This is a genomic window from Clostridium paridis (assembly GCF_016765615.1).
In the GTDB taxonomy this organism is placed as follows: domain Bacteria; phylum Bacillota; class Clostridia; order Clostridiales; family Clostridiaceae; genus Clostridium_T; species Clostridium_T paridis.
The window spans coordinates 1-214,391 of record NZ_JAESWA010000020.1; the positions used below are offsets into that span (position 1 = coordinate 1).

At 31.1% G+C, this 214,391-nt stretch carries 193 protein-coding genes, 2 tRNA genes, 1 rRNA gene and 2 riboswitches; of the genes, 160 read left to right on the plus strand and 36 right to left on the minus strand.

Annotated elements, in window-relative coordinates; all coding sequences use genetic code 11:
• Positions 1-108 precede the first annotated feature (108 nt).
• Together rrf and JK634_RS06520 are read left to right on the plus strand one after the other, a co-directional pair.
• Positions 109-225 (plus strand): 5S ribosomal RNA (rrf, locus tag JK634_RS06515).
• A gap of 290 nt (positions 226-515) precedes the next feature.
• Positions 516-1,031, plus strand: coding sequence for a GNAT family N-acetyltransferase (locus tag JK634_RS06520; RefSeq protein WP_274601339.1), 516 nt, complete (start codon positions 516-518; stop codon positions 1,029-1,031).
• A gap of 234 nt (positions 1,032-1,265) precedes the next feature.
• On the opposite strand, the gene JK634_RS06525 is transcribed toward JK634_RS06520, so the two are convergent.
• Positions 1,266-1,982, minus strand: a complete 717-nt coding sequence (locus JK634_RS06525; protein WP_202766837.1) for a GntR family transcriptional regulator — start codon at positions 1,980-1,982, stop codon at positions 1,266-1,268.
• Between the two features lie 193 nt (positions 1,983-2,175).
• Between JK634_RS06525 and JK634_RS06530 the strand changes: the two genes are divergently transcribed.
• Positions 2,176-2,251 (plus strand) — tRNA-Phe (locus tag JK634_RS06530).
• Between the two features lie 264 nt (positions 2,252-2,515).
• Positions 2,516-2,710: a glycine zipper domain-containing protein gene (locus JK634_RS06535; protein ID WP_207753605.1), complete on the plus strand. Its 195-nt coding sequence runs from the start codon at positions 2,516-2,518 to the stop codon at positions 2,708-2,710.
• Positions 2,711-2,758: 48 nt separating this feature from the next.
• Here the strand turns inward: JK634_RS06535 and bcp are convergent, their stop codons facing one another.
• Positions 2,759-3,226 carry a thioredoxin-dependent thiol peroxidase gene (gene bcp / locus JK634_RS06540; RefSeq protein ID WP_202766838.1) on the minus strand — a complete coding sequence of 156 codons (468 nt, stop codon included), beginning with the start codon at positions 3,224-3,226 and terminating at the stop codon, positions 2,759-2,761.
• Positions 3,227-3,408: 182 nt separating this feature from the next.
• On the opposite strand from bcp, the gene JK634_RS06545 reads away from it, so the two are divergent.
• Complete coding sequence (locus tag JK634_RS06545; protein ID WP_202766839.1) at positions 3,409-4,155, plus strand: peptidylprolyl isomerase; 747 nt, start codon at positions 3,409-3,411, stop codon at positions 4,153-4,155.
• Between the two features lie 152 nt (positions 4,156-4,307).
• A complete protein-coding gene (uraA, locus tag JK634_RS06550) occupies positions 4,308-5,606 on the plus strand; it encodes a uracil permease (RefSeq protein ID WP_202766840.1) in 1,299 nt (432 codons plus the stop codon).
• A gap of 41 nt (positions 5,607-5,647) precedes the next feature.
• Here uraA and JK634_RS06555 read toward each other — a convergent pair whose 3' ends face one another.
• Together JK634_RS06555 and JK634_RS06560 are read right to left on the minus strand one after the other, a co-directional pair.
• Complete coding sequence (locus tag JK634_RS06555) at positions 5,648-6,295, minus strand: HAD family hydrolase (RefSeq protein ID WP_202766841.1); 648 nt, start codon at positions 6,293-6,295, stop codon at positions 5,648-5,650.
• A 203-nt stretch (positions 6,296-6,498) separates the two neighbouring features.
• A complete protein-coding gene (locus JK634_RS06560; protein WP_202766842.1) occupies positions 6,499-7,854 on the minus strand; it encodes a [Fe-Fe] hydrogenase large subunit C-terminal domain-containing protein in 1,356 nt (451 codons plus the stop codon).
• Positions 7,855-7,960: 106 nt separating this feature from the next.
• Between JK634_RS06560 and JK634_RS20530 the strand changes: the two genes are divergently transcribed.
• The gene (locus JK634_RS20530; protein ID WP_274601340.1) at positions 7,961-8,083 is read left to right on the plus strand and encodes a hypothetical protein; all 123 of its coding nucleotides are present in this window, start codon (positions 7,961-7,963) and stop codon (positions 8,081-8,083) included.
• A gap of 52 nt (positions 8,084-8,135) precedes the next feature.
• Positions 8,136-9,548 carry an N-acetylmuramoyl-L-alanine amidase gene (locus JK634_RS06565; RefSeq protein WP_202766843.1) on the plus strand — a complete coding sequence of 471 codons (1,413 nt, stop codon included), beginning with the start codon at positions 8,136-8,138 and terminating at the stop codon, positions 9,546-9,548.
• Between the two features lie 32 nt (positions 9,549-9,580).
• On the opposite strand, the gene JK634_RS06570 is transcribed toward JK634_RS06565, so the two are convergent.
• Positions 9,581-9,656: transfer RNA gene (locus JK634_RS06570), tRNA-Pro, on the minus strand.
• A gap of 143 nt (positions 9,657-9,799) precedes the next feature.
• Between JK634_RS06570 and JK634_RS06575 the strand changes: the two genes are divergently transcribed.
• Positions 9,800-10,102 (plus strand): hypothetical protein, encoded by a 303-nt coding sequence (locus tag JK634_RS06575; RefSeq protein ID WP_202766844.1) that lies wholly within the window; start codon positions 9,800-9,802, stop codon positions 10,100-10,102.
• A gap of 41 nt (positions 10,103-10,143) precedes the next feature.
• Here JK634_RS06575 and JK634_RS06580 read toward each other — a convergent pair whose 3' ends face one another.
• Positions 10,144-11,481: a peptidoglycan bridge formation glycyltransferase FemA/FemB family protein gene (locus JK634_RS06580; RefSeq protein ID WP_202766845.1), complete on the minus strand. Its 1,338-nt coding sequence runs from the start codon at positions 11,479-11,481 to the stop codon at positions 10,144-10,146.
• A gap of 335 nt (positions 11,482-11,816) precedes the next feature.
• On the opposite strand from JK634_RS06580, the gene JK634_RS06585 reads away from it, so the two are divergent.
• The 4 genes from JK634_RS06585 (at position 11,817) to rsmI (ending at position 16,290) form a co-directional block, all read left to right on the plus strand.
• Complete coding sequence (locus tag JK634_RS06585) at positions 11,817-13,061, plus strand: coiled-coil domain-containing protein (protein WP_202766846.1); 1,245 nt, start codon at positions 11,817-11,819, stop codon at positions 13,059-13,061.
• A 279-nt stretch (positions 13,062-13,340) separates the two neighbouring features.
• Entirely contained in the window at positions 13,341-14,564 is a 1,224-nt protein-coding gene (locus JK634_RS06590; protein ID WP_202766847.1) for a C40 family peptidase, read from the plus strand.
• Positions 14,565-14,711: 147 nt separating this feature from the next.
• Positions 14,712-15,458 carry a tRNA1(Val) (adenine(37)-N6)-methyltransferase gene (locus tag JK634_RS06595; RefSeq protein WP_243425577.1) on the plus strand — a complete coding sequence of 249 codons (747 nt, stop codon included), beginning with the start codon at positions 14,712-14,714 and terminating at the stop codon, positions 15,456-15,458.
• Positions 15,451-16,290 carry a 16S rRNA (cytidine(1402)-2'-O)-methyltransferase gene (rsmI, locus tag JK634_RS06600; protein ID WP_202766849.1) on the plus strand — a complete coding sequence of 280 codons (840 nt, stop codon included), beginning with the start codon at positions 15,451-15,453 and terminating at the stop codon, positions 16,288-16,290. Before JK634_RS06595 ends, rsmI begins: the two co-directional genes overlap by 8 nt.
• 276 nt (positions 16,291-16,566) lie before the next feature.
• Here the strand turns inward: rsmI and JK634_RS06605 are convergent, their stop codons facing one another.
• Positions 16,567-16,806 (minus strand): AbrB/MazE/SpoVT family DNA-binding domain-containing protein, encoded by a 240-nt coding sequence (locus tag JK634_RS06605; protein ID WP_024614332.1) that lies wholly within the window; start codon positions 16,804-16,806, stop codon positions 16,567-16,569.
• A gap of 918 nt (positions 16,807-17,724) precedes the next feature.
• Between JK634_RS06605 and JK634_RS06610 the strand changes: the two genes are divergently transcribed.
• From JK634_RS06610 to rpiA, 9 genes are all read left to right on the plus strand, one after another.
• A complete protein-coding gene (locus JK634_RS06610) occupies positions 17,725-18,315 on the plus strand; it encodes a DUF1836 domain-containing protein (protein WP_202766850.1) in 591 nt (196 codons plus the stop codon).
• Between the two features lie 275 nt (positions 18,316-18,590).
• The gene (locus tag JK634_RS06615) at positions 18,591-21,371 is read left to right on the plus strand and encodes a sigma-54-dependent transcriptional regulator (protein WP_202766851.1); all 2,781 of its coding nucleotides are present in this window, start codon (positions 18,591-18,593) and stop codon (positions 21,369-21,371) included.
• Between the two features lie 206 nt (positions 21,372-21,577).
• The gene (locus tag JK634_RS06620; RefSeq protein WP_202766852.1) at positions 21,578-22,015 is read left to right on the plus strand and encodes a PTS sugar transporter subunit IIA; all 438 of its coding nucleotides are present in this window, start codon (positions 21,578-21,580) and stop codon (positions 22,013-22,015) included.
• Positions 22,016-22,492, plus strand: coding sequence for a mannose/fructose/sorbose PTS transporter subunit IIB (locus JK634_RS06625; protein WP_202766853.1), 477 nt, complete (start codon positions 22,016-22,018; stop codon positions 22,490-22,492).
• Positions 22,493-22,519: 27 nt separating this feature from the next.
• On the plus strand, positions 22,520-23,311 hold the full coding sequence (locus JK634_RS06630; RefSeq protein WP_202766854.1) for a PTS mannose/fructose/sorbose transporter subunit IIC: 792 nt from the start codon (positions 22,520-22,522) through the stop codon (positions 23,309-23,311).
• Between the two features lie 19 nt (positions 23,312-23,330).
• Positions 23,331-24,161: a PTS system mannose/fructose/sorbose family transporter subunit IID gene (locus JK634_RS06635; RefSeq protein WP_202766855.1), complete on the plus strand. Its 831-nt coding sequence runs from the start codon at positions 23,331-23,333 to the stop codon at positions 24,159-24,161.
• A 166-nt stretch (positions 24,162-24,327) separates the two neighbouring features.
• The gene (locus JK634_RS06640) at positions 24,328-25,071 is read left to right on the plus strand and encodes a DeoR/GlpR family DNA-binding transcription regulator (protein ID WP_202766856.1); all 744 of its coding nucleotides are present in this window, start codon (positions 24,328-24,330) and stop codon (positions 25,069-25,071) included.
• A gap of 21 nt (positions 25,072-25,092) precedes the next feature.
• The gene (locus JK634_RS06645; RefSeq protein ID WP_202766857.1) at positions 25,093-26,154 is read left to right on the plus strand and encodes a Gfo/Idh/MocA family oxidoreductase; all 1,062 of its coding nucleotides are present in this window, start codon (positions 25,093-25,095) and stop codon (positions 26,152-26,154) included.
• Positions 26,155-26,171: 17 nt separating this feature from the next.
• Positions 26,172-26,852 carry a ribose-5-phosphate isomerase RpiA gene (gene rpiA / locus JK634_RS06650; RefSeq protein ID WP_202766858.1) on the plus strand — a complete coding sequence of 227 codons (681 nt, stop codon included), beginning with the start codon at positions 26,172-26,174 and terminating at the stop codon, positions 26,850-26,852.
• A 44-nt stretch (positions 26,853-26,896) separates the two neighbouring features.
• On the opposite strand, the gene JK634_RS06655 is transcribed toward rpiA, so the two are convergent.
• Together JK634_RS06655 and JK634_RS06660 are read right to left on the minus strand one after the other, a co-directional pair.
• Positions 26,897-27,256: a GtrA family protein gene (locus JK634_RS06655; RefSeq protein ID WP_202766859.1), complete on the minus strand. Its 360-nt coding sequence runs from the start codon at positions 27,254-27,256 to the stop codon at positions 26,897-26,899.
• A 197-nt stretch (positions 27,257-27,453) separates the two neighbouring features.
• Positions 27,454-28,179: a M15 family metallopeptidase gene (locus JK634_RS06660; protein WP_202766860.1), complete on the minus strand. Its 726-nt coding sequence runs from the start codon at positions 28,177-28,179 to the stop codon at positions 27,454-27,456.
• 238 nt (positions 28,180-28,417) lie between these two features.
• Between JK634_RS06660 and JK634_RS06665 the strand changes: the two genes are divergently transcribed.
• From JK634_RS06665 to JK634_RS06675, 3 genes are all read left to right on the plus strand, one after another.
• The gene (locus JK634_RS06665) at positions 28,418-30,760 is read left to right on the plus strand and encodes an ATP-dependent DNA helicase (RefSeq protein ID WP_202766861.1); all 2,343 of its coding nucleotides are present in this window, start codon (positions 28,418-28,420) and stop codon (positions 30,758-30,760) included.
• 135 nt (positions 30,761-30,895) lie between these two features.
• Positions 30,896-32,122 (plus strand): MDR family MFS transporter, encoded by a 1,227-nt coding sequence (locus JK634_RS06670; protein WP_202766862.1) that lies wholly within the window; start codon positions 30,896-30,898, stop codon positions 32,120-32,122.
• Positions 32,123-32,249: 127 nt separating this feature from the next.
• A complete protein-coding gene (locus JK634_RS06675) occupies positions 32,250-40,889 on the plus strand; it encodes a GH36-type glycosyl hydrolase domain-containing protein (protein WP_202766863.1) in 8,640 nt (2,879 codons plus the stop codon).
• A gap of 46 nt (positions 40,890-40,935) precedes the next feature.
• Here the strand turns inward: JK634_RS06675 and JK634_RS06680 are convergent, their stop codons facing one another.
• Entirely contained in the window at positions 40,936-41,823 is an 888-nt protein-coding gene (locus JK634_RS06680; protein WP_202766864.1) for a VIT1/CCC1 transporter family protein, read from the minus strand.
• A gap of 179 nt (positions 41,824-42,002) precedes the next feature.
• On the opposite strand from JK634_RS06680, the gene JK634_RS06685 reads away from it, so the two are divergent.
• The 5 genes from JK634_RS06685 (at position 42,003) to JK634_RS06705 (ending at position 45,702) form a co-directional block, all read left to right on the plus strand.
• Positions 42,003-42,221: an asparagine synthase gene (locus tag JK634_RS06685; protein ID WP_202766865.1), complete on the plus strand. Its 219-nt coding sequence runs from the start codon at positions 42,003-42,005 to the stop codon at positions 42,219-42,221.
• A gap of 145 nt (positions 42,222-42,366) precedes the next feature.
• Complete coding sequence (locus JK634_RS06690) at positions 42,367-42,816, plus strand: hypothetical protein (protein WP_202766866.1); 450 nt, start codon at positions 42,367-42,369, stop codon at positions 42,814-42,816.
• A 48-nt stretch (positions 42,817-42,864) separates the two neighbouring features.
• On the plus strand, positions 42,865-44,697 hold the full coding sequence (locus JK634_RS06695; RefSeq protein ID WP_202766867.1) for a sensor histidine kinase: 1,833 nt from the start codon (positions 42,865-42,867) through the stop codon (positions 44,695-44,697).
• Between the two features lie 85 nt (positions 44,698-44,782).
• Entirely contained in the window at positions 44,783-45,124 is a 342-nt protein-coding gene (locus JK634_RS06700) for an MmcQ/YjbR family DNA-binding protein (protein ID WP_202766868.1), read from the plus strand.
• 20 nt (positions 45,125-45,144) lie between these two features.
• Complete coding sequence (locus tag JK634_RS06705; RefSeq protein ID WP_202766869.1) at positions 45,145-45,702, plus strand: hypothetical protein; 558 nt, start codon at positions 45,145-45,147, stop codon at positions 45,700-45,702.
• A gap of 16 nt (positions 45,703-45,718) precedes the next feature.
• Here JK634_RS06705 and JK634_RS06710 read toward each other — a convergent pair whose 3' ends face one another.
• Positions 45,719-46,468 (minus strand): 3'-5' exonuclease, encoded by a 750-nt coding sequence (locus JK634_RS06710; protein WP_202766870.1) that lies wholly within the window; start codon positions 46,466-46,468, stop codon positions 45,719-45,721.
• A gap of 173 nt (positions 46,469-46,641) precedes the next feature.
• Between JK634_RS06710 and JK634_RS06715 the strand changes: the two genes are divergently transcribed.
• Together JK634_RS06715 and JK634_RS06720 are read left to right on the plus strand one after the other, a co-directional pair.
• A complete protein-coding gene (locus JK634_RS06715) occupies positions 46,642-47,787 on the plus strand; it encodes a serine/threonine-protein kinase (RefSeq protein WP_202766871.1) in 1,146 nt (381 codons plus the stop codon).
• Positions 47,788-47,988: 201 nt separating this feature from the next.
• Positions 47,989-49,788 carry a methyl-accepting chemotaxis protein gene (locus JK634_RS06720; RefSeq protein WP_202766872.1) on the plus strand — a complete coding sequence of 600 codons (1,800 nt, stop codon included), beginning with the start codon at positions 47,989-47,991 and terminating at the stop codon, positions 49,786-49,788.
• Positions 49,789-49,827: 39 nt separating this feature from the next.
• On the opposite strand, the gene JK634_RS06725 is transcribed toward JK634_RS06720, so the two are convergent.
• Together JK634_RS06725 and JK634_RS06730 are read right to left on the minus strand one after the other, a co-directional pair.
• Positions 49,828-51,540: a methyl-accepting chemotaxis protein gene (locus tag JK634_RS06725; RefSeq protein ID WP_202766873.1), complete on the minus strand. Its 1,713-nt coding sequence runs from the start codon at positions 51,538-51,540 to the stop codon at positions 49,828-49,830.
• 15 nt (positions 51,541-51,555) lie between these two features.
• Positions 51,556-52,134: a TetR/AcrR family transcriptional regulator gene (locus JK634_RS06730; protein WP_202766874.1), complete on the minus strand. Its 579-nt coding sequence runs from the start codon at positions 52,132-52,134 to the stop codon at positions 51,556-51,558.
• A gap of 281 nt (positions 52,135-52,415) precedes the next feature.
• Here JK634_RS06730 and JK634_RS06735 point away from each other — a divergent pair, with 281 nt between their 5' ends.
• The 10 genes from JK634_RS06735 to JK634_RS06780 all read left to right on the plus strand — a co-directional run bounded on the left by JK634_RS06735 (position 52,416) and on the right by JK634_RS06780 (position 62,830).
• Positions 52,416-52,571 (plus strand): hypothetical protein, encoded by a 156-nt coding sequence (locus JK634_RS06735; RefSeq protein ID WP_202766875.1) that lies wholly within the window; start codon positions 52,416-52,418, stop codon positions 52,569-52,571.
• A gap of 108 nt (positions 52,572-52,679) precedes the next feature.
• Entirely contained in the window at positions 52,680-53,267 is a 588-nt protein-coding gene (locus JK634_RS06740) for a TetR/AcrR family transcriptional regulator (protein ID WP_202766876.1), read from the plus strand.
• Positions 53,264-53,710, plus strand: coding sequence for a hypothetical protein (locus tag JK634_RS06745; RefSeq protein ID WP_202766877.1), 447 nt, complete (start codon positions 53,264-53,266; stop codon positions 53,708-53,710). The genes JK634_RS06740 and JK634_RS06745 overlap by 4 nt, the downstream gene beginning before the upstream one ends.
• A 9-nt stretch (positions 53,711-53,719) precedes the next feature.
• Positions 53,720-54,007 (plus strand): 4Fe-4S binding protein, encoded by a 288-nt coding sequence (locus JK634_RS06750; RefSeq protein WP_338031218.1) that lies wholly within the window; start codon positions 53,720-53,722, stop codon positions 54,005-54,007.
• Positions 54,008-54,118: 111 nt separating this feature from the next.
• Complete coding sequence (locus JK634_RS06755) at positions 54,119-55,297, plus strand: acetyl-CoA C-acetyltransferase (protein ID WP_202766879.1); 1,179 nt, start codon at positions 54,119-54,121, stop codon at positions 55,295-55,297.
• 202 nt (positions 55,298-55,499) lie between these two features.
• Positions 55,500-58,961: an efflux RND transporter permease subunit gene (locus tag JK634_RS06760; protein ID WP_202766880.1), complete on the plus strand. Its 3,462-nt coding sequence runs from the start codon at positions 55,500-55,502 to the stop codon at positions 58,959-58,961.
• A 60-nt stretch (positions 58,962-59,021) separates the two neighbouring features.
• The gene (locus JK634_RS06765) at positions 59,022-59,729 is read left to right on the plus strand and encodes a response regulator (RefSeq protein WP_202766881.1); all 708 of its coding nucleotides are present in this window, start codon (positions 59,022-59,024) and stop codon (positions 59,727-59,729) included.
• Positions 59,707-60,750, plus strand: a complete 1,044-nt coding sequence (locus JK634_RS06770) for a sensor histidine kinase (protein WP_202766882.1) — start codon at positions 59,707-59,709, stop codon at positions 60,748-60,750. The genes JK634_RS06765 and JK634_RS06770 overlap by 23 nt, the downstream gene beginning before the upstream one ends.
• A 38-nt stretch (positions 60,751-60,788) precedes the next feature.
• Positions 60,789-61,544 carry an ABC transporter ATP-binding protein gene (locus JK634_RS06775; protein ID WP_202766883.1) on the plus strand — a complete coding sequence of 252 codons (756 nt, stop codon included), beginning with the start codon at positions 60,789-60,791 and terminating at the stop codon, positions 61,542-61,544.
• Complete coding sequence (locus tag JK634_RS06780) at positions 61,544-62,830, plus strand: FtsX-like permease family protein (RefSeq protein ID WP_202766884.1); 1,287 nt, start codon at positions 61,544-61,546, stop codon at positions 62,828-62,830. The genes JK634_RS06775 and JK634_RS06780 overlap by 1 nt, the downstream gene beginning before the upstream one ends.
• A 57-nt stretch (positions 62,831-62,887) precedes the next feature.
• Here JK634_RS06780 and mmsB read toward each other — a convergent pair whose 3' ends face one another.
• The 7 genes from mmsB to JK634_RS06815 form a co-directional block, all read right to left on the minus strand.
• Positions 62,888-64,102, minus strand: a complete 1,215-nt coding sequence (mmsB, locus tag JK634_RS06785) for a multiple monosaccharide ABC transporter permease (protein ID WP_202766885.1) — start codon at positions 64,100-64,102, stop codon at positions 62,888-62,890.
• A 2-nt stretch (positions 64,103-64,104) separates the two neighbouring features.
• Entirely contained in the window at positions 64,105-65,634 is a 1,530-nt protein-coding gene (locus JK634_RS06790; RefSeq protein WP_202766886.1) for a xylose ABC transporter ATP-binding protein, read from the minus strand.
• 71 nt (positions 65,635-65,705) lie between these two features.
• Positions 65,706-66,737, minus strand: a complete 1,032-nt coding sequence (locus JK634_RS06795) for a sugar ABC transporter substrate-binding protein (RefSeq protein ID WP_202766887.1) — start codon at positions 66,735-66,737, stop codon at positions 65,706-65,708.
• A gap of 303 nt (positions 66,738-67,040) precedes the next feature.
• Positions 67,041-68,123 (minus strand): D-xylose ABC transporter substrate-binding protein, encoded by a 1,083-nt coding sequence (locus JK634_RS06800; RefSeq protein ID WP_202766888.1) that lies wholly within the window; start codon positions 68,121-68,123, stop codon positions 67,041-67,043.
• 12 nt (positions 68,124-68,135) lie between these two features.
• Positions 68,136-69,686: a response regulator transcription factor gene (locus tag JK634_RS06805; protein ID WP_202766889.1), complete on the minus strand. Its 1,551-nt coding sequence runs from the start codon at positions 69,684-69,686 to the stop codon at positions 68,136-68,138.
• Positions 69,679-71,193: a sensor histidine kinase gene (locus JK634_RS06810; RefSeq protein ID WP_202766890.1), complete on the minus strand. Its 1,515-nt coding sequence runs from the start codon at positions 71,191-71,193 to the stop codon at positions 69,679-69,681. Before JK634_RS06810 ends, JK634_RS06805 begins: the two co-directional genes overlap by 8 nt.
• Positions 71,190-72,218 carry a substrate-binding domain-containing protein gene (locus JK634_RS06815; RefSeq protein ID WP_202766891.1) on the minus strand — a complete coding sequence of 343 codons (1,029 nt, stop codon included), beginning with the start codon at positions 72,216-72,218 and terminating at the stop codon, positions 71,190-71,192. Before JK634_RS06815 ends, JK634_RS06810 begins: the two co-directional genes overlap by 4 nt.
• Positions 72,219-72,466: 248 nt before the next feature.
• On the opposite strand from JK634_RS06815, the gene JK634_RS06820 reads away from it, so the two are divergent.
• The 5 genes from JK634_RS06820 to JK634_RS06840 all read left to right on the plus strand — a co-directional run bounded on the left by JK634_RS06820 (position 72,467) and on the right by JK634_RS06840 (position 77,263).
• A complete protein-coding gene (locus JK634_RS06820) occupies positions 72,467-73,630 on the plus strand; it encodes a sensor histidine kinase (RefSeq protein ID WP_202766892.1) in 1,164 nt (387 codons plus the stop codon).
• On the plus strand, positions 73,630-74,268 hold the full coding sequence (locus tag JK634_RS06825; protein WP_207753607.1) for a response regulator transcription factor: 639 nt from the start codon (positions 73,630-73,632) through the stop codon (positions 74,266-74,268). Before JK634_RS06820 ends, JK634_RS06825 begins: the two co-directional genes overlap by 1 nt.
• A gap of 108 nt (positions 74,269-74,376) precedes the next feature.
• Positions 74,377-75,039: an ABC transporter ATP-binding protein gene (locus tag JK634_RS06830; RefSeq protein ID WP_202766893.1), complete on the plus strand. Its 663-nt coding sequence runs from the start codon at positions 74,377-74,379 to the stop codon at positions 75,037-75,039.
• Positions 75,039-76,157, plus strand: coding sequence for an FtsX-like permease family protein (locus tag JK634_RS20640; protein WP_202766894.1), 1,119 nt, complete (start codon positions 75,039-75,041; stop codon positions 76,155-76,157). Before JK634_RS06830 ends, JK634_RS20640 begins: the two co-directional genes overlap by 1 nt.
• Positions 76,157-77,263 carry an ABC transporter permease gene (locus JK634_RS06840; RefSeq protein WP_202766895.1) on the plus strand — a complete coding sequence of 369 codons (1,107 nt, stop codon included), beginning with the start codon at positions 76,157-76,159 and terminating at the stop codon, positions 77,261-77,263. Before JK634_RS20640 ends, JK634_RS06840 begins: the two co-directional genes overlap by 1 nt.
• 84 nt (positions 77,264-77,347) lie before the next feature.
• Here the strand turns inward: JK634_RS06840 and JK634_RS06845 are convergent, their stop codons facing one another.
• Positions 77,348-78,061, minus strand: a complete 714-nt coding sequence (locus JK634_RS06845; RefSeq protein WP_202766896.1) for a putative ABC transporter permease — start codon at positions 78,059-78,061, stop codon at positions 77,348-77,350.
• Between the two features lie 239 nt (positions 78,062-78,300).
• On the opposite strand from JK634_RS06845, the gene truA reads away from it, so the two are divergent.
• The gene (truA, locus tag JK634_RS06850; RefSeq protein WP_202766897.1) at positions 78,301-79,038 is read left to right on the plus strand and encodes a tRNA pseudouridine(38-40) synthase TruA; all 738 of its coding nucleotides are present in this window, start codon (positions 78,301-78,303) and stop codon (positions 79,036-79,038) included.
• 59 nt (positions 79,039-79,097) lie between these two features.
• Here the strand turns inward: truA and JK634_RS06855 are convergent, their stop codons facing one another.
• Positions 79,098-79,532: a hypothetical protein gene (locus JK634_RS06855; RefSeq protein ID WP_202766898.1), complete on the minus strand. Its 435-nt coding sequence runs from the start codon at positions 79,530-79,532 to the stop codon at positions 79,098-79,100.
• Positions 79,533-79,827: 295 nt separating this feature from the next.
• Positions 79,828-80,002: riboswitch (Lysine riboswitch) on the plus strand.
• 113 nt (positions 80,003-80,115) lie between these two features.
• On the opposite strand from JK634_RS06855, the gene JK634_RS06865 reads away from it, so the two are divergent.
• The 5 genes from JK634_RS06865 (at position 80,116) to JK634_RS06885 (ending at position 86,648) form a co-directional block, all read left to right on the plus strand.
• A complete protein-coding gene (locus JK634_RS06865) occupies positions 80,116-81,585 on the plus strand; it encodes an amino acid permease (protein ID WP_202766900.1) in 1,470 nt (489 codons plus the stop codon).
• A 247-nt stretch (positions 81,586-81,832) separates the two neighbouring features.
• Positions 81,833-84,523 (plus strand): sigma-54-dependent transcriptional regulator, encoded by a 2,691-nt coding sequence (locus tag JK634_RS06870; RefSeq protein WP_202766901.1) that lies wholly within the window; start codon positions 81,833-81,835, stop codon positions 84,521-84,523.
• A 174-nt stretch (positions 84,524-84,697) separates the two neighbouring features.
• Entirely contained in the window at positions 84,698-85,951 is a 1,254-nt protein-coding gene (locus JK634_RS06875; protein WP_202766902.1) for a PTS sugar transporter subunit IIC, read from the plus strand.
• Between the two features lie 23 nt (positions 85,952-85,974).
• Complete coding sequence (locus JK634_RS06880; protein ID WP_202766903.1) at positions 85,975-86,283, plus strand: PTS sugar transporter subunit IIB; 309 nt, start codon at positions 85,975-85,977, stop codon at positions 86,281-86,283.
• 14 nt (positions 86,284-86,297) lie between these two features.
• On the plus strand, positions 86,298-86,648 hold the full coding sequence (locus JK634_RS06885) for a PTS sugar transporter subunit IIA (protein ID WP_243425572.1): 351 nt from the start codon (positions 86,298-86,300) through the stop codon (positions 86,646-86,648).
• Between the two features lie 54 nt (positions 86,649-86,702).
• Here JK634_RS06885 and JK634_RS06890 read toward each other — a convergent pair whose 3' ends face one another.
• Positions 86,703-87,584 (minus strand): aldose 1-epimerase family protein, encoded by an 882-nt coding sequence (locus tag JK634_RS06890; RefSeq protein ID WP_202766905.1) that lies wholly within the window; start codon positions 87,582-87,584, stop codon positions 86,703-86,705.
• Positions 87,585-87,718: 134 nt separating this feature from the next.
• On the opposite strand from JK634_RS06890, the gene JK634_RS06895 reads away from it, so the two are divergent.
• From JK634_RS06895 to JK634_RS06915, 5 genes are all read left to right on the plus strand, one after another.
• On the plus strand, positions 87,719-88,909 hold the full coding sequence (locus tag JK634_RS06895) for a DegT/DnrJ/EryC1/StrS family aminotransferase (RefSeq protein WP_202766906.1): 1,191 nt from the start codon (positions 87,719-87,721) through the stop codon (positions 88,907-88,909).
• Positions 88,910-88,920: 11 nt separating this feature from the next.
• A complete protein-coding gene (locus tag JK634_RS06900; RefSeq protein ID WP_202766907.1) occupies positions 88,921-89,499 on the plus strand; it encodes an acyltransferase in 579 nt (192 codons plus the stop codon).
• A gap of 11 nt (positions 89,500-89,510) precedes the next feature.
• The gene (locus JK634_RS06905; protein ID WP_202766908.1) at positions 89,511-90,827 is read left to right on the plus strand and encodes a nucleotide sugar dehydrogenase; all 1,317 of its coding nucleotides are present in this window, start codon (positions 89,511-89,513) and stop codon (positions 90,825-90,827) included.
• Between the two features lie 148 nt (positions 90,828-90,975).
• Positions 90,976-91,806, plus strand: coding sequence for a YihY/virulence factor BrkB family protein (locus JK634_RS06910; RefSeq protein ID WP_202766909.1), 831 nt, complete (start codon positions 90,976-90,978; stop codon positions 91,804-91,806).
• Positions 91,807-91,916: 110 nt separating this feature from the next.
• Complete coding sequence (locus tag JK634_RS06915) at positions 91,917-92,273, plus strand: single-stranded DNA-binding protein (RefSeq protein ID WP_202766910.1); 357 nt, start codon at positions 91,917-91,919, stop codon at positions 92,271-92,273.
• A gap of 65 nt (positions 92,274-92,338) precedes the next feature.
• Here the strand turns inward: JK634_RS06915 and JK634_RS06920 are convergent, their stop codons facing one another.
• Positions 92,339-94,972 carry an FAD-dependent oxidoreductase gene (locus JK634_RS06920; RefSeq protein ID WP_202766911.1) on the minus strand — a complete coding sequence of 878 codons (2,634 nt, stop codon included), beginning with the start codon at positions 94,970-94,972 and terminating at the stop codon, positions 92,339-92,341.
• 530 nt (positions 94,973-95,502) lie between these two features.
• On the opposite strand from JK634_RS06920, the gene JK634_RS06925 reads away from it, so the two are divergent.
• From JK634_RS06925 to uvrB, 17 genes are all read left to right on the plus strand, one after another.
• Entirely contained in the window at positions 95,503-96,066 is a 564-nt protein-coding gene (locus JK634_RS06925) for a hypothetical protein (RefSeq protein WP_202766912.1), read from the plus strand.
• Positions 96,067-96,276: 210 nt separating this feature from the next.
• Entirely contained in the window at positions 96,277-96,579 is a 303-nt protein-coding gene (locus JK634_RS06930; RefSeq protein ID WP_202766913.1) for a DUF6514 family protein, read from the plus strand.
• Positions 96,580-96,710: 131 nt separating this feature from the next.
• Positions 96,711-97,082 carry a holo-ACP synthase gene (gene acpS, locus JK634_RS06935; RefSeq protein ID WP_202766914.1) on the plus strand — a complete coding sequence of 124 codons (372 nt, stop codon included), beginning with the start codon at positions 96,711-96,713 and terminating at the stop codon, positions 97,080-97,082.
• 9 nt (positions 97,083-97,091) lie between these two features.
• Complete coding sequence (locus JK634_RS06940) at positions 97,092-98,585, plus strand: NAD(P)H-hydrate dehydratase (RefSeq protein ID WP_202766915.1); 1,494 nt, start codon at positions 97,092-97,094, stop codon at positions 98,583-98,585.
• A gap of 271 nt (positions 98,586-98,856) precedes the next feature.
• Positions 98,857-99,477 (plus strand): germination lipoprotein GerS-related protein, encoded by a 621-nt coding sequence (locus JK634_RS06945; RefSeq protein ID WP_202766916.1) that lies wholly within the window; start codon positions 98,857-98,859, stop codon positions 99,475-99,477.
• Positions 99,478-99,489: 12 nt separating this feature from the next.
• Positions 99,490-100,650, plus strand: coding sequence for an alanine racemase (gene alr, locus JK634_RS06950; protein WP_202766917.1), 1,161 nt, complete (start codon positions 99,490-99,492; stop codon positions 100,648-100,650).
• A 108-nt stretch (positions 100,651-100,758) separates the two neighbouring features.
• Complete coding sequence (locus JK634_RS06955) at positions 100,759-100,992, plus strand: hypothetical protein (RefSeq protein ID WP_202766918.1); 234 nt, start codon at positions 100,759-100,761, stop codon at positions 100,990-100,992.
• Positions 100,993-100,999: 7 nt separating this feature from the next.
• Entirely contained in the window at positions 101,000-101,353 is a 354-nt protein-coding gene (locus JK634_RS06960) for a type II toxin-antitoxin system PemK/MazF family toxin (RefSeq protein WP_274228687.1), read from the plus strand.
• Between the two features lie 433 nt (positions 101,354-101,786).
• The gene (locus tag JK634_RS06965) at positions 101,787-102,611 is read left to right on the plus strand and encodes a transketolase (protein WP_202766919.1); all 825 of its coding nucleotides are present in this window, start codon (positions 101,787-101,789) and stop codon (positions 102,609-102,611) included.
• Positions 102,611-103,555 carry a transketolase family protein gene (locus JK634_RS06970; RefSeq protein ID WP_202766920.1) on the plus strand — a complete coding sequence of 315 codons (945 nt, stop codon included), beginning with the start codon at positions 102,611-102,613 and terminating at the stop codon, positions 103,553-103,555. Before JK634_RS06965 ends, JK634_RS06970 begins: the two co-directional genes overlap by 1 nt.
• 182 nt (positions 103,556-103,737) lie before the next feature.
• Positions 103,738-104,586, plus strand: a complete 849-nt coding sequence (locus JK634_RS06975; protein ID WP_202766921.1) for a YitT family protein — start codon at positions 103,738-103,740, stop codon at positions 104,584-104,586.
• Between the two features lie 25 nt (positions 104,587-104,611).
• Entirely contained in the window at positions 104,612-105,457 is an 846-nt protein-coding gene (locus tag JK634_RS06980; RefSeq protein ID WP_202766922.1) for a YitT family protein, read from the plus strand.
• Between the two features lie 323 nt (positions 105,458-105,780).
• Complete coding sequence (gene ftsE / locus JK634_RS06985) at positions 105,781-106,470, plus strand: cell division ATP-binding protein FtsE (protein WP_202766923.1); 690 nt, start codon at positions 105,781-105,783, stop codon at positions 106,468-106,470.
• Positions 106,457-107,347 (plus strand): permease-like cell division protein FtsX, encoded by an 891-nt coding sequence (ftsX, locus tag JK634_RS06990; RefSeq protein WP_202766924.1) that lies wholly within the window; start codon positions 106,457-106,459, stop codon positions 107,345-107,347. The genes ftsE and ftsX overlap by 14 nt, the downstream gene beginning before the upstream one ends.
• A 101-nt stretch (positions 107,348-107,448) precedes the next feature.
• On the plus strand, positions 107,449-108,705 hold the full coding sequence (locus JK634_RS06995) for a S41 family peptidase (protein WP_202766925.1): 1,257 nt from the start codon (positions 107,449-107,451) through the stop codon (positions 108,703-108,705).
• Positions 108,706-108,719: 14 nt separating this feature from the next.
• Positions 108,720-109,988, plus strand: coding sequence for a PDZ domain-containing protein (locus JK634_RS07000; RefSeq protein ID WP_202766926.1), 1,269 nt, complete (start codon positions 108,720-108,722; stop codon positions 109,986-109,988).
• Between the two features lie 191 nt (positions 109,989-110,179).
• On the plus strand, positions 110,180-112,153 hold the full coding sequence (gene uvrB / locus JK634_RS07005; protein ID WP_202766927.1) for an excinuclease ABC subunit UvrB: 1,974 nt from the start codon (positions 110,180-110,182) through the stop codon (positions 112,151-112,153).
• A 59-nt stretch (positions 112,154-112,212) separates the two neighbouring features.
• Here uvrB and JK634_RS07010 read toward each other — a convergent pair whose 3' ends face one another.
• Positions 112,213-113,223 (minus strand): acyltransferase family protein, encoded by a 1,011-nt coding sequence (locus JK634_RS07010; protein WP_202766928.1) that lies wholly within the window; start codon positions 113,221-113,223, stop codon positions 112,213-112,215.
• Positions 113,224-113,536: 313 nt separating this feature from the next.
• On the opposite strand from JK634_RS07010, the gene JK634_RS07015 reads away from it, so the two are divergent.
• The 34 genes from JK634_RS07015 (at position 113,537) to JK634_RS07180 (ending at position 157,573) form a co-directional block, all read left to right on the plus strand.
• Positions 113,537-114,376 (plus strand): MurR/RpiR family transcriptional regulator, encoded by an 840-nt coding sequence (locus JK634_RS07015; protein ID WP_202766929.1) that lies wholly within the window; start codon positions 113,537-113,539, stop codon positions 114,374-114,376.
• Between the two features lie 149 nt (positions 114,377-114,525).
• Positions 114,526-115,434, plus strand: coding sequence for an N-acetylmuramic acid 6-phosphate etherase (gene murQ, locus JK634_RS07020; RefSeq protein ID WP_202766930.1), 909 nt, complete (start codon positions 114,526-114,528; stop codon positions 115,432-115,434).
• Positions 115,435-115,507: 73 nt separating this feature from the next.
• Positions 115,508-116,935, plus strand: coding sequence for a PTS transporter subunit EIIC (locus JK634_RS07025; protein WP_202766931.1), 1,428 nt, complete (start codon positions 115,508-115,510; stop codon positions 116,933-116,935).
• A gap of 83 nt (positions 116,936-117,018) precedes the next feature.
• Complete coding sequence (locus JK634_RS07030; protein ID WP_202766932.1) at positions 117,019-118,086, plus strand: DUF871 domain-containing protein; 1,068 nt, start codon at positions 117,019-117,021, stop codon at positions 118,084-118,086.
• A 196-nt stretch (positions 118,087-118,282) separates the two neighbouring features.
• On the plus strand, positions 118,283-121,105 hold the full coding sequence (gene uvrA, locus JK634_RS07035; protein ID WP_202766933.1) for an excinuclease ABC subunit UvrA: 2,823 nt from the start codon (positions 118,283-118,285) through the stop codon (positions 121,103-121,105).
• A 290-nt stretch (positions 121,106-121,395) separates the two neighbouring features.
• Positions 121,396-121,839, plus strand: a complete 444-nt coding sequence (locus JK634_RS07040) for an FHA domain-containing protein (protein WP_202766934.1) — start codon at positions 121,396-121,398, stop codon at positions 121,837-121,839.
• Between the two features lie 13 nt (positions 121,840-121,852).
• Positions 121,853-123,073: an FtsW/RodA/SpoVE family cell cycle protein gene (locus tag JK634_RS07045; RefSeq protein WP_202766935.1), complete on the plus strand. Its 1,221-nt coding sequence runs from the start codon at positions 121,853-121,855 to the stop codon at positions 123,071-123,073.
• Between the two features lie 3 nt (positions 123,074-123,076).
• A complete protein-coding gene (locus JK634_RS07050) occupies positions 123,077-124,540 on the plus strand; it encodes a peptidoglycan D,D-transpeptidase FtsI family protein (protein ID WP_202766936.1) in 1,464 nt (487 codons plus the stop codon).
• Between the two features lie 18 nt (positions 124,541-124,558).
• Complete coding sequence (gene uvrC / locus JK634_RS07055) at positions 124,559-126,421, plus strand: excinuclease ABC subunit UvrC (protein WP_202767023.1); 1,863 nt, start codon at positions 124,559-124,561, stop codon at positions 126,419-126,421.
• A gap of 149 nt (positions 126,422-126,570) precedes the next feature.
• Entirely contained in the window at positions 126,571-127,488 is a 918-nt protein-coding gene (murB, locus tag JK634_RS07060; RefSeq protein WP_202766937.1) for a UDP-N-acetylmuramate dehydrogenase, read from the plus strand.
• Between the two features lie 219 nt (positions 127,489-127,707).
• Positions 127,708-128,592, plus strand: coding sequence for an RNase adapter RapZ (gene rapZ, locus JK634_RS07065; RefSeq protein WP_202766938.1), 885 nt, complete (start codon positions 127,708-127,710; stop codon positions 128,590-128,592).
• On the plus strand, positions 128,589-129,926 hold the full coding sequence (locus JK634_RS07070) for a gluconeogenesis factor YvcK family protein (RefSeq protein ID WP_202766939.1): 1,338 nt from the start codon (positions 128,589-128,591) through the stop codon (positions 129,924-129,926). The genes rapZ and JK634_RS07070 overlap by 4 nt, the downstream gene beginning before the upstream one ends.
• 150 nt (positions 129,927-130,076) lie before the next feature.
• Positions 130,077-131,033 carry a DNA-binding protein WhiA gene (whiA, locus tag JK634_RS07075; RefSeq protein WP_202766940.1) on the plus strand — a complete coding sequence of 319 codons (957 nt, stop codon included), beginning with the start codon at positions 130,077-130,079 and terminating at the stop codon, positions 131,031-131,033.
• Positions 131,034-131,204: 171 nt separating this feature from the next.
• Entirely contained in the window at positions 131,205-133,181 is a 1,977-nt protein-coding gene (locus JK634_RS07080) for a methyl-accepting chemotaxis protein (RefSeq protein ID WP_202766941.1), read from the plus strand.
• Between the two features lie 138 nt (positions 133,182-133,319).
• The gene (locus JK634_RS07085) at positions 133,320-136,895 is read left to right on the plus strand and encodes a DNA polymerase III subunit alpha (protein WP_202766942.1); all 3,576 of its coding nucleotides are present in this window, start codon (positions 133,320-133,322) and stop codon (positions 136,893-136,895) included.
• A gap of 414 nt (positions 136,896-137,309) precedes the next feature.
• Positions 137,310-138,269, plus strand: a complete 960-nt coding sequence (gene pfkA / locus JK634_RS07090) for a 6-phosphofructokinase (RefSeq protein ID WP_202766943.1) — start codon at positions 137,310-137,312, stop codon at positions 138,267-138,269.
• A 93-nt stretch (positions 138,270-138,362) separates the two neighbouring features.
• Positions 138,363-139,781 (plus strand): pyruvate kinase, encoded by a 1,419-nt coding sequence (gene pyk, locus JK634_RS07095; protein ID WP_202766944.1) that lies wholly within the window; start codon positions 138,363-138,365, stop codon positions 139,779-139,781.
• A 449-nt stretch (positions 139,782-140,230) separates the two neighbouring features.
• Entirely contained in the window at positions 140,231-141,052 is an 822-nt protein-coding gene (gene nifH, locus JK634_RS07100; protein WP_202766945.1) for a nitrogenase iron protein, read from the plus strand.
• A 134-nt stretch (positions 141,053-141,186) separates the two neighbouring features.
• On the plus strand, positions 141,187-141,513 hold the full coding sequence (locus JK634_RS07105) for a P-II family nitrogen regulator (RefSeq protein ID WP_202766946.1): 327 nt from the start codon (positions 141,187-141,189) through the stop codon (positions 141,511-141,513).
• 16 nt (positions 141,514-141,529) lie between these two features.
• Positions 141,530-141,913, plus strand: a complete 384-nt coding sequence (locus JK634_RS07110; protein WP_202766947.1) for a P-II family nitrogen regulator — start codon at positions 141,530-141,532, stop codon at positions 141,911-141,913.
• 23 nt (positions 141,914-141,936) lie between these two features.
• Positions 141,937-143,520, plus strand: a complete 1,584-nt coding sequence (gene nifD, locus JK634_RS07115; RefSeq protein ID WP_202766948.1) for a nitrogenase molybdenum-iron protein alpha chain — start codon at positions 141,937-141,939, stop codon at positions 143,518-143,520.
• Positions 143,520-144,884 (plus strand): nitrogenase molybdenum-iron protein subunit beta, encoded by a 1,365-nt coding sequence (gene nifK / locus JK634_RS07120; protein ID WP_202766949.1) that lies wholly within the window; start codon positions 143,520-143,522, stop codon positions 144,882-144,884. The genes nifD and nifK overlap by 1 nt, the downstream gene beginning before the upstream one ends.
• 78 nt (positions 144,885-144,962) lie before the next feature.
• Complete coding sequence (gene nifE / locus JK634_RS07125) at positions 144,963-146,303, plus strand: nitrogenase iron-molybdenum cofactor biosynthesis protein NifE (protein ID WP_202766950.1); 1,341 nt, start codon at positions 144,963-144,965, stop codon at positions 146,301-146,303.
• A 13-nt stretch (positions 146,304-146,316) separates the two neighbouring features.
• Complete coding sequence (gene nifB, locus JK634_RS07130; protein WP_202766951.1) at positions 146,317-149,016, plus strand: nitrogenase cofactor biosynthesis protein NifB; 2,700 nt, start codon at positions 146,317-146,319, stop codon at positions 149,014-149,016.
• Positions 149,013-149,321 (plus strand): 2Fe-2S ferredoxin, encoded by a 309-nt coding sequence (locus JK634_RS07135; protein ID WP_202766952.1) that lies wholly within the window; start codon positions 149,013-149,015, stop codon positions 149,319-149,321. Before nifB ends, JK634_RS07135 begins: the two co-directional genes overlap by 4 nt.
• 32 nt (positions 149,322-149,353) lie before the next feature.
• Complete coding sequence (locus JK634_RS07140) at positions 149,354-150,385, plus strand: homocitrate synthase/isopropylmalate synthase family protein (protein WP_202766953.1); 1,032 nt, start codon at positions 149,354-149,356, stop codon at positions 150,383-150,385.
• Positions 150,370-151,173 (plus strand): beta/alpha barrel domain-containing protein, encoded by an 804-nt coding sequence (locus JK634_RS07145; protein ID WP_202766954.1) that lies wholly within the window; start codon positions 150,370-150,372, stop codon positions 151,171-151,173. The genes JK634_RS07140 and JK634_RS07145 overlap by 16 nt, the downstream gene beginning before the upstream one ends.
• A 331-nt stretch (positions 151,174-151,504) precedes the next feature.
• Positions 151,505-152,053, plus strand: a complete 549-nt coding sequence (locus tag JK634_RS07150) for an RNA polymerase sigma factor (protein WP_202766955.1) — start codon at positions 151,505-151,507, stop codon at positions 152,051-152,053.
• A complete protein-coding gene (locus JK634_RS07155; protein ID WP_202766956.1) occupies positions 152,053-153,414 on the plus strand; it encodes a DUF4179 domain-containing protein in 1,362 nt (453 codons plus the stop codon). Before JK634_RS07150 ends, JK634_RS07155 begins: the two co-directional genes overlap by 1 nt.
• Before the next feature lie 193 nt (positions 153,415-153,607).
• Positions 153,608-154,036: a MarR family winged helix-turn-helix transcriptional regulator gene (locus JK634_RS07160; RefSeq protein WP_202766957.1), complete on the plus strand. Its 429-nt coding sequence runs from the start codon at positions 153,608-153,610 to the stop codon at positions 154,034-154,036.
• Between the two features lie 124 nt (positions 154,037-154,160).
• Positions 154,161-154,526 carry a DUF1540 domain-containing protein gene (locus JK634_RS07165; RefSeq protein ID WP_202766958.1) on the plus strand — a complete coding sequence of 122 codons (366 nt, stop codon included), beginning with the start codon at positions 154,161-154,163 and terminating at the stop codon, positions 154,524-154,526.
• 239 nt (positions 154,527-154,765) lie between these two features.
• Positions 154,766-156,130, plus strand: coding sequence for a 23S rRNA (uracil(1939)-C(5))-methyltransferase RlmD (gene rlmD / locus JK634_RS07170; RefSeq protein ID WP_202766959.1), 1,365 nt, complete (start codon positions 154,766-154,768; stop codon positions 156,128-156,130).
• Positions 156,131-156,354: 224 nt separating this feature from the next.
• A complete protein-coding gene (locus JK634_RS07175) occupies positions 156,355-156,708 on the plus strand; it encodes a DUF2200 domain-containing protein (RefSeq protein ID WP_202766960.1) in 354 nt (117 codons plus the stop codon).
• Positions 156,709-157,195: 487 nt separating this feature from the next.
• Positions 157,196-157,573 carry a type II toxin-antitoxin system PemK/MazF family toxin gene (locus JK634_RS07180; RefSeq protein WP_202766961.1) on the plus strand — a complete coding sequence of 126 codons (378 nt, stop codon included), beginning with the start codon at positions 157,196-157,198 and terminating at the stop codon, positions 157,571-157,573.
• A gap of 239 nt (positions 157,574-157,812) precedes the next feature.
• On the opposite strand, the gene JK634_RS07185 is transcribed toward JK634_RS07180, so the two are convergent.
• Positions 157,813-158,553 (minus strand): SDR family oxidoreductase, encoded by a 741-nt coding sequence (locus tag JK634_RS07185; protein WP_207753608.1) that lies wholly within the window; start codon positions 158,551-158,553, stop codon positions 157,813-157,815.
• A gap of 160 nt (positions 158,554-158,713) precedes the next feature.
• Between JK634_RS07185 and JK634_RS07190 the strand changes: the two genes are divergently transcribed.
• Positions 158,714-159,649, plus strand: a complete 936-nt coding sequence (locus tag JK634_RS07190; RefSeq protein ID WP_202766962.1) for an AraC family transcriptional regulator — start codon at positions 158,714-158,716, stop codon at positions 159,647-159,649.
• A gap of 153 nt (positions 159,650-159,802) precedes the next feature.
• Positions 159,803-160,423: a hypothetical protein gene (locus JK634_RS07195; protein WP_202766963.1), complete on the plus strand. Its 621-nt coding sequence runs from the start codon at positions 159,803-159,805 to the stop codon at positions 160,421-160,423.
• Between the two features lie 125 nt (positions 160,424-160,548).
• On the opposite strand, the gene JK634_RS07200 is transcribed toward JK634_RS07195, so the two are convergent.
• On the minus strand, positions 160,549-161,118 hold the full coding sequence (locus JK634_RS07200) for a TetR/AcrR family transcriptional regulator (RefSeq protein ID WP_202766964.1): 570 nt from the start codon (positions 161,116-161,118) through the stop codon (positions 160,549-160,551).
• A 214-nt stretch (positions 161,119-161,332) separates the two neighbouring features.
• On the opposite strand from JK634_RS07200, the gene JK634_RS07205 reads away from it, so the two are divergent.
• The gene (locus JK634_RS07205; RefSeq protein WP_202766965.1) at positions 161,333-162,265 is read left to right on the plus strand and encodes an SDR family oxidoreductase; all 933 of its coding nucleotides are present in this window, start codon (positions 161,333-161,335) and stop codon (positions 162,263-162,265) included.
• Positions 162,266-162,462: 197 nt separating this feature from the next.
• Here JK634_RS07205 and JK634_RS07210 read toward each other — a convergent pair whose 3' ends face one another.
• Entirely contained in the window at positions 162,463-162,984 is a 522-nt protein-coding gene (locus tag JK634_RS07210) for a TetR/AcrR family transcriptional regulator (RefSeq protein WP_202766966.1), read from the minus strand.
• Between the two features lie 118 nt (positions 162,985-163,102).
• Here JK634_RS07210 and JK634_RS07215 point away from each other — a divergent pair, with 118 nt between their 5' ends.
• From JK634_RS07215 to JK634_RS07275, 13 genes are all read left to right on the plus strand, one after another.
• Positions 163,103-164,128 carry an SDR family oxidoreductase gene (locus JK634_RS07215; RefSeq protein ID WP_202766967.1) on the plus strand — a complete coding sequence of 342 codons (1,026 nt, stop codon included), beginning with the start codon at positions 163,103-163,105 and terminating at the stop codon, positions 164,126-164,128.
• 212 nt (positions 164,129-164,340) lie between these two features.
• Complete coding sequence (locus JK634_RS07220) at positions 164,341-164,778, plus strand: hypothetical protein (RefSeq protein ID WP_202766968.1); 438 nt, start codon at positions 164,341-164,343, stop codon at positions 164,776-164,778.
• 162 nt (positions 164,779-164,940) lie between these two features.
• Positions 164,941-165,264, plus strand: coding sequence for a PadR family transcriptional regulator (locus JK634_RS07225; protein ID WP_202766969.1), 324 nt, complete (start codon positions 164,941-164,943; stop codon positions 165,262-165,264).
• Entirely contained in the window at positions 165,264-165,611 is a 348-nt protein-coding gene (locus JK634_RS07230) for a DUF1048 domain-containing protein (RefSeq protein ID WP_202766970.1), read from the plus strand. Before JK634_RS07225 ends, JK634_RS07230 begins: the two co-directional genes overlap by 1 nt.
• Before the next feature lie 9 nt (positions 165,612-165,620).
• The gene (locus tag JK634_RS07235; RefSeq protein WP_202766971.1) at positions 165,621-165,971 is read left to right on the plus strand and encodes a DUF1048 domain-containing protein; all 351 of its coding nucleotides are present in this window, start codon (positions 165,621-165,623) and stop codon (positions 165,969-165,971) included.
• A 39-nt stretch (positions 165,972-166,010) separates the two neighbouring features.
• Positions 166,011-166,199, plus strand: coding sequence for a cysteine-rich KTR domain-containing protein (locus JK634_RS07240; RefSeq protein WP_202766972.1), 189 nt, complete (start codon positions 166,011-166,013; stop codon positions 166,197-166,199).
• Positions 166,200-166,274: 75 nt separating this feature from the next.
• Entirely contained in the window at positions 166,275-167,036 is a 762-nt protein-coding gene (locus JK634_RS07245; RefSeq protein ID WP_202766973.1) for an ABC transporter ATP-binding protein, read from the plus strand.
• Positions 167,037-167,801 carry an ABC transporter permease gene (locus JK634_RS07250; protein ID WP_202766974.1) on the plus strand — a complete coding sequence of 255 codons (765 nt, stop codon included), beginning with the start codon at positions 167,037-167,039 and terminating at the stop codon, positions 167,799-167,801.
• 246 nt (positions 167,802-168,047) lie between these two features.
• Positions 168,048-168,863 (plus strand): M55 family metallopeptidase, encoded by an 816-nt coding sequence (locus JK634_RS07255; RefSeq protein ID WP_202766975.1) that lies wholly within the window; start codon positions 168,048-168,050, stop codon positions 168,861-168,863.
• A 51-nt stretch (positions 168,864-168,914) separates the two neighbouring features.
• Positions 168,915-169,763, plus strand: a complete 849-nt coding sequence (locus tag JK634_RS07260; RefSeq protein WP_202766976.1) for a sialate O-acetylesterase — start codon at positions 168,915-168,917, stop codon at positions 169,761-169,763.
• 52 nt (positions 169,764-169,815) lie between these two features.
• Complete coding sequence (locus JK634_RS07265; RefSeq protein WP_202766977.1) at positions 169,816-170,337, plus strand: PadR family transcriptional regulator; 522 nt, start codon at positions 169,816-169,818, stop codon at positions 170,335-170,337.
• A gap of 158 nt (positions 170,338-170,495) precedes the next feature.
• Positions 170,496-171,353, plus strand: a complete 858-nt coding sequence (locus JK634_RS07270) for an RCC1 domain-containing protein (RefSeq protein WP_202766978.1) — start codon at positions 170,496-170,498, stop codon at positions 171,351-171,353.
• Between the two features lie 122 nt (positions 171,354-171,475).
• A complete protein-coding gene (locus tag JK634_RS07275; RefSeq protein ID WP_202766979.1) occupies positions 171,476-172,600 on the plus strand; it encodes a radical SAM protein in 1,125 nt (374 codons plus the stop codon).
• A 69-nt stretch (positions 172,601-172,669) separates the two neighbouring features.
• Here the strand turns inward: JK634_RS07275 and JK634_RS07280 are convergent, their stop codons facing one another.
• A complete protein-coding gene (locus JK634_RS07280) occupies positions 172,670-173,719 on the minus strand; it encodes a hypothetical protein (protein ID WP_202766980.1) in 1,050 nt (349 codons plus the stop codon).
• 292 nt (positions 173,720-174,011) lie between these two features.
• Between JK634_RS07280 and JK634_RS20425 the strand changes: the two genes are divergently transcribed.
• From JK634_RS20425 to JK634_RS07300, 5 genes are all read left to right on the plus strand, one after another.
• Positions 174,012-174,302: a hypothetical protein gene (locus JK634_RS20425; protein WP_243425574.1), complete on the plus strand. Its 291-nt coding sequence runs from the start codon at positions 174,012-174,014 to the stop codon at positions 174,300-174,302.
• Entirely contained in the window at positions 174,281-175,384 is a 1,104-nt protein-coding gene (locus JK634_RS07285) for a WD40/YVTN/BNR-like repeat-containing protein (RefSeq protein WP_243425575.1), read from the plus strand. The genes JK634_RS20425 and JK634_RS07285 overlap by 22 nt, the downstream gene beginning before the upstream one ends.
• Before the next feature lie 224 nt (positions 175,385-175,608).
• Positions 175,609-178,212, plus strand: a complete 2,604-nt coding sequence (ppsA, locus tag JK634_RS07290; protein ID WP_202766981.1) for a phosphoenolpyruvate synthase — start codon at positions 175,609-175,611, stop codon at positions 178,210-178,212.
• 384 nt (positions 178,213-178,596) lie between these two features.
• Entirely contained in the window at positions 178,597-179,481 is an 885-nt protein-coding gene (locus tag JK634_RS07295) for a Vgb family protein (RefSeq protein ID WP_202766982.1), read from the plus strand.
• 74 nt (positions 179,482-179,555) lie between these two features.
• On the plus strand, positions 179,556-180,197 hold the full coding sequence (locus JK634_RS07300) for a Vat family streptogramin A O-acetyltransferase (RefSeq protein ID WP_202766983.1): 642 nt from the start codon (positions 179,556-179,558) through the stop codon (positions 180,195-180,197).
• Between the two features lie 145 nt (positions 180,198-180,342).
• Here JK634_RS07300 and JK634_RS07305 read toward each other — a convergent pair whose 3' ends face one another.
• Positions 180,343-180,807 carry a phage tail protein gene (locus JK634_RS07305; protein WP_202766984.1) on the minus strand — a complete coding sequence of 155 codons (465 nt, stop codon included), beginning with the start codon at positions 180,805-180,807 and terminating at the stop codon, positions 180,343-180,345.
• A 23-nt stretch (positions 180,808-180,830) separates the two neighbouring features.
• Positions 180,831-181,310 (minus strand): GyrI-like domain-containing protein, encoded by a 480-nt coding sequence (locus JK634_RS07310; RefSeq protein WP_202766985.1) that lies wholly within the window; start codon positions 181,308-181,310, stop codon positions 180,831-180,833.
• Positions 181,311-181,421: 111 nt separating this feature from the next.
• Here JK634_RS07310 and JK634_RS07315 point away from each other — a divergent pair, with 111 nt between their 5' ends.
• From JK634_RS07315 to JK634_RS07325, 3 genes are all read left to right on the plus strand, one after another.
• Positions 181,422-182,384 carry a helix-turn-helix transcriptional regulator gene (locus JK634_RS07315; protein WP_202766986.1) on the plus strand — a complete coding sequence of 321 codons (963 nt, stop codon included), beginning with the start codon at positions 181,422-181,424 and terminating at the stop codon, positions 182,382-182,384.
• A 31-nt stretch (positions 182,385-182,415) separates the two neighbouring features.
• A complete protein-coding gene (locus tag JK634_RS07320) occupies positions 182,416-182,973 on the plus strand; it encodes a GNAT family N-acetyltransferase (protein WP_202766987.1) in 558 nt (185 codons plus the stop codon).
• Positions 182,974-183,037: 64 nt separating this feature from the next.
• Positions 183,038-183,604, plus strand: coding sequence for a DUF4256 domain-containing protein (locus tag JK634_RS07325; RefSeq protein WP_202766988.1), 567 nt, complete (start codon positions 183,038-183,040; stop codon positions 183,602-183,604).
• A gap of 191 nt (positions 183,605-183,795) precedes the next feature.
• Here the strand turns inward: JK634_RS07325 and JK634_RS07330 are convergent, their stop codons facing one another.
• Positions 183,796-184,686, minus strand: coding sequence for a multicopper oxidase family protein (locus tag JK634_RS07330; RefSeq protein ID WP_202766989.1), 891 nt, complete (start codon positions 184,684-184,686; stop codon positions 183,796-183,798).
• A gap of 191 nt (positions 184,687-184,877) precedes the next feature.
• Between JK634_RS07330 and JK634_RS07335 the strand changes: the two genes are divergently transcribed.
• Together JK634_RS07335 and JK634_RS07340 are read left to right on the plus strand one after the other, a co-directional pair.
• The gene (locus JK634_RS07335) at positions 184,878-185,576 is read left to right on the plus strand and encodes a MerR family transcriptional regulator (protein WP_202766990.1); all 699 of its coding nucleotides are present in this window, start codon (positions 184,878-184,880) and stop codon (positions 185,574-185,576) included.
• 21 nt (positions 185,577-185,597) lie between these two features.
• Entirely contained in the window at positions 185,598-186,275 is a 678-nt protein-coding gene (locus JK634_RS07340) for a DUF6273 domain-containing protein (RefSeq protein ID WP_202766991.1), read from the plus strand.
• Between the two features lie 66 nt (positions 186,276-186,341).
• On the opposite strand, the gene JK634_RS07345 is transcribed toward JK634_RS07340, so the two are convergent.
• Positions 186,342-187,193 carry a patatin-like phospholipase family protein gene (locus tag JK634_RS07345; protein WP_202766992.1) on the minus strand — a complete coding sequence of 284 codons (852 nt, stop codon included), beginning with the start codon at positions 187,191-187,193 and terminating at the stop codon, positions 186,342-186,344.
• A gap of 105 nt (positions 187,194-187,298) precedes the next feature.
• On the opposite strand from JK634_RS07345, the gene JK634_RS07350 reads away from it, so the two are divergent.
• The 12 genes from JK634_RS07350 (at position 187,299) to JK634_RS07405 (ending at position 197,659) form a co-directional block, all read left to right on the plus strand.
• On the plus strand, positions 187,299-187,667 hold the full coding sequence (locus tag JK634_RS07350; RefSeq protein WP_202766993.1) for a MerR family transcriptional regulator: 369 nt from the start codon (positions 187,299-187,301) through the stop codon (positions 187,665-187,667).
• A 5-nt stretch (positions 187,668-187,672) separates the two neighbouring features.
• Positions 187,673-188,509, plus strand: coding sequence for a polysaccharide deacetylase family protein (locus JK634_RS07355; RefSeq protein WP_202766994.1), 837 nt, complete (start codon positions 187,673-187,675; stop codon positions 188,507-188,509).
• A 186-nt stretch (positions 188,510-188,695) separates the two neighbouring features.
• Positions 188,696-188,798, plus strand: a riboswitch (purine riboswitch).
• A gap of 127 nt (positions 188,799-188,925) precedes the next feature.
• The gene (locus tag JK634_RS07360; protein WP_202766995.1) at positions 188,926-190,416 is read left to right on the plus strand and encodes an NCS2 family permease; all 1,491 of its coding nucleotides are present in this window, start codon (positions 188,926-188,928) and stop codon (positions 190,414-190,416) included.
• A 172-nt stretch (positions 190,417-190,588) separates the two neighbouring features.
• Positions 190,589-190,783, plus strand: a complete 195-nt coding sequence (locus JK634_RS07365) for a hypothetical protein (RefSeq protein ID WP_202766996.1) — start codon at positions 190,589-190,591, stop codon at positions 190,781-190,783.
• A 45-nt stretch (positions 190,784-190,828) separates the two neighbouring features.
• Positions 190,829-191,008, plus strand: coding sequence for a hypothetical protein (locus JK634_RS07370; RefSeq protein ID WP_202766997.1), 180 nt, complete (start codon positions 190,829-190,831; stop codon positions 191,006-191,008).
• 452 nt (positions 191,009-191,460) lie between these two features.
• Positions 191,461-192,939, plus strand: coding sequence for an Lsa family ABC-F type ribosomal protection protein (locus tag JK634_RS07375; RefSeq protein WP_202766998.1), 1,479 nt, complete (start codon positions 191,461-191,463; stop codon positions 192,937-192,939).
• 185 nt (positions 192,940-193,124) lie between these two features.
• Positions 193,125-193,988 carry an MSCRAMM family protein gene (locus JK634_RS07380; protein ID WP_202766999.1) on the plus strand — a complete coding sequence of 288 codons (864 nt, stop codon included), beginning with the start codon at positions 193,125-193,127 and terminating at the stop codon, positions 193,986-193,988.
• Between the two features lies 1 nt (position 193,989).
• A complete protein-coding gene (locus JK634_RS07385) occupies positions 193,990-194,880 on the plus strand; it encodes an MSCRAMM family protein (RefSeq protein WP_202767000.1) in 891 nt (296 codons plus the stop codon).
• Between the two features lie 224 nt (positions 194,881-195,104).
• Positions 195,105-196,028: a S66 peptidase family protein gene (locus JK634_RS07390; RefSeq protein ID WP_202767001.1), complete on the plus strand. Its 924-nt coding sequence runs from the start codon at positions 195,105-195,107 to the stop codon at positions 196,026-196,028.
• A gap of 135 nt (positions 196,029-196,163) precedes the next feature.
• Positions 196,164-196,649 (plus strand): GNAT family N-acetyltransferase, encoded by a 486-nt coding sequence (locus JK634_RS07395; protein ID WP_202767002.1) that lies wholly within the window; start codon positions 196,164-196,166, stop codon positions 196,647-196,649.
• Positions 196,650-196,739: 90 nt separating this feature from the next.
• Complete coding sequence (locus JK634_RS07400; RefSeq protein ID WP_202767003.1) at positions 196,740-197,300, plus strand: DNA-3-methyladenine glycosylase I; 561 nt, start codon at positions 196,740-196,742, stop codon at positions 197,298-197,300.
• Between the two features lie 32 nt (positions 197,301-197,332).
• Complete coding sequence (locus tag JK634_RS07405) at positions 197,333-197,659, plus strand: nucleoside triphosphate pyrophosphohydrolase family protein (protein ID WP_202767004.1); 327 nt, start codon at positions 197,333-197,335, stop codon at positions 197,657-197,659.
• 74 nt (positions 197,660-197,733) lie between these two features.
• On the opposite strand, the gene JK634_RS07410 is transcribed toward JK634_RS07405, so the two are convergent.
• Entirely contained in the window at positions 197,734-198,192 is a 459-nt protein-coding gene (locus JK634_RS07410; protein ID WP_202767005.1) for a YdeI/OmpD-associated family protein, read from the minus strand.
• A 203-nt stretch (positions 198,193-198,395) separates the two neighbouring features.
• On the opposite strand from JK634_RS07410, the gene JK634_RS07415 reads away from it, so the two are divergent.
• The 5 genes from JK634_RS07415 to JK634_RS07435 all read left to right on the plus strand — a co-directional run bounded on the left by JK634_RS07415 (position 198,396) and on the right by JK634_RS07435 (position 201,777).
• Positions 198,396-199,250, plus strand: coding sequence for an Hsp33 family molecular chaperone HslO (locus JK634_RS07415; RefSeq protein ID WP_202767006.1), 855 nt, complete (start codon positions 198,396-198,398; stop codon positions 199,248-199,250).
• Between the two features lie 29 nt (positions 199,251-199,279).
• Positions 199,280-200,008: a MerR family transcriptional regulator gene (locus JK634_RS20645; RefSeq protein ID WP_202767007.1), complete on the plus strand. Its 729-nt coding sequence runs from the start codon at positions 199,280-199,282 to the stop codon at positions 200,006-200,008.
• A 132-nt stretch (positions 200,009-200,140) separates the two neighbouring features.
• A complete protein-coding gene (locus JK634_RS07425; protein WP_202767008.1) occupies positions 200,141-200,794 on the plus strand; it encodes a hypothetical protein in 654 nt (217 codons plus the stop codon).
• Position 200,795: 1 nt separating this feature from the next.
• Complete coding sequence (locus tag JK634_RS07430; protein ID WP_202767009.1) at positions 200,796-201,098, plus strand: winged helix-turn-helix domain-containing protein; 303 nt, start codon at positions 200,796-200,798, stop codon at positions 201,096-201,098.
• Positions 201,099-201,120: 22 nt separating this feature from the next.
• A complete protein-coding gene (locus tag JK634_RS07435; protein WP_202767010.1) occupies positions 201,121-201,777 on the plus strand; it encodes a hypothetical protein in 657 nt (218 codons plus the stop codon).
• Positions 201,778-201,813: 36 nt separating this feature from the next.
• Here the strand turns inward: JK634_RS07435 and JK634_RS07440 are convergent, their stop codons facing one another.
• Both JK634_RS07440 and JK634_RS07445 read right to left on the minus strand, forming a co-directional pair.
• Positions 201,814-202,836 (minus strand): sugar ABC transporter substrate-binding protein, encoded by a 1,023-nt coding sequence (locus JK634_RS07440; protein ID WP_202767011.1) that lies wholly within the window; start codon positions 202,834-202,836, stop codon positions 201,814-201,816.
• Positions 202,837-202,937: 101 nt separating this feature from the next.
• The gene (locus JK634_RS07445; RefSeq protein WP_202767012.1) at positions 202,938-203,963 is read right to left on the minus strand and encodes a sugar ABC transporter substrate-binding protein; all 1,026 of its coding nucleotides are present in this window, start codon (positions 203,961-203,963) and stop codon (positions 202,938-202,940) included.
• A gap of 210 nt (positions 203,964-204,173) precedes the next feature.
• Between JK634_RS07445 and JK634_RS07450 the strand changes: the two genes are divergently transcribed.
• From JK634_RS07450 to JK634_RS07485, 8 genes are all read left to right on the plus strand, one after another.
• A complete protein-coding gene (locus JK634_RS07450) occupies positions 204,174-206,312 on the plus strand; it encodes a DUF7948 domain-containing protein (RefSeq protein ID WP_202767013.1) in 2,139 nt (712 codons plus the stop codon).
• Between the two features lie 143 nt (positions 206,313-206,455).
• The gene (locus JK634_RS07455; RefSeq protein ID WP_202767014.1) at positions 206,456-209,272 is read left to right on the plus strand and encodes a cation-translocating P-type ATPase; all 2,817 of its coding nucleotides are present in this window, start codon (positions 206,456-206,458) and stop codon (positions 209,270-209,272) included.
• A gap of 24 nt (positions 209,273-209,296) precedes the next feature.
• Complete coding sequence (locus JK634_RS07460; RefSeq protein WP_243425576.1) at positions 209,297-209,968, plus strand: potassium channel family protein; 672 nt, start codon at positions 209,297-209,299, stop codon at positions 209,966-209,968.
• Positions 209,969-209,983: 15 nt separating this feature from the next.
• Entirely contained in the window at positions 209,984-210,643 is a 660-nt protein-coding gene (locus JK634_RS07465) for a potassium channel family protein (RefSeq protein ID WP_202767015.1), read from the plus strand.
• 136 nt (positions 210,644-210,779) lie between these two features.
• Positions 210,780-211,097 (plus strand): hypothetical protein, encoded by a 318-nt coding sequence (locus JK634_RS07470; protein ID WP_202767016.1) that lies wholly within the window; start codon positions 210,780-210,782, stop codon positions 211,095-211,097.
• A gap of 11 nt (positions 211,098-211,108) precedes the next feature.
• Positions 211,109-211,822 carry a cell wall-binding repeat-containing protein gene (locus JK634_RS07475; protein ID WP_202767017.1) on the plus strand — a complete coding sequence of 238 codons (714 nt, stop codon included), beginning with the start codon at positions 211,109-211,111 and terminating at the stop codon, positions 211,820-211,822.
• Between the two features lie 51 nt (positions 211,823-211,873).
• Positions 211,874-212,263, plus strand: a complete 390-nt coding sequence (locus JK634_RS07480; protein WP_202767018.1) for an iron chaperone — start codon at positions 211,874-211,876, stop codon at positions 212,261-212,263.
• Positions 212,264-212,439: 176 nt separating this feature from the next.
• Positions 212,440-214,200, plus strand: coding sequence for a PAS domain-containing protein (locus tag JK634_RS07485; protein WP_202767019.1), 1,761 nt, complete (start codon positions 212,440-212,442; stop codon positions 214,198-214,200).
• Positions 214,201-214,391 lie beyond the last annotated feature (191 nt).

Genomic DNA, 214,391 nt, shown 5'->3' on the forward strand with positions numbered 1-214,391 from the left:
AACATATTTAGCTGACTCATACTAATAGATCGAGGGCTTGACCAAATAAAAACAACTGGATATTATGTGCAATTTTGAAAGAACATAAAGTTTTTTCATAAAGAATTAATTGGTGATAATGATACAAAGGTAACACCCCTTCCCATTTCGAACAGGACGGTTAAGCTTTGAGATGCCGATGGTACTGCACGGGAGACTGTGTGGGAGAGTAGGGAATCGCCAATTAGTTCTTTTTTTGTTGCGTAAAAGACTCATTGATATTATCAATGAGTCTTTTACTTTAGGCTATGTTTCAAATAAATGTAGCCCACTCATAGATTAAAATAAAAAATTTAAAAATAGAGAGCTAATGAATATCAAATGTGATATTTTGTAAATTATGTTATAATAAGTGTTATTAAAAACTACAATCTAATGAACAATGGTAAATTAAGACGAGTTAGTTTAATTTTTAAACTACTCGATAAATAGGAATTTTTTAAAGGTTATTTATATAATAGAAAGGTGGGAGATTTTTGATAGAAACAAAACGTCTTATAATTAGAGAAATGGTGCAGTACGATTATGATGCATTGTGCAGAATATTGTGTGATGAGGAAGTAATGCGTGCTGCTTATGAAAGTGCATTCAGCTTAGAAGAAGCGCAAAATTGGCTTAACAGACATTTTAAAAGATATGAAGAGTATGGTTTTGGACTTTGGGCTGTTGAATTAAAAGAAACAAATGAAATGATTGGTCAATGTGGCTTAACTATGCAAGTTTGGAGGGAAAAAGAAATTTTGGAAATAGGATATTTGTTTCAAAAAGCGTATTGGCACAAAGGTTATGCAGCAGAAGCGGCAATTGCTTGCAAGGAATACGCTTTCTCAGTTCTTAATGCAAGTAGCGTTTATTCTATTATTAGGGACACAAATATAGCCTCTCAAAAAGTTGCTATTCGAAACGGTATGAATATTATTGATAAAGATACTAAGAATTTTAGGAATATAGATATGGACTTTTTTCTGTATTCTGTAGAGCGAACAAAATGAGCATAATACCAAGTAAAAAACAATTGATAATAATATGCCTTTAAATGCTATTATGAAAGTCAAATTGATAAGTTCCAATTTATCGTTGAAGTAATTCGTAATCTTCATTTAGTGAGCATTATAGGTGGGCAATCCCACCTATAATTTTTATTGGGCTATATTCCAGCACTATATTAAAGCATAGCCTTACTTTAAGCTTAATTAGAATTATATTAAAATCTATATAGTCCATTATTAAATTAAGTCAATAAGTAATTTATATCCATCGGAAAGATATCTAGAAATAGTGTATTCAACTGGTGTATTTTTTGAGTATCCTATTTTTGTTCTATCTATTAGTGCAGTAGGTTTATCTAAGCTAAATTCTTGAATATCTTTTTCTGAGGATATATATGCAGAGAGTATCTCATTACCTCCAGTTACCTCATACCCTTCAGATTCCAAGAGTTTATAGAGAGAACCTTCAAAGTCACTTTTTAAAGTAAGTGGAAGTAATGGATTTAAATAGGTTTCGAAAATAGTTACGATTTTTCCATCTATTCTTCTACTTCTTTTAAGTTTTATGACTTTAGTATCAGTGGCAATATGAAATATTTCGCAAGCTTTTTGGGGAGCTAACTCATAGCTTACAGAATCAACTATACGTATAGATCTGCTGTCTTGCTCCTCTAACTGTTTAAAAGAGGATTGAACCCTAGTATATGTTTTATTTGAAGTCGAGGATTGGACAATAGTACCTTTTCCACGCATTCTAATTATGTATCCTTCAGTCATTAAACGTTCCATTGCCTGCCTTACAGTAACTCTAGAAACACGAAATTTTTCAATTAATTGCATTTCACTTGGCAAGGTTGCTCCAACTTTATATACTCCAGACTCTATATCATTTCTAATAATTGCTGCTAATTGGCTCCACAAAGGCTTAGCACCGATGCTATAATCTAAAGTCATTAAATACACCACCTAGTTTAAAATAGTTATTATATTATTATATTATTATATTACATATAGAAAGGTAATTCTACATGAGGCATATGTATATAAAATATACTCAACTTTATATATTAATTTGGTATAGCAGAAGGGTAATATATTATTGACAAAGGTTGTATATGACTCTATAATAATTATGGTAAGTATTTATGGCTCGATAGCTCAGTCGGTAGAGCAGAGGACTGAAAATCCTCGTGTCGCTGGTTCGATTCCTGCTCGAGCCACCAGATAATCCTAGTACAATGTACTAGGATTATATTTTCTCTAAATTTACGGCAAAACTTTATTTATCAATTAATTAACATTAAGTATTAATGTTAAAAAGTTGGACTAAACCATGGCAATAGCCATGGTTTTTTTACTCCTCGAAGATTTTTTACAATTTTAAGCAATTTTTAATATTTGCTTAAGCAGAATGTAAGAAAATATTAATAATAGTATTATAGAATAATATACAAGAAGAAATCTTAAAAAAAAGGGGTGTATTTAGGATGAAGGCTATAATTGAAAAGATATCATTAACAGATAAAGAAAATGAATATCTTGCAAAAGGAATTGCAGTTGGTGCAGGATTAGGAGTTGTTTTAGGCATTGTTATAGATAATATAACTTTAGGGTTCTCTTTGGGTGGGGTTATAGGTGTACTAGCATCATTGGGATATTCTTTTGTTAAAAAGCATAGATAAAAAATAAAACCTGAATATTGAGATATACAGGTCTTGAAATTATAAAATTTATATAGTTCTTAAAAACTCTAAAACTTCATTAACATGGTCTTTAACTTTTACTTTCCTAAATTCTTTTTTTAGGATTCCAGATTCATCTATTATAAATGTGCTTCGTTCTATACCAATTGTTTTTCTTCCGTACATGTTCTTTTCTTTGAGAACATCATATAATTCGCATACTTTTTTATCTTCATCACTTAAAAGTATGAAAGGTAATCCGAACTTACTTATAAACTTGTCGTGTGAGGATAAAGTATCTTTGCTAATCCCTAGAATAATAGCATTTTCATTAGATATTTCAACATAATAGTCTCTAAAATCACAGGCTTCTGTTGTACAACCTGGAGTATTGTCTTTTGGGTAAAAATATAATATTACTTTCTTTCCTCTATAATCACTTAATTTATGAAGTTTTTCATCTGATCCTAATAGTGAGAAATCAGGACACTCCTTATTAATTTCTATATTATTCATAAAAATACCTCCGAATCATTAATATTATAAATATTATATAATAATAATTATTTATTGACAAGTTTTGAAACATGATAAAAACTTAAAATAGAGAGAATAATTATAAATAAGTATATTGTGCAATGATAGTAATATTATGTTATTATTATTGAGTATAATTTTAAAATTAAAGGAGATTTTTTATGGAAAATAAGGTTTTGGCAATTGTAGCAGGTAATGAGATAACAGAAAAAGATTTAAATGAAGCAATTTCTAAATATCCAGCTGATAGAAGAGGAATGTTAGCATCAGAAGAAGGGAAAAAACAATTATTAGAGCAGGTTATTTCTTTTGAGTTAATGTATAATTTCGGAAAAGAAAATTCTTTAGATAATACAAAAGAATTTGAACAAGAAGTTGAGAAGTTTAAAAAAGAACTTTTGACACAAATGGTTATTAATAAAGTGGTATCAGAAGTAACTGTAACTGATGATGATGCACTTAAATTTTATAATGAAAATAAGGAAATGTTCCTTGAACCAGATACGGTTACAGCAAAGCATATATTAGTACCATCTGAAGAAGAATGTAATGCTATAAAAGATGAAATAGAAGCAGGAAGCATAACATTTGAAGAAGCTGCAGCTAAATACTCTACTTGTCCATCGAAAGAGCAAGGTGGAAATTTAGGATCATTCTCAAGAGGAATGATGGTTCCAGAGTTTGAGGAAGCTGCATTCAATGCTGAAATTGGAAAGTTAACTGAAAGTGTTAAAACTCAATTTGGATATCATTTAATAAAAGTTGAAAGTAAAAACCCAGCCAAAGAATTAAGTTTTGAAGAAGTTAAGGATGGGGTTGTAAATCAATTAATTCAACAAAGTCAGCAAAAGAAATATTTTGATTTAGTTGATGAGTTATCAGAAAAATATGGTGTTGAAAGAAAGTAGTTAGCAATAACTCCCTAAAGATCTTAGGGAGTTATTATTTTTACTCTTACGATTTTTTTACAGCAATAAAGGCTTGAAAATTTATTAAAATAATGCTATAGTTATAAAAGCTTTAATTTAGTCCAGCGAGACTAAGAAGGAGGAATTTACAAATGAATGAAAATCAATTAGAAAAATCTATAGTGGACGTTAATGAAATGCCACCACTAAAAAAAGCAATTCCATTAAGTATCCAACATCTTTTTGCAATGTTTGGATCATCTGTATTAGTTCCAATTCTTTTCAAAATAGATCCCGCAACAGTATTATTTTTTAATGGTATAGGTACTTTACTTTATGCATTTTTGACAAAGAAACGTATACCAGCCTACTTAGGATCAAGTTTTGCATTCCTTTCACCAGTATTCATGTTAACAAGCCAAGGATATTCTTTTCAAACAGTACAAGGCGGCTTTGTGATAGCTGGACTAGTATTCGCACTAGTTGCGTTATTAGTAAAATTTGTTGGTATAGGAGTAATAAATAAATTATTTCCACCAGCAGCAATGGGTGCAATAGTTACAATTATCGGATTAGAACTTGCTCCAACAGCTGCAGACATGGCAGGCTTTGCCGTAGGTGGATCAAATAATCCAACTGCATCAAATACTACTTGGATTATAGTTTCTATGGTTACCTTAGCAACAGTAATACTATGTAATATAATACTTAAAGGATTTTTAAAAGTTATACCTATACTTATAGGAGTAGTAGTTGGATATATTACAGCTTATGCAATGGGATTAGTAGACTTCGCTACAATAAGTAGTTCAAGCTTCTTCGCTTTACCAAATATAAAAGTAGCAACTTTTGATTTACATGCAATATTAACTATTCTTCCAGCAGCATTTGTTGTTATAGCAGAACATATAGGTCACCTTGCTGTAACAAGCAGTATTGTAGAAAAAGATTTAGCAAAAGATCCAGGACTACATAGATCACTATTAGGCGATGGACTTTCAACTATGATATCTGGTATGTTTGGTTCAGTACCAACAACAACTTATGCAGAAAATATTGGAGTAATGGCTTTAACAAAAGTATATAGCGTATATGTAATTTGTGGAGCAGCACTAATTTCATTAGTACTAGGATTTTCAGGTAAACTTTCTGCACTAATAATTAGTATTCCAACTCCAGTAATAGGTGGAATAAGCTTATTATTATTTGGAACAATAGCAGCATCAGGTTTAAGAACATTCATCGAAAAGAAAGTTGATTATTCAAAATCAAGAAACTTAATATTAACTTCTGTAATATTTATAGTAGGGTTGAGTGGAATTAAGATAAATGTTTATGGATTAGAATATAAAGGAATGGTACTAGCAACAATAGTGGCAATAGCATTAAATTTACTATTCATTCTATTCGATGCAATAGGAATAATGAACGAAAAACCAGATGAGGTTTAATATTATAGAAAAAAGCTTGGACTTAGTCCAAGCTTTTTTGTTTATATAGCCATATCATTAAAACTATTTATATATTTATCAGCTTTTTGTATTAGCTGAGGTTTTTGATGCTCTGAGTATTTATCATAAACTGCTACAACCTTCATTCCAGCAGATTTTGCACCTTCAACTGCAGCAAGTATATCTTCGAATACAATACAGTTTTCAGGGGAAACACCTAACCTTTTTGCAGCAAGAAGGTAAATATCTGGATAACTTTTAGGTTTGTCAACTTCGTTTGTTGTTGTAATAGAGTCAATATAATTACTAATGCTATTGCTTTCTAAAGCCACATCCAGTAAAGGTGAAGAGTTAGAGGTTGCAATTGCAATCTTAATACCTTTTTCTTTTAAAGAAGAAAGAAATTCTATTGCACCTGGTTTTAATGGAGCATTATTTTTATAATTTTCATAAGCTAGAGAATTTATTTCCTCCATTATTTCTTCAACAGACTCAGAAAGATTAAAGGTTTTTCTAAAATATTCAGCAGTTTGTTGAAAGCTTAGATGATTAATTTCATCCTCTAAGTTTTCAGGCTTAACAATCCCTTTGTTTTCTAAATAGCTCTTATCAAGCTCATCCCAAATCCACATCGAATCAATAAGTGTTCCGTCTAAATCAAATATTGCAGCTTGTACATCTTTGAACAAAATTTTCACCTCAAATATTATTAGTATTATTATAAATTTAAAATAATGTTAGATTCTTTATAGGTTTTAAGTTAAGTTTCCTATCACAAACCCTATGACATAATGGTATATTAAAATCTTAAAGTACGCAATTAGTAAAATATACTTATATAAGAAAATAAGAGAGGTATGACCTCTCTTAAAATGAAAAACATAACATTAAGTTAGCTAAATGTTCTTTCGAAAATCTCAATTTTATGTTCGTCTCTAAAATCATCTAATTTCTCAATACCAATTTTCTTGAAAACTTCATCTAAAACTGGGCTATGTGTAGCTATTTTAACTGGTGAATCATAAGCAAAATCATCAACGGCTGTTTTTCCTTCATCCCTAGAAACTATTGCTTTAGGACCACCTACGCAACCACCAATACATCCCATGCCTTCAATGAAATTAACATCACCTAATTCACCAGCTTGGGCCTTGGCTAGTATTTCTTTGCAATCCTTAACTCCGTGAGCTTGAGCTGTTTTTAATAATTTATGTTTCTCAGGAAATAATTCTTCTATAGCTTCAGATACTGCGATGGAAACACCGCCTGTTCTAGCATAAAGTCTTCCGCCTCTAGAAGCGTATTCTACTGAAGGTATTCCAGTAAGCTCGCCTGGATTAATCTCAAGAACATCAAAAATATCTCGTACTTCTTGGAAAGTTAAAACATAATCAACTGAACCCTTAATATCAGGATCATTTCTTTCAGCTTTCTTAGCAATACATGGGCCTATGAAGACTACTTTTGCATCAGGGTTTAATGTTTTTAATACTCTCCCAGCTGCAATCATAGGTGAAACAGAAGGTGAAACATCTTTAACTAAATCATGATATACTCTTTTTAGCATTCCAACCCACATAGGACAGCAACAAGATGTAATCATAAGGTCACCTTTCTTATGAACATGCTTATCAAATTCTACAGCTTCTTTTATTGTTAACATATCTGCAGCAAAAGCTACTTCAATCATATCTGTAAATCCAGCTTTCATAAAGGCTGCCCTTAGTTGATCTAGTGATACATTAGGACCCCATTGCCCTGAAATAGCCGGAGCCACAGCAGCTATAACCTTTTCATTATTCTTTAAAAGTTCTAATATAGGCATAAATTCGATTCTATCTAGTAATTTACCGCTATCACAGGCTTCAACGCACATTCCGCAGTCGACACAAAGAGATTCATCTATGTATGTACCACCAGTTAAAGGATCTTCTAAGATAGCATCGAAAGCGCAAACTCTTTGGCAGTTTGTTTTTTCACCAGATTCCTTTCGACAACTGGCATTGCAGGAAGCTAATTTTTCTACAATACGTTCACGTATCTTGTATTCAGTTATTGCTCTTTTTAAGTTATATACGTAGTTTTCGTCTTGCTTTACCTCTACTCCACACAAAGAAGAGATTACGGACATTGCTTCCTTTTTTTCGGATTCAGAAGCATTTAAAATCTCATTTACGACTTCGTCAAAATTTCCATCATAATAAGACTTTACTAATTTTTTAAATAATTGTTCATAATCTTTTTTCATAAAAATCCTCCTAAATAGCAATAATAGTTAGTATAAAGTTATTTTATCCTAAAAAACAATGTTTATTATGTCAACAAGATTATGTCTAATGAGGAGATATTTAACTATGATGTTATTTGTTACATCCTATATATTTATAATACTTCTTTTTTGGAGTCTTTGTAAAGCAGCATCAAAAGAAGATAAATATTATGATATTTTTGATGAAAATAAAAATAAAATGAAATAATTATATAGTTCTAAAAATATTATATATTGTTATTAATATTTTTGGAGGGTATATGGTAGATTTAGTAATAGATCCTGGTCATGGTGGAACAGATCCTGGAGCACTAGGTAAAAGTGGATTAAAAGAGAAAGAATGCACTCTATATATTTCAAAAAAGGTTAAGGAACTTTTGGAGAATAAGAATGTCACTGTAGAGATGACCAGGGATGATGATAGCTACGTAACTTTAGAGGAAAGGGCAAATTTTGCAAATTTAAAAGGAGCAAGATATTTTATAAGCATTCATATTAATAGTGCAGAAGTAGATACTGCAGAAGGAACTGAAATTTATGCATTAAGCAAAGGGGGAGAAGGAGAAAAATTATCTGCAGTTATTCTAGAAAAGATAGTATCCAATTTGCAACTCAAAAACAGAGGAGTGAAATATGCTAACTTTACAGTATTAAAGCAAACAAATATGCCAGCTATTTTGGTAGAAGTATGTTTTATAAGTAATATAAAAGAAGAAACCTTACTTAAGGATGAGATTTTTAAAAACAGAGTTGCTGTAAATATTGCAAATGGATTTTTAAGGTATATTGGCAAAAGTGAAATTCCATTGGATGGTGATAATGAAACAATTATGACACCAATTATTTCAAAGCCTCAAGCAATTCAAGCACAAGCAATACAATGGGCAAAAGATAAAAATGCAGCAGAAGTTTTTATTTCTCTTGCAGATTTATATTGGAAGTTTAGTGAAGAGTGTGGAGGTGTTAATCCATTAGTGGCCTATGCACAAAGTGCATTAGAGACTAATTATGGGAAATATACAGGTAAAGTACCTGTATACTATAAAAATCCTTGCGGACTTAAGAAGAGTGACGCCAAAGGAGACAATCCTGAAGACCATGCGCAGTTTTCCTCATGGGAGGACGGTGTACATGCTCACTTAGATCATTTAGCATTATATGCTGGAGCAAAAGGATATCCCAAATTAGATACTAAAGATCCGAGACACTTTCAATATTTGTTAGGAAGAGCAAAATATGTAGAAACTTTATCAGGAAACTGGGCACCTTCTGATAATTATGGAATTAAGATTTTAAGCCTAATGGATGAAGTGGAGAAAACAATTGTTAAGGAGGAACCAATGCCAGATACTCCAAATGATAACAATAATAATAATAATAATAATGGCAGCAATAATGAAAATAATAATGACAATACTACAAATGATGGCGTAAATATTGATGAGATGAGAGCATATATTAATGAAATCTCAGGCGATATGGATAACTTAAAAAATAAAATAAATCTCATGAATAAGTACTTAAATGCTATTGATGTATTCTTAAAGAATGAAGAAAATATAAAGAATATATTAAATGATAATAATAAATCATTAACAGAGAAAAATAAAAGCTATGAACAAACATTAGAAGATATATTAAATTCAATAGCTAAGATTAGAAATATAGGATAATAAAAAAGGAATTGCAAAAGCAATTCCTTTTTTGGTCGGGGTGACAGGGATTGAACCTGCGACCTCATGGTCCCAAACCACGCGCGCTCCCATCTGCGCTACACCCCGAAGCACATAGATAATTATATATACTTTAAGGAGGTATGTCAATATTAAAATAAAAAAAGATTTGAATGTTTTGGAATACTTTACTTTTCAAGTTATAGTGTATATAATACCTTTATCTTAAAAAATAATAGGAGGATATACCTATGAGGGGAACTACAATTATAATGATATTAGCAAGCTTAGTATTTATTATTATTGGAATACTGATATTATTAAATAAAAAAATAGCAGGAGTTATAGGCGGAGGCATGTCTCCAGAAAATCATAAAGCATACATTAAATTTATAGGAACATTTTATTTAAGTGTTGGTTCAATTTGCATGATTTTTGGAATTCTTGATTATTTCTTTGCGAAATATTCACTTCTATTTGTAATATTATTTGCATTGATTATGATTTCATCATCAATGATCCAAATGAAGATAGCAACAAAGTACATAAAGTAATAAAAAGGTTTCTAAAAATATTTTTAGAAACCTTTTCTATTCTACTGCTTATTATTAAGCATTTTATTTCTTATTTCTTTAAATTTAGGGAAAGCTTTTTTGTAGGCATTATATAGAAGGTTGGAATTTACTAAGTCAAACTCACCTATAAACTCTACAAAATTACCATTAAAACCTTTTTTAAATTTATATAGGCCATAAAGTGGATTTTCAGGATTTAAGTCTCCGGAAACTCCTCTAAAGTCATATAAATAGCAGTCTAAATCGATTGAGTCAGAAATCATAGACCATTGCATTGCAAAGTTAGGCATTGTATCTCTTAAGATATTTTCTGAAGCACCATAAAGATACCAAGCTTTTCCACCATAATACAAGTAAATTGAACCAGAAAGATATATTTCCTGACCTTTAAATTCTTCTATATCAGCAATCTTTTGAGTGAAGCCCTCGATTTGTCTTAAGGATTCTTTATACTTGTTTTCTGCATCAGAAATTTTCTTTTGGATTCTACCGATTTTACCTTCTTCAGTTTCGGTTTTTAATTTTTCTTTTTGTTCCTCAATCTTAGCTAAGGCTTTCTCTCGTGCCTCTTCTTGCTTCTTTAATTTATCAGATAATCTTTTAAAGTCATTCTCATAACTATATTTAACCATATACAGTCTGCAATAAGGATATATTTCGGTAATCATATCTTTAAAATACCCTTTATGCCTAACTATGAAATTATCTCTTTTACCAGTAGTGACCATTATCTCATGAAATCTCTCTAAGACTTCTTCAGTTAAATTATCTTTGTCGTATACTTCAACAGAAAGGCCTCTTTCTTCAGCAACTTTTATATTATATCTTGTCTTACTAGAAAAGCTCTTAAAAACTTCTTTTTTTATAGCATTCTTATCTTCACCAGTTGGAAGAGGAAGTCTAAAAACAAAGTTTGGCTGAATAGCCTCAAAATTTTTAGAATCAGTATTCTTATATCCTAATGAGTTTAAGAAATTTTTTATATCGTTACCGCTATCTAGAAGCACTTCATTTTCCATTAGATGAACGTCGGGGTCAACTGTCAAAAAAGCTATATTATTTATTTTTGAATAGCTTCTTAAAAATTCTGTAAATTCAGCTAAAAGCTCTTTGTTTGTAAAATCGCAAACAAAGCCTCTTGGAGCATAAGCCATGTACTTATTTATATATGGAATTTTCCTTAGAAGTAGAGTAGTTGCCAATACTTTGTTATCTTCTGAATCATAGCCACATATAAACTTATGGGACCAATCTTTTTTAACTAAACTCCAATATGAAGTTTGAAAAATATGACCCTTTGGATCTATTTTATTAAAATCATTAATATCACTTTCTTGAACTTCCGTGAATTTATACAAGTTTAATATCCTCCCTTAATACAAGGTTTCAATTTTAACTACTTAAATTATAGATATTAGGCAGAGCCCCTACATATAAAGGAGCCTAAAGTTATAAATTTCGTTTAATATTTAAAACCCAGAGCTAAATTAATTATAAATAGCTTATTTTAAGCATAGTAATATTGTAATACGAATATTTTTACTAATCAAGATTAGTATTAGCATTGATTATTGAAAAAAATGCCTTTATAAATATTATGGACAAATTTACTAAATTTAATATTATGTAATCATTGGATAAATATATAATAAATGGTATAATATAACAATAGGAAGTGAAAGGAGGTTTTAGCATGTTTAATAATAAAAAGCACAGTATCTTTTCAAATAGAAAGAGTATAACGTTATTGATTACTGCTGCGTTTTTAATAGGTGGTAATACGCCAGTATTTGCTGAACCGATATTTACAAAAGAGCAACAACAACAATATGATGAATCTTCCTCCCAATATTCAAAGGAACAAGATGAACTTAATGAACTTCAAAACAAGGTAGATGAAATAGTGAAAAATATACAAGTTGTTCAAGTTGATATTGATAAAAACAACAGCCAAATATCAAATATCAAAAATGAAATTGATAAATTAAACAAGGATATTGAAAAAACCAAAAATGACTTAGAAATAAAAGAAAAGAGTTTTGGAGCAAGATTAAGACAGTTGTATAAATCGGGAGGAGAGAAAAGTTATATTGTAGTATTACTTAATGCTAAAAGCATAGGAGATTTTATCTCTAAGGCAGAAGCTATAAGTAAACTAATGTCTATGGACAAAAAAATAATAGATGAACTAAATGATAAAAAGGCAGAGTGTGCTAGCAAAATAGATGAAATGGAAGACAAAAATAAGGAACTTGAAAAATTAAATAAGGATAATCAAGTTAAGATTGATGAACTTAGTAAGAAACAAGATGAACAAAATGTTTACGTAGATGAAGTAAAAGGTAAAATGGAGATAATAGCTAAAGATTTAGCGCCACTGGAAAGACTTGAATATAAAGCATACGAACCAGTTGTAAATAGTCCTACCAGTAAGGAATCTGAACTAAGTAATGTGATTGACATTCTAAAGAATATTAGAAAAAACATTAAAACTCCTGAAGTTGACAGTGAAATTGCAAATCTAATTAACATAGCAAAAAGCAGAATTGCAACAGGAAATTGTGTACAAGATAATCCGATAAATAGAGGTGGAATATCAGGTAGTAATTTAGATGTAGTAAGTTATGCATCTCAATTTCTTTGGCATACGTATGCAAGTCCAGGGAATCCCCCAGATAGTTTTGATTGTTCCGGTCTTGTTCAATATGTATATAGACATTTTGGAGTAGATTTACCAAGAACTACTTGGGGTCAAGTTAATTGTGGTACGCCAGTAAGTTATTCAGAATTACAAGCTGGTGACTTAGTATTCACCAACGGTAATGGACACGTTGGAATTTATGTGGGTGGAGGACAGATGATACATGCTTCAATGCCTGGAGTAGGTGTTATCCAAGGACCTATATATCATTTTGTCACTGCAAGAAGAGTGAGATAAATATACTTAATATAGTGTGAATGAGGATGTTAGAGTTAATTTATATAATATTAACTTTAACATCCTTTTATGTTGAAAAATAAAATAAAACGTTGTTTATAAAAAATTAATAATAAAAGAAAACTGCTAAAATAAGTAAATAAATTAATATATTTAATGAAAAATGTAATATATTAACATTGAGGTGAATTTGGAAAAATGGTATAATTACAATGACGTTTAAAAGACGAAAGGGGGAAGTGGTAGTTATTGACTTGTCAATAATACCATTATGGTGATATGAAAAGAAAGGTTATTTCTGTTCTATTGACAGCAACACTAGTGTTAGGAACGGGTGTACAAGCATTAGCGGTACCTTTGACTGATAAACAACAACAAGAATTAAATGACAAAAATGCGACGTATTCAGATATTTCAAATAAATTAGACGAATTAACGAGTAAAGTTTATGCAATAGAGGCTGAAATAGAACCTATACAAGCTGAAGTAGATAAAAATAATAAAGAAATTAAGAATACTCAAAACCAGATTGATAAAAATAAAAAAGAAATCGAATCCACAAAAAAGGACTTAGAGGAAAAGGAAAAAGTATTTGGAACTAGAATGAGAGAAATCTATAAGTCTGGTGGAGAAAGCAGTTATATTGCTGTGTTACTTAGTTCTAACAGCTTAGGTGATTTTGTTGCTAAAGCTGAAGCAATTGGAAAGTTAATGAGTTTAGATAAAAAGATTATCGATGACTTAGATTCTAAAAAGAAAGAGTATGATGATAAGATTGCTGACCTAGAGAATAAGACTGAACAACTTAAAAAATTAAATGCAGATAATCAAGTTAAGTTAGTTGAATTAAATAGTAAAAAAGATGAACAGATGGTAGTTGTAAAACAGGTACAAGCTCAAGCAAATAGTGCAAAATCATCTCTTATGGCAAGTGAAAAACAATTATATCAACCATTTGCTGATATAATTAATAATTCAGGAAGTTCTGTTGATGATTTGAATAATGCAATTTCCGCATTAAGAGGAATCAGAAATGCAAAGCAAGTTAAGACTGATGCTTCTGATAAAGCAATAGTAGATTTAATTGAAAAAGCTAAAACTTTAGTGAAACAAAAACAAGCTGCAAGTAACTATACTCCAAGCAGAGGTGGCGGAAGTACTCCAACAGCATCAAGTTCTGCAATTGTTTCATATGGATATAACTTTATAGGAAGACCTTATGTATGGGGAGCAACTGGACCGGATGCATTTGACTGCTCAGGACTAGTTCAATATGTTTATAGACATTTCGGTATTAATTTACCTAGAACAACATATGATCAAGTTAATGTTGGTTCACCAGTTTCATATGGTGATTTACAACCTGGAGATATAGTATTCACAAATGGAATTGGACATGTTGGTATCTATGTAGGTGGAGGCCAAATGCTTCATGCATCTATGCCAGGTGTAGGTGTTATCGTTGGACCTATATATCATTTTGTAACAGCTAGAAGAATTTAATAAAATTGATTAAATGGCGTATCTAAAGGGAGACCTTTGAGACGCCTTTTTAATTTGCTAAAACATTGATGTTTTCAATCCCTATAACTATAATATAAAGGTAGTTAAATAATGGAGTGTGATTTTGTGAATTATAACGCATTACTAATGAATGATGAAACTTTAGATGATCTGCAATTAAATGGACTTATGTTAATCCAAAAGCAGAATGCTTTTAGGTTTGGTATAGATGCGGTGCTTTTGGCTAATTTCGCTAATGTAAGAAAAAATAGCAGAGTTATTGATTTGTGTACGGGAACTGGTATAGTACCATTTTTGATAAAAGGGAAAAAAAATCCTAAAACAGTCTTAGGAATAGAGATTCAAGAAGAATTCGTGGAAATGGCTAATAGAAGTGTAGAAATAAATAAACTTAAGGAGCAGGTTAGCTTTATGGCTGGGGATTTAAAAGATATAAATCTACTGAAGAAAATAGATAAAGCTGATATTGTAACAGTTAATCCTCCATATAAATTAAACTCATCAGGAATTATAAATCCTAATGATAGGTTGGCAATAGCCAGACATGAAATTCTATGCAATTTAGAAGATGTAATAATTGCAGCTAGGATACTATTAAAAGATAATGGAAGATTATGCATGGTACATAGGCCAGAGAGGTTAGCTGATATTCTTTGCCTAATGAGAAAACATAAAATAGAGCCTAAAAGAATACAAATGATTCATCCTAATACAAAAAAACCGCCAAATATTGTTTTGATTGAAGGTCAAAGAGATGGAGGAGCTTTTCTTAAATGGGAAGCACCATTGTATGTTTATGGAGAGGATGGAAGATATACTGAGGAAATAGATAAAATATATGGTAGAAGTAAAGGAGAAGGTAGTAATGAGTAAGTTATATATTGTACCAACCCCTATTGGAAATCTTAAAGATATAACGCTTAGAGCACTAGAAACATTGGAGTTAGTTGATACAATTGCAGCAGAAGATACAAGGCAGACAATTAAGCTATTAAATCATTATAATATAAAGAAAAATTTAATAAGCTATCATCAACATAATGAAATGGGTAAATCAGAAGAAATAATTAAAAGAATTAGCATGGGTGAAAACATTGCACTTGTAAGTGATGCAGGATCGCCAGGAATATCCGATCCAGGAAGTGTTATTATAAGAAAATGTATCGAAGAAGGTGTGGAGTTTGAAGTTCTTCCAGGAGCTACGGCGATAATAACTGCGCTTGTAGCATCTGGTTTAGACACAACTAAATTTTCCTTTAGGGGATTTCTGCCACGAGAAACAAAAGATAGAAGAGAATTAGTTGAAGAAATAAAAGAATACCGAGATACTCTGATTTTTTATGAAGCGCCACATAGATTATTAGAAACGTTAAAGTTTTTAAGAGAATCCTTTGGGAACAGAGAAATATCAGTATGTAAAGAGTTGACTAAATTACATGAAACTTTTGTAAGGGGCAAATTGGAAGAAGTGATAGAGTATTTTTCGAGCAATAGTATTAAAGGGGAATTTGTATTAGTTTTAAGTGGGAAAAGTGACCAGGAATTGGTAGAAGAAGCTAAAGCTAAGTGGGAAAACCTGACCATAGAAGAGCATATAATTAAATTTATAGATGAAGGCTTGGATAAGAAGGAAGCCATAAAAAAAGTTGCTAAGGAAAGAGGCTTAACTAAATCTGAAGTATATAAATATGGTGTTGGAATATAAAAAATCGTCAAGGCGATTATGAGCCTTCGATTTTTTACTCGCATCTGCCTTTCCATACGCATGTGAGGAAAAACTGGCAGGCGACTAATTCTATTTTTAACTCTTTAGGGAGCCTATAGTTTTTTTGTAGGAAACTTATAATGTTATCCTCAACCCTAGAATATTATAAATTCCTAAAGAGTTAAAAAAAGCACTTCTGGGGAAGAAGTGCTTTAATATCACAAACTCTTGGGGAAAAGAGTTTGTGTGGAGAGATTGAAAGATAAACAAACTATCTTACTTTTTTAATTCTGCTAAACAATTTTTGCAGATGTTTTTACCTTTGTAGTTAACAACATCTCTTGCATCACCACAGAATATGCAAGCTGGTTCATATTTCTTTAATATAATTTGTTCACCATCAACATATATTTCTAAAGCATCTTTTTCCGCAATATCAAGAGTTCTTCTTAACTCTATTGGGATAACGATTCTTCCTAATTCATCTACTCTTCTTACTACACCTGTTGATTTCATAATTTTTCCTCCTCATTTTACATCCTTCGACATATTTCTACTTAATACTAGCAAAGTTGTAATTTAAAGTCAATACTTTTCTGTATTAAATTCACACAAATTACAAATTTCTTACTTAATTAGCATCTAATATAAATATAATACCATTTAATTGAAATGTCAATAGTGTGTTTTACTAAAAAATGTCAATAATAATGATATTAGGAAAAAAAGTCATAATTAAAATAATGTCGCTAAATGGCTATGTTGAGCGGTTTTCAAAGAGAATAACATTGAAGGTATGGGGTAAACAGTAATGGTGAAAAAAATGTAACCATTTTACAATAAGAAGAAAAACATTGTCGAATTGTTATATTTATATCAATGAAATATGAGAGGTATGAATTTAAATTATATTTTTACCTAAAAATTAATGTGATATTTTTTTTAAGAAATTTATATTTAAAGAAAAAATGAAAATATTTAGTAATAATTTATTAGAAGTTATTGACAATAAATGCCTTAATATTAAATTCATTTTATAAGAAATAAAATTTAAATAAATATCAACATAAAAAAGAAAAAAGTTGTAGTTATAATATGAATATTATAATATTTAAAGGTAATATTTTGTATGTAATAATATGAAAGAATTAGTCACATGAATTCCACAGTTAATAAACAAGTTAATAACAGCTAAAATGTTAATAATGTGGATAATTCTAAAACTTATAAAAATAAATCCACATTTTTCATAAACTTATCCACAATATATGTTGATAACCTGTGAAAAAGTGTGGATTACTCTTTCAGGTATTATTTTCTAATAGGTTATTAAATTAATAAAATATTAAAAAATATGTGATAACTTGTAAAGGGTTTAGTATTACTATATAATAAAATTGAAAGTGGAGATAATTATAAAATCGAGGTGTTTATATGAATAGTAACAAATATGATGATCAGTATATGATGTCATTAGCTCAGGAGATGTCAAAAAACAATATGGTTTCTTATGAAGAGTTCCCTAAATATGATTTGTTTTTATCACAGGTTATAGACTACTTAAATGATAAATTTACTGAAGATAAATATACAAACAATATAGTACAAAATTATGTTAAAAGTGAAGTAATATCTAAACCAGAAGATGGTAAGAAAAGAGGATATACAAAAGTACATTTAGCACAACTTGTTCTACTAAGCTATATGAGACCAGTTTTAACAACAGAGGAGATTAAAAAAGTATTTAAGTTAGCATTTAATGAAATAAATGTAAGAACAGATGATATTATTTCTTGGGAGGATGCTTATAAGATTTTCTCAGATATTCAAAAAGAAAGTTTTAATGAGTTGATTACTGGGCCATTACTAAAAGATTCTAAATTGGATGGTATTATAAAAGATTTAAATTTAGAAGAAAAGGATGAAGAAAGAATTAAATTATTTTTACAAGTTATTTCCCTAATAGCTCAGGCTAGTGTTATTAAGAAACTTGTTCAAAGATTAGTAAATGAATATAATGAGTAGAATAGTTGTTACAAAATGATTATTTATGTAATAAGTTATGTAAAAAAATGAAGTTAAAAATATGTTATATATTTATTTATTATAGAAAGTAAATCTTAAATGAGAAATTTAAGATTTACTTTTTTTTTAGATACAGTATTATTTTAAAGTATAGGCTAATTTAATTTTATAAATTTTGTTCACAAAACTATTAGGGTTTGTATTATGAAATGATGAGGGTGGATTTTGAAAATGTTAAGGAATTATAAAAATGATGGGAAGTGATGAGAATAAATATGAAAAGAATTGACAAAATATATAATTATATTTTAGAAGAATCTAAAGCCTATACAATTGAAGATTTTAAGAGAATAAAAGGTTTTTCTGCTATAGAGATATCGGAAAAATTAGGGATACTTAGAAATAATGTAAGTAAAGAACTTAATGAACTGCATAAACAAGATTTGGTTATAAAAATAAAAGAGAGACCTGTTAGATACTTTAGCAAAAAGAGACTTGAAGAAATGCTCAACCTTAACATAAAGGAGAAGCAATTAGAAATTAGAGATGTTTATAATCTTTTTGATAATGAAAGCAATGTGATATCGTCTCCATTTGATTATCTGATAGGGGCAGATGGTAGTTTGAAACAAGCTATAAATCAATCTAAAGCAGCAATAATGTATCCACCAAATGGATTACATACTTTGATCTTAGGTGAAACTGGTGTTGGTAAAACTTTATTTGCTAATATGATGTTTAACTATGCTAAGTTCTCAGGTAAATATAGGGAGGATGCACCTTTTATAGTATTTAATTGTGCCGACTATGGGAATAATCCTCAACTGCTTTTATCTCATATATTTGGACATACAAAAGGAGCATTTACTGGTGCAGATACCGAAAGAGATGGGATTGTTCAAAAGGCAAATGGAGGAATTTTGTTTCTTGATGAAATTCATAGACTAAGTCCAGAAGGACAAGAAATGATATTTTATTTTATGGATACTGGAACGTTTAATAAACTTGGTGAAAATGAAAGAAAAAGAGAAGCTAATGTATTGATTATTGGAGCAACAACTGAAGATCCAAAGTCTTCATTGTTAGCAACCTTCTTAAGGAGAATTCCTGTAACTATTACTATTCCTTCATTACAACAACGTCCACTAGAAGAAAGAGTTCAATTAATAAAACATATGTTTACAGCAGAGGCAAGTAGAGTTGATAAAAACATTAGTATTTCCAGAGAAGTAATAAAAGCTTTAATAGGTAGTTCCTATATGGGAAACATAGGAAAGTTGAAATCTAATATTCAGCTGATATGCGCTACTGCGTTTTTGAATTCATTGGATACTAAAGAAACTATAAGAATAGACCTGAATGATATTCCAGAGAGTATTCAAAAAGGTCTATTTGCGATATCTAATAATAGAAGAGAATTTGAAGAGCTATCTCATGTTCTTGATAAAAAGGTCATAGTAAGCCCACAAGGTGAGGTTAACTTGCTTCAAAATGACGATTATGAATTACCATTTAATTTATATAAGATAATTAAGGATAAGTCGGCTATATTAACAAATGAAGGAATGAATAAAGACGTTATTCATGACTTAGTTATGAAGGATATTGATGCGCAACTTAAAACTTTCTATAAGAAGATAAGAAAAGATAGTACTGTAAAAGAAAAGTTATTATCAATAGTGGATAATGAAATCTTTGAATTTGTAAAGCATATCAAAGAATACACTGAAAAAAGTTTGGATATCAAATATGGTGAGAGATTTACTTATGCAATGAGTCTTCATTTAAGTGTATTTTTAAAACAGAGAGCAGATGATAATCTTACAAAAGAGAAAATAGAAAGAATGGGATATGTAATAAATGAAAAAAGTGATGAATATGAAGTAGCTGAAAAAATAGCGTTAAAGATTGAAAAAAAGTTTAAGGTAAAAGTTCCCAAAATAGAAATTGAATATTTGGCTATACTATTAGTGAATTTAGAGGAAGAAAATACTGTCGGAAAAGATGATAAAGTTGCTATTCTGGTTGTAGCTCATGGAAGTAGTACTGCCTTAAGTATGGTAAATGTTGCAATTGATTTATTAGGTAAAGAAGGTCCTATAGATGCAGTAGATATGCCACTAGATGTTAGTCCTCAAAGTATTTTAGAAGATGTGACAGAAAAAGTAATTGAAATGGATCAAGGTAAAGGAGTTCTTCTAATGGTGGATATGGGATCCTTGGCTACTTTCGGAAAGATAATACAAGAAAAAACAAATATTAAAACTAGAACGCTAGAGATGGTAACTACGCCTTTGGTTATAGAAGCAGTAAGAAAGGGGCATTTATTTTCAGAGGAGCTAGATGAAATCTATTTTTCATTAAGGGATTTCTCAGGTTACTCTAATATTGAGGATAATAAAAGTGATGATCAGGATAAAGCAGTAATAACTATATGTTCATCGGGACAAGGGACCGCTGAAAAATTGAAAGAAATAGTTAAATCTATCATAGATGATATAACGGTGGAAAATATCGAGGTAATACCTATTGGGATAAGAGGAGCCGAAGAGAAAGTAAAGTATCTGCAGGGGAATAAGAAAATTCTTGCAATAGTTGGAGTTAAAAATGTTTCTCAAGAAATTCCGTTTATATCTTTAGAATCATTCATCGGAGGTAATGGAGCTAATGTACTTCGAGGAATTATATCAGGAGTTGAGGTTGAAGAAGAAGAAAGTAGGAATTTGGTTGTAAGAGAATTATGTGAAGAAAGTTTGGAAGAATATTTAACCTTTCTAAATCCTAAAAAAGTTATTGGACTTCTTATGGAGTTCATAAGTGTATTAGAAAAGCTGTTGAATAAAAGATATAACAATGGTGAACAACTGAGATTGATTGTCCATGTAGCTTGTGCATTGGAAAGAATGGTGCAGAACCAAGGGTTAACTTATAGGGGAGAAGAGAATTTTGCAGAAGAAAGTGTAATGGCAATTGAAAGTGCTGCTGAAATATTCCAAAAAAGTATTAATATTAAATTGTCAAAAGATGAAGTGTATCATATTTGTGAAATAATTTGATACTGTATCAAAAATAAGTTTAATACTGTATCAAAACAATAAGTAAAGTGTATCAAAAATGCAGAATAAAATTAATTAAAGTATCAAAAAATAAAAATATTATCAATGAAATGGCTTACATTCATTGATACACTTTTTTGGCACGATACTTGCTATAAGATATAGTGTCAGAAAAAACCAACGGAAATATTAAAGGAGGAGTTTAAATGACAGCAGTAATAGTTGCAACACATGGTAAATTTTCTGAAGAGGTTGTGAAATCCTCAGAAATGATATTTGGAAAACAAGAAAATGTAGAGTATGTAACCTTCGTACCAGGTGAAGGCACTGAAGATTTAATAAGAAAATATAATGAAGCTATTGAGAAGTTAGATACAAATGAGGGTGTTTTATTCCTAGTAGATTTATTTGGAGGAAGTCCATTTAATGCTGCAAGTACCTTAGCTATATCAAATGAAAAGATGGATATAGTTACTGGTGTAAATCTACCAATGCTACTTGAAGTATATGGAACTAGAATGATGTCTAATTTTGAAGAAGTAGTTAAAGCTGCACAAAATGCAGGTAAAGATGCTGTTAAGGCTTTCAAGGAAGGTCTTGCAATAAATAAAAATAACGACCTAGATGATGAGGAGGTATTATAAATGAAAATTGTATTAGCAAGAATTGATGACAGATTAATACATGGTCAAGTAGCTACAGTTTGGTCTAAAGTTTCTGGCTGTGAAAGAATAATAGTAGTAAGTGATGAGGTTGCAAAGGATGAGTTAAGAAGTACTTTATTAGTGCAAGTTGCTCCTCCAGGAATAAAAGCACACGTACTAAATATAGAAAAAGCTATTAGAGTATACAATAATCCAAAGAATGATTTTAAAGCATTGTTATTATTCACAAACCCTACTGACGTATTAAGATTAGTAGAAGGTGGAGTTAAGATTGAATCAGTTAACATCGGTGGAATGTCATTTAAAGAAGGTAAAAGACAGGTTACTGGAACTATTTCTGTAAATGAACAAGATGAGAATGCATTCAAAGAACTTAATAAAAGAGGAATAGAATTAGAAATAAGAGTTGTTGCATCAGACTCTAAGGTTCTATTAAAAGATAAATTGCCATTATAAAATTCTTATTAAAGGGAGGAATAAACAATGAACGCATTACAAATTATTTTAGTTGTAATTTGGGCATCTATTTCTGGTATTGGATCAGTACTTGATGAATTCCAAACACACAGACCATTAATATCATGTACAATTATAGGACTTATTTTAGGAGATATCAAAACAGGTATTATATTAGGTGGTACTTTAGAACTTATGGCTTTAGGATGGATGAATATAGGAGCAGCAATGGCACCAGATGCAGCAATTGCCAGCTGTATTTCTACAATCCTAGTAATCGTTTCACATCAAACAGTTGCAGAAGGAATAGCAATTGCAATCCCTCTTGCAGCAGCAGGACAGGTTTTAACAATATTCGCAAGAACATTATCAGTTGGTTTACAACATAGAGCAGACAAGTATGCTGAACAAGCAAACTTTACAGGAGTAGATCTTTGTCACTTAGGTGGTTTAGTAATTCAAGCACTTCGTGTAGCTATTCCAGTTTTAATAGTTGCAATGTTTGCAGGAACAGATCAAGTTAACAATATGTTAAACGCTATTCCAGACGTTGTTACAAAAGGACTTCAAGTTGCAGGTGGATTCATAGTTGTAGTTGGATACGCAATGGTTATCAATATGATGGGAGCAAAACACTTAATGCCTATGTTCTTCTTAGGATTCGTAGTTGCCTCATTCTCAACTTATAACCTAGTTGCTTTGGGTATATTAGGAACTATATTAGCTATCCTTTACCTACAACTATCACCAAAATATAATGCTGTAGCAACTTCAGCAGGCGCAGCATCTGATGATCTAGATGACGACGTATTAGATTAGGAAAGAGGAGGAAATAGCAATGAGTGAACAAAAAAAATTAACTAGAAAAGACCTAGTAAGTGTATTCCTTCGTTCAAACTTCCACCAAGGTTCTTGGAACTTTGAAAGAATGCAAGCTATAGGATATGCATATGCAATGAATCCAGTTCTTAAGAAATTATATACAACTAAAGAAGAACAAGTAGATGCTTTAAAGAGACATCTTGAATTCTTCAATACTCATCCTTATGTAACTGCACCTATATTAGGAGTTACTTGTGCAATGGAAGAACAAAGAGCTAATGGAGCTGACATAGATAATGGAGCAATCAACGGAGTTAAGGTTGGTTTAATGGGACCTTTAGCTGGAGTTGGTGACCCAATATTTTGGGGTACACTAAGACCTGTTCTTGCAGCATTAGGTGCTTCTATAGCAACTGGTGGTAGTGTATTAGGACCGATATTATTCTTCGTATTATGGAATGTAATTCGTTTAGGATTCAGATGGACTACTCAATTCTATGGATATAAAGTTGGAGCTAATATCGTTAAAGATTTAGCTGGAAACAAACTTCAAAAATTAACAGAAGGTGCTTCAATCCTTGGATTATTCATCATGGGTGCATTAGTTGCTAGATGGACTTCAATAAAAGTTCCGTTTGTACTTTCAACTGTAACTAACGCTCAAGGTAAAGAAGTTACTACAACTGTACAAAGTGTTTTAGATTCATTATTACCTGGATTACTAGCATTAGGATTAACTTTCCTTTGCATGAGATTGTTAAGAAAGAAAGTAAGCCCAATAACACTTATATTTGGACTATTTGCTTTAGGTATCATCGGATATGCTATAGGTTTATTAGGACTATAGAATATAATAAATATGTCAAATTAATCCCTGAGAATTCACCTCAATATGGTGGAGTCTCTCAGGGATTTTTTTATTATTATTAAGTTTCGAATGAAACTATATTGATTTCAAACGAAAGTAGATGTATAATTATATTAAAAATATAGCCTAGTGAGGTGATGCTATTTTGAATGAAAGAAGAAGCGAAATATTTAATATAATTTCAATAGAACCTAAGGTATCAGTAAAAGAATTATCAAATATTCTTGGGGTATCAGAGGTTACAATAAGAAAAGATCTTTCAGCACTAGAAGAAGAGGGTGTTTTAAAAAGGACTCATGGTGGAGCAGTGCAAATAGCTTCAAGCTCTATAGAAAAAAGACTATCATTCAGACAAATTGAGAAGCAAAGAATAGCAGAAGAGGCTTCAAAGTTAGTCCTACCTGGTGAGACTATATTATTAGAAGCAGGTTCTACTAATACGGTTCTAGCAAAAGAAATTTCAAAAAAATCAGGAGTTCATATAATAACAAATTCTTTATATATTACCTATATGCTTAAAGATACACTTCAAGTTAAAGTGACATTATTAGGAGGAGAGTTGCAACAAGATTCAGAAGCAATGGTTGGACCACTCACCACTTTAAGTTTAAGTAAAATTGCAGTTGATAAAGCTTTTATTGGAATGGATGGTTTTTCTGAAAAGTTAGGCTTTACCTGTGGAGATTTTTTTAGAGCTGAAGTTGGAAAGGAAATGTGCAAGAGAGCAGAAAAAACTATTGTTTTAGCTGATTCTTCGAAATTTGACAATATAGGAGTTACTCCTGTTGTAGAACTTAATGATGTCTATATGGTAATTACAGATAAAGATATAACAAAAGAAAAGTTAAGTATTTTAAAGAAACATAATGTGAACACTATCATAGTCTAGTATGAAAAGGAGAGGATTAATATGAGTAAAACAGTAAATGTAGGTTTGATTGGTTATGGGGTTGCAGGGCAAGTATTTCATGCACCTATGGTATATAGCGTAGACGGGTTAAGGTTATATAAAATATATGATGGAAGAGTAGAGAATGAGGAAAAAATAAATTCTAAATATAAAGATGTTTTATTTACTACTAATATTGATGAAATATATAATGATGAAAATATAGATTTAGTTATAGTAGCAACTCCTAATACAGCCCATTATGAACTTGCAAAAAGAGCATTAGAAGCTGGGAAAAATGTACTTGTAGAGAAGCCATTTACAGTAACTTCAGAAGAGGCAGATAAGCTAATCCAATTAGCAAAGGAAAAGAATAAGCTCTTGACTGTGCATCATAATAGAAGATGGGATAGTGATTTTAAGACTATAAAGAGAGTAATTAATGGTGGGTTACTAGGAGAACTTGCAGAATATGAAGCTCATTATGATAGATTTAGAAACTTTTTTAAGGAAAATGCTTGGAGAGAACAGAATACTCCAGGAGCAGGAATACTTTATGATTTAGGTTCTCATTTAATAGATCAAGCTCAAGACTTATTTGGGCTTCCAGAGGAAGTCTTTGGAGACTTGAACATACAAAGAAAAGGTGGAGAGACAATAGATAATTTTGAAGTAATATTAAAGTATCCTAGTTTAAAGGTTACATTAAAGGCAGGAATGCTAGTAAAAGAAGATAGTCCACATTTTGTTTTATATGGGAATAAGGGAAGCTTTGTTAAGTACGGTATGGATGTACAAGAAGGAAATTTAAGAAAAGATTTAATACCTAAGTATACTCAAGAATGGGGAAAAGAATCGCAAGAACTATGGGGGACACTAAATACTGAGCTTAACGGACTTAATTTTAGAGGAAAAGTTGAAAGTGAAAACGGAGATTATAGAGCATTATATGAAAATGTTTATAAAGCAATAATTGGTGAAGAAGATATAATTGTAAAACCACAAGAGGCTAGAAATACTATAAGAATAATAGAGCTAGCAGAAGAAAGTAATAAGAAAAAAGCATGGGTGAAATTTAGTTAATATACTGAGGTGTAGTTATGGATGCAAATGAATTAAAAAAAGAAAGTGCTAAGAAGGCATTAGATTATATAAATGACGGAATGATAGTTGGATTAGGAGCAGGTGGAAGTGTAGCATATCTTGCAGATTATTTAAGTGAGAAATCAAAGAGTGGATTTAATGTAAAAATAGTAACCCCTTCTCGCTCGACAAAGTTATTATGTTATGAGAAAGGACTAAATGTATTAGATACTTCACTTGTAAGTAGTATTGATGTAGCCTTTGATGGATGCGATGAGGTAGATACAAAACTAAATGCACTTAAAAGTGGAGGAGGAGTTCATACAAAAGAAAAACTAATTGGAACTATGGCGAAAAACTATATACTCTTAGTTGATGAAAGTAAATTTTCTAATACACTTACTTTTAAAGTACCAGTAGTATTAGAAATAATAGAAGAAGCATTGAGTTATATAATTGAAGAGGTAAAGAAAATTGGAGGAGAGCCTAAGCTTAGAAGTTCAAAAGAAAAGGATGGTTTTGTAATAACAGATAACGGAAACCTTTTACTTGACGTAAATTTTAAAAATGTTAATAACATTGAAAGCTTAGATAAAGCTTTAAAAGATATAAGAGGAGTTGTAGAAACTTCATTATTTGTAAATGTTGTGACAAAAGCTATAGTAGCATCTGAAAATGAAATAAAAGTCATAGAATAGTATAAACTCCGAAGCACAGTACTTAGGCTTCGGAGTTTAGTTTATTATTTAAATGTCCATATCTTATTAATTATAAAATTGGCTGCAAAACCCAAAATGATAGCAGGTATTTGAGCGAGTGTTTTATTTGCACCAAGTAAGTGAACAAAGAACCAAAGTGTGGAACTATTAATTATAAACGATATAACATTGGTTATTAAAAATTTTACTCCTGTATCCACAGTTGCTTTTTTCTTAAATACAAAGTTACTACTTAAAATAAAGCCATTTATGGTTCCTGCAACATAACCAATGGCATTAGCAATTAAGTAATTAACGTTTATATATATTAATAAATTATAAATAATAAAGGTAATTAATGTGTTAAGTACACCAACCACTGAAAACTTTAAAAGCTTATCCATTATTAAATACATCCTTCCTGGAATATTATTATATTTTGGACTTCATAATTTATATTATAACAATATAAAATGGTGATTCAATGGATATTATATGTGAATTTTATGGGATAACTCACATAATTAATGGTAAAGATGCTTATAAAAAATAGTTCTAAGTAAATTTAGAACTATTTTTCAAAAATTATGAATACTTGAAACTAAAAATCTTCTAATGGTATGTCTAAAATAGGATAATTATCAGCTTCAGAATCATCATAATGCCACCATTCAGTTTCTATGGTATCAAATCCATTCTTCTCCATTACTGAAGTGAGTAATTCAAGATTTTTTTTGGCAGTATCTGAGATGTTTGTATTAGTTCTGTAGGCACTCGTATTAAATTCATCGAATCCAGTAGGCATTTCAAGTTCTTTACCAGTACTATCCACTAGCGTGATGTCTACAGCTGCACCTCTATTATGTCTTGAACCACTAACATATGGCGAAGCAATAAATCGCCTATCTTTAACTAAATTCCACAGATTAACTTGTACAGAAGCTGGTCTATAGGCATCCCAAATCTTAATCTTATAACCAAGTTTCTTAAAATCATTATTAGCGTTTATTAATTTATCTAAAGTTCCTTTTTGTAATAAGCAAGTGTCTACAGGATATATTTTTTTGCCAGTAAAATTATTAGTTGTTGAATATCTTAAATCTATTACGAAACTTTCATCATAATCTAGTACTGGTACTAATCCACTTTGGTCAGAAGTAGTATCTTTTGACATAAGGTACTTTTCACCAGCCAGATTAATAACAGATGTAGTGGTTGGAGTACCTTTGCTCTGTGAAAAAAAGGCGCCAGCTCCAAGACCAGTTCCAATTCCTGCAGAAAATATTAATGCTGATATTATAAAAGTCAATAAATTTTCTTTCTTCACTAAAAGACTCCTTTCTACAAACATACTAGTTACTAATTATTATTTCGGTTAAAATAGTAATTAGTTAATATTATACTATATAATTCACATAACTAGGTTTTAATATTTAGTAAAGGTTTTTAAGTTCAACTAATAATTTATTTATGTATGAATAAATTAAGTTTCCTATAAGAAAACCTATAACATATTAAAATAATAAAATAATATATTATTTTTAGAAAGCTTAATGAGGTTCAAAATGGATAATGGAGGAATAAGAATTTCTGTTAGAAACTTAATAGAATTTATATTAAGAAGAGGAAATATTGATAGTAGTTATATGGGTAACAAGAGGGCTCAAGAGGGAACAAGAGCGCATCAATATCTTCAAAAAGAAAATTCTAAGATTTATGAAGAATATAAAAAAGAAGTTTATTTTAAGCATATTTTTGAAAGAGAGAGTATGTCAATTTCTGTTGAAGGAAGAGCAGATGGCATTATAAAAATAGATGACAGAATAATAATTGAGGAAATAAAAAGCACAACAAAAGAACTAGTACTTATAGAAGAAGATAATAATATGCTTCATTGGGCACAAGTGAAATTTTATGGATATATGTATCTAATAGAAAATGATGGGAACTCCATAGAGTTGCAGCTAACATATATCCATCTAGATAGCAATGAAACAAAAAAGTTTAATAAAGTTTTTGAATTACAAGAATTAGAGGAATTCGTTAACTTTGTAGTAGATGAATATATAAAATGGGCTCTTTTTACCTTGGACTGGGTAAAAGAAAGAAATAATTCAATAAAGAGTTTAGAATTTCCATTTGAAAGATATAGAAAAGGACAGAGAGAATTTGCAGTAGTAGTATATAACACAATTAAATCAAAAGGAATGCTATTCGCACAGGCACCAACGGGTATAGGTAAGACTATATCAACATTGTTTCCAGCAATAAAATCCTTAGGAGAAGAATTATCAGACAGGATATTTTATTTAACAGCAAAAACTATAACAAGAACTGTGGCAGAAGAATCTCTAAGATTAATTAGAGATAAGAAAGTTAGAATAAAAAGCATAACTTTAACTGCAAAAGATAAAATATGCTTTAATAGTGGTTCTAGCTGTAATGCAGAGGAGTGCGCTTATGCACAAGGGTTTTATGATAAGGTGAATGAAGCTCTTTTTGATATTATAAATAATGAAGATGAATTTACAAGAGAAAAGATAGAAACCTATAGTAAAAGATATGGGATATGTCCATTTGAGTTTTCGCTTGAAATATCTAACTGGAGTGATGTTATTATTGGTGATTATAACTACGTATTTGATCCAAGAGTTTATTTAAAGAGATTCTTTGATGAAAGTTCAGAAAAATATACCTTTCTAATAGATGAAGCTCATAATCTAGTGTCTAGGGGAAGAGAAATGTTTTCTGCTATTTTGGAAAAGAGAGCTATACTAAACGCAAAAAAAATATTAAAAGGTGAAAAAAAGTTAATTAAGTATCTAAATAAGATAAATACATACTTAATATCATTAAAAAAAGATGCTCAAGATAAAGATGTAAAGGAAATAATAGTAGATGAGCCAACAGTACTTTATGAATATATAAGAGGATACCTAAAAGAATGTGATGAATTCCTCGTAACTCATAAGGATTTCCCAGAGTATGAGCAGATATTAGATTTATATTTTCAATTAAATACATTTATAAATATTAGTGGGTTTTATGACGAAAATTATTTGACTATAGTTAAGTTAGATGGGGAAGAACTGATTTTAAAGTTATTTTGTATAAATCCAAGTAAAAATTTAAGGGAGGGGATGAACAGATCAAATAGCAAAATAGTATTTTCTGCGACACTTTCCCCGGGAAATTATTTTATAGAATTGTTGGGAGGAAGTGAGGAAAGTTATAAAATGAGTCTTCCATCACCTTTTCCAGAGAAAAATCTTTTGACATTAATTGCTCCAATATCCACACGGTATAAGCATAGAGAAGCAACTATAAATAAAATCATTTCTATGATATTAGAATTTGTAAAAGCTAAAAGAGGAAATTATATGTGCTTTTTCCCTTCATATAAGTACATGAAGCAAGCTCAAGAAATTTTGGATTCTAGAAACGAAGATATAATATTTATAATGCAGAAGGACAATATGAGTGAGGAGGATAAAGAGGAGTTCTTGAAAGAATTTAAAGAACCAAAAGATAAAAGTCAACTAGGCTTATGTGTTTTGGGAGGAGTATTCTCTGAGGGAATAGATTTGACAGGAGATTCGTTAATAGGTGCAATAATTGTTGGAGTGGGCTTGCCTCAAATATCTTTTGAACAAGATCTGATAAAGGATTTTTTTAAGGAAAAGGGAGAAGGATATGATTATGCATATACTTATCCAGGAATAAACAAAGTTATGCAAGCTGTGGGAAGAGTTATCAGAAGAGAAGAGGATAAGGGAGCTACATTACTTATAGATGATAGATTTATTAGTAATAAGTATTTAAGATTGATGCCAGAAAATTGGAGAGACCTCAAAATAGTCAGAGATAAGGAAGATATAATTAAAGAAATGGATGATTTCTGGAGTTAACTTAATATTTAGAAAGTACCATATTAAAGATAATATGGTACTTTTTTATAAAGTTTTAGTCGATTACCTTGAAGTATACTAATTCATGTTATATAGTTATATGTAATACTTAGAAGGGCTTAAGGGGGGAAAGAAATGCTTAATAAGTTTAATATATATAAGGGGCTACCAACAACAATATATATAGTATTCGCAGTGCAAATAATTAATAGATTTGGTGATTTTGTTATGCCATTTATGACGTTATTCTTAACTAAAAAATTAGGTATGTCATTAGGCATAGTTGGTGTAATAGTAATGGTAACATCATTAATTACAATACCGGGATCTATGCTCGGAGGGATTTTCGCAGATAAATTAGGAAGAAAAAAGACTTATATATTTGCACAAACTGCATCAGCATTATTTCTCGTACCTTGTGCATTCTTAGGCACATCATATATAGTAGTAGCATTTCTTATGATATCAACGTTCTTTAATGGAGCAGTAAGGCCAGCTTTGCATGCAATAATTGCAGATGTTTTGCCACCAGAAAAAAGACAAGCAGGGTATTCTCTGCAATACTTAGGAATAAATATCGGAGTAGCAATTGGTCCTATTGTAGCAGGGTTCTTATTTAATAATTTCCTTCCGATGCTTTTTATAGGAGATTCATTAACATCATTTATTGCATTAGGACTAGCGTATATTTATATAAAAGAAACTAAACCTAATCTTACAAAAGGGGAAAATAATCCTAAAGAAAAGCCTAAAAAGGATAATATGATAAAGATTTTATTAGGAAAGCCAGAAATATTAATGTTTTTAACTATCTATATTGTATTTACAGTAGTATCAACTCAAAGTACTTTTGCATTACCTCTGATGATTGACAATGTATTTTCTATAGATGGTGCAGAAAAATATGGGTTTCTAATGAGTGTTAATGCAATTACAGTTATATTTTTCACAGTTTTTATTACACGATTAACAAGGAGAATACATTCATTAATTAATATTTTGATTGCAATAATGCTTTATGGAATTGGACTTGGAATGATAGGTATTATAAGGTCATATACATTATTTGTTATATCCACTGTAATATGGACTATAGGAGAAATTCTTATAGTTACAAATTTTGGGGTTTACTTGGCTAATAAAAGTCCTTCAGACTATAGAGCGAGATTTAGTGCTATCGGAAGCTTGAGTTGGGCGATTGGGGCCTCAATGGGTACTTCATTAGGAGGAAAATATATTGAAAAACAAGGAATTATAGAAGTATGGCCTTTAGCATTTGTTTTATGTTCTTTTTCAGCCTTTTTAATGTTTCTTCTTTATTTGCGAAGTACTAAAACAGAGAAAGTTAGAGCAGAATCATAAAAATATAATTAAGAAGTATTTTATTTATTTCGGCAGAGTAGATTAGCTACCTGCCGATTTTTTTACATATTTTTATATTCATAGGGGATAATAAATTTTACAGTTAGAAAAATAAGGAGTGTGTGGAATGTTCTATATTTATATAATTCTTATATTATTCATAGCCATACTTGGGTTTTATCTATTTTTTAAATATAAAGGCAATGAAGAAAATAATTTAATGGAGGATGTTCCATCCATAAGTGTAAGTCAAGAAGACTTAGAAAAACATGCATTAGAAATATCTCAGCACTTTAATTTAGTAACAACTAGATCTAATTCTAGAAGAAAACTTTTGAAGAGCTTAGATAGAAGTTATAGGAATATTATCGAAACATATGAGTTTATAGATAATGAAGTGAAATATAAAAAAGAGGTTGTGGCAGCAGCAGAATGGATGCTCGATAACCTTTATTTAATTGAAAAAGAATATAAAGATATAAAATATAATATGCCTAATTCTTATTACAAGGGGTTACCTGTAATAAAAAAAGGAATAATGAAAGGATATCCTAGGATATACCATATAGCAGTAGAACTTATTTCCCATACAGATGGAAGAATATATGAAGATACAATCGAAACATTTATAAATGCGTATCAAAAAAACACAATACTTTCAATGGGAGAGTTATGGGCTCTACCTATTATGATTAGAATTGCATTAATTCAAAATATAAGCAAAATTGCAGAAAAGATTGTATATGCACAAAAGGAAAAGGAAAAAGGAGAATTATTAGCAGAAGAATTAATAAATGCTTATAACAATAACAGATTGAATGATAAGCTCCAAGAATTAAATGATAATACAGTCTATAGCTCACATTTTATTGAGAAGTTTGTGAAAATTTTAAGAAATAATGGAATAGATAGCATTGAACTATATGAATGGCTAGATGGCAAATTAGAAATTCAACAGACTACAACAGATAAAATAATAATTGAAGAACATCAATTGCAGGCTGCTTTTCAAATGTCTATAGGTAACTCAATAACAAGTATAAGAGAAGTTGGAGGAATTCCATGGAGGGATTCATTTGAGAAGTTAAGTTTAGTAGAAGCAATATTAAAGCAAGATCCTATTAAAATATATACTTCAATGGATTTTGAATCTAGGGATAATTACAGGCATATGGTAGAAAAAATAGCTAAGAACAAGAATGTACCAGAGATTCTTGTTGCAAAAAAGGCTATCGAATGTGCAAAGAATTCTAATAATGTAGAGGAGTATAGAAAGCATATAGGATATTACCTTATCGATGACGGAATAAATGAGTTGAAATATGCTATAAATCCAAAAGCCACAATTGATAGAAAGTTTAATGAATATATGAATAGACATAAAGTTAAGTTATATGTGGGTACAATTTTTATACTTACAGCAGTATTATGCTTTTTGGTTTTAACATTGGTCTCAAGTGCTGATAGGAATGTATCAGGAATTGTTTATATAGTAGAATTTTTAGCACTTATAATTCCTTGCAGTGAAATAGTGATCTCCATATTTAATTGGAGCATAAATAGAATATCTACTCCAAGATTTATGCCTAAAATTGAATTTAAGGATGGTTTACCAATAGAATGTTCAACAATAGTTGTTATACCAACACTATTAACAAGTAAATCTAGGGTAAAAGAATTAATTAGCGACTTAGAGGTTTACTATCTTGCAAATAAGGAGAAAAATATTTATTTTGCATTATTAGGAGATTTTAAAGATAGTCTGTTTAAGGAAGAGATACAAGATGAAGAAATTGTTGAAACAGCATTAGCAGAAGTTAAAAAGCTCAATGAAAAATACTCTGATTCAGGTGAAGATGTATTCTATTTCTTTAATAGATATAGACAATTTAATGAAAAGGAAGGAATATGGTTAGGCTGGGAGAGAAAACGTGGAAAGTTAATGGAGTTTAATGCTCTCTTAAGGGGAGATAAAAATACGAGCTATAACATAATAAGTGGTGATATAGAAAAGCTTAAAAGTATAAAATATGTAATAACATTGGATGCAGATACTCAGTTACCACGAGATATTGGTAAAAAGTTAGTTGGAGCTATGTGCCATGTTCTTAGTAAACCACATGTAGATAAAGCACGTAAAAAAGTCTTAAGAGGATATGGGCTTATGCAACCACGTGTCAGTGTAGGAACAATAGAAGCTAACAAAACTATATTTTCTAAGATTTTTTCTGGTGAAACAGGAATAGATATGTATACTAGCGCAATATCAGATGTTTATCAAGATATATTTGGTGAAGGAATTTTTACAGGTAAGGGAATTTATGATATTGACGTATTTAATTATATGCTAAAAGATGAAATACCTGAAAACAAGGTTCTGAGTCATGACTTGTTAGAGGGGTCATATGTAAGAGCAGCATTACTAACTGATGTGGAGCTAATTGATGGATATCCAGCATATTATAATTCTAGCTCTAAGAGATTACATAGATGGGTAAGAGGAGATTGGCAAATTATTAGTTGGATAACCAAGAAATCTCCATTAAATTCATTATCAAGATATAAGATATTTGATAATTTAAGAAGAAGTCTTTTGGCACCAGCAATAGTATTATTAGTTGCACTATCATTTTGGTTATTCCCTTCCTCTGATAAAGGATTAGTTGTGGCATTATTAGCACTTTTATGTCCTGTAATATTCGATGTATCAGAAGCAGTGGTTTCACCAGTTAAAGGGATAAGTTTATCAGGAAAAATAAGTAATTGCATGACAGCTATTGAACAAATGTTTCTAATATTTTGTTTTTTACCATATCAAGCATATCTAATGTTAGATGCGATTATTAGAACTTTATATAGACTTATTATTAGTAAAAGAAATTTTTTAGAATGGCAAACAGCTGCTGATGTTGAAGCTAAACTAGGTAGAAATCTGAAAAGTTTTGTTACTGCTATGTGGCCTGGAAGTTTAATTAGCTTAGTAATCTTAATATTGTCCTTTGGTGTTTCTACACAGTCTGGTGCATTAATGATACCATCATGTGTTCTTTGGATTATAAGTCCAATAATTGCTTACTTTATAAGTAAGGAGATAAAACCTAAAGATTATATTTTAGAACAAGAAGATATGAAACTGTTAAGAAGGTTTAGTAGAAAAACTTGGGCTTACTTTGAGGACTTTGTGAATGAGGATAATAACTGGCTTGCCCCTGACAATTTTCAAGAAGACCCGCCTAAAGGAGTAGCTACTAGAACATCTCCTACAAACATGGGAATGGGGCTTACTGCGAATTTAGTGGCTTATGACTTGGGATATATTGGAATGTTAGAGACTGTCGAAAGGCTTGAGAAAATAATTGTTAGTATGGAAAGCTTAGAGCAGTATAAAGGCCACTTTTATAATTGGTATGATACTGTTAGCAAAGAGCCATTATTCCCTAGGTATGTCTCAACTGTTGATAGTGGTAACTTGGTAGGGTACTTATGGTTGGTTTCTGAAACCTTGGATGAGTATAAAAAATCTTTTATGATTAACGTAAATAAAATTCAAGGATTATATGACACATTTAATTTGACTAATAAAGAAATAGAAGAACTAACAGGAATCAAAGAACTTAATAGTGAGGATATTAATGATATAAATGATAATGAATTTGATATTATTACATGGAAAAACATATTAAATAAATTCAGTAACAGAGTAACTGAAATAGGAAAATTACAAGATGGAAGACAATTATACTGGAACTCTAAAGCTAAAAAACTTATTGATGGATATAGTAGAGAACTGACAGAACTATTTCCATGGGTAGATGTGATAGATGGAGAGGAAAAAGATACATCAAGTATAGTACAAAATCTTAAAAACTTATTATCACAAACACCACTTTACTTGATTAATTCTGAAATTGAAAAGATTGAAAATGATATAGAAAGAAACATGAGGAATGATAGTTTAGAAAGAAGTCAAAAGGACAAAATGAATAAGCTTAAAGCACTACTAGAAGAGAGTAAAGAAAGTGTTTATAAGTTTATTAATAAGATATCAGAATTAAAAGCAAGAATAGATAAAATGGCTGAAGATACTAATTTCACTATGCTATATCATAAAAATAAACATGTATTTGCAATTGGATATGATATTGAAAAAGATTCATTAAGCAATTCGTATTATGATTTACTTGCTTCTGAATCAAGGCAAGCAAGCTTTGTTGCAATTGCAAAAGGCGATGTTGAACAAGAGCATTGGTTTAACTTAAGTAGAGCAATGGCCTTGATAGGCAACAAAAAAGGTCTAGTTTCTTGGAGTGGAACAATGTTTGAGTATTTTATGCCGTTGTTAATTCTTAAAAACTATCCTGATACTTTACTTCAAGAAACCTATAATAGTGTTATTTATGGTCAAAAAAGTTATTGCAAAGATAGAAATGTACCTTGGGGAATATCAGAATCAGCATTCTATACCTTTGATGCAGCTTTAAATTATCAATATAAGGCATTTGGAGTACCTGGAATAGGTTTAAAAAGGGGACTATCAAATGAACTAGTAATATCTCCATACTCAACAATTATGGCATTACAGATAGATTTGCTAGATTCTATAGACAATATGAAAAGGCTTATTAATGAAGGAATGGATGGAAAGTATGGTTTCTATGAAGCTCTAGATTATACAAAAGAAAGAGTTCCTAAAGAATTGAAAAAAGGCATAGTTAAGTGCTTTATGGTACATCATCAAGGTATGAGTTTGATGGCTCTAAACAATGTGTTAAATAATAATATCCTACAAGAAAGATTTCATAGAATTCCTAGAGTGAAAGCTACAGAGTTATTACTACAGGAGAAAATTTCAAAGAGGATAATCTATAACAGAAAACATCAATTTGAGCCAGTAGAGTTTAATATTGAAAAACAACCAATAGTAATTAGAAAATTTAATACAGCAAATACACAAAATCCAGAAACTAATATTATCTCAAATGGTAATTATTCTGTTATGTTAACTAATAGTGGAAGTGGCTATAGTAAGAGAGATGAATTGACTGTTTATAGATGGAGAGAAGACTTGACACTAGATAACACAGGAATGTTCTTCTATATTAAAAACTTAAATTCAAATGAGTATTGGAGTGCAGCATATGAACCTTGTAAAAAAGAGGGAGATGGCTACGAAGTTAAGTTTTCATTAGATAAAACTGAATTTAAAAGAAAGGATGGAAACTTAAATACTAAATATGAAATAGCAGTATCACAAGAGGATAATGCAGAAACAAGAAAAATATCTATAACTAATAATAGTGAGCATTCAAGAACCATCGAACTTACTAGCTATATGGAAGTTACACTAGCACCATATAATGCAGACATTGTGCATCCAACATTTAGTAATCTATTTATAAGAACAGAGTATGTTGGGGAGCCAGCTTGTGTTATTGCAAATAGAAGACCAAGAGCTAAGGGTCAGAAAAAACCCCATGTGGTTCAAACAGTAGCAGTTCAAGGGGAATTGCTAGGAAATATTGAATATGAAACTAGTAGAGCTAATTTTATAGGCAGAGGTAATGATGTATCTAGACCCTTTGTAATGGAGAATAGTGCTCCGCTTACTAATACAACTGGAGCTGTACTAGATCCTATAATAAGCATGAGAGTAAGGCTGGAGATTAAGGCAGGTGAGACCGCTAAAGTAGCATTTACAACAGCTTTAGGAAACTCTAGAGAAGAGGTAATAGAATTAGCTAAGAAATACAGTCAAATGTTTAATGTGAAGAGAATATTTGAGATGGCATTAACCCAGACACATTTAGAAATGAAGTACTTGGATATTAAGTCTACACAAGGAAACTTATATCAATATATGGCTTCAAAGATACTATTTATTAATCAATCTCTGAGAGAACGTGAGAAGTACATTAAGGAGATTAGAAAAGCTCAGTCTTCCTTATGGCCATACGGTATATCTGGTGATTTGCCAATTTTACTATTAGTATTAAGGAATCAAAAGGATTTAGACTTGGTAAGGCAGTTGCTCAAAGCACATGAATATTGGGCAACTAAAGGGTTGAAGGTAGATTTAGTCATTTTAAATCTTCAAAATACAGTATATACACAGCCGCTGCAAGATGGAATAAGGGATATGATTACTTCAAGTCATGCTAGGGATAAAGAAAATAAGCCAGGAGGAGTATTTGTACATAGTAAAGGAACTATGTCTAATGAAGATGTGGATTTCCTTATAGCTATAGCAAGACTTGTTATAGATGCTGAAAAAGGTAGTTTAATGGAGCAGCTTAAGATTAAATATCGATATAATCAAGAAGAAAAGTTACTACAAATTAGTAATAAAGAATATAATGCAAAAGCTTTCAGATTTGATGAAAGAAATCTAGAATACTTTAATGGATATGGTGGTTTTGATGTAGAGAAAGAAAAATATACTATCATATTGAAGGAACATAAGAATACTCCAGCTCCTTGGATAAATGTAATTTCAAATGGGGAATTTGGATTCCATATATCTGAAAGTGGAAGTAGCTACACTTGGTATAAGAATAGTAGAGAGAACAAGGTAACTACTTGGTCAAATGACCCAGTAACAGATCCATTAGCCGAAGCATTATATTTAAGAGATGAAGTGAATGGAAAACTATGGGGTATCACACCAAAACCTGTGCGAGATCAAGGAGAATATATTATTGAACATGGATTTGGATATTCAAGCTTTAAGCATGAGGCCAATGGAATAATTGGAGAAGTAACATATTTTGTTCCGGTTGATGAGAGCGTTAAGATAGGGTTAGTAAAGCTTAAAAATAATTGTGATGAGAATAGAAGGTTATCACTATCATACTATGCACACACTGTATTAGGAGTAGTACCTCAACAAACAGCTCAATATATATCTACATATTTGCAAGATGGTAAGTATATATATGCACAAAATCCTTACAGTGAACATTTTGGAAGAGCATATGCATATTTAACAATTGCAGGTGGAGAAGAAACATCCTTCACAGGAAATCGCACTGAGTTCTTTGGAAGAGGGGGTATAATTGATAGACCAAAGGCCCTAAAGTATGAGAACTTTAGTAATTCTGTTGGTTCAGGTTATGATCCTTGTCTAGCATGTAATACAAAAATAGAAATAAATCCAGAGGAAGAAATAGAACTTGTGATAATACTTGGTCAAAAAGAAAATATAGAAAATATTAATAAGATTGTTGAGGAATATAGCAATATAGAAGTTGCAGAAACAAAATTAAAGGAAATTAAGGAATATTGGAAAGAATTGCTTCATAGGATACAGGTTAAAACTCCAGATAAAACAATGGATATACTGCTTAATGGCTGGTTAATGTATCAAACAATATCTTGTAGATATTGGTCTAGAACAGCCTTCTATCAATCTGGTGGAGCAATAGGCTTCAGAGATCAACTTCAAGATGTTATGTCCATTGGATTTTTAAATTCAGAATTTACAAAGGATCAAATTTTGCATAGTGCCACAAGACAATTCGTTGAAGGAGATGTTCAGCATTGGTGGCATCCAGTAGTCAATAGTGGAATAAGAACAAGATTTTCTGATGACCTTTTATGGCTACCATATGTGACAATAGATTACATTAAAAATACTGGTGATTATAGCATATTAGAAGAGGAAGCTGGTTACCTAGAAGATGAACCGTTAAAAGAAGGAGAAGATGAGAGATATAAAGTTACTCCAGAGTCAGATAAAAAAGGAAGTATATATGAGCATTGTGTAAGAGCTATAGAAATATCATTAAAATTTGGACCGCACAATATACCACTTATGGGAAGTGGAGATTGGAATGATGGTATGAGTACCGTTGGAAATGAAGGTAGAGGTGAAAGCGTGTGGTTAGGATGGTTCTTATATAGTATACTTAATGATTTTAAGGAGATATCAAAGCATAAAGGTGATGATGAGAGAGCCAATAGGTATGAAAAAATGAGAGATTTTATAGGAGAGAATCTTGAAGAGAATGCTTGGGATGGTGGATGGTACAGAAGAGCTTACTTCGATGATGGTACTCCATTAGGATCAATTGAAAATGATGAATGTCAAATTGATTCATTGTCTCAATCATGGTCAGTAATCTCTGGAGCAGGAAGAGAATCTAGAGTAGAAGAGGCTATGGCAGCTTTAGAAAGATATCTTGTTAAAGAAAATATGGGAATGGTTCTATTATTAACACCAGCATTTAATAATTCTATATTAGAGCCAGGATATATAAAAGGATATGTACCAGGAGTTAGGGAAAATGGAGGACAATACACTCATGCAGCAACATGGGTTATACTTGCAATGACTAAGCTAAAGTATAATTCTAAAGCTTGGAGAATATTCCATATGATAAATCCAATTAACCACTCTAAGTCATATCTTGAATGTGAAAGATATAAGGTTGAACCATATGTAATGACTGCTGATATCTATGCAACAGAAGGGCATGAAGGCAGAGGCGGCTGGAGCTGGTATACAGGTGCATCAGGATGGATGTATAGGGTTGGTATCGATGGAATACTTGGACTTAAGCTAAGAGAAGGAAAGGGTTTTTCAATAGAACCGTGCATACCAGATGAATGGAATGGATATGAAATAAACTATAGAAAAGATGGTTGCACTTATCATATTCAAGTAAAGAGAGGAGAAACCAAAGAAATATATTTAGATGGAGCTCCAATTAAAGATAATATGATACCGTATTTAGATGATGGTGAACATGAGGTTGAAGTAATAATATAGAACAAATAGATTAAGGTGACTAGAGTATCTAGTCACCTTAATCTATTTAAATGGAAATGCCTAAGAAATGTTTTATGGCTACGCCTATGATAAATGCAATAAAAGAAACACCTATACTTATAGAAGCCATTTCAAGAAAGCGTCTTTTGAATGGGGCATCTTGCGCAACGGAAATATAGTAATTAAAGGCTGTAATTATTAAAAGAGTAGTAAGTATCATAACAATAGTTGCTAGAATATATTCAGAATCATTAAAGATTAAGAATGGTAAAACCAATAAGAGTACAGTTATTATATAGGATATACCTGTATAGGTAGCAGATTTTGCTGCATCATCTCGTCCTTCAGATTTAGAAGCTAAGTAATCAGATGAAGCCATAGAAATTGTAGCGGATATACCAGTAACTAAACCTAGTAATGCTATTATTTTTGTATTTTGAATAGCTAATATTAATCCAGCTAAAGTACCTGTTATTTCAACTAATGCATCATTTAATCCAAGGACAATAGAGCCCACATATTTAAGCTTTTCTTCATCAAGCATAGCTATAAGCTCATCTTCATGACGTTCCTCTTCTTGAATAATTTTTAATGCTTCAGGTATTTCTTTAGATATAATAGAATAATGTTTTGCTGATATTTCTTCACTTCTCTCCATAAGCTTAATAGCGAAAGTAAAACCTAGTATTCTGCTTACTAATGTATACCAAAAAACTTTTAGTTTACTTGGAGAAGCATCTTTGTGTGTATATTTCATCCAAATAGCGCTATGCTTTTTTTCATCGTTAGCTATGTTTTCAAGTATTTTTTTATTACTTTCAGACTTAATTTTTTTAGCAATATTTTTATAAATATGATAGGCAGTGATCTCTTCCTTTTGTACTATTTCTAGTATTTCTTTTGTTTCATAAGTTAAATTTTTTACTTCTTTCATGATATACCCCCAATTTTAAGCTTGTATATATTATTTAAACAATAGATAATAATTATTAACAGATAGTATATATCTATTATATCATGCTTTGATGCAATTGGAAATGAAGGATAGATGTTACAGAGAATAAAATAAAAAAATGGATAAACTATATAATGAAAAAATAAGGAGGGATATTTATGAATTATAGTAGACATCATTCTGGAGTAAGAGAAGGATTAATACCTACAGCACTAGGAACTGCTGTAACAGCTGGAGCTATAGCTGCACGTTGTATTGATATAAAGCAACACCATGGTATGAAAAGAAGAGATGTATTGCCAATGGTAGAAACTGCGATTATAGGCTTTGGATTAGCACACATAGTACTAGGAGCTATAGATTTATTACAAGATTAATGGCTAAAAACTACTAAAGTTTATCAAAAACTTTGGTAGTTTTTTGTATATTATTAATATGTATTTATTGACAAAAATCTACCTTTATAACAAAATAATAGTGTACTTTAAGGTAAAACATATAAAAGAAAGAGGAATATCACAAATGATAAGAAATTATTTAATCGAACTAGTAGTAACGTGCATACCAGAAATGTTTCTAATGGCTATAACAATATATATGATAGCTAATAAAATTTTTGATAAGAAAAAGATACTTATTTCAACTGCAATTATGGGTCCAATAGGACTTGTTGTGCCTAAGCTTCCAATAAGTTTTGGGGTACATACAATAATCATGATGAGTATTTATTTAATCGTATTAATATCAATTAATAAAATAGAAGTTAGGAAGGCTATATCTGGTCTTTTAGTATGTTTATTCATAATAATTACTTCAGAATTTATAAATTTTGCAATATTAGGAGTATTCAGAATAACGCCAGACAAAAAAGAGCTTATAACGCAGTTTTATATGATACCATCGACACTTATATATATACTAATAAATTTTGCAATATATAAGTTGTTTTATTTGAAAAGAAAAAATGTATAAGCTTAAGAATGAAAGATTAAGACATTTTTAAAGATATAAGGGGAAGTTATGGGAAATCAGTACAGTGAGAAAAGCAAAAAAGTAGAAGATATATTATTAATAGTAAAAACTCTAGCGTTATTTGCTTCAGCTGCTGTAGTTTTCACCAAGTTTTCAGTTAAAGTAGATGCTTTGAGAGATAAAAGTAGTTTTATACCAGTGATGATTATAATAGCATCTATATTTATAATGGTTTATATAATGTGGATGATTATGAATTTTAAAAGTAACAATAAACTTGTCTTAATGATAGTAAGACATTTAGAATGGATAATCTTTTTATCAATATTTACATCAATTTTGATAATTTCCAACGATAATGTGGTTCAATATAAACTATTATTTTTATTTATAATAATCACGACTACAATTCAATCAGGAATTATACCTGGATTTGAGATGGCAAGTTTAGCCTCTATTATAATATTAGGCATAGATTTGAAGTATGGTTCTCATTTGGTAATTAATACATATCTAGAAAATGACTTAATTATAATTACTACATTTATAGTAACTGCATTAGTATTAGGCTATTATGTAAAAATCGAGGAAGAAAAATTAGCAATTAGAGATGATGAATTGCAGTCTTTATCCCAAGAAATAAAGGAATATAACAATAAAAGAAAGTACATAGAAGAATTACTTATAAATAATGATTTTTGCTATAATAATTTGATTGAAAATTCTAAGAATATAATATTTATTCATAGAAATTTCAAACTAATATTTGCAAATAGGAGAGCTATGGAGCTATTTGGAATAGATTCTTATGAAGAATTACAGGGGAAAAGTTTTTTGGATTTATTTCATAAGTCAGATATTAATAGAGTAAAAGAAGGTATTAAATCCTTAATGGAGAGAAAAACAAATGAAATTAAGTTTAAAGGAATAGTACTATCAAAGTCTAATGGAGATAAATTAAAAGTTGAAGGCAGCTCAACTTATTTCTTTTATGAGGGAAAGCCAACTGTATTAAGTATTTATAGAGATATAACATACAAAGAGAAAGCTGAATCTCTACAAAAGGCTGTTAAAGAAAATGAAAAGTTATTGCAAGAATCTAAAGAATTAAATAACACAATGATTGAAATATTTTCAAATATTTCGCATGAATTTAAAACTCCAATTAATGTAATATCATCTGCTTCTCAAGTATTAAGTCTGTATGAGAGACAGAATTATCCTATAATAGTTAAAAAGCAACAGTATCTAGAATCAATAAAACAAAATTGTTATAGGCTTACTCGATTAGTTAACAATCTTTTAGAATTGACAAAGGTAGATAAAGGAGCAATTAAATTAAATTTGCATAATCACAATATCGTTGTTATTGTGGAGGAAATAATATCCTCCATAGTGGCATATGTAGAAAATAGAGGATTAAGTATTATTTTTGATACAGATATAGAAGAAAAATATGTATCCTGTGATGTGGAGAAAATAGAAGCGATTCTGCTAAACTTATTGTCTAATGCAATTAAATTTTCAAAAAGTGGAGATACAATATTTGTACAAGTTTCAGATAAGGATGAATATGTTGATATTTCTATTAAGGACACAGGAGTTGGAATTCCTTCAGAAAAGATGGATTTAATATTTGAAAGATTTGGACAAGTAGATAAAACTTTTAGAAGGAATAATGAAGGTACAGGAATAGGTTTAGCACTTGTAAAGTCTTATGTAGAAATGCATAATGGCAGTATAGAAGTTAATAGTGAATTAAATGTAGGGAGTGAGTTCATAATTAAACTAAGAGCTATAAAGGATAATAATATAGAGAAAACCTTTATCTATGAACCTAGCATCGATATTATTAATATGGAATTTTCAGATATACAGTAAATGTTTAGCTTAGAATCAAAGGTAATAAAACCTTTGATTTATTTTTTATAGAATATAAGTAATAAAAATATTTTTGGAGGAAAATATGAATATTAAAGATTATTGTTTGGCATTTCCTTATTCAGCAGAAGACTACCCTTTTGGCCCAGAGACATTAGTAATTAAGGTGAATAATAAGATGTTTGTATTATTTGGGGGCGATGATTCAATTTCATTAAAGTGCAATCCTTTTGCAGCCATAGAATATAGAGAAATGTTTAATGGGGTAAAACCTGGATATCATCTGAATAAGAAGTATTGGAATACTGTTAGCTTAAATGATGATGTAAATGAAGAAATGATAAAAGTGATGATAAAAGAATCCTACATTGAAGTAGTAAAGACATTTCCCAAAAGGGATAGGGATAGGTATCTTAGTAAATTATAAAACTGCTGGGAGGTATGAGGATGAAACCTTTATTAATTCCAATGAAAGAAGAAGAATTTAAACAAGTATGTAAAATTAGAGTTAAAAATATAATGCAAGGTATGAATGATTATATAAATGGAATTTTAGAAATTAATCATGACTTAGGTGAGAGAGAGACTTTTGAAAATTTTAATTTAAAATATGAAGATAGATTTATTAAATTTATGGAGAAACTCTATGACATAAATAAAGAAGCTCCAGTTGTGGTTGATCTATATTTAAAAGATGTTAACCCAGAAGGAATAATTATTATGTTAAATTCACTAGATTATAATGATCAAATAACTCTTATCAATCATGTTAAAAACATTAAAGGCGACGAAATTTACTTTAAGATAGATTCAAAAGAATTAATTCCCTTTATAACAAAACTATCAACAAGAGAATTACATTTTTGTACAATTCATTTTACTAAAATCCCAGTTACAATCTGGGGAAATTATAATTTAGCCTTTCCTATTTTTTGTGAAAAGCTAGGGGATCTAAACTTTTATAAAAATATTGCAGAGGAATTTGGAATTATAATGGTAAATTAAAAATTAAATGCGAGCTTTAATTTTTAATTTGAAATTGATTAGTTTTCCCCATAAGATAAGCCAATTTTATAATTCCCTTTTCTTCTTTTGTCATTTTTCTATTGTACATCTTTTCAAATTGTTCTATTAAATGATAAGTATCAATTTTGCTCTTTGAGTTTTTTCTTTTTACATTAGTATTCTTACTATATTTTTTTGAAACAATATTCTCAGTATATATGTTAGTAAAGACTTGGACAGTATAGCAAGCATCATTATAAGCATCATGAAATTGATTAATAATAGGTATATCTAATAATGTAATAGCATTATTTAAGCCAATATTAGTTCCTTTTGGACAGTTAAAGTATTTAGAAGCATAATGCTGGATATCTATATATTCTTTAGTTATTAAAGAATCATCTAAATGAAAAAAGTATATATTTCTAAACAATTCTCTAATATCTGCAGTTCCCCATACGCAAAGTATATTTTCATCCTTTCCTATAAAGTCAACGAATTCTAAATATACCTCACTAAAGTTTTTTGAATTATTAAGATCTTCAATTGTTAAGTTGGTCATCTCCTTAATAAAAGAATGAAGATTTTTATATATCTGAGGTTTGACTAACCTATTATAAGATGAAATAATGTTAAATTCACTATTTAATTTAACTGCACCAATTTGAATGATTTCAAAAGGGCAGCTAGGATTAATTGGTGAATCATTTTTTCTAGCATATTTATATCCTTGGTTAAATTCTAAATCAAATATTATATAATTCATTATTTCTCCTAAGTTTCATATATATATTAATTGTAGTTAGTATGTAGAAAAATTATAAAATAATACACAAACACAAATAACTAAGGTACTATATTTTAATTTTTACCTTAAAAAATATTTATATTTTTTCGAATTATTTAAGAGTATAAATTATAGATATTAGGGTGTGAAAAATGCTTAATTGTGGAGAAGTTTTAAATAGAAAATATGAAATAGTAAAACATCTAGGGAATGGAGGTATGGGGACAGTATATTTATGTAAAGATATTAATTCTGGGGAATTTTATGCAATAAAAGAAATGAAAGAGGATAATGAATTTGAAATAGATGCAGTATCAGAAGTTAATATATTAAATAGATTAAAACATTCTGGAATTCCGAGAGTCACAGATACGTTTTCTACCGATGGAAATCTATACATGGTTGAAGACTATATAGATGGATGGACACTAAAAGAATACTTAACTGATAAAGGAATGGTTGAAAACGAAGAGGCTTGCCATATAATACTTGAATTATGTGATATAATAGGATATTTACATAGTTTCAATCCTCCTATTATATATAGAGATTTGAAGCCAACAAATATTATGATTACAAAAGATGAGAAAGTACTATTAATTGATTTTGGAACCACGAAAGAGTATAAATACAATAAAAACAGTGATACCGTGGTTATAGGAACAACGGGGTATGCTGCACCTGAACAATACGGATTTGGACAGTCTTGTATTCAAACTGATATCTATGGAATGGGTGCTATAATGTATTTTCTTTTTACTACAAAGGAAGTATCAAGAACCTCTGAATTGTTTAAGGATGATAACTATACAAGAGTTAATCTTGAACTTCAAAGAATCATAAAAAAATGTTTGGAATTTGATATTGCTGACAGATACAAAACTGTTGATGAATTAAGAAAGGATATTAACAGTTATTTACGTGACAGTGCATTTGAGAAAACATCAATATTATTTAGTTCAAAAGATAATTATAACAAATCAACAAATAAACCTAGGTTAAGTAAGAATATACTCGGGTTTTTAGTATTATCAATAGCAGCTTTATTTGTAGTATACTCTCTTTTTACTAATAACACTAAAGCAGAAGACAAAAATAATGTAAGTAAACCAAGTAAAGATAGTAGTATAGATACCTTACCTAAACCTGAGGATAGCCAGCCTATAAAAGAAGATAATGTTATTAATAATAGTGATCAGACTAAAGTTGACGATAGTAATTTCAATAAAGAAAACAATAATAAAGAAATATATAAAAAGCAGAATAAAAATAAAGGAAAAAATAAAAATAAGCACTAAATATGAGAACTATACTTACCTATATTCTACAATGTAAGTATAGTTCTTTGTTAATAAGAGTAATTTATAAATTACTTTGCAATTAGCTTAAAAATAGTATAAACTAATAGTAATTATTAAGAAATAATAAAATGGATTATTTCTTGAAAGTTGTTGATATGTAATAGAATTTATTAAAAGGTTGATTGTGGAGGTATAATTATGAAAGGGACAGTAGTGAGAACATGGATGAAAACATGTAGAAGGCTTTATAATGACGAATGTGTGGATAGAGCATTAGAGCTAGCTGGGTTTTCAAGAGATAAAGTTTTTTCACCATTAGAGGATGTTGACGATAGAAACATTAATAAAATAATACAAGAAATAGCAAAAGCTAATAATCTTACAATATCAAATTTATGGAGAACAATAGGCATAGATAATGTAAAAAGTTTTACTGGTGATTATCCAGCTTTTTTTAAACATGAAAATTTATATACTTTTTTAAAATCAATGTATGATGTGCATGTAATAGTTGTTAAAAGGATACCAGGGGCAAAGCCGCCGCTATTGGATCTTAAACCAATATCAAAGAGACAAGCTATTTTTGAATACTCTTCTAAGAGAGGTATGTTTGATTATTTTCAAGGAATGCTGGAAGGGGCTAGTAATCATTTTAATGAGAAATTAATTGTCGACGAGATATCCAGGACAGAAGATAATTTGAAGTTAAAGTTAACATTTGAAAAAGACATATATACAAAGAAAAAATATGGACTTAATAAGTTTATATCTTTAGGATTTATAAGAAATATCGGCGTAAAGGTTTCTTTACTTACTACAGTAATTGTAGCAATAATAAATCTTGCAGTTTATTTTACTAATAAAGATTTACTTATATATAGTTCTATAATAAGTGGATTTATTGGAACACTTATTGCAAATAATCTATTACATAAACCAATGGGCTCTATAATAGAAGGTCTAAATAAACTTAAGGATAATAATTATGTTGATGACTTACAGATTGAAACAGGGGATTTCTACGAAGAATTATATAATTCAATAAGAGAATACAAGGACATAGTTACAAAAGACTTTGTGGGATTTAAGGGTGTAACAGATGAAATCAATACCTTTAGCTCAGAGGTAGGTAGTATAGCGAATAAGATGGGAAATACTTCTGGTGAGATAGGTGGAGTTGTAGAGCAGGTGGCTAATGCAGCCATACTACAAACTGCAGAAATTGAAGCATCTGTATCTATGCTAAGGGATAGTGTAAAATCTATTGTATCTGTAACTGCAAAGGAACATGAAAATAAAGGTGAACTTGAAAAAGCAGTTGTAAAAATTAAGGATAGTTATGAAAATACCAGAAATACTTCTGATAAGTTAAATAATGTTCTTGAGGGATTTGGAAGTGTTAAAAGTAATAGTTTAGAGCTTCAAAATAGAGCTCGTGGAATTACTCAAATAGTTTCATTAGTATCCTCAATTGCAGAACAAACCAATTTACTTGCGTTAAATGCATCAATTGAGGCAGCAAGAGCAGGGGAATCAGGTAAGGGATTTGCAGTTGTAGCTGATGAGGTAAGAAAGCTTGCAGAACAATCCCAAGAAGCAGTAAATAATATTACTGGAGGATTAAGTGAGTTTATAGGTGAAGTAGATGATATAGTTGGTGACATTGCAAAACAATTTGATATTTTGAAACAGGAAAATGAAAAGTTGAATACAGCTGTTACATATAGTAGCAGTGCAAATGACACAATAAATGCAGTTGCTAACAAAATGATAGAAACATCAAATAGATTAGAAGAAGAAACAAAAGCAATGACTAAAGTTTATGATAAGATAGAATCTCTAGTTTCTATAGCGGAAGAAAATACAGCAGCATCAGAAGAAGTAAGTGCAAGTGTTCAGATATATACAGATGATATATCTAAACTTACAGAGAGCATAAAAGAATTTAAGAAGCTTACATATCAATTCAATGAAGATTTGGACAAGTATAAGATATAATAATAATCCCCATGATTTCTATCATGGGGATTATTATTATTATAATTTAAATCTAGATGTCATTTTATTTAAGTTTTCAGCTAGCATTGCTTGAGATTGAGCTGCTTTAGATACTTCTTCAATTGCGAAGGTAGTTTCACTAATGCTGTTCATTATTTCATCTGAGCCAGCGGCAGATTCCTCAGCTGTAGCAGCAACAGTTTCTATAGCAGATGTAACTTGCTCGATAGTTTCAGACATTGACTTGCTACCAGATGCAATTTGTTCTGAAATACTAGCTATAAATTCAGCATCCAACTCATATTGTTTTCCAGTGTCCATAAGTAATTCATAGGTTGGTTGAACATAATCTGTCATAAATTGAAGCATGCTTTGTCCACTACTAGATAGGTTATTTACAGCTATATCTATTTTCGTAACCATTTCCTGAATATTCTTTACAGATTCTGCGGATTCTTCAGCTAGTTTTCGTACTTCATCTGCAACTACAGCAAAGCCTTTTCCAGTTTCTCCAGCTCTAGCCGCTTCAATAGCAGCATTTAAGGCAAGTAGGTTAGTTTGCTCAGCAATATCACCTATTGATGAGGCTAACTCTTTTATTTCATTAACTACTTTACTTTCTTTAATAGCATTATTAATATCTGTTTCTTGTTTCTTATAAATTTCATTTCCTTCAGTAATAGCCTTTGATGCTTTTTCCTTAATATTTAGTGCCCTTATTTCAATAGCTTTGACAGAATTAAGAGCTTCCTTAGCCTTATCAGCTAAAGAATATGTAGTATCTCCAATCTGCTCAGAAGAAGCATTTATTTCTTCAGTTGTGGCACTAAGGTCTTGAGCTCCCTTTGCGATATCCATAGTAGATTCATTTACTGTAAGCATTTTGGAAGATAATTCTTGCATTGTAGCCGATAATTCTTCACTTGATGAACTTATATTTTGAGCACTTGATGAAAGCTCGGAAATTAAGTATTTTGTATTTTGAACAGCGTTATTTAAGGAATTAGCAAGACTTCCAATTTCGTCATTTGATGTAATTTCAATTGATTTAGAAAGATCTCCATCACCTAAAGCATGAGCAAAAGACTCTACCTTTTTCAATCTTTTTGATATATTGGTAGATACTGATATTCCACATACTAAAGCAAATAAAAAACCTACGATTGTTGAAACTACAATTAGGACATTTGATTTATTAGAAACATTTATGTTAGATGTATTAGCATCAGAAGCTTGAGATACATTGTACTGAATAAGCTTGTCAAGAGTATCTGACATAGAGGCTCTTATTTTTGCAGATTCAGTTAACGCAGGAACTGCTTCATCATATTTACCACCTTCAACAAGTTTAACTACTTTGTCACGTGCATCTCTATATTGAGCAAGTGTATTATTATAATCATTTAATAATTTCTTTTCATTTGAATCTAAATTGAGCTTGCCAAACTTATCTAGTAAGGTGTTGTTTTGAGTCTTCAACCTATCCATAAGATCTTTTGTCTCAGCAAGTTTACTACTATCCTTGGAATAAACTAAAAGATAGAACTGGGTTTGAAGCTGTAGTGAATTCCCTTTAATAGTATTTAATGCATCTAAGGATTGTAAACTATCTTCATACATAGAGGTAGCGTTATTGGAGATTTTCTTCATATTTTGCATTCCAATTAATCCGACTCCAACAATGAATAATGATACTAGGATGAAACTTAATATAAGCTTGTACGAGATTTTTGAGTTTTTTAATAATTTCATGATATGCCTCCTAGTTTAATAGTTTTCAGATATTTCTTTCCAATAAGTATTCCAATATTTATCAAAGTACTCTAAATCTTTAGTTCCATTGGACTCAATAATATCAATAGCAATAGATTTTATAAGAGTATTGAAAAAATCAATATGCTTGTTCAAACCGTAGTTTTTAAGTACTCCTTGTTTAATACCATCTATGAATATAGGTTTAACTTTTTCAATAACGATAGAATATTTCTCTATAGAAAATTCACGAACTTCTTCATTTAGACTATAGGGAGGAAATATGAAGTTGCGTAATAAAAGGGTTGAATTATAGTGATCATTCTTATCAAAATTCACATAAAAAGCATAGATACCATAAAGCTGCATTTGTATAGATCTGTGACTATTATCATTAATAGTCTCATGAATAGATTTAATAAAATCATCCCATACAGTAAATAAGAGTGAAAAGAAAAGCTCTTGTTTTGATTTAAAGTGAGCATACAAAGCACCAGGAGTTATATTTAAAGAATTGGTAATGTCTCTGACGGAAGTGCCGTCAAAGCCTCGTTCACAGAAAAGTACTTTGGCTACTTGTAGTATTTTATCCAAGGGTGTAACACATCCTTTCTAAACGAACGTTTATTAAGATAATACTACCATGAGTTTTAACAATATTCAATTTATTTCGACAAAAAACAACTCATTTTACTGTGGGAAAAGTTTGTATTTATGGAGTTATTTTAATAAAGAATAAATAATTGAAGATAAATTTAAGAGGCTTTATATAAAGTTAAAGAATATAAAAATTTACTATTTTAAACTTAGAAGGTTGATGTTAAAATAACTTAGGTATATAAAAAGTTTAAGAAATATGAATTGGAGTTTATATTATGAATAATAACAATATGGAAATGATGAAGAAATTAATAGAAGAAAAAAAGAAAAAAGGGTTAGAGAAAAATAGTAGCAATAGGGCTCATAAATCAATAGGTCAAAAGAGAAATGGTAGAAGCAATAAAAATGGCGGTGGACTTTTTGATAAGTAGAACAAGAGAATGCTACTTGGATAAGAAATCTAAACAATTTCTTATTGACAAAATAGACAGACTGGTCTAATATTTAGCTAGATAATAATTTAACAAGGAGGAGAAGGTATGGCTAAAAACACAAAAGGTGAGCAATCTAAGAATAAATTAGTTGAATGCGCAGCTGAGCTTTTTATGAAAAATGGATATAATGCAACAGGGATTAATGATATCTTAGCCCTGGCTGAATTACCTAAGGGGTCATTTTACTTTCACTTTTCTAGCAAAAAGAATTTGGCTATAGAAGTTTCTTATTATTTTGATAAAAAAATAAATGAATGGATTATAGAAACTTCTAAAGGAAAGAAGTGGGATGAATTTATAACACAGCTAATACAACAAATGATAAGTGGTGCTGAGCAAAATAAGCATTATGGATGTCCTTTTGCAGTATTAGGGCTAGAGATAGCTTTTTCAGAACCAGATATCTCCGAATATTATAATAAGTCAATAAAAAGGTTAATTGGTGTTTTTAAAGATATATTTGAATCCTCAGGTATTTCCTCTGATACCTCTGAAGAAATTGCGCATAAAGCTTTCGCCATTTATGAAGGATATTTAGTATATTACAGAATAAGCAAAGAGGTAGATGTTTTAAAAAGAATGCAAAAAGATTTAATTAATATATACATTAATTATAAAGAGGTGAATATATGAAGGAAGCAATAAGAAATTATATTAAAAGCCTAGGAGTTGATGATGTAGGGTTTGCAGCTGTAGCTGATTATGTAAGTCCCAATACGCCCCAAATTGAATCCTTTTTTCCTAAAGCAAAATCCATGATAGTAATGGCTTATAGAGAATTGTCCACTTGCGAAAGCTTGGATCCACAGTTAGCAATGAATGGAAGACTGGATAAAAAAGATGTAATGAGAGCTGATGCATATAAAATATGTCATTACTTAGAGGATGAGTTTAATGCAAAGCTTGTATCTATTCCAGAATCCTTTCCAAGGGGAGGGACTTCGGCAGTATCTCTTAGACATGCAGCAGTAGCAGCAGGTTTAGGGAACTTTGGAAGGCATAACCTTGTGATTCATCCGGAGTTTGGTACTAGAGTTACCTTTACAGCTATAGTTACAAATTTAGAATTAGAATGAGATGAAAAAATAGAAGAAAACTTTTGTAATAATTGTGGAATATGTGTGAAGAATTGCCCAACTAAAGCTTTAGATGAGGAAGGAAAAACTGATATTTTTAAATGTATGAAGTCATCTCAACCATATTCATTTATAGCTTATTTATCATTTCTAGATAAATATATAGAGGCAGACAAAGAAAAGAGACAAGCTATGGCAATGGAATTTTTTCCTTATTATCAAGCGAATGCCTTTATAACACAATACTATTGTTTTAATTGTCTTAAGCTTTGCCCAGCGCGTAAAAGAAGTAAGTAGTTTAAATTAAAGAATTTAAACTAAATTTTTAAGCCAAAAATAAACAAACCGGTCTATTAACATTTGTTAAAAAAATAACTAAGAATAATATTATTTTAGGAGGAATTTGAAATGAAGGATGTAGTAATAGTAAGTGCAGTAAGAACTGCAATAGGAGCATATGGTAAAACTTTAAAGGATGTTGCTGCAGTAGATTTGGGAGCTATAGTAATAAAAGAAGCTGTAAGAAGAGCAGGAATTAATCCTAAAGACGTTAATGAAGTAATCTTTGGGAATGTTCTACAAGCAGGACTAGGACAAAACCCGGCTAGACAAGCAGCTATAAAAGGTGGACTACCGGTAGAAGTACCAGCATTAACAATTAATAAGGTTTGTGGTTCAGGTTTAAGAAGTATAAGTTTAGCAGCTCAAATTATAAAGTCAGGAGATGCAGATATAATTATTGCAGGTGGAATGGAAAATATGTCAAGAGCACCATACTTAGCTGAGAATGCTAGATGGGGTTATAGAATGGGGAATTCAGAGTTAGTTGATGAAATGATAAGAGATGGGTTATGGGATGCCTTCAATGATTATCACATGGGGGTAACTGCTGAAAATGTAGCAGAAAGATGGAATGTTTCAAGAGAAGAACAGGATGAGTTCTCACTTTTATCTCAACAAAAAGCAGAAAAAGCTATAAAAGAAGGACGTTTTAAAGATGAAATAGTTCCTGTAGTTATTAAGACCAAAAAAGGTGAAGTTGTTTTTGATACAGATGAATTCCCAAGGTTCGGAAATAGTATGGAAGCATTGAGCAAATTAAAACCAATATTTAAAGGAGATGGAAGCATTACAGCAGGAAATGCTTCAGGAATAAATGATGGAGCAGCAGCGTTAGTAATAATGAGTGCTGAAAAGGCAAAGGAACTAAAGTTGAAGCCTCTTGCTAAAATAAGTGGATATGATTCAGCAGGGTTAGATCCAGCTATAATGGGATATGGAGGATTTTATGCTACAAAAGGTGTACTAAATAAGTTGAATTTAAAGGCAGAGGAATTAGATCTAGTTGAAGCAAATGAAGCATATGCATCACAAAGTATAGCAATAGCAAAAGATTTAAATTTGGACATGAGTAAAGTAAATGTTAATGGTGGAGCTATTGCCCTCGGGCATCCAATAGGTGCGTCAGGTGCTAGGATAGTAGTTACGCTACTGCATGAAATGCAAAAAAGAGATGCAAAAAGAGGGTTAGCTACTTTATGTATAGGTGGAGGCCAAGGAACTGCATTGGTAGTTGAAAGAGAATAATTAAGTTTTTTAGGATTGTATCAGATGAAATTTTTGATACAATCCTTTTTTATTACCTAATGTTTCAATATTGTAACATTGGTGTAACTATAATAAGTATATAAAAATATAGAAGTTGTTTAAAATTATTTAAAATAGGGAAAATATCTAAGCAATTTAAAAGGAGTAGTGAGAATAAAATTTATTAACTAGGAGTGAAAAAATGAAGAAGGCAATTAATTTTGTACTAAAGAATGTTTTCGTTGTATTTTTAATAATTGCAATGATTACAGCTGGGGGATTTTATTCAGCTAAGAACATAAAGATGGAGGCTATGCCCAATATAAATATACCTATGATTACAGCAGTTTCTGTATATCCAGGAGCTTCGCCAGAAGATGTAGCAGAAAAGATTACAAGACCTATGCAAAAAGGAATTTCAAGTATTCAAGGAATTAAAGATGTAAGAACTATAAATAATGAGAATGTTGGAATTATAGTTGCAGAATTTGATTATAGTAAAGATATGGACAAGGCTGAAAAAGAAGTGTCTGATGCAGTAAATAAAGTGACATTACCAGATACAGCTCAGAAGGCTACCGTTTCAAGAATAGGCTTTGGAAGTATGCCTATAATGACATATGCAGTAGATGGTGGAACTGATAAAGATAAACTTACAAAATATATTAATGATACAGTAAATCCAAAGCTTACAGGAGTGGATGGGGTATCAAGTATATCTGTACAAGGAACTGCAAGTAGTAACACTTATATTAAGGTAAAGCAGGATAAGTTAAAGGAAAATGGCTTATCAATGGATGATATAAAGAATGCATTATCAGGAAATAACTTTTCATTTCCAGTAGGAGAAACAGATATAAATGGCTCAACAATGCCTATTAGATCTGAGGCAAAAATAAATAGTATTGATGAAATAAAATCTATACCAATTGTTGTTCCTATAAATGCGAATAAAGTTATGGCAGATCAAGTTGGTTCAGCAGTAGGGCAGCTTGGACAAGGAATGCAACAAATGGCAGATGGATTTTCACAGGGAATGGCTCAAATAGGACAAGGCATGGGGCAGATGGGTGGCTTAGTTGGAGGAAACACTCAGGCTATTGCAATGCTAAACGCAATTCAGAAAATACAAATGGGAATATTATCTCAACAAAGTATTTTACAGAATCCACAAGCAACAACAGAACAAAAGGCTCAAGCGCAAGTAATATTAGCCAAATTACAAGAGAGTTTAAAACAGACTCAAGATGCATTAGATAAATCAATAAATGATACTATTGATAAATCTAAAGGAATGGCACAATCACAATCATCTCAAGGACAGAAAAGCCAAAACTCTAGTACTACATCCAAAAACACAACAAATGGCTCTAAGAATGAGATTGAAGTTAAGGTAGTGTTTTTAGGTGATGTTGCAGAGATAACTAATACAGCTACTGATAAGCAAATGAAAACTCGTGCAAACAATAAAGATGCAATAATACTAAGTGTTTATAAAACAGATGATGCAAATACTGTTCAAGTTTCGAATGACATTAAATCTTCAATAAAGGATTTACAAAATGCAAATTCAGACTTTAAATTCAGTTTGGTTAGTGATAGTTCAACTAGCATAAAGGATTCTGTTAATGGAATGGTTAGAGAAGGTGTTTTAGGTGCCTTATTTGCAATTGTTGTAATTGCATTATTCTTAAAAGATTTAAGAGCGACTATAATCGCGGTTGTATCTATTCCATTGTCAATATTAATAGCACTAATTCTACTTCCTAGGTTTGGAATAAGTTTGAATATAATGTCATTGGGGGGGATGGCTGTTGCTGTTGGGCGTATAGTAGATGATTCAATCGTGGTAATTGAAAATATATATAGGAGATTTTCAAGTGAAACACATAGAGATTCTGAGCTAATTAAAGAAGCAGTTTCAGAAGTAGCATCAGCTATAACCTCGTCCACAATTACTACTATAGGAGTATTCCTTCCATTATCATTTATTTCAGGAATGGTTGGAAAGATATTCTTCCCATTTGCAGCTACTGTAGTTATATGCATTTTAGCATCTTTGCTAGTATCTATAACTGTAGTACCAGTTTTAACAAAAACAATGCTATTAAATAAAAAAATAAAGCATGTACACCATGAAGGAAAGATTACTATTATTTATAAGAGAATATTATCTTGGTCAATAAGCCATAGAGCAATTGTCTTAGTTTTATCACTAATAATTTTAGTTGGTACATTAGGACTTGCCAAAAAGATACCAGTTCAATTTTTACCAGCATCAAATACAAATACTTTAAATGGTAAGTTGAGTATGACACCAGGAACATCTACAGTAAAAACCAATGAATACTCTTTAAAGTTTGAGAAATATTTATCTGAAAGAAAAGATATTGAAACCTTTGTAAGTTCTGTTGGAGATAGTAGTGCATCAGGAAATGCAATGTCATCTCAAGGAAGTAATGCAGCTACCTATACAATAGTTATCAAAGAAGGAGAAGACATTAATAAGGTAACTAATGAAATACAAGAGGAAGCAAAAAAATTATCTACAGATGAAGGGAAGTTTACGATAAGTACTGAGTCATTATCAGGGCAGTCAGATAAAGTTCAAATAATGCTTTATAGTGACAAGGTTGAAGATTTAAATAAAGCTTCGGAGTTAGTAATGAATAAGCTAAAGGATTTTAAAGACCTTGGAAATTTAACTAGTTCTATTGAACAAAAGAAGCCAGAAATAGACTTGAAAGTTGATGAAAATAAGGCGGCGGAGAATGGATTAAGCTCTATTATGGTTGCAGGGACTGTTAGAAATTCACTTAGTTCAAATAAAATCACAACAATTAAAAATAATGGACAAAGCACTGACGTTTATTTAGGTTATGAAGATGCAAATCTTGATAGTATAGATAAAATAAAAAACATGGATATCGTAGGTATGAAGGGTATTGTAAAACTATCTGATGTTGCTGAAGTAACGCAAGGATATGGTCCAGTTAGTGTTACGGAAATGGATGGAAAACAATATGTATCAGTATCAGCAGATATAAAAACAAAAGATACAAGTAAGGTATCGAAAGAGGCTCTTGCAGCAGTTGATGATATAAAATCACAGCTACCTGAAAGTATTAGCTATGATAATAGCGGAAGTAATAAACAAATAAATGAAAGTTTTTCACAAATGGGAATGGCAATGTTAATAGCTATAGGCCTAGTATATGTAGTTATGGTTTTAGCTTTCGGTGAAGGTAAGACACCATTTGCAATACTTTTCTCATTGCCTTTTGCAGCAGTAGGAGCACTACTTGGATTATTAATTACTGGACAATCCTTATCCGTATCAGGATTAATAGGAATGTTAATGCTCATAGGTATAGTGGTTACAAATGCAATTGTTTTATTGGATAGAGTAAAGCATAATAGGGAAAAAGGATATGGTATTAAGGACGCTTTATTGGAAGCTGGATCAATTAGATTAAGACCAATATTCATGACAGCGTTAGCTACAATAATGGCATTAATTCCATTAGCATTAGGATTCTCAGAAGGTGCGTTAATCTCCCAAGGCTTAGGGATAGTAGTTATAAGTGGTCTATTAGTATCCACATTATTGACCTTGATCATAGTTCCGGTAATGTATAGCATATTACAAAGAGAAAAGATATAATGAAGTTAAAACCGTAAGCTAAAACTTACGGTTTTAATTTAAGTGATGGGAGTTATTAAAGTGAAAAAAATATTAATTGTGGAAGATGATATAAAACTTAATAATCTCATGAAAGCATTTATCGAGAAATATGGATATGAGTGCGTTACTATTAAGGATTATCAAAATATAGAAAATGAATTTAAGGAGGAGAAGCCAGATCTTGTACTTCTAGATATAAATCTTCCTTATTCAGATGGATTTCAGTTATGTAGAAGCTTCAGAAGAGAATCTAATATTCCAATTATTTTTATTTCTGCAAGAAGTAGTGAACTAGAGCAAATAAGAGGAATTGAGATGGGTGCAGATGATTTTATTGTTAAGCCATTTAGTTTTGAATTGCTATTAGTAAAAATACAAGCAGCATTTAGAAGAGTAGTTGATTATTCTCAAGATAAAAGGTTAATCTTAGCATCTGATGGATTAATTTTAAATAAAAGCAATTTTCAAATTAGTTATAAAGGTATGACCACAGAGCTTTCTAAGAAAGAATTTCAATTATTAAGTAAGTTGGTACAAAAAGAGAAATCTGTAGTTTCTCGTGAAGAACTTCTTGAAGAACTATGGGATGAAACATTTTTTGTTGATGATCATACACTCACAGTAAATGTAACAAGAGTTAAAAATAAATTAGCCATACTTGGAATTAATGATGCGATTAGGACTAAAAGAGGATTGGGATATATATATATTAATGGATTAAACGATGAAAAAGAAAATAATAACTAATTTTATTAAAGATAGTTTAAGATACATTATAGCCTTTTATTTAAGTATAGGAGTAATAATACTATATTACTATATAACTGCAGATATAAAGGATATTATATACCCAATTGTAATCGCATCCACAATATTTCTAATTTTTATATTTATAGAATTTGTAAAATACTATAATTTTAACATCAATATTAAAGATTTAATTAATCTACAAAGAGATAAATTACTTGAAGAAACAAATCAACAGAAATATTTCATGCATGTATTAAAAGATATGCAGGGTGAATATCTGAAGGAAATCAGTAGAACAAATGCTGAGAATAATTCTTACAAGTACTTTGTATCTCAGTGGATACACAATATGAAAACTCCAGTTTCTATAATTAGCTTGGTGCTACAAAAGATAAAAGTTGAAAATATGAATACTGAAAGAAATTTAAGCCAAGAAGAAATTAGTAGCTTTATACAAGAAATAGTTGAAGAAAACACAAAGTTACAAAATGGCTTAGAACAATTGTTAAATATTTTAAGAATGGAGCAGTTTGCTAAGGATTATGAGCCGGAAGCAGTTAATTTGGTTGACTCTATAAAAGAGTTAATTAATTCAAAAAAATCATTATTTATATATAACAATGTATTTCCACAAATAGAATGTGAAGATGATAATATTACTGTTTTAACGGATGAAAAGTGGAATAAGTTTATGATAGAACAAATCATAAATAATGCCGTTAAATATTCAAGTGAAAGAGATGTTAAGAAATATATTAAATTTAATATTATGAATAAACATGGTGAAGTTAAATTGAACATTATTGATGAGGGTATTGGCATACCTGAAATAGATATAAATCGCTTATTTGAACCTTTTTTTACTGGTGCTAATGGAAGAAAGTATAAGGAAGCTACTGGTATAGGTCTTTATATTTGTGAACAATTAGCAAAAAACTTAAAACATAAAATTCATATAGAGTCAAAACAGGGCAGGGGAACTAAGGTTACAATAACGTATTTTTTAAATTCACAATAAAATGAATCATTTAACCGTGCATTTAGGAGGAGTTAAAATTGGAAGTACTAAAGGCTAATAATATAGTTAAGAATTATAGTGGCTTATTTAATTATAGCTCTAAAAATATAATTAACGGATTAAATATTAGCATAAATCAAGGGGAATTTACTGCTATAATGGGATCCTCAGGAAGTGGTAAAACTACACTTTTGAACATATTTAGTGGAGTAGATAGGCCTACTATAGGCGACGTTGAGATAATGGGGAGAAATATATCTAAGCTCAATGATAATGAAAGAGCAATTTTTAGAAGAGAAAACTTTGGAATGATATTTCAAAATTTTAATTTGTTAGATGATCTTACACTTAAAGAAAACGCAGCTTTACCACTAGTTATTCAAGGTCAAAAAAAGGAGTATATTGAAGAGAAAGTAGACGAGTTATTTAAGCTTCTTAATATATATGAAGTTGGAGATAAATATCCTACAGGTGTTTCACAAGGGCAAAGACAAAGGGCTGCATGTTGTAGGGCATTAATAACTAATCCCAAAATTGTTTTTGCAGATGAGCCCACTGGAAATCTAGATTCAAAGGCTGCAAAAAAATTCATGAGTTACATAAAGTTAATTAATAAAAATAAAAAAGTAACTATATTATTAGCGACTCATGATTCTGTGGCAGCAAGCTACTGCTCAAGGGTAATTTTTATAAAAGACGGAACTATCTTTGCTGACATATACAATAATAACAATGATAAGAATTTCCATAATAAAATACTAGATTGCCTTGCAATAATGGGCGGTGAAAACTAATGAATTATACAGTTGTTGTATGGGAAAATTTTAGGAGAAACATAAGAAAATTTGCAGCTTTCATTACAGCATGCACTATATCTATAACATTAAATTTTGTATATTCTACGTTAGTTAACAATAAAGAGATACTATTGATTGCCAAGAATAATCTAGTAGTAGCTACATTGAGGTTATCTTTTATTATTATAATTCTAATACTTAGTTTTTTTCTTGTATATTCATATAATTCATATATAAGATCAAGAGATAAAGAATTTAAATTACTTATGTTTATAGGACTAACTAAAAAAGAATTATTTAAGTTGGTATTACTTGAAAACTTACTTTTAATAATTTTATGTTCACTGCTGGGGGCAATATTAGGAGGAGTTTTTTCAAAAATATCTTTCGTTGCACTAATTAAGTACCTAGGAGTATCTTCGCTAACATATAATCTGGAGAAAATAAATTTTATGTCTATTTTGTTATTTTCTACAATTATATATTTGATAGTGCTAACTAGAACAAGGATTTTGCTTAGGAAAGTAAATATATATGAAGAAAGTAATACAAGTGGATATAGAGAGAGAATAAGAAAATATATTAACAGGGGATTTCTTATAGTAATTTTGATTACTGATATTGTCATGTGGATAGATAGTTTTAAGGATAAATCATTAATATACTTAAGTAATTGGTTAAATTGTGTACTTTTGATATATGTGATAGTGTTTTATTTTAGTAAGCTATGCCTATATTTTTTCAAAAAGAAAAAGGTTTTTTATAATGGTAGGTTTCTTTTATTTAAGGAGACCATTAGAAATTTAGAAAAAGGAAAGGTTTTTATATTTTATATAACGTTTTTTAGTTTTCTTTTTATAACTTATAACAGTATATATAACAATATAATATTCAATCAGGTGCAGATTACTGGAAGTGAAATAAAGATATTAGAGTTAATTGCCTTTTTTACAAAAGTACTATTTTTTATTATCTTATCGAATATACTATACTATAAATCACAAATTGATTTAGAGTATATAAAAGAATATTTTCAGAAATTATATTTGATAGGGCTTACCAAAGATGAATTAAGGGTAACAGCTTCAAGGCTACTTAAAAGCATTTTTTTCATGAGCTGTACTTTAAATATGATTATAACTATAATTTATTCATTGTGGATTAAGATGGACATTAGATTGATTCAATCAAATAATATTCTAATCGTATTATCATATATGTTTAACTGTATTGCATATATAAATGCTAAGAAAAAATATAAAGAAATTATTGATATACTATAAGTAGAATATAAATAAGGGGCTGTTGCATTTTGCAATAGCCCCTTATTTGGGAGAAAATTAAGCTGCTTTTTTTCTTGTTGCTATATCAACTCTTACAGCTATAAGTAGTATTAAGCCTTTAATTATATATTGATAAGTTAGATCTACATTCATTAAGCTCATTCCATTATTTAAGGTTGCCATAACAAGAGCTCCAATCATTGCTCCCATAACAGAACCTTCACCACCCATTGCACTAGCACCACCTATATAACAAGCAGCAATGGCATCTAGTTCGAATAAGTTACCTGCAGATGCAGTAGCAGAGTCAAGTCTACCAGTAAATACAATACCAGCAACTGCTGATAAGAATCCCATTATTACAAATATAAGCATTGTTACTTTTTGGATGTTAATACCAGAAAGTTTAGATGCTTCTTTATTTCCACCTATAGCGTATACATAACGACCAAGAGTAGTTTTGGTGGTTATAAAGGAGAATAGAAGTACAAGTCCAAGAACTAAAACAATGCTATAAGGAATACCTCTATAACTAACCATAATTAAGAATAGTAAGGCTATCATAGCTGACACTGCTGTTAGCTTTGCTATTTCTAATGGAAGAGGAAGAACTTTAAAGTTATATTTAGTTACTCTTATCTTTCTCTTTCTAATTTCAAGGAATAAGTATGCAACTATGATTAATACTCCAAGAGCTATAGTAGTATCATTTAGATTATCTGAAATCTTAGGTAGATATCCTTGTCCAATTGCTTTAAAAGCAGGTTTGGTTGGAGCAATAGTTTGACCTTTAGTTACAGCCATAACACCGCCTCTAAAGATCATCATACCACCAAGAGTAACGATAAAAGCAGGAACACCTTGGTATGATACCCAGAAACCTTGCCAAACACCAACTGCGATACCAACTAAGATAGTAACTACTATAGTTGGGGCTGTTTCCCATCCATATTTAACTTGTAATAGTGCAGCTATTGCACCAGTGAATCCAGCTACTGAACCGACAGAAAGATCTATGTGCCCAGCTATTATTATAAGTACCATACCACAAGCAAGTATTGCAGTAGTAGCAGTTTGAAGTAATAAGTTTGATAAATTTCTAGAAGTTAAGAATGTTCCATCAGTTAAGAATGTAAATATCAAACTTATAGCAATTAATGCTATAAACATTGTGTATTGTCTTAGATTAGTTTTCATAGATTTTTTTAGTACGGATAATATGGAACCTTCATTTGTAACCTTGGTTTTATTTTCAGTTTGAATATCTGACATATTTATTTACCTCCTGTTGCGTAATGCATTACTTTTTCTTGAGATGCTTCTTTCCAGTCGATTTCGCCTGTGAATTTACCTCTGTTCATGACTATAATTCTATCACTCATTCCTAATATTTCAGGAAGTTCTGAGGAGATCATTATTACAGAAACTCCTTTATCCACCAATTGGTTCATTATGTTATATATTTCAAATTTAGCACCAACGTCTATACCTCTTGTTGGTTCATCAAGTATAAGCACCTTAGGATTGGTCATTAGCCATTTGGCTATAGCAACCTTTTGTTGATTTCCACCACTTAGATTTTCAACCTTTTGTTCTATGGATGGAGTTTTGATATTTAAAGCTTTAACGTATGAGCTTGTTGCATTAATTTCTTCATTTGAGTTTATAACTCCAGAATGGCTTATGCCATTAAGACTAGAAATAGAAGTATTATTCATTATGTCCATCATTAAAATAAGGCCTTTTCCTTTTCTATCCTCAGATAGATAACTGATTCCATTTGATATGGCATCTCTAGGATTTTTTATAGTAACCTTTTTACCCTCAACAAATATTTCTCCTACAGCATTAACTCCATAGGCTCCAATAAGGCTCATTATAAATTCAGTTCTACCAGAACCCATTAGTCCAGCAATACCTAAAATTTCACCTTTTCTTGCCTTCATACTAACATTATTTATGACTTCCTTATCAGGTATTTCAGGATTATAAACTGTCCAATTTTTAATTTCTAGAACTACTTCCCCTGGAGTATGTTCTTTTCTAGGGAAACGTTGAGTTAATTGTCTTCCAACCATATGAGTAATTATTTTATCCTCAGTAAGTTTTTCAGCTGGATTATGCATATCATTTGTGCACACTGTTTTACCATCTCTTATGATGGTAACAGTATCAGCTATATCAATGACTTCCTCCAGTTTGTGAGAAATGTAAATACAAGTTACACCTTTAGAACGCAGCTCTTTTAGTATAGTAAGAAGGTTTTTTGAATCTGTTTCATTTAAAGCTGCAGTAGGTTCATCAAGAATCAATATTTCAACATTCTTAGAAAGAGCTTTAGCAATTTCAATTAATTGTTGTTTTCCAATTCCTAGCTCGATAACCTTAGTATCAGGATTATCTTCTAGTTTTACTTCCTTCAATATCTTTTCTGCTGACATATAAGTTTTATCCCAATCAATAATACCGTTAGAATTAAATTCATTACCTAAAAATATGTTCTCAGCTATGCTTAAATATTTTACTAAAGTAAGCTCTTGGTAAATTATCGCAATACCAACTTTTTCACTGTCTTTTATATTCTCAAAGCTTTGAGTATTTCCTTTTACTAATATCTCTCCAGTATAGCTATTATGAGGGTAAACACCACTTAATATTTTCATTAATGTAGATTTACCAGCTCCATTTTCTCCAACGAGAGCATGGATTTCACCTTTTTTAACTTTAAAACATACATCATCCAGAGCTTTTACACCAGGGAATTCCTTCGTAATATGATTCATCTCTAGAATATATTGATCCATAAATTATTGCCTCCCCGTCTGATTTTTCAAAACAGGGGGTATTACTAAACCCCCTGTTTAAAGCTTTTTATCTATTTTTTATAAACATCATCTTTCTTTAAGTAACCACTGTCTATAAGAACTTTGTCTAAGTTGTCTTTATCAACTACTTGAGCAGCAAGAAGTGAAGAAGGAACATCCATTTTACCATTGTTAACTTTTCCGTTAGATTCAACTGATTCACCTTTTGCAAATTTGATAGCTGCATCTATAGCTGCTTTACCTAATTCTCTAGTATCTTTGAAGATAGTCATTGATTGAGTACCTTGAACTATTCTTTGAGCAGCAGTAAGTTCTGAGTCTTGTCCAGTTACAGGAATTTTTCCAGCTAATCCTTGAGCAGAAAGAGCTTGGATTGCAGCACCTGCAGTACCATCATTTGGTGCAAGTATAGCATCTACTTTATTACTATTAGCAGTTAATGAGTTTTCTACAATTTTAAGTGCATTTGTAGGTTCCCAGTTATCTACTGCTAAATCAGTAACAACTTTTATATCTCCTTTATCAACTAAAGGTTGGATATATTTCATAGCACCTTTCTTAAATAGAGTTGCATTATTATCTGTTGGAGCACCAGCCATTACGATGTAATTTCCTTTTGGAGCTTTTTTAGTTATATATTCTCCTTGAAGTTCTCCAACCTTTTCATTATCAAATGACATATATAAATCTAGGTCACAGTTAGCTATTAATCTATCATAGGATATAACTTTTATTCCAGCAGCATGTGCTTTTTCAACACTTTGTGCAGAAGCAGAAGCATCAGCAGGAGCAAGAACTAAAACGTCTATGCCTTGAGAAATTAAGTTTTCTACTTGAGATGCTTGTTGAGCAACGTCAGTATCAGCTACTTGAATTTTTAAATCAACACCTTTTTCTTTTGCATAAGCTTCCATAGTTTCTTTGTCTCTTACCCATCTTTCTTCTCTTTGAGTTGGTAAGGAAACTCCGATAACTAATTTCTTGTCACTAGATGCAGGAGCGTCTTTCTTTCCGCAACCAGCAAATAGAGCAGCTGCCATAATACCAGTCATTAGTAATGCGCACACTTTAAATTTTTTCATAAATTTAATCCTCCTTAAATTTGTAAACGATTGTACATATAGATATTAATATTTTTTAGAGAGAAAAACCCTACACATAATTATCTAGTAAATTAAATTAATTAACTTTTGTAATTTTCAGAAAATAAAGACAAGCATTTTTTTGTACTAATCTATATTTTTTTGATATATACATAATGCTTTAAAGAATCTTTATATAATAGGGAAGTGAGATGTAATATGATTTTTGTATTATATAATGTAAAAATCATATATAAAAAAATGAACCTAAAGTTTATTGTGTTAAACTTTAGGTTACATGCATTAATTACCGGTAGGCCAGGAGTCCTTTGGCACATTCATATATATTTCATTGATACTATGAAAGTTATCTTTTACAACAGTGCTAACCATATTATTTTTATAAACGGTTATCGGATCTTCAACATAAAAAGGTATATCTGTAGTTCCATCGTATATTGTAGTCTTAATAGATAAGTGCTGATCTTTTGCTAACTTTACAGCATATTCTGCAGCTGTTTCAGCTAAAGGTCTAATTGGTTTATATATAGTCATAAGTTGGGTGCTCTCAACAACCCTTTGACATCCTCCTAAGGAGGCATCTTGTCCTATTACAGGAATAGTTCCTGCAAGCTTTCTTTCTGCTAATGCTTGTATGGCTGATTCAGCTAGTCTATCATTTCCACACATTATTGCATCTATTTTTTCTCCTTTTGATAAGGCTTCATCCACACATCTATACGCAACGTCCTCATTCCAACTTGTTGCCCAAACCTCATTTAATATTTTAATATTACCTGAATCTAGGGAATCTTTTAGAACTCTTTTAAATCCATTATTGACTAGATGAGTATTATAGTCTTCTTGACCTCCATTTATTATTAAGTAGTTTCCTTTTGGTGCAGCTTTAAGTAACGATTCACCCATTAGTTCTCCTACTTTTTCATTATCAAAAGATACATATAAGTCAACTGAAGAATCTTTTATTAATCTATCATAAGCGATGACTTTTATACCTTTTCTTTTAGCAATGGTAAGTATTGTTTGGAAAGCAGAGGAGTCGTGTGGCACAATTACAAGTACATCGACACCTTCATCAATAAGAGATTTTACTTGTCTTATTTGCTCATTAGTATCATTATTAGCCTTTTCAACAAGTACTTTTGCACCTAATTGCTTGGACTTAGATACAAAAATATCCCTATCAGTTTGCCATCTTTCAATAACCAACGAATCTAGTGAAAGACCAATTTTAATTTGATGAGAATTAGTTGACTCATTTAGATTTTTGCTATAAATAGCCTTTGCCGTAAAAAGTGAAGCAATGGAAAAAGTAATTACACTGATGATTACTGTTCTTTTTTTAATTTTGGAGTTTTTATTCATGAAACTCCTCCCTTACTTAATCATAATACTTTTTAAATAGTCTGTCGGAGACACCTTTTGAACTTTCTTAAATAATCTACTAAAGTAATTAGGGTCATTGTAACCTATCTTATAGCATATCTCTTTAATACTTATATTTGAATTCTGCATAAGATCTTTTGCTTTATTTATTCTTACTCTTGTTAGATAGTCAATAAAGTTTTCTCCTGTTTCTTCTTTGAATAAACGACTAAAATAGTGTGGACTCACACAGGCCTCTTTTGCAATTTCGTCCAAAGTAATATCAAGACTGTAGTTATCAGAGATGTATTTTTTAGCATTAATAATTATTTTGCTAATATTTTTACGGTGACCTTTTCTTATTTCTACACATGAGGAACTTATTTTATCTCTAAACCAAAGTTCTAATTCATTTAAATTCTGTAGTTCTAAAATGGAATTTATATATTCGTTATTATAAAATATGTTAATATTGGAGTCTATTAGTGATTTATGAAGCACTACTAAAAGCTCTATAAGTGTTGTTTTAGCTTTCATTAAATTATTATTAAAATTCTTCTGAATCCAATTGAAGAGTTCATTAAAGTATTTAAGGGATTCATCTGTTTCCCCTAATGTACAAAATTCAATAAGTTTCTTTTCAACATCCTTTGGATAATCTGAAGAGTAAACGGATATATTCTCTATATTATTTATATGACATATTGATTCATTAGAATTACTTAAACTTCTTAAAGCTATCAAAGATTCCTCATAAGATATAAATATCTTTTCTAGAGGTTTATAGCTACCTATTCCTATTTTAAAACTAATACTACTATAAAGAACACTCAAGTTCTTTATTATATAATTCCCAATATCGGTAGTTGAGCTATTTGGCTCAGAATTTATCAATATAAGAATTCTGTTTAATACTAATGGACCAATTAGACATTTATACTTATATTTTAAAAGATCTCTCATACTATAATATATTGAAGGACTAATACTATTTGAATCCTTACTATTTATATCTATTGCTACAAGATATCCACCAAGTTTATCTATATTAAGTAGCTTTTTATATTCTTCTGTAATTGTAAAATTCTTATTATCTACAATTAAGGAATATAAAAAATTATGTTCTAAAAGTGGAAGAGTAGTTTGAAATTTTTCTAGATTTTCTAACTCTTTAGCGCGCTTTTCACGTTCTTTAGTTATTTTATTAATTGCCTTCTCTATTGACGCAATTAGTGTGTTTTTATTCATAGGTTTAAGTATATAATCAATTACGCCTAATGTGAGAGCTTCTTTTGCAAACTCAAATTGCTCATAGGCAGAAATTACAATGAACATAGTTTCAGAAAAATTAACCTTAAGTTCTTTTATTGTATCAATACCATTTAGTCCTGGCATTCGAATATCCATAAGAACTATATCCGGTCTAAAGTAAGATGCTTTTTCAATAGCTTCTTTCCCAGAACGAGCGGATTCATATATTATATTTGGAAAGTTATTTTTTATAATAAAACTTATAGAGTCAATTACTATTTTCTCATCATCAACCATTAATAATCTATACATCCTCATTACCTCTTTTTTTAGGGATTTTTAAAATTATTTCAGTTCCTAATCCTTTTACTGAATGAATATCTACAACATCATATTCATCATAGAATAATCTAATTCTTTGAATTACATTTTTTAGTCCAATCCCTGTAGTATGTCTTTTCGTTTTGTCATTATGTTCTTTATTTATTGACTTTAAATTTAATATATTTGAAACGGTATCTTTGTCCATACCCTTACCATTATCTTTTACTATTATATTGATATTGGATAAGTTATCTATAATGGATAAAGTAATTCTACCTCCTGATTCCATATCACCAACCCCATGAACGCAAGCATTTTCAAAAATTGGTTGAATTATCATTGAAGGAATAGGGTAGTCCAAAAGATTTTCATCTACTTCAACTTTAAACTCAATTAGATCTCCGAATCGTGTTTTTAGAATATAAATATAGCTATTTAAGTTTGCAACTTCTTCCTTGAGTAAGACAGATTTATCCATCTTGCTTAGGTTATATCTAAAAAGGTTAGACAAGTTTTCTATAAACACACTTGTCCTATCTGCATTTTCCATCATGGCTAGTTGAACGCCTGCATTTAATGTATTAAAAAGAAAATGTGGATTTATTTGTGACTGAAGAGCTGAAATTTCAGCATTCTTTAAAAGGTTTTTCATCTTTAAGTTATTCATTTTCTCTTCCATTAAATTAGACTCTATTTCAGCTTGTAATTTTAATTGAGAAATATAAGTTTTTATATTATTTTTCATTTTATTAAAAGCAAAGGACATTATTTGAATCTCCTTGTTAACGTTTACCGGAACATCATTTATATCAAAATTTCCGTTTGAGATTTCCTCTGCAGCATGCGAAAGTATTGTTATTGGGTGAGAGATATTATTAGTGAATATAAATAGAATGATTATATTTATAATAAGTGTATCGATTATTATTATTATGTTTAGTATTTTTAAAGTATTAAGTTTGTCATACATATTAAAGTATGTTGAAGTATTATCTTGAAATTGGGTTTCATTTAACTTATTTATATAGGATTTTATATACTCAGAATATTTTTCAGAATCTTTATATTTCTGATTATAAAGAGCTATATTTCCAACTCTCCTTGCATTAATGGCAGAGTCAGCCTCATAAATATAGCTGTCAGTTATATTAGCAATATCCTTTAATATAATTTGATTCTTATCATAGGTTAATTTTCTGCTAAAGGTGTCTAACTTATCTTTTAAATCATCACTTAGTCGTACATAATTATCATAACTATCAGAATTTTTGGTAGTGAGATAATTTAAAAGATTTGTATCAATTGCTTCTATATCTTTTGAAAGGTCTGTGAGAGTTTTGTTGCTAGAATACATAGTATTCATTTTATTTGAAAAGCTCTGAGCATTATAAAATGTATAAATACTAGTTACAAGCATTAGCAAAATAAGTATAAATGAATATAGAAGTAGACTTTTTCTTATACTGTCTATCTTAAATAAATTCAATAATCTCATTTGCTATCAGAACTCCCGTCTCTAATATTTTTTATATAAGCATTAACATTGTCTGAATTAACTATATTAATATGAGTTAGGGTACTAGTTGAAGTCCCACCCATCTGTTTTACTTTCTTTAAATTCTCTACACTACTTTTCCCAATCTCTAAAGGATCTGGTATAAGAGTACTAAATATAACTCCCTTTTGTATATACTTGAGTATTTCAGGAGAGTTGTCATATCCAATAACTGAAAAGTTGCCTACTTTATTATATTCAACCAACTGTTGAGCTACGCCAATAGTGTCATTGGAACTTGTACAAACAATTGTATTTGCGTTAATGTTACTTGTCATAATGTCGGATAATGCATTTTTAGCACCTAAAATACCTAATTCAGAATTTTTTATTGCAACTAAATTAATATTAGCATTATCTTTAATTGCATTTTTAAATCCAGAAATATATGTTGAACCATTATCATTTCTCTTGCTACGATCATTATCAAGTATTATAGCTACATTGATTTTATCATTTGAAGTTTTAACAACTTCAGTTCCAGCCTGAGATCCTAAATCAAAATCACTTGTTCCAACAAAGGAAACACGTTTGCTATTAGAACAATCAGAATCAATAGTTATAACTGGAATACCTTTGCTAAAAGCTTTGTTAATTAAAGCAGAGAAATCACTAGTATCATAGCCGCGAACAATAATTCCTTCAACATTAGAAGCTATTGCCATTTCAAGATCATTTAATGTTTCTGTATACTCGTCATCAGCACCAGTATAAATAACTTCCATTGCTATTTTTGACTCTTTTGAGGCTTTCATTATGCCGTTCTCAATATCTTGCCAATAGGATTCATCAGTTTTATGAATAATAGAAACAAAATGATATACTGGAGTTTCTTTATTTGAAAATATTGATGAATTTTCACTAACTAACTTGTTTAAGGAGCTAGAAGTATAAATTGACAATCCCAAAGAGAATACAAGAATAATTGAAAGAAAAATCAAAAGTATATAATATATTCTTTTCATATAAACACCTTACATAAAGATAAAATAATAAGTACATATCAATTATAAGATTTTTTTATGCTCCATGCCAAGAAAATATTTCTAAATATTATAAATATTTTAAATATTACATTATACTTAAAAATTCTACATGTAAGTATAATTTATTATTGACTAAATTATTACTTAGTAAATTAAGTGGTATAAATGATATAATTATACTATATTTGTAAATATATAATTTTGAAATGGGTGTAAGGTTAAAGGTTATGAACAGTTTGAAGGGAAAGATTTTTACAATTAACTATATAATTTTTTTTGTTATATTTGTAGTTTCAGCACTAAGTAATATAAGCAATGCGTTTGAGATTATGGCTATCAATAGTTTAATAGTATTTTCTATATGTATTAAAGATATTTGGTTTCTAAATGAAGATAGACAGGCTAGTACCTACTTGCTAGTTTGGATTCTATTTGATTTTATTGCTGTATTTATTGTTAATTATTTTTTTTATGCAATTATTCTAAAGCTCTATTATGTTTCACTAATGTTTTTATTGATTATGTATTATACAGAATATATTAGCTTTCTATTTATGTCGCTTGTACTAATATATGATGGAATATTTCTTAATATAAATAGAAGCTTAAATTTTCAAAGTATTCTATTATGGATAATGGTATATTCATTAGCATATTTAATACTATGGTTTTTAAAGCAGACACTAAATCAAAATGATGAATTGATACAAGTAAGACAAAACTTGATTGAAAAAAACATTGAAGTATTAAATTATAATTCATATTTAACGAAAGCATATGACAAAGTTGAAGAACTTTCAAAATCTCATGAAAGAATGAAAATAGGGAGAGAGCTACATGATAATGTAGGACATATATTAACTACTGCACTTATTCAAATAGAGAGTGGTGTCATGATATTAGATGATAATTATGATGAAGGAAGAGAAAGAATAGAAGTTGGTGCAACACAAGTAAGAAAAGGGCTCAAAGAAATAAGAGAAGCTGTAAGGTTCTATAGGGATGAAGAAACAGTAGATTATTATAAAGATATATTTTCTTTGATTAATGACACAAAAAAGTTATGTAACATAAATATTCTTGTAGATATATGTGATTTTTCTAGCGAAAGCTATGAAGTTCAAAAAACTATATATAGAATAGTTCAAGAAGGAATAACAAATGGAATTAAGCATGGTAAGGCAACAAGCTTTATATTAAACATAAAATATATTGAAAATGTATTAAATATAACATTGATTGATAATGGGAATGGTGCTTCAGTCATAAATAAAGGGTTTGGACTTATTTCTATGGAAGAGAGAATTCATTTGGTTAATGGAAAGATAAAATTTGAAAGCTCTAAAAATCAGGGATTTGTCATAAATGCAAGCATTGGAGGAGTATTATAATGATTAAAGTGTTAGTTGTTGATGACCAGGGTTTAATGAGAGATGGACTAGCAACAATTTTATCTACTGACAAAGACATAGATGTTGTGGCTTGTGGAAAAAGTGGAGAAGAGGCATTGGAGCTTGTGGATAAATTCTCACCAAATATAATTTTAATGGATGTGAGAATGGAAGGGATAGGAGGAGTGGAAGCCACAAGACTAATAAAGAAGAAATATGATAAGGTTAAAGTAATAATATTAACAACTTTTGATGATGAAGAATATATATTAAAGGGATTAAGCTACGGGGCAAGTGGTTATGTGTTTAAAGATATTGAAAGTAAAAAGCTCATACAAGTAATTAAAGATTGTTATAACGGGGAACTTATAATGGAGTCTAAAGTAGCAAAGGTTCTGGCAGATAAAGCAATAAGCACAATATCTCAAGGTATGGAAAAGAAGGAAGATAAATTACATATGCTTTCAGAACGAGAAAAAGAGATAGCTAGGCTAATTGGAGAAGGGTTTACCAATAAACAAATTGCATGTGCATTATTTATATCAGATGGTACGGTAAAAAATTATGTTTCATCGATATATGCTAAAACAGGAATAGATGATAGGACTAATCTTGCACTATTTATAAATGATAAATAGAAAATAAAAAAGTAACTGTGGTCATAGTTAAATATGACTACAGTTACTTATTTTAATTTTATACTTAATATAAAATTAAAATAAGAGTAGAAGGAGGGGGATGGATTTATGATAAAAGGTGAAGCATTAAATCACGTTTTTGATATAGGCAAACCAGGACAATTTCATGCTATTAAAGATATTAATATAACTTTTAACTCAGGTGAATTATATGGAATACTAGGACCATCAGGATGCGGCAAAAGTACATTGTTATATTTACTAAGTGGACTTAGAAGACCAACCTCAGGGAAAGTGCTATTTGATGATATAAATATAGGAGAATTAAATGATAAAGAATTGTCTTCTTTCAGAATGAAGAATTTTGGATTTATATTTCAAAGACACTTTTTAGTGAATTATCTTTCAGCTTTAGATAATGTATTAGTTCCAGTAGATAAAGAAGCAAACAAGTATAGAGAATTAGCTCAAGAAATGCTATGTGATTTAGGATTAAAAGAATTGATGAATAAGAAGCCTTATGAAATATCGGGTGGACAAAGGCAAAGAGTTGCTATTGCAAGAGCACTGATTAATAGGCCAAAAGTTATTTTTGCAGATGAACCTACAGCCTCGTTAGATCATCAGAATGCTCAGTCAGTAATGAATTTTCTTAGTAAGTATAAGAAAAATTCAACCGTAATAGTAGTTACACATGATGAAGCAATTTTAAATAAAGATTATGAAAAGATTCATATTTGGGATGGAAAGCTAAAGGATGGTGATGAGTAGTGTCACCGTTAAGTTCTATTAAATATTTAATGTCTCATAAAAGAAGAACTTTTAGTATAGCTTTATCAATATCTTTATCTATCTTAATAGTATTTATATTTCAATTAGAAATACGAAATATGGTCGATGGTTTTTATTTATCATCTAATAGATTAAAAAGTTTTTCAGAAGTTAAAGCTTTAAATGGAAATGATGCAGAAAAGTTAGTAAACAAAATTCAACAGCAAGGGAATGGAGATAAGGTAATAAATACAGTAGAAAGAAGTAGCTCATATAGAACAGGAATAGGAACTGATGCTGAACTCATTGTTTATAATATGACAAATAAAGATATTGAGTATACTATGAAAAAATTAAGTCTAAAGCTTAAGGAGGGATATATAGATAGTACTAAAAAAGATGGATTAATAATTAGCGAGCAAGTAGCCAGAAATAAAAAAGTTAAACTAGGTGATAGAATTTCAAAGGATACAGATGACTTTTTTAGAATAGATGGAGAATATGAAATCCGAGGAATATATGAAGGGAATATTAATGTAGCATTTATTCCAACAGATCAAAAAGAAATAGATATGATTCAAAATAAAAACTTTTTGTTGTTCTTTAATGAATCAAATAAAAGTCAAATAAATTCTAGTTTGCTATCAGAGAAAAGTAAAAAGTATACCGTAACTACCTATGAAACAGATATAAATGATATTGAGAGTTTCTTTTCATCCTTCACAATTATCACCAATATAGTAGTATTTATTTTGGTTATGGTACAAGGAATAATATTAGGATTTATAAATTACTCAGCTTATTATCAAAGAAAAAATGAATTTGGAGTATTAAAAGCTTTAGGATATAGTATAACGGATATATTTATAAAGATTATAAAGGAAATTTTTGTGACTACAATAGTTGGCGTGTTATTTGCAGTAGTCCTTATAATACTTTATGTAGTAGCAAGAAATATTCATGGTTTTTATAGTGGAATGCCGGCATACAGAGTAGAATTATCAGATTCATTTAAAATAATCCCTTTTCCAATGTTTATAACTTTATTTTCAATTTTCCCAATAATTAATCTAATAAGAAACGCAGATACAATAGCTATAATTGAGGGGGGAAGATAATGAATATATTTAAGTACTTTAGTAATAATATTGGAAGTCTCATATCTATAATAATATCAGTAGCGCTAGGAGTCGCAAGTGTTTATCTGATTTTTGGCATTGGGGGAAACTTTATAAAAATTATTGATAGATTAAGTGTAGAACCAATAAGAAATCAAAGTTTTTATTATGATAGCAGTGAACATGATTCTAAACTTTATATAGATAAAATGTATACCGAGTTAACAAATTCAGATTCTGTTGATTATTTATTTAAGGGAGAATTAAATAATTCATCAATGAGAACAATTTTAGGCTCAATAGGTTCTAGAGTATTTGGAGTAAGTAGCCAAGATTTAATTAAAATAATTAAAGCTAAAGACTATGAGATTAGTGAAGGCAGAATGCCAGTAAATAATGATGAAATTATTTTAAACGAGGATTATGCAAAAGCTAATGGATATAAAGTGGGAGAATTTATAGGAAATGATGTAGATGATTATGAATCTCTTACTGGAAAGAAAAAAGTTACTGGCTTTATAAAAAGTAATGAGATAATAAACTACTATATAAATAATGATATAAAAGAAGACGCAAGAAATACTGGATATATTGTAATCTTCAATAATGAAGATGGGTTAAATAAGATTGTTGAAAAATATAAAAATAATATTCAAGCTATCGATGAAAAAACTTATAGTGGATTTGTTAATTCTTTTAATAATAGTTTTAAAGGATTAGGCATATTTATAATGATTTTCTTCATTATACTTGAATGGATAGTACTTGGAAACTTATTTTATATAAATATGTTATCAAGAAAAGAAGAATTAGCGCTAATGAATGCATTAGGAAGAAGTAAAAGTTCGATTATATTAAATTTGCTCAAAGAAAACTTTTTGGTTGTAGTATGTGCATTTATACTAGGCGCAATACTTGGCTTATTTGGCACTGTAGTAATAAATGAAGTGTATTTAAAAGCTCACGGACAAGGAATAGATATAGTAAATGGAAGACATTTGTTCTATTCTAGTCTATTACCAATAATATTAGGATTAACAGTAATAGTGCCTATAAAAAGATTTTTCCGAAAAGTTGATTTGATTGAGATTTTAGAAGGTAGATAATAGATGCATAAATCATTCTGACATTAGCTGCATCTTAAGATGATGATTAATAAAATTGTCCTCTCAAGATACAGCTTTTTAATATTATATAAATTTCATATTAGGAAATATTTTACGTAAATAAATATCGTTAAATTCTTTATCTAAATGTTTATAAAATATATTGTTAGTTTGAACAAATGAAGATCTTTCTACTAATCTAAGTATAGCTGAAACAGAAATAAATACATCAAAGCAAATATAAATGAAAAGAAGTGATGCTATTAGTTCCCCTTCAGGTCTAGGAATTAAGCAGATTAGCAGTGCTACGTTAGGATATAGATATCTGATAAACAATATTCCAGATAAAGTCCAGAAGATGGAATACATAAGACATACTCTGCCGTTTATGTTAAAGGGAATATTGCTATAATCCCAGGAAACACTACCAAATAAATTTTCTTGTAAAAAGCTAAATATATATTCAACTAAAGAACCATAGAAAAAACTACCTAGAGCTAATTTAAGTAGATTCGCTCTAAAGGAATTGAGTAAGAAGAGAAAGACAACAGCGCCAACACCATATATAGGGCAGAAGGGACCAAAGAGCAGTCCTTTTCTGCTTTCTATATATCCATTTTTTATAAAACACCAAAAACTTTCTATTAAAAAACCACCGATACTAAATAGGATAAGAATCCAGAATAATTCATAAAGTTCGAAGCCTTTTACTTGCCTAGTCCATATAGATTTTGTTTTATCGCTATCTTGATTAGAATAAAATAGAAGCATTTTACTATCAAATTTAATATTCTGCATTTTATAATCTCCAATACGCTTATTGCAATATGTATAAGGTTTTTTATAGGAAGTTGAACTTAAAATCCTATAAAAGGTAAGCTTCTATAAATATATTATTTGAAAATATATTTAATGAATTAAAAATATTTTATCTCTACTATTTTATTAATGTGAAAATTGATGGATTTATTCAAAACATATGGATATAATTTAAATGTGAAATTACAGGTACTAATAAAAATCAAAGGTGGAAACATATGAGAAACTTAAAAATATCATTACAATATGATGGAACAAGATATAAAGGATGGCAAAGACAGAAGGAAAATTCGCCAACTATACAAGAGAAAATTGAATCTGTTTTGTCAAAAATGACAGGAGAAGAAATTCAAGTAATAGGTTGTGGACGAACTGATTCAGGAGTACATGCTGAAAACTATGTAGCTAATTTTCGTACAAATAGTAATATGTCTATAGATGAAATGCTTGATTATTTATATGAATATTTGCCAGAAGATATAGTTGTTAAAAGTATGAAAGATACAACAGAAAGATTTCATGCTAGATATAATGTCAAATCAAAAACTTATGTATATAGAATATATAATGGCAGGTTTAGAAATGTATTTAATAGAAAGTATACATATCATACAAATGAGAAACTAAATTTAGATGATATGAAAAGAGCATCAGAAGTCTTAATTGGAACCCATGATTTTCAAAGTTTTACAAGCTTAAAATCCAATTCTAAATCAACTGTAAGAACAATTAATTATATTAATATAACTGAGAATGATGGAATGATTGAGGTAGAGGTAAACGGGAATGGATTCTTATGGAATATGGTAAGAATCATTGTTGGAACTCTATTAGAAGTTGGAGTAGGAAAGATTAATGTTAAGGATGTAGAAAGAATATTAGATGAGAAGAAAAGAGCAGAAGCAGGACCTATAGCTCAAGCTAAGGGATTATGCCTAAAAAGTGTTCAATACTAACTAAGATAAGAGGGCTAGCTAAAATCTTTTAAATAGATTTTAGCTAGCCCTTTAAAACATTACTTGCGTGGACTTAATTGTGTTAAGGTCTTGCTTAATTTTTTGAAATTATCATAAGAGTCCACAAATCTTGCTCTAACTATAAAAGTTTTATTTTTTTTATATTTAATTTTTATCTTATCTTTGTCAGTGATTATTTCTTTAATTTCATTTACAGTAAACTGTTTTTTTGAGATACCTATGGTATTTATTGTTATATTTGAGTCTTCTATAATAACAAACTCACAGTTTTTTCTTATAAGTACTCCAGAAGAACTTAGAATTCCTGGAAGAAAAATGGCATAAATGCCTAAAAGATAAAAAATAAAAAAGCTACTTTTTGATTGTAGATAAAATATAATGCTTAACACTGTGAGTGCAATTAAACCAGATCCTAAAATTAAAGAATTTTTGGTTAATAAACTTTTGTTATAATAAAAACTAGATTTTCTCATATAATTCTCCCCTTATACTTAAGAATATATAAATATGCTACTTAACTCATTATATATAATGTAGCATTATTGGCAAGGATAGTAAATATTAAAAATATACAAAATAAATTACAATTTTCATAGATTTTAATATTTATTTATAAAGATTAAAATTCATGAAAGTTAGTGAAAACAATAGATAATCAAAGATAAAGATAGAAATTTTGCAGAATTTAAGAAATTAATAAATTGTAAAAATTTCTATTGACCAATTATAATGTCGAAGTATATAATAAGTTGGAAGTTAAAACAATATAGTCTAGATAGAGGCGCGAAGTTTAAGAGTAAAATTGCTGAGGTAAGCACAATGAAGCAATTTGAAAGGAAACTTTGCCGAAGTGTACAACCAATGCTTTAAGGTTGTAATGCTGGGCTTGCATAAAATATATGCAAGACTGTCACAAAGTCGTTTGTGGAGAGCTATCACTGATGCGTGTTTAATATATTTTCGTATTTACCTTTATGTATGAATATATTGATGCCCTGAGTGAATGCTCAGGGTTTTTTTAATTTTTAAAAGAAAATTATTTTTAAGGAGGACAAAATGAGTAACTCAAATTCTCAAATAGAGGGAAATAATCAAGAACTTAAAAGAAGTTTAAAGGCAAGACATTTAAATATGATAGCCTTAGGTGGTTCAATTGGAACGGGTATATTTGTAGCTTTAGGGGCAACAATTAATCAAGCAGGACCAGGAGGAGCGTTAGTAGCTTATGGATGTATTGCAGTTATGGTATACTTCCTAATAACAAGTTTAGGAGAAATGGCAACTTTCATGCCTGTATCAGGATCATTTAGTGTATATGCAACCAAATTTGTTGATCCAGCCTTAGGTTTTGCTCTTGGATGGAATTACTGGTATAACTGGGCAATAACTGTAGCAGCTGAATTAGTTGCTGGATCGTTATTAATGAAGTTTTGGTTCCCTAATGTACCAGCAGTATTATGGAGTGCAATATTCTTAGTTATAATAGTTGCATTAAACATATTATCAGCAAAATCTTATGGAGAATCTGAATTCTGGTTTGCTGGAATTAAAGTAGTTACAGTAATAATATTTTTAGTTATTGGAGTTGCAACTATCTTAGGAATACTAGGTGGAAATGCAGTTGGATTCAAGAATTTCACTGTTGATGGAGCACCATTTGTTGGTGGATTTAAATCAATATTTATGATATTCTTAATAGCTGGTTTTTCATTCCAAGGAACTGAGCTTATTGGAGTAGCAGCTGGAGAAAGTGAAAATCCAGAAAAAACTATTCCTAAAGCTATTAATTCTGTATTTTGGAGAATATTAATATTTTATATAGGTACAATCTTTGTAGTTGGAGCAATAATTCCTTATACTCAAGCTGGTGTTGATACAAGCCCATTTACACTAATATTTGAAAAAGCAGGAATTGCAGCAGCAGCATCATTAATGAATGCAGTTATATTAACTTCTGTACTATCTTGTGGTAATTCAGGTATGTATGCATCTAGCAGAATGCTATTTGCTATGGCTAAAGAAGGTATGGCACCTAAGTGGTTAGGTAAAGTTAATTCAAAAGGTGTTCCTATAAATGCAGTACTTTTAACAACATTAGTAGCAGCTGCTTGTTTCTTAACTGGTATATATGCTGAAAGTACAGTATATGTATGGTTAGTTGCAGCATCAGGTTTAGCAGGTTTTGTTGCTTGGCTTGGTATAGCACTTTGTCATTTCCGTTTTAGAAGAGCATATGTTGCACAAAAGCAAGATATGAGTAAGTTAAAATATAAAGCTAAGTTATTCCCGATAGGACCAATAATTGCATTAGCGCTATGTAGCATAGTTGTTTTAGGACAAGGAGTTAGCTATATTGAAGCTGAAAATATTGATTGGGGTGGACTAATTTCTTCCTATATTGGACTACCTTTATTCTTAGGAATATGGATTGTTTACAAATTGAAATACAAAACAAAGGTAGTAAAGTTAGAGGATGTAGAGTTCTATAATGTTGAACCACAGGAATTAGAAGAGTCCGTAGGATAAACTACTATAAATATTAAAATGTAATTAGAGCAGTAAGCAATAAATAATATGTAGACATAAAAAAATATAATAGATTTTTGGGGCATGGACGTCTCAATATGCAATAATAAGCATGTTGAGACGTCTTAATTTATTTTAAAACAACAAATTTAAACACGAGTTGTGTAAATGTTTAAATTTGTTATATAATTTTTCTATTAGTAATATTTTTGAGAAAAATTCATTCACAGTAAGGGTGTATCATTTTATGAAAAGGATAGATAAGGTATATAAAACGTTATATGAGTTTTGTTTAAGGCAATATAAAAGTGGAGAAAATATAATAGGAATATCAGCCATAGAGCTTTCTAAAACTCTAGAGATACAAAGAACAAATGCATCTAGTGACCTTAATAAACTATATAGCCAGGGAAGAGTGGAAAAGATTGAAGGTAAGCCTGTATTATACAAGGTCTTAGATGAAGCAATCTTTAAACATGGTGAAACAAGTATAGATGTATTTGAAAATGTATTAGGAGCAAGCGTATCTTTAAGAAACTCAATATTGCAAGCTAAATCAGCAATAGTATATCCGCCAGATGGACTTCATACTATTTTGTTTGGAGAAACCGGCACAGGTAAGTCTATGTTTGCAGAAACAATGTTTAAGTATGCTAAAGAAATAGGAAAGTTCACGGAAGATAGCCCATTTGTAACATTTAACTGTGCAGATTATTCTAATAATCCACAGCTTCTAATGGCTCAGTTGTTTGGGGTTAAAAAAGGATCATATACAGGTGCAGATAAAGACAGAGATGGACTAATTGAAAAAGCTAATGGAGGAATTTTATTTTTAGATGAAGTACATAGACTTCCTCCTGAAGGGCAGGAAATGCTTTTTTATATTATCGATAAAGGTGTATATAGGAAGCTTGGAGAAACACAAGTTGAAAATAGCATAAAGGTTTTAATTATATGTGCAACAACAGAGAATACACAATCTGGGTTATTAAAAACTTTCACAAGAAGAATTCCTATGACAATAAAGCTGCCTTCGCTTAGGGAAAGAAGTCTAGAGGAACGATATGATTTGATAAAAACCTTTTTGAAAAATGAAGCCAAATGTATAAAGACAGATATTACTGTAACATCAAATACCCTTAAGGCGTTATTATTATATGATTGTCCTAATAATATTGGACAATTAAAAAGTGATATAAAACTATGTTGTGCAAAAGCTTTTTTGAATAATATGCTAAATCGTGAAGAATCCTTATATATAAACAGTCAAGATCTTCCGGACTATATAATTAAAGGAGCTTTAAAATATAAAAACAATAAAGAAGAAGTAGATAAGTTTTTAAATGAAGATGCATTGAAGTTTACATCTAGTGGAATAAATACATGGGAGACAGAAGAAAAATCAAATTATAATTTTTATGATGCCCTTGAAGAAAAGAAAAAGGTTTTAGAGACAAAGGGAATGAATGAAAAAGATATTAAGCTTATCATGAGCTTAGATATGGATAGATACCTTAAGAAGTATATCTTAACTATAGGAAATGATAATTTAGAAGAATTATATAAAGTAGTGGACAAAAAAGTAGTAAGTATTATTGATAGGTTTCTTAAAGAGGCGGAGAGAAAACTAAATAGAAAGTTTAATAATAAAATATTATACGGACTATCTATGCATATTGTTAGTACAATTGAGAGAATTAAAACCGGAAGAAATATGGAAAATCATCAATTGGAGGACATAAAATATAATTATAAGAAAGAATTTGAAATAGCAAATGTTCTTAAAGAAAGCATTGAATGTTATTTTAATGTAATTTTATCTGAGGATGAAGTTGGCTTCATTACAATGTTTCTATGCATGGATAATAATGAGGTTGTTAAAGAAGAAAAAGTGGGTGTTGTAGTAGCTATGCATGGAGAATCAGCGGCTACATCAATTGTAGATGTAGCGAATAGGTTGCTTGGGGAAAATCATGCCATAGGGTATAACATGCCTCTTGATCAAAAACCAGAAGTCGCTTTAGAGAATTTAATGGATATTGTAAGAAATGCTAATAAAGGTAATGGAGTAATACTGCTTGTTGATATGGGTTCACTAGTTTTTTTTGGAGACATGATCAGTGAAAAAACTAAAATACCTATAAAGAGTGTAGATATGGTATCAACCTTAATAGTTTTAGAGGCAACAAGAAAAGCTTTGCTAAATTATTCATTAGAAGAGATTTATGATGCATGTACAAGCAGTAGTCCTTATAAAGGTAAGATATATAAAGAAAGTTATGAATTTAATGAGAGGTTAAAAAACAATGTAATAGTTACTGCTTGCATTACTGGACAAGGTGCAGCACTTAAGCTTAAAGATATTCTTGAGCAGAAGTTGAATTTAAGTAGACATAACATTGATGTAATTCCAATAGAAATAACAGATAGCACTAAGTTTAAAAGAAATATAGAAAAAATAAAGAAGAACAAAAATGTGATTGGAGTTGTTAGTGCAAGCAACCCTAAGGATAGAGAAGTAATTTATTTATCAACCTCAGATATATTTAAAGGGGAGAAGATAAATGAATTATCAGAAGTTATTGCACTTATACAAACTATTGATAGTATGCAGAAAGTGATAGAAGAAAATACTGATATTAATAGTAGTAAGTTTATAGAGGGATTTAGAAAGTTTATAATTATATTAAGAAATAACAATGTACAAATAGGTGAAAACCCTATGCTTGGACTAATATTGCATATCGCATGTGCTATAGAACGTGTATTAAAAAATGAAAAAATAATACACATTAATTCAAATGGAGATATTGTTAAGAAGAATATGGACAAGATAAATTTGATAAGAGATGCTTTAGAGTCTCTTGAAAGTAGCTTTGGTGTTAAGTTCCCTATAGAAGAGTATGCCAATGTTGTGAAAATTGCGTATTATTTATAGATTTCTAGTGTATCATTTGCATATTATTTCACTAATAAAAAGATACACGTTGATACAGTTTGTTTGTGCCACTCTGGAATCCTCATTTTATAAGGGTTTTAGAGTGGTGTATTATTTTGGCATGGTAGTTGCTTTATATAAAATACGTAATCATATTTTAAGGAGTTGAGAAGTATGGAGAAATTCATGAAGTTTTTTGAAGCAAAATTGATTCCGCCATTAGTCAAGGTTGGTAATCAAAGACACTTAGTAGCAGTTCGTAATGGACTAGCAATCACTATTCCATTTATTATAGTGGGTAGTATTTTCTTAATAATTGGCAACTTACCATTTGATTGGTGGCCAGATTTTATTGGAGGATATGCTGATAAACTAAATGTAGTTGTTAATAGTTCATTTGGAGTATTAGGAGTATTGGCAACACTAGGTATAGGGTATAACTTAGCTAAAACCTACAAGTTAGATCCTATAACTGGCGCAGTTATATCGTTTTTTGGATTTTTAATAACTCAAATAACACCAGAATTTGCATTAGATACTAGTAAGTTTGGAGCTGAAGGTCTATTTACGGCAATATTAGTTTCAATATTTGCAGTGGAAACGTTGAAATTCTTTGTTAAAAGGAATATAGTAATTAAGCTCCCAGCAGGAGTCCCTCCAGCAGTAGGTAATTCATTTATAGCATTAACGCCAGCTTTAGCAGTGGGAATTGTATTATGGATAATCAGGGTAATGTTAGGCTTTGATGTTACATCATTTATAACTTGGATATTCTCACCAATAGTATTCGCATTAAATACTTTACCAGGAATATTAGTGTATAGTGCATTAGTTACATTATTATGGTCAGCAGGAGTACATGGAGATATGGCTCTTGAAGGGATTGCAGATCCAATATTCCTTCAATTTTTAACAGTTAATACAGCAGCATTTGCAGCTCATAAGGAGATTCCTTATGTTACAGCATCAGGTTTCTATTCCTTGTTTGTTAATGTTGGTGGAACTGGAGCAACATTGAGCTTAGTAATCTTAATGTTAGGGTCAAAAAGTAAACTATATAAATCCCTTGGAAAAGTTGCATTCCCATCTGCATGTTTTGAAATTAATGAACCTATAATATTTGGATTCCCAGTGGTATTAAATCCATTGGTTATAGTACCTTTTACACTAGTACCATTAGTTCTTACAATATTAAGTTATATATTAATGAGTTTAAACATAATTGGAAGACCAGTTGCATTAGTTCCATGGACAATGCCACCAATAATAGGACCATTTATTGCAACAGGCGGGGATTGGAAGGCAGGAGTTTGGTCAGCGTTAGAAATGATCATAGCAGCATGCATCTACTATCCTTTCTTTAAAAATGCAGAGAAACAACAGTTGCAAAATGAGGCAATTGAAGAATTAGAAGCAGCAACTATATAGAAAAGGTTGAAGGAGGAATTAAAATGAGAATTTTGTTAATGTGTGCAGCAGGAATGTCAACTAGTCTATTGGTTAGTAAGATGGAAAGTTGTGCAAAAGAAAGAGGAATTGAAGATATAATAATAAAAGCAGAGCCAGTAGAGGATTTAGATAAATTTGTTGATGATTATGATGTTTTTTTATTAGGACCACAAGTAAAGTTTAAGGAAAAGTGGGTAAAGGAAGTAGTTGAGAGTAAGGGAAAAAGATACGATAATATACCAGCTCAAGTTTATGGATTAGTTGACGGAAAAAAGACATTAGATATGGCACTAAAACTTTTAGATAAATAATGGAGGAGAAGTATATGGAGCTAGAAGAAATAGTATTTACAATAATAAGTCATGCAGGAAATGCAAAATCTATTTGCTTTGAAGCATTACATGAAGCAAAGAAAGGAAACTTTGAAGAGGCTCGTGTACTTATTAGTAAATCTAAAGAAGAATTATATAAAACTCATGATATTCAAAATGCAATGATACAAAAAGAAGCAAGTGGGAATAAGCAAGAAATAAGTTTGCTCCTTATGCATGCTGAAGATCATTTAATGAGTGCGATGCTGGCCAAAGATCTTATAGAAGAATTAATAGATATGTATAAAGAAAATTATAAATATAGAGAAATGTGCAATTCAAATTACAAAGAACAAATTATTTAATAAAATAGAATATAAAAAATCCAGCCTATAGGCTGGATTTTTTGTTTATTATAACTAACTAACAAACTCTAAAATATAAGAGCATTCAAAAGTTTTTCCAACTTCTAAAACTTCTACGCCTTCTTTATCTTTAAAGTCTCCCTTAAAATTTTCATAGTCTGCATGACCAAACCAAGGTTCAATACACACGAAAGGAGCACCTGTAGCTTTTGACCATAAACCTAGATATGGAAATCCTGTGAAATCCATTGACATATATTTATTATGATTTCTTGATCTTAAATATATTTTATTGGAATTTAAGTTTCTAAACACTAGAGCATCATTAGTAAATACTTCTTTAGAAAGGGGAATTTTATTTTCATTATTTAAGAAAGGAATATCCTTTCCTGTATAAAGTCCAGTCATTGTTGATAGCTCCATTAATGAAGCATTTTCATTTTCACTAAACTCAAAGTAGTAATCATTAATAGTTTCTCCAGATTCTAGAGTACATGAAAATGCAGGATGAGCGCCTATTGAAAAATATATAGCGGCATTATCTAAATTAGTAACAATGTAAGAAACTTTTACATTATTGTCTATAAGTTTATAGTTAACTTTTAAAGAAAACTTATAAGGATATACTTTTATAGTCTCAGAATTAAATTTCAATTCAAAGGTCAATGAATCTTGAGTTTGTTCTATTAATTCATACTCAGAAATCCTTCCAAAACCATGTTGAGGAAGTTCATAGGTTTTTCCTTGAACTGAATATTTATTGTTTGCCACTTTCCCTACAATAGGAAAAAGTATTGGTGCATGATATTTCCAATATTCTTCATTTCCATTCCATAAAAACTCAGTGGGATTATTTTTGGTTTTTATGCTATGAAGTTCAGCCCCATAAGTATCAGCTTTAATTTCTAAAAATTTATTTTCTATTTTATAATTCATAGGAATATCTCCCTTCAAAAATATTATACGAGTCTATTATATCATTACAATATGGTTAAAAATATTTTATTTCTATTTTTATTTGTGATAAAATGAGGTTTGTAACAAAAGTAAATTTAAGGGAGTTGTATTTAATGAATATTCCATTGATTGATTTAAAAGCTCAATATAAATCTTTAGAAAAAGAACTAAACGAGGTAACTATAGATGTTTTATCCTCAGCTAACTACATAATGGGGAAGAATGTATCAGAGTTTGAAAAAGAATTTTCAGATTATATAGGTGTAGAACATTCGATTTCAGTTGGGAATGGAACTGATGCTTTAGTAATTGCTCTTAAAGCTATGGGAATAGGAGAAGGAGATGAAGTTATCACATCAACTTTTACATTCTTTGCATCAGCAGAAAGTATTTCAGCAGTAGGTGCAACACCAGTTTTTGTAGATGTTAAAAAAGATACGTTTAATATAGATCCAGATAAAATTGAAGAAAAAATAACAGATAAAACAAAAGCAATTATACCAGTGCATATATTTGGGCAATGCGCAGATATGGATGAAATAAATAAAATAGCTAAGAAACATAATCTTTATGTATTAGAAGATGCATGCCAAGCTATTGGAGGAGAATACAAGGGAAGAAAAGTTGGAACATTAGGAGATATGGCTTGTTTTTCATTCTTCCCAACTAAAAACTTAGGTTGCGCAGGTGATGGAGGTATGATAGTTACAAATAATCATAAACTTGCAACAATAGCAACAGCATTAAGAACTCATGGTAGTGGTGAAAACGGACAAAAGGCATATAATCTTTTAAATGATATTCAAGAAGAGGTTAAGAAGGCTGAAGGAGCTAATGATACAGTATATAATCCATTAAAATACTATAATTATTTAATAGGTTTTAATTCTAGATTAGATGCAATGCAAGCAGCGATTTTAAGAGTTAAGCTTAAAGAAATCGATAAGTGGAATAATAAGAGAAGAGAAGTTGTTGATATATATAATGAAAGTTTTAAGGGATTAAATGTTCAAACACCAATAGCGAGAGAAGATATAAAGCATGTATATCACATGTATATACTTCAAAGTGAGGAAAGAGAAAGTGTCTTAGAAGATTTAAAAGAAAAAGGAATAGCTACAGGAGTATATTATCCAGTGCCACTTCATCTTCAAAAAGTTTATAAGAACTTAGGATATAAAGAAGGGGATTTCCCTAATGCAGAATATCTTTCACATAGAACATTTGCAATACCTGTTTATCCAGAATTAACAAGTGAACAAGTAAATTATATAATTGATTCAGTAAAAAATTCATGCAAATAAAGGAGAAGAAAATGAGTAAGGATTATTTTTGTCATGAATCTAGCTATTTAGATGAGGGAGTAGTAATAGGTGCAGGAACTAAAGTATGGCACTATTCTCACATAATGGGTGGTTCAATAATAGGAGAAAATTGCAATATTGGACAGAACGTAGTTATTTCTCCAGGAGTAAAGTTAGGAAATGGAGTAAAGATTCAGAATAATGTTTCTGTTTATACTGGAGTTGAATGTGAAGATGGAGTATTTTTAGGACCATCTTGTGTATTTACAAATGTAATTAATCCAAGAAGCTTTATTGAGAGAAAGAGCGAATATAAGCCAACAAAGATAAAAAGAGGAGCGTCTATTGGAGCAAATGCAACAATAGTATGTGGTCATGATATAGGTGCATATGCATTAATTGGAGCGGGTTCTGTTGTGACTAAGACTGTTCCAGACTATGCTTTAGTTGTTGGAAACCCAGGTAGAGTAGTTGGTTATGTATGTAAATGTGGTGAAAAAATTCACTTTGATAAGGGCGAAGCTAAATGCTCTGCCTGTGGTGAAGAATATATAAAAGATAATAATGGAGTTAAAGCTCTTGAAAAATAGGAGGTATCTTTATGAGCGAACTTAAAGAAACTTTACTAAAGAAAATAAATTCAAAAACTGCAAAGGTTGGAGTTGTAGGACTTGGTTATGTAGGGCTACCATTGTCAGTTGAAAAAGCAAAAGCTGGATTTGAGACTATTGGTTTTGATGTTCAGGATGAAAAAGTTAGGATGGTAAATGAAGGCCACAACTATATAGGAGATGTAGTAGATGAGGAATTAAATGATTTAGTTAAGGCAGGTAAATTAAAAGCTACAAGCGATTTTTCATTTGTAGAAAATGTTGATACTATTTGTATTTGTGTTCCTACACCATTAGATGAATATAAGCAACCAGATTTATCTTATGTAGTAAGTTCTACAAGGAGCGTATCAAAATATCTTCATAAAGGAATGCTTGTAATATTGGAAAGTACTACTTACCCAGGTACTACAGAAGAAGTACTTAAGCCTATACTTGAGGAAAGTGGATTAGTTTGCGGAAAAGATTTCTTTTTAGCATTTTCTCCAGAAAGAGTAGATCCAGGAAATAAGACATTTAATACTAAAAATACACCAAAAGTTGTTGGGGGATGCACAGAAGAATGTACAGAGCTTGCAGCTGCTTTATATAGAAATGTATTAGATGGTGAAATTCATACGGTATCATCACCAGCAGTGGCAGAGATGGAAAAGATACTTGAGAACACTTTTAGAAATATAAATATTGCATTAGCAAATGAAATGGCAATATTGTGCAATAGAATGGGAATTGACGTTTGGGAAGTAATTGATGCTGCAAAAACTAAACCTTATGGATTTATGCCATTTTATCCAGGACCAGGACTAGGCGGACACTGTATACCACTTGATCCATTTTATTTAGAGTGGAAGGCAAAGGAATATGATTATCATACTAGGCTAATTGAGACATCTGGTGAAATTAATGATTCAATGCCTGAATTTGTTGTTGATAATGTAATGAAAATATTAAATAAACATAAGAAGGCTATGAATGGCTCAAAAATATTAGTGATGGGATTAGCTTATAAAAATGATATTGATGATTATAGAGAATCTCCATCATTTAAAGTTATAGAGAACTTAGAAAAACATGGAGCAGAAGTAATTGTAAATGATCCATATTGTCCAGAAGCTAAATATAAGAAAAAGATATATAAGTCAGTTGATTGGAATGAAGTAATAGATGATGCTGATGCTGTAATTATAACAACAAATCATAGCTGTTATGATTATGAAGAGATAGCACGTAGAGCAAAAGTAATATATGATACGAGAAATGCTACGAAGAATGTGAAAAATAATAGAGACAAGATATTTAAATTATAGTGTACATTAAATTAGTATTATAAAGGCTTGTAAAAGAATCTAATTACAAGTCTTTTTTCATTTAGGTATAATATGCGATAAAAAAGTGTAAATATATAATTATGTAAGTAAAAGTTTCGTAGAAAAGTAACAGAAGGGAAGTGAAAGCATGAGTAAGATATATATAGGCAACACTTGGACACCATGGAAGTTTTTTAAAAGGCTTATAACTAAAGTAAATGATGACGATATATTTGCACTTTCAGCTCAATTGGCCTACTACTTACTATTATCATTTTTCCCTTTTCTCATGTTTATAATGATAATGATTGGATTTAGCCAGCTTAAATCTGACGAGGTTTTAGTGTACCTATCAACAATATTGCCTCAAAATGTATATCAATTAGTTGAGTCTACAGTAGTAGAAGTAATTAATGGACAAAAAGGACAATTAATTTTGCCTACAGCACTTTTAGCTATTTGGACTTCATCATCAGGATTTTCTGCAGTAAATAGAGGGCTTGATAAAGCATATGAAGTTAAAGAGACAAGATCTTATATTAAGAGGACTATTTATGGAATTATTGGCACAGTAGGTTTGGGAATAATAATAATACTAACATTGTTATTAATTGTCTTTGGGGGAGTAATAAGAGCATATTTAATAGCAAAGTTCCCATTTGACGATATAATAACCTTCGCATGGAACAGTGTGAGATTTGCAGTTATTATGTTAGTAATGATTTTTGCTTTTGCTGCCAGTTACTATTTTATTCCTGCAAAAAAAGTAATGTGGAAGGAATGTTTTCCTGGCGCTATAATAAGTGCATTAGGTTGGATTGTTGTATCTTCATTATTCTCTTTTTATGTAAATAATTTTTCGAATTATTCGAGGCTCTATGGGAGCTTAGGAGCTGTAATAGCATTAATGACTTGGTTATATATTTCTTCATTTATAGTCCTTTTAGGGGGCGAAATAAATGCTATCTTACTAGAATAGTTGATAAAAATAAGTTCATATATAAATCTTTTTAGTTGTTATGGAAATAATGTATATTTGATTGAAATATGGTTAGAATTAACAATGAAGAATTTCAGGAGGTTGTATATATGAACAAAATTGTGTTAATGGGAAAAATAATAAAAGACCCTGAACTTAGAGTACTTGAGGAAAGCGAAAAGATGGTTACGAAATTTATTATTGCAGTTGAAAGGAACTTTAAAGGATCCGATGGTACCAGAAAGTCTGACTTAATTCCTGTAGTAATGTGGGGAAGAAAAGCAGAAGTTCTTTGTGAATACGGGAAAAAGGGTACTTTATTAAGTTTAAGTGGCAGATTGAGAACTGGAAGCTATGAAGACAGAGATGGAAATAAGAAATACATAGCAGAAGTTATTGCTGAAGATTTTAAGTTTATTCAAAATAAACCTATACCAGAAAAAGAATATGCAGATGATAAAAAATAATGATTTTCAAAATAAATAATTGAAACAAAAAAATTAGAGATGAGGACATCTCTAATTTTTTTTCATTATTTAAGGAATGAGAACACTTCTGATTTTGTAATCTCTTTTGAAATACCTTCTATTATTTTTGAAGAGGTAGATAAATCACCAATTAATATTCCACCAATTAGTTTATGATTTTTAAAGAAGTATTTTGAATACTTAGATTCCTCGTTACTTTTTACAGATAAATATTCTAAAGAAGAATCATTAAAATCAACTGTGCCAGCAGAGAAGATCTTTGTATTTAATGCATCAAATATTACTGAGGAGACAAATCCTTGAAATTCTAGTGAATCTCCTGCAGCATTTGCTCCAGCTATCTTACCCATTTCGATAGCGGCAGGCCAGTTACCATAAGATATTCCCTTTAACTCAGCAACATCTCCACAAGCATATATTCCATTTATATTTGTTTCCATCTTGTCATTTACAATTATACCCCTATCACAAAGAACGCCAGTAGCCTTAGCTAAATCTGTATTAGCTCTAATTCCTACTGAAAAGAGAACTATATCAGCTTCTATTTCTTCTCCTGTGTTTAATTCAACAGATTTTACTGTATTATTACTTGTTTTAATCTTATTTACAGATTCACCAAGCCTCAACTTTATATTAGTAGAGTTTATAGATGTTTTAAATAGTTCAGCACCTTCATCGTCTAATTGACGAGGTAACAGCCTTGAGAAAAATTCCACTACATTAACTTTTGCTCCAGATTTATTTATTTCCCATGCAGCTTCAAGTCCTAGAAGCCCACCACCGACTACAACAACTTTCTTTTCTTTACATAGATTCATTTTAAGTTTATTAACATCTTCTATATCTTTTATTGAGTAGATTCCATTAATAGAGTTATAGTTAAAGGAGTTCAAGCTTAGTATTTCTTTTTTATTATCTAAGTCAATAACCTCAACATTAGGAATGAAATTATGACTTCCTGTAGCTAAAATTAGTTTATCATAATTTATTTTAGTATTATCTTCAAAATTAATTACCTTTAAATCCTTATTTATAGAAGTAACTTTTTTACCTAGAATCTGATTGATTTTATTATCGTCATACCACTTTGATGGTGCTATATAAAAAGTTTCTTCATCTATTTCTTGAGAAATTAAGTCAGATAATTGTGGCCTAAAATATGAAGAAAGTTTTTCTTTAGATACTAATGTTATATTAGCTTTTTCATTTCTTTCTCTTATAGCTTTAGCAGCATAATATCCGGCAGCACCATTACCAATGATTACAAAGTTCTCCTCGGTATCATTTCTAAAGCTTCTATTTTCTTTTACAACCTCAACAAATTGATCTCTTCCTGCGCCACATACTGGACAAATCTCTGGAGGAACAGTACCTTCAAAAATTTCTCCACATACTACACACTTCCAATATTTAATTTCACCATCTGTAGATATTTGTTCTATTTCCTTAGTATCTTTCACTTTTTGTTTGGGTTCTCTACCTAAGATTTTTTCAGCAAAACCTACTCCAAATTCAAAAGCTTCTCTTAAGTCATTATCTGAAGGTTTGAAGTTAATTCTTAATCCAGGAGAGAATAAATTCATATTTAATTCCTTGAGTCTTGCTTCTATTCTAGGTACAGCCTCACCACTCCATCCATATGATCCAAATGCACCAGCAACTTTTTTACCATGAATTATTGGATTAAGTTTTGATAATAAGTCACGTATAGGTTCCAATAACTCACCTACAATAGTTGGAGAGCCAAAAAGAATTCCATCAGAGTCAGATATATCAGATACAATATCATTCATTTGATTATGAATAACATTATATAGTTTTACTTCAATATCAGATACTGATTTTATTCCATCTGCAATTGTATTTGCTAGTTGTTCTGTGTATCCGTAAGCAGATACGTATGAAATTGTAACTTTTTTCTTATCATTGTTGACTGAAGGAGTGCTCCATTCCTTATAGAGATTAACAATTTTCCATGGATCTTCCCTTAATATAGGACCGTGTCCAGGGCAAATTAGATCTATATCTAAATCCTTTATTTTATCTATTGCTTTAAGGACATATGGTTTAAAAGGTCCCATTATGCAATCATAGTAATATCTTAAAGATTCCATATATTCTTTTTCATTCGGAATTTTATCATTAAAAATTTCTTCAAAACAATAATGAGTACCAAAAGAATCACAAGTTATTAATGTTTTATCTTCGGGAATAAAAGTATATATTGTATCTGGCCAATGTAGAAATGGTACAGATAGAAATTTAAGAGTTTTATTTCCTAAAGATAGTGTGTCATTATCAGATACTATAATGGATTCAAATTCTCTATTAGCAATATTCTTTAAAAATCTAATAGCAGCAGCTGAGCCAACAACCTTTGCTCCAGGGGAAAGGGCTAATAACTTGGCCACGGAACCAGCGTGGTCAGGTTCTGTATGATCAACGATGATATAATCAATTTTTGATACATCGATATTAAGATCCTTTAATCTTTCAATATATTGATCAAAGAATTGTTCCTTAACAGTTTCAAAAACAGCAACTTTTTCACTACCTTTAACAACATATGAATTATAAGTTGTTCCATAAGGGGTATACATTATAATATCAAAAATTCTTAGTTCAGGGTCAAGTGCACCTACCCAGTGTATGTCCTTTTTTACTTCTAAAGATCTCATATTTTCACCTTCCTTAAAATCATTCACCATTAAAAACTATCGTAAAATATAATTATTAACTAATAATAATTATTAGTTATTGATTAAATTATACAACAAAAAAAATAAAAATAAAAGAGATAAAAGGCAAATTACTCTTAAATATTGTTAAAAATTTAATAATGTAATTTATAATATTATTTTAAAAATCACATAATACCATATTTTGGTTATATTTATTAGGATAAAATATTACTAATTCCATCTTTGTTTAGAATTTTTTGAAGATTTTTCATAAATATGTTGATTTTTAATTTTCGTGTGTTATAATAAATTCATGGTATGGGAACGTATACAAAAAATTTCAACTATGGGATTATGGATTTATTGAGAGATTAAGAGAGCTAATTTAATTGGCTCTCTTTTCTTATTAATAAATAACATAAAATATGAAATTCCTACATAAAATAGTACCTGACACTAGTACTATTAGTATTCTTATACATTTTGAAATATCTTTTAGTTAATGTATAAATTAGGGAGGGAATAAAATGATTCACAAAATGTCTTCAAAAAGTTTTTATGAATTTGTAACATTAGCTGTTGCGAGAGAGTTAGAGTATTTTATAAATGAATCTAACTACACTGTAGCTTTCAATAGTAACATCAAAAATTTAGTTGATGAGTTAAAAGCTTTAGGGAAATTAAACATAGAATTCATGGTTCTATTTAATACTAGTGGTGAGATAGCACTTATTAATGAAGAAATAGTAGGTGGATATATTGCTGAAAGAATGGTTAAACAATTAAGAACTGACTATGGAATAAATGACGAAGAAGAAATTTTGAAAAAAATTATAAATGGTGAAAATACAGAAAAGGAATTGTTCATATCAAACATCTATAAGTACTTAATTAAGATATTAAAGGAAATATATAAGGATATTAGATATAGAAGGGAAGTCTTAGAGAGTTATAAGAAGAGATATTCATTAAATAATATGGAGACAGAAGAAATGGCAGTGACTTTAGCATCAATTTTGATTATTGAAGATATTTGTGGATATTTATCGCTAGATGTTGAGTTAAAAAATATTATAATTCAAAATTTATAATATTTTTCGCAAGAAAGTAGATTTTTGTAGATAAAGAGAAGTTTGTATATAGTACAAAGTACATTTTAAGATAATAATGTCTATTTATGAGAGAAATTAATTTAAAGCTTGTTCATCTTTTGACAAGTTTTTTGAAACCCTTATGTTATGATTTTTTTATACAGTATTTTTATGCCGAAGGGAAAATTGTAAAGATTAAGGGGGATAAAAATGGTTATTTTGAAGAGTGAAAAAGCAGTGGAGGAAATTGACTTTGATATTAGGTATGAATATTCATACAGGCTAACAGAAAATTTATATGATAACGTTAAAGCATATGGTATTGAAGCGGAGCGCTTACTGTTTAAAGCTGAAGAGTTAAAGGATGTAGAGCGAGAAAGTATAAATCTGATTTCGCCAATTTATAGCAAGGTTGAAGAAATGTTAAACTTAATATATAAGCATAAAGTTTCTCCTGTTCATGTTATTGACATATTAGGAGAAAAGGTTGATGAATGTGTTCTAGATTTTTAGATATATATTATGATCAAGTGATTGGGCAGGGATTGGCGCTTAATACTCATTTAAACAATTATTAGCCAATCCTTGCTAATTAAATTCTCCAGTTGTAGAATTTAGATATATTTATTAATTGGAGGAATACAATGATATATGGTGTTGGAGTTGACATAATAGAAATTGATAGAGTCGAGCGAGCAGTTAACAGAACTTCAAGTTTTTTAGCTAAAGTTTTTACTGAAAACGAAATACACTACTTTAAAAATAAAAACAATAATTATGAAAGCTTAGCAGGGAGTTACGCGGCAAAAGAAGCGTTCTCAAAAGCAGTAGGGTTAGGTTTTAGAGGATTCACTTTGGGTGAAGTTGAGGTAGTAAGAGATGAACTAGGAAAACCATCAATTGTGTTATATGGAAATGCTAAAGAGTTAGCGGATAAATTGAATGTAAGTAATATTCATTTAAGTATCTCACATAATAAAACAGACGCAATTGCATATGTTATTTTAGAAATATAAGGAGGAGTTATGATTGAAGTTTTAGGTTCAGAAGGTTGCAGAGCTATGGATAGAAAAACCATAGAAATTCTTAAAATGCCGAGTGTGCTATTAATGGAAAATGCAGTTTTCTCAATGGTAAAACATTTTTATCATCTAGATGACATTTTAATTATCTGTGGAGTAGGAAATAATGGTGGTGATGGGGTTGCATTAGCAAGACATTTATATTTTCTAAATAAGAAGGTAAGAGTAATTGTTGTAGGTTCCTTAGATAAAGCATCAGTGGATTTTGTTTGTAATTATAATATATTAAAAAATCTAAATGTACATATTATATTAATTAATAAGGACGATTTAAATATTAAAACTATTTGTAGAAATACTAAAATTATAGTCGATTGCTTATTTGGGACAGGTCTCACAAGAAACTTAAATGAGCAGTACATAAAAATAGTTGAAAGTATGAATTCTTCTCCAGCCTATAAAATTTCCATAGATGTGCCTTCAGGGTTAAATTGCGATACGGGAGAAGTTATGGGAGCATCAGTCAAGGCAGATAAAACTATAACCTTTCAGACAATGAAAAGAGGATTCTTAAACTATAAGGCTCTAAGTTATTTAGGGGAAGTAATAATAGAGCCTATAGGAATTCCAGAAAGCATTTTAAAAGAAGTAAGTGAAGGAATAGTTATGACGGAAAGAGCTGATATAAGCAGTCTTATTCCTAAGAGGGAAAGGTTCGGCTATAAAAGTGATTATGGTAGAGTTGCAATTATAGCTGGGAGTGAGGAATATTCTGGAGCAGCATACTTGACAGCACAAGCAGCTGTTAAAACAGGTTCGGGCTTAGTGAATTTATATACTCATAGAAAGATAAGGGATTCTATGAGGAATAAATTAAATGAAGCTATGGTGGGAGTGTATCATCTAGAAGAGGAAATAGGGGAAAAAATAAATTCAGCGCAAGTAGTTGCAATTGGCCCAGGGTTAGGAACAACTCCAGAAGCCAACAAACTAATTAATTGGGTAATCACTAATTATACTGGTAAGATTGTTATAGATGCTGATGGGTTAAATGTATTAGCTAGTCAATTGGACATATTAAATAAGTGTAAGGGTGACATAATTGTAACGCCACATTTGGGCGAAATGGCGAGACTCACAGGTAAAGGGATAGACGATTTTAATATGAACAGAATTGATATAGCAAAAGAATTCTCAAACAAATATGGAGTAACTGTATTATTGAAGGGATTGTATACGGTTATTGCAGGAGAGAATCGGGTATACGTAAACCCTACAGGAAATAGTTCTATGGCATCAGGAGGTATGGGGGATACACTGACCGGAATAATTGCATCACTTATTGGACAAGGGATAAATATCCTTGATGCAGCAAAATTAGGGTCATATATTCATGGATATATAGGAGAACGTTTATCTGAGGAGATGTATTCAGTTAGTGCAACAAGTATAATAGAAAAGATTCCAAGTTATTTAAAGGAATTAACCGGTGGATAACCTCCTTGACGATTTTTACTCTTTAGGAACTTGTAATATTTTAAGCTCAGGATAACATTATAAGTATCCTATAAAAACTATAGATTTACCTAAGAGTAAAAAATAGAATTAGTCGCCTGCCAGTTTTTCCTCACATGCGTTTGGAAAGGCAGATGCGAGTAAAAAATCGACGGCTCATAATCGCCTTGACGATTTTTTATAACTTAAATTATGAATAATTAAATTCATTTAATAATAGTATTAGTGTAGAGCAAATAACTTTGGAGGAAAAATGAAAAAAAAGATTGCACTAAGCATGTTATTATTTGTAATAATTTTATCTTGTATTTCTATTATCTATATGAAAATTTCCAGTTCACCAGAGAGAGTTTTGAAACTATTAAGAAACATTAAGAGTTATGAATGTAATGTAGATTATAAATTTTATAATTCAATGGGAGAAAAAGAAGAAACCACTAAGCAGTATTTTTTGAAGGAAAAAGGTAATAAAGTGGTCTTTGGAGACAATAGAATTCAGGTGTATAATAATGAGGGACAAGTTGTAGGTGGAAATGATAAAGATGGAGAATTATTTGAAACTTCTAAGGAAAACTATGACTTCTATGAAGCTTCATTTATAAACAACTTATCAAAGTATTTAAATGATGAAAGATCATTATCATTTGAGTATAATAAGGAAATTGGAAAAGGATATTATAAAGTTAGCATACCACTAGATATTAATAATCCGAATTTGGATGTAGGGATTTTATATATAAACATTCCAGATAAAGTTCCAGAGCGATTTGTCATATTAAATAAAAAAGGCGAAAAAACATTTGAGGCTAGGTACACTGACTTTCAGATCAATCCTAGACTTGATGAAGGTCTTTTGGAAATTAAAAGCAACTAAGAGGTGGAATTAATGGATGAAAGCATAAGACCAGTTTGGGCAGAAATTAACCTGAATTCTTTGGAAAATAATATGAGACAGATTAAAAATTTAGTAAAGGATAAAAAGATTTACGCAGTTGTAAAGGCTGATGGATATGGCCATGGAGCACTAGATGTCGCACCAATTTTTCTGGAAAATGGAGCTACAGGATTAGCTGTAGCGGTTATTACAGAAGCACTAGAATTAAGGAGATCAGGGGTTAAGGCACCTATCCTAATTTTAGGATATACACCACTAACATTTGGTGATAAGATGGCTCAATATGATATTGAACAAACTGTCTATGATCTTAATTATGTTAAAGGACTTTCAGATATAGCAATAAAAGAGAAGAGAAATATAAAAATTCATATAGCATTAGATACAGGAATGGGGAGAATTGGAATATTACCAAATGAAGAGGGACTAGAAATTGTAAGAAAGATAAGCAAGCTTCCCAATATAATATTGGAGGGGATTTTTACTCATTTCTCCACAGCAGATGAAACTGATAAAAGTTATACTAAATATCAATTAAAGCTGTTTTATGATTTTACTAATAGATTAGAACAAGAAGGAATTAAATTTAATGTTAAACATGTATCTAATAGTGCAGCTATAATGGATATGGAAGAAACTTATTTTGATGGAGTAAGGCCAGGCATAATAATGTATGGGTATTATCCATCAGATGAAGTTCTTAAAGATAAGCTTAATCTAAAACCTGCATTGACTTTGAAAACTTCAATCGCGCATTTAAAGACATTGCCTGAAGGTATGTATATAAGCTATGGAAGAAAATTTAAAACAGAGCGAGAAAGTGTTATAGCAACACTTCCAGTAGGATATGCAGATGGGTATACAAGATCTCTTTCAAATAAGGGTAAAGTTATCATTAATGGGAAATTAGCTCCTATAGTTGGAAGGGTATGCATGGATCAAGTCATGGTTGACGTTACAGATGTTGGAGAAGTAAGTGTTGGTGATGAGGTTGTTCTATTAGGAGAACAAGGAGAAGCTAAATTTAATGCTGATGACTTAGCTGAGATTCTAGATACTATCAATTATGAGATAATCTGTATGATAGGCAGAAGAGTTCCAAGAGTTTACATTAGAGATGGAAAAATTGTCAAAATAAGAAACTATGTGTAGTATTTGAAAAAAATAAATAGAGAAACAAAGGTCGAAATCTTTGACAACGTGACATAATTTGTAATATAATTAATACATAATCTCTTTTTCTACCTAGGAGGAATGGTTATGTCTCTATCAAAGAAAAATTTAAATTTATCCGTAAATATTGAAAAAAACTGTAAATATACAGATGGTAATCTAATATTATATATTGAAGGCAAAGAAATGATTTATTCAGAAGCAGAGCTTTCAAAGGGCTATGGTGAAATGGCCGAAATTAATTTAGAACTAGCTGAGACTTGTATTAGAGGTTCATTAGAAGAAACCGACTATTACGAGAATTGGTTATGCGGAGTGTGATAGACATATGACCACAATGGTAGTAAAAAGAGGAGATGTGTTTTATGCCGACTTAAGTCCTGTTATAGGTTCAGAACAAGGTGGTATAAGGCCAGTTATAATTATACAAAATGATATTGGGAATAAGTATAGTCCTACAGTTATTGTAGCAGCTATTACTTCTCAAATTAATAAAGCTAAGTTGCCTACTCATGTAGAGATTTCTTCAGAAGAATATGGCTTAAATAGAGATTCAGTTGTTTTACTTGAACAATTACGAACCTTAGATAAGAGAAGATTAAAAGAAAAGATAGGGCATATGACAGATTCTGATATGGACAAGGTTAGCAAGGCATTAGTAATAAGCTTAGGGCTTATTTAGAAGATTATAATAAAAATTGAACAATATACAATGAAAAACTCAGTTTAGGCTGAGTTTTTTTGCTATTTAAGAATTTATAGCATTTTGAGTTTGAGGATTTTTTATTTAAAGGGAGAAAAATTTAATCTACATATATTAATATACTTAAGGAAAAATTATATATATAGCTACATAAAGTTTTAATATGATAAAAAAATCCTTTTTTCTATAATATAAAGATATATTATTTGTTTTTTTAGTTACTCAGAAGCAATGATAAGGTATGTGTTTGGATTATAGTATTTTTAAATAGTATAGCACATATAATTAAAAGGTATAAAAAACATAGCACATATACACTAATATTATGTACAAAGAAAAAATTGTATGATATAATGACTTAGGAAAAAAGGTAATCTTTATTAAGTTAATTTTTTTAATCAGGAGGGCAAAAATGAGTAATAAAATATCAGAATTACAGAGTATAGCCAAAGAAATAAGAAAAGATATAGTAACTATGCTAACAGAATCAGCATCAGGACATCCAGGTGGTTCACTATCAGCAACAGATATAGTTACAACATTATTTTTTAACGAAATGAATATAAGTCCGGAAAATCCAAATAATCCAGATAGAGATAGATTTGTATTATCAAAAGGTCATGCAGCGCCAGTTTTATATTCTGCGTTAGCAAGAAAAGGATATTTACCAGTTGAAGAATTAAAAACATTAAGAAAGATTGGTTCAAGACTTCAAGGTCATCCTAATATGAATGACTTACCAGGAATAGATATGTCAACTGGATCACTTGGTCAAGGAATATCAGCTGCTGTTGGAATGGCTATAGCTGGAAAACTTGATAATAAAAATTATAGAGTATTTGCACTTTTAGGAGATGGAGAATTAGAAGAAGGACAAGTATGGGAAGCAGCTATGAGTGCAGCTCATTACAGATTAGATAACTTAACTATATTTATAGATTACAACGGATTACAAATAGATGGAGATGTACATCAAGTTATGAACCCAGCTCCAATTGATAAAAAATATGAAGCATTTGGTTGGAAAACAATAATAATCGATGGACATAACTATGAAGAAATATTAGCAGCTATTGAAACTGCTAAAAAAACAAAAGGAGCACCTACAGCAATTATATGTAAAACAGTTAAAGGTAAGGGTGTTTCATTTATGGAGAACGAGGCAGCATGGCATGGAACAGCTCCAAGTGTTGAACAATGTGAAAAAGCATTAAAAGAAATTGGAGGAGAAAAATAATGAGTAAGAAAATTGCTACTAGAGAAGCTTATGGAAAAACATTAGCGGAGATAGGACAAAAAAATAATAATATAGTTGTATTAGATGCTGACCTTTCAAAATCTACAAAAACAGCAGATTTCCAAAAGGTTTGTGCTGATAGATTTATAAATATGGGAATTGCAGAAGGAAATATGATGTCTGTAGCAGCTGGAATATCAACTTGTGGCAAAATTCCTTTTGTAAGTACATTTGCAATGTTTGCAGCAGGAAGAGCTTTCGAACAAATAAGAAATTCAATATGTTATCCTAGATTAAATGTTAAAGTATGTGCTACTCATGCAGGATTAACTGTTGGAGAGGATGGAGCATCTCACCAAGCAATTGAAGATCTAGCATTAATGAGAAGTATTCCAGGAATGACAGTTATTTGCCCTAGTGATGCAGTAGAAACTGATGCTGCAATAAAGGCAATTGCAGAGTTTAATGGTCCTTGTTATGTTAGATTAGGAAGGGCAGCAGTAAATATAATAAATGATAATGCAGATTATAAATTCCAAATAGGAAAAGGTGTAACATTAAAGGACGGAAAAGACGTTACACTTGTTGCAACAGGAATAATGGTTGATGTAGTACTTGAAGCAAGAGAGATTTTAGAAGCAGAAGGCATTAGTACAAGAGTAATTAATATTCATACATTAAAGCCAATAGATAATGAATTATTAGTAAAAGCAGCAAAAGAAACAGGAGCAATAGTTTCAGCTGAAGAACATAATATAATCGGAGGTTTAGGTTCAGCTATATCTGAGGTAATCTCTGAAGAAGTTCCAGTTCCAGTAATTAAAGTTGGAGTTAAAGATACTTTTGGAGAAAGTGGAAAGCCAGACGAATTATTAAAGGCTTATGGATTAACAGCTGAAGAAGTAGTAAAAGCAGCTAAAAAGGCATTAAGTTTAAAAAAATAAGTTGGATTATATAGAAATAAACAGTATAGCATGTAAATTTTGCTATACTGTTTTTAATTTTTAAGCTAAAATATTAAATGCTGGATATTTTTTAGTTATATCGTATTTATAAAAAGCTAAAAGAGTAAAATAATAAATATAATAAGAATAAATTACAAACACTACTGCCATAGGAGGTTATTATGAATAAAAATATATTAAAAGATTATTTTTTAATTACAGTAGGTATACTTTTAGTTGTTTTCTCACTAGAGTATTTTTTCATCCCAAATGATATTGCTGCTGGAGGAGTAACAGGTATAGCAATAGTTCTTACTAAATATGTGACTTGGCTAAAAACAGGTACTGTAGTATTCATATTAAATCTTATATTATTTGCAGTAGCATTTTTATTAATAGGTGGTAACTTTGGAGCTAAAACAATATACGCCAGTTTTGGGTTATCATTTATTATGTGGGTAGTAGAAAGATTTTTAAAGCCTACAGCATTAACAACTGATTTAATGTTAGCAGCTATTTTTGGAACCATAGTTACATCTTTGGGAATGGCAATGATTTTTAATGTTAATGCTTCAACTGGAGGAACTGACATAGTAGCTAAGATAATTAATAAATATATAAGCATAGATATTGGGAAATCATTATTATCAGTAGATTTTTTAGTCACCTTAGCAGGTGCAGTAACTTTTGGAGTGAACAGAGGGCTTTATGCACTTCTATGCGTTATATTTAACGGATTAGCAATTGATAGAGTAATAGAAGGATTTAAGAGTTGTAAAGAAGTTACTATAATTAGTGATAAGAACAAAGAAATAAGCCAATTTATAATTAAAGATTTAGATAGAGGATGTACATTTATTCAAGGAAAAGGTGGCTTTTCAGGAAATGATACAGCTCTTTTATATACTGTGTTAGGTAGAAATGAATTTATTAAATTAAAGAATTATATAAAAGAAATAGATAAAGCGGCATTTATAACAGTAGGAGAAGTTCATGAAGTTTTAGGAGAAGGTTTTGGGGAGTTACAATAAGTTGTAGTAGAGGGGGCATTGCAGTTTGAAAAAATATTTTAAAGAAAACTTATTAATTACTATAGGAATATTACTTACAGCAATATCATTAGAATACTTTTTTTATCCAAACAATATAGCTGCTGGGGGGATCTCAGGTCTTGCATTAGTTCTAAACAAAATATTTGGGATATCTCCAGGACTAATACTAATAATTGCTAATATTATATTGTTTGCTTTAGCATTTATATTAATTGGGGGAAATTTTGGCGGTAAAAGTATTTATGCATCCTTTGGACTTTCACTAGTTTTGTGGCTTATAGAAAAATATCTATCGCCAACTGCAGTAACACACAATCTTGTATTAGCAACAGTAGCTGGTAGTGTTATATCATCATTAGGAATAGCTATGGTTTTTTCTCAGAATTCATCAACAGGGGGAACATCTATTATAGCTAAAATAATAAACAAATATCTTCATTTAGATATTGGAAAGTGCTTGTTAATAACTGACTTCATAATTACAATCCTTGCTATCTATACTTTTGGTGTTGATTTAGGAATGTTTGGACTCATCAGTGTATTTCTTATTGGAAGTATGGTTGATAAGTTTATAGAAGGATTTAATGTTTGTAAGCAAGTCTTTATAATTAGCTCAAAAGGTGAAGAAATTGTAAAATATATTTTAAATGAGGTTGATAGAGGCTGTACTGTACTAGATGGAACAGGTGGATACTCCAAAGCAAATAATCAAATTATATTTACAGTGGTAAATAGACGTCAATTTATTAAGCTTAAATTCAAGATAAAAGAAATAGACCCAAGAGCATTTATAACAGTTAATGATGTTAGAGAGGTGCTAGGTGAGGGATTTACCATGCTTGAGGGATAAAAAAAGTGGGTACATATGTAAATTAAATATTTATTTTGAACGGATCTGAATTCAAAAATGACTTTAATGAAGAAGTTGTTTGGGGGTTCAGATTTTTTATACAGTATAACAAAGTTTTGAAGTAATGGTTTTAATTTCAAACAAGATACACCAAGTTTAGTATGAACTTTTTCGTAATATTATTAAATATGACAAAAAACTTTAAAAAATTGGATTTTATAATGGATTTTAACTATGTTATAATAAAAAAGTGTTTATGTTTTTTATAGTGAAAATAATAATCATAGTAAAAAACCACACAAAAAAAATTGAGGAGTGTTTTTATGATAGAATTTAAGAATGTAAGTAAAATTTATAATAACAATGTAAAAGCCTTAGCTAAAGTTAATATAAATATAGAGACAGGAGAATTTGTATTCCTAGTTGGTCCTTCAGGGGCAGGTAAGTCAACATTTATAAAAATGCTTCTGAAAGAAATAGACCCAACAGAGGGAAAGATAACTGTAAATGGGACAGATTTATCAAATATAAAGAGAAATCAAATACCTTACTATAGAAGAAAAATGGGAATGGTATTTCAAGATTTTAGATTAATACCAACTCTTAATGTATATGAAAATGTTGCATTTGCTATGAGAGTTGTTGAGTCTTCTCCAAGAGAAATAAGAAGAAGAGTACCTATGGTACTTTCATTGGTAGGATTATCACACAAATATAAAATGTTTCCTACTGAATTATCAGGAGGAGAACAACAAAGAGTTTCATTAGCAAGAGCCATAGTAAACAATCCAGCAGTTTTAATTGCGGATGAGCCTACTGGAAATTTAGATCCTGAAACTGCGACAGAAATAATGAATTTACTAGAGGATATAAATAGGGCAGGAACAACAGTGTTAATGGCAACACATGCTAAAGATATTGTTGATACTATGAAGAAAAGAGTTATAGCCATTGAGAAAGGGCAAATAGCTAGAGATGAAATGAGAGGTAGGTACGAAGATGAAATTAAGTAGTATTAAGTATTTTATAGTAGATGCATTTAAGAGTATAAAAAGAAATAAAACTATAAGTTTGGCCTCAATGGCAACTGTATTAATGACGTTACTAATATTTGGTGTATTCTTGTTAGCAGCACTAAATGTTGGAAAAGGTGTGCAAGATATAGAATCAAAAGTAGAAATTAAAGTATTCTTAAAAGATGACATAACTATGATGGACCAAAGAGATGTTCAAATTAAGTTGAAAGAACAAACTGGGGTTAAAGATGTAAATTATGAATCCAAGGAAGAAGCTTTAGATAAATTTAAAGATCAATTAAATGAATATAAAGATTTACTTAATGGATATAATAGTGATACAAATCCATTACCAGCATCTTTTTTAGTTACACTTGAAAAGCCTGAATATGCTAAAGATGTAGCAAATTCAGTAAGCGGTATGACTGGTGTAGAGAATATTGGAAATGACCAAGATGTTATAAATAAGATTTCTTCATTCACTAAAGCAGTAAGATGGGTTGGTGTAGTTTTATTTGTAATATTAGTAGCAGTTTCATTATTCTTAATAATTAATACTATAAAGTTAACAGTTTTCTCAAGAAGAAGAGAAATTGGTATAATGAAATTCGTAGGAGCTACAGATTGGTTTATAAGATGGCCATTTATCATTGAAGGTGTGATTATTGGATTAGTGGGAGCTATATTCTCAAACATAGTATTGTTTTTTTCATACAAGGCACTATTCTCATTATTATCTAAACAATTAATTACAGTAAGTTTAGTTAGTCCATTCTATGTTTTAAGCACTATGTCATGGGAATTTATATTAGGTGGAATTCTTATAGGTGCCTTTGGTAGTATAATTGCCCTAAGAAAGTTCTTAGTTGTATAAGATTAAAAAAATTATTAATTTTATACATATTATGCCCCATAATGAAAATATAATATAAACCTGGGTATAATTTAAATTAGGGTTATGAATGGAGGCACAAGATGGAAGATAATCATAATAATGAAAGAAGAAGTTCTAAGACTTTTAAGATCACTGCTATTGCTTTACTTATAGTTCTATTTATTGGAAGTAATGTATTATCTTTATTCTTAGGAAATAAGATGGCATTTAGAGGTATATCACTTCCAGGAGTAGGCGGGAGTTTAGCTAAAGATTTTCAGAATATAAATGATATAGACAAATATAAGAAACTTTTTGCCATTAGAGATGAGTTATATAAAAAATACGATGGACAAATTGATGATAATAAGCTTCTTGACGGAGCTATTAAAGGTATGACAGCAGCACTAGAGGACCCATATACAGTATATATGACTAAAAAGGAAGCAAGTGACTTTATGGGAAGCATGCAAGGGAATATTTCTGGCGTTGGAATAGAATTAGATATAAAAGATGATAAACTTGTTATTGTTGCTCCAATTGAGGGTTCGCCTGCCGAGAAGGCCGGAGTTATGAAAGGTGATATAATTCTTAAAGTTGATGACAAGGATGTTACGGCAAAAGAATATGATAAAGCTAAGGCAATGATAAGAGGAGAAAAGGGGACTAAAGTTAAACTTACCTTAAGTAGAGAGGGTAAGGGAACCTTTGACTTAACAATAACTAGAGATACTATTTCAGTGAAATCTGTTAAAGGTGAAATAATTGAAAATGGAATTGCATTAGTATCTATATCCTCTTTTGATGAACATACGGATCAAGAATTTATTGACACCTTAAATTCCTTGAAGTCTAAGGGGATGAAAGGGATAATACTAGATCTTAGAGGCAATCCAGGTGGATACTTAAATACAGCAGTTAATGTAGTTTCACAATTTATTGATAAGAGCAAAGTAATAGTATCTACTAAGGATAAATATAATAATGAAGAAAAATCTGTATCTAAGGGTGGTAATTTTATTAATACTCCTTTAGTTGTACTTACAGACGAAGGAACGGCTTCAGCAGCTGAAATAGTATCAGGTGCACTTAAAGATTATAAGGCAGCAACTTTAGTTGGTACTAAAACTTTTGGCAAAGGTGTTGTACAGAGTCCAATAGAATTGAATGATGGTACTCTATTAAAAGTAACAATATCTAAATGGTATACTCCTAATGGAAACAATATTCATAAGACAGGTATCATGCCAGATATTCAAGTGGAATATCCAAGTGAGTTGCAAACAAGCCCATATAATAGAAGCAAAGATCCTCAGTTTGAAAAAGCTTTGGATGTAATTAGAGAAAAACTTAAATAGGAGGATTGAAGACTATGGATCTAACTATGTATACATTGAGATCTGTAGCTTATGCAATATTTGGGCCGTATATGTTTTTTGTGCTCATATTACTCGGGGTAATGTTTTATTTTAAAAATAGAAAAGTATCATTGATGCAAAAAATGATAATAGGGGAGAGTATTAACTCTCCCCTAGAACTTACATTGTCTCAGATTGTACTTGGAATTTTTGCAGGAGCTATTGGCAGTTTAATATTAAGCTATTCAGGAGTATTATTTGGTGAAAAATCAGGAATTGAATGGGTATTTTTACTATCTATCTTACTGATGATTTATAGACCAAAATTTGTATGCTTTTCATATAGCGGTTCAATATTAGGAATAATTAGTATTATACTTTATCAAATATATGGAGATAAAGCTCCGATAAATATAAGTATAATTAATCTTATGATTTTTGTGGGTATACTTCACATTGTTGAAGGATTACTCGTTATGTTTGATGGTAGCAGAGGTGCTATCCCAGTGTTTACTAATAAAAGTGGGAAAATATTTGGTGGATTTGCACTAAATAGATATTGGGCTTTACCTATAGCTATTTTTATGATTATTACTAGTTCGACATCTCAGTTTGGTACTGAATCTATTAATACGCCCAATTGGTGGCCGCTTTTAAATCATAATTCTACTCTAGAGTTTTTGAAGAAAGCAGTAGTAGGGTTATTCCCTTTTTATGGGATGATAGGATATTCGTCTATTACTTTCACTAAAAGCAAACGAAAAAAAGCAGTGATGTCAGGAATATTAATTTTATGTTATGGAATGATTCTAGTATTAGTATCTCAGCTTTGCAGGGTAGGTCTAATTGGAGAGATTATTGTGGTTATTTTTGCTCCGTTAGCACATGAAGCTATGATAAGACTTTCGAATATTATGGAAGCAAAATCAGCGCCTATGTACATAAGTGATGATCAAGGTATATGTATTCTTGAAGTTTCGCCTAGTTCTCAAGCTTCTAAGCTAGGAATAAGAAGCGGAGATAAAATTATAAAAGTTAATGAAGAATATATCCAAAGTGAACTTGATATTTACAAAATAGTAAGGGAAAGTTATATGGATATAAAATTAAAAATAAAGAAACTGAATGGAACTTTTCAAGACTTTACAATTACGCCTGATGAAAATAGGAGAATAGGAGTAGTTTTAGTTCCAAAGATGGTAAAAGAAGAACAAGTGGTTAAGTTAAATAATGATTTTCAAGAGATATTAGAAAATATAAAAAAGAAAAAAGATGATGAGTAGTTAAAACTAATAAAAGTAGTTTGTGTAGGCTTGAAATATGTGGTATAGGGTTTTTTTATGGAGAACTTAAAACCCTTTAGTATTATTTTAAGCTTACATTTTTTATTTAAGTACATCATTTTATAAGTTGACTGGCAATAATTAAAAGTATAAAATATATGTATACAAACAAATGTTCGCAGGAGGCGGTTATGGGAAAGTTTAAAATAGAATCAAAATTTAAGCCGACAGGAGACCAGCCAGAGGCTATAGATAGTATAGTTAATGCATTGAATAATGGTGATAGGGGACAGACACTTCTTGGAGTAACTGGCTCAGGAAAAACTTTTACAATGGCAAACATAATAGAAAGGGTACAGAGACCTACCCTAATATTAGCTCATAATAAGACATTAGCTGCTCAACTTTGCGGAGAGTTTAAAGAATTTTTCCCAGATAGCATAGTTGAATATTTTGTATCCTATTATGATTATTATCAGCCTGAAGCATATGTCCCACAAACTGATACTTTTATAGAAAAGGATGCTTCAATAAATGATGAAATAGATAAGCTGCGTCACTCTGCGACTTCAGCACTCTTTGAGAGAAGAGATGTTATAATCGTTGCTTCAGTTTCATGTATATACGGATTAGGAAATCCAGAGGAATATAAAACACTTACCATTTCATTAAGAACTGGAATGGAAAAGGAAAGAGATGAAATAATAAGGAAGCTCATAGAGATTCAATATGAAAGAAATGATATAGATTTTGCAAGAGGAACCTTTAGAGTAAGAGGAGATTCATTAGATATTATTCCTGCATCTTCCTCTAACAAGGGCATAAGAATAGAATTTTTTGGTGATGAGATTGATAGAATTAGAGAATTTGATGTTCTTACTGGCAAAATTTTAGGAGAGAGAAAACATGTATCTATATTCCCAGCATCCCACTTTGCTACATCATCTAGTAAGTTAGAAGTTGCATTAGGAATTATAGAACAGGAATTAGAGGAAAGATTAAAAGTACTTAATGCAGAAGGAAAGTTACTTGAAGCCCAAAGGTTAAAGCAGAGAACAAATTTTGATATAGAAATGATAAGGGAAATGGGATATTGTACAGGAATAGAAAACTACTCTAGAATTTTGGATGGAAGAGCACCCGGAACTTCACCTAAAACATTAATAGATTATTTCCCAGAGGATTATTTATTATTCATAGATGAGTCACATGTAACACTTCCTCAAGTAAGAGCAATGTATGCAGGGGATAGAAGTAGAAAAGAATCCTTGATAGAGTATGGGTTTAGATTGCCTTGTGCTTATGATAACAGACCATTAAAATTTGAAGAGTTCGAAGAAAAAATAAATCAGGTTGTATTTGTATCGGCAACTCCTGCTGCTTATGAAATTGATCATTCAACTAATATAGCAGAACAAATAATAAGACCTACTGGATTATTAGATCCTGTAGTTGAAGTAAGACCTGTAGAAGGACAAATAGATGATCTTTATGCTCAAATTAATGAAACTATAAGTAAAGGCTTTAGAGTTCTAGTAACAACACTAACAAAGAGGATGGCTGAAGACTTAACTAAGTATATGAAGGATTTAGGAGTTAAAACTACTTATATGCATTCTGATATAGAAACGATTGAAAGAATGAAAATCATAAGAAGTTTAAGACTAGGAGAAGTGGATGTTCTCGTAGGTATTAATTTATTAAGAGAAGGGTTAGATATACCTGAAGTTGCCTTAGTGGCAATATTAGATGCTGATAAAGAAGGATTTCTTCGTTCAGAAACTTCATTAATACAAACCATAGGAAGAGCTGCAAGAAATTCTGAATCAAAGGTTATTATGTATGCAGATAGAATAACAAATTCTATGGATAAGGCATTAAAAGAAACCAATAGAAGAAGAGAAATTCAAATGAAGTACAATGAAGAACATGGAATTACTCCTCAAACTATTATTAAAGATGTTAGAGATGTTATTGAAGCAACTAAGAGTGCAGAGGAACAAGAAACTTATAGCATAGCAGCATTATCTTTAGAGGAAAGAATAGAAGATCCAAAGAAACTTATTAAAAAATATAAAGCTGAAATGGCAGAAGCAGCTAAGAATCTTCAATTTGAAAGAGCAGCGGAACTAAGAGATATGATAAAAAAATTAGAGTCAAAATAGATAAAAATGGAAGGATTACCTTCCATTTTTTATATGCTAACTATTTTAATTAATGTATTTTAAGAATGAGAGTTACTTAATGATAAATGTAATCCTCCTTCAGGTAAAACTCCTTTAAATAAGGTTTTTGTTGCACTATATTTATCAACTACATAAGTAAATAACAATGCGAATCCTAAACCAGCAACAGTGAAACTTACCCAGCCTAAAGAAGGAATTTTATCCAAAAGTAAATTACCAACTGGACGATGTAGATACATTATAATTAATGAGTTTTTGCCACAGTAATTAAGGAATCTTTTTAGTCGACCATTATATAAATTATTACTAAATGCTAGTATAAATATTGTGAAGCATAAAGGATATATTAAATCCCATTGGATAGATTTAAAATAAGAATCCTTAATATTCATATAATAATAAATATTTTGAGTAGAATTTATGTGAAATAATATGAAACACATGATTCCGCTAATAATCATTGAGGATTTTGTAACTAAGTATTGTAGGATATTCTTAGAATAAAAACCTATGGCGTAATACGCTAATGCAATAGGAACTACATCCATGTCTAGGGGGTACCAGTACTTCTCAGTTATATCTGTTATTTCATTTGGAATAACTTTTATTGAATATATATGAGCAGCTATGTATCCAATAGAAATTATTGCTATAACATAGGGTGTTTTAAAATGGGTTTTTAATTTTGAAAATATAAACTTACTTATTAATAGAACAGGTATAAACCAAAAAACTCCCCAGGCAGCTTTACCGCTATATATATGATTATTAAAAGATTGAATAAAGTTACTAAATGAAGCCATATCAGGAGAAATTAAAAAATCAAAGACTATATCAATAGCTGAAAAGCAAAGATATGGTATATAAAATTTCAGAAATTGAGTTTTGAAGTTAATTCCATCCCTATAAAGTAATCCGCTAATTATAAAGAATGCAGGCATGTGAAACCAATACATATATTGGGCATACTCGAAAGGGCTATGAGATAAAATTACTGTAATTATTAATATTCCTTTTGCAATGTCTAAATACTCAATTCTCTTATTCATAAAATATCCTCCTGTATTATATCTACAAAAAAGTATAATCGTTATTTGTTTCATTTCTATGTCAAAAGTTATAGTAGATAAAATTAAAATCTGAAAAAATTATCATGCTAATAATCGACAAGAACATAATAGTTTAAAGATATGAATTTTATGTGAAGAGAATATGAAAATAGAATAAGAAATATAAAGACCTTTAAAAATAGTATTAAATAAAGAAATCAGAAATATACAAAAAAGGCAATGGTATGTTAAAATGAGTTAAATATTAAACTTTTTTCAAATAACAATAATTTATAAATTCCAGGAGGAGATTATGGGATTTTATGTACGTATAAAGCAGTATGCAACAGAGTTTACTCAGGCAGAACAGAAAATAAGTGATTATATATTACAGAACCCTGAAGAAGTAATTAACTTCTCAGCGCAGCAATTAGCCGAAAGAACAGAAACATCTGCGGCCTCTGTAGTAAGGTTTTCTAGAAAACTTGGTTTTGGTGGCTTTGGAGAGCTTAAAATAGAAATTGCTAAAACAATTACTAATAACTATGATGATAATTTTGATGCCATTATATCTTCAGAGGATTCAATTATAGATATCACTGATAAATTAGTTAATAAAGCTGTTACATCAATAAAGGAAACCCAAGGATTGATAAATTTCAAGGATTTAGAAGAGGCTATAGATATTATACGTAAAGCTGAAAATGTGTATCTATTTGGAGTAGGAGCATCTTCATTAGTAGCTATGGACTTTATGTATAAGCTTGCAAGAATAAATAAAAGAGTGGTTTATTTTATGGATAGTCATTTGCAATTAGCATCATCAGTTCATATTACAGAGAAAGATGTTGCTATTGGAATATCTTATGGAGGAAAAACAAAGGAAGTAAACGAAAGTATATCCATAGCTATTGAAAAAGGAGCAAGAGTTATAGCAATTACTAGCTGCAATAAAAATCCTCTTTCTAGTATGAGTGATATATCATTAAAGGTACCTAATGCTGAAAAACAAATTCGTTTTGGTGCAATATCTTCGAGGGTGGCCCAGCTTATAATAACAGATACATTATTTTTAGGGGTCGCAATTGATAATCTAGACAAAGTTGAAAATAGTCTGCTAGAAACTCGAAAAGCAGTTGAAAAATTGAAATAATATTTCAAAAGCATCTTCAGAAATTAAACTGAAGGTGCTTTCTTTTTTACATAATATAAAATAAAATTTCAAAAATAAACAAAAATACTTGAAATAATATTTCAATAGTATATAATTATAAATGTAAACAGTAAACGGGGGTGAAAAAAATGAGTGATATTAACTTAGAAATACTTGTAACAGAAAAAAGAAATGAAAATACTAAGAAAATAGATTCAGTAACAACATTAGAAATGCTTAAATTAATTAACGATGAAGACAAAACAGTCCCATTAGCAGTTGAAAAGGAATTAAATAAAATTTCAGATGCAGTTGATTTAATTTCGAGTAAGGTTAAGGAAGGCGGACGTTTTATTTACTGTGGTGCAGGAACTTCAGGACGTTTAGGCGTTTTAGATGCTTCAGAATGTTTACCAACCTATGGAGTCGGTGATGGCGTAATATTAGCACTAATTGCAGGTGGAAGAGATGCAATGTTTAAGGCTAAAGAGGGAGCAGAAGATTCTAAGGAACTTTGTGTAAAGGATTTAAGAGATGTTGAACTTACAGATAAAGATGTTTTAGTAGGAATTGCCGCATCGGGGAGAACTCCATATGTAATTGGAGGATTAGAATATGCAGGAAGCATAGGTGCTAGCACTATTTCGATTTCTTGCAATCCTAATTCACCAATGGCAAAGATATCTGATGTTTCAATAGCACCAGTGGTAGGTCCAGAAGTTGTAACTGGGTCAACTAGAATGAAGGCTGGTACAGCCCAAAAACTAGTATTAAATATGATATCAACAGGAGTAATGATTAAGATGGGAAAAGTTTATGGAAATCTTATGGTTGATGTAAACCCATCTAATGAAAAGCTAGTAGAACGTGCTAAAAGAATAGTAATGCAAGCTACTGAAGTTGGTAGAGAAAAGGCGGAAGAAATACTTCAAGAGACTAACTATAATGTTAAACTTTCAATCATGATGATTATTTCGAACTTAGAAAAAGAAAAAGCAGAAGAGCTATTATTACTAAATTCAGGCTACATAGCTAAAGCAGTAGAATCATTAAATTAAAAAAAGGTTTTTGAATATAAGCAAGATTTATATTCAAAAACTTCAAAAACAATTAAAGAGGGGAGTGTAAAAAATGACAAATTTAGAACTTGCAATGGAGATTCTAAAGAAAATAAACGGAAGTGGGAATGTAGATAGTTATGCAAATTGTATGACCAGATTAAGAATTAAAGTTAAGAACCTTGAAAAGGTGGATTTTGATGGGTTGAAAAAAATTGATGGTGTTCTTGGAGTTATACAAAATGAAACTGTTCAAGTTGTAATCGGCCCAGGAAAAGTTAAAAAGGTAGCTGATGAATTTGGAAAACTGGTTGAAATGAAAGGTGGCACAGTGGAGGAATCATCTGATGTGGAACATGCTGCATTAAATGAAAACCTTGCCAAGGAAACTAAAGAAAAATATAAGAAAAAGCAAAATACAAAGGTGCATGAAATATTAAAAATAGTAGGAAATATATTTGTTCCATTAATTCCAGGATTCGTTTCATCAGGATTAATTTTAGGTATTTCAAATGTTATAGCAAATATGGCTACAGCAGGAGTAATAGACAAAGGTGTTATTAATGCATCTTGGTTTATATTATTAAAAACTATTGGAGGACTATTATTTGGAGCTTTAGGAGTATTTACTGGTATAAATGCAGCTAAAGAATTTGGTGGAACTGGTGTAATTGGAGGAATTGCTGGTCTACTTATATATTCACCTGCATTAACTCAATTAAAAACCTTTAGTATATTCGGATTCAACTTACAAATTGCTACAGGTTTAGGCGGAGTATTAGGAGTTATTCTTGCAGCTTATATATTTAGTGTAATAGAAAAGTACTTAAGAAAGTATATACCAGATTCACTAGATTTGATGATAACACCTTTAGTTACTATATTAGTAGGGTCATTTATAACAATCGCAATTATTATGCCTTTATCAGGATTTATTATGAATGCTATTACTTGGTTCCTTGTAGATTTCTGCTTATATAAATTAGGTGCTCTTGGAGGATATATTTTAAGTGCAACTTTCTTACCACTTGTAACTGTTGGACTACATCAAGGATTAACTCCAGTTCATTTACAACTTATTGAAAAAGATGGATTTACAACATTACTTCCAGTATTAGCAATGGCAGGTGCTGGTCAAGTTGGTACAGCTATAGCTATCTATGTAAAAACTAAAGATAAGTCATTAAAGAATAGAATAGCAAGTGCTCTTCCAGTTGGATTTTTAGGTATTGGAGAACCATTAATATATGGAGTTTCTCTACCTCTAGGAAGACCATTTATATCAGCGTGTATAGGTGCAGGATTTGGTGGAGCTTGGTGTGCAATATATAAACTAGGAGCTATAGCAGTTGGACCTTCTGGACTAGCATTAATTCCTCTTGTTGCACAAAATAAATATTTAGCATATTTTATAGGTCTTTTGATCTCTTATGTAGCAGGTTTTATAATAACTTACTTCTGGGGATTTAAAGAAGAGATGGTTGAAAGATTATATGACTAATTAATAAAATGTAAGGATGAATGGAATTTAACTATTCATCCTTATAAATTTATAGTTAAGATTTCAGAAATAGGAGGGTGGATATGCTTGGAATTTCTATATATTTAAGTGAAAATGAACAGGATAATATGAGAAGAATTGAAGATGCATCAAAATATGGGATAGATAAAATTTTTACTTCACTACATATACCAGAGGATGGGAATAAGGAGGAACAACCAGATTTATTTAAACGGTTATGTGAATATGCAAAGAAGCATTCTATGGAGGTATATGGGGATTTCGGACCAGATAGTTTTAAAAGAATGGGATTAGATATTAATGATATTAAAGGCATATATGATATTGGCATAAGCGGAATAAGAATAGATTATGGATATGATGATGAGATAATTGCTGAAATATCTAAAGGTATTAGAATTTTCTTGAATGCTAGTACATTAACAAGAGAGCAGATAGTAAATTTAAAAGAATTAGGAGCAAATTTTAATAATATTGAAGCTTGGCATAACTTTTATCCTAGACCAGAAACTGGGCTTGATAAGGTGTACTTTATTGAGAAGAATAAAATGATTAAAAGTTTTGGAATAAAAGTATCAGCTTACGTGGTAGGAGATAAGATTAAAAGAGGCCCACTATTTTTAGGACTACCAACCCTTGAAAGCCATAGATATGAGAGTACATATAATAGTGCAGTTGAACTTTTATATGAGTATGATGTAGATGATGTGTATATAGGAGATATAGAAGCATGTACAGAAACCCTAGAAAGAATGGCATATCTTAAAGACAATATAATCGTTCTAAGATATAAGAAAGAATTCGGCGCTGAGAGATATAAGGAATTACTAAATAAAACTTATACAAGTAGGGGAGACGAATCAAGAGATGTAATTAGGGCAGAAGAGTCTAGAGGTTATGCAGGAAGCAATAGTACAATAATAAAAAAAGAAAATACTATTGAAAGATATAAAGGAAGTATAACAATAGATAATGAAGGTTATAAAAGGTATATGGGAGAACTGCAGATAACTAAAGATGATTTAAGTGCCAATGAAAATGTAAATGTCCTAGGAAAAATAATAAATGAGGATAAAAATCTTATTAACTTTATAAAAGGGCGAGTAAGATTTAAATTAATAGAAGCTTAACTATAAAAAATGCATTCGTTTTTATGACTAATCATATAAGTGGATGTGTTTTTTATTTTTTTATAATTGTTGACTAATAAGTTTTAAACATATAAAATATTAATTATACGAACAGGTGTTCATATTCAGATGAATTGAATTACATAATGACTTTAGGCAAGAATACAAAAAGATAGATATATTTCAGGAGGAAAAAATGAAAGACAAGATAATTATAAAAGGAGCAAAGGTACATAACTTAAAGAATGTAAATTTAGAGATACCTAGAGATAAATTAGTTGTTTTTACTGGGCTTTCAGGTTCTGGAAAGTCATCTTTAGCCTTTGATACTCTTTATGCGGAGGGACAAAGAAGATATGTAGAATCATTATCTGCATATGCAAGGCAATTTTTAGGCCAAATGAATAAACCGGATGTAGAATATATTGAAGGGTTATCACCAGCAATTTCTATAGATCAGAAAACTACCTCCAAGAATCCTAGATCAACTGTAGGAACAGTTACAGAGATTTATGACTATTTAAGACTGCTATATGCTAGAGTTGGAGTACCTCATTGTCCTAAATGTGGTAAGGAAATATCTCAGCAAACAGTAGATCAGATAGTTGATAGGGTAATAGCATTAGGAGAAAAAACTAAAATTCAAGTATTAGCTCCTTTAGTTAGAGGAAGAAAAGGAACTCACGAGAAAGTATTAGAACTCATTAAAAAGAATGGATTTGTTAGAGCAAGAATAGATGGTAACATTTATGACTTAACAGAAGAAGAAGTAAAGCTTGAGAAGAATATAAAGCATAGCATTGAGGCTGTAGTTGATAGACTAGTTATAAAAGATGACATTGAGAGAAGATTAACTGATTCTTTGGAAATGGCACTTAAACTAGGAGATGGTCTTGTTCTTATAAATATGGTGGGTGGAGAAGATATATTATTCTCTGAGAAATTCGTTTGTCCAGATTGTGGAATAAGTATAGATGAATTAGAGCCAAGATTATTTTCATTTAATACTCCTTTTGGAAAATGTGATTATTGTGATGGGTTAGGAACATTATTAGAGATAGATGAGAACTTAGTTATTCCAGATAAGTCATTATCAATAATGCAGGGAGCTATAGCATCTTGGGGAGAAGGAAGATTAAAAGAGGATGCTTGGACTTTTGCAGTTTTAAAAGCATTAAGTGAAAAATATGATTTTAGTCTTAATACTCCAATAAAGGATTTGCCTAAGAATATTGTCGACCTTCTGCTTTATGGAACAAAAGGCGAAAGATTAAAAGTGGAATATGTTAAGGATGGAGTTAAAGGAATATATTCTCATAGTTTTGATGGTGAAATAACTTCTTTAAAGAGAAGGTATATGGAAACAAACTCTGACTTAATAAAAGGCGAAATAGAAAAATATATGAGCAATAATCATTGTCCTAAATGTAAAGGGGCAAGACTTAAGCCAGAAGCATTAGCAGTTACTGTTGGAGATAAAAATATAAATGAATTTACAAAGTTATCAGTTAAAGATGAGTTAGTGTATATTGACTCAATAGAATTATCAGAAAAGAATAAGGTTATTTCTGCACAAATTCTTAAGGAAATCAAAAGTAGATTACAATTCCTTAAAGATGTTGGCTTAGATTATCTAGATCTAGCTAGAAATTCAGGAACCCTATCGGGGGGAGAAGCACAGAGAATAAGACTTGCTACTCAGATTGGATCTTATTTAATGGGAGTTTTATATATTCTAGATGAACCAAGTATAGGACTTCATCAAAGAGATAATGATAAATTAATCTCAACCTTAAAGAATTTAAGAGATGTTGGAAATACAGTAATAGTTGTAGAGCATGATGAAGATACTATTAAAGAAGCAGATTTTATAGTGGATATAGGTCCAGGAGCAGGAGAACATGGAGGAAATATAGTTGCAGCAGGACCTCTTAGTGTAATTGAGACTTCAAAAGAATCAATTACTGGACAATATCTTAGAGGTGAAAAGAAGATTGAGGTTCCAAAAGAAAGAAGAAAAGGTAATGGTAATTTTATAACTGTTAAGGGAGCAAAAGAAAATAATCTTAAGAATGTTAATGCCAAATTCCCACTTGGTGCATTAACTATGGTTACAGGGGTATCAGGTTCAGGGAAAAGTACATTAGTTAATGAAATTTTATACAAAGGTTTATATAAGACAATTAATAGATCTAACATAGTACCTGGAGAGCATAAAGAAATACTTGGACATGAAGCAATTGATAAGATTATTGATATAGATCAAAGTCCTATAGGTAGAACTCCACGTTCAAACCCAGCTACTTACACAGGAGTTTTTGATATAATCCGTGAGCTATTTGCACAAACAACGGAATCAAAAATGAAGGGATATAAGGCAGGTAGATTCTCCTTTAATGTTAAAGGTGGAAGATGTGAAGCTTGTTCCGGTGATGGAATAATAAAGATAGAGATGCAATTCCTTTCAGATGTATATGTTCCATGTGAAGTATGTAAAGGGAAAAGATATAATAGAGAAACTTTAGAGGTAAAATATAAGGGCAAAAATATAGATGATGTTTTAAATATGACTGTAGAAGAAGCATTAAAGTATTTCGAAAATTTACCTAGAATAAAAAACAAACTTCAAACTTTACATGATGTAGGATTAGGGTATATCAGATTAGGGCAGCCTTCTACGCAACTTTCTGGAGGAGAAGCACAAAGAATTAAACTTGCTTACGAGCTTTCAAAGAGAAGTACAGGAAAAACTCTTTATATTCTTGATGAGCCTACAACAGGATTACACATAGATGATGTTAGTAAGCTAGTGGAGATACTTCAAAGATTAGTTGAGGCAGGAAATTCTGTGGTTGTAATTGAACATAATCTTGATATGATTAAGTGTGCAGATTACATTATAGACTTAGGACCAGAAGGCGGAGATGGCGGAGGTACAATAATTGCAACAGGTACGCCAGAACAAATAGTGAAGGTGGAAGAGTCTTACACTGGTAAGTATTTGAAAAAGTATCTATAAGTAATGAAAGATTTATTATTTAAGAATATAGAATTTTAATGAAATACATCAATAAGGGTATCCTATTTATATGTAATATACCGAAATAATTAGGATATCCTTATTTTCTTTAGATTAATTTAATAAATAAATCATTCATTCTACAATGTTAGGGCAATTTTTAGTGTATAATCATAAATATAATCATAAAAATGTTTTAAAATCAATAATTAAGAAATATTAATAGATTATATAATAATTTTTAAGTTTCTCATTATATAACATTGAAGTAATTAAATAGGGGTGAGTACATGAATTTTCAAAAACTGATAGCGGGGGCCTTCGCAATTTTATTTATTATAATATTATATATTATTATTTATTACGCATTGAAAATTATGAATAAAGATATAAGAGGTGGAAATAAAAGACGAGGTACTTCAAAAAAAGGACAAAAATCTTATGGAATAGAAGTAGAGTCATCAGGAGATAATCCAAATTTAAAGCAAGGGACTCTTATTCATATTAGAGACACAGTTTCTATAGGTAGAAGAGACGATAATTCAATAGTTTTGACAGATTCATTTGTATCAGGATATCATGCAAAGTTATTTGTAAGAAATAATAATTTTTATGTAGAGGATTTGGGAAGTACAAATGGTACTTTCTTAAATGATTCAAGGATTGATGGCAGAGCAAAGCTAAATGTAAATGATGAATTAAAAATAGGATCTGTAGTTTTCAGGGTTATTTAATTGAGGTGAGTAAATGAATACAGTAAGAGATGAAAGAAAATTACTATTTATGACATACTTTTTGACAATAGCTCTTTTTGGTGATTTGGCACTATTAAAAGATCCTATTGATATAGGGGCACTTATTATGGGAGGAATAGTATTATTACTTATAGCATATGCACATTTTGTTGTAAGAAAGTTTTTCCCAGATGGAGATAAGTTTTTATTGATATTCTCAGTGATATTATCAGTAATTGGTATAGCTGTACTATATAGGCTGAATACTGAAACAGCTATAAAACAAGTTATATGGTTTGTATTGGGTATAACTTCTTTTGTATTAATCACAGTTTTATTACCTGACTTTAAGCGCTTTTATAAATATAAGTACTATTATTTGGGTGCAGTAGCAGTTTTTATGCCTATGGCTTTATTAATAGGAAAGGTACAGTATGGGGCAAAGAACTGGGTAATAATTGGACCAATAAGTATACAGCCATCAGAGATTGGAAAGATCTTCTTAATTCTATACTTAGGAGCATCTCTAAAGGATTATGTAGATAAGAAAAACTTAATAGGAGATGCCAAACAATTAATAGAGCCGGCACTTGTTAGTATGGCATCTATTGGCTGTATGGTGCTTCAAAGAGATTTAGGTTCTGCACTCTTGTTTTTTGGAATCACAGTAACGATGCTTTATGTAGCATCATCAAAAGTTAAGTATGTGTTAATATGTCTAGTACTATTTGCAGCAGGAGCAGTAGCATCATATTATTTGTTTGGGCATGTAAGAGAAAGAGTTATTATATGGCAGAATATATGGCAATACGCCAATGATGAAAGTTATCAAATAGTTCAAGGGCTATTTTCTATTTCTTCAGGCGGAATGTTTGGTACAGGGCTTGGACAAGGCTATCCATCATTTGTTCCAGTAAATACTTCTGACTACATTTTTGCAATTATTTGTGAAGAATTTGGAATGGTTTTTGGTATAGGAATATTAATAATATATTTCTTATTATTTTATAGAGGAATGAGAGCGGCTATTAAAGTAGAAGATAGATTCTCTCAACTAGCAGCAGTAGGATTTTCCGCAATGATAGCATCCCAAGTATTAGTTATAATTGGAGGAGTATTCGCAGTTATTCCCCTTACAGGAATAACCCTTCCGCTTATAAGTGCTGGAGGAAGTTCAATGCTTACAATTTTCTTGGCATTAGGAATGCTTCAGAAAATATCAGAGGAGGGTTAAAGGATGAAGGATACACAAGCAAGTATAAAAAAAGTAATGATAGTGTTCGCTTTCTTACTTTTAGCCTTAATAACATATATTGCATACTTTCAGGCATTTAAGGCACCTGCAATAGCTGAGAAACCTGAAAATCAGAGATTATGGGCGGAAAGAAATAAGGTTCTAAGAGGGACCATTTATGATAGAAATATGACAGCTCTTACTGAAAGTAAGAAGACCGGAACATTAACTCAAGAAAGAAAGTATGTATATGGATCTTTATATTCACATGTTTTAGGATATTCAAACGAGAAATATGGGTTAAGCGGGTTAGAATATTTATATGACAAAGATTTAAGAAGTTACGATAAAATATCAGCGTCAATTAATAGTGTATTAAATAAACTAAACATTAAGGAAGTATTTAACAATCGAACTAGTCAAGGTGAAGAGGCAATAGGAAATTCGCTAGTTACTAGTTTAGATACAAATATTCAAACGACAGCATGGCAAGCATTAGGAAATCGTAAAGGAGCAGTTGTTGTACTAGATCCAAAAACAGGGGAAATAGTTGCATCAGTTTCTAATCCTGCTTTTGATCCTAATAATCTAGATAAAGCAATGCAAACTGCAAATTCGGGAGCTAGTTCAGGTTTCCCACTAATAAACAGAGCAGTTTCAGGAATGTATGCGCCAGGTTCCACATTTAAGATAGTAACTTTAACATCAGCACTGGAGAACATACCAGGAGTTACAAGTAGAACATTCCAAGATAATGGGAAAATAGATTTCCCAGATGGAAGCAAGCTTTGGAACTTAAACCATAATGTTTATGGTTCACTTTCATTAAAAACAGCTTTAGCGTATTCATCAAACGTAGTATTTGGAACACTAGCTATGGAATTAGGAAATGATAAGCTTAAGAAAACTGCTGAGGATTTTGGATTTAATAAATCATTGCCTTCAGATGGAATTGCATTTAATAAAAGTGCTTTTCCAACATTGAATTCTAGTGAAAAAGGAAGCATAGCACAAACTGGTATAGGGCAAAGTTCAATTTTAGCATCTCCGCTTCAAATGGCTTTAGTCGTTTCAGCTGTTGCAAATAATGGGATTATGATGGAACCTAAATTAGTAAATAAAGTTGTAGATAAGAATGGAAAAACAGTGAGAGAAATTCAGAGTAAACAAATTGCAAATCCTATATCAAGTGGGGACGATGCAATTATAAAAGATTATATGAAGAGCCTAGTAGATGGAAGAATTAATAGAGACTGGGGTGTTTTCAAGGGTTTAAATGCTGCTGGTAAAACAGGAACAGCGGAAACAAGTGATGCAAATGCAGACCCACATTCATGGTTTATCGGGTTTGCGCCTGTAGATAATCCAAAGTATGCAATAGCAGTAATTGTAGAAAATGGAGGAGCAGGTGGTGGAGTTGCTGCACAAATAGCAGGTTCAGTATTGAAAGCTTCGCTAGGACAATAAACGGAAGAGGTGATTTCTATATTTGACTTTGAGTATCATTTAAAAAACCTTCCTGACAAACCTGGAGTTTATATTATGAAAAATTCCTTGGGAGAAGTTATTTATGTTGGGAAGGCAAAAGTCTTAAAAAATAGAGTAAGACAATATTTTCAAAGTAATAAAAATCATTCGGAAAAAGTAAAAAAAATGGTGAGTAACATAACTGAATTTGAATATATTGTTACAGATTCAGAAATGGAAGCATTGTTATTAGAATGTAATCTAATAAAAAAATATAGTCCAAGGTACAATATTGCGTTAAAGGATGATAAATTTTATCCGTTTATTAAAATAACGACAAATGAGGATTTCCCTAGAGTGTATGTAACAAGAAATTATGCTAAAGATGGGAATAAGTATTTTGGACCATATGTAAATGCCACATCAGTTTATGAAACCATAGATTTAATTAAGAAGATATATCCCTTAAGAACATGTAAGAGATCCATAACAGAAGGAGGAGAAAAAACTAGGCCTTGTTTGAACTATCATATAAAGCTATGTAAAGCTCCTTGTGCAGGATATCAGACTAAAGAAGATTATGGAAACATGATTAAGGAAATAATTGAGATATTAAATGGTAAGGATACAAAAATCATAAAGGATCTTAAAGAACAAATGCAGGTAGCATCAAGTGAATTAGAGTTTGAGAAGGCTGCAGAGCTTAGGGATAGGGCTCTATCTATAGAGAACATAATAGAAAGACAAAAGATGTTTACAGTAAGAGAAGGAGATGAAGACTACATCAACCTTTACTGTGATGGTAAAGGTTGTTGTGTTCAAATTTTCTTTTCAAGAGATGGCAAGATAAGTGGAAGAGAACATTTCGTTTTTGAAGACAAAGCAGACTATAGCAAGAGTGAAGTACTATATCAGTTTATTACTAGCTTTTATGGTGGAACGGCACAAATACCAAAAAATATTTATCTACCAGAAATTGAAGAATTAGAATTATTAGAAGAATTTTTAACAATTAAAAGAGGTTCTAAAGTTTGGATTAAGATACCAAAAAAAGGTGAGAAACTAGAACTTTTGCAGATGGTTGAAGAAAATGCTAAAATGACATTAGAGAAATTTAAGGATAAGATTTTAAGTGAGAAAGAAATAAATAGGATTTCCTTGGAAGAATTAAGAGAACTGCTTGATTTAGATGAACTGCCTATGAGGATAGAAGCTTATGATATATCTAACATACAGGGAGTAGATTCTGTAGGAACTATGGTAGTTTTTGAAGAAGGAAAGCCTAAGAATAGTGATTACAGAAGATTTAAAATTAAAACTGTACAGGGACCAAATGATTATGAAAGTATGAGAGAAGTCTTATCAAGAAGATTTAGTCATGGATTAGATGAAGTAAAACAGATTCAAGAGAGAAAGCTCACATTAGCAGGGGGAAAGTTTTCAGTTTTTCCAGATTTAATTCTTATGGATGGAGGGAAAGGGCAAGTTAACATAGCACTTCAAGTATTAGATTCATATGGAATTGAAATTCCTGTATGCGGATTAGTAAAAGATGATAAGCATAATACAAGAGGTCTTATTTATAATAATGAAGAAATTATTATAGCAAGAAGAGGAAATTTGTTCCACATGCTAACGAGAATACAGGATGAAGTTCATAGATTTGCTATAACCTATCATAGATCATTAAGAGATAAAAGAACCCTTCATTCCATTTTAGAAGATATACCTTTTGTAGGAGAAAAGAGAAGAAGGAATCTCCTTATGAAGTTTGGAAGTGTAGACAATATAAAAAAAGCTTCAATAGATGATCTTTTAGAAACGCCTGGAATAGATAAAAAAGCTGCTGAAAGTATAAAAAAGTACTTTAGTGGCAATTAAAATATAATAGGAACCTTAACACAAGTTATAACAAAACCGTATAATGTATTTAGAGAGAAATACAAAACGCATAATATAAAACTTGTTAAAATTATAAATATTAATTATACTTATATATTGGAGTATTACTAAACAAGAGGAGTTTTGAAATGAATCAATACCATAACCTATTAAGTTCGCTGGAGAAAATATTAGACAAATCTGATATTGAAATAGATGCACCAATGAGTGAACACATTTATTTTAAAGTTGGAGGACCTGTAGACTTTTTAGTTAGTCCAAGAAAAAAAGAACAAGTTGCAGAGATTGTTAAATTATGTAGTTTAGAAAAAATTCCATATTATATAATTGGAAATGGCTCAAACCTATTAGTAAAAGATGGTGGAATAAGAGGCGTAGTTATTAAACTTACTGATCTTAAAGACATAAGAATGGAAAATAATTTAATATATGCAGATTGTGGAGCTTTATTAAAAGATGTTTCAAAACTAGCACTAGATAACTCCTTAACTGGTTTTGAGTTTGCTTGTGGAATCCCAGGAAGTGTTGGAGGGGCTGTGTTTATGAATGCAGGTGCCTACGATGGTGAGATTTCTAATGTAATTAAATGGGCAGAAATTATTGATAATAATTTCAATATAATAAAGCTAAATAAGGAAGATTTAAAGCTAGGATACAGAAGTTCTATTGTAATGGAAGAAGGAAATGTAGTCTTAGGAGCATGTTTTGAACTTGCTAATGGAGATAAAGATAAAATAGAAGCTAGAGTGAATGAACTTACGTCAAGAAGAGAAGAGAAGCAGCCATTAGAATATCCTTCAGCTGGAAGTACATTTAAAAGACCAGAAGGTTATTTCGCTGGAAAGTTAATTCAAGATTCAGGGCTTAAGGGTTTTTCAATAGGAGGAGCTGCAGTATCTGAAAAACATTCTGGGTTTATTATAAACAAAGATAAAGCAACAGCTCAAGATATCATTGATGTTATACATCATGTTCAAAAGACTGTAAAGGAAAAATTTGGAGTAGAACTTCATACAGAAGTTAGGATATTAGGTGAAGATAAATAGCCTAAAATAATACTAATTTATAAATAAAAACTAGAGAGATTGAAGTGTTTTATTAAGTCTCTCTAGTTTTTATTGTTTTAAAGTATAAATGTCATCTTAGTTAATATAAATATAACTACAAAGAACTCTAATTATGATATAATTTTATACAAGAAAATCTTTTGAGAAAGGACGGTGAATTCCTGATTTTGAATTAGTGTAAAAGAAATCAGGATGCTTATGAGATTTGTAATTGTAACAGGACTGTCGGGAGCAGGAAAAACTGAGGCTACTAGAAATCTTGAGGATTTAGGATATTTTTGTGTTGATAACTTGCCACCTAAACTTATTCCTAAATTTGCTGAAGCATGTGTACAAAGTGAAGGAAAAATAGATAAGGTTGCATTGGTTATAGATATAAGAGGTGGAGTATTCTTTGATGATATCTTTGAAAGTTTAAATTACTTGAAAAGACAAGAATTTAAATATGAGATCCTCTTTTTAGACGCATCAGATGATGTCCTAGTAAAAAGATTTAAGGAAGCAAGAAGAAGCCATCCATTAGCTCAAAATGGAAGAGTAATTACAGGAATAAATCTAGAAAGAAATAAACTGATTGAAGTAAAGCATAGAGCTGACTTAATAATAGACACATCTAAATATGCAATTAAAGACTTAAGAGAAAAGATGAATGAGTATTATGGGACTGGAAAAGAAGTTGAAAGACAGCTTTCAACTACAGTACTTTCCTTTGGGTTTAAGTATGGAATACCAGTAGATGCAGATTTGGTATTTGATGTTAGATTTCTTCCTAATCCATTCTATATACCAGAATTAAAACCATATTCAGGTATAGATAAACCAGTAAGAGATTATGTAATTAAACATGAAGAAACAAAAGGTTTTTTAGAGAGATTAGAAGATATGATAAAATTTCTAATACCGAATTACATAAAGGAAGGAAAACGACAGCTTATCATCGCTATAGGTTGTACTGGTGGTAGACATAGATCAGTAGCAATAGCAAATGAAATATATGAGAGATTAAATAAATTAAATTATAAGGCATCAATCGAACATAGAGATATACATGAAGATGTAAATAAGGGAGCAAAGAAGCTATGAAGTTTTTAGATTGGCTTAGGCCAGGTATCAAGGTGAAAAGGTGGATACTATTTGGTATCTTTGGGGTACTACTTATTGCCTTTGGATTTACTGAATTAGCATTTCATAGAGCATATTATTTTTACTATAAAGTATTTTATATATTCTTAAATATAACTGGAATATTTGTTTTGTATGTATCTGCAACAGAGGTAATGAGAGGGATAATAGCATTAATTAATAAAGGATATATAAAAGTTTCATTAGATTCTCAGAAGATTGAAAACTTAATTTATGAAAAGAGACTATTGATTAAGGGCCCTAAAATTGTTGTAATCGGAGGAGGTACTGGACTTTCTACAATGCTTAGAGGATTAAAGTACTACACTTCTAATATAACTGCAATTGTAACAGTAGCTGATGATGGGGGCGGTTCGGGTGATTTAAGGGAAGATTTAGGAATTCTTCCTCCTGGAGATATAAGAAACTGTATACTTGCATTAGCAGATATGGAACCTCTTATGGAGAATTTATTACAATATAGATTTACAGATGGAAGACTTAAAAATCAAAGTTTTGGAAATCTATTTCTAGCTGCAATGGATGGTATATCTGATAATTTTGAGGATGCCGTTCAGAAAATGAGTTCTGTACTTGCAGTTACTGGTAAGGTTGTGCCAGTAACTCTTGAGAATATGAGATTAAAGGCACTATTAGAAAATGGAAGCATAGTTGAGGGAGAATCGCAAATTCCAGAAGAGGCATTAAAACAAAATAGTAAAATTAAAAAGCTTATGATAGAACCAGAGGATGCAGAACCTTTGAAGGAGGCCATAACAGCTATCAGAGAAGCGGATGCAATTATAATGGGCCCTGGTAGTTTATATACTTCTGTTTTACCAAATTTATTGGTGAAAAAGATAGCTTCAAATGTTAGAAGAAGTAGTGCGCTAAAGATATACATTTCGAATATAATGACTCAGCCAGGAGAAACGGATGGGTTTAAAGTATCTGATCATTTAAAAACTTTATATAAACACTGCGGAAGAGATATAGTAGATTATGTAATTGCAAATGTTCAGAAATTACCTAAAAATCTTTCGCCTAAATATAAAGAGGAAGGTTCTGAGATAGTTGCGCTAGACAAAGATGTAATAAACAAAATGGGAATAGAAATAATAGAAGCAAATTTAATTAACTACACAAATGATGTTGTAAGACACAATCATGAAGAATTAGCAAGAGTAATAATGACTACAGTTATGGAAAAATCACTTCTATTTGATAAGAAGAAAATCATTGAATATATGTATCTATCTCAACGTTTGAAGGAAGAGAGCAATAAAAAAATATAATTATTAAACCAAGGGGACGTGTTGTTTGCCGTGGCAAACAATACGTCCCTTTGATTAAAATTTTTAAAATGAGAATTCCTTATTAAAATCCTCTATGCTATAATAAAATATATTTTTGTGGTTAAAAATAATATTTTGAAAGGAGAGACTATGTCATCATTTTCATCAAAAGTTAAAGGCGAAATATGCAGATATCAAGATATTACAAGAGAAGAAGCGTTGGCAGAACTTTCAGCTATTATGAAAGTAAGTGGTACTTTAGCTTTTAGCGGAAGACAAATAAGCTTTAAGATCACTACAGAAAATCCAGGCGCAGCAAGGTTGATTTTTTCTCTTCTTAAGGAGCATTTTGATATACACTCAAAACTTATGGTAAAAAAAGGAAATGCCTTAAAGAAGAATAATATATATATGATTGTAATGACAGAAGAGATGGGAGTAAAGGACTTGTTGTATGAAACAGGAATATTTAAAGAAGTAGACTCTGTTATGTCATTAAGCTATGGAATAGAGCCAGAAATGGTTAACGAGGACGAGAAAGCAAGAGCATATATTAGAGGTGCATTCTTAGGTGGTGGAAGTATATCTAATCCTGAAAAGACTTATCATCTAGAATTTGTTACACATAGTGAAGAATATGCTAAGGACTTAAGTAAATTAATTAATAGGTTTAGCCTAAATTCTAAAGTTATACAAAGAAAAAACAGCTTTATTGTATATATAAAAGAAGGCGAGCAAATTGTAGACCTCCTTAATATACTGGGAGCACATACCTGTTTGTTAGAACTTGAAAATATAAGAATAATGAAAGAAATGAGAAACAATGTAAATAGACTTGTAAACTGTGAAACAGCAAATTTAAGTAAAACAGTTAATGCAGCAGTGAGACAAGTAGAGAGTATAAAATTAATTCAAAATCAAATAGGACTACAGAGATTGCCTCAAAACTTAAGAGAAATTGCTGAGCTTAGATTAAATTATCCAGATGAATCCTTAAAGGAATTGGGAGAAATGCTTGATCCTCCAGTTGGTAAATCTGGAATAAATCATAGACTTAGAAAAATTGAAAAGATAGCAGAAGAGTTAAGAGAAAACAAATCTTTTTAATTGATTAATATTAAGTTTTTGTTGAAAAATGTTACGCCAAGTTAAATAAGGTTAAAAGTGCATAATTTACATGCACTTTTTCTTTTTTTCATTGTACAATCTAGGAGAATCAAATGAAAATATAAATAATTTACTCTGGTAATTTATTATGTATAGCTTGGGGGATGAAAAATGAGACTTGGCAAAACTATAAAAGTACAGCTTCTTGTTCCAATTATGACAATTATAATTTTATTAGTACTTGGATTATCGTATATTGCTATGAGTGAATCAAAGAAGAATATTAGTGAAAATTCTAAAAGATATTTGCAAGTATTAAGTAAAGAAAAGACTAATAGTATCAATAGCTTAATCAATGAGAATCTGACTAATATGTGGGGAATAAGCAATAATAAGATATTGAAAGATGGAGATTCTTGGGAGCTAATTAAGAATCTTTTAGAGTCTCAAAAGAAATCGAAAGATCATATTTCAATTGGAATAGCAGACTTAAACGGAAAAGTAACTTTTAGTGATGATACCACTGGACAAATAGATGACATGGATTTTTTTAAGGGAGCATTAGGTGGACAAGGAGTAGTTAGAAAAGCGGGAGTAGACTCAGAAGGAAAGATAATATTTCAATACATAGTACCAATTGTGGCAGACGGAAGTATTTCTAAAGTTTTGGTTGTAAATAGATATGAACCTGAGATTGATAGAATTGTAAATAAAGATGTTATGGAAAATGGTACTGGAGTTATCATAGATTCAAAGGGAAACATAGAAGTATATAAAGATAAAAATAAAATAGGTAAAAGTTTTGGGCAAACTATAGGTAGCAGTGATTTAGTAAAAGTTCAAAACAATATGATTAAAGGCAAGGAAGGCATAGAAAACTATAAGCAGGATTCAAAAACTAATATGATAGCTTATGGTTCAATAAAAGAATTAGGATGGTCTTTCGGACTATATTTAGATCAAGAAGGAATACTAAAAGAAGTAAGAAATATGACTGATAGGCTACTCATGGTAGGAGTAATTGCTTTAATATTAGCAGCAATTGTAGCAGTTATAATAATAAATGTAATATCTAAAAAACTTAAAAGAATAAAGAAGCATATTGAAAGTCTTTCAAATGGAGATTTAACTTTTGAAATTGACGAAAAGCATTTACGAAGAAATGATGAAATTGCTGAAATTGAGAAGGCGATTGGAACTACACAAGGATATATTTCAGATATTATTACTTTGATAAAATCAAATGCTTCAATTATAGATGAAAAGTCAGAAGTGCTCTCAAACACATCTGTAGATTTTGTGGCATCAACTGAAAATGTAGCAAATTCTATTAATAATGTTGCAGAAGGAAGCAAGGGACAAGCAGATAGATTATCAGAAATAGTTGAAGTGGTTAATGAATTTAGTAATGATCTTGATGGAATAACCAGTCAATTTGAAAACATAAATAGAATGACAGTGGGGATTGATAATAAGGCCAATAATTCTAATGTTTCAATGGAAAAGGTAATAAATAGTCTTAAGGAATTGAAAAACACATTTAATAATTTCAATGAAAAAATACAATTAATGAATAACAATATGCTAAAAGTAAATGAAATGACAGTGATGATAAAAGGAATATCTGAACAAACAAATCTACTTGCTTTAAATGCAGCAATTGAAGCAGCTTCAGCAGGAGAAGCTGGAAGAGGCTTTGCAGTTGTAGCTGATGAGGTAAGAAAGCTTGCTGAAAAGAGTAAAGCTGCTTCAGATAACATCTTTAACATAGCAAATAATATATTAAAGGATACAAATAGTATTTCAACAACAAGTGAAAAGATGAACGATGAGCTTCAAGATCAAGAGGAAGCTATCAATGGTTCCATTGAAGCATTTAGAGAGATATCTTCTTCAATTAGAGAAATAGCTCCTAGAATAAGAAAGGTAAATGAAAATGTTGAATTACTTAATTCTCAAAAAGATATTATAGTGACAAAAAGTATAGAAGTAGCAAATATTTCTCAGGAAATATCTTCTTCGGCAGAAGAAATTTCATCTGCAACCCAAGAAATGACTGCATCATCTCAAGAGTTATATGCAACTTCACAAGAACTTAATGAAATGACTGTAGTAATGAAAGAAAATGTAGATATATTTAAGGTGTAATTAAATATTTAATAATAAAAGTCAGCTTCGGCTGATTTTTTACTTTATAGCTATTTTAATTAGAGCGATTATTGTCTAAAATAGAAGATAGGGAGTTTTAAACGATAAGTTTAAAATTTCAAGAAAGGAAGTGATAGATTGGAAGAGAGAAAATTTTGTCACTTGCATCTACATACAGAATATTCCCTTTTAGATGGATCAGGGAAAATATCTAAGATGATAAACAAGGCAAAGGAATTAGGAATGGAGTCCATAGCTATAACTGACCACGGTGTTATGTATGGTTGTGTGAATTTTTATAAAGAAGCTCAAAAGGCTGGAATTAAAGCAATTATAGGTTGTGAGATATATGTAGTTCCAAAATCTATGCATATAAAAAACGTAGATAGTGAAAATAATACACACCACTTAGTGCTATTGGTAAAGAATGAAGTGGGGTACGAGAATTTAATGAAAATAGTCTCTCAAGCTTCTATTGAAGGTTTCTATTATAAACCAAGAGTAGATCATGATTTTTTAAGAGAGCATAGTGAGGGATTAATAGCTTCTAGCGCATGCCTAGGAGGAGAAGTAAGTTCGGCATTAAATAATGGGAATTATGAAAAAGCGAAAGAAATAGCTTTGATTTATAAAGATATATTTAAAGAAGGATTCTACTTAGAACTTCAGTATCATGGTTTAGAGGAACAAAAGAGAGTTAATGCGGGGTTAATTAAACTTTCTAAAGAAACTGGTATACCACTTATTGCTACGAATGATGTACATTATATAGAACAAAAAGACTCAAAATCCCATGATATACTTTTATGTATACAAACTGGAAAAACAGTTGATGATGAAAACAGAATGAGATATGCTTCAGACCAATTTTATTTGAAAACTCCTGAAGAAATGTGGGATATGTTTTCATATGTTCCGGAAGCATTAGAAAATACACTTAAGATAGCTGATGAGTGCAATTTTAATTATGAATTTCATAACTCAAAGCTCCCTAAGTTTCCATTAGAAGAAGGACAGGATGCTTTTGAATATTTAAGAGATGTTTGCTTTAAAGGACTTATTGAAAGATATGATGAATTCAATGAATACGGGGAAACATATAATTATGAGAGTTTGAAGGAATATTCTGAAGGGCGTCCAAAGGCTAAAGAACTAGTTGATAGATTAGATTATGAACTTCAAGTAATAAATCAAATGGGATACGTGGACTATTTTCTTATAGTATGGGATTTTATTAGATTTTCAAATGAACATGGTATTCCAACAGGACCAGGTAGAGGTTCGGCAGCTGGTGCTATAGTTGCTTACACTTTAGGAATTACAAAGATTGACCCAATAAAGTATGGATTGATTTTTGAAAGATTTCTTAATCCTGAGAGAGTAAGTATGCCTGATATTGACTCTGATTTCTGCTATGAAAGAAGACAGGAAGTAATTGATTATGTAGTAGAAAAGTATGGAGAAAAAAATGTATCGCAAATAATTACCTTTGGAACAATGGCTGCAAAAGCCTGCATAAGAGATGTGGGGAGGGCTATGAACTATAGCTATGCAGAGGTAGATAAAATAGCTAAGATGATTCCAACAATGCTAGGAATTACTATAGAAAAAGCACTTGATTTAAATCCTGAGTTAAAAGCATTATATGAAAGTGATGAGAGAGTTAAAAATCTTATTGATGTAAGTAAAGACTTAGAAGGACTACCAAGGCACTCCTCTACACATGCAGCTGGAGTTGTTATAGCATCAAAACCTCTAGTAGAATATGTTCCATTACAGAAAAATGAAGATAATATAGTAGCTCAGTTTGATATGAATACTTTAGAGGAACTAGGACTACTTAAGATGGACTTCTTAGGACTTAGAACTCTTACTGTAATGAATGATGCAATAAAAATGATTAAAGAAAATAGAGGCGTAGATATTGATGTAGATAAAATAGACTTGGATGACAAAGAAGTTTTTAAGATGTTCGGAGAAGGTAAAACTGTAGGTGTGTTCCAATTCGAATCTCCAGGGATGATAAGCTTTTTGAAGGAATTAAAGCCAGATTCTGTGGAAGATATTATAGCGGGAAATGCTCTTTACAGACCAGGGCCTATGGCTCAAATACCTAGATATATTGAAAATAAGAAACATTCAGATAAAGTAAGCTATATAACGCCAGAATTAGAGAGTATACTTGATGTAACCTACGGCGTAATGATATATCAAGAACAGGTTATGGAGATAGTTAGAAAGATTGGTGGATACTCTTTAGGACGTGCAGATATGGTTAGAAGAGCCATGTCAAAGAAAAAACACAGTGTTATGGAGCAAGAAAGAAAGAATTTTATATATGGAATTACAGATGAAAATGGAAATGTTGAAGTTCCTGGATGTATAAGAAATGGAATATCAGAAGAGGCTGGGAATAAGATATTTGACCAAATGATGGATTTTGCTAGTTATGCATTTAATAAGAGTCATTCTGCAGCATATTCCATTGTAGGATATCAAACAGCATACTTAATGAGGTATTATCCAGTAGAATACATTGCAGCAACATTGAACTCTATAATGGGAGCCAATGAAAAAGTTGCTTCATATATAAATCTTGCTGAAAGCTTTGGAATAGAAGTTTTGCCTCCAGATATAAATGAAAGCTTTTCGAAATTTACTGTTAAGGGCGACACAATTAGATTTGGATTAGCAGCTATTAAAAATGTAGGCTATAATGTAGTTGAGTCAATTGTGAAATCAAGAAAAGAAAAAGGTAATTACACTTCACTTCAAGACTTTATAAGCAAACAAGACTTCTCAGCTATAAATAAGAGGGCAGTAGAAAGTTTGATCAAAGCAGGAGCTCTAGATGGATTTAAAGTTTATAGGTCTAGATTGCTTGCAGTATATGAGAAAGTCATGGATTCTGTAGCGGGAGATAAAAAACGAAATATAGATGGGCAAATAAATCTATTTTCTGGATTAGAAGAAAAAATCGAAAGTCCAGGAGTAACATATCCTCCAATAAATGAATTTAAGAAGAATCATATATTGGCAATGGAAAAAGAAATGACAGGCTTATACTTAAGTGGTCATCCACTAGATGATTATAAGGAGAGTCTAAATCAGCAGACTACAACCACAATAAATAAGATATTAGCCACAAATCAGACACTAGAAGAAGGCATGGATACTGAAATAACTCCTGTTATGGAGAGTTTAAGTAATAGAGGAATAGAAGATGGGACAAGAGTAGTTATAGGCGGGATAATTAGCGAAGTAAGCAGAAAAGTAACTAGAAATAATACCATGATGGCATTTGTTAAGTTAGAGGATTTAACAGGAATTATGGAGGTTATTGTATTCCCAAAAACTCTAGAAAAGGTAAATAAATTAATAAATACAGATTCATTAGTTGTTATAAGAGGAAGAGTAAGTATTAGTGAAGAAGATGTTCCTAAATTACTCTGCGAAGATATAACTCCTTTAGAAAAAATAAATTCAGATAAGATTTATTTGAAAGTTGAAAATATGGAAAAAGCTAGAGAGATTAATAAGATATTAAAAATTTTATTAAATGATTTTAAAGGTGAAACACCTCTTTATATATTTGCAGCAAAAGAGAGGCAAAGCTATAGACTAGCTAGGGAACTTTGGGTTGATACAGAAAAAGGGGCACTAGAATATTTGAGGAAAAAATTTGGTGAAGATAATGTAAAGTTAGTTGAATAAATAAGAGAAGGATAGATGGTATATGAATAATATAGCATCTATCCTCTTATTAACCAAAGATTACACAAGACAGAATAATATTACATTTATTGAATTAAAATAAATTTATTTAAATATTACTTATTCATAATAAAGTATAGGGTTGGATAAAATATAGTTAATGAAACTAGTGAAAAAATTTTTTTGTGTTAAAACATTTTAAATTATATGAAAATAACTTGAAAATAATTCAAACATTAAGTAAAATATATTTGACTCAGTATCTGTAGATTTTTTAGGAATTTTGGAGAAATTTATATATTAGACATTATATTGTGAAAAAAATATGCTCAAATATTTTTTTGTACAATGGGTGGGCAAAATTTAACATATGTGGGACTTTGTGCGTCCCTTAAGTATAAGGAGGCAAATAAAATGAAGAAAATAGCTATATTAACAAGTGGTGGAGATGCACCAGGAATGAATGCAGCAATAAGAGCAGTAGCAAGAACAGCAATACATAATGGACTAGAAGTAGTAGGAATACAAAGAGGATATGCAGGTCTTATTAATGGAGAACTTACTCCAATGGATAGACGTTCAGTTTCAGATATAATCCAAAGAGGTGGAACAGTTTTAAGAACAGCTAGATGTTTAGAATTTAAAAAAGAGGAAGTTAGAGAAAGAGCAGCTAAAATATTAAAGACTTATGGAGTAGATGCATTAGTTGTTATAGGTGGAGATGGATCTTTCACTGGAGCAAAACTTTTATCAAAACTAGGAGTTAAAACAGTTGGACTTCCAGGAACTATAGATAACGATCTTGCTTATACAGATTTTACTATAGGTTTTGATACAGCATTAAATACAGTTTTAGATGCAATAAACAAATTAAGAGATACTTCAACTTCTCATGAAAGAGTTTCAGTTGTAGAAGTTATGGGAAGAAATTGTGGAGATCTAGCTTTATACGCTGGTGTTGCTGGTGGAGCAGAATCAATAATAATACCTGAAAAAGGATTTGACAGAGATGAACTATGCAGACAAATACTTGAAGGTAAAAAAGACGGAAAAATGCACAATTTAATTCTAGTTGCTGAAGGTGTTGGCGGAGCAGACGATCTAGCTAAATACATTGAAGAAATAACTGGAATAGAAACTAGAGCAACTATATTAGGACATATTCAAAGAGGTGGAAGCCCAACAGCATTTGATAGAGTACTAGCATCTAGACTTGGACATAGAGCTGTTGAAGTTTTACTAGAAGGAAAAACAGCAAGAGTTATTGGATTAAGAAACAATCAAGTAATCGATGATGATATAGATGAAGCATTAGCTATGGAAAGAAAGTTTGATGACCAACTATTTAAAATATCAGAAGCATTATCAAATTAATTTTGGTTTAAGAGCCTAGAGCTTTTTAAATATTTATTTTTTATTTTTATTATTTAATGCATTTTGGAAAAAGAAAACGGAGGAATGTTATCTATGAGAAAAACGAAAATTATTTGTACAATTGGACCAGCTAGTGAAAGTGACGAAATACTTTCTAAAATTATCGAAGCAGGAATGAATGCTTCAAGACATAATTTTTCACATGGTGATCATGAAGAGCACGCAGGAAGAATTAATAAAGTTAAAGAATTAGCTAAGAAATACAACAAGCAAATTGCTGTATTACTTGATACTAAAGGACCAGAAATAAGAACAGGAAAATTTGAACCAAGCAAGGTTGAATTACAATCTGGATCAAATTTCTCAATATATGCAGGTGGAGATGTAGTAGGTGATACTACTAAATGTTCTGTAACTTATGAAGGACTAGCAAATGATGTTAAACCAGGAAACATCATATTAATTGATGATGGTTTAGTTGGACTAGAAGTTAAATCTGTAGAAGGCAATAGAATTGATTGTGTTGTTAAAAATACAGGTTTAGTAGGTACTCATAAAGGAGTTAACGTTCCAGGAGTATCAATAAAGTTACCAGCAATGACAGAAAAAGATGCAAGTGATTTAAAATTTGGTTGTGAAATAGGTGTAAACCTAATTGCTGCTTCCTTTATAAGAAAAGCTGAAGATGTTTTAGCTATAAGAAAAATATTAAAGGAAAATGGCGGAGACGAAATAGAAATATATTCAAAGATAGAAAACCAAGAAGGTGTTGACAATATAGATTCAATCATCGAAGTTTCTGACGGAATAATGGTTGCTAGAGGAGACCTTGGGGTTGAAATTCCAATAGAAAAGGTACCAGCAGTTCAAAAAATGATAATTGAAAAATGTAATGCTGCTTGTAAGCCAGTTATAACTGCAACTCAAATGTTAGACTCAATGATAAGAAATCCAAGACCAACAAGAGCAGAAGTTTCAGACGTTGCAAATGCTATATTAGATGGTACAGATGCAATAATGCTTTCAGGAGAATCAGCTAACGGAAGCTGGCCAGTTGAAGCAGTAGAAACTATGGCTAAAATTGCTATAGAAGCTGAAAAGAAATTAAGCTATGAAATGGCTAGATCTACAGCTAAGAAACATATACCAGCTATAGCAGGAGTTATTTCAAGAGCTGCTTGTAACGCTGCTCATGAATTAAAAGCTGCAGCTATAATATCTTCAACTCAATCAGGTGCTACAGCAAGAAGAATTTCTCAATGTAGACCAGATTGTCCAATAATAGCAGTTACACCATGTGAAACTGTTGCTAAGAAGTTAGCATTAAGCTTTGGAGTTTATCCAATAGTTTCTGAAAAATTAACTTCAACAGATGATATAATGGATAAATCAGTTCAAGTAGTTGAACAAGCAGGAATGGTTAATAAGGGAGAAACTGTAGTGTTAGCTGCAGGAGTTCCAGCAGGAAACATAGGAACTACTAACCTATTAAAAGTTAGTGTTGTAGAATAATTTTTATAGAAAAGCTGTCACAAAATATTTGTGACAGCTTTTATTTTATAAAAAAATATGAAAGTTATATAAATGTTTACATTGGCATTAATATTATATTTGTTAATTTTAACAAAAAAACTAATAAAAAAATTAGAAAAATATCTATTGTAAATGGAAAAATTATATGTTAGCATAAAAAATATAAATAATTCTTGAGAAAAAAATAAAAATATATGACTATTGTTAATAGAATTTGCTTAAAAACTATTAATTATTATTAAAAATATAATTGGGCAAGGAAGTCTGTTTTGTAAAGACAAAGGAGTCTACAATTTTAGTATTTTACTAAATTGCGGACTTCTTTTTTATTTACTCTATTATAGAAAAAAATACAATATATATAAGTTTCTTCCATATAATTGGGGGAGTTTATAGATAAATATTATTTTTAAGAGGAGGAAGGTAATATGAGACAAGTAGCTATTTATGGGAAGGGTGGAATTGGTAAATCAACAACAACACAAAACTTAACAGCAGGGCTTGCAACTATGGGAAAGAAGATAATGGTTGTTGGATGTGACCCAAAAGCAGATTCTACAAGATTACTACTAGGAGGACTTGCTCAAAAAAGTGTTCTTGATACTTTAAGAGAAGAAGGGGATGATGTTGATCTTGATTCAATATTAAAGCCAGGATTTGGTGGAATTAAGTGTGTTGAATCAGGTGGACCAGAACCAGGAGTTGGATGTGCAGGTAGAGGAATAATCACATCAATCAATATGCTAGAGCAACTAGGTGCTTATACAGATGATTTAGATTATGTATTCTATGATGTTTTAGGCGACGTTGTATGTGGTGGTTTCGCAATGCCAATTCGTGAAGGAAAAGCACAAGAAATATATATAGTTGCATCAGGTGAGATGATGGCACTATACGCAGCTAACAATATAGCTAAGGGTATTCAAAAGTATGCAAACACTGGTGGAGTTAGACTAGGAGGAATAATCTGTAACAGCAGAAAAGTTGATAGAGAGTTAGACCTATTACAAGCATTTGCTAAAGAGCTTGGAAGCCAATTAATTCATTTTGTTCCTAGAGATAATATGGTTCAAAGAGCTGAGATAAATAAGAAAACAGTAATAGAATTTGATGATACAGCTGATCAGGCAGATGAATATAGAGCTTTAGCAAAAGCAATAGACGAAAATCAGTTGTTTGTAATTCCTAAGCCAATGTCACAGGATAGATTAGAAGAGATATTAATGGAATATGGCTTAATGGATATATAAAAAAAGAAGATATGCAAAAGCCTACGAAAACTTTAAAGCATATCTACAAAATAAAATTTGCAATAAAAGTATACCATGAATTTAGGTGAAAATTCAATATTTACAAAGTATAAATATAAGGGGGAGTACTTAATATGTTAATGGTTCGTGCTATTTTAAGACCAGAGAGGGTAGGAATGGTCCTTTCAGAACTTCTATCAGCTGGATTTCCTGAAGTTACTAAGATGGATGTGTTCGGAAGAGGTAAACAAAAGGGGATAAAAGTTGGAGATATTTATTATGATGAACTTCCAAAAGAAATGATTTTACTTGTAGTAAAAGATGAAGATAAAGATGATGTAATAAAAATAATTATGAAAAATGCTAGAACTGGAGAAAAGGGAGCGTTTGGAGATGGAAAAATATTTGTATCTCCTGTAGAGACTGCTTTTACAATTAGCAGCGGAAAAGAAGGCTTATAAAAAGGAGAGATGTTAAATGAAAGAAGTAATGGCAATTATTCGATCAAATAAAGTGAATAAAACTAAAGAATCTCTTGCAGAAGCTGGATTTCCTTCCTTTACTTGCAGAAAGGTACTTGGAAGAGGGAAAAAATCAATTGATATAACATTAATTGAAAGTTTACTAATGCAAGTAGAAGTTCCAGTTTCTCCAATGGCTGAAAATATATCTGAAGTTGGAAGGTTAATACCTAAAAGATTATTTACGCTAATAGTTAAGGATGAAGATGTAAAAAAAGTAGTAGATACAATTATAAACGTAAATTCTCAAGGCAATCCTGGAGATGGAAAGATATTTATCATACCAATTAATGAGGCATATAGAATAAGAAATGAAGAGGCTGGAGATGAAGCTATATAAATAAAATATTTGGAGGTGATTTCATGAGTACATTAGATAAGGTTTTGGATGATTATAGTGCTAAGGTCTTTAAAAATAGAAAAGCACATTTGATAGAAATAAAAGATGACACACAAGAAATAACTGCCAATGCTAGAACTATTCCAGGAATAATGACCAATAGAGGGTGTTGTTATGCAGGTTGTAAAGGGGTTGTCCTAGGTCCACTTAAGGATGTAGCGATAATAACTCATGGACCTATTGGATGTGGGTTTTATTCTTGGGGAACAAGAAGACACAAAGGTAAGGGTGATGAAAATACTCAAAACTTCTTAGAATATTGCTTCTCAACTGATATGCAGGAAAGTGATATAGTATTTGGTGGAGAAAAGAAGCTTAGACAAGCAATTAAGGAAGTTGTAGAAATATTCAATCCTAAATCAGTTATGATATGTTCCACTTGCCCAGTTGGGCTAATAGGAGATGATATCCATGCAGTAGCAGCTGAATCAGAGAAATTGTACGGAATAAAAGTATTAGCATTCTCATGTGAAGGATATAAAGGGGTATCACAATCTGCCGGTCACCATATTGCAAATAACGGCCTTATAAAGAATGTTATAGGAACCGGTAATTATGTACCTAAGAAATATGCAATAAATATTTTAGGTGAGTACAATATAGGCGGAGATGGCTGGGAAATAAGCAGAGTGCTTAAGAAAATAGGTTATGATATTGTATCAGTTATGACTGGAGATGGAAGCTTTGAAGAGCTAAGAAATGCGCATGTAGCTGATTTAAATGTGGTTCAATGCCATAGATCCATAAACTACATTGGTGAAATGCTTAAGACAAAGTATGGAACTAGCTGGATAAAGGTGAATTTCATAGGAGTAAAATCCACAATAAAATCCTTAAGAAATATGGCTAAATTCTTTGGAGATCCAGAGCTTATACAAAGAACTGAGGAAGTTATAGTTGAAGAAATTGAAGATATTAAAGATGACATGGATTATTATAAAGAAAAATTAATGGGAAGAACAGCTGCACTATTTGTAGGAGGTTCAAGATCTCACCATTATCAAAAGTTATTAAAGGATTTGGGAATGAGTGTTGTACTTGCTGGTTATGAGTTTGCTCATAGAGATGATTATGAAGGGCGTGAAGTACTTCCATCAATAAAAATTGATGCGGACTCTAAAAATATTGAAGAATTGAAGGTTGAAAAAGATGAGAAGAAATTCAAGGTATATCTTTCAGAAGAACAATATGAAGAATTAAAGAAAGAAATTCCTTTAGACTACTATGAAGGTATGATGAGAGAAATGGATAAGGGTTCAATTGTAGTAGATGATTTAAATCATTATGAAACAGAAGAATTCTTAAAACTTCTTAAACCAGATATATTCTTCTCGGGAATCAAAGATAAATTCGTAGCACAAAAAGGCGGCATATTATCAAGACAGCTACATTCCTATGATTATAGTGGACCATATGCAGGGTTCAAGGGTGCAGTGAATTTTGCAAAGGATATAGCAATGGGAATATATACTCCAGCATGGAATTATACAATAGCTCCATGGAAAACTGAACCAACCTTAGAGGGAACTGTAGGAGGTGAGGCGTAATGTTAGATTTAACACCAAAAGAAGTATCTGAAAGAAAAGCATTAAGAATTAATCCATCTAAAACATGTCAGCCAGTTGGAGCTATGTACGCTGCTTTAGGGGTTCATAAGTGTATGCCACATAGCCATGGTTCACAAGGTTGCTGTTCTTTTCATAGAATGTACTTAACAAGACATTTTAAGGAACCAGCGATAGCCTCAAGCTCATCATTTACAGAAGGGGCTTCAGTTTTTGGAGGAGGAAGTAATTTAAGAACTGCTGCAAAAAATATTTTTGATATCTATGATCCAGATATAATTGCAGTTCATACAACCTGTTTATCAGAAACTATTGGAGATGATTTAGGATCGATTCTTCAATCAATAACAGTACCAGAAGGCAAATACATGGTTCATACTAATACTCCAAGTTATGTAGGTTCACATGTAACAGGGTTCTCAAATATGGTTACTGGATTTATAAAATATCTTTCAGTATCAACAGGAGTATCAAATGGAAAGATAAACATCATTCCTGGATTCACAAATCCTGGTGACATGAGAGAAATAAAGAGAATATTAAAACTGTTAAAAACAGAATTTACTATGCTTCCAGATACAAGTGGGGTATTAGATGCGCCAATGACAGGTACCTATGATATGTATCCAAAGGGTGGAACTAAGATAGAAGATATAATTAAGCTAGGGGACAGTGACTTAACTTTAGCTCTAGGAGATTTTGCTTCAGAACAAGGGGCAAGTCAACTAGAAAAGAAATGCTGTGTTCCATATAAAACGTACATGTTACCTATTGGAATACAAGGGACAGATGATTTTGTTATGGAGTTATCAAAATTCTCTAAAAATGAAGTGCCATATGAGTTAGAGGAAGAAAGAGGTCAACTAGTTGATATTATAGTAGATTCACATCCGTATTTACATGGAAAGAAGGTTGCTATATACGGAGATCCAGATACTGTTTTAGGATTAACTAGATTCGCATTAGAACTAGGAATGATTCCTAAATATGTTATTACAGGAACTCCAGGAACTGCATTCGAGACTTCAGCTAAAGAATTATTTGATAAATTCAAGGTAGAAGGATGTACAGCAAAAGCTGCAGCTGATCTTTTTGAATTACATCAATGGTTAAAGAATGATAAAGTAGACTTACTATTAGGGGGGACACATGGAAAGTACATAGCGAGAGCTGAGGATATTCCATTTGTAAGAGTTGGTTTCCCAATTATAGATAGATATGTACACTCATATATGCCAATGGTAGGTTATAAGGGTGCTATGAGGCTACTTGAATTAATGCTTAACGCATTAATGGATAGACAAGATAGAGACTGTGCAGATGAAGATATGGAAATGGTTATGTAATTAAGTTTTGAAGGATTTTCAAGGGAGAAAGTCAACCTTGGAGATCCTTCTTTTTATTTTAATTAAGGGGGGAATTATATGGAGTTAAAATCATTACCCGAAGTATTGGAAGAAAGGAAAGACTTTATTTTCTGTAAAGATAAGAATCATGGAAACTCAATGAAATGCGATAGTGAGAGTGTGTCTGGAGCAGTAAGTCAAAGAGCTTGTGTATATTGTGGAGCCAGGGTTGTACTTAATCCAATAACGGATGCATTCCATATAGTTCATGGACCAATAGGCTGCGCCAGTTACACTTGGGATATAAGAGGCAGTCTTTCTAGTGGAGATGAGTTATATCGTAATAGCTTTTCTACAGATTTAAGGGAAAAAGATATAATCTTTGGTGGTGAGAGGCGGCTTACTGGAGCTATTGAAGGGATAATGGAAAAGCATAATCCTAAGGTTATATTTGTATATGCAACCTGTATTGTAGGGGTTATTGGTGACGATGTAGATGCAGTATGTAGAGGGGCTGAAAGAAAATATGGAATACCTGTAATTCCAGTAAAATCTCCAGGTTTTGCAGGCCATAAATCCATGGGATATAAAGCAGCGTGTAATGCACTTATGGATTTGATAGGGAGAGAAAAGTCGCCAAAGGTAAAAGGAATAAATATTCTAGGTGATTTTAATTTATCTGGCGAAATGTGGATAATAAAAGACTACCTAAAAAGTATTGGAGTAAATGTAGTTTCTCAGATAACTGGAGATGCAAAGTGTGAAGAACTTAAAAGGGCTGATGGAGCTGAGCTTAATATAGTACAATGCGCAGGCTCTATGACCTATTTAGCTAAGAGAATGGAAAATGAAATGGGAGTTCCTTATATAAAAGTAAGTTTTTTTGGAATTGAGGATACTGTAAGTTCGTTAATGAATATTGCAAATGCTTTAAAAGATGATGAAATTATAAAAAGAACAAAGGAATTCATAAAAGAAGAAGTTAGGAAAATGGATAAGGTTTTTGATAAGTATAAGAAAAACCTAGCAGGAAAAAAGGCAGCAATATATGTAGGTGGAGGTTTTAAAGCAATATCGTTAATAAAACAATTTGAAGAACTAGAAATGGAAACAGTTATAGTTGGAACTCAGACAGGTAAAAAAGAGGATTATGAAGTTATAAGCAGTTTAGTTAAGCCAGGGACAGTTATATTGGATGATGCTAATCCTTATGAATTAGAACAATTTATGAATGAAAAGGGCGCAGATGTACTGGTTGGTGGAGTAAAAGAAAGACCACTAGCTTATAAACTTGGAGTTGCTTTTTGTGATCACAATCATGAAAGAAAACATCCTTTAGCTGGTTTTATAGGAGCTATTAATTTTGCTAAGGAGATAAATCTTACTATCAATAGTCCTGTATGGAAGTATACAAAATAGAGAGGTGATATGTATGGCAGAAGATTATGTAAATTTAACAGTTAATCCTTGTAATATGTGCATGCCTATGGGCGTGGTTAATGCATTTTATGGTATAAAAGGAGCAATGACAATACTTCATGGTTCTCAAGGGTGTAGCACATATATTAGAAGGCACATGGCAACTCATTATAATGAGCCCATAGATATTGCTTCATCTTCGCTTACAGAACAGGGTACAGTTTATGGTGGAGAAAAGAATCTTATTAAAGGCATAGAAAACTTAATTAAGCTATATAATCCTGAAGTTATAGCAATAGCTACTACTTGTTTAGCAGAAACTATAGGAGAAGACGTGGCTAGAATATCAAAGACATTTTATGAAACTCATGATTGCCCAAAAGTTAAGTTAATACCAGTACCTTCACCAGGATATGGAGGAAGTCAGTATGAAGGATATTTTAGAGCTTTAAGAGCAATTGTAGAAAATACTGAGATGAATGAAGAGAAAAATAACAAGATTAATATAATAACTAGTCCCATTAGTCCAGCTGATACAAGAGAGCTTAAAGAAATATTAGAAGCCTTTAAGATTGACTATATACTATTACCTGATATAGCAGATAATCTAGATGCCCCGCGCCAAGAAAAGTATAGTAGATTGCCCTATGGAGGAACTTCTATAAATGATATAGCGCTTATGGCAGGGGCTAAGGCTACTATTGAGTTATCCACCTTAATAAAGGAAAAGTATTCAGCAGGAAAATACCTAGAAGATAACTTTGGAGTAAAAAATTATAGACTTAATATTCCTAGAGGGCTAAGAGATACAGATGAGCTTATTAATTTACTTCAAAGGATAACTGGCAGAGAAATACCAAAGAAATATAAGGAACAAAGGGGAAGATATATTGATGCTATGATAGATTCTCATAAATATAATGCTGAGGCTAGGGTAGTTATATATGGAGAACCAGACTTTGTATATTCAACAGCAAGGTTATGCCTGGAGATTGGGTCAATGCCGGTATTACTAGCAACTGGGAGTAAGTGTCAAGAACTTAAGGAATTATTAAATGAAGAATTAAAGGAGTTATCTGAAAATTTATTTGCTGGAGAATATAAGATACTAGATAATACGGATTTTAAAAATATAGAAAAGTATGCACTAGAGCTAAGTGCAAACTTAATGATAGGAAGTTCAGATGGCAGAAGAATTGAAGAAGAGCATGGAATACCATTAGTGAGAATGTCCTTCCCTATACATGATAGGATTGGGGGACAGAGACTTATGACTTTAGGATATGAAGGGTCAATAAAGCTGATGGATAGTATAACCAATTCTATTCTAGAGGCAAAAGAAAAAAGGTATAGAAAAAGCATTTATGACAAGTTCTACAAAGAGGAGGGGAAGGTTATGGATAAGAAATCAAATATAGAATTTGAATTTGAAGCTGTTCAGGAGGAAACAAAAATAAGCATAGAAGAAAAGACAAAAACACATCCATGTTTTAGTTGTGGGTCAGCTCATAAATATGCAAGAATACATTTGCCTATAGCGCCAAAATGTAATATTAGCTGTAACTATTGTTTGAGAAAATATGATTGCCCAAATGAAAGTAGACCGGGAGTAACAACAGAAATATTATCACCTATTGAAGCTTTAGAAAAATATAAATATGTTAAATCGAAGATGGATAATTTAACAGTAGTAGGAATAGCGGGGCCTGGAGATTCTTTAGCTAATTTTGAGCAAACTAAAAGGACGCTTCAATTAATTAAGAATTACGATAAAGATGTAACCTTCTGTCTGTCAACCAATGGGCTTATGCTGCCTTTTTATGCAAATGACTTAGTAGAACTGGGAGTAACTCATGTGACTATAACAATAAATGCAGTAGATCCTAAAATAGGAGCAAAGGTATATAAATATGTAGACTACTTAGGTACAAAATATATAGGAGAAGAAGCCGCAGAAATACTTTTAAATAATCAGCTTTTAGGACTTAAGTTTTTAACCAGTAAAGGAATTGTATGCAAAATTAACATTGTAATGCTAAAGGGTATTAATGATGGACATATAGAAGAGGTTGTTAAGAAAGTAAAAGAATACGGAGCAACGATTACTAATATAATGCAACTTATACCTGTAAAGGGAAGCGTATTTGAAGAAATGCCTTTAGTTAGTAATGTGGAATTGATGAATTTAAGGAAAAAATGCGGTGAGCATATTGAACAAATGTATCATTGTAAGCAATGTAGAGCAGATGCAATTGGTACCTTAGAAAATGATCAATCTATTAAGTTTAGGAATTTTTCCTCAAAAGAAGAAGAAAATATTGAAAAACCTGCACTAAGATTTGCAGTAGCATCCAAAAGCGGTATGTTAGTTGATAAGCATTTCGGACATGTATCCGAGTTTTATATTTATGAATATAAGGATGAAATAGTATCACTTATTGAAAAAAGAAAAATTGATAAATACTGTAATGGAGTAGAAGAGTGTGATGATGAGGAAGATAAAATAACAAAAATAATGAGAGCTATTGAGGATTGTAATGGAGTATTAGCTCTTAGAATCGGTGATATGCCATTGAATAAACTAAAAAGCAAAGGAATTGAAGTATTTATAACATATGAAAGAATTGAAAAAGCAGTTAAAAATGCAGCAAAAGAAGTTTTAATCAAAAATAAAGAAAAAGAGATATCTAATATTAAGGAGGAGATAGTATGATAAGTCCTAAATATCACATATTTGTATGTGCTAGCTGCAGAATAAATGGAACGCAAAAAGGTTTTTGCCACTCAAAGGACTCAGTGAATGTAATACAAAGATTTATGGAAGAGGTAGATGAAAGAGATTTATCATCAGAAGTAATAATAACAAATACAGGTTGCTTTGCAATATGCGATAAAGGCCCTATAGTTGTAGTGTATCCAGAAGGAACTTGGTATGGTGGAGTAACACCTGATGATGTGTTTGACATTATGGAAGAACATATTGAAGGTGGACAAAAGGTAGAAAGGCTATTAATATAATTAAAATTTAGTAATAGAAAGGGGAAATAGTCATGAAAAAGAAAAATATTAAAATTATAGATAAAACTCTAGTGACCCTTTCGGAGTTATATAGTGACAAAATAGCTAATAAATTAAACGAAATTACAGAGTTAAGTGCTATTTTAAATAACATTGGAGCAGATTGTCTTGAGGTAAGCCAGGAAATATTATATCTTGCATTACCATCAGTAAGAAGCAAGAATAAATATTTAATTATAAAAAATAACTTAGATATAAAAGAATATAATGATTTTAAACTAATAGTCCATGATTATATTATGTTTTCTAATAGTAAAGAACCAGAGAGAAAGATACATGTAGAGATTGAAATAGCAGACGCAACAAAAATTGATTCCTTGAAAGATATAACAGTGCTTAGAGGAAATGTAAGTGGATTTACAGTGAAAGGCTTAGATAATATACTGCTGTATGACTATAAAGCAGTATATAAGAAATTAATAGAGTTCTTTGGTGAAGATTTAAGTCTATGTCCAGGTAATAGCTATGGCTGTGCATCAGCTATAGCTATAGAATGGTTAGAGTATGGTGGAAGATGTGTTAGTACAATCTATGGAGGAATTGGAGGAGGCTGTCCTCTTGAAGAAGTATTAGCTGCTAGGAGATTTATATTTAATGATAAATTTCAAGGGAACTTAACACTTTTACCTAAAGCAACAAAATTAATAGAGAGTATAACAAAGGAGAAACCTTCGAATAACAAACCTATAATTGGGAGCAGTATATTTGATTTTGAATCAGGAATACATGCAGATGGAATATTTAAGAATCCTAAAACCTACGAACCCTATAATCCTAAAAGAATAGGAACGGAAAGACATTTAATTATAGGTAAGCACTCAGGATTAACAGCGTTAAAAAAGAAATTAGGACAATTAAAAATAGAATTAAATGAAGATACACTTCCAAATATATTAGAAAGCATAAGATTAGATAGTTCTAGAAAAGAGAGATCTCTAAGTGATAATGAGATATTAGATATATGTAAACTAGCAGGAGGGTATATACCATGGATGAGGTATTAATTGTTGATACAACCTTAAGAGATGGAGAACAAAAGGCGGGTATAGCATTTTCTCCTGAAGATAAAGTGAATATTGCAAAGATATTGGATAATAATAAAATTTATCAAATAGAGGCTGGTATACCTGCTATGGGGAATATTGAAAAAAAGTCTATATGCAAAATACTAGAAGATAGAAAATTTTCAAAAATATCAGTGTGGAATAGATTAAATAGAAAGGATTTAGTTCATTCAGTAGAATGTAATCCTGATATTATTCATATAAGTGTTCCAGTTTCTGAAATTCAGATAAAAAGTAAGTTAAAGAAAGATAATATTTGGGTAGAAAATAGAGTTAAGGAATGTGTTGCCTTTGTTAAAGAAAAAGGATATGAGGTAACCATTGGATTTGAAGATGCTTCAAGAGCAGATATAGCTTTTATGTGTCATCTAATGAAGATTTTAAAATCTATGGAAGTTAATAGAGTAAGACTTGCTGATACTGTGGGAATATTAACACCATCAAAAACAGCTTTAATCATAAATAAAATTAATAAAAATATAGAAATGGATTTGGAAATGCATGCACATAATGATTTTGGAATGGCAGTAGCTAATTCCATAGAAGCCTCAAAAAACGGAGTGAAGTATATAGATTGCACTGTTGATGGCATAGGAGAGAGGGCTGGAAACTGCTCACTTCAAAAATTTCTTAAAGTGATTAAGGAATTTAATCCACTAAATGAAGTATCTTTAGACATAGTAGAAGAAGAAATTATGTTTAAAAAATTAGGCATTTATAAAAATTAACAGAATGTTAACAAATATAGTTGCCATTTTTAGGCTATAATATGAATGTTATGGGGATTTTAGAAATTAAAATATTCTCATAGCGATTTAGATTATTTAAGAGTCATATGGCAACTGATTCAACTTATTTGCACCGAAAGGTGCTCTTTTTTTGTCCAAATTTAAGTGATAATATTTATATATATGTAAACTAATAGAAAAATGTAGTTAGTGCACTAACTATATTTTCTTATTAAGTTAAATAAATTTCTATTTTGGGGAGCGTTTTATCAAATTCATGCATCTAATAGATGTAAACTTAGCTAAGGTTTTACAGATTGGAGGAAAAGTAATGCAGACAATACCTTTTTTGAAATACAAAGCAAAAAAAGAATCAAATATTGATTTGATGAAAAAAGGTAATAAAGAAGCTTTTATAAAAGTTATAAAACAACACGAATTAACTCTATATAGGGTAGCTAAAGGTATTTTAAAATTAGAAGAAGATACAGAGGATGCAATACAAAATACTATTATTAAGGCATATGAAAAGATATCTACTTTAAAAAATGATGAATACTTTAAAACCTGGCTTATAAGAATCTTGATAAATGAAAGCAATCTCATAATAAGAAAAAATAAAAAGCTGGTGCCTATAGAAGAAATAGAAACTGAGAAATACCATATAGATTCTTATGAAAATATTGATATAACAAGAGCTATAGAAGGATTAAGTGAAAATTTAAGAATAGTTACTTTGTTATTTTATTATGAAGACATATCTATAAAGGATATAGCAAAGATACTTGGTATACCTGAAGGGACTGTAAGGTCTAGGCTTACAAGAGCAAGAAAAGAATTATATGAAATAATGAGGGAAGATGGTGAGGTGGAATTATGATGAATGAAGATTATATTGATAATATAATCAAGCGTAAAATTAATGAAGCTAATATTAAAACACCAGATAATATAAAAAATAAAATAGATTTAACTTTGGAGGCTTTACCAGAGAAAAAAAGAAAACCTAATAGAATATATAAGGTTGCAGCAAGTGTAATATTAAGTGTTGGGGTGCTTACGGCTTTTGGGTTTGCAATGCCCACTTATGCACAAAATATTCCTATAATAGGATCAATTTTTAAATTGCTAGATAGGGGAGAGTACACAAATTATGATAAGTATGCTTCAGATATAAATGTAACCAAATCAGATAATGGAGTTAGTATTACTATAACCAGCATTGTATACGATGGATTGGACTTAAATATTGCATATAAGGTTGATAGCAATAAACCTATGCAAGATGAACCTCATCTACTAGATAAAGATCTAGCAATAAACGGAAAGATAACTACCTTTGGCTCAGGTGGAGGTGGACAATTTTCTGATGATAAGAAGAGTTACGTCGGAGTTGAGACTTTACATGTATCAAAAAATGAGGTTCCTAAAGAAGTGCAGGACAAGATGTTCTTAGGTGGATATGTAGAGGTGCCAGATAAATTTACGCTTACCTTGAATATAAAAGAGTTACTTGGAGATATAAAAGGAAAATGGAATTTTAACTTTCAGGTAACAAATGAAAAAGTTAATGGTAAGGTAAAAGAAATTACATTAAATAAAGATTTAAGTAATTTAGGTAAAGATGCTAAGCTTACAAAGGTAACCTTAACTCCAATAAATACTGAAATACAACTGACATCAAAAGAAGATATCATGACCCCAATAATTCATGATGGTGATACAGCTGAAATGGGGAGTGGAATTGAATTCTTATTAATGGATAATGGAGGAATACAATTAACAAATAAATCAGGAAGTGGCTCAGGACATGATGGGGTATATTATTATTCCTTTAAGTTTAAGGAAGTATATGATGATACAAAATCAATTACTATTATCCCATTTAAGAGTGAGATGGATAGGAAGAAAGTAAAAAGAATTCAATCACCTTTAAATTTAAATGGAGAAACTAAAATAAATTTAGGTAAGTATGGTGATTTAATAATAAATAAAGTAGAGACAGTAGATAATAAAACAAAGGTACATTATAAATTTAATTATGGAAAATTAGCTATTCTTACTAAGATTATAGATAAGGATACTGGAAAAGAATATGGCGGATATGCAGGAGATAGCTCAGATGGAGACAACGTGGTGATATTTGAAAATGTATTACCACAAGGGGATAATTATGTAATAGAATGCGATGATTTAGATACATCAGTAAAGTTATATGATGGGATTAAATTAGATATATAATATTTTAGTGCCGGTTAGTTATATAGGGTTTTAAGTTCAACTAATAATTTATTCATGCCTAAAAATGTCCAGAAACCGACATTTTAAAACATGAATAAATTAAGTTTCCTATAAAAAACCCTATATACTTGAAAAACTAAACGGCACATTCTATAATGAAGATAGTTCGTATGCTAACTAAATGGAGAGAAAAATGGATATAGATAAGTTAATAAATAAGGCATCAAAATTAGTAAGAAACAAAATGAATAATGAGCTTGAAGGTATAGGCTTAACATACGTTCAATGGAGTATAATCAAGGATATTTATACAATTGAGGAAGTTGAAGGTGACATAGAAAAATTAACTCCTTTAGAAATAGGAAAAAGAGTAGGATTAGATAAAGCAACCATGTCTTCAGTTGTAAATAGGTTAATCCATAATGAATGGGTAGAAAAGATAAAAAATCCAATGGATAAGAGGAGTTATTATTTATTATTAACTCAAAAAGTTAGGTATCATATAGATGAGCTTGAAAAAGTAAGTAGAGAGGTTAATATCAGAGCAACCAAAGAATTAAGTTCCCAAGAAAAAAGGCTTTTAGAGAGTTATTTAAAAATTGTAATTGAAAATTTAGAATAAAAATCTCTATCTTGGTTGAAAATATAATATAGGGTTTATGTTCAAATAATAACTAATTTATTCATGAATATATTAAGTTGCCTATAAAACCCTATATATAAACAAGATAAGGAGATGCTATCTTATGGGGAAGTTAAGTTGTAATGCCGATAATTGTGTTAATAACGTAGGCGGACTTTGTTCAGCAGATATTATATCAATTAAAGGAAGAGATGCAATATCCTCATCAGAAACAGTATGTGACACCTTTAAACAAAAAGGGATTATGAATGCATTATCAAGCATGGGTAACACTAATTATGTCGGGGAAATTGAACAGATGTTTTCAGATTTTCATGAGATATTAATGACACCAGAAGTACATTGTAACGCTAAAAAATGCATATATAATAAACAAGGTATATGCGGCGCTGATAATTTGTTTATTTATGGTCCAAAAGCCACCAGTGTTCAAAACACTGAATGTGAAACCTTCATTAATGAAAGGTAGCCTCCTAATATGTATTTGGTGATTGGATCTTAATAAAATATAATGAAGAAGGTAAGGGCTTATATACTGGGAATTAGGCACTTACCTTTTTTATTTATATTAAGAAACTAAGAAAGTTAAGAAAAGTTATTGCATGAGATTTTTTTTGTTGATAAGCTATATATATTCCATGATAAATATAAGAAGGAAGAGTAGTTATATAGTGATATAAAAATTCATTATATATAAGGGTGATAGTTTTGGTAGAAAAGAATAAAGAATATATTTTAGAAGTAGTTTCACAAGGATATGAAGGAGAAGGAATTGTAAAGGTAGATGGATTCCCTATCTTTGTAGAAGGCGCACTTAAGGGCGAAAAGATAAAAGTATTAGTTATAAAGGTTAAAAAGACCTATGCCTTTGGTAAGTTATTAGAAATATTAGAGCCATCTAAGGATAGAGAAACACCGATATGTCCTATTTATAAAAGATGTGGTGGATGTACACTTCAACATATGAAATATAGAGGTCAATTAGACTTTAAAAAGGATAGAGTTAAGGACTGTGTAAGTAAGATAGGAAAGTTATCTGAAGACTTAGTACTTGATACTATAGGCGCAGAATATCCCTATAGATATAGAAATAAGGTACAATTACCTGTGGGACTAATAAATGGAGAAATTCACATAGGATTTTATGCTCTAAGAAGTCACGATATAATTGATCTTAAGGATTGCTATATCCAAGATGAGGTAGCGGATAAGGTAGTGGCATTAACAAAAGAATGGATGAAAAAGTATAATGTTTTGCCAGCTACTATTGAAGGAAAATATAATCCTAAGGGCGTACTAAGACACATAATGATAAGAAAAGGCTTCAAAACTGGAGAAGTTATGATAGTTCCAGTTACTAATAGCCTAGAGCTTCCTTATAAGAAGGAATTTATTGAAGTAATGAAAAATAACATAGAAGGCTTAACTTCTATAGTTCAAAATATAAATGATAAAGAGACAAATGTAATACTTGGCATGAGAAATAATACCCTATGGGGAAGAGATGTTATTACAGATTATATTGGTGATTTTAAATTCAATATATCACCATTGTCATTTTTCCAAGTTAACCCTATGCAAACAGAAACCTTATATTCTAAAGCTTTAGAATTTGCAGAATTAACTGGAGAAGAAGTAGTGTTTGATGCTTACTGCGGAACAGGAACCATAACTCTTTTCCTATCTCAAAAGGCTAAAAAGGTATATGGAGTTGAGATTGTTCCTCAAGCAATAGAGGATGCATGGAAAAATGCAAAAGAGAATAATGTAGAGAATGTTGAATTCTTTGTAGGAGAAGCTGAAACAGTAATACCAGAGCTTATATCAAAAGGGGTAAAGGCAGATGTAGTTGTAGTAGATCCTCCAAGAAAAGGCTGTGAGCAATCCTTACTTGAAGCTATAGCTAATATATCTCCAAAGAGAATTGTTTATGTATCTTGTGACCCAAGTACACTAGCAAGAGACTTAAGAATACTTGAGGATATGGGGTATAGTACGCTGAAGGTTCAACCAGTAGATATGTTCCCTCAGACTGCGCATGTGGAATGTGTGGCATTGATTGAGAAGAGATAAAGAATAAGTAAAACACTGATAAATAAAGGGTTTCTGAGATTAGGATAGTACCATAAAATTTATTTTTTTATGTATCTAATCTTGGAATCCCTATTTTTATTTTGTAGAGAAATATTTTAAGGAATATAATATTGGTATAATGTAGAAATGATGTGCAATGATAAAGTGCTCCTTGTGGAGATAAAACAGATAATTTCAAATATTAAATATTGGGAGGAAGCGTAATGTATAAACATAAAATCTATACAATGAGCTTTGCAAGAGTATATCCACTATTAGTTTCAAAGGTAGAGAGAAAAGGACGTACTAAATCAGAAGTTGATGAAGTCATTCGTTGGTTGACCGGATATACTCAAGAAGAACTGGAAGAACAATTAAAAAAACAAATAGACTATGAGACACTCTTTAAGGAGGCTCCCCATCTAAACCCATCAAGAACTCTAATAAAGGGAGTTGTCTGCGGAGTCAAGTTAGAAGATATTAAAGAGCCAACCATGCAGGAAATTAGATATTTGGATAAACTGGTTGATGAATTGGCAAAAGGAAAATCCATGGATAAAATACTTCGAGAGAAATAAATACAACTAATTGTAGTGGATGCTATTCGATAAACATTTTTATCAGAGAGGTTTTCTAATTATTGAATCTATAAAAGTGCGAGAACTGTTGGTTTTATAGCATTCTTCCAATATCAATCTTAATGTGAAGTTTAGTCTAACAATCATATGTTGAGTGGGTAGTATTGATAGAGAGAAAATAGGTTGATTTCAGAGGAATTGAAGATTTTTCGTAGAAAATATATATTACGGTAAATGAAATAGAGAATGAAATATGTAGCTATTGATTTTATCTTATTTGATATGTCGTTAATAAAACTATATTGACAATGAGTGAAAAAACATATATAATTTGTAAATAATTAAATATTTATTTAAATTATATTATTAGGAACTTAATTTTTGCATTTATAAAATACGCAATAAGTGTATTCTTTTTTAAATGTAAAAGTTAGGTTCTTTCTTCTTTTGCATTTAAAATACTTCAAAAATGAGAGGATGAATTATAATGCAAAATGAATTAAAGGTAAATCAAATTAAAAGAGGTCAAATAATAAATGTGAACTTTGGTGAGTGTAAGGGTTCAGTTCAGTCCGGGGTGCGACCTGCAGTAATCATTCAGAACAATACAGGAAATAAGTTCTCACCAACTACAATCGTAGTTCCTCTGACTACTAAAACAAAGAAAAAGATGCCTACACATTATAAACTACAAATGGACAAGTATGGATTCTTATTAAAGGATAGTGTTGTTCTTGGAGAACAAATAATTACAATCTCAAAAAATCAAATTATAGATATTGTTGGAGAGGTTGATGTTATTGATGAAAGGGAAATTTTTAGAAAGGTTGCGAAAAGTATTGGCATTACCTTACCAGCAGTCTAATGATAATGTGGTAATCACTGATATAGGTACATATTTCTTTAAGGTATAAAAAGCCTTAAAGAGCATTACAAGAATACATTTAGGTGAAACAACTGTTACTATTAATTTTTATTCATTAAAGAGTTAATTAGAACTTATACAATAAAGCCCCTCTTTAGTAGATATGATAGATTCATCTCTGCTAAAGAGGGATTTCTAAATTATTAATTAAATATTGCTAGTATTAAATTGCTTAATTTCTAAACCATACCCCCATTAACATAAATGGTTTGACCGTTAATCCATCTACCTGGACCTGCTAAAAAGGAAACTACTTCTGCAATGTCTTCAGGTTTTCCTAAACGTTCAATAGGATTCATTTTAGCCATGCGATCAATTGTCTCCTCATCCTTGCCTTCAAAAAATAGTTCTGTTGCTGTTGGGCCAGGAGCTACTGCATTTACAGTAATATCTCTTCCACGGAGTTCTTTTGCTAGTACAAGACTGATTGCATCAACAGCTCCCTTGCTAGCAGAATAGGCTGCATAAGTAGGTAATGCAAGCTTCTTTACTGAAGTTGAAAGATTAATAATAGCGCCTCCAGATCTTACACGACGGGCAGCTTGTTGATCGATAACGAAGGTACCACGGATATTTGTACGAATTATTTGATCAAGCTTATTAAGATCGAAATTAGCAATTGTATTAAGTCCCATAATTCCAGCAGAGTTAACTACAACATCTACTCCACCAAAGTTTTTCTCTGCAATATCAAAAAGCTTACTAACTGCAACTTCATCGCTAATATCAGTTTTAATAGCAATAGCCTTTCCACCATTTTTTACTATAGATTGCACAGTTTTATTGGCTTCAACAGCATTACTCGCATATGCTATAACTACTGTTTGGCCATCAGCTGCAAGACGTTCTGAAATTGCACGTCCAATTCCACGAGAGCCCCCTGTAACAATTGCAACTCTATCCTTTTTAGTTATATTCATAATAAAATCCTCCTTTAAGTTTTCATTAAATATCTTGTATCTAAGATAATTATATAAACATGGTGCGTTAGGTAGGTAGCCTATTTTAATAAGATTATTGCCTAATCCTACACAGAATAATATAATTTGTATATCAATCAAAAGTAGAAAGGAGTTAGAAATGGATAAGGAATTAGTGAATGACAAGATTGCAATTTATAAAAAAGAATTAGTTTCAATGATTAATGGACTTGTTGATATGGACGGAATACATAATACAGCTATACCTTCTTTGCAGTTATTCCGAGCATCAAATGTTTCTGAGCCTTTACATACTATTTATGAACCAGCATTATTGATAATTGTACAGGGGTCAAAAATTGTAACATTGGCTGATGAAAGTTATCAATATGATCCAACATCATATTTGGTTACATCTGTTCACCTTCCTATTACAGGGCAAATCATTCAAGCTACTCCTGAAGAACCATATTTATGTGTGCAAATAAACTTCAACATGGAGCCAATACTTGATATTATTAAGGAATCAAACGAAGCCTGGAGTGGTAAGATGGATTCAGGCCGCGGAATAGTAGTTAATAGAATTAATTCTGATTTACTTGATGCTGTATTAAGACTTGTTCGTCTTTTATATACACCTAAGGATATACCAATCCTTTCACCTTTGATAATCCGTGAAATTCTTTATAGAGTTTTACAGGATAAGCAAGGAGAACTTATTAAGCAATTTGCAATGATAGGAAGTTATGCACATTGTATTGCTAAAGTTATTCAGATTATAAATAGTAATTTCTCAAAACCTTTGAGAATTGAGGAATTAGCAAGAAGAGTTAACATGAGTACATCGTCATTGCATAATCAGTTTAAAAAAGTAACAGCAATGAGTCCTTTGCAATATCAAAAGATGATTAGATTACAAGAGGCAAGGAGGTTGCTATTTTCAGAGTCATCTGAAGCTGCAAATGTTGGGTTTCAAGTGGGTTATGAAAGCCCATCTCAATTTAGCAGAGAATATGCACGTATGTTTGGATTGCCTCCTATAAGCGATATAAATCGTCTTAGAGCTTCATTAGACTCAGGCATTACATTAATCTAATTTAAGTTTGTTATTTGAGGGATATTTTTAAAAAATATGTAATATTATGTTATAATATTTTGTGAGAAATGAGCTATTGTAATTTATGACGTACAATAAAAAGATATTATATAAATTTTAGAAATATAGATTATAAAAAGGGGTCATGGGAAAATGGAATTGTTGTTTCAAGCTGTTTATCCAGTAATTTATGTTATTGAACTTATTGCACTTATTCTCATTCTGTATATTTTATATAGGGTAGTAAGAAAAATAGATTATATGCTTAATGGCAAGATTAAGAAGATATTTAATAGCTGGAGAAATATGAGCAAAACAAAAAAGAGGATTAGCTATTTACTTATACTTATATTCTTAGTTGGATACTTTGGTTATGATATGATTTACTTGCCCAATAAAAATTATAAGTTCGCTCTATATGAGGTTAAAGACATGGGAGGAAACAGTTTAGAGGGGAGTACGCTATATAAAAAGCCATTTCTCACAGAGGATGATATAAAATCATATAACTGGAGTAATCATACTTTTGAGTTAAAAAATCATATTAGGAACTATACAAAAGAAGCAAAGGGACTAGGAAAGAATTATAGAGCTTTTGTACTAGTAGCTAATGGGGAAAAAATATATATGGGGGGCTTTTACAAAGGTGGACCTAACATATATTTATCACTAGATAATAAGAGTGGTTCTTTATTTTATACTGGTACTCCGGGTTATGATAAAAGAGCAGATGATCGTGTATATAATGCTCTCAAGGCATCAGGCAAGCTATGAAGATAAGGTTTTAGTTATTGATTACTGAAAATGAGTGAGTGTGTTTTCTGTCTTAAAGTCGTATAGGCAGACAGGAAACGCACTCTTTTTTTTATGTTATACTGATTAAACACGTCAATATATATTCAGCTCTCGCTACTTCTATCTGATGGAATTACAGTAAATATTTTTGTAAATATAGCAGTCATTTCTTCGGGACTCTTCCCAAAGTCATTCTCTATCCAAACATTCAGCATATTCCATAATCCACCTGCAACGAAAACGGCATCGTAATATTGTAATTCACTGTCCGTAAAACGTCGATTTTTTATGATAGGAAGTGAGTTCATATTTCTCAGAAATTCCTCAAAAACTTTAATAAGAATAGGAAGATTGTTCTTTTTTAAGAGGAGAAGCAGATTTTTATGGGAGAACCAATAACTGAAATATTCATTAGCTATATCATTGGGTGTCAAACATTCATATGTCTGCAATATCTCAATATATTCATTTACTAATGTATCAAAATGATATTTAAGTATGTCTTCTTTTGTTTCAAAATTTGTATAAAATGTTCGTCTGGAAAGTTTCGCTCTGTCAGTAAGCTCTTTGATTGATATAGTATCATAACTCTTTTCATCCATAAGTTTTAGTAAAGCTTCAACTAAATACATTTTCGAACGAATAGATGCTGGATTCTCACTAGTATTTATCATAGTAGTACCTACTTTCACATATTTCAAATTGTGTATAACTTATGCTTATCGTATTGATTTGCTATTTAAGGTATATTATAATTCAAATCATAAAGTTGCACAAGTGTGCAAGTTTTAACACTAGTAAAAGAATTGGTGTTGCTATGATTTTAATTAGGAATACCACGCGATATAGGTATTTAAAATAATTATAAAATAATAAGGAGTTGTTATTATGTCTGAAAGAATGAAACCTAATTGGACTGCAGCAGATATTCCATCACAAAAAGGCCGCTCGGTAGTTATAACAGGAACTGGTGGAATAGGATATGAAATAGCTTTGGAGATGACTAGAGCAGGAGCAGAAGTTATAATGGCGGGCCGAAATAGAGATAAAGGGGAAGAAGCAATAAGAAATATTAAAAAAATGATTCCTTCTGGAAATATACATTTTGAAAAACTCGACCTAGCAGATCTTTCATCTATAAAGGACTTCGGACAAAGGATAAGGGCACAACGAAAAAGTTTAGATATTCTTGTTAATAATGCTGCAGTAATGAATCCTCCTAAGCGTATAGTTACAAAGGATGGATTTGAATTGCAAATGGGGACAAATTATCTAGGACATTTTGCATTAACAGCTCATATGCTGCCTCTTTTGAAGCAAGGGAATAAGCCTCGAGTGATCACCATGAGTAGTGTTGCTCATCTTTCAGGAGTTATAAATTTTGATGATTTACAATCAGAACATAATTACAAACCAATGGTAACTTATTCTCAATCAAAGCTTGCATGTCTAATGTTTGCACTTGAGTTACAACGCCGAAGTGATGAAGAAGGATGGGGAATTAGCAGTATGGGTGCACACCCAGGAATCTCAAGGACAGAATTGATTCCTAATGGAGCAGGGAAAAATAGCCCGGCGGGAATTGTGCGTCGCTTATTTGGGCCATTCTTATTTCAACCAGCAGCTCATGGAGCGTGGCCAGCACTTTATGCAGCTACAGCTGAAGAGGCAAAAGGTGGTACGTATTACGGTCCATCCAAGATGAATGAGATGAGAGGATATCCTAAAATAGCTAAAATTGCACCACAAGCAAAGGATATTCAGGTTGCTTCAAAGCTTTGGGAAGAATCTGAAAAGTTGACAAATGTAAAGTTTATTTAATAAAACCTAATGGTGAGTAAATACCTAAAGTCATTTAACTAATTAAAGTTAAATTATTAAAGCAAGGCATCCTACGTTAAATTTCACAGGGGGCCTTGTTATCTTATTTCTGAGTAAGTATATCAACACGTAACTGCCCTATATTCCTTCTCATAGGAGGGGTTCTCTCTCAAATCATTTCTGACTTTAGGGACACTCTAAACAGTCCCTCTTATTGTATCTAATTGCTTAAAAAAATCCATTATCTCTTTGAGTGGTTTTTGTCTTCCATCAATTAACCATTTTCTCCAAATGGCGTAAACACCGGCTGACATGAAAGCTGTCCAATATCCATCACTATCTGCGGCATAAAATTTTTGTATTTCTTCTATGAAAATTCTTTGAATAATAGGCTCAAATCCACGCTCATTAGACAGTAATAAATCATCACCAAAGGTGTTGAAAAAGTTCAACTGACTATCGAATTTTATAGAGAATTGTGAACTTTCATGAATTATGTCAAAGACAGCTGCAATCTTTGGCTTGTAATACTCATATAAAATTTGCTCAAGTCCGTCAAAGTTGCGGTAAAAAGCCATACGGCTTACTCCTGCTCTTTTACAAACTTGAGAAACTGTCAGCGTTGACAATTTTTCCTTTGTCAACATTTGCAGCAACGCTGTTGTGATGAAATCTTTTGTATCTTTTTTGATGGCTTGTGCGTGATTAGTAGCTGCCATTACAATACCTCCTTATCTGTCACAGATGATCATTTCTGAATTGAATTCCACTTTATGATAGTATATACTAATGGCACAGAGGTTACAAGTGAAACATCAGTTAAGGGAGGAATTTATAATGGGAAAAGAATTAGTATTAGTAACAGGCGGAAGTGGCTTTATAGCTGTACACATAATTTTGAAACTTTTAAGTCAAGGATATCGAGTTAGGGCAACCCTTCGTACTTTATCACGCCAGGAGGAAGTCAAGTCAATGCTTGCACAAGGTGGCGTAACTGATTTTGAAAACCTGGAGTTCATCCACACAGATTTAACAAGTGATAACAATTGGATGGAAGCTGCAACTGGCGCCACTTATGTCATTCATGTAGCATCACCAACACCAGCCACCCGTCCGGATGATGGAGATGAAATGGTGAAGATGGCTGTTGATGGCACATTGCGTGTGATGAAGGCTGCGAAGGCAGCAGGAGTTAAACGTGTAGTCTTAACTTCTGCTTCTGGAGCAGTGCTTGCAGGGCATAAATCTCATCCAGAGATTTTTACTGAGGAAGATTGGACAAACTTGTCTGCCGATATTGATGCATATCAACGTTCAAAAACTATGGCAGAACTCGCAGCTTGGGAGTTTGCCAAGAAAGAAAATATGGAGCTTTCAGCTATCAATCCGACTGCTGTCATGGGGCCTATACTTGGCCAGGACTTTTCGCACTCCAATCAAATTATTCGTGCGATGTTAAATGGTAAAATGCCATTTCTTTTAAAAGCTGGCTTTGATTGTGTTGATGCGCGTGACGTGGCAGACTTACATTTACTTGCGATGACACGTTCAGAGGCCGTAGGAGAAAGATTTCTTGCTACCACAGGCGAAAATCTGACATATAAAGAAGAAGCAAAAATTTTGAAAAGATGCTTAGGAAGTACAGCAAAAAAAGTCTCAACGAAAGAAATGCCTAATTTTGTTGTGAAATTTCTAGCAAATTTCAATAAAGATTTACGTATGCCAGCGACCTTCTTAGGAAAAAACACTGCCTGTAGCAATGCAAAAGCAAAAGAAATGCTTGGTTGGGAGCCAAGATCAGCAGAAGAAGCAATAATAGCAACCGCGAAAAGCATGGTTGAGCTAGGATTGATTGATAAATAAGTATTCAAATTTATTATTCGAGTTTTCCAAATTGCTTGTTGTAAAAATTACAATTGAACCAGTTTTAAGTTTTCTAAAATTGATGATAGCAGTTTTCGAAAGTGTGTTTTAAATGCACACTTTTGAAAACTGTTTTTATTTTGTCCCTTTATGAAATTAGTGAATTTTGAGAAAAAAATACCCCATAATGTATGGTATAATTTTGTCAATAAGTGATAGATTCAAATTGCAAAGGAGTGATTATTTTGAAAAAACTATTTGATGAAACCTATGGAAACAACAGATCTATTTGGTATCTGTTTGAAGAAGGCGATAATTCCATCCAATATATTTTTAGTGAACCAGATGAATATGGCGGAAGGATGATTATTTCAAATGATTATTCAATACTGGCTGACAGCTTAAAAGAGTTGATTGATGAGGATTTGAAAAATGTTAATGAAACCAATCCAGGCGAAACACACTGGATTTTTTACACAAGTAAAGTTGATGGTGACGCAATCGGTGACAAAGTTAGATTTTCTATATTAGTTAGGTTGAAAAACGGAAGATACTCTTGTAACATCAACATAAGTGATTATATATTTGCAACTTCATTTGACGAAGTTATAAAGATTAAAGATATAATTGAGGCATCTTTAAATCAATAAAAGAGTACTGTGAAAGCAGTACTCTTTTTATTATATTTTAGATACCTTTGGCCAAAATAAACGTAAAAAGTATATTGACACCACCACTACCTAGTGATACTATATAGTAGTAGTAAGTAATACTGAATACCAGTAATACTAGATAGTGAAGAGGTGGTTTAATTGGAAAACATCACAGAAATGTTAAAAGGAGTACTAGAAGGCTGTGTTCTTGAGATCATCAGTCATGAGGAAATATACGGTTACGAAATTACGAAGAGGTTGAATGCCCTGGGATTTTCGGATGTTGTAGACGGAACAGTATATACAATCTTGGTTAGACTAGAAAAAAATAAACTTGTAGAAACTACGAAAAAGCCATCTGATATGGGACCACCACGAAAGTTTTTCACTCTCAACGATGCAGGACGTGAGGAGCTGAAGAAGTTCTGGGAAAAATGGGAGTTTGTATCATCAAAAATTAATGAGTTAAAGGAGAAGATATAATGAATTTTTGGGAAAAAGTTACGGGAAGTGACATGAATAAAGAAATGAAAGCTTTTGAATCGAGAGCTAAAAAACTGCCAGCGGATTACCAAGAAGCATGGGAAAAAATTAAAGCAAATATTTGGCCACATTCGGATTTAACCGGTCGTAACCTTATGCCAATTCTTGATGGTGTACTGGGTATGCTAGAAGAAACAGCAGCGGACGGGCAGGGTATCCAAGAAGTTTTGGGTGACGATATCAAAGGTTTCTGTTCAGCACTAGTAGGTGAAGAAGGTGCAAAGTCTTATCGTGACAAATGGCGTGAACAACTAAATAGTAATATTGCTAAAAAATTAGGTAAATAGGAGGATAAAATGAGAATACAAGATATAATTGAAGGCAAAAAAGAATGGCGAGCACATGTAGCGCGTGTCAAAGCACTACCAAAAGATTATCAGATTGTTTATAAAGAAATTCAAAAATACCTTTTTAAGGTTGGCCCTGTTGAGTTAACGGAAGGTACAGGATTACTATCAGGAATTGTCGATATTTTTGAAGAGGGGGCAGCCGTAGGAAAAGGCGTACTCGAAGTAACTGGCAGTGACGTAGCAGCTTTCTGCGATGATTTAATCAAAGATTCAAAAACTTATGCTGACATCTATCAAGAATCTGTAGATCAAAAAGTTAGCAATGCTATGAAAAAGGCTATGGATAAAACAAAGTAAATAGCAGTCAGCAAAAGCATCAAGTAGGGGGATGGTATGATGAGTAAATATGAATGGATATTATGCCCAGTCTGTGGCAATAAAACGCGGGTCAAAATAGGTGTTGATACGGTACTTGAAAACTTCCCACTATTTTGTCCCAAGTGTAAACAGGAAACAATAATTAATGTAAAACAACTAAATATATCCGTTATCAAAGAGCCAGATGCTAAGACACAGAGCCGATAACCGTGAATGTAATCACAGTTATCGGCTCTTTTTTGTAATAATAGCGCAATCTACAATATGAAGGAGGAAAAGATAATGAAAAAAAATATAATACAAATTAAAGGAGTAAAGAAAGCTTACAAAAATGTAGAAGTTCTCAAAGGAGTAGATTTTGAAGTAGAGCAGGGAGGTATCTTTGCATTACTTGGTTCCAATGGAGCTGGAAAAACAACCATGATTAGAATCATGGCTACTTTACTTAAAGCAGATGAAGGAAGTATTGTTATCAACGGTTTTGATGTTGAAAAAAATCCAGGAGACATTAGAGCTTCTATAAGTCTTACTGGACAGTTTGCGGCTATTGATGAAATTTTGACTGGACGTGAAAATCTTCAAATGATAGCAAAGCTAAGACATCTTAAAAATCCAAATCAAGTAGCAGATGAGTTAATTAATCGCTTTGGAATGTCAGAGGCAGCAGACCGCAGAGTTGGTACTTATTCTGGAGGAATGAAAAGAAGAATTGATATCGCAATGAGTCTTGCGGGAAATCCTAAAATTATTTTCCTAGATGAGCCAACAACAGGTCTTGATCCAGAGGGTCGTTTAGAAGTTTGGAAAATTGTAAAAGAGTTATCAACTGCAGGAACTACAGTATTCTTAACTACTCAATATTTAGATGAGGCAGAACAACTTGCAGATAAAATTGCTATTCTTCATGGAGGGAAAATCATTGCTTTAGATACACTGGAAGGATTGAAAAAATTATTTCCACCTGCAAAAGTTGAATATGTTGAAAAACAACCTACATTAGAAGAAATATTTCTAGCGATAATTGGTAAAGAGGGGGAGAAATAAATGGAATCTACAAATAAATATTTTTTCAAAGATATGAGTGTCATGTTTGGACGTTCTATGCGTCATATTTTTAGAAGTATGGATACAATTATTACAGTTTGTATCACACCAATTGCGATGATGTTATTATTCGTTTATGTATTTGGTGGTGCAATCCAAACAGGTACAGGAAAATATGTTAATTATCTATTACCAGGCATAATGTTAATGGCTATTGGTAGTGGGATTGCATATGTATCTTACCGTTTGTTTATAGATAAAGAACGTGGTATCTTTGAGCGTTTTCACTCTATGCCTATTGCTCGTTCTACAGTGTTATGGGGACATGTATTAACCTCATTAATCTCAAATGGTATTTCTGTAGTAGTGATTATAATTGTTGCATTATTAATGGGCTTCCGATCTTCAGCAGGAATATTAGAATGGTTAGCGGTATTTGGAATCCTCGGAATCTTTACACTTGCTTTAACTTGGGTTGCAGTAATTGCGGGACTTGCTGCAAAGACAACTGATGGTGCAGGTGCATTCGCTTACCCAATAATATTTCTACCATTTATCAGTTCGGCCTTTGTACCAACAGCTACGATGCCATCAGCAGTACGTGTCTTTGCAGAAAATCAGCCTGTAACGCCTATCGTAGAAGCTATTCGTAATCTCTTAGGAAATCAACCAGTAGGAAATAATATTTGGGTTGCTCTTGCTTGGTGTATAGCAATAATAATTGTTGCGTATATCTTTGCAATTAGGAGCTATAAAAAGTTATAATCTGTCGTTTATCAATATATTATTGATAGAGAAAAATTAGAGGGAGAGAAGAATCTTCCTCTTTTTTATGTTTCATTATATAAATAGTTTAAGGGATTTGCCATTTAGTGATAAATCCACAAAAATACATTTGACAATTAGTCTAATTAGACTATAATATTTAAGTGGCATTAGTCTAATTAGACTAAAAGTGAATTAAGTGAGTTTTAATATTTTTTAGATATTAATAATGAAGGGCGTGATAATGTGAAGATTTATATTTCAGCAGATATTGAAGGAATAGGTGGAATTGTTGCAATTAATCAGGTAATACCCGGGGAGAGAGATTATCAAAGAGCAAGAGAACTTATGACTAATGAGGTTAATGCAGTAATCGAAGGAGCTATTGAGATTGGTGCAACAGAAATTATTGTTAATGATCTACATGGTGCTGGAACTAATATACTTATAGAATCTTTAAACAATAAAGCACAATTAATTACAGGTGCATCACGTAAGGGTGCTATGATGGAGGGATTAGATTCATCTTTTGACGCAGTAATATTAATAGGATATCATCCCAGAATGAATGTAAGTGGGGTTTTGAGTCACTCTTTTCATGGGGGTGTAATTTCAAACATAAATATAAATAATAAGGATGTTGGAGAGTTTTATATGAATGCATGTGTTGCAGGTCACTTTAATGTTCCAGTTGTTTTGGTTTCAGGTGACAACATTTTGGAGGAGGAAGTAAAAGAGGTGAACGCTGCAATTGAAACAGTTGTAGTTAAAACGTCATATGGAAGATATGCTGCAAAATGTTTAACACCATCTGTAGTATTTGGAAAATTAAAAGAAAAAGTAAAAGTTGCCTTAATAAATGCCAAGAATATAAATCCTATAAAATTACAAGAGTCGCCTGAAATGAAGGTTACTTTTTTAAATAGCGGCCAAGCCGAATATGCATCAATAATGCCTGGAACAGAATTGGTTGAGCCCAATATAGTATCATATAGTGGAAAATCAATTATTGAGATTTATAGAGCTTTAACAGCAATGATAAAAATTGCAAGTAGTAATTAATATAGTAACATTTCCTCGTAAATATTAAATCACAAAGAAAGGATGAAAAAAATGGTTAAATCATTTTTAATGTTAGGACAATCAAATATGGCTGGAAGAGGGTTTATTGACGAAGTAACCCCAATTTATAATGAAAGAATACAAATGTTACGTAATGGTAGATGGCAAATGATGACTGAGCCAATCAATTATGATCGTCCTGTTTCTGGAGTAAGTCTAGCAGGTTCATTTGCAGATGCATGGTGTCGTCAAAATCAAGAAGAGGTTATAGGCTTAATTCCTTGTGCTGAAGGTGGAAGCACTTTAGATGAGTGGGCAATAGACGGAATGCTTTTTAGACATGCAATAGCTGAGGCCAAGTTTGCTATGGAAAGTAGTGAATTAACAGGAATTCTATGGCATCAAGGAGAAAGTGATAGTCTTAATGGAAACTACAAAGTATATTATAAAAAGTTACTTGTAATTATTCAGACTCTTAGAAATGAGTTGAACGCACCTGACATTCCAATTATTATTGGTGGGTTAGGAGACTTTTTAGGGAAAGAAGGATTCGGGAAAAGCTGCACTGAATATAATTTCATAAATGAAGAGTTACAGAAGTTTGCCTTTGAACAAGATAATTGTTATTTTGTAACAGCAGAAGGATTAACATCTAATCCTGATGGTATACATATAGATGCAATTTCTCAAAGAAAATTTGGGTTAAGATATTTTGATGCCTTTTCTAAAAGACAACATGTACTTAAGCCGTTAATTGATGAAAATGAACTTATAAATATAAATGATTCTAGAACACATACCAAAACAGAAAAGATATATATAGAAAGTATGAATTTTGCATTAGGAAAAACATCATATGATGAATTCATGTCTCAAGTTATGCAAATTAACAATGATTAAATCTTATAGCTATTAATATAATTTTAACTGAGAGCATAAAGGAGATGTTTATTTGATACCATTACTAATTTTAGGCTTATTAAAACAAAACCCAGGTTCTTACGGATACGAATTATTAGCCTTAATGGAAGAGAGACACTATAAATATATAGTAAACTTCACTAAAGGATCATTCTATTATAATCTTCAACAATTAGAAGAAAAGCAATTAATTAAAAGAGTTGACCAATTAGATAACTCTAGAGAGACACGCAATTATGTTATCACTGAACTCGGGGATAAAGAATTTGAAAAATTGATGTATAAGTATGGATCTAAGACAGATTATATAAATTTATCTTTTTATGCAGCGATGTTATTTGCTAATGAATATAAGAGAGAAGAAATAACAAAACTAATAGAAACACAAATAGAACAAACTAAAAAGAAAATCTCTTTATTGGAACAATCTATTAAACATAATGATACCGTGCCTACTTATTTTAGAAAGATGCTAGAAAATTCGCTTTCTCATCATATAGTAAATGTTGAGTGGTTTGAAGAGCTGCTAAAAGATATAAGAAATGAAAATTAAATTAATGTGTATTTTATATTCCCTCAGACTAAAATTTGGGGGAATTTTGAATTGTATTTATAAACCCTCCATTATCGCACCAGTGTTTTAGTTGCATGCTATACTGAAAACAAGGGATACATAGCCCTATGAGAGGAAAAGTTTAAAGAGGTGTAATTATGGAGAATATGAAAAATAGATATATAGGAAATAGAATAACTGCAGGTCGCCGTCATACAGTGGTTATTAAATCAGATGGCACTGTGATTGCAGTTGGAGATAATAAATTTGGACAATGTGATGTAAGTGAATGGCATAATATTGTAGCCATAGCAGCTAGTAATGTTCATATGGCGACAAACACAGGTAATGCTCATACAATTGGTCTTAAATCTGACGGTACAGTGATTGCTGTTGGCTGGAATAAGTATGGTCAATGCGATGTAAGCAGCTGGCGAGATATTGTGGCAGTTGCCACTGGCTGGCGTCGTACTATAGGACTTAAATTGGATGGTACTGTAGTTGCAGTAGGGCGAAATACTGAAGGGCAATGTAATGTAAATGATTGGAGTGATATTGTGGCAGTTGCGGCAGGTGACTGGCATACTTTAGGTCTTAAAGATTATGGCACAGTTACGGCTGTAGGAAATAACAGATATGGACAATGCAATGTAGGTGATTGGCATGATATAGTAGCAGTTAGGGCTGGTTACATTCATACTGTTGGGCTTAAATCGGATGGTACTGTTGTTGCGGTGGGCAGAAATAGTGAAGGTCAATGTGACATAAGTAATTGGAGTGATATAGTGGCCATCGCAGTTGGGAGTAGTCATACAATTGGTCTTAGATCTGATGGTACTGTGGAGGCTGTGGGGTGGAATGAGTATGGCCAGTGCAATGTAAGTAACTGGTGTGATATTATTGCAGTTGCTGCAGGTTGTGCTCATACTGTAGGTCTTAAATCCGATGGGACACTGGTTGCAGTAGGTGATAACGAATATGGCCAATGTGATGTAAATGACTGGAGCTGCATTTAAGTGCCGTATGTTATATAAATTAATACTCTAGCTTGAAATAAATTGATTTATAGAGGTGTCGACTATATAATAAGTTGAGTAGCATGTGTTTGTAAGTAGGCACTGCAAGAGGAGGATAAGTTATGAAGATATCAAAGAAAGATGCTTTAATGTGGTTTGAATTTTTTTCAATGCTACCAGAAGATGAGGAGCCAATGATAAAACAGCAAGAAATCATTTATGCTACCTTTGCACAAATTGAAGCAGCTATTGACCATAGAAATGATATGTTAATGTCAGAAATTAAGAATTTAAAAACTTTAGAGAATAGAACATTTTTTGTAGGAGAGGAAAGTAATTTTCCAAGGGGATGTAGTTCTTGTTTGTTTGGAACTGGTTTAAGTGCAATTAGAAAAACTAACAAATGTAATATAGAATGTAAGTTTTGCTACAACTATGGAGAACTAGATTTTATTCCTCCAATTGGTGAAGGTATGTGGCAAATTGGGGACACAAAATTTTATGAGAAGGATATTGATCTACTTCTTTCCATCCATAAAAAACCTACTGGTGTAGCTTATGTTTATTTAGAACCATTTATGGAAATTGAAAAATACTACTCCGTAGTAAAGAAATTTAGTGATGCTAAGATTCATCAACATTTATATACAAATGGTATTTTAGCTACAGAAGAGACACTTAAAGCATTAGGTGAAGCTGGTCTTGATGAGATACGTTTTAATCTGGGGGCTTCTAAGTGCTCAGACAAAGTTATTGAAAATATCAGAATAGCTAAAAAATATATTAAAAAAGTGGGTATTGAAACTCCAATGACGCCTGAGTTTTTTGAAGCCTTCTTTGAGAAAAAGCAAGCAATCTTAGATACTAAGCTAGATTTTATAAATTGTGCAGAATTACATTTGAATGAGAATAACATAGACAATTATTTTGGGGAAAATATGTATATCTCAAGACAGGGTTACATATCTCCAACCTGGAGCAGAGAACTAACTCTGAAGTTTATGAAAATAGCTGATGATGAAAAGTGGGATTTAGTAGTTCATGATTGTTCAAATCATACAAAATTTGCGAGAGATTTAAATTTAAGCAGCAAAGAGGGTAAGTGGTTCGGAGCAAGTAGTTATGGCTGTGAGTTTTCAAAAATTCCATATGAAGTATTTTTACCAATACTACGTGATGAAGAGTTTAAATTTTTAAGTGAAGAAGAATTGCCTAGTGGATATAAACCTGGAGAGCTTATTTTCTAAAAAGGCTTTTCATTACAAAGTGAGGAATTTTAATAAAATTCCTCACTTTTTTATTATTCTGTAAATATTCTAGGAATAAGAGTATTTATTCATGTCATTTTTATTCTTGCAATCACAAGAACATGAATTAAAATAGAGAGGATCCACATATTTGCCGCATGGGTAGTATTCTCTCATGACTTCTGGTGGAACAATTTGACCCTCTGGTACATCTTTTGCTGTATAAGGGAAACTTGAGGATACCTGATTGTTTCTGTAGAAAAGGGTAAGTGGAACTAAAGGTAAATTACTGGCATCAACCCAAGTGAAGCCATTTTCAGTTGTTACACAAGATGGACGTTGAGCTCCAAAACTTATAACAAGATTGACGTATCCCTGTCTATCTATAGTAGTCTGAAAGTCACCAAGGGTAGAAAGACCTAATAAGCCCACTCGTGTTATAAAAGACATACTCCAGTATCGCATATCCTCATTTCCTAAGATACCCATATTATGATAGGTGTTGGGAAATGTTGGAGCTTTCCAGCGAATAAATAGCAGCTTACCTGGATCCCTTTTAATTTGATAGGAGAGTATATAGACTGTATTTAGATCAGGTTGTAAAAGCCTTGTTGCTATGACACCTATACGACTCCAGATTAAATCACAGTTTTGTTCAGCTATATCATTACAACTTTGGAATAAAGAATCCTTGCAAAATACATATGCTGGGTTTTGTAGATTCTTAGTTTGAGTAGTTTGAGCAAAAGTATCGGAAAAAATTGTATTTCTGCAATACTTTTTCGCAGCACAGTAGGTGATTTTAGGAAGTCCAACACCACCTGTCTTATCATAGCCAATGCTAGGAACATAAATTCGAATTCCAATAAATCCAACTTTATTGGGTGTGCCATCTTTTAAAGTTCCTGCATAAAAGGTGTTGTTTCCTGCCTCTGGAACAAAATGTTCGGAGCCTTGAGGTGGGGGATTAGAACTGATTTTTATAGTGTAATTACGATTTTCTGCATTCCAATTAGCCCCCGGTAAAAAAGGATTAGTACTTCCGGGATCAGGAATCAACGCTTTATCAGGAGCAGTAGCTATTACATTGTCCAGTTGACCAGCTAAAGTAAAAGACATATATCTTGCATAGGGGAATTGCCCTTTGATAACAATCTCAATATCGGGATCTACTTCATATGGAAAGATATGGTAAGTTGCGTTGAAGTCACCCAACATTAATAAAGAATTACTAGGTTGGTTAATCCATCTTTGCATAAAAAACACTCCTCAAAATAATATCTTTTTGCTATATAATATGTAAAGATTGAGGGTTTGTGATTTAAAGAGAAGGTGACATCATAAAATACTGCAAGATGGGTGTGCATAAAAAGAAAAAATAAATGTCTGTATTTCATTAGGCTAGAGTATAATGATAGTTAAGATAGTTCTTAAGGAGAATAGATACGTGTTTATAGATAATATTAAAGAACAAAAAAAGAAAATATTTAAGATATGGGCAATGATTTTTATAATTACTTTAATTCTATTTGCTTGCTATTTCGGTTATTATAAGTACCAGCAAAGTAAGATTAAGTTTCAATCGCCAGAAGGCTTTAATGTTGAAGTTAATTCCAAGGATCTTACTATAGTGGGAAAAAGTGGCTTGAAGCATATACGGAACAATATAGAGGGAAATATGTGCCTAAAGATCAAAAACTAATGGAGTATTCTATTGATGATATTGAAATTAAAGAAACTAATGTAATTCAAGTTGACTTTTCTGTTGTTACAAAGAAGATAGATGAAAGAAGTGCGTATAGTTGGAATGGAATTGTAGAGGCAAATAAAGTTAAAGTTCAATGGGTTTTATGGTTTAATGAAGCAACAAACTCAGATGGAACTATCACTTATACAGTAAATAAATTGCAAAGACCAGCTGGATATGATTTAGAAAGATATCAAGTTAGTGGTGCGAAAGAAAGTGACGAGTATAGAAATGAACACGAAGCTGAAGTTCCCTATGAAGATAAGCAGTATACCTATAAGATAGAAAATAGAATTTTATATGCAAGCTATGACAAGGGAAGTTCATGGAGAAAAGTCCCAATTCCACTAGAAACCTTGGTAGCAGTTGGAGATGGAAGACCTTATTCCAATAAGTTGCAGGAAAAAAGTTATGTAATAACCCCTGAAAAAACTGCCTTTGTCTATGGAGGAACTAGGGAGAATCCGCTTATGATAATTCACTCAGAGGATAGTGGAATCACTTGGAAAACATCTGAAATAAGTAAAACCATAGATAGTGCAAGGGTGAGATTTTGTAGCTTTCCAACGGATACAGTAGGCTATGTTATTGCAACAAACGGAAGGACTATGTCTCAAGAAGGGCAAATAATCTATAAAACAACAAATGGAGGCGACACATGGAAAGAGGTGGGGGATGGTCCTAGCACCTGGCTTTTGCAGTCAGCAGGTTTTGTAGATGAAAATATAGGCTTTATGTGTTATCCAAAGGTGGAAGGAGCAGTGACCAATTTTTATAGAACACAAGATGGAGGTAAAACTTTCGAGCCAATAAAGCTACCTGTTCATAGTGAAGAATGGAATGGTGTCACCCTAGAGCCTTTTATTCAACCAGAGACTCCTTATGTTGAAAATGGACAATTGTTTCTTTTGGTAGGACAGGGGGAACAAGGTGATTTCAAAGGTGGGAATGTTATGGCAAAATATAAATCAGAGGATAGGGGAGCAACTTGGAGTTTTGTGGAATTGGTGGAACCACCATCTAAAGAAATAGGGTAGTGAAAGTAAATATTTTATATTCCCTCAGACTAAAAGTTTGGGGGAATTTTTATTTAAGGAGTGTAAATTTTGCAGTTAACTACTCCTCCCAGTTTAATTATATCATATGCAATTTTTAAATAACAGGCTTATAATTTCTTCTTATTTGGGATAGTATAGGAGCAGATATCACTTCACAGAGAACTGCATCACCCATACCTATAAGAGTAGGAAGGAGAATATGTATGAATTCATATGTGCTTAGCTTTAAGGAAATTGATAAAACAAAGCTATCCCTGGCGGGAGGTAAAGGAGCAAATCTAGGGGAATTATCCAAAGTTAAAGGAATTCTAGTCCCAGAAGGGTTTTGTGTTACTACAGAAGCTTATAAAAAAGTGACTGAAAATAATCAGGAATTCAACAGGCTATTAGATGAATTATCTCAGCTTAGAATAAAAGATAGAGAAAAGATTAAAGAAATTAGTAAGAAAGTTCGCATGGTTATAGAAGAAATATCTATTCCTAAGGAGTTAGTGCAAGAGATAGAGATTTATATCACAAAGTTTGGAGCAAATGATGCTTATGCCGTGCGTTCTAGTGCAACAGCAGAAGATCTGCCTACTGCATCTTTTGCAGGTCAGCAGGATACGTATTTGAATATTATCGGAAAAGATGAAATTTTAAAGCATATAAGCAAGTGCTGGGCATCGCTATTTACTGAAAGAGCAGTAACTTATCGCATCCAAAATAGTTTTGATCATAGTAAAGTTCAACTGTCCGTAGTTGTTCAGAAGATGGTTTTCCCAAGGGCTTCAGGAATTTTATTTACTGCTGATCCAGTAACTTCTAATAGGAGGGTTATATCTATCGATGCCAGCTTCGGACTTGGTGAGGCATTGGTCTCAGGCCTAGTGAATGCTGATAATTATAAAGTGAGTAACGGCAGCATTATTGATAAGAAGGTATCCACCAAGAAGTTAGGGATTTATGCCTTAAAGGATGGTGGTACGGAAGAACAGGAGATTGAACCTGAGAAGCAAAATATGCAAGTGTTAACTGGTGAACAGATTTTACAGCTAGAGTTCATAGGTAGAAAAATAGAGGAATATTTTGGAAACTCTCAAGATATAGAATGGTGTTTGGCTCAAGATACATTTTATATAGTTCAAAGTCGTCCAATAACCACTTTGTATCCTATACCAGAAGCAATGGATAAGGAAAAACATGTGTACTTATCTGTTGGCCATCAACAAATGATGACAGACCCATTGAAACCATTAGGAATGTCCATATATGAGTTAATATCTATGGGACATAGGTTTAAAGCAGGAGGAAGAATGTTTGTTGATGTTACCCAAATGCTAGCCTCACCTGAGAGTAGAAAAATTTTATTGAATAATATGGGACAACACGATCCACTTATGAAAGATGCACTTGCTACCATAATAGAGCGAGACTATATAAAATCCATACCCAATGATAAAGAAAAACAGAATCCTGGTAAAAGTGTTCCGCCTTCAGATTCGAATACACAAATGGAAAGTAATCCAGAGATTGTTTCAGAGTTGATTAGAAGTACTCAAGAGTCTATAGAAGAATTAAAGAAAAACATCCAAACCAAATCAGGATTGGATTTATTTAATTTTATTTTAGAAGATATTAATGAATTAAAGAGAATTTTATTTAATCCACAAAGTACAGCTGTATTTATGGCTGCAATAAATGCTTCATATTGGATTAATGAAAAAATGAATGAGTGGTTAGGCGAAAAAAACGTAGCAGACATACTTTCTCAATCTGTACCAAACAACATTACTTCAGAAATGGGACTGGCGCTAATGGATGTAGCGGATGTGATTCGCCCGTACCCAGAAATAATTAATTATTTAAAGAATGAAAAGAATGATAACTTTTTAGCTGAATTGGCTAAGTTTAATGGCGGACGGGAAACTAAAGAAGCAATCTTATCATATCTAAACAAATACGGAATGCGATGCAGTGGGGAAATCGATATTACTAAACTTAGATGGAGTGAAAAACCAATTACTTTAGTTCCTATGATTCTTAATAATATAAAAAACTTTGAGCCAAATGCCAGCAGCAGAAAATTTGATCAAGGAAGGCAGGAAGCCTTAAAAAAAGAACAAGAGTTATTAGAAAGATTGAAAGAATTACCTGATGGTGAGCAAAAGGTAAAAGAGACAAAACGAATGATTGACTTAATGAGAAACTTCATAGGTTATCGTGAGTATCCAAAGTATGGTATGGTAAATCGTTTCTTCATCTATAAACAGGCTTTACTTAAAGAAGCTGAAAAGCTTGTACAGAAAAACATTATTCATGAAAAAGAAGATATATATTATCTAACTTTTGATGAGTTTCAGGAAGTGGTACGTACAAATAAACTAGATTATCTGATTATAGACATGCGAAAAGAAGAGCACAAATTATATGAAAAATTGACTCCTCCAAGAGTTATCACTTCTGATGGTGAAATTGGTATAGGTAAGTACAAACGAGAGAACATCCCAGAGGATGCTATGTCAGGTTTGCCTGTTTCTTCTGGGGTTATAGAGGGCAGAGCACGTGTTATTTTAAATATGGAAGAGGCTGATTTAGAAGAGGGAGATATATTAGTTACCGCCTTTACTGATCCTAGTTGGACGCCACTCTTTGTAGCTATAAAAGGTCTAGTAACTGAAGTTGGGGGACTTATGACTCATGGAGCAGTTATAGCACGTGAATATGGTCTGCCAGCAGTTGTGGGAGTAGAAAATGCTACCAAGCTGATAAAAGATGGGCAGAGAATTCGAGTACATGGAACAGAAGGGTATGTAGAATTTCTATAAGAAATTGATAGTATACTTGACTTATATTATTTAAAAAGCATATAATCTACATGCATTGAAAAATAAGATATTATGAGGTGATTAGTTAAAATGATTATATAATTTTATCCAAGTTATAGGAATTAAAGTAGTATAGAGAGAACTTTGCATATTCGTAATTGTATGGATATGTTAGTTTGTGCTTCACTAAGCTACTATAAGTTTTGGATAGAATTATAATTGTGTCATATTTAACTTATATTTATAGATTACTCATAAACTGTTCTTATTTTAGAATAGTTATTTTGTGTTAAACTTATATATGATGATGATTATAACCTTTCCGAAACTTTATAGTTAGGAAAGGTTTTTTTATTTTGATAAGAATGAAAGGATGATGAATAGATGAATATAAAGATAAATGAGTATAACCTACCAAAGGAGAAATCAGGTCCATATGGAATTACAGTAGGATTCGATAAGGCGATGTGGTTTACACAAAATTCAGGTAACAGAATAGGAAGAATATCAGTAAATGGTGAAATAATTGAATACACAGTTCCGACCTTAGATGCAGGAATTTCGATTATAGCAAGTGGAACTGACGGAAATCTATGGTTTACAGAGTATAAGGCTAATAAGGTAGGCAAAATTACAATGGAAGGGAAAATTACAGAATATGATATTCCTACTTTAAATGCAGGTCCGTATGGAATAGCATTAGGAGCAGATGGGGCAATGTGGTTTACTGAGATTACTGGTAATAAGATTGGAAGGATTACGGAGAGTGGGGAGATTACAGAATATGATTTACCTGTTCAAGGATCATTTCCTTCAATGATTATAATTGGACCAGATAAAGCACTTTGGTTTACTGAGAATCAAGGTAATAAAATAGGTAAAATCACCTTGTCCGGGGATATAACAGAATTCGTTATTCCAACGAAAGCATCTGGACCAGTAGGAATTTGTGCAGATAGTGACGATGCTCTTTGGTTTGTTGAAATAATGGGTAACAAAATAGGGAGAATTACTACATTAGGGGAAATTGTTGAATATAACATACCAACAGAAAATGCTAAGCCACACGCAATAATACCTGGTATAGATGGAGAACTGTGGTTTACTGAATGGGGAAGTAATCAAATTGGGAGGGTTACAGCTTGTGGAAAAATCGTAGAATATGAAATTCCTACACCAGGTTCAGAACCACATGGCCTTGCTCTTGGATTAGACGGAGCAATATGGTTTGCAGAAGAGTCAAATAAAATTGGACAATTAATTTACTAAAGACCCAATAAACCACATGTAAAGGTGTGAACTTATTATGCAGAAAATAAAAAGCAAAAAGGAGGTAGTATTCAATGGTAGGGCCAGATAAGAGACAACTTTATCCCAATACTAATATAAATACAGTTTGTTATATAAGTAATCTACCTAAAAAACCTAATGTTGAGATTGGAGAATATACTTATTATAGTGATAATAAGAAATCTCCGGAGAGGTTTTATGATAACATAGAGCACCATTATGAATTTTTGGGGGATAAACTTATAATAGGAAAGTTTTGTGCAATAGCAGAAGGTGTTAGATTTATCATGAACGGAGCAAACCACAGAATGGATGGGATTACAAGTTATCCATTTAATATTTTTGGAGGTGGTTGGGAAAAAGTTACTCCAAAAATAGAACAGCTTCCGTTTAAGGGTGATACTTTGATCGGTAATGATGTGTGGATAGGTCAAAATGTAACTATAATGCCAGGAATAAAGATTGGTGACGGAGCAATAATTGCTGCCAATTCAACTGTAGTGAAAAATGTTGAGCCGTATACTATTTATGGCGGCAATCCAGCTAAGTATATTAAAAGTCGCTTTAGTGATGAAAAAATTGAATTTTTACTAAAACTTCAATGGTGGAATTGGGATGAAGAGAAGATATTTAACAATCTTGAAAAGCTAGTATCAGAGTATGGCTTAGATCAATTAATGATAGAATATATATAAGCTATAACCAATTCATAATTAAGGAAGAATGTAGCTTTAATAGAGAGAGAATAACTAATAGTGCCAGACTCATAATTTATGAGCCTGGCACTATTATGTAGAAATAAAAAATTGATTGATACTTTAGCTAGTGGAAAAGGTTATTTTAGTATTCTCCTTTAATTACAAAAAATGAACCTCTAATTGTTCCAGCTAGTTTTGATTTTTGTCTAGCAAACTTAAAATTCCCTTCTAGTTCCTTTGGTACATCCATACCCTCAGAAAGCTTCAAACCAACGGCACGTTTTTTAGAGTCATCAACAGTATACATAACATTAATTGAAAGACCATCCTCATAAAAAACATAGGCAATTTTGATATTTTCTACTTGAAAGCGTGATGTTTCTAAAGGCTTTGCTGAAAACTCAATATCACGTTCTTTTTTCAAAATTTGGTTCACATAATCAAGAGTATCTTGGCTTTCGCTAGCAGGTACAACTGTAAATTCATGTTTGTATTTGTTCATAAAGTAACGAGCCTCATTAGCACGTAGCCCAGCAAGTGCATCAGCTACAGGTGAAGACTCTAAACCAACTGTAGATACGTTTTTAAAATCAACTACATAAGACATATTTATGCCTCCTTTATTATTATTTATTTTCTAACAACTGGAATCCACATTTCGCCTAAAATTAAGCCATTTTGATGTCCTATCTCAACCATTGCATTTGGTCCTCCGACATAGGCAAAATTCTTTGCTTCTGGCAATACTTCACCAAAGGCTATACCAGTAAGTTTGTTATTCAATTCATCGGAGGTATTTCCTTCACCTTTAACAACAAGGTATTCCCCTTTAGGAAATTGGATAGCACGAGTTTCTTCTGATATTGAAGCATTTGTCATGACTCCAGCATAGTACATCAATTTGTTATTAACTGCTTCGTTCACAGTAAAGATGTAGTCATTTATTGCTATGGTTTTTAAAGATTCAAGTCTTCCATCTTCGCTGACTAATTTCCAAAAGTCTGACTTTTCCTTGTTTAATCCAGCAAAGTCTGTGTAATGACTCTTAAGTTCAGTTCCAACCCCCAAAACTACAAAGTCTTCTTTTTCTTCTATTATATAATCTGCCATATTTCAAACCTTCCTTTTTTTATAATTAATCAAATGAAATTGTAATATTCACTTGATGAGTATATAATAATCTTAAATTATGTCAAAAAGTGATACTGTTTAGGAGGCTTTATGAAAAAAGTTGAACGGATTAATATAATCATGAGATATATCAACAACCGTGGACACTTTACAATTTCTGAAATAATGCAAGAATTTAATATATCTCGCTCTACAGCTATTAGAGATATCAAAGAAATTGAGGAAATGGGGATGCCACTTGTAGCTGAAGTTGGAAGGGATGGAGGGTATTTTGTCATGCAAAACTCTGTTCTTCCAGTCGTTCGATTTACTAATAATGAAGTTAAGGCTCTCTTTATTGCCTTTATGGCAACAAGAAATCAACAACTACCATATCTAAAGAGTCGTCAATCCTTAGCTGAAAAATTACTAGGGCTTATTTCAGAAAGTCAGCAAGAGGATATTGTCCTCTTAAATCAAATATTACTTTTTGAAGGGACTAACCCCTATAATCCCGACTTACTTGATCTCTCAGACCTTCCACATCCAATGCTAGAAAAACTCATTCAAGTCCTTCTTCTGGACAGCTATTTGTTAATTACAATAAAAGAAGAGGATATAGTAAAGTCTTATGCAATTTATCTCCTGCACCTTTATCATGAAAATTCTCTTTGGTTAATTGAAGGTTTTGACTTAAAGGAACAAAAGAAGCAGATTTTCCCTGTGGATATTTTAATTGATGTGAGTCCTTATAATGAGAAAAAAAGATTAAGTAGAAAAAAGATTATAGAAAAACTAAGTAAGCAGGAAGAAGTAATTAACCTTATTCTTGAACTTGGTCCAAAAGCTATTACTCAGTTCAAAAAATACCACCCTTTAACTGTTTCAATTTCATATACTAATCCTTACCAAACCACGGCAATTCTAAAGACTTTTATTGATATTAATAAACCTGAAGAGTTAAGTGAAATAATAAATTGGATACTTTTCTTAGGTGAGGATATTAAGGTCAAGGAAATGCCAGAAAAAGTTTTAGAAGTTATACAGGAGAGAGTATGTTTACATTTCTCATAAGTAATCAAACTATTAATTGGAGGCAAAAACAATGAATTTCAATGAAATGAATATTTCAACAGAAAGATTAATATTAAGAGGACTTAGAATTTCTGATGCAGAAGCAATATTTAAATATCGCTCAAATCCACGAATATTTAAATTTCAGAACTGGAAACCAAAAACAATAGAGGAAGTAACAGAGTTTATTAATGAAAAAATTGCAAAGACGCCTAATGTTCCTGGTACATGGTATCAACTTGGTATTTTACTTAAAGAAGCTGATGAGTTAATAGGTGATATAGGTATTCATTTTATAGATAATTTACAGGCTGAAATAGGATTTACCTTATCTCTTGAATATCAGGGTAAAGGGTATGCAACAGAATCTATTATTGGTGCAATAAACTATTTGTTTAATGATTTAAAAAAACATAGAATAATTGCTTCGGTCGACCCGAGAAATATAAAGTCTACAGCGCTGATTGAAAGAATTAAAATGAGAAAAGAAGGCCATTTTAAAAAAAGCATTTGGTTTAATAATGAATGGGCAGACGATGTAATTTATGCAATTTTAGAAGAAGAATGGATTGATCAAAAGAAAAGTTAGAGGTTGTATTTAAAAAAACATTGTTTATAATAGTTTGAAAGCTTAGTTACTAGGAGGTTTAATTATGGAAAATAAAAAAGAAGATTTGTTACCAGAACAACGTAAAGAATTAATCAAAACATTGAAATCCCGTTTTGAGAAAAACATGAATCGTCATAAAGGGGTTGAATGGTCTAAAGTAGAAGAAAAACTAGAAGCTAATATGGAAAAACTGTGGTCACTTAATGAAATGGAAGTAACAGGTGGAGAACCAGATGTCATTGGTCATGATGAGAAGACAGGGGAATACATATTTTATGATTGTTCAGCAGAAAGTCCTAAAGGTCGAAGAAGTGTATGTTACGACCCTGAAGCGTTAGAGTCAAGGAAAGAACATAAACCTAAAAATAGTGCTATTGGTATGGCAACTGATATGGGAATTGAGATTTTAACTGAAGAACAGTATAGGGAACTGCAGAAACTTGGAAATTTTGATTTGAAAACATCTAACTGGGTAAAAACACCTTCTGAGATTAGAAAGCAAGGGGGTGCCATCTTTACTGATTTTCGCTATGATAATGTATTCGTATATCATAATGGTGCAGAGTCGTATTATGGTTCCAGAGGGTTCCGTGGCTCACTAAGGGTCTAAAATTTAACATACAACTGAAGAATATAGTAAATTTAAATAAGCCGATATGAATAAATAGACCATGGAAAAAGGGGAAATAAGTTCTCAATCCATGGTCTTTTTTGAGTAAATTAAAGAGTTATTTGGGTTTACTGCACAATATGTTTATTTGGATGTATGCAAAAACAAAAAGTTATGATTCAAGGGAAATATTATTTATACACTAAGGTTGTGAACATGCCACCAGTTCCATTAGTAAAGTTGTTAGAGACATGATGGGCAATGTGGCAATGGAAAGGCCAAACTCCGGGATTATCTGCTTCAAACAAGACATCCCAAGTTTCCCCTGAGGAAACTAATATTGTATTCTTTAAAATTCTATTATTATCAGCTAGTGGGTTACCATCTGCTTTTTCGACAATGAATTGATGTCCATGAATATGCATTGGGTGATGGTTAATTTGTATTGCACCTAGTCTTAATCGTACAATATCATTAAATTCAACTGGCATAGGCGTTGTTGATGGAAAGCTTTTACCATTAATAGTAAACATATTGAAATCCATAGCAAAAGGCTTAAGATCATATTTTCCAGCACTTACTTCTTTACCTTTGTCTAAACCAACAAGACTCCACTCCTGCATTAGAAGGAGATAATCTTTACTAATATGTCTTTCATAGGGATCAAGTATTATAAAACCACCTAAAAGGCCTAGCATATCTTGTTTTGCCACATTGACATGAGAATGATACATATGTGTTCCAGGTGGGTTAGTTATCCTAAAGTGATAATCAAAATAATGTCCAGGTTCAATCCGTGGTGAAGGTTCTACATCTGGGACACCGTCCATTTTATTAGGAACATCAAGTCCGTGCCAATGAATACTTGTTGCTTCTGGCAGATGATTTATTACACGTATGTTAACATAGTCTCCAGGATAGACTTGAATAGTAGGGCCTGGTATACTTCCGTTATATCCCCATCCTTTAATAAAGACTCCAGGAAGTATTTCTTGATATACGGGTTCAGCTATTAGTTCAAAGAACTTAATACCATTTCTGATAGTGCACTTAAGTGTAGGAATATCCGGTGTAATAACCATGTAATATTTACTCTCCTGCAAATTACTTTATCCTATTATTTTATGTCATATTTATAGAAAAGTGATAAATCGTAATTGTTTCAAATTATCTAATAATTTGAAAATATCAAAACCCTCCACTATCCTGCCAGGGTTTTAGCTGTATGTTATAATGAGAAGGCAATTTGGTTAACCAAAAAGGGAGGTATTCAATGAAAATTTACAGTACTTCTGAAATTGCTAAAATAGTTGGGATGCATCCCAATACTATAATGTTATACGAGAAGTGGGGCTACATAGCGCCTGTTGAAAGAAAAGAAAATGGCTACAGGGTTTATACTGAAACACATCTAGAGCAGATAAAACTAGTGAGAATGGCATTGAAAAGTGATTGGATTAAATATTATATGAGATTTGAAGTTAGAAACATTATAAGAAGTGTAGCTCAAGGTGATTTGAGAAAAGCTCTAGAGTTAAGTAAAGAGTATTTAGCACATATACAAGATGAAAAGAATAATGAATTTAAAGTTATGAAAGTAATTCAGGAAATACTTAAAAGTGATTCACAGGAAGAAAAGAATATTAAATTAAATAGAAATGGTGCTGCAAAACTCATTGGAGTATCAATAAATGTCATTATAAATTGGGAGAGAAATGGACTTATAGAAGTACCTAGGAATAAAAATGGATATCGAGTTTATGGAGAAAATGAAATAAAACTACTTAGAATCATCAAAGTATTAAGGCAGGAAAACTACAGAACTGAGTGCATATGCAGCATGCTTAAAAATCTGAAAACTAAAAGTAAGGAAAATGATTTGATATTATCCTTAATGCCTGAGGCTGAGAGTAATGCAAAGGAATTAATTAGTTATATAGAAGATTTAATAAGTAAGGAACAGAATACTTAATTAAGGAGGGGGAACTGGAACATGAAGACGATGGATAGCATCAGAAATGCAGAATCTGGAGAAATAATTACTTTTGGAACTTATCCTCAAACTGCAGAGGGAACTGATTCAACGCCTATAAGGTGGAGGGTATTACAAAATTCAGGAAGTGAGTTGTTCCTTTTGAGTGAAGATATTTTGGACTGCAAGAGGTATCATGGCAAGTCTGCGGATATTAAGTGGCGTGATTGTGTAGATATAACTTGGAGAGATTGTGACTTGCGTAAATGGTTAAATGATGAATTCTATAACATAGCATTTACATATCAAGAAAAAGAACTTATAAAGAGTACCTATTGCACTTACAACGGAGAAGGTACACCAGACACTGAAGATAAGATTTTTTTACTTAGTGTTAACGAGATACAGGATTTATCAGAAATGCATGGTAAGGAGTTACGACGCGCAGTTGGAACTGACTATGCAAAAAAAGAAAAAGCTGATGGATGCAACTTATATATATATGATAAAACAAATAAAAATAATTATATTATAAGAAATGGAGAAGAAATTGGTTGTTCCTGGTGGTGGCTAAGAACACAAGGTAACAAACCATCTAGAGCATTTTTTATAGGAACAAATTGCAGTGTTCATAGCTATGCAAATAACAGCTCAGCCCGTGATGGTGTACGTCCTGCACTAAAAATTAATCTTACTTAGTATATTTTAAATTCCCTCAAGCTTATGTTTGAGGGAATTTTGTAATTGTAATAACTAATTAAATAATTATAACCAGGTTTTATAAATATCAGCAGCTTCTTTTATTCCTTGATTAAATCCAGCCTTAGCAGATGAGGCTGTATGATTTGGATCATAAGGATTTTTCCCTATTGCTAAAATACTATCTTCATCAGGTACAATAAGAGAAACCTTTGAGCTTTTTTGCATTTCTGAAGCATCTTCACCAACGCTTGGAATTAAACCATACTTTTGAGGCATTGGCGATAAGATTACAATTTTATCATAACCATCAGCTAAACGGGCATTGGTACTTGAAACCATTCCTCCATCAATCCAATCTTTTTCATTAAAAGTTACAAGTGGCCAGATTCCTGGGACAGCACCACTTGCATTTACTACATTTATAAGTGAAGATCCTGAATCTTTATCAAATACATGAAGTTCTCCAGTATCAGCATCAATTGCTGTAACTCTTAATTTTTGTGGCCAAAGAGTTGTGGTAAGCCTTGATTCTACAACTCTCTGACGTGTCTCTTTTGATATATTGGGAGGGTATTTTTTCGCAATGTCTCCAAACATCTGTCCAATCTTTTTTTTATCATCTTTGCCATAACGAAAGGCTTCAGTCCATAGCATCATAATTTCAGGGTTTACTGATGTATTAACTTCTGAGGTATTTGTGGCAAATTGAGAGTCATAAAGTTTTTTAATATCATAACCGCTAGCTAGTGAAGAGCCAACAAATGATCCAGCAGAAGTTCCAATAATAACATCAGCCTCTGATAAATCAATATCTTTTTCTAACAAGGCTGTAATTATCCCAATCTCCCAAGCCATCCCAGTTACTCCTCCACCGCCTAATACTACTGCTCGAGTTTCTTTTTTAGTATTTTCCATCATAATCACTCCATTTACTTTATTAATTTGACTAGTTTAGTTTCTTGGATATAGTATAAACTATGAAGTAATGTTTATAGTCAAGTGAGTTTAAAGAGGTGTTTTATGAAAATAAATGAAGTGTCAAAAAAGACAGGATTAGCTATTTCTACTATTAGATTTTATGAAAAGCAAGGATTGATTTCTGAAAAATATGTTAGTAGGGAGTCAAATAATTATCGTAATTATTCTGAAGATATAATTGAATATTTGTTAATGATAAAAACCGTTCATTCTGTTGGATTTTCTTTGACAGAAATTAAAGAAATACAAAAAAACAATGATAATTCGGTTTCAGTTGATACAAAGATTGAACTTTTACAAAAGAAGATATTAGAAGTGGAGAAGCAGAAAGAAAACCTAATTAAAACTGAGGCTATGTTAAAGAAAATGTTGAAAAATAAATTAAATTCAAAGATTCATATGGAGGATTGAGATAAATGTTAAGAAGAATGATAATATTATTGCTTTGCTCACTATTTGTATTAAGTTTAAGTGCATGTGGTAGTAAAGAAGCAAAAGATAATATAGAGTCTAAGACATCTACAACCGATACTTCAGTTCAAAAGAATGTAGGCAATAATAGTGAAAATACTGAGCAGAAACCAGAAGTGAAAAATAATGTAGATTATAAAGTAACTAAGTTAAGCGCTTCGAAAAGTGATAATAAAATAAAGTACAATATAAAATATCCAGAAATATCAGGATTAAGTGATGAAGGTAAGCAGAAAGAGATTAATGCAATCTTAAAAAATGAGGCCTTGAAAGTATTAAGTTATTATATGGATGCTTTGGGTTCGGTGGAATTAAATGTTGATTATAATATTACTTTGAAAAGTCCTTATATTTTAAGTGTTCAGTATACTGGTTCTGGCTTTGCTAGCAATGCAGCACATCCTAATAGTTTGTTTTATACTACAAACATCAACATGAACACTGGAAATAGACTAAGGTTAAAAGATGTGATAAATATTGATAAGAATTTTGCTAATAAGTTTTTAGAAGGAGGCTTTAAACCATTGCATTCAGAGCATAGTGATGTGCTGAAGCAGCATACTGTTGAAGAAATTCAAGAAGGATTTATGAATGCAGATTCTTTAGATAATATTGGTACTGCCCAGCAGTCTGATACATTTATGTATTTTACAAATGATTCCTTAGGAATCTCAATTAGTACTGGTCATGCGCTAGGAGATCATGCAGAATTTGAAACTAAATATCAGAATATAAAAGATTATATAAAAAGAGATAATGAAATATGGAAGTATTTTATGTAGAATAATTTAGTATGAATTTACTTTGTAGTAATAGGAAAGACTATAATATTATGAATAAAACAAATTAAATATTTTAGGAAATTGGTCTATTCCTTAGTTTACGAATAATTATAAAATTTACGAATAAAAATTAAAATTCCACTTGTAAAGTTCGACAAATTAAACTATAATTTAAGAGGAAAATTTATTAAATAATTGAATAGGTTCGATATATCGCTAACATATATGGGTTAGCAGTTTCTACCGGGTGACCGTAAATTACCCGACTATCGTGAAATTGATTTAGAGTTTGGATTTATAATTTTTATTTATAGTTTGTAATTCAGTTTTGTCGATAGGTTGGAATAGTGTTTCAGCCTATTTTGTTTTTTAATAACGAAATTTCCCAATAAATTATATTTTTAGGAGTTGTAGAAATGGAAAATTTATTTAAGTTAAAGCATTACGGGACTAACGTGCGAACTGAGATCTTCGCAGGTCTTACAACATTCTTTACTATGGCATACATCATTTTCGTTAATCCAAGTATATTGCAATTGGCAGGAACTCCTGACAATCCGTTTAATCCACAAGCTATATTCGTTGCAACAATTATATCAGCAGCAGTTGGAACATTTGTTATGGGCTTTTTCGCTAACGTACCTTATGCACTAGCTCCTGGTATGGGATTAAATGCATTTTTCACCTTTACTGTATGTGGTACTATGGGCTTTAAGTGGCAAGAAGCTTTGGCAATGGTATTTATCTGTGGTGTTGTAAATATAATTATCACAGTTACAGGACTTCGTAAGATAATTATCCGTTCTCTTCCAGCAGTTTTACAAAAGGCTATAGGTGGAGGAATCGGTCTATTCATAGCATATATAGGTGTTAAAGACAGTGGTCTTTTAAAATTTACTTCTGATCCTGGAACATACCTTTTCTTTGGTAAGACTCCAGCAGATGCAACAGTTGTTGCTAATTCATCAGCAGTTCCAGCACTTGTTAACTTTTCAAATCCAGCAGTACAGTTAGCATTATTCGGAATTGTTTTAATACTTATATTAATGGTTTTAAAAGTTAGAGGAGCTATCTTAATTGGTATTGTTTCAGTAACACTACTTACTTTTATCGAAATTTCTTTTGGTGTAAACCCAGGAGTTTTTGGTTTCCATGCAAAAGATTCACATGAGTTCTTCTCATCAGCTAATATATCATTAAGTGGTATAGGAAGCTCTATTGCAGCAGTTAAAGATACATCATTTAAAATGGATTTTGCAGGATTATTTGCTAACAGTGGCAAGTTCTTCTTAGCAATTACAGCAATGATAGCATTTATACTTACAGATATTTTTGATGCACTAGGAACATTTATTGGTACTGGTCGTCGTGCAGGTATCTTTGATGCAGAAGATGAAAAACTTATGCTTGAAGGTAAGGGAATAAAGTCACGTTTAGATAAAGCTTTATTTGCGGACTTAAGTGCAACAATTGTAGGTTCATTCTTTGGAACATCTAACACTACTACTTATGTTGAAAGTTCAGCAGGTATTGCTGCTGGTGGTAGAACAGGTTTAACTTCAGTTGTAACTGCAATTATGTTTGTTGTATGCTTAATATTTGCACCTGTAATTGGAATGATTCCTTCAGTTGCAACAGCACCTGCACTTGTAATTGTTGGTATTCTAATGATGTCATCAATTGGAGAAATTGACTGGAAAGATTTCAGTGTAGCAGCAGTTGCATTCCTAACAATTGCACTTATGCCATTTACTTATAGTATAACAACTGGTATTGCATTTGGATTTATAAGCTTTGTTATTATAAGTATTATTAAGAAAGAAACAAAGAATATACATCCAGTTATTTATATATTTACAGGTCTATTTATATTAAATTTCGTGTTATTAGCAGTTAGAAACCTATAGATTATAATTAAAGGGTTTAAAATAGAGAAGATTTTAGAGTAGTAATTTATATTCTAAAATCTTCTTTTTTTGTGTATTCCTAATTAAATTATGTAACTCCTCTATAAATTGGGTTAATACCCCACAAAAAATAAAACACTTTACGTATTTATAATATTGAGGAAGTGATAACATGAGAATTAATGCAATTGTGGGGTCTGCAAAATATAACGAACAGAGAAAGTTTAATGATACTAGCCAATATAATACAAAACAAAATAGCAATAATGGGAAGGTATCATTTTCAGATATGCTTAATCAGGCAATGGGAAGTTTATATTTGCAAAACAGCGTGAGAAAAGTAGGTAGGTCGGCAAAAAAACGATAGATGAGCTGCTTCTCAAAACAATTAATTATACAGGGAGATATTTGAATGAAAACAAAAGATGAAGTTTATGTAAAATTAGAAGAGCTAAAGGCAAAATTTCAATATGAAATAGAAATAGCAGGTAATTCAATTAATGAAAATGTAATTACCATTGGTAAAAAGATAGATGAAATTATAAATCAATATTATAATATTAGAAAAAATGCAAGTGCTAATAGAGAATAATACTGATATAATTAGTAGTTGTTGATTTCTTTATCATATAATGTTAAAATATAAAAAAATGAAATTTGAGGTGAAAAGATGATTAATTTTTCTTGCTAATTAGTTAAAGTACAATATTATTAAATGATAAACAGAGCTGTTCTGTTAATTTTGTTGTGCTTATTTATGCAAGAAAGTTATTATTTTTTCTCTTAATATATACTCTAGTGTTATTTTATAATACTAGCTTAATTAAGTATATTTATGAGCTGTAAGAATAATGATTCTTGCAGCTCTTATTTTTTACAAGTAAAAGGAGGAATAATATGATGAGTGATAAAGATACTATGTTGGCACATGATAATCTCCATATAAGCCGGAAATAATAGGTGACATTTATATGGAGTAATGGTAGTCACCTATTGTGCCGACTTTGTCATTTGTACAAGTAAATTACAAAGGAGGACAAAAATATGTCTTTAATAAATGTTACAAATCTGACCTTCGCATATGAAGGCAGTTACGATAATATTTTTGAAAATGTAAGTTTTCAAATTGATACAGATTGGAAGTTAGGTTTTACAGGTAGAAATGGAAGAGGAAAAACTACTTTCATGAACCTTCTACTTGGGAGGTATGAATACTCTGGAAATATTTCAGCTAGTGTAACCTTTGAATATTTCCCTTATGAGGTTAAGGAACAAGAAAATTTCACAATAGATATCATTAGAGAAATCAGTCCTAATTCTATGGATTGGGAGATAATGAAGGAATTATCTCAATTAGATGTAGAAGATGATGTTTTCTACAGGCAGTTTTATACACTATCTAAAGGAGAGCAAACAAAAGTATTACTTGCAGCAATGTTTTTAAAGGAGAATGCATTTCTACTTATTGATGAGCCTACAAATCATTTAGATACTGAAGCTAGAAAAAAACTTAGCAGCTATTTGAACAGAAAGAAAGGATTTATTTTAGTTTCACATGATAGAGCTTTCTTAGACAATTGTGTTGATCATATTTTGGCTATTAATAAAACAAATATTGAAATACAAAAAGGAAATTTCTCTTCGTGGTGGGAAAATAAAGAGTTACAAGACGGTTTTGAACTAGCAGAAAATGAAAAATTAAAAAAGGATATAAATAGACTTTCTGCGGCAGCAAAACGTACATCTTCTTGGTCAGATAGTGTGGAAAGCTCTAAATATGCAACTACAAATTCAGGTAGCAAAATAGATAGAGGGTATGTTGGACATAAAGCAGCAAAAATGATGAAGCGTTCAAAGAATATAGAATCAAGACAACAAAATATGATTGAGGAGAAATCAAAGCTTCTTAAGAATATTGAGAGTAATGAAAGACTAAAGATATCACCTCTTAAGTTTCATGATAGTAAGTTAGTAGAGCTAAGAGATATCTCTATTTGCTATGATGATAGAGTTGTATGCGAAGGAATAAACTTTAGCGTAGAGCAGGGTGAAAGAGTTGCGCTTCAAGGAAAGAATGGAAGTGGAAAATCAAGTATATTGAAGTTGATTTTAGGCGAAGATATTCCTTTCGAAGGAACATTAGTTAAAAATAATCAATTAGTTATTTCGTATGTTTCTCAGGATACATCGGACTTACATGGAAGTTTATCTGAGTATGCATATAAATATAGCATTGACGAAAGTTTATTTAAGTCCATTCTTAGAAAGCTTGATTTCTCAAGAGAACAATTTGAAAAAAATATTCAAGACTTTAGTGGAGGACAAAAGAAAAAAGTATTGATAGCAAGAAGCTTGTGTGAAAGAGCTCATTTATATATCTGGGATGAACCACTAAACTTTATAGATGTAATTTCTTGTATGCAGATTGAAAAATTGTTAATTGAATATGAACCAACAATCCTTTTTGTTGAGCATGATAGTGCATTTTGTGAAAATGTTGCAACAAAGGTAGTAAGGTTGTAAAGGTAGAAATAATATTTTATAATCCCTCAGAAAGATAATCTGGGGGATTTTCTTTTAAATAAAAGTCTTTCAACATATTTAGGCATTATGTCTCTTATTTGTTATATACAGTAACATATATCCTTATATTTTTATATTATATAGTATGATTCGACAATAAAATATAGAATAAGGAGAAGAGAAAAATGTCCTTTAAAGATGAATATGTACTCGGTCATAGTCAGCAATTTGATATAACAGGAAGAGAAGAAAAAACTGAAGATTTAAATTTAGTTATAAATCCCCTTGCAAATAGTGGGAATATCACAGGAACAGTAACATCAGGTGGCTCACCAGTAGCGGGGGCTACTATTAAGGTATATGATATAAATAACAATCCAATTGAGCATACAATTTCAGGAGGAAATGGTCAGTATACAATTACCAATCTTCCAGCAGGAGCCTATCAGGTGCTTGCGACTAAAGATGGATACCTTTTACCAACATCTACACCTGTTACTATTCAATCAAATAAGTCTACCACAGTAAATTTAGTTATTCAGCCAGATCCAAATGCAAACCTAAGTGCTGTATTTGGAATAATAAGAGATAATAATACGTTATTACCAATAGAAAATGCAATTGTAGATTTATATAGTACTGTTCAAGGGCAGCCACCTACATTTATTGGTATAGCACCAACAAATGCTAATGGGCAATATTTATTTACAGAATTAGCGACTGGTAATTATTATGTCTCAGCATCTAAATTAGGTTATCAGCCTAAGGATTCAGCTCCAATAAGTGTTGGAACAAAAGATTATGTGCTTTCTGATGTAAATTTAACAGCTGATCCTCAATCTAATACAGGTACAGTAAGTGGATTTATTAAGAGTCAAACCTCAGGTCAGCCTATCCCAAATGCTGTAGTAGCACTATATTCAATCTCTGGAGGAGTTGAAACAGTTATAGCTCTTACTAAAACTAGTAGTTCTGGAAGATATTTATTTGGTAGCTTAAATCCAGGAACCTATAGAGTGAAAGCAACTTTACAGGATCAAGTGGTATAAAATGATAATTAAAGATGTGTATATTCTCACAGATAGCGATTCAGTTGTAATAAATGAAAATGAAGAAGCTACTGTTAACTTAGATCTGGTAGAGATACCTCCATGTTATGATACCCTCTTAATAGGAAAAGTAGTAGATAGAGGATCGCCGATAGCTAATGCAACTGTTAAGGTTTTTGATGAAAATTTTAATCCGTTGTTTCACACTAATACTGATGAGAATGGATTTTTCAAATTTAAGAATTTATTACCTCCAGGAGAGTATGAAGTTATTGCTTCAGCAAATTACTATGGGACATCCATGAGTAGGAAAATTAGAATAAGAAATGATGAAGTTACAAAAATAGCTTTTACTCTTAAAAAAAATTCTGCCTTGGCCAATGGTATAGTTTATGGAAAAGTATTAGAAGAAGTAACCCTTAAACCTATACCAAATGCAATGATCTATATGAAGTCATTAGAAGATAGAGGTAAAGTAATATATAAAACAACTTCAAATAGCAGAGGGCAATATTTGATTTATAATGTGTTTCCTAATAAATATACCATTGAAGTTGAGAGGCATGGATATAATTCACAAGAACCAGTAGAGATAAGTGTTGAAAAGTATGAATATGCCTTACTGAACCTATATCTTTTAAAGAATTACAATGATAATAAAGGTACTATAAGTGGATTAATCACATCAAAAGATGCAGTAATTCCAAATGCTGAAGTATTTTTATATGAGATAGATGATAATGGCGATGAAAGGATAGTGCAGGTCCAAGTTACTAATGAAGATGGAGTTTATTTATTTTCAAATATAGAAAAAGGGCATTATGTAGTAAAGGGCAAGCTGCAAAATGGAGAATATTTTGAAAAGAATATTGAAATTCCAGATAGGCTTTAGGTAAGAGTGATGCGTGGTGCCTTAAAATGATGTTTTGCTTCAGGCAAAAAGGAGCAAATATTTTGACTATAAAAATAAAAATAGATTTCTATAATCCCGCAGAAATGTAATCTGTGGGATTTTTCTCATTTCATTTAATCATATACAAATCTTCTAAGGTCAATGTCAAATTGGATATAGTTAATATATTATATACTATTATATTATTTAGAAGGTGAATGATAATGGCAACCAGACCAGAAATTTTACGCCCAGGAGATACGATCGGAATAGTTACTTTAGGGAGTCCATTGTTTGAAAATGTTATTAACGAGCGTATAAAAACCCTTGAAAGTATGGGGTTTAGTGTAGTTTTAGGTAAATATGTGTATTCTTATAGCGGGTATCTTGCAGCATCAGAGCAGGAAAGAGCCTCAGATTTGATGGAGATGTTTAGAAATCCAAATGTTAAAGCTATTATGCCATCAAGAGGAGGAGTAGGGGTTGAAGGTATCGTACCATATCTTGATTATCCATTTATAGCACAGAATCCTAAAATTGTTACAGGGTACAGTGATATAACAATTTTATTAAATGCCTTATATAGATGGGCTAATTTAATTACATTTCATAGTCTTATGCTAATTGATTTTAGACCTACAACACCTGCATATAACTTTAATCAGTTTTTTACTGCGACATCTACAATTACGTCACCAAGGAAACTTGAGAATCCTCCAGGAAGGCAATTAGTAAGTAGGGTACCTGGAAATGTAACAGGTCCAATAATAGGAGGTAATCTCGCATCTTTTGTAGGAAACCTTGGAACTCCATTTGAACTTGATACAAGAGGTAAGATACTTTTACTTGAAGAGGTTCATGAACCAATTAATACAGTTTACAGATATATAAATCATTTAAGGTTAGCAGGTAAATTTAGAGATTGTGCAGGTATAATCATGGGTCAATGTTCACTATGTGAACCAGCATATGATAAGAATTATGAAGATTTAATTAATGAAGTTATGATACCACTTAATAAGCCACTTATGACTAATTTAGCAACTGGTCATGGTAGATTTAAGATGGCTATACCTATAGGAGCTCAAGCAAATCTTAATACTTATGATAATACACTTACAATACTTGAACCAACAGTACATGAATAAAAAGTAAATGTCTATAGAGTACCGTAAGATTTATAACTGAATTTTACGGTTTCTTTTAGCTTAATTTATAAATTAAGTTATATAATTAATAGTATGGAATAAATGAAAAAATAGCAGTGTGAGGAGAGATTCTATATGGAAGTTGTTAATGTAAATAATAATAATATTGAGACTTTTTCAAAGGTTTTAATTGAATCAGCAAAGTGGCTAAATTCAATAAATAAGCCAATGTGGAAGATAGAAGATTTAACAACTGAAAAGCTTTTGGAACAATATGATATAAGTGAAATGAAGTTATGTTATGAGAATGGCGACTTAATTGGCGTATATATATTACAATGGTATGATTCACTTTTTTGGAGTGAGTTGAAACAGATGGAGTCAGGGGTTTTACATAAGCTATCTGTTTGTAGAGAATATAGTAAGATGGGTTATGGTAAAAAGATTGTTGAATCTGCAGAGTTGTTATGCAAAGAGTATGGTGTAAAATCATTAAGACTTAATTGTGGAACTTCAAGGCCAAAGCTTCGTAAATTCTATGAAGATATAGGTTTTAAAATGGTTGATAGAGTTTTTATTGATAATAGAGATCAGATTAGATATTTGAAATCAATTAAATAATAGTCTAATTCAATTTTAATATGACATGAAGTAGTCAGGTTTAAGAGGATATAATAAAAATATATCTAAAATAATTAGGAGGAATGAGTTGTGAGTGAATGTTCATGGCCTGGAAATAGCGAAATGATGAAAAAATATCATGATAATGAATGGTGTATACCAAGTCATGATGATACATATATATTTGAAATGCTTACATTAGAAGGAGCACAATCGGGACTTTCTTGGAGTATTGTACTTTCTAAGAGAGAAGATTATAGAAAAGCTTTTAAGAACTTTGATATTGAGTATTGCTCTAAATTAAGTGATGAGGCTCTAGAGAAAATAAGAGAAGATTATAATGTGGTTAAAAACTTATTAAAACTTAAATCTGTAAGAAATAATGCAATTGAGATTATTAAGATACAGTCGGAATTTGGTAGCTTTTCTAATTACTTATGGAAGTATGTTGATTTTAAACCTTTAATAAATAACTGGGAATCAGAAGCAAGTATGCCAGCTCAAGATAGTATTTCTGAGCAAATAAGTAAAGACTTAAAGAAACGTAATTTTAAATTTGTTGGACCAGTAACCATGTATTCATTTATGCAGGCAATTGGAATGGTAGATGATCATAAAAGAACTTGCCCATTTCATTCTCTAAATAGATAAGATATAAATTTTCATAGAAAGAAGAGAAAAAAATGAAAGACATTAACTTTAGTGAGATTATTGAACGTTCAATACAAATAAGAAAAATGTATCATAAATTAGAAAAGCATTATCATGAAAAAGAGTGGACAGTTGAGGAAGATGCTCTGGCTTTTCTTACTGATGCTGGATTAGTAGGACGTTTGACTATGGCGAATCAAGGACGGTGGCCAATAAATGGAGATGATGTATCTGAATTAGAACATAAGCTTGGGGAATGCATATGGTGGCTTACTGTTTTAGCTGATCGCATGAATATAGATGCCAGTGAAGCAGTAGAGAAATTTTTATCAAAAACAGAAAACCACTTAAAAGGTTAAGTAATATAAGTTATATTCGAAAAACGTTGGTATTTTGAAATAAAATTCCGACGTTTTTCTATATTTAAAAATAATTATCTTAGTTTTTTACCTTCAGATAGTAAAACAACAGACTTTGCTATACGATCTAATCTAGTCTCTTCACGTTTAGCTGAAGTAATCCAAGTTATGTATTCTTTCTGTGCTGAGTATGATAGGGTTTTAAAGGTTGCTAAAGCAGCTTCATTGTTATTCATCTCTCTACCAAAGTCTTCAGGAATTTCTACGGAACGTTCTTCTTCATCCTTTTCTAAAGTTACAAATATTTCGTCTCCAAATCCTTTTCCAATTTTATTTCTAATCTCTTGAGTAATTCCAAGCATATAACATCCACCCATACTTACAACAGATCCTCGATATTCAACCCCATCAAAAGTTGCTTTAACCTTAACACGTTTAGAACCAAACACCTCTTTAACATCAAATGGAGGTTCAATAAAGGAGGCATTTTTTTCTCCGTGCTGTTTTATAACTGCATTAAATTCTTGTTTCAATGAATTCACCCTTTCTTTTGTTTCTTAAGTTGTACTTGAAATTATTATATCATGGAATATTGGAACTTAAATCATAAAACATCGAATAAGTAGTGCATTTAAAAATTTCAAAAATAATTCTTGCACCTAACCTTACGTTAGGATGTATAGTCTATTTAGAACCTAACGTAAGGTGTTAAATCTTGAAAGGAGTTAGAATTAAAATGAATAATCATATTATAAAAACATTAGCATATAACAAACAGGTACGTATTTTGTGGATAGATAATACTGACATGATAAAAGAAATCTGTGAGAATAAAAACATGAGTAAGCTTTTGAAAAATGTACTTGGAAAAACTGTATCTATCGCAGGGTTAATATCTGGAACTTTAAAAGGAAATCAGAGAGTAAGTATAAAAATTAGTGCTAGTAATAGAAAGTACAAGATATTTACAGATACTGATTCTATGGGAAATGTTCGAGGTTATGTCAGTGATGAACTATTAAATGTTCCGTTGGAAGTATTAAGAAACCTATCTGTTGAAGAACTACTAGGGGATAAAGGGTGCATTCAAGTATTAAAGGATTTAGGCATGAATAGTATATTTACAGGAATAACAGGAATGCCATGTGGAAACATTGTGGATGATTTTTCGTATTATTTTAATCAAAGTGAACAAATTCCGTCTTTTTTTCATGTAAATATGATATATAATGAAAATAATGAAATTGAGTTAAGTAGAGGTATAATGGTGCAGTTACTTCCAGGTGCACCAACAAACATTATTGAGGATATAAAGAAAATAATATTAGGGAATCAATATATTATATCGAGAAATGATAAGAATCTAGAGGAAATTTCATGCTTATTATTTGAGAATATTGATATTTTAGAAAAGAGCACAATAAAGTTCTTTTGTGGATGCTCAAAGGATGGTTTTTATCCTATGTTACATTCTTTAAATAGGGAAGAACTTATAGATGCATATGAAAGCAATAAGTCCATCGAAATGGTATGTAATATATGTGGGGAAAAATATGTTTTTGATAAAGATGATATAGGAAAACTTATATAACTTCACTTAAAAGAAGGAGAGTGATATTAGTGCAAAATAGAACTTGGAAGGTAGGGGATTTATCTAAGCTAACAGGGCTCACAATAAGAACCCTTCATCACTATGATGAAATAGGATTATTACATCCAACATTTCATACTGAGGCTGGGCATCGTTTATATTCTGAAGAGGACATAATAAAACTTCAGCAAATAATGTCCCTTAAACAATTGGAATTTTCCCTAGATGAGATTAAAGAGTTTTTTGACAATCCTAAATATAATCCTAAAGAAGTTATTGAAATGCAGCTTAAACGCTTAGATGAAGAAATAAAATTAAAGAATGAGCTTAAAGGTGAATTAAAAGAACTTTTGGATGTTTTTAATTCTTGGAATAAACCATCTTTTGAACAGTTTATTCATTCAATTGAACTAATTAGAAATCAAAAAAAATATTTTACCAAAGAGCAACGTATAAAGCTAAAAAAGCAATACCATAAACTAGATGATTCAGAAATGAATGTTCAAGCTGCTAAATGGACTAAATTAATTACTTCATTTCAAGAGGAATTATCTAAAGGTACTCCAGTTGATGACCCAAAAGTTATTGGATTAGCAATGACGTGGCAAGAAGGTATGAATTTCTTTACTGGTGGAGATAAAGGTATTGTACATTCTGCTGAACGCTATTACACTGAGAATCCTAGTGCGGCAAAAGGAAGTGGGATGAGTGGAGAACTTTATAAATATATTCAAGAAATATTGTTAAACATGAAATAAATATTTAAAAACCTAGAACAAATAGTTTTGGTTTTTTTTGTAATAAACTTACATATGATATTGACAAAATATTCCTAAGGGAATACACTTTATATTATAAAGTACTTTATTAAAATATAAGGAGTGATTTTGATGGATGAAAAAGTTTTGCAGGAGGCAGTTGAGAACATATCTCTTATAAAAGGGGTAATTGACAGAACAAGTAAATCCTTAACGACATTTAGTAGAATATTTATTTATTGGGGAATTCTCTTTCTTGTAAACAGTGTATTGAGTTTTGTGATTTTAGGAAATAGAGAGAAGACAATTAATTTTATGACAAAGTTTCCTGTACTTAGTTATATTTTACCCATAGGTATAATTGTAATATTGGCAGCGTTAGTTTATAGGCACATATCTAAAAAAATTCCACTTGTAGGTTTAGAAAAACACTTAATGAAAGTGTGGATGCTAATAGTAATTATGAATGTTATACCAAATAAAGTTAGAATAAGCTCTACTGGCTCTTCATCTGTAGATATGACAAACCTTGTAATTGAAACGAATCATTTTTCAGTAATGATTTTTAGTTTGGCCATTGCATTAATTGTAACAGCACTATTTACTGGTTATAATCATCTAATGAAATTAGGAATAGTATATATAGGCATTAGTTTAGTATATGCTTATTTGAGGCTTCCTATGGTTGATGAAGGATTGCTTCAAGGTATATTTTCCTTAATGCTTCCTTTTACATTCATATATACAGGTTTTTTCTTAAAGACTAAACAATCAAGGGGGAATTAATTTGGATATTAATTCTATACCTGACATATTTCAATCAAAGCTTAGAATATCAATAATAGCTTGTTTAATGACTGGGGAAAAAAACTTCAAAGAAGTAAAGGAAATTACAAAAGCTACAGATGGAAACTTAAGTGTACAGATGTCGAAGATGGAAGAAGTAGGATTTATAGAAGTTTATAAAGACTTCTATGATAATAAACCAAGAACAAGGTACAAACTAACTGAAAAAGGAAAAGATGAATTCATTGATTATGTAAATACATTAGAGAATGTAATAAGGCAATTTAGTAATAAAGATAAATAAGTTGAGGCCTATGGAGGGAATAATGAGAATTTTAATTGGTCAACCTACTCATGAGGAAGGTATTACTCAACTTCAGAATGAAGTAAATGAGAATGAAGGAATTGATGCTGTACTTTATCCTGAAGGATATATATCAAATGAAAATGCATTAGTTGATGCGTGTGCTTTAGCAAAAGAGAGGGATATTTTAATAATTACATCTTATAAAAAAGATAATAAAGATAGAGCAGTGGTTATAAGTAATGATGGTAAAATAATTTTAGAAAGAGCAAAAACTCTACCAGATGAAAATATAGAATTATACACTCCATTGATGGCTAGCTATGGTGATATTAATATTGGATATTTGCTATGTATGGAGATATTAAAGGGAGCTAGGGATTTTAAGAAGATAGGTGAAAAAATAAGTTTCATTGCTCACCCAATTGGGGTAGGAATGTTTAGTGAAGAACAATTTAGAGAATGGATAAATGAAGCTGAGAAAATAGCAAAAATCAATAATACAATTATTGTTGGAACAAGTCATGCAGATGGTTCATATAGAAATTGCGGTATCTCCATTCCTATATCATATTGCATAGATAATAATGGAGATACCATATATGTATCTAGTGCAGATACAAGAACACGAATAATAGATTTAAAAACAAAATCAGTTTTAATTAAAGAAAATGCATAGGAAAAAGGCTTACCTCATAAAGGTAAGCTTTTTATGTTATCCATAGACTTCTTCACTCTTCAAAAATCCGCTGTTTATAATAGCATTAGATATATTGTTTCTAGTAACGAGTTCGGGTGAAATAATAATAGAAGGAACATCTGATGCACCATTATATACTGTTGTGTTAGCTTCTACATATTGGTCATTAGCTAATTTAATAGCTGAGTCTATAGCAACTTTACCTAGTTTTCTAGTGTCTTTAAGTACAGTCATGGATTGAGTTCCATTTATTATTCTTTTAATAGCATCTACAGTTCCATCTTGCCCAGTTACTGCAACCTTACCAGCTAAACCTTGTTCCTCCAAAGCTTTAATTGCACCAGAGGCTATATCATCAGTGGGTGATAATATAGCATTAATTTTATTGTTATTTTGAATTAATGAATCTTTTACAATTTTATAGGCATTATCAGAATACCAATTAATTACTGGTTTATCAGTAACTATATTTATTTCCCCTCTACTAACTAGAGGCTGTATATACTCCATTGCACCATCTTTATAGAGTTTAGAAGTGGAGTCATTAGGGTCGCCTGATAGAATAATATAGTTGCCACGGGGAACAGCTTGAATAAGATATTTCCCTTGCAGTTCACCAACCTGTGTGCCATTAAAAGATACAAATAAATCTAAATCTATGTTTTTTATAAGTCCGTCATAAGATATTACTTTAATTCCTTCATCTTTGGCTTTTCTAACATATTCAGAGGCAGCTACTGCATCTAAAGGAGCTATTATTAATACATCAACATTTTGAGATATTAATTCTTCTACCTGCTTCATTTGTAAATCCGCATCATAATTAGCATTTGCTATTTTAGTAATTGCTCTCTTCTGTTCAGCATATTGTTCCATAAATTCTTTATCTCTAATCCACCTAGGGATATTTTGATTTGGCAAAGATATGCCTATAACAACTGGTTTTCGTTCTGATGGTGTATTTATCTCTATCTCTATAATCTCACTATTAACATAAATAATTGGAATAGCAAAAGATTCAGGTATTGATTGGTACATATATACTTCCTAATTATTAATCTCATAATAAAATATTCAATAAGCATTCTTTATGCGATTATTAATTTAGAAATAATAAAATTCAAACCTATTTCTCTTTTTTATAATATATAAATTTCTTCACTTTTCCAATATCCACTATTTATGATAGTCTGTGTTATATTATTTCGAGTTACTAATATAGGGGGAATAATTATGGTTGGAACCTCTTCTTTACCATTATTTAAAAGTATAGTATATTCTACAAATTGGTTATTTACTAGTTTAATTGCAGAATCTATAGCAACCTTGGCAAGTTCTCTAGAATCATTAAAAACAGTCATTGATTGAGTTCCTTTTATAATTCTTTTTATAGCATCTATTGTTGCATCTTGTCCAGTAACAGCAACCTTACCAGCCAATCCTTGCTCTTCCAAGGCTCTTATTGCACTACCAGCAGTATCATCATTAGGAGCTAATATAGCATTAACATTATTGTTATTTGCAATTAAAGAATCTTTTACTATTTTATAGGCGTTTTCAGGATACCAATTGATTATTTCCTTATCTGTAACTATATTTATTGAGCCTATGTTGACTAAAGGTTTAATATATTCCATTGCACCATCTTTATAGAGTTTAGAATTTGGATCATTGTGATCTCCATACATTATAATATAATTGCCTCTAGGAACAACTTGTGTAAGATATTTCCCTTGTAATTCACCAACTTGAGTACTATCAAAGGTCACGAATAAATCTAATTTTGCATTTGAGACGAGTCCATCATAAGAAATTACTATAACCCCCTCATCCTTTGCGGCATTAACGGAATCAGCAGAAGCTATTGAATCTAAAGGAGCTATAATTAATACATCTATATTTTCTGATATTAGTTCTTTTACTTGCTTTCCTTGTAAATCAATATCATAATTAGCATTTTTTATTTTCATGATGACATTCCTTTGATACCCGTACTTTTCCATAAATTCTTTATCTTTTACCCATCTAGGTATTCCTTGGTTGGGCAAAGAAACACCTATTATTATTTGTTTTCTATTGTGTATTTCATTAATTTTTATTTCTAAAATATTATTATTAACATAGATAATTGGAACTGCAAAAGAATCAGGTATAGCTTGATACATATTTACTTCCTATTAATTATTAATCTCATAATATGGTATTCAAACAATAGATTTTATGAGAGTATTAATTTTGAAATAATCCAAAGATAGATTTAATTATGGAAAGTTTTAAAATAGGTAGATGTATTAGTAAATAGTCCTTTGGAATATTACACTTAATTGGTAATTAGGGCATATAATGCAATAAATCATTTTGGAGAATTAAATAATATGTCATTAATAGAAAAAAAATATACAATGTTTCCACTGAGTTTTCAAGTTAACGAAGGACAGATTGATCCAGAAGCTAAATTTATAGCCAAAGGGAGTAACTATAATTTATTTTTTACCCCATCACAGGTTGTATTATCATTAAGGCAAAGGAATGATTTGAATTTAAACAAAGCAGAGAGTGTTTCAACTAATGAGGAATTAGAAGTTTCGTATGTAAAGATGAATTTTATTAATGCAAAAGAGGATTTAGAGATTATAGGATTGGAGGAATTGCCAGGTAAGTGTAATTATTTTATAGGAAACGATACCTCCAGATGGCTCACAAACATTTCTACTTACGAAAAAGTTAAATGTAAAAGTATATATCAAGGAATAGATATAGTCTATTATGGTAATCAGCAGCAGTTAGAATGGGATTTTATTGTGCAGCCAAATTACGATGCGAGTCAAATAAATATCAATTTTAGTGGAGTAGAAAAAATAACTATAGATGAACAGGGAAATTTAATACTGTTGATTGATAGTGAAACATTAAAATTATGTAAGCCTTTAGTTTATCAAGAAGTTGATGGAAAACAAAATAAAGTAGAAGCTGATTATGTAATAAGTGAAGAACAAACAGTTAGCTTTAAGTTAGGGCAATATGATCATTCAAAAGCGTTAGTTATAGATCCTATATTGATTTGGTCTACTTATTATGGAGATAGTGGTCCAGATGTAGGCTATGCGATTACTACAGATAGCAATAATGATGTTTATATTACTGGCTATACTCAATCAAATACTTTTCCTACTCCTACCTCACTATATCCCTATAAAGCTGGTTGGGATGCATTTGTTGCTAAAATTAAGGGAGATGGATCAGGGGTAATATTCTTTACTTATATTGGAGGTAGCATATCATCAGACCCAGGATCTTCTGGGCCGCATGATTATGGCTATGGAATTGCAGTAGATTCATTAAAAAATATATGGGTAACTGGAACCACTTGGTGTACAGATTTTCCAACTTTCAATCCCATTCAAGGAGCTAATGGTGGATATTGTGATTGTTTTATATCTAAGTTTAGTGCAGATGGGTCTTCACTTCTTTACTCCACTTATTTTGGAGGAGGGGATTATGATCAAAGTTTTTCAATTGCAGTAGATACTTTTGATAGCATTTATATTACCGGTTATACAAGATCTTTTGGTTTTCCAACTACTCCAGGAGCGCTTAAACCTGATAAAGGAGATATAAGTGTTGATGCTTTTATACTAAAACTTAGTAGATTAGGAGCTATTGAATACTGCACTTATCTTGGAGGGACACAGGATGACTTTGGACGTGGTATTGGTGTAGATAAAAACTTCAATTTATATATTGCAGGTGATACTAAAGGAAACTTCCCAATGTTTAATGCATTACAACCTGTTTATGGAGGAGGTTTGCTTGATACTTTTGTAACTAAACTTGTGCCTGTGGGAATTGCTTATACTTATGTATTTTCCACATATTTAGGAGGAACCGGTGAGGACAATACAAGGGGAATTGCTTTAGATAATACTGGTAATGTATATGTAACAGGGTATACAACTGGAAACTTCCCTATTCAAAATGCGCTACAGCCAAGTTTTGGGGGAGGAACTTATGATGCTTTTATATACAAAATTACAACTAATGGATCTTTACTAGTGTACTCTACTTATTTAGGGGGTACTGGGGATGACTTGGGATATGGAATAGCAGTAGATGCCAATGAAAATGCATATATTACTGGATCAACGACTTCAAGTGTTGGTTTCCCTACAAAGAATGCTTTTCAACTTACTTACGCTGGTAATACTGATGCATTTGTGGCAAAAATCAATTATATAGGAATTTTATCTTATTCATCATATCTTGGTGGTGCTAATTATGATATTGGATATGGACTTGCAGTTAATCTTGATGGAGATGTAATCATAGTAGGGGCTACTTACTCAAATGGTCAACCGCCTCCAGGTCCAGGATTCCCTACAAAAGATCCATTTCAGAGTGTAAATAATGGGAATGGAGATATTTTCATTACGAAATTATCAGAACCAATAATACCACCCCCACCACCAGAGCCAATAGAAGTAAAGCTAAGTAGAGGAATAAGTTTTTTAGAATAGCTAAAATAGATTTAAATAGAGCATATTAAAATCCCCCGGGCTAATGTCCGTGGGATTTTTTCTTTAAGTAAAGAATGAATAGATTTCAGGGCATTTAAACCTAGATTTTTGCATATTATTTACGAGAAGGAGAGGCGAAAAAAATGAACTGTGATGAAGCAAAAGTAGATGTTAAGAAAAGTATTTACAAACTTCCAGTTGATAAAGTCTATGAAGTATTCGGGACAAGTTACAAGGGATTAACAAGAGGGCAGGCAGCGCAGTATCAGAAAGAACAAGGCAAGAATGTTATTGATGAAAAAAAGAAAAAGTCAGTATTGCTTATCTTTCTTGGAAATTTTACTCACTTAATGGCAGTTTTATTATGGGTTGGAGGTATAGTGGCCTTCTTCGCAGGAATGCCAGAATTAGGAATTGCTATTTGGTTAGTTAATGTCATTAATGGAGTTTTTAGTTTTTGGCAGGAACATCGTGCAAGCAAGGCAACAGATGCATTAAGAAATATGCTGCCATCTTATGCACGTGTTATTCGTGATGGTGAGGAACAAAAAATATTAGCAGAGGATTTAGTAATTGGAGATATCGTTTTATTAGAGGAAGGAGATAAGATATCAGCGGATGCAAGATTAGTTGAGTGCAGTGATTTACAAGTTAATCAATCAACGCTTACAGGAGAGTCAAATCCTGTTCGTAAGGTAAAAGATGCAGTATTAAAAAATGATCTCACATTAGCTGAAATACCTAATTTAATTTTTGCAGGGACAAGTGTATCAGAGGGAAATGGAAAAGCTATTGTAATTGAGATAGGAATGAGAACTGAATTTGGTAAAATTGCAGACCTTACTCAAAGTATGGAAAAAGAGGATAGCCCTTTACAAAAAGAAATGAACAGATTAACAAAACAAATATCAATAATAGCTATAGCTTTTGGTGTTTTCTTTTTTGTTGCAGCGTTATTTTTAGTAAATGAACCTATAGCTTCTTCATTCATCTTTTCATTAGGTATGATTGTCGCATTTATTCCCGAAGGGTTACTACCAACAGTTACTTTGTCGCTTGCTATGGCAGTACAGAGAATGTCAAAACGAAATGCATTAGTAAAGACGCTCTCTTCAGTTGAAACACTAGGAAGCACTACAGTTATTTGCACAGATAAAACAGGTACATTAACTCAAAATGAAATGACAGTAAGTAACCTATGGTTAATTAATAAGGAATTTAAAGTTACTGGTGTTGGATATGGGCCAGAAGGAAATATTTTTGAAGGAAATAGAAAAGTCAAGGCAGAAGATGATAAGGATTTAAAATTATTACTAACTGGAGCAGCACTATGTAGTAATGCAAGACTATTACCTCCAAATGAGGAATCAAATAGATATACTGTTTTAGGAGACCCAACTGAAGCTTGTTTGGGAGTTGTGGCTGAAAAAGCAGGTATTGATATACATGAAAAAGCAGAACTAACACCTAGATTAAGAGAGTTGCCATTTGAATCACGTAGAAAAAGGATGACAACTATTCATCAATTGCAAGAAGAGATAGAGGGGACTAAGCGTATTGCATATATAAAAGGTGCTCCAAAAGAGATAATGAAGTTAAGTGAAACTATTCGCATAAATGGTGAAGTAAAGCCAATTACAGATAAGATGAGAGAAGAAATAATGAAGGCTAATGATGGATATGCTCGAGATGGTTTACGTGTATTGGCAGTGGCATATCGTTTGCTTCATAAGGATGATAATATACCAGTTGCAATGAGTGCTTACACCCCTGAAATTATTGAGAAAGATTTAGTATTTGTAGGGTTGATTGTTATGGCAGATCCACCTAGGCCAGAGGTATCTGATGCTGTGGAGGAGTGTAGAAGAGCTGGCATAAGAATAGTAATGATTACTGGAGATTATGGATTAACAGCTGAAAGCATTGCAAGACGTATTGGTATTGTTAAGGGAAGTAATCCTAGAGTGGTATCAGGACTTGAATTAGAAGAACTATCTGATGATAAATTAAAAGAGTATTTAAAAGATGAAATAATTTTTGCAAGGGTAGCAACAGAACAAAAATTAAGGGTAGTATCCAACTTGCAGGCAATGGGAGAAATTGTTGCGGTTACAGGAGATGGGGTAAATGATGCACCTGCGCTTAAAAAAGCTGACATTGGAGTTGCAATGGGTATTGCAGGCACTGATGTAGCTAAAGAAGCGGCAGATATGATTCTGACTGATGATAACTTTGCATCTATTGTTCATGCTATAGAGGAGGGGCGTGCTGTTTATAGTAATATCCGTAAATTTATGCTCTATATTCTAAATTCAAATGTTCCTGAGGCAGTACCTTCAGCTATGTTTCTATTTTCAAGAGGGGCTATTCCATTACCACTTACAGTTATGCAAATCCTAACAATTGATTTAGGTACAGATATGTTACCAGCTCTAGGACTTGGAACTGAGAAACCTGAAAAAGGGGTTATGAATGAGCCACCTCGCAATCAAAAAGAGCCATTATTAAATAAAAAGCTGGTTATTAAGGCATTTCTATGGTATGGAGTATTAGGTTCATTAACTTCAGCCATATCTTATTTCTTTATCAATATTCAAAATGGATGGCCCAAAGTTCCATTAGCTGGAGGGAATGATCCAGTTTATATTAAGGCAACAGCAATGACTCTTGCAGCAATTGTATTTAGCCAAGTTGGAGCTGTATTTAATTGTCGTACAGAAAAACAATCTGTATTTAAAGTTGGGATGTTTAGCAATAAACAAGTGAATTTTGGAGTTGTTTTTGAAATTTTCTTGATCTCAGCTTTAGTTTATTTCCCATTATTTCAATCAATTTTCCATACAGCTGCATTAAAGTTATCTGATTGCTTATTATTATTTATTTGGCCTCCATTAATATTACTAATAGAAGAGTTGAGAAAGGCATTGGTTCGTAGAAGAATGCTAAGGAAACCTGAGTAAGAAAATCCTAATGAAATTATAAAAATGAATAGAGAGGTGATAGGCATGAAGGTTATTGTAGTAGGTTTAGGAAGAATGGGGACGGGTTTATCGCTTAATCTTGTGAAAAAGGGACACCAGGTAACTGTCATAGATTCTAATCCAGAAGTATTTAATGGTTTAGGTAAAGACTTTAAAGGAACAAAAATTGTTGGTTTTGGATTTGATAGAGATGTGCTAACTAAGGCTCAAATAGATAAAGTAGATGCTGTGGTATCTTGCACTACAAGTGACGAAATTAACGCAGTTATAGCTAGGATAGCAAGAAATATTTATAAAGTACCACGGGTAGTTGCAAGGCTTTATGATTCTAGAAGTGCAGATATTTATCATAGATTAGGAATACAAGCTGTTTCAACAACAACTTGGGGCATAGAAAGAGCGACTGAAATGCTAACTTATAATCAATTAGATAGCGTTTATGAAATGGGAAATGGACATGTTAATTTAGTACGTATAGAAATACCTTCATTATTGGTAGGACACACAGTAAATGAATTAACTGTTATTGGAGAAATACAAATTGTTTCTATTAGCCGTAATAATAAAACTTTTATACCAACTAGAGGAACTGTTTTTGAAGCAGAAGATGTTATATATATATCAGTAATTTCCTCTGCAATAAATAAGTTAAAGTCAATGTTGGGTATAGGGTAAAAAGGGGGAAAAAATATGAGAGTTATCATTATAGGTGGCGGACAAGTGGGAGCCTATCTTGCATCCTTATTATTAGCAAGTGGTAATGAAATACGGTTAATTGAGCAATGTGAAAAAACATATAATAAGATACAAAAAGAGTTACCACAAGAAGTGTTGATTTTAGGTAGTGGCTCAAGTCCTCAAGTACTTGAAAAAGCAGGAATAGCTTCAGCAGATGTAGTGGCTGCAGTTACAGGTGCAGATGAGACCAATCTAGTAGTATCAACACTTGCTAAAATGGAGTTTGGAGTTCCAAGAGTAGTAGCTAGAGTCAATAATCCAAAGAATGCATGGCTATTTAATATTGGAATGGGTGTGGATATTAGAGTTAATCAAGCAGATTTGATGGCACATTTCGTTGCTGAAGAAATGGATTTAAAAGATATGTTTACTATTTTAAAGCTCAATAGAGGAAAATTCTCTATTGTCCAACTGAAAGTAAAACAAAATGCTAAAGCTTCAAATCGATTATTAAAGGATCTATCTATACCTCAGGATTCAGTACTTATTGCTATTACAAGGGAAAAATCCTTATTAATACCTAAGGGAGATACAAAAATTTTAGTAAATGATGATATATTAGCATTAGCTGCTGAAACTAGTAGAAAAGAATTAAAAGAGATATTTGGATAATAGGTTAAGAGACATCTCAGATTTATATTTGAGGTGTTTTTTTTTATAAAGCAATGGGTTTAGCAAGGTTTTAATTGTTTACTTAGTAAAATATTGGTACAATCTAATTATTATGTGAATTAAGGGGGATAATATCTTGAAAAAGAAAAAATCATTTATATTAATGCTTGTCTTTTTATTAATTACACCCATTGGCTTGTCATTTGGAACCTATAAAGCTAAGGCAGCAACACAATTTAATGTTACCAATAGTTATCCAGTTAATAATAGTGGTAAAGTACCCATTAGTGGATTTATTGCATTTCAGTTTAATAGCACAGTTAATATAGATTCTACAAAAGACCTTTTAGGAGATTGTACAATTAGAAATTATATTGTTGATAAAGAAACTACGGATAATGTATTGATGATTTATTATAATAATCTTAATTATAATAGCAATTCAAATATGTAGCTCCAATTTTATTGACTAGCAAAAATGCACTTCCTCCAGAAGTTCAAAATGAAATTACTAGTCTTAATCCAAAAGAAGTTTTTATAGTAGGAGGAGCTGGAGTAATATCTGACAATGTGAAGAACGTTCTTCAAAGTCAAGGAATTAAGGTTACAAGAATTTCAGGAAATGATCGTTATGAAACATCTCTTGAAATAGCCAAATATCTTAATAGTTCTAAGTCTGAGGCCTTCATAGTAACTGGTAATGACTATCCAGATGCCTTGTCAATTGCTTCATATGCAGGTAATAAACAGACACCTATATTGCTTACAGACAAAAATCAACTTCCTACCAGTGTTAAAAATTATATCAGTAATAAAGGTATAACAAAAACTTATGTTATAGGAGGAATTGGAGTTATAAGTGATAATGTACTTAGTACATTACCTAATGCTGAAAGAATTGCAGGTAATAATAGGTATGAAACTAATATGGAAATACTAGCAAGATTTCCGTTCTTTTATGGTAATACTTATTTCGCTACAGGATTAGCGTTTGCTGATGCATTGTCTGGAGCTGCGTTAGCTGGAACTCTTAATAATCCTATAATCCTAGTTGATAGCTCAATGCCAGATGATATAGCAGGCGCAATAAGAGATAATAGAGATATGATGAAGATGAAGAGGATTCTTGGCGGAACAGGTGCAGTACCAGATTCATTAATAAATAGAATCCTTAAATAAGAATATATTATTACTAAAACAAATGAATAATAATGATTAAGAGGAGAATTTATGGATGAGAAAGATGTAAGTATGGATCCTATAAGCGAATATATTCTAAAGTTTCCGTCAGAGATTCAAGATATACTAAATGCATTAAGAAAAGTTATAAGAGAAGCAGCACCAGAAGCTGATGAAAAGATAAGTTATCAAATGCCGACTTTTGTTTTTCATGGGAACTTGGTACATTTTGCTGCCTATAAAAATCACATTGGATTTTATCCAACTCCGAGTGCAATTAGTGCATTTAAAGCGGAATTATCAGAGTATAAAGGAGCAAAAGGGTCAGTGCAATTTCCAATAGAAAAGCCACTACCTTATGAGTTAATAAGTAGAATTGTTAAATTTAGAGTAGATGAAAATATAAAGAAGGTAGAAAATAAATCAAAAAAGAAATCCTAGTTAAGAGTGTGTCATATTGCATTGTGCTTTATGGCACATTTTTTTTATATTAAATAAAAATATAAATATGTGATTTATGTTACAGTTTTTATAACTGATAAGTATTATCATATAAGTATTAATATATATAAGTCTATTAAATAATAGGTGTAATTTTATAAAAGTGAGGTAAATAAATGAAAAAAGACATTAATTATATAACTATAGATGGTAGAGGAGAACATGAATCTTTTAGAGATTGTATTACTCAAACGGTAAAAGATTTGAATCCTAATACTGGAGTACATATAATTAAAGATTTTGAACCCTTTCCAATATATAAAATGATGGAAGAAAAGGGGTTTGAAAAATATGTGGAAAAGGTAAGCGATGAGGAATTTCATGTTTATTTTTCACAAAAGACAAAGCTTGAAAATATTAAGATGAGTGAATATTTAGAGGTTGATGAAGATAAAATTCAAAAAATAATGCATATAAAGTTAAGCTACCTCAATGAAAATATAACATTAAAACAGGCAAAAGCTAAAATGAGGGAAGCAGTTAGTAGTGTTACTGCTCAAGAATTTGCAGTATGTGAACAATATCTTCAAAAATACGGTATATCAGACGACATATTAGCTGAGAAAATGAAAGAAATACTAGAGATATTTGATGGATTACTAGTAAGTAATAAGCTAGATTTACCAGTAGGACATCCTATTAGAACTTATCTAGACGAAATTGATGCAATTAGAAAAGTTCTTGATAAAATGAGAGGACTGGTTGAGAATAAATTTATTAAAAACCAGTGGGCTGAGCTTTATGATGAATTAGGTGAGATAAATATTCACTTTTCAAGAAAGCAAAATCAACTTTTTGCAGCCTTAGAGAATAAAGGGTTCGATAAACCCTCGAAAGTCATGTGGACATTAGATAACAAAATAAAGGAAATAATTAAAACTGCCAAGGTATACTTAGAAAATGACCAAGATGAAGATTTCTTAAAGATTCAAGAAGAAGTGATAGAAATGGTGGAAGATATGATGGTAAAGGAAGAAGAAATACTTTGCCCTACAGCAGTTGATATTCTTTCAGAGGAAGATTTTATACAGATGAGAAAAGGTGATGATGAGATTGGTTATTGTTTAATTGAATCATCAGTACCGTATGGTAATGAAGGAGGAGAAATTATGAATGATACCTCAAACAGTGAGTTAATAAAGGATTTAGCTAATGTACTTCAGAAACATGGAATGCTTACATCTTCATCAAGCAATGAGGTATTAGATGTAAGCCAAGGAAAATTAACACTTGAACAAATAAACTTGATATTCAAGCATCTTCAAGTAGATTTGTCCTATGTAGATGAAAATGAAATAGTTAAGTTTTATAGTGATACAAAACATAGGGTATTTCCAAGAAGTGCTGGAGTTATTGGAAGACAGGTACAAAATTGTCATCCAAGAGAGAGCGTAGCAACTGTTGAAGAAATAATTAGAGCTTTTAGATCTGGAGAGCAGGACCAGGCAGAATTCTGGCTGGAAATGGGAGGAAAGTTTATATATATTATTTACAATGCAGTAAGAGATGAAAAGGGAATTTTTAGAGGGGTCTTGGAGATGATGCAAGATGTTACTAAAATTAGAGGATTATCAGGAAGCCAGAGACTATTGTCCTGGAGTAACACTAAAAAAGAATCAGAAGAGATAGAGAAAAAAGAAAATGTAAATGAATATGGAATTACAAATGAAACAGTTATTGGAGATTTAGTTAAGGAGTATCCATTTATAAAAGATTTTCTAATAAATCTTTCACCTAAGTTCAGTAAATTAAGGAACCCATTATTATTTAAGACAATGTCATCTATGGCAACAATAGAGATGATAAGTAATAGAGGTGGATTTGATGTTAATGATTTAATAGATAAATTAATAAATGAAATTCAAAATTATAAATAGAATAATTTTATTTATATGTAAGTACTAACTAAAATTGAGATCACCTTCAATAGGAATTTTTTGAAGGTGATCTTTTATTGTGTAACGAATACCACAGGTTATACCTGTGGTTCAAAAAAGCTTATAGCTATGAGTAGAAAAAAAGAAACCTCATTTGATAAAATTATTGCAGGTTCGCCAACCGCATTAAT

Coding starts and splice junctions, on each gene's coding strand:
- JK634_RS06885 (WP_243425572.1), top strand. CDS start 86,298: ATGGAGCTAGAAGAAATAGTATTTACAATAATAAGTCATGCAGGAAAT.
- JK634_RS07230 (WP_202766970.1), top strand. CDS start 165,264: ATGAATTTTTGGGAAAAAGTTACGGGAAGTGACATGAATAAAGAAATG.
- JK634_RS06710 (WP_202766870.1), bottom strand. CDS start 46,468: ATGAATTATATAATATTTGATTTAGAATTTAACCAAGGATATAAATAT.
- JK634_RS07440 (WP_202767011.1), bottom strand. CDS start 202,836: ATGTACCAATCAATACCTGAATCTTTTGCTATTCCAATTATTTATGTT.
- JK634_RS06665 (WP_202766861.1), top strand. CDS start 28,418: ATGGATAATGGAGGAATAAGAATTTCTGTTAGAAACTTAATAGAATTT.
- rpiA (WP_202766858.1), top strand. CDS start 26,172: ATGGATGCAAATGAATTAAAAAAAGAAAGTGCTAAGAAGGCATTAGAT.
- JK634_RS07385 (WP_202767000.1), top strand. CDS start 193,990: ATGATAATTAAAGATGTGTATATTCTCACAGATAGCGATTCAGTTGTA.
- JK634_RS06585 (WP_202766846.1), top strand. CDS start 11,817: ATGTTTAATAATAAAAAGCACAGTATCTTTTCAAATAGAAAGAGTATA.
- JK634_RS06890 (WP_202766905.1), bottom strand. CDS start 87,584: ATGAATTATAAAATAGAAAATAAATTTTTAGAAATTAAAGCTGATACT.
- JK634_RS07340 (WP_202766991.1), top strand. CDS start 185,598: ATGAAGACGATGGATAGCATCAGAAATGCAGAATCTGGAGAAATAATT.
- JK634_RS07150 (WP_202766955.1), top strand. CDS start 151,505: ATGCAGACAATACCTTTTTTGAAATACAAAGCAAAAAAAGAATCAAAT.
- JK634_RS07295 (WP_202766982.1), top strand. CDS start 178,597: ATGAATATAAAGATAAATGAGTATAACCTACCAAAGGAGAAATCAGGT.
- JK634_RS07460 (WP_243425576.1), top strand. CDS start 209,297: ATGAATAGAGAGGTGATAGGCATGAAGGTTATTGTAGTAGGTTTAGGA.
- JK634_RS20530 (WP_274601340.1), top strand. CDS start 7,961: ATGATGTTATTTGTTACATCCTATATATTTATAATACTTCTTTTTTGG.
- JK634_RS07135 (WP_202766952.1), top strand. CDS start 149,013: ATGATAAGTCCTAAATATCACATATTTGTATGTGCTAGCTGCAGAATA.
- JK634_RS07300 (WP_202766983.1), top strand. CDS start 179,556: ATGGTAGGGCCAGATAAGAGACAACTTTATCCCAATACTAATATAAAT.
- JK634_RS06565 (WP_202766843.1), top strand. CDS start 8,136: ATGGTAGATTTAGTAATAGATCCTGGTCATGGTGGAACAGATCCTGGA.
- truA (WP_202766897.1), top strand. CDS start 78,301: ATGAGAAACTTAAAAATATCATTACAATATGATGGAACAAGATATAAA.
- JK634_RS07335 (WP_202766990.1), top strand. CDS start 184,878: ATGAAAATTTACAGTACTTCTGAAATTGCTAAAATAGTTGGGATGCAT.
- JK634_RS06825 (WP_207753607.1), top strand. CDS start 73,630: ATGATTAAAGTGTTAGTTGTTGATGACCAGGGTTTAATGAGAGATGGA.
- JK634_RS06590 (WP_202766847.1), top strand. CDS start 13,341: ATGAAAAGAAAGGTTATTTCTGTTCTATTGACAGCAACACTAGTGTTA.
- JK634_RS06810 (WP_202766890.1), bottom strand. CDS start 71,193: ATGAGATTATTGAATTTATTTAAGATAGACAGTATAAGAAAAAGTCTA.
- JK634_RS07445 (WP_202767012.1), bottom strand. CDS start 203,963: ATGTATCAAGCTATACCTGATTCTTTTGCAGTTCCAATTATCTATGTT.
- JK634_RS20425 (WP_243425574.1), top strand. CDS start 174,012: ATGATAGTTAAGATAGTTCTTAAGGAGAATAGATACGTGTTTATAGAT.
- JK634_RS06535 (WP_207753605.1), top strand. CDS start 2,516: ATGAAGGCTATAATTGAAAAGATATCATTAACAGATAAAGAAAATGAA.
- JK634_RS07395 (WP_202767002.1), top strand. CDS start 196,164: ATGGAAGTTGTTAATGTAAATAATAATAATATTGAGACTTTTTCAAAG.
- JK634_RS07305 (WP_202766984.1), bottom strand. CDS start 180,807: ATGTCTTATGTAGTTGATTTTAAAAACGTATCTACAGTTGGTTTAGAG.
- JK634_RS06725 (WP_202766873.1), bottom strand. CDS start 51,540: ATGAAATTATTAAAAAACTCAAAAATCTCGTACAAGCTTATATTAAGT.
- JK634_RS06900 (WP_202766907.1), top strand. CDS start 88,921: ATGAGTAAGGATTATTTTTGTCATGAATCTAGCTATTTAGATGAGGGA.
- uvrB (WP_202766927.1), top strand. CDS start 110,180: ATGGGAAAGTTTAAAATAGAATCAAAATTTAAGCCGACAGGAGACCAG.
- JK634_RS06820 (WP_202766892.1), top strand. CDS start 72,467: ATGAACAGTTTGAAGGGAAAGATTTTTACAATTAACTATATAATTTTT.
- JK634_RS06790 (WP_202766886.1), bottom strand. CDS start 65,634: ATGGATCAATATATTCTAGAGATGAATCATATTACGAAGGAATTCCCT.
- JK634_RS06690 (WP_202766866.1), top strand. CDS start 42,367: ATGATAAGAAATTATTTAATCGAACTAGTAGTAACGTGCATACCAGAA.
- JK634_RS06655 (WP_202766859.1), bottom strand. CDS start 27,256: ATGGATAAGCTTTTAAAGTTTTCAGTGGTTGGTGTACTTAACACATTA.
- JK634_RS07355 (WP_202766994.1), top strand. CDS start 187,673: ATGTTAAGAAGAATGATAATATTATTGCTTTGCTCACTATTTGTATTA.
- JK634_RS06760 (WP_202766880.1), top strand. CDS start 55,500: ATGAAGAAGGCAATTAATTTTGTACTAAAGAATGTTTTCGTTGTATTT.
- acpS (WP_202766914.1), top strand. CDS start 96,711: ATGATATATGGTGTTGGAGTTGACATAATAGAAATTGATAGAGTCGAG.
- JK634_RS07070 (WP_202766939.1), top strand. CDS start 128,589: ATGAAGTTTTTAGATTGGCTTAGGCCAGGTATCAAGGTGAAAAGGTGG.
- JK634_RS06675 (WP_202766863.1), top strand. CDS start 32,250: ATGTTCTATATTTATATAATTCTTATATTATTCATAGCCATACTTGGG.
- JK634_RS07425 (WP_202767008.1), top strand. CDS start 200,141: ATGGATGAAAAAGTTTTGCAGGAGGCAGTTGAGAACATATCTCTTATA.
- JK634_RS06735 (WP_202766875.1), top strand. CDS start 52,416: ATGAATAATAACAATATGGAAATGATGAAGAAATTAATAGAAGAAAAA.
- nifD (WP_202766948.1), top strand. CDS start 141,937: ATGAGTACATTAGATAAGGTTTTGGATGATTATAGTGCTAAGGTCTTT.
- JK634_RS07040 (WP_202766934.1), top strand. CDS start 121,396: ATGAATTTTCAAAAACTGATAGCGGGGGCCTTCGCAATTTTATTTATT.
- JK634_RS06830 (WP_202766893.1), top strand. CDS start 74,377: ATGATAAAAGGTGAAGCATTAAATCACGTTTTTGATATAGGCAAACCA.
- JK634_RS07485 (WP_202767019.1), top strand. CDS start 212,440: ATGAAAAAAGACATTAATTATATAACTATAGATGGTAGAGGAGAACAT.
- JK634_RS07000 (WP_202766926.1), top strand. CDS start 108,720: ATGGATCTAACTATGTATACATTGAGATCTGTAGCTTATGCAATATTT.
- JK634_RS06745 (WP_202766877.1), top strand. CDS start 53,264: ATGAAGGAAGCAATAAGAAATTATATTAAAAGCCTAGGAGTTGATGAT.
- JK634_RS07325 (WP_202766988.1), top strand. CDS start 183,038: ATGGAAAATAAAAAAGAAGATTTGTTACCAGAACAACGTAAAGAATTA.
- pyk (WP_202766944.1), top strand. CDS start 138,363: ATGAGAAAAACGAAAATTATTTGTACAATTGGACCAGCTAGTGAAAGT.
- JK634_RS07210 (WP_202766966.1), bottom strand. CDS start 162,984: ATGGCAGCTACTAATCACGCACAAGCCATCAAAAAAGATACAAAAGAT.
- nifH (WP_202766945.1), top strand. CDS start 140,231: ATGAGACAAGTAGCTATTTATGGGAAGGGTGGAATTGGTAAATCAACA.
- uraA (WP_202766840.1), top strand. CDS start 4,308: ATGAATGAAAATCAATTAGAAAAATCTATAGTGGACGTTAATGAAATG.
- JK634_RS06645 (WP_202766857.1), top strand. CDS start 25,093: ATGAGTAAAACAGTAAATGTAGGTTTGATTGGTTATGGGGTTGCAGGG.
- JK634_RS07360 (WP_202766995.1), top strand. CDS start 188,926: ATGGAAAATTTATTTAAGTTAAAGCATTACGGGACTAACGTGCGAACT.
- JK634_RS06575 (WP_202766844.1), top strand. CDS start 9,800: ATGAGGGGAACTACAATTATAATGATATTAGCAAGCTTAGTATTTATT.
- JK634_RS06615 (WP_202766851.1), top strand. CDS start 18,591: ATGAAAAGAATTGACAAAATATATAATTATATTTTAGAAGAATCTAAA.
- JK634_RS06880 (WP_202766903.1), top strand. CDS start 85,975: ATGAGAATTTTGTTAATGTGTGCAGCAGGAATGTCAACTAGTCTATTG.
- rsmI (WP_202766849.1), top strand. CDS start 15,451: ATGAGTAAGTTATATATTGTACCAACCCCTATTGGAAATCTTAAAGAT.
- JK634_RS06925 (WP_202766912.1), top strand. CDS start 95,503: ATGATTCACAAAATGTCTTCAAAAAGTTTTTATGAATTTGTAACATTA.
- JK634_RS06995 (WP_202766925.1), top strand. CDS start 107,449: ATGGAAGATAATCATAATAATGAAAGAAGAAGTTCTAAGACTTTTAAG.
- JK634_RS06965 (WP_202766919.1), top strand. CDS start 101,787: ATGAGTAATAAAATATCAGAATTACAGAGTATAGCCAAAGAAATAAGA.
- murQ (WP_202766930.1), top strand. CDS start 114,526: ATGAGTGATATTAACTTAGAAATACTTGTAACAGAAAAAAGAAATGAA.
- JK634_RS07140 (WP_202766953.1), top strand. CDS start 149,354: ATGAAAAAGAAAAATATTAAAATTATAGATAAAACTCTAGTGACCCTT.
- JK634_RS07110 (WP_202766947.1), top strand. CDS start 141,530: ATGAAAGAAGTAATGGCAATTATTCGATCAAATAAAGTGAATAAAACT.
- JK634_RS06755 (WP_202766879.1), top strand. CDS start 54,119: ATGAAGGATGTAGTAATAGTAAGTGCAGTAAGAACTGCAATAGGAGCA.
- JK634_RS06920 (WP_202766911.1), bottom strand. CDS start 94,972: ATGAGATCTTTAGAAGTAAAAAAGGACATACACTGGGTAGGTGCACTT.
- JK634_RS07175 (WP_202766960.1), top strand. CDS start 156,355: ATGTATAAACATAAAATCTATACAATGAGCTTTGCAAGAGTATATCCA.
- JK634_RS07450 (WP_202767013.1), top strand. CDS start 204,174: ATGTCATTAATAGAAAAAAAATATACAATGTTTCCACTGAGTTTTCAA.
- JK634_RS06680 (WP_202766864.1), bottom strand. CDS start 41,823: ATGAAAGAAGTAAAAAATTTAACTTATGAAACAAAAGAAATACTAGAA.
- JK634_RS07375 (WP_202766998.1), top strand. CDS start 191,461: ATGTCTTTAATAAATGTTACAAATCTGACCTTCGCATATGAAGGCAGT.
- JK634_RS06720 (WP_202766872.1), top strand. CDS start 47,989: ATGAAAGGGACAGTAGTGAGAACATGGATGAAAACATGTAGAAGGCTT.
- JK634_RS06895 (WP_202766906.1), top strand. CDS start 87,719: ATGAATATTCCATTGATTGATTTAAAAGCTCAATATAAATCTTTAGAA.
- JK634_RS07390 (WP_202767001.1), top strand. CDS start 195,105: ATGGCAACCAGACCAGAAATTTTACGCCCAGGAGATACGATCGGAATA.
- JK634_RS07180 (WP_202766961.1), top strand. CDS start 157,196: ATGCAAAATGAATTAAAGGTAAATCAAATTAAAAGAGGTCAAATAATA.
- JK634_RS06905 (WP_202766908.1), top strand. CDS start 89,511: ATGAGCGAACTTAAAGAAACTTTACTAAAGAAAATAAATTCAAAAACT.
- JK634_RS06705 (WP_202766869.1), top strand. CDS start 45,145: ATGAAACCTTTATTAATTCCAATGAAAGAAGAAGAATTTAAACAAGTA.
- JK634_RS07365 (WP_202766996.1), top strand. CDS start 190,589: ATGAGAATTAATGCAATTGTGGGGTCTGCAAAATATAACGAACAGAGA.
- JK634_RS07405 (WP_202767004.1), top strand. CDS start 197,333: ATGAAAGACATTAACTTTAGTGAGATTATTGAACGTTCAATACAAATA.
- JK634_RS07280 (WP_202766980.1), bottom strand. CDS start 173,719: ATGTCTTTTACTTTAGCTGGTCAACTGGACAATGTAATAGCTACTGCT.
- JK634_RS07345 (WP_202766992.1), bottom strand. CDS start 187,193: ATGGAAAATACTAAAAAAGAAACTCGAGCAGTAGTATTAGGCGGTGGA.
- JK634_RS06960 (WP_274228687.1), top strand. CDS start 101,000: ATGACCACAATGGTAGTAAAAAGAGGAGATGTGTTTTATGCCGACTTA.
- JK634_RS06910 (WP_202766909.1), top strand. CDS start 90,976: ATGAGTAAGATATATATAGGCAACACTTGGACACCATGGAAGTTTTTT.
- JK634_RS07190 (WP_202766962.1), top strand. CDS start 158,714: ATGGATAAGGAATTAGTGAATGACAAGATTGCAATTTATAAAAAAGAA.
- JK634_RS07010 (WP_202766928.1), bottom strand. CDS start 113,223: ATGAATAAGAGAATTGAGTATTTAGACATTGCAAAAGGAATATTAATA.
- JK634_RS06695 (WP_202766867.1), top strand. CDS start 42,865: ATGGGAAATCAGTACAGTGAGAAAAGCAAAAAAGTAGAAGATATATTA.
- JK634_RS06780 (WP_202766884.1), top strand. CDS start 61,544: ATGAATTATACAGTTGTTGTATGGGAAAATTTTAGGAGAAACATAAGA.
- JK634_RS07455 (WP_202767014.1), top strand. CDS start 206,456: ATGAACTGTGATGAAGCAAAAGTAGATGTTAAGAAAAGTATTTACAAA.
- nifK (WP_202766949.1), top strand. CDS start 143,520: ATGTTAGATTTAACACCAAAAGAAGTATCTGAAAGAAAAGCATTAAGA.
- nifE (WP_202766950.1), top strand. CDS start 144,963: ATGGAGTTAAAATCATTACCCGAAGTATTGGAAGAAAGGAAAGACTTT.
- JK634_RS06670 (WP_202766862.1), top strand. CDS start 30,896: ATGCTTAATAAGTTTAATATATATAAGGGGCTACCAACAACAATATAT.
- JK634_RS07315 (WP_202766986.1), top strand. CDS start 181,422: ATGAAAAAAGTTGAACGGATTAATATAATCATGAGATATATCAACAAC.
- JK634_RS06915 (WP_202766910.1), top strand. CDS start 91,917: ATGAACAAAATTGTGTTAATGGGAAAAATAATAAAAGACCCTGAACTT.
- JK634_RS07245 (WP_202766973.1), top strand. CDS start 166,275: ATGAAAAAAAATATAATACAAATTAAAGGAGTAAAGAAAGCTTACAAA.
- nifB (WP_202766951.1), top strand. CDS start 146,317: ATGGCAGAAGATTATGTAAATTTAACAGTTAATCCTTGTAATATGTGC.
- JK634_RS07015 (WP_202766929.1), top strand. CDS start 113,537: ATGGGATTTTATGTACGTATAAAGCAGTATGCAACAGAGTTTACTCAG.
- JK634_RS07215 (WP_202766967.1), top strand. CDS start 163,103: ATGGGAAAAGAATTAGTATTAGTAACAGGCGGAAGTGGCTTTATAGCT.
- JK634_RS06715 (WP_202766871.1), top strand. CDS start 46,642: ATGCTTAATTGTGGAGAAGTTTTAAATAGAAAATATGAAATAGTAAAA.
- JK634_RS07235 (WP_202766971.1), top strand. CDS start 165,621: ATGAGAATACAAGATATAATTGAAGGCAAAAAAGAATGGCGAGCACAT.
- JK634_RS07435 (WP_202767010.1), top strand. CDS start 201,121: ATGAGAATTTTAATTGGTCAACCTACTCATGAGGAAGGTATTACTCAA.
- JK634_RS06865 (WP_202766900.1), top strand. CDS start 80,116: ATGAGTAACTCAAATTCTCAAATAGAGGGAAATAATCAAGAACTTAAA.
- JK634_RS06525 (WP_202766837.1), bottom strand. CDS start 1,982: ATGACTTTAGATTATAGCATCGGTGCTAAGCCTTTGTGGAGCCAATTA.
- JK634_RS07205 (WP_202766965.1), top strand. CDS start 161,333: ATGTCTGAAAGAATGAAACCTAATTGGACTGCAGCAGATATTCCATCA.
- JK634_RS07105 (WP_202766946.1), top strand. CDS start 141,187: ATGTTAATGGTTCGTGCTATTTTAAGACCAGAGAGGGTAGGAATGGTC.
- JK634_RS06620 (WP_202766852.1), top strand. CDS start 21,578: ATGACAGCAGTAATAGTTGCAACACATGGTAAATTTTCTGAAGAGGTT.
- JK634_RS07160 (WP_202766957.1), top strand. CDS start 153,608: ATGGATATAGATAAGTTAATAAATAAGGCATCAAAATTAGTAAGAAAC.
- JK634_RS07270 (WP_202766978.1), top strand. CDS start 170,496: ATGGAGAATATGAAAAATAGATATATAGGAAATAGAATAACTGCAGGT.
- ppsA (WP_202766981.1), top strand. CDS start 175,609: ATGAATTCATATGTGCTTAGCTTTAAGGAAATTGATAAAACAAAGCTA.
- JK634_RS07330 (WP_202766989.1), bottom strand. CDS start 184,686: ATGGTTATTACACCGGATATTCCTACACTTAAGTGCACTATCAGAAAT.
- JK634_RS06805 (WP_202766889.1), bottom strand. CDS start 69,686: ATGTATAGATTATTAATGGTTGATGATGAGAAAATAGTAATTGACTCT.
- JK634_RS07250 (WP_202766974.1), top strand. CDS start 167,037: ATGGAATCTACAAATAAATATTTTTTCAAAGATATGAGTGTCATGTTT.
- JK634_RS07025 (WP_202766931.1), top strand. CDS start 115,508: ATGACAAATTTAGAACTTGCAATGGAGATTCTAAAGAAAATAAACGGA.
- bcp (WP_202766838.1), bottom strand. CDS start 3,226: ATGAATAATATAGAAATTAATAAGGAGTGTCCTGATTTCTCACTATTA.
- JK634_RS07350 (WP_202766993.1), top strand. CDS start 187,299: ATGAAAATAAATGAAGTGTCAAAAAAGACAGGATTAGCTATTTCTACT.
- JK634_RS07155 (WP_202766956.1), top strand. CDS start 152,053: ATGAATGAAGATTATATTGATAATATAATCAAGCGTAAAATTAATGAA.
- JK634_RS06630 (WP_202766854.1), top strand. CDS start 22,520: ATGAACGCATTACAAATTATTTTAGTTGTAATTTGGGCATCTATTTCT.
- JK634_RS06855 (WP_202766898.1), bottom strand. CDS start 79,532: ATGAGAAAATCTAGTTTTTATTATAACAAAAGTTTATTAACCAAAAAT.
- JK634_RS07370 (WP_202766997.1), top strand. CDS start 190,829: ATGAAAACAAAAGATGAAGTTTATGTAAAATTAGAAGAGCTAAAGGCA.
- ftsE (WP_202766923.1), top strand. CDS start 105,781: ATGATAGAATTTAAGAATGTAAGTAAAATTTATAATAACAATGTAAAA.
- JK634_RS07310 (WP_202766985.1), bottom strand. CDS start 181,310: ATGGCAGATTATATAATAGAAGAAAAAGAAGACTTTGTAGTTTTGGGG.
- JK634_RS06870 (WP_202766901.1), top strand. CDS start 81,833: ATGAAAAGGATAGATAAGGTATATAAAACGTTATATGAGTTTTGTTTA.
- JK634_RS07145 (WP_202766954.1), top strand. CDS start 150,370: ATGGATGAGGTATTAATTGTTGATACAACCTTAAGAGATGGAGAACAA.
- JK634_RS06840 (WP_202766895.1), top strand. CDS start 76,157: ATGAATATATTTAAGTACTTTAGTAATAATATTGGAAGTCTCATATCT.
- JK634_RS06605 (WP_024614332.1), bottom strand. CDS start 16,806: ATGAAATCAACAGGTGTAGTAAGAAGAGTAGATGAATTAGGAAGAATC.
- JK634_RS06815 (WP_202766891.1), bottom strand. CDS start 72,218: ATGAAAAGAATATATTATATACTTTTGATTTTTCTTTCAATTATTCTT.
- JK634_RS06610 (WP_202766850.1), top strand. CDS start 17,725: ATGAATAGTAACAAATATGATGATCAGTATATGATGTCATTAGCTCAG.
- JK634_RS07275 (WP_202766979.1), top strand. CDS start 171,476: ATGAAGATATCAAAGAAAGATGCTTTAATGTGGTTTGAATTTTTTTCA.
- JK634_RS06545 (WP_202766839.1), top strand. CDS start 3,409: ATGGAAAATAAGGTTTTGGCAATTGTAGCAGGTAATGAGATAACAGAA.
- alr (WP_202766917.1), top strand. CDS start 99,490: ATGGATGAAAGCATAAGACCAGTTTGGGCAGAAATTAACCTGAATTCT.
- JK634_RS06970 (WP_202766920.1), top strand. CDS start 102,611: ATGAGTAAGAAAATTGCTACTAGAGAAGCTTATGGAAAAACATTAGCG.
- JK634_RS07200 (WP_202766964.1), bottom strand. CDS start 161,118: ATGATAAATACTAGTGAGAATCCAGCATCTATTCGTTCGAAAATGTAT.
- JK634_RS06685 (WP_202766865.1), top strand. CDS start 42,003: ATGAATTATAGTAGACATCATTCTGGAGTAAGAGAAGGATTAATACCT.
- JK634_RS07185 (WP_207753608.1), bottom strand. CDS start 158,553: ATGAATATAACTAAAAAGGATAGAGTTGCAATTGTTACAGGGGGCTCT.
- JK634_RS06845 (WP_202766896.1), bottom strand. CDS start 78,061: ATGCAGAATATTAAATTTGATAGTAAAATGCTTCTATTTTATTCTAAT.
- JK634_RS06875 (WP_202766902.1), top strand. CDS start 84,698: ATGGAGAAATTCATGAAGTTTTTTGAAGCAAAATTGATTCCGCCATTA.
- JK634_RS07240 (WP_202766972.1), top strand. CDS start 166,011: ATGAGTAAATATGAATGGATATTATGCCCAGTCTGTGGCAATAAAACG.
- JK634_RS07380 (WP_202766999.1), top strand. CDS start 193,125: ATGTCCTTTAAAGATGAATATGTACTCGGTCATAGTCAGCAATTTGAT.
- JK634_RS07415 (WP_202767006.1), top strand. CDS start 198,396: ATGAATAATCATATTATAAAAACATTAGCATATAACAAACAGGTACGT.
- JK634_RS07260 (WP_202766976.1), top strand. CDS start 168,915: ATGGTTAAATCATTTTTAATGTTAGGACAATCAAATATGGCTGGAAGA.
- JK634_RS06940 (WP_202766915.1), top strand. CDS start 97,092: ATGATTGAAGTTTTAGGTTCAGAAGGTTGCAGAGCTATGGATAGAAAA.
- rapZ (WP_202766938.1), top strand. CDS start 127,708: ATGAGATTTGTAATTGTAACAGGACTGTCGGGAGCAGGAAAAACTGAG.
- murB (WP_202766937.1), top strand. CDS start 126,571: ATGAATCAATACCATAACCTATTAAGTTCGCTGGAGAAAATATTAGAC.
- JK634_RS07165 (WP_202766958.1), top strand. CDS start 154,161: ATGGGGAAGTTAAGTTGTAATGCCGATAATTGTGTTAATAACGTAGGC.
- mmsB (WP_202766885.1), bottom strand. CDS start 64,102: ATGTCAGATATTCAAACTGAAAATAAAACCAAGGTTACAAATGAAGGT.
- JK634_RS06740 (WP_202766876.1), top strand. CDS start 52,680: ATGGCTAAAAACACAAAAGGTGAGCAATCTAAGAATAAATTAGTTGAA.
- JK634_RS06560 (WP_202766842.1), bottom strand. CDS start 7,854: ATGAAAAAAGATTATGAACAATTATTTAAAAAATTAGTAAAGTCTTAT.
- pfkA (WP_202766943.1), top strand. CDS start 137,310: ATGAAGAAAATAGCTATATTAACAAGTGGTGGAGATGCACCAGGAATG.
- JK634_RS07320 (WP_202766987.1), top strand. CDS start 182,416: ATGAATTTCAATGAAATGAATATTTCAACAGAAAGATTAATATTAAGA.
- JK634_RS06930 (WP_202766913.1), top strand. CDS start 96,277: ATGGTTATTTTGAAGAGTGAAAAAGCAGTGGAGGAAATTGACTTTGAT.
- JK634_RS06945 (WP_202766916.1), top strand. CDS start 98,857: ATGAAAAAAAAGATTGCACTAAGCATGTTATTATTTGTAATAATTTTA.
- ftsX (WP_202766924.1), top strand. CDS start 106,457: ATGAAATTAAGTAGTATTAAGTATTTTATAGTAGATGCATTTAAGAGT.
- JK634_RS06700 (WP_202766868.1), top strand. CDS start 44,783: ATGAATATTAAAGATTATTGTTTGGCATTTCCTTATTCAGCAGAAGAC.
- JK634_RS06795 (WP_202766887.1), bottom strand. CDS start 66,737: ATGAAAAAATTTAAAGTGTGCGCATTACTAATGACTGGTATTATGGCA.
- JK634_RS06595 (WP_243425577.1), top strand. CDS start 14,712: ATGAATGATGAAACTTTAGATGATCTGCAATTAAATGGACTTATGTTA.
- JK634_RS07050 (WP_202766936.1), top strand. CDS start 123,077: ATGAAGGATACACAAGCAAGTATAAAAAAAGTAATGATAGTGTTCGCT.
- uvrA (WP_202766933.1), top strand. CDS start 118,283: ATGAAAGACAAGATAATTATAAAAGGAGCAAAGGTACATAACTTAAAG.
- JK634_RS07480 (WP_202767018.1), top strand. CDS start 211,874: ATGGATGAGAAAGATGTAAGTATGGATCCTATAAGCGAATATATTCTA.
- JK634_RS07465 (WP_202767015.1), top strand. CDS start 209,984: ATGAGAGTTATCATTATAGGTGGCGGACAAGTGGGAGCCTATCTTGCA.
- JK634_RS07080 (WP_202766941.1), top strand. CDS start 131,205: ATGAGACTTGGCAAAACTATAAAAGTACAGCTTCTTGTTCCAATTATG.
- JK634_RS07045 (WP_202766935.1), top strand. CDS start 121,853: ATGAATACAGTAAGAGATGAAAGAAAATTACTATTTATGACATACTTT.
- JK634_RS06955 (WP_202766918.1), top strand. CDS start 100,759: ATGTCTCTATCAAAGAAAAATTTAAATTTATCCGTAAATATTGAAAAA.
- JK634_RS06625 (WP_202766853.1), top strand. CDS start 22,016: ATGAAAATTGTATTAGCAAGAATTGATGACAGATTAATACATGGTCAA.
- JK634_RS07195 (WP_202766963.1), top strand. CDS start 159,803: ATGGAATTGTTGTTTCAAGCTGTTTATCCAGTAATTTATGTTATTGAA.
- whiA (WP_202766940.1), top strand. CDS start 130,077: ATGTCATCATTTTCATCAAAAGTTAAAGGCGAAATATGCAGATATCAA.
- JK634_RS06635 (WP_202766855.1), top strand. CDS start 23,331: ATGAGTGAACAAAAAAAATTAACTAGAAAAGACCTAGTAAGTGTATTC.
- JK634_RS06975 (WP_202766921.1), top strand. CDS start 103,738: ATGAATAAAAATATATTAAAAGATTATTTTTTAATTACAGTAGGTATA.
- JK634_RS07030 (WP_202766932.1), top strand. CDS start 117,019: ATGCTTGGAATTTCTATATATTTAAGTGAAAATGAACAGGATAATATG.
- JK634_RS06800 (WP_202766888.1), bottom strand. CDS start 68,123: ATGAATAAAAACTCCAAAATTAAAAAAAGAACAGTAATCATCAGTGTA.
- JK634_RS06770 (WP_202766882.1), top strand. CDS start 59,707: ATGAAAAAGAAAATAATAACTAATTTTATTAAAGATAGTTTAAGATAC.